Origin of the sequence: Cupriavidus pauculus, from assembly GCF_022179805.1 — a bacterium.
GTDB classification, from domain to species: Bacteria; Pseudomonadota; Gammaproteobacteria; order Burkholderiales; family Burkholderiaceae; genus Cupriavidus; species Cupriavidus pauculus_E.
This window is the reverse complement of record NZ_BPUO01000001.1, coordinates 51,547-278,841: the sequence shown is the minus strand read 5'-3', so window position 1 is coordinate 278,841 and position 227,295 is coordinate 51,547. Positions and strand designations below refer to the sequence as shown.

206 protein-coding genes and 6 tRNA genes (2 of these 212 cut by a window edge) are annotated in these 227,295 nt (G+C 65.7%); 128 read left to right on the top strand and 84 right to left on the bottom strand.

Annotation, left to right across the window (positions count from 1 at the left end; translation table 11 throughout):
* The 4 genes from MFF62_RS01440 to MFF62_RS01425 all read left to right on the top strand — a co-directional run.
* A protein-coding gene (locus MFF62_RS01440; RefSeq protein WP_238259149.1) for a Bug family tripartite tricarboxylate transporter substrate binding protein crosses the window boundary here: on the top strand, positions 1–967 show its 3' portion. 8 nt of this gene lie to the left of the window's left edge; 967 of the gene's 975 nt are visible here — the last part of the coding sequence; its start codon lies off the left edge, out of view; it ends in the stop codon at positions 965–967.
* A gap of 71 nt (positions 968–1,038) precedes the next feature.
* Positions 1,039–2,427 (top strand): M20 family metallopeptidase, encoded by a 1,389-nt coding sequence (locus tag MFF62_RS01435; RefSeq protein ID WP_238259148.1) that lies wholly within the window; start codon positions 1,039–1,041, stop codon positions 2,425–2,427.
* Between the two features lie 86 nt (positions 2,428–2,513).
* Positions 2,514–3,434, top strand: coding sequence for a LysR substrate-binding domain-containing protein (locus tag MFF62_RS01430; protein ID WP_238259147.1), 921 nt, complete (start codon positions 2,514–2,516; stop codon positions 3,432–3,434).
* 273 nt (positions 3,435–3,707) lie between these two features.
* Entirely contained in the window at positions 3,708–4,646 is a 939-nt protein-coding gene (locus MFF62_RS01425) for a hypothetical protein (RefSeq protein WP_238259146.1), read from the top strand.
* Positions 4,647–4,726: 80 nt separating this feature from the next.
* On the opposite strand, the gene MFF62_RS01420 is transcribed toward MFF62_RS01425, so the two are convergent.
* Complete coding sequence (locus MFF62_RS01420; protein WP_238259145.1) at positions 4,727–5,728, bottom strand: aldo/keto reductase; 1,002 nt, start codon at positions 5,726–5,728, stop codon at positions 4,727–4,729.
* A 168-nt stretch (positions 5,729–5,896) separates the two neighbouring features.
* Between MFF62_RS01420 and MFF62_RS01415 the strand changes: the two genes are divergently transcribed.
* Both MFF62_RS01415 and MFF62_RS01410 read left to right on the top strand, forming a co-directional pair.
* Positions 5,897–6,805 (top strand): LysR family transcriptional regulator, encoded by a 909-nt coding sequence (locus MFF62_RS01415; protein ID WP_238259144.1) that lies wholly within the window; start codon positions 5,897–5,899, stop codon positions 6,803–6,805.
* A gap of 165 nt (positions 6,806–6,970) precedes the next feature.
* The gene (locus tag MFF62_RS01410) at positions 6,971–8,308 is read left to right on the top strand and encodes an epoxide hydrolase family protein (RefSeq protein ID WP_238259143.1); all 1,338 of its coding nucleotides are present in this window, start codon (positions 6,971–6,973) and stop codon (positions 8,306–8,308) included.
* Between the two features lie 36 nt (positions 8,309–8,344).
* On the opposite strand, the gene MFF62_RS01405 is transcribed toward MFF62_RS01410, so the two are convergent.
* On the bottom strand, positions 8,345–9,022 hold the full coding sequence (locus MFF62_RS01405) for a peroxiredoxin-like family protein (RefSeq protein ID WP_238259142.1): 678 nt from the start codon (positions 9,020–9,022) through the stop codon (positions 8,345–8,347).
* Between the two features lie 172 nt (positions 9,023–9,194).
* On the opposite strand from MFF62_RS01405, the gene MFF62_RS01400 reads away from it, so the two are divergent.
* The gene (locus tag MFF62_RS01400; protein WP_238259141.1) at positions 9,195–10,076 is read left to right on the top strand and encodes a LysR family transcriptional regulator; all 882 of its coding nucleotides are present in this window, start codon (positions 9,195–9,197) and stop codon (positions 10,074–10,076) included.
* Between the two features lie 196 nt (positions 10,077–10,272).
* Entirely contained in the window at positions 10,273–11,217 is a 945-nt protein-coding gene (locus tag MFF62_RS01395) for a helix-turn-helix domain-containing protein (RefSeq protein ID WP_238259140.1), read from the top strand.
* On the opposite strand, the gene MFF62_RS01390 is transcribed toward MFF62_RS01395, so the two are convergent.
* On the bottom strand, positions 11,195–12,388 hold the full coding sequence (locus MFF62_RS01390; RefSeq protein ID WP_238259139.1) for a lactonase family protein: 1,194 nt from the start codon (positions 12,386–12,388) through the stop codon (positions 11,195–11,197). The genes MFF62_RS01395 and MFF62_RS01390 overlap by 23 nt on opposite strands.
* Before the next feature lie 310 nt (positions 12,389–12,698).
* Here MFF62_RS01390 and MFF62_RS01385 point away from each other — a divergent pair, with 310 nt between their 5' ends.
* The 10 genes from MFF62_RS01385 to MFF62_RS01340 all read left to right on the top strand — a co-directional run bounded on the left by MFF62_RS01385 (position 12,699) and on the right by MFF62_RS01340 (position 23,920).
* Positions 12,699–13,673 carry a PhnD/SsuA/transferrin family substrate-binding protein gene (locus MFF62_RS01385; protein ID WP_238259138.1) on the top strand — a complete coding sequence of 325 codons (975 nt, stop codon included), beginning with the start codon at positions 12,699–12,701 and terminating at the stop codon, positions 13,671–13,673.
* 20 nt (positions 13,674–13,693) lie between these two features.
* The gene (locus MFF62_RS01380; RefSeq protein ID WP_238259137.1) at positions 13,694–14,719 is read left to right on the top strand and encodes an amidohydrolase family protein; all 1,026 of its coding nucleotides are present in this window, start codon (positions 13,694–13,696) and stop codon (positions 14,717–14,719) included.
* Between the two features lie 11 nt (positions 14,720–14,730).
* Entirely contained in the window at positions 14,731–15,585 is an 855-nt protein-coding gene (locus MFF62_RS01375) for an amidohydrolase family protein (protein WP_238259136.1), read from the top strand.
* A 28-nt stretch (positions 15,586–15,613) separates the two neighbouring features.
* On the top strand, positions 15,614–16,933 hold the full coding sequence (locus MFF62_RS01370) for an MFS transporter (protein ID WP_238259135.1): 1,320 nt from the start codon (positions 15,614–15,616) through the stop codon (positions 16,931–16,933).
* Positions 16,934–16,972: 39 nt separating this feature from the next.
* A complete protein-coding gene (locus tag MFF62_RS01365) occupies positions 16,973–17,959 on the top strand; it encodes a DODA-type extradiol aromatic ring-opening family dioxygenase (RefSeq protein ID WP_238259134.1) in 987 nt (328 codons plus the stop codon).
* 40 nt (positions 17,960–17,999) lie between these two features.
* On the top strand, positions 18,000–18,857 hold the full coding sequence (locus MFF62_RS01360) for an HpcH/HpaI aldolase family protein (RefSeq protein WP_238259133.1): 858 nt from the start codon (positions 18,000–18,002) through the stop codon (positions 18,855–18,857).
* 11 nt (positions 18,858–18,868) lie between these two features.
* The gene (locus MFF62_RS01355) at positions 18,869–19,774 is read left to right on the top strand and encodes a substrate-binding domain-containing protein (protein ID WP_238259132.1); all 906 of its coding nucleotides are present in this window, start codon (positions 18,869–18,871) and stop codon (positions 19,772–19,774) included.
* Positions 19,775–19,884: 110 nt separating this feature from the next.
* Positions 19,885–21,027, top strand: coding sequence for a porin (locus MFF62_RS01350; RefSeq protein ID WP_238259131.1), 1,143 nt, complete (start codon positions 19,885–19,887; stop codon positions 21,025–21,027).
* 37 nt (positions 21,028–21,064) lie between these two features.
* Positions 21,065–22,975 carry a hypothetical protein gene (locus MFF62_RS01345; RefSeq protein ID WP_238259130.1) on the top strand — a complete coding sequence of 637 codons (1,911 nt, stop codon included), beginning with the start codon at positions 21,065–21,067 and terminating at the stop codon, positions 22,973–22,975.
* Positions 22,976–23,101: 126 nt separating this feature from the next.
* Positions 23,102–23,920, top strand: a complete 819-nt coding sequence (locus MFF62_RS01340) for an IclR family transcriptional regulator (protein WP_238259129.1) — start codon at positions 23,102–23,104, stop codon at positions 23,918–23,920.
* A 149-nt stretch (positions 23,921–24,069) separates the two neighbouring features.
* On the opposite strand, the gene MFF62_RS01335 is transcribed toward MFF62_RS01340, so the two are convergent.
* From MFF62_RS01335 to MFF62_RS01315, 5 genes are all read right to left on the bottom strand, one after another.
* Positions 24,070–24,789 (bottom strand): SDR family NAD(P)-dependent oxidoreductase, encoded by a 720-nt coding sequence (locus MFF62_RS01335; protein WP_238259128.1) that lies wholly within the window; start codon positions 24,787–24,789, stop codon positions 24,070–24,072.
* A complete protein-coding gene (locus MFF62_RS01330; RefSeq protein WP_238259127.1) occupies positions 24,786–25,772 on the bottom strand; it encodes a tripartite tricarboxylate transporter substrate binding protein in 987 nt (328 codons plus the stop codon). Before MFF62_RS01330 ends, MFF62_RS01335 begins: the two co-directional genes overlap by 4 nt.
* Before the next feature lie 61 nt (positions 25,773–25,833).
* Positions 25,834–26,562, bottom strand: coding sequence for an SDR family NAD(P)-dependent oxidoreductase (locus MFF62_RS01325; RefSeq protein WP_238259126.1), 729 nt, complete (start codon positions 26,560–26,562; stop codon positions 25,834–25,836).
* A complete protein-coding gene (locus MFF62_RS01320) occupies positions 26,559–27,086 on the bottom strand; it encodes a 2,4'-dihydroxyacetophenone dioxygenase family protein (protein WP_238259125.1) in 528 nt (175 codons plus the stop codon). Before MFF62_RS01320 ends, MFF62_RS01325 begins: the two co-directional genes overlap by 4 nt.
* Before the next feature lie 103 nt (positions 27,087–27,189).
* The gene (locus MFF62_RS01315) at positions 27,190–27,924 is read right to left on the bottom strand and encodes an ABC transporter substrate-binding protein (RefSeq protein ID WP_238259124.1); all 735 of its coding nucleotides are present in this window, start codon (positions 27,922–27,924) and stop codon (positions 27,190–27,192) included.
* A 166-nt stretch (positions 27,925–28,090) separates the two neighbouring features.
* On the opposite strand from MFF62_RS01315, the gene MFF62_RS01310 reads away from it, so the two are divergent.
* Positions 28,091–28,519: a hypothetical protein gene (locus MFF62_RS01310; protein WP_238259123.1), complete on the top strand. Its 429-nt coding sequence runs from the start codon at positions 28,091–28,093 to the stop codon at positions 28,517–28,519.
* On the opposite strand, the gene MFF62_RS01305 is transcribed toward MFF62_RS01310, so the two are convergent.
* The gene (locus tag MFF62_RS01305) at positions 28,468–29,004 is read right to left on the bottom strand and encodes a histidine phosphatase family protein (RefSeq protein WP_238259122.1); all 537 of its coding nucleotides are present in this window, start codon (positions 29,002–29,004) and stop codon (positions 28,468–28,470) included. The genes MFF62_RS01310 and MFF62_RS01305 overlap by 52 nt on opposite strands.
* Before the next feature lie 231 nt (positions 29,005–29,235).
* On the opposite strand from MFF62_RS01305, the gene MFF62_RS01300 reads away from it, so the two are divergent.
* Positions 29,236–29,463 (top strand): CbtB domain-containing protein, encoded by a 228-nt coding sequence (locus tag MFF62_RS01300; protein WP_238259121.1) that lies wholly within the window; start codon positions 29,236–29,238, stop codon positions 29,461–29,463.
* Between the two features lie 12 nt (positions 29,464–29,475).
* Complete coding sequence (locus MFF62_RS01295; protein ID WP_283205298.1) at positions 29,476–30,213, top strand: CbtA family protein; 738 nt, start codon at positions 29,476–29,478, stop codon at positions 30,211–30,213.
* Here the strand turns inward: MFF62_RS01295 and MFF62_RS01290 are convergent.
* Entirely contained in the window at positions 30,210–31,145 is a 936-nt protein-coding gene (locus MFF62_RS01290; RefSeq protein WP_238259119.1) for a 2OG-Fe(II) oxygenase, read from the bottom strand. The two genes, MFF62_RS01295 and MFF62_RS01290, sit on opposite strands and share 4 nt — an antisense overlap.
* Here MFF62_RS01290 and MFF62_RS01285 point away from each other — a divergent pair.
* The 7 genes from MFF62_RS01285 to MFF62_RS01255 all read left to right on the top strand — a co-directional run bounded on the left by MFF62_RS01285 (position 31,140) and on the right by MFF62_RS01255 (position 38,392).
* Positions 31,140–31,334 carry a hypothetical protein gene (locus MFF62_RS01285; RefSeq protein ID WP_238259118.1) on the top strand — a complete coding sequence of 65 codons (195 nt, stop codon included), beginning with the start codon at positions 31,140–31,142 and terminating at the stop codon, positions 31,332–31,334. The two genes, MFF62_RS01290 and MFF62_RS01285, sit on opposite strands and share 6 nt — an antisense overlap.
* Positions 31,335–31,473: 139 nt before the next feature.
* The gene (locus MFF62_RS01280; protein ID WP_238259117.1) at positions 31,474–33,678 is read left to right on the top strand and encodes an alkaline phosphatase family protein; all 2,205 of its coding nucleotides are present in this window, start codon (positions 31,474–31,476) and stop codon (positions 33,676–33,678) included.
* 105 nt (positions 33,679–33,783) lie between these two features.
* Positions 33,784–35,178 (top strand): cytochrome-c peroxidase, encoded by a 1,395-nt coding sequence (locus MFF62_RS01275; RefSeq protein ID WP_238259116.1) that lies wholly within the window; start codon positions 33,784–33,786, stop codon positions 35,176–35,178.
* On the top strand, positions 35,175–35,846 hold the full coding sequence (locus MFF62_RS01270; RefSeq protein WP_238259115.1) for a hypothetical protein: 672 nt from the start codon (positions 35,175–35,177) through the stop codon (positions 35,844–35,846). Before MFF62_RS01275 ends, MFF62_RS01270 begins: the two co-directional genes overlap by 4 nt.
* A 77-nt stretch (positions 35,847–35,923) precedes the next feature.
* The gene (locus MFF62_RS01265; protein ID WP_238259114.1) at positions 35,924–36,679 is read left to right on the top strand and encodes an SDR family NAD(P)-dependent oxidoreductase; all 756 of its coding nucleotides are present in this window, start codon (positions 35,924–35,926) and stop codon (positions 36,677–36,679) included.
* A 97-nt stretch (positions 36,680–36,776) separates the two neighbouring features.
* Entirely contained in the window at positions 36,777–37,841 is a 1,065-nt protein-coding gene (locus MFF62_RS01260) for a catalase family peroxidase (protein WP_404990532.1), read from the top strand.
* Positions 37,842–37,852: 11 nt separating this feature from the next.
* Positions 37,853–38,392: a cytochrome b gene (locus MFF62_RS01255; RefSeq protein WP_238259113.1), complete on the top strand. Its 540-nt coding sequence runs from the start codon at positions 37,853–37,855 to the stop codon at positions 38,390–38,392.
* Positions 38,393–38,474: 82 nt separating this feature from the next.
* Here MFF62_RS01255 and MFF62_RS01250 read toward each other — a convergent pair whose 3' ends face one another.
* Positions 38,475–39,221 carry a creatininase family protein gene (locus MFF62_RS01250; RefSeq protein WP_238259112.1) on the bottom strand — a complete coding sequence of 249 codons (747 nt, stop codon included), beginning with the start codon at positions 39,219–39,221 and terminating at the stop codon, positions 38,475–38,477.
* 35 nt (positions 39,222–39,256) lie between these two features.
* On the bottom strand, positions 39,257–40,543 hold the full coding sequence (locus MFF62_RS01245) for an MFS transporter (protein ID WP_238259111.1): 1,287 nt from the start codon (positions 40,541–40,543) through the stop codon (positions 39,257–39,259).
* Positions 40,544–40,710: 167 nt separating this feature from the next.
* Here MFF62_RS01245 and MFF62_RS01240 point away from each other — a divergent pair, with 167 nt between their 5' ends.
* The 8 genes from MFF62_RS01240 (at position 40,711) to MFF62_RS01205 (ending at position 50,711) form a co-directional block, all read left to right on the top strand.
* Complete coding sequence (locus tag MFF62_RS01240) at positions 40,711–41,628, top strand: LysR family transcriptional regulator (protein WP_238259110.1); 918 nt, start codon at positions 40,711–40,713, stop codon at positions 41,626–41,628.
* 207 nt (positions 41,629–41,835) lie between these two features.
* The gene (locus MFF62_RS01235) at positions 41,836–43,032 is read left to right on the top strand and encodes a mechanosensitive ion channel family protein (RefSeq protein WP_238259109.1); all 1,197 of its coding nucleotides are present in this window, start codon (positions 41,836–41,838) and stop codon (positions 43,030–43,032) included.
* 192 nt (positions 43,033–43,224) lie between these two features.
* Entirely contained in the window at positions 43,225–44,520 is a 1,296-nt protein-coding gene (locus MFF62_RS01230) for a dicarboxylate/amino acid:cation symporter (RefSeq protein WP_238259108.1), read from the top strand.
* A 4-nt stretch (positions 44,521–44,524) separates the two neighbouring features.
* Positions 44,525–45,454 (top strand): amino acid ABC transporter substrate-binding protein, encoded by a 930-nt coding sequence (locus tag MFF62_RS01225; RefSeq protein WP_238259107.1) that lies wholly within the window; start codon positions 44,525–44,527, stop codon positions 45,452–45,454.
* A 270-nt stretch (positions 45,455–45,724) separates the two neighbouring features.
* On the top strand, positions 45,725–48,043 hold the full coding sequence (locus MFF62_RS01220) for an FdhF/YdeP family oxidoreductase (RefSeq protein WP_238259106.1): 2,319 nt from the start codon (positions 45,725–45,727) through the stop codon (positions 48,041–48,043).
* 42 nt (positions 48,044–48,085) lie between these two features.
* The gene (fdhD, locus tag MFF62_RS01215) at positions 48,086–48,916 is read left to right on the top strand and encodes a formate dehydrogenase accessory sulfurtransferase FdhD (RefSeq protein WP_238259105.1); all 831 of its coding nucleotides are present in this window, start codon (positions 48,086–48,088) and stop codon (positions 48,914–48,916) included.
* 50 nt (positions 48,917–48,966) lie between these two features.
* Positions 48,967–50,397, top strand: coding sequence for an aminotransferase-like domain-containing protein (locus tag MFF62_RS01210; RefSeq protein ID WP_238259104.1), 1,431 nt, complete (start codon positions 48,967–48,969; stop codon positions 50,395–50,397).
* The gene (locus MFF62_RS01205; protein ID WP_238259103.1) at positions 50,394–50,711 is read left to right on the top strand and encodes an ArsR family transcriptional regulator; all 318 of its coding nucleotides are present in this window, start codon (positions 50,394–50,396) and stop codon (positions 50,709–50,711) included. Before MFF62_RS01210 ends, MFF62_RS01205 begins: the two co-directional genes overlap by 4 nt.
* Before the next feature lie 19 nt (positions 50,712–50,730).
* Here MFF62_RS01205 and MFF62_RS01200 read toward each other — a convergent pair whose 3' ends face one another.
* Genes MFF62_RS01200 through wrbA form a run of 3 tightly spaced genes read right to left on the bottom strand, consistent with a single transcriptional unit; the run spans position 50,731 to position 53,161 of the window.
* Positions 50,731–52,164 carry an FAD-binding oxidoreductase gene (locus MFF62_RS01200; protein WP_238259102.1) on the bottom strand — a complete coding sequence of 478 codons (1,434 nt, stop codon included), beginning with the start codon at positions 52,162–52,164 and terminating at the stop codon, positions 50,731–50,733.
* A 5-nt stretch (positions 52,165–52,169) separates the two neighbouring features.
* Entirely contained in the window at positions 52,170–52,568 is a 399-nt protein-coding gene (locus tag MFF62_RS01195; RefSeq protein WP_404990603.1) for a DUF2069 domain-containing protein, read from the bottom strand.
* Positions 52,568–53,161 carry an NAD(P)H:quinone oxidoreductase gene (gene wrbA, locus MFF62_RS01190; protein ID WP_238259100.1) on the bottom strand — a complete coding sequence of 198 codons (594 nt, stop codon included), beginning with the start codon at positions 53,159–53,161 and terminating at the stop codon, positions 52,568–52,570. Before wrbA ends, MFF62_RS01195 begins: the two co-directional genes overlap by 1 nt.
* A gap of 162 nt (positions 53,162–53,323) precedes the next feature.
* Here wrbA and MFF62_RS01185 point away from each other — a divergent pair, with 162 nt between their 5' ends.
* Complete coding sequence (locus MFF62_RS01185; RefSeq protein ID WP_238259099.1) at positions 53,324–54,655, top strand: YihY family inner membrane protein; 1,332 nt, start codon at positions 53,324–53,326, stop codon at positions 54,653–54,655.
* 35 nt (positions 54,656–54,690) lie between these two features.
* On the opposite strand, the gene MFF62_RS01180 is transcribed toward MFF62_RS01185, so the two are convergent.
* The 3 genes from MFF62_RS01180 to MFF62_RS01170 are packed head-to-tail and all read right to left on the bottom strand — an operon-like array spanning position 54,691 to position 57,164.
* Positions 54,691–55,008, bottom strand: coding sequence for an Mpo1-like protein (locus tag MFF62_RS01180; RefSeq protein WP_238259098.1), 318 nt, complete (start codon positions 55,006–55,008; stop codon positions 54,691–54,693).
* A 30-nt stretch (positions 55,009–55,038) separates the two neighbouring features.
* Positions 55,039–55,854, bottom strand: a complete 816-nt coding sequence (locus tag MFF62_RS01175) for an alpha/beta fold hydrolase (RefSeq protein ID WP_238259097.1) — start codon at positions 55,852–55,854, stop codon at positions 55,039–55,041.
* A complete protein-coding gene (locus MFF62_RS01170; protein ID WP_238259096.1) occupies positions 55,854–57,164 on the bottom strand; it encodes an O-acetylhomoserine aminocarboxypropyltransferase in 1,311 nt (436 codons plus the stop codon). The genes MFF62_RS01175 and MFF62_RS01170 overlap by 1 nt, the downstream gene beginning before the upstream one ends.
* 268 nt (positions 57,165–57,432) lie before the next feature.
* Between MFF62_RS01170 and MFF62_RS01165 the strand changes: the two genes are divergently transcribed.
* From MFF62_RS01165 to MFF62_RS01145, 5 genes are all read left to right on the top strand, one after another.
* Positions 57,433–57,900: a CBS domain-containing protein gene (locus MFF62_RS01165; protein WP_238259095.1), complete on the top strand. Its 468-nt coding sequence runs from the start codon at positions 57,433–57,435 to the stop codon at positions 57,898–57,900.
* A gap of 164 nt (positions 57,901–58,064) precedes the next feature.
* Positions 58,065–59,969 carry an MFS transporter gene (locus MFF62_RS01160; protein WP_238259094.1) on the top strand — a complete coding sequence of 635 codons (1,905 nt, stop codon included), beginning with the start codon at positions 58,065–58,067 and terminating at the stop codon, positions 59,967–59,969.
* Between the two features lie 2 nt (positions 59,970–59,971).
* The gene (locus MFF62_RS01155) at positions 59,972–60,739 is read left to right on the top strand and encodes a glutathione S-transferase family protein (RefSeq protein WP_238259093.1); all 768 of its coding nucleotides are present in this window, start codon (positions 59,972–59,974) and stop codon (positions 60,737–60,739) included.
* Positions 60,740–60,784: 45 nt separating this feature from the next.
* A complete protein-coding gene (gene aroC / locus MFF62_RS01150; protein WP_238259092.1) occupies positions 60,785–61,900 on the top strand; it encodes a chorismate synthase in 1,116 nt (371 codons plus the stop codon).
* On the top strand, positions 61,834–63,108 hold the full coding sequence (locus MFF62_RS01145; protein ID WP_238259091.1) for an MFS transporter: 1,275 nt from the start codon (positions 61,834–61,836) through the stop codon (positions 63,106–63,108). The genes aroC and MFF62_RS01145 overlap by 67 nt, the downstream gene beginning before the upstream one ends.
* On the opposite strand, the gene MFF62_RS01140 is transcribed toward MFF62_RS01145, so the two are convergent.
* Together MFF62_RS01140 and MFF62_RS01135 are read right to left on the bottom strand one after the other, a co-directional pair.
* Entirely contained in the window at positions 63,105–64,349 is a 1,245-nt protein-coding gene (locus MFF62_RS01140; protein WP_404990531.1) for an NAD(P)/FAD-dependent oxidoreductase, read from the bottom strand. The two genes, MFF62_RS01145 and MFF62_RS01140, sit on opposite strands and share 4 nt — an antisense overlap.
* Positions 64,279–64,980 (bottom strand): FadR/GntR family transcriptional regulator, encoded by a 702-nt coding sequence (locus tag MFF62_RS01135; protein ID WP_238259089.1) that lies wholly within the window; start codon positions 64,978–64,980, stop codon positions 64,279–64,281. The genes MFF62_RS01140 and MFF62_RS01135 overlap by 71 nt, the downstream gene beginning before the upstream one ends.
* 313 nt (positions 64,981–65,293) lie before the next feature.
* Between MFF62_RS01135 and MFF62_RS01130 the strand changes: the two genes are divergently transcribed.
* From MFF62_RS01130 to MFF62_RS30740, 6 genes are all read left to right on the top strand, one after another.
* Positions 65,294–66,211 (top strand): flagellar brake protein, encoded by a 918-nt coding sequence (locus MFF62_RS01130; protein ID WP_238259088.1) that lies wholly within the window; start codon positions 65,294–65,296, stop codon positions 66,209–66,211.
* A 166-nt stretch (positions 66,212–66,377) separates the two neighbouring features.
* The gene (locus MFF62_RS01125) at positions 66,378–67,658 is read left to right on the top strand and encodes a cytochrome c (protein ID WP_309295874.1); all 1,281 of its coding nucleotides are present in this window, start codon (positions 66,378–66,380) and stop codon (positions 67,656–67,658) included.
* Positions 67,592–67,984 carry a hypothetical protein gene (locus tag MFF62_RS30830; RefSeq protein WP_309295873.1) on the top strand — a complete coding sequence of 131 codons (393 nt, stop codon included), beginning with the start codon at positions 67,592–67,594 and terminating at the stop codon, positions 67,982–67,984. Before MFF62_RS01125 ends, MFF62_RS30830 begins: the two co-directional genes overlap by 67 nt.
* The gene (locus tag MFF62_RS01120) at positions 67,981–68,646 is read left to right on the top strand and encodes a TorD/DmsD family molecular chaperone (RefSeq protein ID WP_238259087.1); all 666 of its coding nucleotides are present in this window, start codon (positions 67,981–67,983) and stop codon (positions 68,644–68,646) included. The genes MFF62_RS30830 and MFF62_RS01120 overlap by 4 nt, the downstream gene beginning before the upstream one ends.
* A complete protein-coding gene (locus MFF62_RS01115; protein WP_283205297.1) occupies positions 68,636–70,111 on the top strand; it encodes a molybdopterin-dependent oxidoreductase in 1,476 nt (491 codons plus the stop codon). Before MFF62_RS01120 ends, MFF62_RS01115 begins: the two co-directional genes overlap by 11 nt.
* The gene (locus MFF62_RS30740; RefSeq protein ID WP_283205305.1) at positions 70,081–71,127 is read left to right on the top strand and encodes a molybdopterin dinucleotide binding domain-containing protein; all 1,047 of its coding nucleotides are present in this window, start codon (positions 70,081–70,083) and stop codon (positions 71,125–71,127) included. Before MFF62_RS01115 ends, MFF62_RS30740 begins: the two co-directional genes overlap by 31 nt.
* 109 nt (positions 71,128–71,236) lie before the next feature.
* On the opposite strand, the gene MFF62_RS01105 is transcribed toward MFF62_RS30740, so the two are convergent.
* Positions 71,237–72,916 (bottom strand): electron transfer flavoprotein-ubiquinone oxidoreductase, encoded by a 1,680-nt coding sequence (locus tag MFF62_RS01105; protein ID WP_238259086.1) that lies wholly within the window; start codon positions 72,914–72,916, stop codon positions 71,237–71,239.
* Between the two features lie 437 nt (positions 72,917–73,353).
* Here MFF62_RS01105 and MFF62_RS01100 point away from each other — a divergent pair, with 437 nt between their 5' ends.
* The 5 genes from MFF62_RS01100 (at position 73,354) to MFF62_RS01080 (ending at position 77,610) form a co-directional block, all read left to right on the top strand.
* Positions 73,354–74,139 carry an SDR family oxidoreductase gene (locus MFF62_RS01100; RefSeq protein ID WP_238259085.1) on the top strand — a complete coding sequence of 262 codons (786 nt, stop codon included), beginning with the start codon at positions 73,354–73,356 and terminating at the stop codon, positions 74,137–74,139.
* Between the two features lie 109 nt (positions 74,140–74,248).
* Positions 74,249–74,839, top strand: coding sequence for a TRAP transporter small permease (locus MFF62_RS01095; RefSeq protein ID WP_238259084.1), 591 nt, complete (start codon positions 74,249–74,251; stop codon positions 74,837–74,839).
* Entirely contained in the window at positions 74,836–76,140 is a 1,305-nt protein-coding gene (locus MFF62_RS01090) for a TRAP transporter large permease (protein WP_238259083.1), read from the top strand. Before MFF62_RS01095 ends, MFF62_RS01090 begins: the two co-directional genes overlap by 4 nt.
* A 40-nt stretch (positions 76,141–76,180) precedes the next feature.
* Complete coding sequence (locus MFF62_RS01085; protein WP_238259082.1) at positions 76,181–77,209, top strand: DctP family TRAP transporter solute-binding subunit; 1,029 nt, start codon at positions 76,181–76,183, stop codon at positions 77,207–77,209.
* Positions 77,209–77,610: an acyl-CoA thioesterase gene (locus tag MFF62_RS01080; protein WP_238259081.1), complete on the top strand. Its 402-nt coding sequence runs from the start codon at positions 77,209–77,211 to the stop codon at positions 77,608–77,610. The genes MFF62_RS01085 and MFF62_RS01080 overlap by 1 nt, the downstream gene beginning before the upstream one ends.
* 72 nt (positions 77,611–77,682) lie before the next feature.
* On the opposite strand, the gene MFF62_RS01075 is transcribed toward MFF62_RS01080, so the two are convergent.
* The gene (locus MFF62_RS01075; protein ID WP_238259080.1) at positions 77,683–78,228 is read right to left on the bottom strand and encodes a PAS and helix-turn-helix domain-containing protein; all 546 of its coding nucleotides are present in this window, start codon (positions 78,226–78,228) and stop codon (positions 77,683–77,685) included.
* Between the two features lie 158 nt (positions 78,229–78,386).
* On the opposite strand from MFF62_RS01075, the gene MFF62_RS01070 reads away from it, so the two are divergent.
* Both MFF62_RS01070 and MFF62_RS01065 read left to right on the top strand, forming a co-directional pair.
* Positions 78,387–79,085 carry a CoA transferase subunit A gene (locus MFF62_RS01070; protein WP_238259079.1) on the top strand — a complete coding sequence of 233 codons (699 nt, stop codon included), beginning with the start codon at positions 78,387–78,389 and terminating at the stop codon, positions 79,083–79,085.
* A gap of 11 nt (positions 79,086–79,096) precedes the next feature.
* Entirely contained in the window at positions 79,097–79,735 is a 639-nt protein-coding gene (locus MFF62_RS01065) for a CoA transferase subunit B (RefSeq protein ID WP_238259078.1), read from the top strand.
* A 78-nt stretch (positions 79,736–79,813) separates the two neighbouring features.
* Here MFF62_RS01065 and MFF62_RS01060 read toward each other — a convergent pair whose 3' ends face one another.
* Both MFF62_RS01060 and MFF62_RS01055 read right to left on the bottom strand, forming a co-directional pair.
* Positions 79,814–80,305, bottom strand: a complete 492-nt coding sequence (locus MFF62_RS01060; protein WP_238259077.1) for a DUF411 domain-containing protein — start codon at positions 80,303–80,305, stop codon at positions 79,814–79,816.
* Positions 80,306–80,317: 12 nt separating this feature from the next.
* Positions 80,318–81,094 (bottom strand): 3-hydroxybutyrate dehydrogenase, encoded by a 777-nt coding sequence (locus MFF62_RS01055; RefSeq protein ID WP_238259076.1) that lies wholly within the window; start codon positions 81,092–81,094, stop codon positions 80,318–80,320.
* Positions 81,095–81,287: 193 nt separating this feature from the next.
* On the opposite strand from MFF62_RS01055, the gene MFF62_RS01050 reads away from it, so the two are divergent.
* The 13 genes from MFF62_RS01050 to MFF62_RS00990 all read left to right on the top strand — a co-directional run bounded on the left by MFF62_RS01050 (position 81,288) and on the right by MFF62_RS00990 (position 93,540).
* Positions 81,288–82,169 carry an alpha/beta fold hydrolase gene (locus MFF62_RS01050; RefSeq protein ID WP_238259075.1) on the top strand — a complete coding sequence of 294 codons (882 nt, stop codon included), beginning with the start codon at positions 81,288–81,290 and terminating at the stop codon, positions 82,167–82,169.
* A 35-nt stretch (positions 82,170–82,204) separates the two neighbouring features.
* Complete coding sequence (locus tag MFF62_RS01045; protein WP_238259074.1) at positions 82,205–82,567, top strand: RidA family protein; 363 nt, start codon at positions 82,205–82,207, stop codon at positions 82,565–82,567.
* Between the two features lie 16 nt (positions 82,568–82,583).
* Entirely contained in the window at positions 82,584–84,815 is a 2,232-nt protein-coding gene (locus MFF62_RS01040; protein WP_238259073.1) for a RelA/SpoT family protein, read from the top strand.
* A gap of 21 nt (positions 84,816–84,836) precedes the next feature.
* Positions 84,837–84,913 (top strand) — tRNA-Val (locus MFF62_RS01035).
* 359 nt (positions 84,914–85,272) lie between these two features.
* The gene (gene thrS, locus MFF62_RS01030) at positions 85,273–87,180 is read left to right on the top strand and encodes a threonine--tRNA ligase (RefSeq protein WP_238260057.1); all 1,908 of its coding nucleotides are present in this window, start codon (positions 85,273–85,275) and stop codon (positions 87,178–87,180) included.
* 47 nt (positions 87,181–87,227) lie between these two features.
* Positions 87,228–87,749 (top strand): translation initiation factor IF-3, encoded by a 522-nt coding sequence (infC, locus tag MFF62_RS01025; RefSeq protein WP_238260055.1) that lies wholly within the window; start codon positions 87,228–87,230, stop codon positions 87,747–87,749.
* A 178-nt stretch (positions 87,750–87,927) separates the two neighbouring features.
* Positions 87,928–88,125 carry a 50S ribosomal protein L35 gene (gene rpmI / locus MFF62_RS01020; protein ID WP_006575466.1) on the top strand — a complete coding sequence of 66 codons (198 nt, stop codon included), beginning with the start codon at positions 87,928–87,930 and terminating at the stop codon, positions 88,123–88,125.
* 28 nt (positions 88,126–88,153) lie between these two features.
* Complete coding sequence (gene rplT / locus MFF62_RS01015; RefSeq protein ID WP_092595867.1) at positions 88,154–88,510, top strand: 50S ribosomal protein L20; 357 nt, start codon at positions 88,154–88,156, stop codon at positions 88,508–88,510.
* A gap of 220 nt (positions 88,511–88,730) precedes the next feature.
* A complete protein-coding gene (pheS, locus tag MFF62_RS01010) occupies positions 88,731–89,762 on the top strand; it encodes a phenylalanine--tRNA ligase subunit alpha (protein ID WP_238259072.1) in 1,032 nt (343 codons plus the stop codon).
* 66 nt (positions 89,763–89,828) lie between these two features.
* Positions 89,829–92,276 (top strand): phenylalanine--tRNA ligase subunit beta, encoded by a 2,448-nt coding sequence (pheT, locus tag MFF62_RS01005; protein WP_238259071.1) that lies wholly within the window; start codon positions 89,829–89,831, stop codon positions 92,274–92,276.
* Positions 92,277–92,348: 72 nt separating this feature from the next.
* Complete coding sequence (locus tag MFF62_RS01000; protein WP_238259070.1) at positions 92,349–92,765, top strand: integration host factor subunit alpha; 417 nt, start codon at positions 92,349–92,351, stop codon at positions 92,763–92,765.
* Between the two features lie 204 nt (positions 92,766–92,969).
* On the top strand, positions 92,970–93,407 hold the full coding sequence (locus tag MFF62_RS00995) for a MerR family transcriptional regulator (protein WP_238259069.1): 438 nt from the start codon (positions 92,970–92,972) through the stop codon (positions 93,405–93,407).
* Positions 93,408–93,463: 56 nt separating this feature from the next.
* Positions 93,464–93,540, top strand: a tRNA-Pro gene (locus tag MFF62_RS00990).
* Positions 93,541–93,834: 294 nt separating this feature from the next.
* Here MFF62_RS00990 and msrA read toward each other — a convergent pair.
* The 3 genes from msrA to msrB are packed head-to-tail and all read right to left on the bottom strand — an operon-like array spanning position 93,835 to position 97,038.
* A complete protein-coding gene (gene msrA, locus MFF62_RS00985) occupies positions 93,835–94,566 on the bottom strand; it encodes a peptide-methionine (S)-S-oxide reductase MsrA (RefSeq protein WP_238259068.1) in 732 nt (243 codons plus the stop codon).
* A gap of 60 nt (positions 94,567–94,626) precedes the next feature.
* Positions 94,627–96,465, bottom strand: a complete 1,839-nt coding sequence (locus MFF62_RS00980) for a cytochrome c biogenesis protein DipZ (RefSeq protein WP_238259067.1) — start codon at positions 96,463–96,465, stop codon at positions 94,627–94,629.
* Positions 96,466–96,519: 54 nt separating this feature from the next.
* Positions 96,520–97,038, bottom strand: a complete 519-nt coding sequence (gene msrB / locus MFF62_RS00975) for a peptide-methionine (R)-S-oxide reductase MsrB (protein ID WP_238259066.1) — start codon at positions 97,036–97,038, stop codon at positions 96,520–96,522.
* 155 nt (positions 97,039–97,193) lie between these two features.
* On the opposite strand from msrB, the gene MFF62_RS00970 reads away from it, so the two are divergent.
* Together MFF62_RS00970 and MFF62_RS00965 are read left to right on the top strand one after the other, a co-directional pair.
* Positions 97,194–97,937, top strand: a complete 744-nt coding sequence (locus MFF62_RS00970) for a response regulator transcription factor (RefSeq protein ID WP_238259065.1) — start codon at positions 97,194–97,196, stop codon at positions 97,935–97,937.
* On the top strand, positions 97,934–99,412 hold the full coding sequence (locus MFF62_RS00965; RefSeq protein WP_238259064.1) for a sensor histidine kinase: 1,479 nt from the start codon (positions 97,934–97,936) through the stop codon (positions 99,410–99,412). Before MFF62_RS00970 ends, MFF62_RS00965 begins: the two co-directional genes overlap by 4 nt.
* 18 nt (positions 99,413–99,430) lie before the next feature.
* On the opposite strand, the gene MFF62_RS00960 is transcribed toward MFF62_RS00965, so the two are convergent.
* Positions 99,431–100,282 (bottom strand): LysR substrate-binding domain-containing protein, encoded by an 852-nt coding sequence (locus MFF62_RS00960; RefSeq protein ID WP_238259063.1) that lies wholly within the window; start codon positions 100,280–100,282, stop codon positions 99,431–99,433.
* Positions 100,283–100,411: 129 nt separating this feature from the next.
* Between MFF62_RS00960 and eno the strand changes: the two genes are divergently transcribed.
* The gene (gene eno, locus MFF62_RS00955) at positions 100,412–101,689 is read left to right on the top strand and encodes a phosphopyruvate hydratase (protein ID WP_238259062.1); all 1,278 of its coding nucleotides are present in this window, start codon (positions 100,412–100,414) and stop codon (positions 101,687–101,689) included.
* A 17-nt stretch (positions 101,690–101,706) separates the two neighbouring features.
* Here the strand turns inward: eno and MFF62_RS00950 are convergent, their stop codons facing one another.
* A complete protein-coding gene (locus tag MFF62_RS00950) occupies positions 101,707–101,967 on the bottom strand; it encodes a hypothetical protein (protein WP_238259061.1) in 261 nt (86 codons plus the stop codon).
* Positions 101,968–102,291: 324 nt separating this feature from the next.
* Between MFF62_RS00950 and MFF62_RS00945 the strand changes: the two genes are divergently transcribed.
* From MFF62_RS00945 to MFF62_RS00935, 3 genes are all read left to right on the top strand, one after another.
* A complete protein-coding gene (locus tag MFF62_RS00945) occupies positions 102,292–102,693 on the top strand; it encodes a hypothetical protein (protein WP_238259060.1) in 402 nt (133 codons plus the stop codon).
* Positions 102,694–102,796: 103 nt separating this feature from the next.
* Positions 102,797–103,033 carry a hypothetical protein gene (locus tag MFF62_RS00940; protein WP_238260046.1) on the top strand — a complete coding sequence of 79 codons (237 nt, stop codon included), beginning with the start codon at positions 102,797–102,799 and terminating at the stop codon, positions 103,031–103,033.
* Positions 103,034–103,115: 82 nt separating this feature from the next.
* Positions 103,116–103,502, top strand: a complete 387-nt coding sequence (locus MFF62_RS00935; RefSeq protein ID WP_238259059.1) for a hypothetical protein — start codon at positions 103,116–103,118, stop codon at positions 103,500–103,502.
* A gap of 85 nt (positions 103,503–103,587) precedes the next feature.
* On the opposite strand, the gene MFF62_RS00930 is transcribed toward MFF62_RS00935, so the two are convergent.
* The 5 genes from MFF62_RS00930 to MFF62_RS00910 all read right to left on the bottom strand — a co-directional run bounded on the left by MFF62_RS00930 (position 103,588) and on the right by MFF62_RS00910 (position 111,336).
* Positions 103,588–108,459 carry an NAD-glutamate dehydrogenase gene (locus MFF62_RS00930; protein ID WP_238259058.1) on the bottom strand — a complete coding sequence of 1,624 codons (4,872 nt, stop codon included), beginning with the start codon at positions 108,457–108,459 and terminating at the stop codon, positions 103,588–103,590.
* A 142-nt stretch (positions 108,460–108,601) separates the two neighbouring features.
* Complete coding sequence (locus MFF62_RS00925) at positions 108,602–109,123, bottom strand: MarR family transcriptional regulator (RefSeq protein ID WP_238259057.1); 522 nt, start codon at positions 109,121–109,123, stop codon at positions 108,602–108,604.
* Positions 109,124–109,479: 356 nt separating this feature from the next.
* Positions 109,480–109,857, bottom strand: coding sequence for a hypothetical protein (locus MFF62_RS00920; protein ID WP_238260044.1), 378 nt, complete (start codon positions 109,855–109,857; stop codon positions 109,480–109,482).
* A 177-nt stretch (positions 109,858–110,034) separates the two neighbouring features.
* Entirely contained in the window at positions 110,035–111,012 is a 978-nt protein-coding gene (locus tag MFF62_RS00915; RefSeq protein ID WP_238259056.1) for a Bug family tripartite tricarboxylate transporter substrate binding protein, read from the bottom strand.
* Positions 111,013–111,260: 248 nt separating this feature from the next.
* Positions 111,261–111,336: transfer RNA gene (locus tag MFF62_RS00910), tRNA-Lys, on the bottom strand.
* Positions 111,337–111,450: 114 nt separating this feature from the next.
* Between MFF62_RS00910 and MFF62_RS00905 the strand changes: the two genes are divergently transcribed.
* Together MFF62_RS00905 and MFF62_RS00900 are read left to right on the top strand one after the other, a co-directional pair.
* On the top strand, positions 111,451–112,350 hold the full coding sequence (locus tag MFF62_RS00905; RefSeq protein ID WP_238260043.1) for a LysR substrate-binding domain-containing protein: 900 nt from the start codon (positions 111,451–111,453) through the stop codon (positions 112,348–112,350).
* A 103-nt stretch (positions 112,351–112,453) separates the two neighbouring features.
* Positions 112,454–113,845: an 8-oxoguanine deaminase gene (locus MFF62_RS00900; RefSeq protein ID WP_238259055.1), complete on the top strand. Its 1,392-nt coding sequence runs from the start codon at positions 112,454–112,456 to the stop codon at positions 113,843–113,845.
* Positions 113,846–113,955: 110 nt separating this feature from the next.
* Here MFF62_RS00900 and MFF62_RS00895 read toward each other — a convergent pair.
* Positions 113,956–114,031, bottom strand: a tRNA-Lys gene (locus tag MFF62_RS00895).
* 332 nt (positions 114,032–114,363) lie between these two features.
* Between MFF62_RS00895 and MFF62_RS00890 the strand changes: the two genes are divergently transcribed.
* Positions 114,364–114,627 carry a DUF1488 family protein gene (locus MFF62_RS00890; RefSeq protein ID WP_238260032.1) on the top strand — a complete coding sequence of 88 codons (264 nt, stop codon included), beginning with the start codon at positions 114,364–114,366 and terminating at the stop codon, positions 114,625–114,627.
* 149 nt (positions 114,628–114,776) lie between these two features.
* On the opposite strand, the gene MFF62_RS00885 is transcribed toward MFF62_RS00890, so the two are convergent.
* The 5 genes from MFF62_RS00885 to folD all read right to left on the bottom strand — a co-directional run bounded on the left by MFF62_RS00885 (position 114,777) and on the right by folD (position 121,009).
* Complete coding sequence (locus tag MFF62_RS00885; RefSeq protein WP_238259054.1) at positions 114,777–116,636, bottom strand: SulP family inorganic anion transporter; 1,860 nt, start codon at positions 116,634–116,636, stop codon at positions 114,777–114,779.
* A gap of 4 nt (positions 116,637–116,640) precedes the next feature.
* Complete coding sequence (gene xth, locus MFF62_RS00880; protein ID WP_238259053.1) at positions 116,641–117,438, bottom strand: exodeoxyribonuclease III; 798 nt, start codon at positions 117,436–117,438, stop codon at positions 116,641–116,643.
* Positions 117,439–117,444: 6 nt separating this feature from the next.
* Positions 117,445–117,876 carry a hypothetical protein gene (locus MFF62_RS00875; RefSeq protein WP_238259052.1) on the bottom strand — a complete coding sequence of 144 codons (432 nt, stop codon included), beginning with the start codon at positions 117,874–117,876 and terminating at the stop codon, positions 117,445–117,447.
* Positions 117,877–117,900: 24 nt separating this feature from the next.
* Complete coding sequence (locus tag MFF62_RS00870) at positions 117,901–120,006, bottom strand: M3 family metallopeptidase (protein ID WP_238259051.1); 2,106 nt, start codon at positions 120,004–120,006, stop codon at positions 117,901–117,903.
* 145 nt (positions 120,007–120,151) lie between these two features.
* Positions 120,152–121,009: a bifunctional methylenetetrahydrofolate dehydrogenase/methenyltetrahydrofolate cyclohydrolase FolD gene (folD, locus tag MFF62_RS00865; RefSeq protein WP_238259050.1), complete on the bottom strand. Its 858-nt coding sequence runs from the start codon at positions 121,007–121,009 to the stop codon at positions 120,152–120,154.
* 157 nt (positions 121,010–121,166) lie between these two features.
* On the opposite strand from folD, the gene MFF62_RS00860 reads away from it, so the two are divergent.
* Positions 121,167–121,865: a hypothetical protein gene (locus MFF62_RS00860; protein ID WP_238259049.1), complete on the top strand. Its 699-nt coding sequence runs from the start codon at positions 121,167–121,169 to the stop codon at positions 121,863–121,865.
* Positions 121,866–121,976: 111 nt separating this feature from the next.
* Here MFF62_RS00860 and MFF62_RS00855 read toward each other — a convergent pair whose 3' ends face one another.
* Together MFF62_RS00855 and MFF62_RS00850 are read right to left on the bottom strand one after the other, a co-directional pair.
* Positions 121,977–122,609 (bottom strand): response regulator transcription factor, encoded by a 633-nt coding sequence (locus MFF62_RS00855; RefSeq protein ID WP_238259048.1) that lies wholly within the window; start codon positions 122,607–122,609, stop codon positions 121,977–121,979.
* Between the two features lie 142 nt (positions 122,610–122,751).
* Complete coding sequence (locus MFF62_RS00850) at positions 122,752–125,349, bottom strand: PAS domain S-box protein (protein ID WP_238259047.1); 2,598 nt, start codon at positions 125,347–125,349, stop codon at positions 122,752–122,754.
* Between the two features lie 437 nt (positions 125,350–125,786).
* On the opposite strand from MFF62_RS00850, the gene aceE reads away from it, so the two are divergent.
* The 4 genes from aceE (at position 125,787) to lpdA (ending at position 132,842) form a co-directional block, all read left to right on the top strand.
* Positions 125,787–128,474 (top strand): pyruvate dehydrogenase (acetyl-transferring), homodimeric type, encoded by a 2,688-nt coding sequence (aceE, locus tag MFF62_RS00845; RefSeq protein ID WP_238259046.1) that lies wholly within the window; start codon positions 125,787–125,789, stop codon positions 128,472–128,474.
* A 206-nt stretch (positions 128,475–128,680) separates the two neighbouring features.
* On the top strand, positions 128,681–130,345 hold the full coding sequence (gene aceF, locus MFF62_RS00840) for a dihydrolipoyllysine-residue acetyltransferase (RefSeq protein ID WP_238259045.1): 1,665 nt from the start codon (positions 128,681–128,683) through the stop codon (positions 130,343–130,345).
* 63 nt (positions 130,346–130,408) lie between these two features.
* A complete protein-coding gene (locus tag MFF62_RS00835) occupies positions 130,409–131,041 on the top strand; it encodes an Ntn hydrolase family protein (RefSeq protein WP_238259044.1) in 633 nt (210 codons plus the stop codon).
* Positions 131,042–131,081: 40 nt separating this feature from the next.
* A complete protein-coding gene (gene lpdA / locus MFF62_RS00820) occupies positions 131,082–132,842 on the top strand; it encodes a dihydrolipoyl dehydrogenase (RefSeq protein ID WP_283205296.1) in 1,761 nt (586 codons plus the stop codon).
* Between the two features lie 212 nt (positions 132,843–133,054).
* Here the strand turns inward: lpdA and phaP1 are convergent, their stop codons facing one another.
* On the bottom strand, positions 133,055–133,633 hold the full coding sequence (gene phaP1 / locus MFF62_RS00815; RefSeq protein ID WP_238259043.1) for a TIGR01841 family phasin PhaP1: 579 nt from the start codon (positions 133,631–133,633) through the stop codon (positions 133,055–133,057).
* Positions 133,634–134,099: 466 nt separating this feature from the next.
* Here phaP1 and MFF62_RS00810 point away from each other — a divergent pair, with 466 nt between their 5' ends.
* The 4 genes from MFF62_RS00810 (at position 134,100) to pbpG (ending at position 137,815) form a co-directional block, all read left to right on the top strand.
* Positions 134,100–135,047, top strand: a complete 948-nt coding sequence (locus tag MFF62_RS00810; RefSeq protein ID WP_238259042.1) for a histone deacetylase family protein — start codon at positions 134,100–134,102, stop codon at positions 135,045–135,047.
* A 124-nt stretch (positions 135,048–135,171) separates the two neighbouring features.
* Positions 135,172–135,615, top strand: a complete 444-nt coding sequence (locus MFF62_RS00805; RefSeq protein ID WP_238259041.1) for an acyl-CoA thioesterase — start codon at positions 135,172–135,174, stop codon at positions 135,613–135,615.
* Positions 135,616–135,641: 26 nt separating this feature from the next.
* Complete coding sequence (locus MFF62_RS00800) at positions 135,642–136,337, top strand: nitroreductase (protein ID WP_238259040.1); 696 nt, start codon at positions 135,642–135,644, stop codon at positions 136,335–136,337.
* A 296-nt stretch (positions 136,338–136,633) separates the two neighbouring features.
* Positions 136,634–137,815, top strand: a complete 1,182-nt coding sequence (gene pbpG / locus MFF62_RS00795) for a D-alanyl-D-alanine endopeptidase (RefSeq protein ID WP_404990530.1) — start codon at positions 136,634–136,636, stop codon at positions 137,813–137,815.
* Between the two features lie 92 nt (positions 137,816–137,907).
* On the opposite strand, the gene MFF62_RS00790 is transcribed toward pbpG, so the two are convergent.
* A complete protein-coding gene (locus MFF62_RS00790; RefSeq protein WP_238259038.1) occupies positions 137,908–138,693 on the bottom strand; it encodes an IclR family transcriptional regulator in 786 nt (261 codons plus the stop codon).
* Positions 138,694–138,931: 238 nt separating this feature from the next.
* Between MFF62_RS00790 and MFF62_RS00785 the strand changes: the two genes are divergently transcribed.
* Genes MFF62_RS00785 through MFF62_RS00775 form a run of 3 tightly spaced genes read left to right on the top strand, consistent with a single transcriptional unit; the run spans position 138,932 to position 141,363 of the window.
* Positions 138,932–139,657 (top strand): (Fe-S)-binding protein, encoded by a 726-nt coding sequence (locus MFF62_RS00785; protein ID WP_238259037.1) that lies wholly within the window; start codon positions 138,932–138,934, stop codon positions 139,655–139,657.
* 30 nt (positions 139,658–139,687) lie between these two features.
* Positions 139,688–141,100: a LutB/LldF family L-lactate oxidation iron-sulfur protein gene (locus MFF62_RS00780; protein WP_238259036.1), complete on the top strand. Its 1,413-nt coding sequence runs from the start codon at positions 139,688–139,690 to the stop codon at positions 141,098–141,100.
* Complete coding sequence (locus tag MFF62_RS00775; protein WP_238259035.1) at positions 141,097–141,363, top strand: hypothetical protein; 267 nt, start codon at positions 141,097–141,099, stop codon at positions 141,361–141,363. Before MFF62_RS00780 ends, MFF62_RS00775 begins: the two co-directional genes overlap by 4 nt.
* Positions 141,364–141,517: 154 nt before the next feature.
* Here the strand turns inward: MFF62_RS00775 and MFF62_RS00770 are convergent, their stop codons facing one another.
* The 5 genes from MFF62_RS00770 to MFF62_RS00750 all read right to left on the bottom strand — a co-directional run bounded on the left by MFF62_RS00770 (position 141,518) and on the right by MFF62_RS00750 (position 146,613).
* On the bottom strand, positions 141,518–142,312 hold the full coding sequence (locus tag MFF62_RS00770; protein WP_238259034.1) for an ABC transporter ATP-binding protein: 795 nt from the start codon (positions 142,310–142,312) through the stop codon (positions 141,518–141,520).
* Between the two features lies 1 nt (position 142,313).
* Entirely contained in the window at positions 142,314–143,210 is an 897-nt protein-coding gene (locus tag MFF62_RS00765) for an ABC transporter permease (RefSeq protein ID WP_238259033.1), read from the bottom strand.
* Positions 143,211–143,307: 97 nt separating this feature from the next.
* Positions 143,308–144,288 carry an ABC transporter substrate-binding protein gene (locus tag MFF62_RS00760; RefSeq protein WP_238259032.1) on the bottom strand — a complete coding sequence of 327 codons (981 nt, stop codon included), beginning with the start codon at positions 144,286–144,288 and terminating at the stop codon, positions 143,308–143,310.
* A gap of 374 nt (positions 144,289–144,662) precedes the next feature.
* The gene (locus tag MFF62_RS00755) at positions 144,663–145,697 is read right to left on the bottom strand and encodes a quinone-dependent dihydroorotate dehydrogenase (RefSeq protein WP_238259031.1); all 1,035 of its coding nucleotides are present in this window, start codon (positions 145,695–145,697) and stop codon (positions 144,663–144,665) included.
* 115 nt (positions 145,698–145,812) lie between these two features.
* The gene (locus MFF62_RS00750; protein WP_238259030.1) at positions 145,813–146,613 is read right to left on the bottom strand and encodes an arginyltransferase; all 801 of its coding nucleotides are present in this window, start codon (positions 146,611–146,613) and stop codon (positions 145,813–145,815) included.
* A gap of 188 nt (positions 146,614–146,801) precedes the next feature.
* Between MFF62_RS00750 and MFF62_RS00745 the strand changes: the two genes are divergently transcribed.
* Entirely contained in the window at positions 146,802–147,233 is a 432-nt protein-coding gene (locus MFF62_RS00745) for a hypothetical protein (RefSeq protein WP_238259029.1), read from the top strand.
* 14 nt (positions 147,234–147,247) lie between these two features.
* Here MFF62_RS00745 and aat read toward each other — a convergent pair whose 3' ends face one another.
* The 9 genes from aat to MFF62_RS00700 form a co-directional block, all read right to left on the bottom strand.
* Positions 147,248–148,030, bottom strand: coding sequence for a leucyl/phenylalanyl-tRNA--protein transferase (gene aat, locus MFF62_RS00740; RefSeq protein ID WP_238259028.1), 783 nt, complete (start codon positions 148,028–148,030; stop codon positions 147,248–147,250).
* A gap of 34 nt (positions 148,031–148,064) precedes the next feature.
* A complete protein-coding gene (locus MFF62_RS00735; protein WP_238259027.1) occupies positions 148,065–148,649 on the bottom strand; it encodes an NUDIX hydrolase in 585 nt (194 codons plus the stop codon).
* Positions 148,650–148,878: 229 nt separating this feature from the next.
* Positions 148,879–148,955 (bottom strand) — tRNA-Met (locus MFF62_RS00730).
* A gap of 110 nt (positions 148,956–149,065) precedes the next feature.
* The gene (locus MFF62_RS00725) at positions 149,066–149,830 is read right to left on the bottom strand and encodes an RES family NAD+ phosphorylase (RefSeq protein WP_238259026.1); all 765 of its coding nucleotides are present in this window, start codon (positions 149,828–149,830) and stop codon (positions 149,066–149,068) included.
* Positions 149,790–150,179, bottom strand: a complete 390-nt coding sequence (locus tag MFF62_RS00720) for an antitoxin Xre/MbcA/ParS toxin-binding domain-containing protein (RefSeq protein ID WP_238259025.1) — start codon at positions 150,177–150,179, stop codon at positions 149,790–149,792. Before MFF62_RS00720 ends, MFF62_RS00725 begins: the two co-directional genes overlap by 41 nt.
* An 89-nt stretch (positions 150,180–150,268) precedes the next feature.
* A complete protein-coding gene (gene boxA / locus MFF62_RS00715) occupies positions 150,269–151,528 on the bottom strand; it encodes a benzoyl-CoA 2,3-epoxidase subunit BoxA (protein ID WP_238259024.1) in 1,260 nt (419 codons plus the stop codon).
* A gap of 22 nt (positions 151,529–151,550) precedes the next feature.
* Complete coding sequence (gene boxB, locus MFF62_RS00710) at positions 151,551–152,975, bottom strand: benzoyl-CoA 2,3-epoxidase subunit BoxB (protein WP_238259023.1); 1,425 nt, start codon at positions 152,973–152,975, stop codon at positions 151,551–151,553.
* Between the two features lie 46 nt (positions 152,976–153,021).
* The gene (gene boxC / locus MFF62_RS00705; protein ID WP_238259022.1) at positions 153,022–154,707 is read right to left on the bottom strand and encodes a 2,3-epoxybenzoyl-CoA dihydrolase; all 1,686 of its coding nucleotides are present in this window, start codon (positions 154,705–154,707) and stop codon (positions 153,022–153,024) included.
* A gap of 123 nt (positions 154,708–154,830) precedes the next feature.
* Entirely contained in the window at positions 154,831–155,784 is a 954-nt protein-coding gene (locus tag MFF62_RS00700; RefSeq protein ID WP_238259021.1) for a helix-turn-helix transcriptional regulator, read from the bottom strand.
* A 251-nt stretch (positions 155,785–156,035) separates the two neighbouring features.
* On the opposite strand from MFF62_RS00700, the gene MFF62_RS00695 reads away from it, so the two are divergent.
* From MFF62_RS00695 to MFF62_RS00660, 8 genes are all read left to right on the top strand, one after another.
* Positions 156,036–157,724 (top strand): benzoate-CoA ligase family protein, encoded by a 1,689-nt coding sequence (locus tag MFF62_RS00695; protein WP_238259020.1) that lies wholly within the window; start codon positions 156,036–156,038, stop codon positions 157,722–157,724.
* Positions 157,725–157,748: 24 nt separating this feature from the next.
* Positions 157,749–158,564 (top strand): alpha/beta fold hydrolase, encoded by an 816-nt coding sequence (locus MFF62_RS00690; protein ID WP_238260028.1) that lies wholly within the window; start codon positions 157,749–157,751, stop codon positions 158,562–158,564.
* A 74-nt stretch (positions 158,565–158,638) separates the two neighbouring features.
* Positions 158,639–159,853: an ABC transporter substrate-binding protein gene (locus MFF62_RS00685; protein ID WP_238259019.1), complete on the top strand. Its 1,215-nt coding sequence runs from the start codon at positions 158,639–158,641 to the stop codon at positions 159,851–159,853.
* 32 nt (positions 159,854–159,885) lie between these two features.
* Positions 159,886–160,752: a branched-chain amino acid ABC transporter permease gene (locus tag MFF62_RS00680; RefSeq protein ID WP_238259018.1), complete on the top strand. Its 867-nt coding sequence runs from the start codon at positions 159,886–159,888 to the stop codon at positions 160,750–160,752.
* A gap of 28 nt (positions 160,753–160,780) precedes the next feature.
* Positions 160,781–161,842 carry a branched-chain amino acid ABC transporter permease gene (locus tag MFF62_RS00675; protein WP_238259017.1) on the top strand — a complete coding sequence of 354 codons (1,062 nt, stop codon included), beginning with the start codon at positions 160,781–160,783 and terminating at the stop codon, positions 161,840–161,842.
* On the top strand, positions 161,839–162,612 hold the full coding sequence (locus tag MFF62_RS00670; protein WP_238259016.1) for an ABC transporter ATP-binding protein: 774 nt from the start codon (positions 161,839–161,841) through the stop codon (positions 162,610–162,612). The genes MFF62_RS00675 and MFF62_RS00670 overlap by 4 nt, the downstream gene beginning before the upstream one ends.
* Entirely contained in the window at positions 162,609–163,331 is a 723-nt protein-coding gene (locus MFF62_RS00665) for an ABC transporter ATP-binding protein (protein WP_238259015.1), read from the top strand. The genes MFF62_RS00670 and MFF62_RS00665 overlap by 4 nt, the downstream gene beginning before the upstream one ends.
* Positions 163,332–163,721: 390 nt before the next feature.
* Positions 163,722–165,623 carry a potassium transporter Kup gene (locus tag MFF62_RS00660; RefSeq protein ID WP_238259014.1) on the top strand — a complete coding sequence of 634 codons (1,902 nt, stop codon included), beginning with the start codon at positions 163,722–163,724 and terminating at the stop codon, positions 165,621–165,623.
* Between the two features lie 102 nt (positions 165,624–165,725).
* On the opposite strand, the gene MFF62_RS00655 is transcribed toward MFF62_RS00660, so the two are convergent.
* The gene (locus MFF62_RS00655; protein ID WP_238259013.1) at positions 165,726–168,086 is read right to left on the bottom strand and encodes a Tex family protein; all 2,361 of its coding nucleotides are present in this window, start codon (positions 168,084–168,086) and stop codon (positions 165,726–165,728) included.
* Between the two features lie 178 nt (positions 168,087–168,264).
* Here MFF62_RS00655 and MFF62_RS00650 point away from each other — a divergent pair, with 178 nt between their 5' ends.
* The 3 genes from MFF62_RS00650 to MFF62_RS00640 all read left to right on the top strand — a co-directional run bounded on the left by MFF62_RS00650 (position 168,265) and on the right by MFF62_RS00640 (position 171,600).
* Positions 168,265–169,047: a hypothetical protein gene (locus MFF62_RS00650; protein WP_238259012.1), complete on the top strand. Its 783-nt coding sequence runs from the start codon at positions 168,265–168,267 to the stop codon at positions 169,045–169,047.
* 57 nt (positions 169,048–169,104) lie between these two features.
* Entirely contained in the window at positions 169,105–169,308 is a 204-nt protein-coding gene (locus MFF62_RS00645; protein WP_238259011.1) for a DUF465 domain-containing protein, read from the top strand.
* A 90-nt stretch (positions 169,309–169,398) separates the two neighbouring features.
* Complete coding sequence (locus MFF62_RS00640; protein WP_238259010.1) at positions 169,399–171,600, top strand: DNA repair helicase YoaA; 2,202 nt, start codon at positions 169,399–169,401, stop codon at positions 171,598–171,600.
* Between the two features lie 26 nt (positions 171,601–171,626).
* Here the strand turns inward: MFF62_RS00640 and MFF62_RS00635 are convergent, their stop codons facing one another.
* A complete protein-coding gene (locus tag MFF62_RS00635; protein ID WP_238259009.1) occupies positions 171,627–172,262 on the bottom strand; it encodes a response regulator in 636 nt (211 codons plus the stop codon).
* A gap of 212 nt (positions 172,263–172,474) precedes the next feature.
* Between MFF62_RS00635 and MFF62_RS00630 the strand changes: the two genes are divergently transcribed.
* Positions 172,475–173,596, top strand: a complete 1,122-nt coding sequence (locus MFF62_RS00630; RefSeq protein ID WP_238259008.1) for a polysaccharide biosynthesis/export family protein — start codon at positions 172,475–172,477, stop codon at positions 173,594–173,596.
* Positions 173,574–174,176, top strand: a complete 603-nt coding sequence (locus MFF62_RS00625; protein ID WP_238259007.1) for a response regulator — start codon at positions 173,574–173,576, stop codon at positions 174,174–174,176. The genes MFF62_RS00630 and MFF62_RS00625 overlap by 23 nt, the downstream gene beginning before the upstream one ends.
* A gap of 114 nt (positions 174,177–174,290) precedes the next feature.
* On the opposite strand, the gene MFF62_RS00620 is transcribed toward MFF62_RS00625, so the two are convergent.
* Positions 174,291–175,121: an outer membrane protein assembly factor BamD gene (locus MFF62_RS00620; protein WP_238259006.1), complete on the bottom strand. Its 831-nt coding sequence runs from the start codon at positions 175,119–175,121 to the stop codon at positions 174,291–174,293.
* Between MFF62_RS00620 and MFF62_RS00615 the strand changes: the two genes are divergently transcribed.
* Together MFF62_RS00615 and pgeF are read left to right on the top strand one after the other, a co-directional pair.
* The gene (locus MFF62_RS00615; protein WP_404990527.1) at positions 175,105–176,382 is read left to right on the top strand and encodes an RluA family pseudouridine synthase; all 1,278 of its coding nucleotides are present in this window, start codon (positions 175,105–175,107) and stop codon (positions 176,380–176,382) included. The genes MFF62_RS00620 and MFF62_RS00615 overlap by 17 nt on opposite strands.
* Positions 176,366–177,172 carry a peptidoglycan editing factor PgeF gene (gene pgeF, locus MFF62_RS00610; protein ID WP_238259004.1) on the top strand — a complete coding sequence of 269 codons (807 nt, stop codon included), beginning with the start codon at positions 176,366–176,368 and terminating at the stop codon, positions 177,170–177,172. Before MFF62_RS00615 ends, pgeF begins: the two co-directional genes overlap by 17 nt.
* Here pgeF and MFF62_RS00605 read toward each other — a convergent pair.
* The gene (locus MFF62_RS00605; RefSeq protein ID WP_238259003.1) at positions 177,169–177,399 is read right to left on the bottom strand and encodes a hypothetical protein; all 231 of its coding nucleotides are present in this window, start codon (positions 177,397–177,399) and stop codon (positions 177,169–177,171) included. The two genes, pgeF and MFF62_RS00605, sit on opposite strands and share 4 nt — an antisense overlap.
* A gap of 321 nt (positions 177,400–177,720) precedes the next feature.
* On the opposite strand from MFF62_RS00605, the gene phaC reads away from it, so the two are divergent.
* The 11 genes from phaC to MFF62_RS00550 all read left to right on the top strand — a co-directional run bounded on the left by phaC (position 177,721) and on the right by MFF62_RS00550 (position 189,610).
* Positions 177,721–179,601, top strand: coding sequence for a class I poly(R)-hydroxyalkanoic acid synthase (gene phaC, locus MFF62_RS00600; protein WP_238259002.1), 1,881 nt, complete (start codon positions 177,721–177,723; stop codon positions 179,599–179,601).
* A 76-nt stretch (positions 179,602–179,677) separates the two neighbouring features.
* Entirely contained in the window at positions 179,678–180,856 is a 1,179-nt protein-coding gene (locus MFF62_RS00595) for an acetyl-CoA C-acetyltransferase (RefSeq protein WP_238259001.1), read from the top strand.
* 112 nt (positions 180,857–180,968) lie between these two features.
* A complete protein-coding gene (locus MFF62_RS00590; RefSeq protein ID WP_238259000.1) occupies positions 180,969–181,709 on the top strand; it encodes a 3-ketoacyl-ACP reductase in 741 nt (246 codons plus the stop codon).
* 417 nt (positions 181,710–182,126) lie between these two features.
* Positions 182,127–182,678 carry a polyhydroxyalkanoate synthesis repressor PhaR gene (gene phaR / locus MFF62_RS00585; protein WP_238258999.1) on the top strand — a complete coding sequence of 184 codons (552 nt, stop codon included), beginning with the start codon at positions 182,127–182,129 and terminating at the stop codon, positions 182,676–182,678.
* A 236-nt stretch (positions 182,679–182,914) separates the two neighbouring features.
* Positions 182,915–183,436 (top strand): hypothetical protein, encoded by a 522-nt coding sequence (locus MFF62_RS00580; protein WP_238258998.1) that lies wholly within the window; start codon positions 182,915–182,917, stop codon positions 183,434–183,436.
* A 117-nt stretch (positions 183,437–183,553) separates the two neighbouring features.
* Entirely contained in the window at positions 183,554–183,790 is a 237-nt protein-coding gene (locus MFF62_RS00575; RefSeq protein WP_309295891.1) for a DarT ssDNA thymidine ADP-ribosyltransferase family protein, read from the top strand.
* Positions 183,791–183,830: 40 nt separating this feature from the next.
* Positions 183,831–184,823, top strand: coding sequence for a tRNA dihydrouridine synthase (locus MFF62_RS00570; RefSeq protein WP_238258997.1), 993 nt, complete (start codon positions 183,831–183,833; stop codon positions 184,821–184,823).
* A gap of 140 nt (positions 184,824–184,963) precedes the next feature.
* A complete protein-coding gene (gene rimO / locus MFF62_RS00565) occupies positions 184,964–186,337 on the top strand; it encodes a 30S ribosomal protein S12 methylthiotransferase RimO (protein WP_238258996.1) in 1,374 nt (457 codons plus the stop codon).
* A gap of 135 nt (positions 186,338–186,472) precedes the next feature.
* Positions 186,473–187,657, top strand: coding sequence for a beta-ketothiolase BktB (gene bktB / locus MFF62_RS00560; protein WP_238258995.1), 1,185 nt, complete (start codon positions 186,473–186,475; stop codon positions 187,655–187,657).
* A gap of 71 nt (positions 187,658–187,728) precedes the next feature.
* Positions 187,729–188,313 carry a hypothetical protein gene (locus MFF62_RS00555; RefSeq protein WP_238260024.1) on the top strand — a complete coding sequence of 195 codons (585 nt, stop codon included), beginning with the start codon at positions 187,729–187,731 and terminating at the stop codon, positions 188,311–188,313.
* 82 nt (positions 188,314–188,395) lie between these two features.
* Entirely contained in the window at positions 188,396–189,610 is a 1,215-nt protein-coding gene (locus MFF62_RS00550; protein ID WP_238258994.1) for a cystathionine beta-lyase, read from the top strand.
* 92 nt (positions 189,611–189,702) lie between these two features.
* Here MFF62_RS00550 and MFF62_RS00545 read toward each other — a convergent pair whose 3' ends face one another.
* The 6 genes from MFF62_RS00545 to mfd form a co-directional block, all read right to left on the bottom strand.
* On the bottom strand, positions 189,703–191,334 hold the full coding sequence (locus tag MFF62_RS00545; RefSeq protein ID WP_238258993.1) for a PepSY-associated TM helix domain-containing protein: 1,632 nt from the start codon (positions 191,332–191,334) through the stop codon (positions 189,703–189,705).
* 10 nt (positions 191,335–191,344) lie between these two features.
* Entirely contained in the window at positions 191,345–191,635 is a 291-nt protein-coding gene (locus tag MFF62_RS00540; protein WP_238258992.1) for a hypothetical protein, read from the bottom strand.
* Positions 191,632–191,943: a hypothetical protein gene (locus tag MFF62_RS00535; protein WP_238258991.1), complete on the bottom strand. Its 312-nt coding sequence runs from the start codon at positions 191,941–191,943 to the stop codon at positions 191,632–191,634. Before MFF62_RS00535 ends, MFF62_RS00540 begins: the two co-directional genes overlap by 4 nt.
* A 261-nt stretch (positions 191,944–192,204) precedes the next feature.
* Positions 192,205–193,059: a phosphoserine phosphatase SerB gene (serB, locus tag MFF62_RS00530; protein WP_238258990.1), complete on the bottom strand. Its 855-nt coding sequence runs from the start codon at positions 193,057–193,059 to the stop codon at positions 192,205–192,207.
* An 81-nt stretch (positions 193,060–193,140) separates the two neighbouring features.
* A complete protein-coding gene (gene argE / locus MFF62_RS00525) occupies positions 193,141–194,352 on the bottom strand; it encodes an acetylornithine deacetylase (RefSeq protein WP_238258989.1) in 1,212 nt (403 codons plus the stop codon).
* Between the two features lie 56 nt (positions 194,353–194,408).
* The gene (gene mfd, locus MFF62_RS00520) at positions 194,409–197,861 is read right to left on the bottom strand and encodes a transcription-repair coupling factor (RefSeq protein ID WP_238258988.1); all 3,453 of its coding nucleotides are present in this window, start codon (positions 197,859–197,861) and stop codon (positions 194,409–194,411) included.
* Positions 197,862–197,992: 131 nt separating this feature from the next.
* Between mfd and ispD the strand changes: the two genes are divergently transcribed.
* Together ispD and ispF are read left to right on the top strand one after the other, a co-directional pair.
* Positions 197,993–198,781 carry a 2-C-methyl-D-erythritol 4-phosphate cytidylyltransferase gene (gene ispD, locus MFF62_RS00515; RefSeq protein ID WP_238258987.1) on the top strand — a complete coding sequence of 263 codons (789 nt, stop codon included), beginning with the start codon at positions 197,993–197,995 and terminating at the stop codon, positions 198,779–198,781.
* Between the two features lie 23 nt (positions 198,782–198,804).
* Positions 198,805–199,311: a 2-C-methyl-D-erythritol 2,4-cyclodiphosphate synthase gene (ispF, locus tag MFF62_RS00510; protein ID WP_238258986.1), complete on the top strand. Its 507-nt coding sequence runs from the start codon at positions 198,805–198,807 to the stop codon at positions 199,309–199,311.
* Positions 199,312–199,323: 12 nt separating this feature from the next.
* Here ispF and MFF62_RS00505 read toward each other — a convergent pair whose 3' ends face one another.
* From MFF62_RS00505 to ompR, 6 genes are all read right to left on the bottom strand, one after another.
* The gene (locus MFF62_RS00505) at positions 199,324–199,905 is read right to left on the bottom strand and encodes a GNAT family N-acetyltransferase (protein ID WP_238258985.1); all 582 of its coding nucleotides are present in this window, start codon (positions 199,903–199,905) and stop codon (positions 199,324–199,326) included.
* Between the two features lie 198 nt (positions 199,906–200,103).
* A complete protein-coding gene (locus MFF62_RS00500; protein WP_238258984.1) occupies positions 200,104–200,625 on the bottom strand; it encodes a carboxymuconolactone decarboxylase family protein in 522 nt (173 codons plus the stop codon).
* 124 nt (positions 200,626–200,749) lie between these two features.
* Positions 200,750–201,298, bottom strand: coding sequence for a peroxiredoxin (locus MFF62_RS00495; RefSeq protein ID WP_238258983.1), 549 nt, complete (start codon positions 201,296–201,298; stop codon positions 200,750–200,752).
* A gap of 315 nt (positions 201,299–201,613) precedes the next feature.
* On the bottom strand, positions 201,614–202,912 hold the full coding sequence (gene tcuC, locus MFF62_RS00490) for an MFS transporter (protein WP_238258982.1): 1,299 nt from the start codon (positions 202,910–202,912) through the stop codon (positions 201,614–201,616).
* A gap of 268 nt (positions 202,913–203,180) precedes the next feature.
* Positions 203,181–204,530, bottom strand: a complete 1,350-nt coding sequence (locus MFF62_RS00485) for an ATP-binding protein (RefSeq protein WP_238258981.1) — start codon at positions 204,528–204,530, stop codon at positions 203,181–203,183.
* A gap of 24 nt (positions 204,531–204,554) precedes the next feature.
* Entirely contained in the window at positions 204,555–205,277 is a 723-nt protein-coding gene (gene ompR / locus MFF62_RS00480) for an osmolarity response regulator transcription factor OmpR (protein ID WP_010810107.1), read from the bottom strand.
* Between the two features lie 359 nt (positions 205,278–205,636).
* Here ompR and MFF62_RS00475 point away from each other — a divergent pair, with 359 nt between their 5' ends.
* Positions 205,637–205,933, top strand: a complete 297-nt coding sequence (locus MFF62_RS00475; RefSeq protein ID WP_238258980.1) for a hypothetical protein — start codon at positions 205,637–205,639, stop codon at positions 205,931–205,933.
* Here MFF62_RS00475 and MFF62_RS00470 read toward each other — a convergent pair whose 3' ends face one another.
* Positions 205,934–207,196 carry a Zn-dependent hydrolase gene (locus MFF62_RS00470; RefSeq protein WP_238260022.1) on the bottom strand — a complete coding sequence of 421 codons (1,263 nt, stop codon included), beginning with the start codon at positions 207,194–207,196 and terminating at the stop codon, positions 205,934–205,936.
* A 75-nt stretch (positions 207,197–207,271) separates the two neighbouring features.
* Positions 207,272–208,102 (bottom strand): presqualene diphosphate synthase HpnD, encoded by an 831-nt coding sequence (hpnD, locus tag MFF62_RS00465; RefSeq protein ID WP_238258979.1) that lies wholly within the window; start codon positions 208,100–208,102, stop codon positions 207,272–207,274.
* Between the two features lie 451 nt (positions 208,103–208,553).
* Here hpnD and MFF62_RS00460 point away from each other — a divergent pair, with 451 nt between their 5' ends.
* A complete protein-coding gene (locus tag MFF62_RS00460; protein WP_238260020.1) occupies positions 208,554–209,699 on the top strand; it encodes an efflux RND transporter periplasmic adaptor subunit in 1,146 nt (381 codons plus the stop codon).
* A 9-nt stretch (positions 209,700–209,708) separates the two neighbouring features.
* Positions 209,709–212,819: an efflux RND transporter permease subunit gene (locus MFF62_RS00455; protein WP_238258978.1), complete on the top strand. Its 3,111-nt coding sequence runs from the start codon at positions 209,709–209,711 to the stop codon at positions 212,817–212,819.
* Between the two features lie 20 nt (positions 212,820–212,839).
* Here the strand turns inward: MFF62_RS00455 and MFF62_RS00450 are convergent, their stop codons facing one another.
* The 8 genes from MFF62_RS00450 to MFF62_RS00415 form a co-directional block, all read right to left on the bottom strand.
* Positions 212,840–213,076 carry a hypothetical protein gene (locus tag MFF62_RS00450; RefSeq protein ID WP_238258977.1) on the bottom strand — a complete coding sequence of 79 codons (237 nt, stop codon included), beginning with the start codon at positions 213,074–213,076 and terminating at the stop codon, positions 212,840–212,842.
* An 83-nt stretch (positions 213,077–213,159) separates the two neighbouring features.
* Positions 213,160–213,573: a DUF3830 family protein gene (locus MFF62_RS00445; RefSeq protein ID WP_238258976.1), complete on the bottom strand. Its 414-nt coding sequence runs from the start codon at positions 213,571–213,573 to the stop codon at positions 213,160–213,162.
* A gap of 38 nt (positions 213,574–213,611) precedes the next feature.
* Positions 213,612–214,802 (bottom strand): amidase, encoded by a 1,191-nt coding sequence (locus tag MFF62_RS00440; RefSeq protein WP_238258975.1) that lies wholly within the window; start codon positions 214,800–214,802, stop codon positions 213,612–213,614.
* A gap of 46 nt (positions 214,803–214,848) precedes the next feature.
* Complete coding sequence (locus tag MFF62_RS00435; RefSeq protein WP_238258974.1) at positions 214,849–215,883, bottom strand: ABC transporter ATP-binding protein; 1,035 nt, start codon at positions 215,881–215,883, stop codon at positions 214,849–214,851.
* A 17-nt stretch (positions 215,884–215,900) separates the two neighbouring features.
* Positions 215,901–216,968, bottom strand: coding sequence for an ABC transporter ATP-binding protein (locus tag MFF62_RS00430; RefSeq protein ID WP_404990526.1), 1,068 nt, complete (start codon positions 216,966–216,968; stop codon positions 215,901–215,903).
* 17 nt (positions 216,969–216,985) lie between these two features.
* Positions 216,986–217,873 (bottom strand): ABC transporter permease, encoded by an 888-nt coding sequence (locus MFF62_RS00425; RefSeq protein WP_238258972.1) that lies wholly within the window; start codon positions 217,871–217,873, stop codon positions 216,986–216,988.
* Between the two features lie 22 nt (positions 217,874–217,895).
* Positions 217,896–218,846, bottom strand: coding sequence for an ABC transporter permease (locus MFF62_RS00420; protein WP_238258971.1), 951 nt, complete (start codon positions 218,844–218,846; stop codon positions 217,896–217,898).
* Positions 218,847–219,043: 197 nt separating this feature from the next.
* Positions 219,044–220,696, bottom strand: a complete 1,653-nt coding sequence (locus tag MFF62_RS00415; protein WP_404990525.1) for an ABC transporter substrate-binding protein — start codon at positions 220,694–220,696, stop codon at positions 219,044–219,046.
* Between the two features lie 155 nt (positions 220,697–220,851).
* Between MFF62_RS00415 and MFF62_RS00410 the strand changes: the two genes are divergently transcribed.
* The 7 genes from MFF62_RS00410 to MFF62_RS00380 all read left to right on the top strand — a co-directional run.
* A complete protein-coding gene (locus MFF62_RS00410; RefSeq protein WP_238258970.1) occupies positions 220,852–222,099 on the top strand; it encodes a Zn-dependent hydrolase in 1,248 nt (415 codons plus the stop codon).
* A gap of 419 nt (positions 222,100–222,518) precedes the next feature.
* Entirely contained in the window at positions 222,519–223,217 is a 699-nt protein-coding gene (locus MFF62_RS00405; RefSeq protein WP_404990524.1) for a GntR family transcriptional regulator, read from the top strand.
* Positions 223,218–223,251: 34 nt separating this feature from the next.
* On the top strand, positions 223,252–223,929 hold the full coding sequence (locus MFF62_RS00400) for a DUF2848 domain-containing protein (protein ID WP_238258969.1): 678 nt from the start codon (positions 223,252–223,254) through the stop codon (positions 223,927–223,929).
* An 8-nt stretch (positions 223,930–223,937) separates the two neighbouring features.
* Positions 223,938–225,275 (top strand): amidase, encoded by a 1,338-nt coding sequence (locus MFF62_RS00395; RefSeq protein ID WP_238258968.1) that lies wholly within the window; start codon positions 223,938–223,940, stop codon positions 225,273–225,275.
* Positions 225,276–225,413: 138 nt separating this feature from the next.
* Positions 225,414–226,739 carry an MFS transporter gene (locus MFF62_RS00390; protein ID WP_238258967.1) on the top strand — a complete coding sequence of 442 codons (1,326 nt, stop codon included), beginning with the start codon at positions 225,414–225,416 and terminating at the stop codon, positions 226,737–226,739.
* 233 nt (positions 226,740–226,972) lie between these two features.
* A tRNA-Leu gene (locus MFF62_RS00385) sits at positions 226,973–227,059 on the top strand.
* 152 nt (positions 227,060–227,211) lie between these two features.
* Positions 227,212–227,295: the 5' portion of a tyrosine-type recombinase/integrase gene (locus MFF62_RS00380; protein ID WP_238258966.1), read on the top strand. It continues 939 nt past the right edge of the window; the window shows 84 of its 1,023 coding nt (coding positions 1–84); its start codon is at positions 227,212–227,214; its stop codon lies off the right edge, out of view.

The window sequence follows — 227,295 nt, the reverse complement described above, 5'->3', positions numbered from 1 at the left end:
CCCGCGGATTCTCGTTTCCTGTGTTGGCCTTTCCATCGCGATGCTGTCGAGCGGCGCTGCCCTGGCAGAGTTTCCTGATCGCCCCATCCGCCTGGTGGTTCCGTTTCCGCCGGGTGGCAGCGTCGACTCCGTCGCTCGACTGGTTTCGGTGCAACTGAGCGAACGCCTCAAGCAGCAGGTGGTCATCGACTACAAGCCAGGTGCGGCCACGATTGTCGGCGCCGAGACCGTGGCGCGCTCGACGCCGGATGGCTACACGCTGCTGCTGGGAACCTCCACCACCTTTGTGGTGAACCCCATCATCTATCGCAAGCTGAACTACAACGCGGACACGAGCTTCGACCCTATCGGTGTGCTGGGAAGCAATTCCCTGGTGCTGCTGGCCAACCAGGGCGTGGCGGCGCAGACCCTGCCTCAACTGCTGGCCGATATCAAGTCGAAGCCGGGAACGTACTCCTATGGCTCGCACGGCACCGGTTCGACCGTGAATTTTGCCGGTGAGATGCTGTGGAATGCGGCGGGCGTTAAGGTGCTTCACGTCCCGTACAAGGGCAGTGCGCCTGCGATGACTGACGTCATGGGCGGCCAGATTCCGCTTAGCTTCGACGCGGTGCCGGCATCGGTGGCTGCCTTGAAGAGCGGCAAGATTCGCGCGCTGGCTGTCACTGGGCCCAAGCGCAATCCGATGCTGCCGAATGTGCCGACGGTCGCGGAGAGCGGTTTCCCCGGCTTCCGCATGGATTCCTGGTTTGCCATCGTGGCGCCGAAGGGTGTCCCGGCAGCGGCCAGGCAGAAGCTGGTGACGGAACTGGCGAAGACCATGGCGGACCCTGGCTTGCAGGAGAAGCTGGTGAACCTGGGCTTCGAGCCCGAGTACGGCGCGCCTGCCAAGTACACCGAATCGGTCAAGGCGGATACGGTGACGCTTACGCCGGTGGCAAAAGCCAACAACATGATGCAGGACTGACCTGTCCGGCCGGTCGGTCGGCGCGGCCGTCGGGTGTGGACGGCTATCTTATCCATCCAAGCGAGTTCGATATGTCCCGTTCTGCCGCCCTTGCGTCCGCGGTCAACCATCTGGAATCCGGTCAGCTATTTGCAGACCTCTCCCGGCGCGTTTCCATTCGTTCCGAAAGCGATTTGGGTGCGGACCCTGCCACGCTGGGACACTACTTCGATGCCGAGATCGTGCCTTGGCTCGAGCGGCTTGGATTCCAGGTCGAAGTGTCCCCGAACCCCGATGCGAAAGGGGGGCCGTTCCTGGTGGGACGGCGCATTGAAGACCCGACGCTGCTGACAGTGCTGACCTATGGCCATGGCGACGTGGTCAACGGTCAGGAGCCAAGCTGGCGTAAAGGCGAAGGTCCCTGGACCCTTGCGGTGGATGGGGACCGTTGGTATGGCAGAGGGACGGCCGATAACAAGGGGCAGCACAGTATCAACCTTGCCGGCCTGGAATACGCGCTGGCGGCGCGCGATGGAAAGCTTGGCTACAACGTGATTGTGCTGATGGAGATGGGCGAGGAGGCCGGGTCTCCGGGGCTGGCCGAGTTCTGCAGGGCCAATGCAAGGCAACTAGCGGCCGACCTGTTTATCGGCTGCGACGGACCCCGTGTCAGGGCAGACCGGCCAACGCTGTTTCTCGGCTCGCGCGGCATGGTGAACTTCAGTCTCACCGTTCAGGCGAGGGAGCGCGCCTACCATTCCGGCAACTGGGGCGGCGTGATTTCGAATCCGGGCACCATCCTGGCTAACGCGCTGTCGACCATTGTCGATGCAAGCGGGCAGATGCTTGTCCCCGAGCTGTTTCCGCCCGCGATCCCCGCCGCCGTCAAGGCTGCGCTGGCTGACATCGAGTTGGGTGGCGGCAAGGACGACCCGGCGTTCACGCCCGGGTGGGGCGAGCCCGGTCTTTCGCCAGCGGAGCGCCTGGTTGCCTGGAACACCATCGAGGTGCTGGCGCTGGGCGCCGGATCTGCTCAGCGGCCTGTCAACGCCATTCCATCTTCGGCAGTGGCCCATTGCCAATTGCGTTTCGTGGTCGGCACGCCTTGGCAGCAACTGGAAACGATCCTGCGTAACCACCTTGATGCCCAAGGCTTCGCGGACGTTGCCATCGACGTGACCATGAGCGGGGCCGCAACGCGGCTGGATGTCGATCACCCGTGGGTGACATGGGTGGCTGGCTCGATTGAATCGAGCACAGGGGTGCTGCCGGCGATCCTGCCGAACCTGGCGGGAACGCTGCCAAACGATGTCTTCGCCGACGTACTCGGCCTTCCGACTATCTGGGTGCCGCACTCCTACCCGGCGTGCGCTCAGCACGGGCCTGACGAACATATGCTCACGAGCGTCACCCGCGAGGGGCTGCAGATGATGGCGGGACTCTACTGGGACCTCGGCGAACGCGCAGGTCTGCCTGCATGACGGATGCGGAGTTCATACAGGATTGACAGGGAGATATTGAAAGGTGTTCACTTTGACGTGTTGAACACTTCGATATATCTCTCATCATGACGCTGGACCAGCTTCGCGCTTTCGTCGCCGTCGTCGAGCACGGCAGTATTCGCGCGGCAGCCAGATCACTGGACCTGGCGCAAAGCGGCCTGACGCAGCAAATCAAGCGATTGGAATCATCGCTGGGCGCAAGCCTGTTTGCGCGAGGAAACCGGGGCATTGTGCTGACCGGACCCGGTGAGACCTTGCTGGCGCGGTCACGCATCATTCTTGGGGAATGCGACCGGACAGAGCAGGAGTTCCAGAGCTTCCAGGGGAATCCAGTCGGCTCGATGAACGTCGGCGTGTCATCCGAAGCGTTTGCGCGCGTCGTTCCTCCGGTGCTGCGAGCGTTCCGGCAGCGATTCCCGAAATTCTCCGTCCATTTGGCGAGCGGCCCGTCAAGCTCGCTGCTGTCCGGCATTCGCGAAGGGAGGCTCGACTTCGCGCTGACGCTTGTGTCGCGCAAGACGGACATGACGGACCTCACCAGCACCAGACTGACCAAGTCAGACCCCGTCATCGTCTGCAGGCTCGGACATCCGAACGAAAAGGCGCGGAGCATCAAGGCACTGGCCGACTGCGAGTGGGTAAATACCCGGCCGCCCGGCCAGGCTGGATTGCCGTCCAACCGGCTCGTGGACCTGTTCCACAACGCTGGATTGGAAACGCCAAATATTGCGGTGACAGTGGAATCGCTCTTTGACACGCTCAACCTGGTGTCACGGACAGACCTGTTGTTTCTCGCGCCCAGAATCTCGCTGGAGCAGGAGGGCTTCATGGATGCCCTGAGAGAGATCCGCATTGCCGAGGCCATACCGCCAGCCGACCTGTGCCTGGTACAGCGAACAGCGGTGCCGCTGCCGCCTATCACGGGCGAGTTCGCAAAGATGCTGGTTTCCTATAGCCGAATGCTTCGGAAGGGTGGGCCGGCGTAGGGGGAGCCTGAGCGGGGCATGCCGGAGACCTCGGGGCTGTCTGGATTTGCCGGATAGGCAGTTGCATTCCGACTCTCCGTTTGACCTGCCGCATATCTTTCCACTGTCACTTTTGCGACGCTGTGAGGCCGGCGCTGATCGCGTCTGCGGCAATCAGGTCTCACGCCAACTTCCAGGCATCCAGGATCTGCTGGCTGTTCATCACAGCGGATTGAGAGGGGATAGATACCGGATACGCGTTTCCAGGACGGCAATGCTCGATACGCAAAACTGATGAAGGCAGCGGAGAGGGATATCGAGAAGAGTCCATCGATGTCTGATGCGGTCAAGGCTGAAAGGAATGCCTTTTCTGGGGGCGCCGACTTTTCGGACGGTGCATATTTCTGGGATGGTGCAGATATCAAATCAAACTACAAGAAGCACGCGAAGGTAAAGCTCGGAATCCGTATCACGGGTCCGAGTCACAATATTTACGGGATTAGCGATTCGGGGAAACGAAGATCCTATACAAGACAGTCAAAAAAGGCGCGTAGACGGGCAGGTAAGAACTGTGCGGGAGGAAGTTGGGCGCTATTCCTGAGTATACGAATCGACGGCAGGCGTGGGCGGCACGATCTTCTGGCGGTACGGTCGGGATTGGATCAAAACGATGCGCGCGAAGGAGTACAGGTGACACGGTTGCTAATCCTTCCATTCCTGCTTGCGGCTTCAATGACCGCCCATGCGAGGGCGGTGCCCGCTGCGGTGATTGATAGTTGTCTCTTGTTCGACAGGCCAACAGACACCTCTATTTCCATTTCGCCAATCGAGGGCGCGGCAGAGCTGGTAGACGAAGTTCCAGTATCCGGCTACGAGCTATTCACGCCCGCCAGCGACAACAACAGGCTTGGCATCGGCTACGCGACCAGCAAGCGCGACGGCAACGACTACATCTTCGTTGGGCCGTATCGCGGCTATATCGCGCAAGCGGTTGCTGTGGGTCGCTTCCAGCCGAAAGGAATTGATCAGCCAAGCCTCGCTTCCTATGCGTTTTTGCGCCAGCGTGGGCGTCAGTATGTCTGCGTGATGGAAAGCAATGGCAATGGAAGTGCCGCATTTGTGAGGTCGGCCTATGTGGGGCGGGTTCCACCGTCGAAAAACTCCACACTCAAGCTGGTTTACAAGGTAGCCGACGTGAAGACTTTCAAGGCGTTCAATGGCGGCAAGCGCTGAACGATGAGGGCGTGGAACAAACGCCCCTCTTATCCAGTGGTCAATTGTCCCTCAATCCGCCCCAGCCCCACCAACCCCAATCACACCTCACTATCCAGCCGAGCCATCTGCGCCGCAGGATATCTCTCCCCAGCCGCAGCCCCCTTTGGCACAGCTTGTGAAATTGCCATCAAATCTTCCTCGCCCAATTTGACATCCAGCGCGCCCAACGCCTCGGTCAGCCGGTCGCGGCGGCGTGCGCCGATGATCGGAACGATGTCGTTGCCTTGCGCGGCGACCCAGGCGATGGCCAGTTGGGCGACGGTTACGCCCAGTCGGTCGGCGACCTTGCGTAGCGCTTCTACCAGGGCCAGATTGCGGTCGACGTTTTCTGCCTGGAAGCGGGGGCTGATGGCGCGGAAGTCGCCGGCGCCGGCCGCCGCTTTTTGCCAGTGACCGCTGATGAGGCCGCGGGACAGTACGCCGTACGCGGTGACGCTGATGCCCAGTGCGCGGCAGGTGGGCAGGATGTCCTCTTCGATATTGCGGGAAATGAGCGAGTACTCGATCTGCAGATCGCTGATGGGGCACACGGCGGCGGCACGCCGGATGGTGTCGCTGCCGACTTCCGACAGGCCCGCGGCGCGGACATGGCCGGCCTTGACCATATCGGCGATGGCGCCGACGGTGTCCTCGATGGGTACGTTAGGGTCGAGCCGGGCGGGGCGGTAGATATCGATGTGATCCACCCCTAGGCGCTGCAACGAGTAAGCGAGGAAGTTCTTCACCGAGGCAGGTCGGGCGTCGTAGAGCGACCATCCGCCGTCGGGATCGCGCATTGCGCCAAACTTGACGCTGATAATCGCCGAGTCGCGGCGCGACGGCGGCGCGGATTTCAGTGCTTCGGCGATCAACAGTTCGTTATGGCCGCTGCCATAGAAATCGCCCGTATCCAGCAGCGTCACGCCGGCTTCCAGGGCCGCATGAATGGTGGCGATGCTTTCGGCACGATCCGATGGGCCGTACATGCCCGACATGCCCATGCACCCCAGGCCAAGCACGGAAGTGGTCATATCGGTCTGGCCAAGTTTGATGTGGTTCATCTCATTCCTCATGCTGGTTAGTGCCGCCGCATCGGACGGTTAGCCGGATTATGGGTCGCGATTCAGTGTGCGATAATCCGGTGCAGCCAGAACAGGTTGTTTGGTTTTTCGCACAATGGCGGCCAATCTTGCCGTGCCAATTGCGCCGGCTTGCATGACTCAACAGAAATGACCGAGCCCGATCTTTCAGACCTGGATGCCTTCATGGCCGTCGTGCGTGCGCGAGGCTTCAGGGCGGCAGCCACCACGCGCGGCGTGTCGCCGTCGTCGCTGAGCGAGGCCATCCGGCGGCTCGAAAACCGGCTCGACGTTCGTTTACTCAATCGCACGACCCGCAGCGTCACGGCCACGGATGCGGGGCGCCGGCTCTTCGAGCAGTTGTCTCCCGTCTTCAAGGATATTGCTGGCGCGCTCGACAGCGTGAACAGCTATCGCGACAGCCCCAAAGGCACCTTGCGGCTCAACGTGCCGACGATTGTCGCGCGGTCGATCCTGCCAGACCTGATCTGCCGGTTCCTGAAGCTGCATCCTGGCATTACCATCGACGTCGCGGCGGAGGACACGTTTATCGACGTACTGGCCGCAGGCTTCGATGCCGGCATCCGCTATGACGAGCGACTCGAGCAGGACATGGTGGCGATACCCATCGGCCCGCGCCGCCAGCGCTTTGTCGCCGCCGCATCGGCCGCGTATCTGGCGGAAAAGGGCACGCCCACGCATCCGCGCGAACTGCTGTCGCACGCATGCATCGGCCATCGCTTCAAGAGCAGGGTACTGGGCGCCTGGGAGTTCGCGCGGCGTGGCAAATCGATAAGGGTGACGCCAAACGGCCCGCTGATTGGCTCGGGCATCGACCTCGAACTCCACGCGGCGGTGGCCGGGCTGGGCATCATCTACTCGTTCGAGGAGTACGTCGGCCCCGCGATCGCAGCCGGCCAACTGGTGCCGATTCTTGAAGAGTGGTGGCAAGGCTTCTCGGGGCCATTTCTCTACTATCCGAGTCGCGCCCATATGCCCGCGCCGCTGCGGGCATTCGTGAACTTTGTGATTGTGCAGGGCGGGGCTGAGCCGGCCTGAGCAAGACCCGCTTTGTAACCCAACGTATCCGCCCCACGCTCCGATACATCACAACACGATGGACCGCATGTCTGCAATGCGCGGGATACGTGCGTCGCCTTCAATACGGGCAATGGACCGGGCCCTATGGCTCTCCTCCCGATACGAAAGCATCCAGGAGCTCACATGCACCCCATCGACAACCTCGAACCGAAGCGCGTCAGCCGGCGCGGCTTCCTTGGCGTCTCCGCCGCTGCGGCGGGATATGGCCTTGGCCTCGACGCGCTCTCCAGCGACGCCTTCGCGGCGCCCGCGCCCGCGAAGCCGGCACCCGGCACCGACGCCATCGTGCCGTTCCGGGTCGCGTTTCCGCAGGAAGAACTGACCGATCTGCGTCGCCGCATCGCGGCTACGCGCTGGCCGACACGCGAAACGGTCAGCGACGACAGCCAGGGCGTGCGCCTGCTGACCATGCAACAATTGGCGCGCTACTGGGCCACGCAATATGACTGGCGCAAGGTCGAAGCGCGGCTCAATGTCTTGCCGCAGTTCTTGACGAACATCGACGGCGTGGACATCCATTTCATCCATGTCCGCTCGAAGCACCCGAACGCGCTGCCTGTCATCGTCACGCACGGCTGGCCCGGCTCGATCATCGAACAACTGAAGATCATCGGCCCGCTGACTGATCCTACGGCGCATGGCGGCCAGGCTTCGGATGCGTTCGACGTCGTGATTCCGTCGCTGCCCGGTCATGGCTTCTCGGGCAAGCCGACCGCCACCGGATGGGACCCGGTGCGCATTGCCCGTGCCTGGATCGTGCTGATGAACCGTCTCGGCTACAAGCAATACGTGGCGCAGGGCGGCGACTGGGGCGACGCCGTGACCGAGCAGATGGCGGTGATCGCGCCGCCGGAGTTGCTGGGCATTCACGTCAACATGCCGGCGACGCTGCCGGCCAGCATCTCGAAGGCGCTCAAGTACAACGAGCCGGCGCCGGCGGGTTTGTCGGCCGACGAGCAGCACGCCTACGAACAGCTCGACACGTTCTACAAGCACGGGCTGGGCTACGCAATCGAGATGACCAATCGCCCGCAGACGCTGTACGGCATCGAGGATTCGCCGATCGGCCTGGCCGCATGGATGCTCGACCACGACGCGGCCAGCCAGGCGATGATTGCCCGCGTGTTCGATGGCAAGCCCGAAGGGCTCTCGCGCGACGACGTGCTCGATAACGTGACCCTGTACTGGCTCACGCGCACGGCGGTGTCGTCGGCACGGCTGTACTGGGAAAACAAGCTGGCGTTCTTTGATATCAAGAACATCCGCATTCCGGTGGCCGTCAGCGTGTTCCCCGACGAAATCTATGCGGCGCCGCGTAGCTGGACCGAACGCGCCTACCCGAAGCTGATCCACTTCAACCGCCTGCCCAAGGGCGGCCACTTCGCGGCATGGGAGCAGCCGAAGGCTTTCAGCGACGAACTGCGGACGAGCTTCCGGACGCTGCGCACCGCGAAGTCGTGATGGGTGGGGCCGGCCAGATGCTGGCCGGCCCTGGCTTTACGCCGCCGCCTGCTGCAGTCGATCCAGCGTGGGCAGCATTTCGCTCGGGTCCGGGCGCTGGGTGTAGTCGGGATTCACCTCGGCATAGGCGATGGTGCCGTCCTGGCCGATGACGTAGCGCGCCGGCATCGGCAGCGTCCACGACGGGTCGTCATTGACCACGGTAAGATCGTTCTTGAACACGTTCTTGTAGACGTCGATCAGGTAGTCGGGCAGGGCGAAGCGCAGCCCGAACGCATCGGCCACTTCGCCGCGCGGGTCGTTGAGAATCGGAAACCCGAGCTTGTTCTGCGCCACCGACTTGCGGCTGTTGGCAGCCGATTGCATCGAGATGGCCACCATCGTCGCGCCACGTGCCTCGATATCGGCGCGCACCGCTTCCAGTGCCTGCAGGTCCATATTGCAGTACGGGCACCAGACCCCACGATAGAACGTCACGACCACCGGCCCCTTGGCCAGCAGATCGCCCAGGTCCACCGCATGCCCGTTGGCATCGTTCAGCGTGAACACGGGCGCCTGGTCGCCGGCCTTGCGGGCCCGGCCGGCCTGGCCGCTGGCAATCAGTTCATCGGTGTGCCGGTGCATGGCATCCACGATCTCGCGCGGCAGGTTGTAGGGCGGGGCGCCCGATTCCACCACGGCTTTGAATGCGTCGAGCTTTTCTTGCAAGGACATGATTGACTCCTGGTCTTGGGGCGAAGCGTCTGGCGGGATGCGCTGCTTCGTTGGAGACAACTTTCGTTCATTCGGGAGTCGCTCGGTAGATGGCTGTGGCGACTATGATATATTTGCTGTTCAAATGAATATCCTGCCTGATCCTTCGACTATCCAGCACCCGTGAGACACCATGAGTGACCGGATTTTTGCATTGCGCCTGTTTGTCCGCGTGGCGCGCGGCGGCAGCTTCTCCGTGGCGGGGCGTGAATTGGGCCTGTCCCAGCCGTCGGTGTCCCGCATCGTTTCCGGGCTGGAGACCGAGGTCGGCGCCGCGCTGCTGACGCGGACCACGCGCGCCGTCACACTGACTGAAGCCGGTGCCGACTATCTGGCGCGCATCGAACCCATTCTTGCCGCGCTCGATGAAGCCGATCACGCCGCACGCGGATCGGGGGAATTGCGCGGCCTGCTGCGCGTTGGCGTGGCGGCCAGCTTTGCGATTCGGCAGATCATCCCGCGCCTGCCCGGCTTCATGGACCGGCATCCGGGCCTGCGCGTGGAAATGACGATGACCGACCAGCGGCAGAACCTGGTGGCGGAGGGCGTGGACGTTGCGCTGCGCTTCGGGACGCTGGCCGACTCCTCGGCCACCGCCCGCAAGATTGGTGTCTCGCACCGCATGCTCGTGGCTTCGCCAGCCTATCTGGAGCGCGCCGGCGTGCCCGCCACGCCGGCGGAACTGCCATCGCATTCGATCATCGTCGGCCCGGCCGCGCTGGCCGGCTTCACGTTCCAGCGCGAGGGCCGCGAGGCGTCGGTACACCTGAAGGGCCGGCTGGTGGTCAACGTCAACGAAGCCGCCGCCACGGCCGCCATCGCCGGACTCGGCATCGCATGCCTGGGCCGCTGGGGCTGCCGCGAGGAAGTCTCGCAAGGCACGCTCGTACAGATCCTGCCGGACTGGTCCCTCGGGCCGATGGACGTCAACGCCGTCTTCGCAGCGGGTCGCGCGGCAAAGCCGGCCGCACGCGCGTTCGCCGACTATCTGGCGAGAAACCTGTCGGGCCTGTGACAGCGTAGCCGCCAACAATCCGTAACGCCCCGCACGTTGAGCCTGCCCACGCTCCCGTCTAGAATGGCGCGATTGCCCGCCGCACGATGTCACGCATGACATGCGCCCGGCGGCATAAAACACGGTTCAAGCGGGACGGGCGCCGGCCTTTCAAGACGGCAAGACCTAGACGATCCCGCGGCCCAGGAGACAGTTCATGGCACACGCCGCTGCCGCAAGGCATTCGCGCATCGCCCAACCGAACCAGGCACCTACCACGGTGCCCAAGGTCCGGCTCTACGTCGAGCCCGAGGAAAAGAAAGAAGACTGGTTTGTCAATGTCGGCCACGTCACCGAACGGGGACGCTGGAAGACCGAGCCCCATGCGCATCCGGCCTACGGGCAGGTGATCTTCGTGCGCAGCGGCAAGGGGGTGATGAACCTGGAAGGCAGCAGCGTGCCGTTCGAGGGGCCGTGCGCGTTGCTGCTGCCTACCGAATGCGTGCACGGCCTGGACTACGAGATCGATGTGGACCGCTGGGTGGTGACCATCGACGTCACGTACCTGTCGCAGCTCAATGCCAAGCTGCAGGCGTTCGTGCAGCTCTGGACGGCGCCGCGCATGATCTCGCTGGCGTATTCGGCTGAGACGGAAATCGAGTTCCACCGGCTGATCCGCGCGCTGGAGCAGGAGGTGATGTCGCAGAGCGTGGGCCATGTGGTGGGCACCGAGGCGCTGCTGACGACGCTGCTGCTGATGCTGGTGCGTGGCACCACGCTCGATGTGGCGGGCGGTGATGGCGCCGCGCGCCACGATATCCGGCTGGCCGAGCGGTTCCGCGAACTGATCGACCAGCACTATCGCGACAACCTGTCGCTGCAGGACTACGCGTCGAAGCTGGCGGTGTCGCCCGTGCAGTTGCGCGCCGCGTGCGCGTCGGCCACCGGGCAGAGTCCCACCAAGCTAATCCATGCGCGCATCGTTACCGAAGCCAAGCGCAGCCTGATCTTCGGGGACATGTCGGTGGAGCAGATCGCGTTCTGGCTCGGGTTTGCCGATGCCGCGTACTTCACGCGTTTCTTCCGCAAGGAAGTGGGGCAGACGCCCAGTCAGTTCCGCGCCACCGCGCGCCAGCAGCCTACTTCACAAAAGTCAGGCTGACCGGCGAAGGGATGTCCACCGCGTGGCCGGTATCGGCCAGTCGGCCCGATGCCGGGTCGATTGCGAACACGTTGACCCGGCCGCCGCGTTGGTTGGCCACCAGCATCCATTTGCCCGATTCATGCAGCGCGAAGTACCACGGACGCTCTCCGCCCGATGGCACGCGCTGTACCAGCGACAGCGTGCCCGTGCCCGGCGCGATGCGGTACACCAGCAGCGTGTTCTCGCCGCGATCGGCCACGTAGACGAAGCGGCCGTCCCGGCTCACCGTCAGTTCCGCGCCGCTTTTCACCCCCACGAAGGCACTGCTGCTGATCGGCTGCGTCTGCACGGCAGTCAGCGACCCGTGCGCAGGGTCCCAGCGCAGCACCACGATCTCGGCCGTCAGCTCGTTGAGCAGGTAGGCCACGCGTCCGTCGGGACCAAACGCAATGTGGCGGGGGCCGCTGCCCGGCGTGGCCACGAACGGCGCGGGGTTGGCCGCATCGTCGCGTGACATCTCGCGCGTGGTCCGGTCGAAGCTGTACACGAAGACGCGGTCCGCGCCCAGGTCGGACACCAGCGCATAGCGGCCGGTCGGGTCCACGACAATGCCGTGCGCATGTGCGCTGGTCTGGCGCCGATGCGGCCCCGAGCCGGTTTCACGGATGGTGGAGACCCGCGCGCCCAGGCTGCCGTCGCGCTGCACGGCGATGCTCGACGACGATCCGCCGCCGAAATTAGCCACCAGCAGCGTCATCGACGGCACGTCCATTGACAGGTACGTGGTGCCGCTGCCGCCGCTGGCCACCTCGTTGATGCGGGTTAGCGCGCCGGTTTCGCGGCTCACGGCGAATGCGGTCACGCTGCCTTCGCGTGTGTTGTCGTCGTCCACCGCGTAGAGCACCGGCAGCGTCGGATGCGCCAGCGTCCAGGTGGATCGCAATCCCTCCGCCACGGTGCCCAGCGACGTCAGCGTGCCGGTGGCCGCGTCAAACGCCAGCGCGCGAATCTGGCGCTCCTGCATGCCGACGTAGACCAGCTCCGCCGCCTTGGGCGGGGCGGCAGGGGTAGCGGCCCGCGCGAGCGGCGGGTTAAACGTCGCCAGTGCCCCAAGTGTCCCTACCGTGGCCAGCGCCGCCAGCGCGCCGCACCGTTGCAATGCCTGTCTCCGCAAGTTCTTCGTTGTCATCGTTCTGTTCGCCGGTCCATGGATTCAGCGCGCAAGCGTAGGGGATGCCCCGGCGGGCGTCCTTGCACAAAACGCAGCTTTGCCGGGATTTCCCGCTCGGCTCAGGGATGACCCCTAGCCGCCAGTGTCTTGCCAGGCGGGCCATTGTGCACCGGTTGCCCGTTCATTCAAAAAAGTCCCAGCGAATCTGCGTTTTGTGTAGGGACGCGGCGCGGCCCGCTGCCTATTCTTGCTCCCCATCGAGACGTTGCGTCCGGCGCCGGCCAAGGCGATGCCGCCGCCGGGCGTGCAACACCCAAAGGAGAAGCAGTTGGCAAAGAAAGTCCCGCTCAAGATCGCGATTGCCGAGCACCCGCATACCTCGGCCATCCGCAACGGCACCATTCCCATCGAAGGCGTGGATGCCGAATTCGTCACCGTGCAGCCGCAGATCGGCGCGTTCCGCCGCATGGTGCGCGATGTCGAGTTCGACGTCTGCGAACTGGCGCCCACCACGTACATCATTGCGCGTGCCCACGGCGCGCCGTTCGTGGCGCTGCCGATCTTCGTGGTGCGCCGTTTCCACCATGGCGGGCTGCTGGTGCGCCCCGACGCCGGTATCCGGCATCCGAAGGACCTGGAAGGCCGCAAGGTGGGCGTGCGTGCCTATTCGGTGACCACCGGCGTGTGGACGCGCCAGGTGCTGATCGACGAGTTCGGGCTGGACGATGCCAAGGTGACCTGGGTGGTCGACGACGAGGAGCACGTCACGCAGTTGAAGCTGCCGTCGAACGTCATCCATGCGCCGGCCGGCAGCTCGCTGGCCGACATGATGGCCAGCGGCGAACTGTCGGCGGGCTTTGCGGCGGCGGCGGGCATTGGCCGCACCGGCGCGCCGACCGGCGGCTGGAAGGAGGTGGAAGCGGACTATCCCGACCTGCTGCCCAACGCGACCGAACTGGAGGCCGACTACTACGCACGCACGGGCGTCTATCCGATGCACGGCACCATCGTTGTCAAGGATGCGGTGCTGGCCGAGCATCCGTGGATCGCCAGGTCGATCTACGACGCCTTCGCCCAGGCCAAGCAGGAATGGCTGGCCCGGCTTGACGCCGGCCAGGCCACCAGCGCCAGCGACAAGAAGTACATCGAGTTGCGCAAGATCGTCGGCCACGATCCGCTGCCGTATGGCCTCGCGGAAAACCTGAAGACCATCGAGACGCTGGAGGCCACCGCCTTCAGACAGGGGTTGACGCCGCGCCGCATGACCATCCACGAACTGTTCGTGGATCCGCTGGCCCGCTGAATTCTTACGGAAAACGCATCATGATCATCGACTGCCACGGTCACTTCACGACCGTCCCCGCATCGTTCCGCGCCTGGCGTGCCAAGCAGGTGGAATTTGCAAACGACCCGGCCAACGCACCGTCGCGCGCCGGCGCGCATGTGTCCGACGACGAAATCCGCGAAGGCGTGGGCAATGGCCAGCTCAAGCTGCAGCAGCAGCGCGGCAGCGACCTCACGCTGTTCTCGCCGATTGCCGGGCTGATGAGCCACCACCTCGGCAATGAACGCACGAGCCTGGAATGGGCCGAGATCTCGAACGACCTGGTCTATCGCGTCACCGAGATGTACCCGGACAACTTCGCGCCCGTATGCCAGTTGCCGCAGTCGCCGGGTGCCGATCCGGCCCACTGCATCCCCGAATTGCGCCGCTGCGTGGAGCAGCTTGGCTTTGTCGGATGCAACCTGAACCCCGATCCGTCGGGCGGCTACTGGACCGGCAAGCCGATGACGGACCGCTCGTGGTATCCGCTGTACGAGGCACTGGTGGACCTGGACGTGCCGGCGATGATCCACGTGGCGGCGTCGTGCAACCCGTGCGCCCACGGCACCGGCGCGCACTACCTCAATGCCGATACGTCGGTGTTCATGCAGTTGCTGCAGGGCGACCTGTTCAAGGACTTCCCGACGCTGCGCCTGGTGATTCCGCATGGCGGCGGGGCAGTGCCGTACCACTGGGGCCGCTATCGCGGCATGTCGCTGGAAATGCGCGAGCGTCCGCTGGAAGGGCTGCTCGACAACGTGTTCTTCGATTCCTGCGTCTACCACCAGCCCGGCGTGGAGCTGCTGACCAAGGTGATTCCGTCGACCAACGTGCTGTTCGGCTCCGAGATGATCGGCGCCGTGCGCGGCAAGGACCCCGACACCGGCCACAACTTCGACGACACCAAACGCTATCTCGATGCCTGCCCGGCACTCGACGATGCCGACCGCTACAAGATCTTCGAAGGCAACGCACGCCGTGTGTACCCGCGCCTGGACGCGCGGCTCAAGGCACGCGGCAAGTAAGGACACCGGCCATGACACAACCCCAGATCATCGATATCCACCCGCACATCATCGCCGACGACGAGACGCGCTATCCGCCGGCACCGCTGTTCGGCAAGCGCTCCGAATGGTCGAAAGAGCGGCCCACCACGGTCGAGACGCTGATCGCCGCAATGGACGCCGCCGGCCTGGCCAAGGCTGCCGTGGTGCATTCGTCCACCACGTACGGCTTCGACAACAGCTACGTGGTGGATGGCTGCAACCAGTACGCGGGCCGGCTGGTCGCGGTCGGCTCGGTCGACGTGCTGCAGCCGGACGCGCCGCAGCGCATCCGCGACTGGGTCGAACGCGGCCTGGCGGGCCTGCGCCTGTTCACCGGCGGCAGCACCAAGGAATTCGATCCGAGCGAACTTGACGATCCGCGTGCGCATCCGGCGTGGGAGCTGTGCGCCGAACTGGGCCTGCCGATGTGCATCCAGACCGGCCCGGTGGGTCTGCCGCAGGTGACGGCGCTGGCCAATCGGTTTCCGACCGTGCGCATCGTGCTGGACCACCTGGGCCGCCCCGAAGTGGCCGATGGTCCGCCGTACGCGGCTGCGCACAGCCTGTTCGAGCTGGCTGCGCTGGAGAACATCTACCTGAAGCTCACGCCACGCATCTTCGGCGACGTGAGGAAGGAGCGCGCCAGCGCGGAGACGTTCTTCCCGCGTGTGGTGGAAGCGTTCGGTGCGGAGCGCCTGGCCTGGGGTTCGAACTTCCCGACGTCGCCGGGGACGCTGGCCGAGATACTGGCCACCGCGCAGCAGGGGCTGGCGTGCCTGAACGAGACCGAGCGGGCGTGGGTGTTCGGCAAGACGGCGCAGACGCTCTATCCGGCGCTGTCCTGAGAAGACGGCACGGCATACAAGGAGGCATATGGAGACATCCCGAACCGCGCATGCGTCGCCGGCAACCCCGGCAGCGTCGCCACCAGCTGCCGCGCTGAGCCGCTGGACCATCCTCGCGTTGCTGGCGCTGGGCGTGCTGATTTCGTTCGTCGATCGCACCAGCATATCGTCGGCACTGGCCGATGGGGCATTCGTCCGGGAATTCGCGCTGTCCAGCGTGGACCGTGGCTGGGTCAACTCGGCGTTCTTCTGGTCCTATGGCCTGTTCCAGGTGCCGATGGGCTGGGTGGCCGACCGCTACGGCGTGAAGTGGCCCTATGCGGTCTGCTTTGCCGCGTGGTGCGTGGCCACGGCGATGATGGGCGCGGTCACGGCGCTGGCCGGGCTGGTGGCGATGCGGCTGATCATCGGCATGGCCGAGGCCATCGTCATTCCCGCCAGCTACCGCTGGATCCGCAACAACTTCGACGAAAGCCAGAACGGCCTGGCCGTGGGCCTGCTGGCCATGGGCAACAAGTTCGGCCCGGCCATCGGCGCGCCGGTTGGTGCCTGGCTGATCGTCAACTACTCGTGGCAGTTCATGTTCATCGCCACGGGTGTGGTGGGGCTGATCTGGCTGGCGCCGTGGTTGCTGCTGGTGCGCAACGACTTTCCGTCGAAGGCGCAACTGGCCGTGGCGCACCGCAAGGCCAGCGCGGTCACGCTGGGCAGCATCCTGGCCAGCCCCGTGGTGTGGGGCGGGATGATCACCAACTTCTGCTACGGCTACTTCACGTTCTATTGCATGACGTGGATGCCGGCCTACCTGGTCGAGCAGCGCGGACTGTCGCTCAAGGAATCGGGCCTCTACACGTTCGTGAGCTTTGCCGGCATCGCCATCGTGGCGGCCGTGGCCGGCTGGGCGGCAGACCGCGTGATCGCCCGTGGCCACGATGCGGTCCGGGTGCGCAAGGTCTTCATCATCGCCGGCTTCATCGGCGGCTGCACGGTGCTCCTGGGCGCGCATGCCAGGTCGCTGGACATGGCTCTGTTCTGGAACGTGCTGTCGCTGTCGCTGCTCGGCCTGACCACCGCCAACAACCTGGCGCTGTCGCGGCTGACGCTGATTCCCAAGCCCGCCATCGGCCTGGTCACCGGCGTGCAGCAGGTGGCCACCAGCCTGGCCGGCGGCGTGGCGGCAAGCCTGTCGGGCTGGCTGCTGCACGTGAGCGGCAGCTACGACCTGCCGATGCTCGTGATCCTGGTCTTCCTGGTGATCGGCGCACTGGCCACCGCCATCCTGTTCCGCCCCGAATGGGCGCCCAAGCTGGCCGCGCCGCAGGAAGCCGCACACCCGGCCGAGGCGTGATCCACCCTCTGCATCCTTCAATCTTCTGAACACATCGTCATGGCGAAAATCGTATTCGGGATGGCCGTACCGCACAGCGGCATGCTTGGCCAGGCACCCGAGGACTGGCTCAAGAACGGCGAGCGCGACCGCGCCAACCCCGAGCTGTGGTTCCGCAACCGCACCTGGACCTATCCGGAACTGGAGGCCCACCGCGAGGCGGCCTTCGAGAAATACCTGACCATCGAGGAACGCACCGCGCGCGCCGCGCGCTGCCGCGTGGCGCTGGACAAGATGGCGGCCGCCTATCGCGAGGCCGACATCGACGTGGCGATCATCCTGGGCAAGGACCAGAAGGAGATCTTCACGGACTTCTCGCCGTCGATTGCCATCTACACCGGCAAGGACGTGCACAACGGCCCGCCGCAGCGCGCGGTGTACGCACCAGACCAGCACGTGACGCACGAATGCCATCCGAAGCTGGCACGGTACCTGATCGAGTATTTCCAGCGCGAGAACTTCGACCTGACCGATCTGTTCGCCTGGCCCGACAACGTCTGGATGAAGCCGCTGCCCGAGTATCCGGTGGTGCCGCACGCGTACAGCTTTGTTTACCACCAGATCATGGGCGACAACCCGCCGCCGCACGTGCCCGTGATCATGAACTGCTTCTACCCGCCGACGCAGCCGTCGATGGCGCGCTGCATCGAGTTCGGCCGCGTGCTGCGCGACGCCATTGCGGCGTGGCCCGAGGACGTGCGCGTGGGCATCTTCGCGTCGGGCGGGCTGTCGCATTTCGTCAACGACGAGGCTTTCGACCACCGCATCATGGCCATGCTGGCCGATTACGACTACGACGGCCTGGCCGCCGTGGACGACCGCTCATACCAGTCGGGCACTTCCGAGATCAAGCTCTACGTCAGCGTGATGAAGGCCATGCAGCAGACCGGCGCCGCCATGACGCTGGTGGACTACGTGCCGTGCTGGCGCACGCCCGCCGGCACCGGCGAGGGCATGGGCTTCATGTACTGGAAGGGCCAGGACTGAGCCCTCCGCAAACCATCTATCGAACAGCCAGGGATAAGACATGACCGACACCCGCCTGAACGGCATCATCCGCGCCTTCGAATCGGGCAAGCCCGCATTCGCCGCGTTTTCCAAGCTCGACAAGCAGACCGCCATCGAGATGAGCGACGCGCCCTATGACGGCATCGTGTTCGAGATGGAACACAACCCGTACGACGTCTCGGCACTGGGCGATTCGCTGCAGTACATGCTGAACCGCAAGGCCATCGCCGAACGCGGGTCGATGGCGCCCGGCGTCACGCCCATCGCGCGCATTCCGGCCAACGGCGCCGAGATGAACCAGTCCTTCGCCAAGCAAGTGCTGGATCGTGGCTGCTACGGCGTGATCTGGCCGCACGTGTCCACGGTGGAACAGGCCTACAACGCCGTGGCCGCCTGCCGCTATGCGCGGCCCAAGCACGCGCCGCTGTACGAGCCCAAGGGCATTCGCGGCGACGGCCCGGCTAACGCGGCGCGCTACTGGGGCCTGTCGATGGCCGATTACTATCGCCGCGCCGACGTCTGGCCGCTGGCGCCCGAAGGCGAGATCCTGGTGGGGCTGATGTGCGAGAGCACCGAGGCCATCGAGAACCTGGACGACATCCTGTCGAACGTGCCCGGCATCGGCTTCATCCTGATCGGCGAAGGCGACCTGAGCCAGCAGTTGGGCTTTCCGCGTCAGTACGAGCACCCCGAGGTGGCCGACGCGATGCGCCGCATCGTCGAGACCTGCCACAAGCACAACGTGGTGTTGGGCAATCCGCACGTCAATGCCAAGAACCACAAGCGGCTGGTGGAAGAGGGCTACCGGCTGCTGATGTCGGCGCCGCTCAAGAGCTACGGCGTGGCCGGCATGGCGCGCGAGATGGCGGGCTACTGATGGAGGCCGCGATGAACGACGTGTCTGCCCTGGCAAACGGCGTACCCACGCTGCGCACCAACCTGGCCGAGTACAAGGTCACCCAGGCGATGCGCGACGGCCGTGTGTCGTCCGACCTGGTGAAGCTCGACTTCTGCGGCCCCACGCCCGCGCATAACGGCTTCAAGGCGATGGTGCGCGAGAGCGCGTTCGATGCCGGCGAGCTGGCCATCGTCACGTTCCTGCAGGCCAAGGCGTATGGCAAGCCGTACGTGCTGCTGCCCACGCCGATCTCGGGCCGCTTCCAGCACCATTGCGCCGGCTTCAACATCGACTTCGGCCAGCTCGATCCCAAGGACATCGAGGGCCGCAAGGTGGGGGTGCGCACCTACACGCAAACCACCGCGCTGTGGATTCGCGGCATCCTGCGCCACGAGTACGGCGTGGACCTGGACCGCGTGACCTGGATGACGCTCAACGACGGGCACCTGGCCGAGTACACCGACCCGGCCAACTGCCAGCGGCTGCCCAAGGGTGCGTCGATCCCCGACATGATGCTGCGCGGCGAGCTGGCGGCGGCGCTGCTGGGCGAGGACATGCCCAAGGACCCGCGCGTACGCACGCTGGTGCCGAACGCGCAGGACGCAGCACGCGACTGGTTTGCACGCGAAGGCGTGGTGCCGATCAACCATATGTTCGTGGTGCATCAGGACGTCTCGCGGCAGCGGCCCGACATCGTGCGCGAGCTGTACCGGATGATCGCCGAATCCCGCGCGCAGGCCGAAGGCGGCGTGCCGGCCGTGTTTCCGCCGATTGGACTCGAAGCCAACCGCAAGGGCCTCCAGCTGGCTATCGACTGGGCACTGGACCAGCGCATCATTCCGCGCCGCCTGTCGGTGGACGAACTGTTCGACGACGTGACGGGCAGTCTGGGCTGAGCGAAGGGGAGGCAAGCGACAGAAGGAAACGAGCGCACCGGCAGGGTAACGGTGCGCCGGGCGGTATTCGAACCCACACAGCAAAAATAATGAAATCGAGGAGACAAACCATGAAGCAAGGGATTGCCGCATGCGCACGCGTTTTCGTCTACGGTGCGGCGCTGCTGGCCGCGCCCGCATGGGCGCAGGTCGGGCAGGTGCCGCAGAACGTGCCGCAGCCGACATCGATCACGCTCTACGGGCTGGTGGACGTGGGCATCGAATATATTCACGGCGCGCAGACCGGCCCCACCGCCACCGGCAGCCAGGCGCGCATGGGCTATGGCGGCGCGCCGTCGCGCTGGGGCATCAAGGGCGTGGAAGACCTGGGCGGTGGCCTCAAGGCGCTGTTCACGCTGGAAGGCGGCATCATGGTCGACACGGGCGGGCAAAGCCAGTCGCGTATGTTCGGCCGCCAGGCGTGGGTGGGGCTGCAGAACGACTGGGGCACGATCAGCTTCGGCCGCCAGTACACGATGCGCTACTACGGCATGCTCGATGCCGATATCTTCGCCGCCGCCTCGCAGGGCCTGGGCGTGCTGGATGCTGGCATTCCCAATGCGCGCGCCGATAATTCGATTTCCTATCGCGGTGCCTTCGGCCCGATCAGCGGTGGCCTGAACTACAGCTTCGGGCGCGACGCGGCTGCCGCCAACAATCCGTCCGCCACGAACTGCGCGGGCGAGGTGGCGGGCGACGCCAAGCAGTGCCGCGAGTACTCGGCCTACCTGAAGTACAACGGCGGCAACTGGGGCATCGTCAGCGCATACGAACGCATCTATGGCGGCACCGCCGCCACTTACGGCGGGCTGGTCAATTCGAACCTGACCGACAGCCGGCTGACCGTCAACGCCTACCTGCAACTGGGCGAAACGCAACTGGGCGCGGGCTGGCTCAAGCGCGACAACGAAGGCAGCACCACGCCCAAGAGCAACCTGTACTGGATCGTCGCGTCGCAGCCAGTGGCCAAGGCGTTCACGATCGACGGCATGGTGGCGATGAACAAGTTCGAGGACTCGCCCAACAAGGCGGTGCTGGTGACACTGCGCGGCAGCTACACGTTCTCCAAGCGCACGCTGGTGTACCTGTCGGCGTCGATGATCAAGAACAGCGGCACGCTGGCCGCCCCGGTCAGCTCGAATCCGCCGGGCACGCCGCCGCTGCCGGGCGGCTCGGAGCAGTCGGTCATGGCCGGTATCCGGCACGTGTTCTAAACGCAGGGAAAAAAGTCGGAACAGGGAGACAAACACGATGAAGCGTTATCGATTTATTCGCACTCTGCTGGCCGCCACGGCCGTGGCTGGCGTGTCGGCGAGCGCGGCCGCGCATGGCGGCACACCCGTCAAGGGCGAACTGCTGCTCAACCGCATCGGCCCGGTCAGCTCCGAGCTATATGTGTCCAACGCCGACGGCACGGGCGAGACCCGGCTGCTGGGCACCACGGGCTTCGACTACCACGCATCGTTCTCGAAGGATGGCCAGTGGGTGGTCTTCACGTCCGAGCGCGACGGGCTGGGCCAGTCGAACATCTTCCGTGTCAAGGTCGACGGCACGCACCTGCAGCGCCTGACCGACCATATCGCCGTGGACGACCAGGCGGTCTTCTCGCCCACCGACGCCAACGTGATCGCCTTCGTCTCGTCGCGCAAGGGCGCGGACGGCTGGGCCACGGCCAACATCTGGACGCTGAACATTGCCACGGGTGCGCTGAAGAACGTCACCGGCGCGCTGCCGTTCGATCCGAGCCGGCCGCACGGTTACTTCCGGCCGTCGTGGTCGCCCGACGGCCAGTGGCTGGCGATTTCTTCCGACGTCGGCACCGACTGGCGCGGCCATGACCTGCCCAACGGCTGGGAGCGCACCCAGGAAAGCGCGATCTATGTGATTCGTCCCGATGGATCGGGCTTCCGGCGCATTGCCGGCAGCGCCGGGCAGGCCGACGGATCGCCAGCCTGGTCGCCGGACGGTACCAGCGTGGTGTTCTATGAATCGACGCAGGAGGCCACGTGGGGCGCGCACCGTCCGGAACTGATCAACGCGGTCAGCTCGCAGGTGGTGTCGGTGAACGTGAGCACGCTGGCGCGCACGACGCTTACGTCAAGCCCCGGCTACAAGGTGTTTCCGCAGTACCTGAATGCCGGCACGATTGCTTACCACGTGAAGGGCGGCGCCACCGAGGGCCTGTACACCACGGCAGGCGCGTTCCGCTCGACGGCCGGCTCGGGACTGCGGTCGCCGAACTATTCCGCCGATGGCCTGCGCATGGTCTACGAGAAGGTGGCCTTCCAGCCGGCACGGACCAATGGCACCGAGCTGTACGCATTCGACAAGAACTGGCAGTACAAGTACACCGACGTGTTCCCGCAGTTGTCGCGCGACCGCCAGAAGCTGGTGTACACCGAGAAGGCGATCAATGGATCGATCGCCACCATCAATACCGATTTCACGGGCTATACGCGCATCTATGACCCGGCCACCAGCGGCGTGGATCCGACGCTGATCGCCAAGGGTCTGGCCGGCGCGTTCCAGCCGACGTGGTCGCCCGACCGCAAGTGGGTGGCGTTTGGCGTGGGGCAGTGGTTCCTGACGCGTGCGGCCGGTCCGGGACGGATCGCGCGCATCCGGGCCGATGGCAGCATGAACGGCATGCCCGAATTCCTGACTGACGGCAGCGTCAACTCGGGCTTCCCAAGCTACTCGCCCGATGGCTCGAAGATCGTCTATCGCGTGTGGAGTCCGGCCGAAGTGGGCTTGCGCATCATCGACGTCAACACGCGGGCCATCACCACGCTGACCACCGAGCCCGACAACACGCCCGGCTGGTCGCCTGACGGCAGCCGCATCGTGTTCACGCGCAAGCTGGTGGACCCGGCCAACCCGAACCGCTTCAACTACGACGTTTTCACGGTGCGGCCCGACGGCTCTCACCTGACCCGCCTGACCACGCACGGCGCCAACGACGGCCATGCGGTGTGGACGTGGGACGGCCGCATCCTGTACAGCTCGGGCGTGTATGGGTACCGCGACGAGGTGGCGCTGTATGACTTCACGTTCCAGCCCGACGGCCAGAACTGGACCATGAACGCCGACGGCTCGGACAAGAGGCCGCTGACCGATACGATCTGGGAAGAGGCGATGCCGCTATTCGTCCCGCTGCGCTGAATCCTGTCGATGTAGCGATAGTGCTTTGGGCGCCGTGTTCCGCACGGCGTCTTTTTTTTGGCCAGGGCGCCGCGAGCCGGGCAGGGGAGGGATAATGCGTGACTGCGTTCGTACACTGTCCCGATCATGCCCGCATCGACATCGTCCGCGACATCGGCCAAGGTGGCCGGTACCGCCGCATTCTCGAAGTTCATGGAAGTCCTGCAGCTCGTGGCCGATGCCGACGAGCCCATGACCGTGGCCGCGCTGGCGCGCGTGTCGGGCTATCCGCGCCCGACGGTCTACCGGATTGTGGCGGCCCTGGTGGCCGAAGGCATGCTGCACGAGCAGGCGGGCACCGGCGCGCTGGCGCTGGGCACCCGGTTGATGCAACTGGCCAGCCGAAGTTGGTCGCGCTCCGATCTGCGCCTGGCCGCGATGGATGCGCTGAAGGCGCTGCGCGATTTCACCGGCGAGACAGTGCACCTGGCCGTGCCCAACGACACCACGATGATCTACATCGAGAAGCTGGAGAGCACCAGCGCGGTACGCATGGCATCGCGCATCGGCACGTCGGTGTCGATGCATTCGACGGCGGTCGGCAAGGCATACCTGAGCGCGCTCGCGCCCGACGCCAGAGCAGCACTGATCGCGCGGCTGACTTTCACGCGCTATATGCCCGATACGATCATGACCACTGATGCGCTGACCAGGCAAGTGGAGTTGTTTCGCGGGCAGGGGTGGTCGATCGATGCCGAGGAGAACGAGGCGGGCATCTATTGCTTTGGGGCAGCGATCGTCGATCCGCAGGGGCAACCGGTGGCGGCGGTCAGCGTGAGTACGCTGCGCTTCCGGCAGAAGCCGGACCCGGAGGCGGCTTATGTGCGGCCGTTGATCGAAGCGTGCCAGGAGATTTCGCGACGCGTGGCGGAAGCGCCGGGGATGGCGGCGTCGCGGGGGATGTGAGTACTACTGGCTTGTTTTTTCTACCCGCTTTCGCCTCGCCTCTTCCCTCTGGTTTTCTCCCCTCTCCCGCACGGCGGGAGAGGGGAGCGAAAAACGGGAGCCGACGCCATGCGGGAGAGGGGAGCAAAACAGAGGCAAACCAAAAAACCTCAAGCCACCAAATACCCCCCATCCACCGGCACGATCACCCCGGTCATGAACCCCGCCGCCGGCGAACACAGAAACGCCACCACATCCGCCACATCCCCCGGTGTCCCCCAGCGACCCAATGGCGTCCGCGACAGAATCGGCTCCGCCCGTGCCGGGTCATCCTGCAAAGCTTGCGTCAGCGGCGTGGCGATCCAGCCTGGTGCCACCGCGTTCACGCGAATGCCTTCCTGCGCGTAGGCCAGCGCCAGCGACTTGGTGAGCTGGGCTACGCCGCCCTTGCTGGCCGCGTAGCCAGGCACCAGCGATCCGCCGAAAAAGCTCAGCATCGATGCGGTGTTGACGATGGTGCCGCCCCGCGCGGCCAGCAGCGGGCGCGCCGCGCTGCAGACGCGCATAGTGCCGGTCAGGTTCACGGCCAGCACCTGCGCGAAGACCTCGGGGTCGTGCTCGGCACCGCGCCGGATGATGCCGGCGCAGTTCACCACGATGTCCAGCGCGTCGAAGCTGCCCACCAGGTCCGCGACATCGCCTTCCTTGCTGACGTCGGCGATCTTCACGTCGATGCCGGGCAGCAGCGAGCCGTCGCCACGGTCGATGCCGGTGGCGGTGACGCGTGCGCCGAGTTGCGCCAGCCGGTTGGCCACGCCGGCGCCAATGCCCTGCGTGGCGCCGGTGACCAGCGCGTGCTTGCCCTGGAACAGCTTTGTATCGAACGTCATTGGCGCATTCCGAACTTGGCGATCAGCGATTTGAAGTAGGCGTCGTCCTTGGCGATGGCGGCCTTGAACTCGTCCTGGTCGGCATAGGCGTAGCCCAGGTTCTGCTTGTCGAGCATCTCGCGCAGCGCCGGTTCCTTGGCCGTGGCGGCTGCGGCGGTGCGCAGCACCTTGATCACCTCGGGCGGCGTGTTGGCCGGGGCAGCCAGGCCGCGCCACGTGCCGATGGACAGGTCGATCTTGCGTTCCTTGAGCGTCGGCACGGACTCAAAGCCCTTGACGCGCGCATCGGCCATCACGGCCAGCGTCTTGAGCTTGCCGGCGGCCACGTACGTGTAGACCTCGGCCGGGCTGACCGCCACGGCGTCGATATGCCCGCCCAGCAGCGCCAGCACGGCGGGATTGCCGCCCTGGAACGGGATGTGGTTGAACTTGGTGCCGGTCTTGTCTTCCAGCGCGGCGGCGGCCAGGTGCCAGATCGATCCGTTGCCGGCGTTGCCCACGCGCACGCTGCCGGGGTCCTTGCGGGCGGCGTCCAGGAACTGTTCGATCGTGGTGTAGGGCGAATCGGCGCGCACCGTGATGGCCGACGGGTCGGCGTTGAAGCGCGCGATCGGCGTGAAGTTCTCGTGGGTGACCTTGGTTAGCCCCAGGTGCGGCACGATGGCCAGGTCCGCCGTGATCAGCGACAGCTTGTAGCCGTCCGGCTTGGCATTGGCCACGTCGGCCCAGCCGATGGCACCGCTGGCGCCGGGCTTGTTGGTCACCACCACGCTTTGCGGCAGGTGCTTGCGCGACGATTCGGCAAACGCGCGCGCCAGCGCGTCGGTGCCGCCGCCGGCCTGGAACGGCACCACCAGCTCGATGCTGTGACTCGGGTAGTTCGACGTCTGGGCCTGCGCGGGCGCGGCGGCCACGCACGCGAGCGAGGTGAATACGGCAAGGGCGCATCCTAGGCGGAATGCCTGGGTCCGGGCAAGGGTCATGGGCTGTCTCCAAGTATCGTTATGGGGTGCATCGGGTACTGCGAAAACAACGGCGAAAACGTCAGTACGTGGCGCGGCCGCCCGAAAGGTCGAACACCGCGCCGGTATTGAACGAGCACGAAGCCGAGCACAGCCATGCCACCATCTCCGCCACTTCGTGCGGTTCGCCCAGCCGCTGCATCGGGCTCTTGTCGATCATGGTCTGCACGTGCGACGGCGACATCTGCTCCAGCAGCCGCGTGCGCACGGCGGCCGGGGCGATGGCATTGACGAGCACGCCCGCCGTGGCCAGCTCCTTGCCCAGCGACTTGGTCAGGCTCAGCACGCCGGCCTTGGCCGCGCTGTAGGCCGACGCGTTGGGCGTGCCTTCCTTGCCGGCCAGCGATGCGATATTGACGATGCGTCCGCGGCCGGCCGTGCGCATGGCCGGCACCACGGCATGGCAGGTGCGGAACACGCCGGTCAGGTTGACGTCGACAATTCGCTGCCAGGTGGCGGGGTCGTACTCGTCGAGCGGCATCGTCGGGCCGGCATAGCCCGCGTTGTTGACCAGGCAGTCGATGCGGCCCCAGCGTTCGAGCATGGCGCCGGTGGCAGCACGCAGCGTGGTGGGGTCGGTCACGTCGACGTGATGGAAGTCGTCGACCGTGCCGGCGGGTTCGTCGAGGTCCCAGACCACGACGGTGGCGCCGTCCGCGCGCAGACGGGCGGCGATGGCCGCACCAATGCCGGCGGACCCGCCCGTGACCACGGCCACGGTGCCCGTGAAGTCGTAGCGCGCGCCGCTCATCGGATGAACTGGTCGGCGAAGTCCGCGCCCAGCCCCACCTCCTCGAAGTGCTTGCGGCACATGTCGATCTTGGTGAAGACGTCCTCGTAGCCCATGCCCTTGCCGTACGGGTCGGTGTAGTACATCACGCCGTTGACCTGGAAGTACGTGATCATTTCCTCGACGTCGGGCGGCACGTAGAGCGTGTGGGTCTCGCCGGGCGGCTCGAACACGTAGCTACCTTCGGTGGCTTCCCAGTCGTGCTCCAGGTACCGCCAGCGGCCCTTGAGCACAAAGCCGTGCACGGCCTGCGGATGGCGGTGGCGGCTCAGCACGCCCGACTTGCGCACGCGCAGCAGGTTCATCCAGTATCCCTGGCTGCGGTTCAGGCACAGCGGCCGGAACCAGACGTTCGGCGCCTGCGGCACCCACAGGCGTTCGTCTGTGGGAATCGCATGTTGCACGACGATTTCCGGCAGCGCGTCGGGCGGGTTGGGGTACTGGTACGGGGTCAGCGGTTCGGCGTCGGTCTTGTCGAGGGGCATTTTGTTCTGTCCACTATATGGACATAGTGACTACGATATGGACGTTGGAACCAATCGTAGTCGTCGCCCCGAGCCGGCCGAAAGTGGGAGTTTCCCTATCGGATCAGCCTTCGGCCGGCGCCACGTTGGCGCCCTCGATGCCGTGTGCTTTCAGCGCGGCCGCCACCTTGCCCGACGCCTTCATGTCCTCGACAAACGCCGCCAGGTAGGCGGCCGCTGCTTCGCCGCGCAACTTGTGCACGCCCATGGCCTGGCGAATCACCATGAAGCGTTCGTCCAGCAGCCGCAGGCCGCTCATGCCGGCGGTATCGGCTTCCAGTTGCTGCCGCACGCCGGCGGCCACGTCGAGTTGTTCGTCGAGCCAGGTCTTGACCACCGCTTGCGACGACGGCGCGTGCACGATCTCGGCATGCTGCAGCTCGCGGGTCAGGAACAGGTCATAGGCGCTGCCCCGGCCCACCACCACGCGCGTGCCGGCACGGTCGACATCGGCGTTGGTGCGCACGGGCGATTCGTCGCGCACCATGTAGTAGCCCTCGATCAATACATACGGTGCCGTGAAGGCAATCGTGGCGCCGCGCTTGGGGTCGATGGCAAAGAAGCCGATGTCGGCTTCCTGGTTCGATACCACGTCGACCGACTTGCCGGCCGTTTCCACCACCACAAGCTCCAGCCCCACGCCCAGCCGCGCGGCCAGCGCGGTGGCCAGGTCCACCGAGACGCCACCGGCGCCGGCGCCGTCCTTGCGATGGGCCAGCACGGGGTTGCCCAGGTTGATCGATGCACGCAGCACGCCGGTCGGGGCGAACGCGTCGAGGATGGCCTTGTCTGCAGTCATGTTGTCTCTCTCGGGTTTCACATCAGTGGCATTGGTGGCTTCGGCGCCAGGATGAACGGATTCTTTCATATCCGGCGTCATACATTTTTAACTATGTAAAGGGAGTCGACGGGCGTATAAAGGCAACGAGCATCGTAACGACGGCATCCGCCGTGCAGGAGACGCCATGACCCCGCTCGTGCGCCTTGTCATCCCGACGTGCCTGGCCGTCGCCATGCTGGCCGGCTGCAATACCGCACCGATCCCGCCCGGCAAGACCGTGCCCATCCAGGCCGCGCTCGATGCCATCACCAGCGACATGTGCGCGTTCCAGCAGCGCTTTGCGCAATCACCGCAGGTCCAGGGCGTGGGCGTGGATGCCTATACCGTCGAACTGGTGCTGACCGTCGATGCCGCCCGGCAGCCGCCGGTGGCCGTAGCGCCCGATATCGCGTTCATGCCCACCGTGACCTATGGCAATACGTTGCTGATGGCCAAGGACAGCCGGCTCGTGGTCACGTTCCGCAATACGGGGCAGGGTAGTGGGGCGCCATGCCCGCAGACTCAGGCCCCGCCGCCCGCACCCCCGGCATCCCCGCCCGCGCCGCCGAAATGAAGCGGCACGGCGACCGACGCCACGCGCCACTGGCCGGCATGTCCTGACAGCGTGGTGAGCGTTAGCGGGGCGATGTCGATCCGCATGCCGGCACGCGCCGGCGCTTCCAGTACATGCAGCACGATGGATCGGATCACGCTGGCGTGGGTCACGGCCAGCGTGTGGCCGGGTTCGCACTGGTTCAGCCAGCGGCCGGCACGCGCCAGCACCGCCTGCAGCGATTCTCCGCCGTGGGCGTCCATGGCGGTATCGGCCAGCCAGGCCGACAGGGCATCGGGCTGCGACGCGGCCACGTCCCTCAGTGACCGGCCGGCCCACTGGCCGTAGTCCACCTCGCGCAGGTCGTCATCGAACGTGGCTGCGAGATTCAGGGCCTGTGTGGTGGCGCGTGCACAGGCCATCGGGCTCGACACCGTGCGGTGCGGCTGGCCTAACGCCTGCCGATCGAGTGTGGCCAGCCGCGCCACGTCTTGGGCGTTGAGCATGTCAAGCGGTTCATCAGCGGGAAAGCAGCCGGATCGGAGCGCGCGCGTGGCGGGCACGCACAGCAGGGAAACGCGGTTTGTCATGCGTCGGGCGTTCGAGTCGTCTAGAATGCACGGATTCCGAAGGGGGGAAGCCGGTGCAAGTCCGGCACGGTCGCGCCACTGTAAAGTCAGACCTTCTCTTCGGGCAACGATCCATGACAGGACGCGTCATCCTCTAGGAGAAGTCTCATGCACGCAAGTGCCATCCACGCGCCGGCCGCCAATCCGGTCGCCATTGCCCCGGTTTCCATCCCCGTTCGCGAACTGCTGCCTTGGGCCATCTTCGGCGGCATGCTGCTGCTTCTGGCCATCTATTTCGTCGGGGTCGAAGAGGGCGCCACCGCCATGTTCAATACGATGCTCGTGCATGAATTCGTGCACGACGGCCGCCATCTGCTTGGCTTTCCCTGCCACTGAGGCCGCGTATCCATGGTGAGAAGTCTGCTGGTCCGCGGCATGATCGCGGGCCTTGTGGCCAGCCTGCTGGCCTTTGCGTTTGCCCGCGTGGTGGGTGAACCGCAGGTGGAGGCGGCTATCGCCTTCGAAGATCAGGCCGCGCATGCGATGGGCGGCAGCCATGCCCACGAGATGCCCGAACTGGTGAGCCGCGACGTGCAGTCCGGCCTGGGGCTGTTTGTCGGGCTCGGTGTGTTCGGCAGCGCCGTGGGCGGGCTGTTCGCGCTGGTGTTCGCGTTTGCCCATGGCCGCCTGGGTGCGCTGGGCGCACGCGCGACGTCGGTGCTGCTGGCCGCAACGGGTTACGTTGCCATCGTGCTGCTGCCATTCCTCAAGTACCCGCCCAATCCGCCGGCCGTGGGCGATCCGTCGACCATCGGCCTGCGCACCGCGCTGTTCTTCACGATGATCGGCGCGTCGCTGCTGGCCATGGTGGTGGCGGTGGTGGCGTCGCGCAGGGTGGTGGCGCGTTTCAATATCCAGGACATCTGGGGCCGATGGCTCTGCGCCGGCGCCATCTTCGTGGTGCTGGGCGCGCTGGTACACGCCTGGCTGCCCGAGATCAACGAGGTGCCCGAGCATTTTCCGGCCACGCTGCTGTGGCAGTACCGCGTGGCGGCCTTCGGCATGCAGGCGGTGCTGTGGGCGGCGCTGGGGCTGATCTTTGCCCATCTGGCGCAGCCCGTGATGGCAGGGCGCGTGACCCGCTAGCCCGCCTCGGCGGCGGAGACGAAGCGCCGCTGGCGCATCCACTTCGTCGCCACCCATTTCTCCCCGCGCAAGACCTCGGCGGCGGCATGCAGCGTCTTGCCGTCGAGCTGGCCGTTGCTGTCGCAGTACTCGAAGTACAGCGCGTTGCCCTTGCGCGGCACCACCGACAGCCCCACCTCGGGGAACAGCGTCTCGCCGCCCGCTTCCACATCGTTCAGGTAGATCACCAGCGTGCTCACGCGCTGGCCGCTGCGCGCGATCGACGCTTGGTTGGCCTCGTTGTTCGGCACCAGAAAGTCGAAGTGCGGCCGGCTCTGCGCGCCCGGCGTGTAGTGCAGCACCTGTAGCCCTTCGCCGTTTTCCATCGGCATCTGCATCAGCGCCGACACCCGCGTGTCGATGGCCGCCAGCAGCGGCGACTCCGCCAGGCGGAAGAACATGCCCTGGCTGCTGCGGTCGGGGCTGACCACGTGCTCGCCGGTGCGTGGGTCGACGATGGTCGACGGCGCCAGGCGCGGCTGCGCCGCCACCATCAACGCATCGCATTCCGCATGGCTGAGCACGCCTTCGAGCACCGCGATCAGGGGTTTGTCCGTGCGCGTCAGGACGTGCACTTGCCGGTCTCCGCCGTCCAGCACCGAGGTGCGCGGCAGCCGGGGCACGGCCGGCGGCATCGGCAGGCGTTCCACCGTGATCTGTCCTTCGGGCATGGGTGCGCCCTCGCGCAACACGCGCGCGAACGCGCCGACCAGTGCGCGCGCCACGGCCGGATCGAACTGGCGTGCCACCAGCGCGTCAGTAATGCCCGGCGCTGTGCCGCCCTGACGCAGCGCGCCGACGATCCAGTCGCGCAGCTCCGGCGAGAAATGGAGCGTTGCCATCTGGCGCGGGGCGGCGGCCGGATCGTTAGCGAAAGGCGAGGGGGCATGCATGAACGGGAACTCCACGAAAGCGCACAGGCGTTGCGCGGCGCCAAGTATTGCGCCGTGGCGGCGGCCGTGGCAACCCTGCAGCGCGTTGCATGGGCTTTGTGTCGGCTTTGTATCGAGATTTGTCGTCTCGAAATCTGCTGTAACGAAATGGGTCGGTCGATCCACGAAATCGTCACACGCGGTTTTTAGGATCGTGGCCGCTGCACAAGTTGTCCCTGCGCAGGCGGCCCACACCGCCGGCATCCACGCGATGGGGAGCGCTTCGGTGCGGCATACCAGAACGAGACCCACTCACATAGATCGCGCAAGTTTCGGCGAGCCAGAACCCATGCACCCTAAGCACCCCAACCTCGTCCCATTGCTCACCGCCCTTGCCGCCGCCGCGATGCTCGCGGCCTGCGGTGGCGACGACAACACCACCACATCATCGGGCAACACCGGCAACACCGGCACTAACGGCGGCACCACGCAGACCGTGAGCGGTGTGGTGGGCGGCGCGGCCGTCAAGAACCCGACCGGCGTGGCCAATTCGTCGGCCGCGGGCGTCGACTACGCCAAGAGCTCCACCGGCGACGCCGTCGACCAGACGTTCGTGCCGGTGACGTATGCCAACGCCACGGTCTGCGCCGACACCAACGGCAACGGCGCGTGCGACAGCGGCGAGGCCGCCACGCGCACCGACGCCAACGGCCGCTTCACGCTGATCACGCCGGCCGCGAGCCTGGTGGCCGTGGTGGGCACCGACGCCTCGTACGTCGACCCCGTGGCTGGCAACACCAAGGTGGCCAGCAAGATGATCCTGCGCAGCGCCGCCGAGCAGGCCACGGCCGATACCGACGTGGTCATCAGCCCGCTGTCGACCGAAGTGGTGCGCCTGACCGAAGCCGAATCGCTGAAGTTTGCCGATGCCAAGACCGCCATCGCCAGCCGCCTGAGCTTTGCCGGCGGCACGGCCGATGTCACGGTCAAGGCCGACGACGTGGTGGCGCAGCCGGGCAGCCTGTCGGATACGGCCGCCGCCCGCGCGCTGCTGGTGGAAGACAACACGCTGGCCGCGCGCTACACGCAGGCCGCCACGATCCTGGATCGCGGCTACGTTAGCGACAGCGCCACCGATCCGGTCACCACGCTGAAGGCCGCGCAGGATGCCGCGTTCAACCCCGAAGGCATTCCGCGCTACGACCACCTGTTCGTGGTGATCTTCGAGAACCACAGCAACCAGACCATTGACAACGCGGCCTACCCGAACTTCTACAAGTACCTGCACACGGAAGGCAACAAGGCGGCCAACTACTTCTCCACGGGCAACCCCAGCGAGCCGAACTACATCTCGCTGGCCAGCGCCGACGACTGGGGCGTGGCCGACGACAACGCATGGAACTGCCTGCCGGCGGGCGACACGGCCAACCAGCCGACCGACGTCTACGTGCCGGTCACGGCCTGCAACGCCGACACCCGCGTGCACAACCTGAAGGGCCGCCGCAACATGTTCACGGCCATGTACAAGGCCGGCATGGGCACGCGCGTCTACAGCGAATCGATGAACCCGGGCCAGGACCCGCGCCGCGACGGCGTGGCCAATGCCTCCATCAGCGGCCCGAACCCCAGCACCGGCGTGGCTGAAACCATGCCGGCGGGCCTGTACAAGACCAAGCACCACCCGGCCGTCAACTTCGACGACGTGCGCAACCGCCCCGACTTCTTCAAGAACCTGAACCGTTCGGTGGGCGGCGGCCAGTGGGATGCGTCGATCGTCAGCTACGCGGCGACCAACAACATCACGTGGAATACCCACCAGTTCGAGGACGACCTCAAGAGCGGCGATATCGGCGCGCTGAACTACATCGTGCCGGACCAGTGCGACGACATCCACGGCGTGGGTCCGTGCCTGTCGACCAACATCGCGCGTGGTGACGCCTATGCCAAGTACCTGGTGGACCAGATCCAGGCTTCGCCGGCATGGAAGAACACCAGCCGCCGGTCGGCCATCGTGATGCTGTTCGACGAAGGTTCGAGCTTCTTCGGCAGCTCGTCGTGCTGCGGCTGGAACGTGGGCGGCGGCGCCACCAGCGGCTGGCCGCTGGGCGAGGGCATCAGCACCGCGGTGCCGCGCTACAACGGCGGCAACAAGGGCGACGGCCCCACCATCTTCGCGCTGCTGACCAACCAGCCGGGCGCGCCCAAGCAGGTGGTGGACTCCGATGCCTACAGCCACTTCTCGTTCGTGCGCACGATGCAGGACATGTTCGGCCTGGCCGACCCGGCCGTGCCGGCGTCGTACATGAACCGCTCGAAATACACCGAGCAGTACATCGCCGACAACCTGGCCAACCTGGCCGAGTACTCGGGTAGCGCCAATACCCACTTCGACTCGGTTCGTCCGATGAACCACAAGTACGTGGTCAAGGCCGGCGACCTGCAGTCGGGTGGCAGCGTGGCCGGCGGCAGCGGCAGCGGTTCGGTGGGCAGCGGCAACAACGTGGCCACCGGTCCGGACACCAGCCAGGTCAACATCTGGGCAATCAAGTCGTAAGCGTTCGCACGCAAAGCGTCTGAAGGCCGCCGGTGCCCCGTGCGCCGGCGGCTCGCCGTCATTCATCCGCCAAACGGAAGGCGGCTGCCACCGCCCATCCCCATCATGCGTATTTCCAGTTTCGCCGCGCGCTGTAGCGCGGTATCGCTTGCCGTGGCGCTGGCCGCGTGCCAGCCGAAAACCGAATCCGGCAAGCCGGTAACGGTCGCCGCACCGGCCAAAGCCGTGCAGGTGTCCGCACCCGTAGCGGCCCCTGCTGCGCCGCCGCTGTCGCCCGCCGCGCAGGTGGGTGCCAAGCTGTTCTTCGATCCCTCGCTTTCCGGCTCGGGCAAGATGTCCTGCGCCACCTGCCACGACCCGAACCACGCCTACGCGCCGGCCAACGACCTGTCGGTGCAGCTGGGTGGTACCGATGGCAAGCAGCCGGGCACGCGCGCCGTGCCGACGCTGATGTACAAGGAGTACACCAACGCCTACTCCGATACGTTCGAGAACCCCGACATGATCAGCCCGCCCGGTCCCGGTGGCGGGCTCACGTGGGACGGCCGCGCCAACACCATCGCCGAACAGGCCGCGATTCCGCTGCTGGCGCCGAACGAGATGGCGGCCGCCAGCAAGGCGGCTGTCGTCGACGCCGTACGCGGCGGGGCGCATGCCGACGCGTTCCGCCAGGCTTATGGCGCGAGCGTGTTCGACGACACCGACAAGGCGTTCGCGCTGGTGGGCGCCGCGCTGCAGGCTTTCCAGGTGGAAGACCGCAGCTTTCACCCGTACAGCAGCAAGTTCGACCGCTACCGCAACAACAAGGTGGGCGGCGCGCTGACCGATGCCGAGATCCGTGGCCTGCGCGTGTTCCTGGACCCCAACAAGGGCAACTGCATGGCCTGCCACCTGCTGGGCGGCGGCAACGACGGCAGCCAGGACATGACCAGCGACTACTCGTTTGCCGCCATCGGCGTGCCGCGCAATCGCGACATCCCCGCCAACGCCGATCCGAAGTATTTCGACCTGGGCCTGTGCGGGCCGCTGCGCACCGACCATCGCCCCGGCAAGGACAAGGGCGCGGCGGCCACCTGCGGCATGTTCAAGACGCCCGTGCTGCGTAACGTGGCCACGCGCCATGCGTTCATGCACAACGGCGTGTTCAAGTCGCTGGAAGACGTGGTGCGCTTCTACAACACGCGCGATACCGCGCCCGAGAAGTGGTATCCCCGCGATGCGCGCGGCAAGGTGAACAAGTTCGACGACCTGCCGGCGAAGTATCGCGCCAATCTGGACGAGCAGATGCCGCTGGACCAGCGTCGTGCCGGCAGCCAGACGCCGATGACCGACCAGGAGATGCAGGACCTGGTGGCCTTTCTGAACACGCTGACCGATGGCTACGTGCCGACGGCCCAGGCCAACGCCACTGGCCCGCAGGCCCACACCGTGGCCAATGCCATCGTCGACCCCGCCGCGCGCAAGTCTGCGGCAACGCCCAACGCCCAAGCCACACAATGAAATCGACTTTTACCCCCGCGATCATCACCCCCGCGATTCTCACCCGCGCCCTGCTCGTGGCGGGCGCCACGCTGGCACTTGCCGGCTGCAACCGCCCCGATACCGCCAGCGAGGCCAATTTCAGCGCCGCGCTGGACAAGCACCTGCAGGCGCATGGCGATCTCTGCATCGGCCGGCATCAGTGGCCGGTGGATGTGCCAGACCTGCCGGTGGCGGCGCAGATGCGCGACGGCATCCAGATGCCCGCGCTGGAGCATGCGGGGCTGGTGTCGCATGCCAGCGCCGAGATGACGCTGCACCATCAGGACGGCAGTGACGAGCGGGTCAAGGCGCTGCGCTACGACCTGACCGACAAGGGCCGGCAGTACGTCAACGCCGCCCCGCACACGGCCGCGCATGGCGCCGACGCGAGCCAGCCCGACCTTTGTTACGGCCGCGTGCGGCTGTCCAAGGTCACAGGCTGGGACACCCCGAGCAAGACCGCCGACCAGCCCGCGCGGCTGACCACCGTGGTGCGCTATACCTACACGCTGGAGCCCGCGCCGTGGGCCGCCGACGCGGCGGTGCAGGGCGCGTATCCGGTGCTGGCGCGCGTGGTCAAGGGCAGCGGCAAGCTGGAACTGAAGCAGGAGATGGTGGCCACGGGCGGCGGCTGGCAGCCGCTGTAGCCACGCGCATCGCCACGGCAGGGCGGCCAACGGTGTAGTATCCGTGGCCGAACCCTGTCTCAAGCTGGAGAACCCACATGATCGTATTCGTCACCGGTGCCACCGCTGGATTCGGCGCTGCCATCGCCCGCCGCTTTGCCAATGCCGGCCATCAAGTCATCGCAACGGGCCGTCGCGAAGACCGCCTCGCCGCCCTGGCCGATGAACTGGGCCGCGACAAGGTCCTGCCGCTGGTGCTGGACGTGCGCGACCGCGACGCCGTGGCTGCCGCCGTGGCTGGCCTGCCGGCCGGATTTGCCGAGATCGACCTGCTGGTGAACAACGCGGGCCTGGCCTGGGGCCTGGAGTCGGCGCAGAACGCCGACCTGGACAAGTGGGACACCATGGTGGACACCAACATCAAGGGCCTGCTCTATATGACCCGCGCGGTGCTGCCCGGCATGGTGGCGCGCAACCGGGGCCACGTGATCAACATCGGCTCGGTGGCCGGCGCCTACGCCTACCCGGGCGGCAATACCTACGGGGCCACCAAGGCGTTCGTGCACCAGTTCTCGCTGAACCTGCGCGCCGACCTGACCGGCACGCGCGTACGGGTGACCGACGTGGCGCCGGGCCTGGTGGGCGGCACCGAGTTCTCGGCCGTGCGCTTTGACGGCGACCAGTCGCGCGTGGAGAAGATCTACGACGGCGCCGACGCGCTGACGCCGGAAGATATCGCCGAGACCGTGTTCTGGAGCGCCATGCTGCCGGCCCGCGTCAATATCAACTATCTGGAAGTGATGCCGGTGACACAGTCGTTCAGCGCACTGTCGATCCATCGCGAGAAACCGTGAGTTGTTTCCGGTTCGCCCGGATTTTTTGTTTCGGGATGGAATAGGTAGCCAGTGCAGCGCGTATACCGGATGAGTCCTCACTCATCGGGAGTACGCATTGAACGACAACACCCCACAATCGGGCACGCGCATCTGCGTGCCATGCCGCCTGGGCGCCATCGGAGCCGTCGTGCTCGTGCTGGCCGGCGGCTTCGCCTACACGGGCGGGTGGATTGCGCCACATCGGCTGTCCACCCCCACCGTCATCGACCAGTTCCAGCGTAACGACGGCCTGCACGAGGGATACCGCCGCAATCATGCCAAGGGCGTGTGCGTGGAGGGCTATTTCGAGGGCAACGGGGCGGCGGCTACGCTTTCCAAGGCCAGCGTTTTCGGCACCGGGCGCACGCCCGTGATCGGGCGCTTGGCCATTCCGGGCGGCAATCCCCGCGCGCCCGACGGCAGCATACCGATCCGCAGTTTCGCGCTGATGTTCAAACAGGCCGATGGCCAGCAGTGGCGCACCGGCATGAATTCGGTGCCGCTGTTTCCGGTGCACACACCCGAGCAGTTCTACCAGTTGCTGACGGCAACGCAGCCGGTACAGGGCACAGGCAAGCCCGATCCCGCCAAGGTAAAGGCGTTCGCCGAGGCCAATCCCGCGCTGGGGGCCTTCCAGGGCTGGATCCAGGCCCATCCGCCATCGTCAAGCTTCGCCAACGCCGGTTACTACAGCGTCAACGCGTTCTATCTGGTCGATGCCGCCGGCAAGCGCCAGGCCGTGCGCTGGGCCGTGCAGCCCGAGCTGCCCTATGCGCCGGTCAGCGCGGCGGAGAAGGGCGAGGAGTCATTCCTGGCCGCGGATCTCACGCAGAAGCTGGCGGCCGGACCGCTGCGCTGGCACCTGATGCTGACGCTGGGCGCGCCGGGTGATCCCACCGACGATGCCACGAAGTCCTGGCCCGACGACCGCAAGCAGATCGACGCCGGCACGCTGGTGATCGAACGCGCGAGTTCGCAGGACGACGGCGGCGTCTGCCGCGACGTCAATTTCGACCCGACGGTGCTGCCATCGGGCATCGCCGCGTCGAACGATCCGCTGCTGGCCGCGCGCTCGGCAGCCTATGCGCTGTCGTACCAGCGCCGCACGCGCGAGGTGGCACTCGGCGAACAACAGCAATGAGGGACCCACGCATGAACGCATCTCACACTCGTTTCAGCGGCCTGCAGAAGCTGCTGCACTGGCTGATGGCCGCGCTGATCCTGACCATGCTGTTCGTCGGCGTCGGCATGGTGTTCACGGTATCGCGCGCGCACGACACGCTGGTGGCACTGCACCGGCCGCTCGGCATCGCGTTGCTGCTGCTGGTGATTGTTCGCATCGCCGTGCGTATGCGGCGCGGGGCGCCTCCGCTGCCGGCCAGCGTGCCCGCCCCCCAACGCGCCGTCGCGCTGGCGTCGCACTACGTGCTCTACGCGCTGATGCTGGCCATGCCGCTGGTGGGCTGGGGCATGCTGTCGGCCGGTGGTTATCCGGTGACGATGGCCGGCAGCTTCCATTTGCCGGCCATCCTGCCCGCTGATGTCAGGCTGTTCGCGCTGCTGCGCACGCTGCATACGTGGCTAGGGCTGACGCTGTTTGGCGTGGTGCTGCTGCATCTGGCGGCGGCGCTGATGCATGCGCTGGTGCTGCGGGATGGGGTGTTTGGGACGATGGCGCCGGGGAAACGGTAACAGTCTTGCTCTGATCCGTCGTTATGAGCTCCCCTCTCCCGCGTTGCGGGAGAGGGGAGCCAAACCAAGCGAGCTACATCGCTTAACCCGGCACCTTCTCCTCACCAAACGCCGCCAACTCCTTCACCAGACTCTTGGCTGCCAGTTCCACCAGTGCCTTGCCTTTTTCCGGCGTGGCCTGGTTCGGATCCGAGCCCATGCGGCCGTCGGGGAAGCGGGCGCGGAAGTCCAGTGCTTCGCGGATCGGGCCCGACGGGGCGATGCGGGGCGCGTAGTCGGCGTGCTTGATCAGCTCGTACGCGTACTGCGTGACGGCGATTTCCGATGGCGTGGCGTGTGCGCCGTGGCCGGTGGGGAACATCTCCTTGGCCAGTTCGTTCACGCCTTCCAGGTCCCACCAGTTGGTGAGCTTCATCGCAAAGCCGGTGCGGCGGCCGGCGAAGCTGGCTTCGGCGTAGATCTCGGAGAACGCTGCCTCGATCGACGCGATGTTGCCGCCGTGGCCGTTCAGGAACAGGATTTTCTCGAAGCCGTGGCGGGCCAGCGAGCGCGTCCAGTCGACGATGGCGGCGATGAACGTGGACGGGCGCAGCGAGATGGTGCCGGCGAACCCCAGGTGGTGCTGCGCCATGCCGATGTTGAACGTGGGTGCCACCAGGATGTCGCCCTGCTGGTCGGCGTGGCGGCAGATGATCTCGGGGCACATCCAGTCGGTGCCCAGCAGGCCGGTGGGGCCGTGCTGTTCATTGGACCCGATGGGCACCACGATCGTGCGGCTGCGCTGCAGGTACTGTTCGATTTCAGACCACGTGGAGAGGTACAGCAACATGATTCACTCCTTGTTTTTGCGGGGGTGTTGCAAGGTCAATGGCGGGACGGCAACCGTAGCGCCAGGATGATCAGCGCGGCGACCAGCGGCATGGCGGCCATGATCAGCACGCCGGGATGCAGGCTGCCGGTGGCGGACTTGGCCCAGCCGATGATGGCGGGGCCCCAGAAGCCGCCGGACAGGCCGATGGTGTTGATCAGCGCGATGCCGCCGGCGGCGGCCGGTCCCTTGATGTATTCGGGCGGCATGGCCCAGAACACGGTGTAGGTCATCCACAGCGTGGTGGTGCCCAGCGTCAGCAGCACCAGCGTGGCGGCCAGGTGGCCGTCGGCCAGCGTGGACCCGGCCAGCAGCGCGGCGCCGGCCAGCGCGGGAATCGCGGCGTGGTAGCGGCGTTCGCCCTTGCGGTCAGAGCGGCGGCCCATGTAGAGCATGCCGATGGCGCCGCCCACGTAGGGCAGGGCCGAGTACCAGCCAAGCTGCACGGTATCGTTCACGCCCTGCGCCTTGATCAGCGTCGGCAGCCAGAAGCTCAGCGCGTAGATGGCGGCGATCACGCAGAAGTAGGCAAAGGCCAGCACGTAGATCTTGGGGTCGCGCGCCACGGCGCCGAACGAATGCTTGTGCGCGGCGGGCACGGCCAGTTCCTGTTCGAGCAGGCGCTTTTCATCGGCAGTGAGCCAGTTGGCGTCGGCGGGGCGGTCGGGAATCAGCCGCCAGGCCAGCACGCCCAGCACCAGGCACGGCAGCCCTTCCACCAGGAACATCCATTGCCAGCCGGCCAGGCCGGCGTGGCCAGCCAGCGACGTCATCAGCCACGCGGATACCGGGCCGCCGATGATGCCACCAATCGGGCCGGCCAGGAACACGATGGCGATGGCACGCGCCATGCGCTGCGGGCCATACCAGCACGACAGGTAATAGATCATGCCCGGCGCAAAGCCGGCCTCGAACACGCCCAGCAGGAAGCGCATGCCGTAGAACGTGGGTACGTCGCGCACGAACAGCATGCAGGCCGACGTGATGCCCCAGAGCACCAGGATGCGGCTGAACGTCTTGCGGGCGCCGATGCGCGGCAGCATCAGGTTGCTGGGAATCTCGAACAGGACGTAGCCGATGAAGAAGATGCCGGCGCCTACACCGTAGGCCGCATCGGAAAAGCCCAGGTCGCCCTGCATCTGCAGCTTGGCAAAGCCGACGTTGACGCGGTCCAGGTACGCAAACAGGTAGCAGACCAGCAGGAAGGGCAGCAGGCGCAGGTTGATCTTCTGATATAGCGCGGCGTTGCCATCGATTGTGGCCGGGTTCGACATCACTAACATTTGCCAGTCTCCAGAGCGTTGTGATGGTTGTGGGGTTGGCCTTGATAGTGGCAGCGGCGTAGACTTGCACCAACAGCAACAAAGTCCACACTTCGTTCTTCTGGAAGCAACACAACGGGCGCATGCCCCAAATTTGTGCCTCCCAGATAACAATCCGGATAGGCAAAATGCGTGAAATCAACCAACAACGGCTGCGTTACTTCCGCGAGGTGCTGGCGCACGGCACGATCCGGGGCGCGGCGGAAAGCCTGAATACGTCGCCGTCGGTGATCACGCGGCAGATCCGGCTGCTGGAGGACGAACTGGGCACCACGCTGTTCGAGCGGCAGGCGCGCGGCGTGCAGCCCACCGAGGCGGCCGCCCACCTGCTGGAGTTCTGGCGCGGCTACCGCTCGCACCAGGAAAAGCTCGAAGACCAGTTGCATGCGCTCAAGGGCCTGCAGCAGGGCATGGTGCAGATCGTGCTGAGCGAGGGCTACGTCGACGCGCTGGTCAACGAGGTGGTGGCGCCGTTCTGCGCGCAGTACCCGATGGTGGATATCCGCATGGAGATCCTGCCCGTGGACGACGTGCTCAACGAGGTGGCCGAAAGCCGCGCGCACATCGGGCTGGCCTACAACCCGCCGCTGCATCCGCGCATCGAATACCGCGCCAGCTCGTCCCAGCCCATCGTGCTGCTGACGCGCCACGACCATCCGCTGGCCGTGCGCGGCGGCTCGGCCACCATCCATGACGTACTGAACTACCCGCTGGCGCTGATGCCGGAGTCCTACGGCATCGGCCACGCGGCCAAGATGCTCGAATTTGCCGAGAACATCCGTATCCGGCCGATGCTGGTCACCAACTCGCTGTCGGCGCTCAAGCAGTTCGTGGCCTACGACGACTTTGTCACGCTGATCGGCCAGTTCGCGGCTTACCGCGAGGTGGCCGCCGGCAGCCTGGCCACGGTGCCGATCGACCATCCGCTGTTTCGCGGCACGCAAGCCCGGCTGCTGGTCAAGGCCGGGCGTCCGCTGCCGGCGGCCGCGCAGGAGGTGCTGGCGTTCATCCAGCACCGGATGGGCATCTTCACCGAAGCGGGGTGATGGGGCCCCACTCCGTTGTTTGAGGGGCCGACTCCATTGTTTGCCATGGATTGCCATGCCGTTCTTGTCTCGAAGGTCGTGATGCCGAGACGATAGGGCAAGGGCTGCCTGTCGCGTTTGCCTGCGCCCCCGGGGAATTTTGTATTCGCACGCGGCGTTGCTTGCCTACACTGGCTGGAGGGCGCGCGGGGCGGGCCGGGAGAGCGCATGTTCGACAGCTTGATACGCATCGAGACGGGGCCGGACGGATCGAACCAGCTCAACGTCTACACCGACAGCCTGCCGGTTGCCATCGTGCTGGTGGTGGTGCTGCTGGTGGTCATCGTGCTGGCGAGCGTGATCTGCTACTACCTGACGCGCACGCTGATGCTGTGGGCCGTGGGGCGGCTGGCGCGCGGCGAGCACCGCAAGTGGCTGCGCGCGGCCGAGCGGCGCCGCGTGTTTCACCGGCTGGCGCCCATCGTGCCGGCGCTGATCGTCTACCTGGCCGCGCCGCTGCTCAGCAGCCTGACCTTTCCCGTGATCGCGGCGCTGGGCGCGCCGCTGGGCGTGGCTGCCGCCTGCTTCATGGTCTATACCGGGCTGCGCGCGGGCTTTGCGTTCCTGGCCAGCATCGAGGACCGCTACAACCACCTGCCGCATGCCGGCGAACGCCCGATCAAGAGCTTTCTGCAGGTAGCCACGATCATGCTGTACCTGATGGCGTTCATCGCCATCGTGTCGCTGCTGCTGGGCCGGCCGCCCACGTACCTCCTGACCGGCGTCAGCGCCATGACGGCGCTGCTGATCATCGTGTTCCGCGACTCGCTGCTGGGGTTCGTGGCCAGCATCCAGCTGGCCGCCTACGACATGCTGCGCATTGGCGACTGGATCGAGGTGCCCGGCTTCGTGGCCGATGGCGTGGTCACCGATATCGCGCTGAATACCATCAAGGTGCGCAACTTCGACAACACCATCGTGACGCTGCCCAGCTACGTGCTGCTGACCAACGGCGTCAGGAACTGGCGCGGCATGGTGGAATCGGGCGGCCGGCGCGTGCGGCACAGCATTCCGGTGGATGCAGACACTGTGCGCTTCTGCGATGACGCGCTGCTGGGCGGGCTCACGGCCTGCCGCGAACTGAAGCTGCCCGTGCAGCCGCATGCCGACGGCCAGCCGCTGACCAACCTGGGCATGCTGCGGCGCTACATGCTGGACTACTTCCGCCAGCATCCGGCCGTGCGGCAGGACCTGCCGCTGGTGGTGCGCCACGTGCAGTCGACCAGCCAGGGCCTGCCGCTCGAAGTGTTCCTGTACCTCAACGACACGCGCTGGGAGGCTTACGAGCAGATCCAGTCCGACCTGTTCGACCACGTCTACGGCGTGCTGCCGGTGTTCGGCCTGCGCGTCTGGCAGAAGCGTTAGACCGCCGACCTTGCCGTGGAGCGCGTGCGGCACATGGCAGGCATCGGCCGTCGTTGGCGTTCGTTGGCGGAATCGAAGGGATCGGCGGCGCCGATAGCCTTTCCGGGTTTGCCCAAGCCACCCCCGCGTCCTATCGTTACAGGTGCAGACCTCGGCGCAGGACTTCCGTACGGCCGCCCCCAAGGAGACGTCATGAGCAAGAAGTCGAATATCACGACCTGGATCCTGATCGCGATGATTCTCGGTGCCGTCGTCGGCTACGGATGCAACACGGCGTTTCCGGACCCGAAGGTCGCCAAGGACATTGCCGGCTATATCTCCATCATCACCGACGTCTTCCTGCGGCTGATCAAGATGATCATCGCGCCGCTGGTGTTCTCCACGCTGGTGATCGGTATCGCGCACATGGGCGATGCCAGTACGGTGGGGCGCGTCGGCGTCAAGGCGCTGGCCTGGTTCATCACCGCGTCGCTGGTGTCGCTGACGCTGGGGCTGATCATGGCCACGCTGCTGCATCCGGGCGTGAACATCGGCCTGCCGCTGCCCGACGTGGGGTCGGCCACCAACCTGAAGACCAACGCGTTCACGCTCAAGGATTTCGTCGCGCACCTGGTGCCCAAATCGGTGGCCGAGGCCATGGCCAACAACGAGATCCTGCAGATCGTGGTGTTCTCGATCTTCTTCGGCACGGCCATTGCCACGCTGGGCGAGCGCGGCGCGCGCATGGCCGCCGTGATCGAGGACCTTGCGCAGATCATGCTCAAGATCACCGGCGCGGTGATGTGGCTGGCGCCCATCGCGGTGTTCGCGGCGATTGCGTCCACGGTGACCACGCAGGGGCTGGGCATCCTGATCACGTTTGCCAAGTTCATGGGCAGCTTCTACCTGGCGCTGTTCGTGCTGTGGGGCCTGCTGACGCTGGCCGGCTTCGTGTTCCTGGGCCGGCGCGTGTTCGAACTGGTCCGGCTGATCCGCGAGCCGTTCCTGCTGTCGTTCTCGACGGCCAGCTCCGAGGCCGCCTATCCGAAACTGCTCGATTCGCTCGACCGCTTCGGCGTGAATCGCAAGATCTCCAGCTTTGTGCTGCCGCTGGGCTACTCGTTTAACCTGGACGGGTCGATGATGTACTGCACGTTCGCCGTGTTGTTCATCGCCCAGGCGTACGACATCCACCTGCCGATGGGCACGCAGATCACGATGCTGCTGTTGCTGATGCTGACATCGAAGGGCATGGCTGGCGTGCCGCGTGCGTCGCTGGTGGTGATCGCGGCCACGCTGAACCAGTTCGGCATTCCCGAGGCAGGGCTGCTGCTGATCATGGGCGTGGACCAGTTCCTGGACATGGGCCGATCCGCCACCAACGCCGTGGGCAATTCGATTGCCGCCGCCGTGGTGGCCAAGTGGGAAGGGCAACTGGCCAGCGGGCCGGTGCCCGAAACCGAGAAGGACATTCCGGGCGAGGAGCCCCGCAGTGCCGCGGGGGCCTGATGCCATGCGCGCTTTCGCCTTGATGGTTGTGTCGCCGATTGCGTCGCTGCTGGTCACCGCGCTGCTGGGGCTCGGTTTCCCCACTGCCGCGCTGGCGCAGTCGCCCGAGCCGACGGTGTTGAGCGGCACGCTCAAGAAGGCCCGCGACAGCGGCGTGCTGGTCGTCGGCTACCGGGAATCGTCGCTGCCGTTCTCGTACCTGAACCAGGCCAAGCGCCCGATCGGCTATTCCATCGATATCTGCCAGGCCATCGTCGAGGCGGCATCCGCCGAGATCAGCCGCGACCTGACCGTGCAGTGGGTACCGGTGACGTCGGAAAACCGCTTCGATGCGATTACATCGGGCAAGGCCGACCTGGAATGCGGATCGACCACGCGCAACGCCGAACGCCTGCGCACCGTGGCGTTTTCGCCGGTGATCTTCGTGGCGGGCACCAAGCTGATGGTGCCGCGCAATTCGGCGATCCGGACCTTCCGCGACCTCAAGGCCAAGACCGTGGTGGCCACGGCGGGCACCACCAATGCCAGTGCCATCGAAGACCTGTCCACGCGCTTCAACCTGGGCGTGAAACTGATCCGTGCGCGCGACCATGCCGACGCCTTCGAGGTGCTGCGCCATGGCGGCGCCGATGCCTATGCCGGCGACGACGTGCTGCTGTACGGCTTTCTGGCGCACTACAACGCCGGCAAGCAGTTCATCGTGACCAGCGAATTCCTGAGCTACGACCCCTACGGCATCATGCTGCGCCGGGGCGATCCGCAGTTTGCCGCCGTGGTCGACCGTGCCGTGCGCGGCCTGATTACCTCGGGCGACCTGGAACGGCTGTACAAGCAGTGGTTCCTGAACCGGCTGCCCACCGGCGAGCGGCTGGGCATTCCCATGAGCGCGCAACTGGAAGACATCATCCAGGCCACGCCGCAGCAACCCGACTGATTGTGATTTAAAGATTTCTTCATCCGGCAGATGCTGGCGCGCCATTTCATGAGTCATGCACGCCAATAATGTGCATTCATGCAATTTCGATAGGTACAGTTATGGTTTTGTGCGCTGCGATTGTGCAAACTGTACTCTTTCTGCGCCGGCTGTACTGTACGTCCCTCAGGTCACTTTCCGGGCCTAGTCTGCTCACATCGCAGCGAGCGTCCGGGCATCACACGGAAAACCGGGCCGGGCACTCGGGCATTTGTTCTGGAAGTCGCCCCCATGAGTACTCCCACGCCCGAAAAGGGGCATATCGCCCCTTACACGCACCCGGCCGCCGGCTGGGGCGCACTCAAGCAGGTCGCCATCAACCTCGTCAAGGAACGGGTGGGCGGCGGCAAATACAAGACGCTGTTCAAGCAGAACCAGCCCGACGGCTTTGATTGCCCGGGCTGCGCCTGGCCCGACCGCCAGCACGCGTCGACCTTCGAATTCTGTGAAAACGGCGTCAAGGCCGTGGCCGCCGAAGCCACCAGCAAGCGCGTGACCAACGAATTCTTCGCGGAATACACGGTCGCCGAGCTGATGAAGCAGTCGGACTACGAGCTGGAACAGCACGGCCGCCTGACTCATCCGGTGCGCTACGACGCCGCCACCGACAAGTACGTACCGGTGGATTGGGACGAGGCGTTCCGCCTGATCGCCCACCACCTGCGCCGTCTGGACAACCCCGACGCAGCCACGTTCTACACGTCGGGCCGCGCCAGCAACGAGGCAGCGTTCCTGTTCCAGTTGTTCGTGCGCATGTACGGCACGAACAACTTCCCCGACTGCTCGAACATGTGCCACGAGGCCACCAGCCGCGGCCTGCCGGTGACGGTGGGCGTGGGAAAGGCCACGGTGCTGCTCGATGACTTCCAGCTGGCCGACACCATCATGGTGTGGGGCCAGAACCCGGCCACGAATCACCCGCGCATGCTCAACGAGTTGCGCGACGCATCGAAGCGCGGCGCCACCATCGTGTCGGTCAATCCGCTCAAGGAGCGGGGCCTGGAGCGCTTTGTCAGCCCGCAACACGTCACCGAGATGCTGGGCGGCAGCGGCACCAGGATCGCGTCGATGTTCGTGCGGCCCAAGCTGGCCGGCGACTTTGCGCTGCTCAAGGGCATCGGCAAGCGCGTGATCGAACTGGACGACGCAGCGGTGGCCTCGGGCAGCCCGCGCGTGGTCGACATCGCCTTCGTCAACGACCACACGGCCGGCTACGAGGCATTTGCCGCCGACCTGCGTGCCGAAAGCTGGGCCGACATCGTGGCCGAATCGGGCGTGCCGCGCGATGAGATCGACGCGCTGGCCGACGTCTACGTCAAGAGCGAGCGCACGATCATGTGCTGGGGCATGGGCCTGACGCAGCACAAGCAGAGCGTGCACACGATTCAGCTACTGTCCAACGTGATGATGCTGCGCGGCAATATCGGCCGCCCCGGTGCCGGCCTGATGCCGGTGCGCGGGCATTCGAACGTGCAGGGCGACCGCACGATGGGTATCGAGGAACAGCCCGACGACGCATTCCTGGACCGCCTGGGTGCCACGTTCGGCTTCGAGCCGCCGCGCCATCATGGCCAGGACGTGGTGGCCGCCATCAGCGCGATGCTGGAAGGCAAGGTCAAGGTGTTCGTGGGCCTGGGCGGCAATTTCTCGATTGCCACGCCCGATACGCCGCGCACCTGGGACGCGCTGCGCCAGTGCGACCTGACCGTCAACATTGCCACCAAGCTGAACCGCAGCCATCTGGTGATCGGCCGCGATGCGCTGCTGCTGCCCACGCTGGGCCGTACCGAGGTGGACGAGCAGAACGGCGTGCCGCAGGGCGTGACCGTCGAGGATTCGGTCTGCATGGTGCATATGTCGTACGGCATGAACAAGCCGGCGTCGCCGCACCTGTTGTCGGAAACGATGATCGTCGCGCGCATGGCGGACGCCGCGCTGGGCTCGAACAAGGTGGACTGGCTGTGGTTCGCGCAGGACTACGCGCGCATCCGCGACGCCATCGAGAAGGTCATTCCAGGCTTCGAGCGCTTCAATGAGCGCGTGGCGCAGCCGGGCGGCTTCCACCTGACGCCGGCCTCGCGCAACCGCGTGTGGCGGACGGAATCGGGCAAGGCGCAGTTCCTGGTGCACGCCATCGACCACGACACGCCGATCAAGCGCGCCCGCGAGCAATACGGCGACGACCTGCTGGTCATGATGACCACGCGCTCGCATGACCAGTACAACACCACCATCTATGGCCTGGACGACCGCTATCGCGGCGTGTTCGGCCTGCGCCGCGTGGTGTTCATCAACCGCGCCGACCGCGAACGCCTGGGGTTTGCAGAGGGCGAACGCGTAAATATCACGAGTGTCTGGGAAGACGGCGTGACGCGCCACGTGCAAGACTTCCTGCTGGTCGACTACGACATTCCGGCGGGCTGCCTTGGCGCCTACTACCCGGAGACGAATCCGCTGGTGCCGCTGGAAAGCATCGGCGACCGGTCGGGCACGCCCACGTCGAAGTCGATCCCGGTGCTGCTGCAACGCGCGGTATCGGCCGTCAGCTGATTCGCGGATTTACCGATCCGTCCGGGGCAAGGGGAGTATTCCATGACCGATCGCGGTTACATCCCGCGCGAGATCCGTCGCCATCAGGGCGACGCCATCGCGCTGGAAATCGACAACGTCGCCGAGGAAGTGCCGGTGGCGCTGGTCTACAACGGCATCTCGCATGCGGTCATGATGGCCACGCCGCTGGACCTGGAGGCGTTTGCCACGGGCTTCTCGCTGACCGAAGGCATCGTCGACAGCGTGCGCGAGATCTTCGACGTCGAGGTGGCGCCCGGCTGCGACGGCATCGAGGTCAGGCTGGAAATCAGCCAGCGCGCGTTTATGGCCATGAAGGAACGGCGCCGCACGCTGGCCGGCCGCACCGGCTGCGGGGTTTGCGGCATCGAGAGCCTGGCCCTGCTGGACCTGGTACCCGAGCCGCTGACGGCGGCGCGCCCGATCGATCCGACGGCCCCCATGATCCGCCGCGCGGCCGAGGCCATGCGCGCCCGCCAGCCGCTGATGGCGGCCACCGGCGGCGTGCATGCGGCGGCGTGGTGCGGTCCGGACGGCCAGTTGCGCGCCGTGTTCGAGGATGTGGGGCGCCATAACGCGCTGGACAAGCTGATCGGCCACCTGGCCCGCGCGCGCGAGGCGTTCGGCGAAGGATTCGTGTTCCTGTCCAGCCGCGCCAGCTATGAACTGGTGCGCAAGGCCGCCCGCATGCAGATTCCGATGCTGGCGACGATCTCGGCACCCACCTCGCTGGCCATCCGCGTCGCGGAGCAGGCCGGCGTGCGGCTGCTCAGCTTTTGCCGCCAGGACGGCTTCGTCGAATACACTGCGCCTGTATCCGTATTAGCATCGGACCCGCTGGTGGCCGCAGGCTGACGCCTGGGGTTCCGGCATTCCCCCGGACCCCACACAAGGCGAAAGACCCGTTGGCAACCCTGTACGAAAAGCTCGCGGCCGATATCGAGGCACTGGTGCAGCAGGGCGTGCTGCTGCCCGGCGAAAAGATCCCGTCGGTGCGCCAGGCTGCCCAGCACCACCGGCTCAGCATCACCACGGTGATCCGCGCCTACCTGCTGCTGGAATCGCGCGGCATCCTGGAGAGCCGGCCGCAGTCCGGCTACTTCGTGCGAGCACGGCCGGGGGAGCCGGCCATCGACCTGCAACCCACGCGCCCGGCCACGCGGCCATCGGCCGTGGACGTGAGCGCGCTGGTGCTGTCCACGCTGCGCTCGATCCGCGCCGACGATGCCGTGCCGCTGGGGTCGCCGTATCCGGACCCCAAGCTCTATCCGTGGCAGCGCATCACCCAGTACGCCAACACCATCGGCAAGCGCCATGACACCTGGAGCGTGCTGGACGACCTGCCGCCCGGGTCGCCCGAGCTGATCCGCCAGATCACGCGCCGCTACCTGGAAAACGGCAATACGGTCGATCCCAACGAGGTCATCGTCACGATTGGCGCCACCGAGGCCATCAACCTGTGCCTGCAGGCGGTGGCCAAGCCGGGCGACACCATTGCCGTGGAGTCGCCCACGTACTACGCGATGCTGCACGCCATCGAGCGGCTGGGCATGCGCGCCGTGGAAGTGGCCACCGACCCCGTGGAGGGCATCGACGTGCAGGCGCTGGCCCGGCTGCTTGACGAGCGGCCCGTGGCGGCGTGCATGGTGATGCCGAACTTCCAGAATCCGCTGGGCTTCCAGATGTCGGACGAGCGCAAGCAGGCGCTGGTGGCCCTGCTGACCGCGCGCGACATCCCCGTGATCGAGAACGACGTGTACGGCGAGTTGTATTACGGCGACGCGCATCCCACGTCGCTAAAGTCGTACGACACGGCCGGCATCGTGCTGCATTGCTCGTCGTTCTCGAAGACGCTGACCAATGCGTATCGCATTGGCTGGGCGCTGCCGGGGCGCTACCGCGAGACGGTGGAGCGGCTCAAGTTCCTGAACACGCTGACCACGTCGACCATCCCGCAACTGGCCATTGCCGAATTCCTGCGGCGCGACGGCTACGACTACCACCTGCGCCGCGTGCGCAAGGCGTACAGCCAGCAGGCCAATATCATGGCGGCTGCCGTGCGGCGCTTCTTCCCGGCCGGCACGCGTGTGTCGCGGCCGGCCGGCGGCTACGTGCTGTGGGTGGAGTTGCCCGAGGAAGTCGACGCGATGGCGCTGTACCACGCGGCGCTGGAACGGCGCATCACGGTGGCGCCCGGGCATATCTTCTCGCCGGTACCCACCTATACGAACTGCATCCGGCTGAACTACAGCGGCGCCTGGTCGGAAGACGTGGAAGCCGCGGTGATCACGCTGGGCAAGCTCGTGGCCACATTACAAGAAAGGGAGACGACATGACGGACGATGCAGATACGGATGCGGACGGAGAGGAGCTCGACCCCGTGGTGGGGGCGATCCTGCAGGCGCTGTGGGAGCACGCCAGGTCGGGGCCGGACAAGGACCTGTCGCTGGCCCGGCTAAGCAAACGCACCGGCGCGCAGATGAGCGTGCTGCGGCGCGTGTTGACGCAACTGGGCGAGGCCGATCTGGTGGTCACCGCGCTGGAAGAGGACGGCCGTGGCACCGCGCGGCTGACGGAAGACGGCGAGGCGGTGTGCGGCCAGCTTTTCGCGGCGCCGGACGACGACGCGCCGCCGCCCGTGCTGCACTGACCGGCCGGACGACGCCGGCTCAGATCACCTTGCCCGGATTCATCAGGCGCTGGGGGTCCAGCGCCTGCTTGATCGCGCGCATCATGGCCAGCTCCACTTCGCTCTTGTAGCGGCGGTTCTCTTCGAGCTTGAGCTGGCCCAGGCCGTGTTCGGCCGAGATCGAGCCGTTGTGTGCCTGCACGCTGTTGTGTACCACCAGGTTGATGGCGTCCTGGTGCTGCAGGAACTGGTCGTGGTCCACGCCAACCGGCGGCGACACGTTGTAGTGCAGGTTGCCGTCGCCGAGATGGCCGAACGTGACCATGCGCGCGCCCGGAAACGCGTCCTGCAGCAGCGCGTCGGTGGTCTCGATGAAATCGGCCACGCGCGAGATCGGCACGGCGATGTCGTGCTTGATGTTCTTGCCTTCTTCTACCTGGGCCAGCGGAATGTGCTCGCGCAGGTTCCAGAAGTCGCGCGACTGCTGCACCGATTCCGCCACCACGGCGTCGGTTACCACGCCGGCTTCGAACGCCGCGTCCATCATCCGCTCGAAGATGCCGCGCGCGTGCTCCTCGCTTTCGCTGTCCGATAGTTCCATCAGCACGAGCTGCGGATGGTGCTCGGCGAACGGATAGCGTAGCTGCGGGAAGTGCTTGGTCACCAGGTCGATGCACATCGCCGACATCAGTTCGAACCCGGTAAGCATGGCGCTGGCATGCGATTGCGCGATGGCCAGCAGCGCCAGCGCGGCGCGCGGGCTCTTGGCCGCGGCCAGGGCCGTCACGCGGGCGCGCGGCGCCGGGAACAGCTTCATCACGGCGGCGGTGATGACGCCAAGCGTGCCTTCGGCGCCGATGAACAAGTCGCGCAGGTCGTAGCCGGTGTTGTCCTTGCGCAGGCCGCGCAGGCCGTCCCAGACCTCGCCCTTGACCGTCACCACTTCGAGCCCCAGGCACAGTTCGCGCGTATTACCGTAGCGCAGCACCGCCGTGCCGCCCGCGTTGGTCGACAGGTTGCCGCCAATCGTGCAGCTACCCTCGGCGGCCAGCGACAGCGGGAACAGCCGGCCGTGATCGCGCGCCACTTCCTGCAACTGCTGTAGGATCACGCCGGCCTCGACCGTGATCGTGTTGTTGAGCGGGTCCACCTGGCGCACACGGTTCATGCGCTGCAGAGAAAGCACCACCACGCCGCGCGAGGCCGACTCGCCCTCTGGCGGCGTGGCACCGCCGCACAGTCCCGTATTGCCGCCCTGCGGCACCACGGCCAGCTTGTGGGCATGGCAGGCATGCATCACGGCTGCCACTTCCTCGGTGTTGCCGGGGCGCAGCACGGTCAGCGCGTCGCCGGTATAGCGGCGGCGCCAGTCGGTCAGGTAGGGCGCCTTGTCGGCGGCATCGGTCAGCACGTTTTGCGGGCCGATGGCGGCGCGGCAGAGGTCGAGGAACGAGTCGGGATGCGCGGCGGTCATGGCGGTCAGGAGGGTTGGGACGATTTGGAGGCGGCGCGGGCGCGGCGCTTGTAGGGGCGCAGGTACAGGATCGTGCTGGTGAAGAACAGCACCGTCAGCGCCACTTCGCCCCAGGCCAGCCAGGCGGATGGGGCGCGGTCGCTGGTGGCGCGCACGATGCCTTCGGTGAAGTACAGCAGGATCAGCATCGACGACCACTGCATGGTGTAGCCGTTGCGCGTCCAGACGCCGCGCAGCACCGGCAGCAGCAGCACGAACTTGGCGATCATCCACGACCCACCGGGCCGCAGCGGCGCCAGGAACCATTCCCAGGCGATGCACAGCACGATCAGCGCTACCAGGCTGACCAGGCTCACGCGCCAGAGCGTGGCGCTGTGCAGCGAAACGTCGTCGGGGGTCTGCATCATGCGGCGAGCTTCAGGGCGGTGCGCGCCAGCCGCCGGCCCATGGCCGTGGCCAGCGCGGCTTCCTGGTCGGTGACCGGCCCGTGGTTGTCCACGTGCGCGTGGTGGCTGGGGCCGTAGGGCGTGCCGCCGGCCGTGGTGGTCATCAGCCCGGCCTCGGAATAGGGCAGGCCCAGGATCAGCATGCCGTGGTGCAGCAGCGGCAGCATCATCGACAGCAACGTGGTTTCCTGGCCGCCGTGCAGGCTGCCCGTCGACGTGAACACGCAGGCGGGCTTGCCGGCCAGGCCGCCGGACAGCCACTGGGCAATCGTGCCGTCGAGGAAGTACTTCATCGGCGCGGCCATGTTGCCGAAGCGGGTGGGGCTGCCCAGGGCCAGCCCGGCGCATTCCTCCAGGTCGCGCGGCTCCGCGTACGGGGCGCCTTCGGGCGGAATGTCGGGTGCGGTGGCCTCGCAGACGGTGGAAACCGGCGGCACGGTACGCAGCCGGGCGCGGGCGCCGGGTACGCTTTCGATGCCGGTGGCAATCAGGTCGGCGAGCTTGCGGGTGGCGCCGTGGCGGCTGTAATAGAGAACGAGGATGTCGGTCATGGAGATGCGCGGGCGGCCCCGGCGCGGTGACAAAGCGTAAGCGGGCGCTGCCCAGGACGATCCGCGTATTATAGTTGGGCCGCCGCGCGAAGTGCCGTCCCAACCGCCCCGTGGCCGCCCGAATTCAACGTATCGCCAAGGTATCAAGGAGAGAGCCCCCGCATGTCCGCCGCACGCATTGCCCGCCTGCGCAGGGAATGGAACCTGCAGAAGGTGCGCGCACTGGCCCGCTACGCGCTGCGCCGCGCCGGCGAGAACCGCCTGCCGCAGGTGGCCGCCAGCCTGACGTTCACTACGTTCCTGTCCGTGGTGCCCGTGCTGACTGTGGCGTTCGCGCTGCTGGCAGCATTTCCGATGTTCCGCGAATTCCGGGGCCAGATCGAGGGCTTCCTGTTCCAGAACCTGATTCCGGGCGGCAATATCAGCGATTCGGTGTCGCGCTACCTGGGGCAGTTCTCCAAGAGCGCACGCGGGCTGACCGCCCTGGGCCTGGGCGGCCTGATGGTGACGTCGGTGCTGACGATGCTGACCGTGGAAGATGCGCTCAATGCGATCTGGCGCGTCAAGCGGCGCCGGCCGTTCGCGCAGCGGGTGCTCGTGTTCTGGGCCGTGCTGACGCTGGGGCCGGTGCTGATCGGCGGCAGCCTGTCGGTAAGCTCGTACCTGATTTCCATCTCGATGGGCTACGTCGGCAACCTGCCGATGGGCATGGGCCTGGTGGTGGGCCTGATCCCAGTGGCGTTGACCGCGGTGGCATTCGCGTTCCTGTACATGGCCGTGCCCTATGCCTACGTGGACTGGCGCGACGCCATCTTCGCGGGCATCGTGGCCGCCGTGGCATTCGAAGTGGCCAAGCGCGCGTTTGGCTATTTCATTACCCATATTCCCACCTACACGGCGGTCTACGGCACGTTCGCGGTGCTGCCGCTGTTCCTGCTCTGGATGTATGTGAGCTGGCTGGTCACGCTGCTGGGCGCGACGATTGCGGCCAACCTGCCGGTGATTCGCGAGGGCCACTGGCGCCGCCGCACGTTCGCGGGCAGCGAGTTCTTCGATGCGCTGGGCGTGCTCTACGTGCTGTACCGCGCGCGCGACGAGGTGCCGCGCAGCCTGGGCGAACTCGACATGGGCCGCCGGCTGCGCGTGGAGGCCGATTACCTGGCGTCGCTGCTCGGCAAGCTCAAGGCGCTGCACCTGGTGGGCAAGCTGCAGCAGGAACGTGGCCAGGCGCACTGGGCGCTGCTGTGCGACCCGTCGCAGGTGACGCTGCGCCTGCTGCATGACCGGCTGGTGCTGAACATGGCGCGCCTGCCGCGTACCGCGCTGGCGCAGCAGATGCAGGGCGTGGAAGTGCTGCGCGGCATCCTGGACAATCCGCAACTCGACCAGCCGCTGGAAGCAGTGTTCCGCCAGCAGACGGCCGGACGGGCGGCCAACGAGGCCGCCGGCACGGTGCTGGACGTGACGCCGCCGGGGCGGCAGGGGCAGGGCTGACCGGAAGCCGGTAGCCGGAAGCTGGCAGCGCGGGGCTAGAAGGGGATCTTGCCGCGCAGCGTGTCGGCGTACATCACCCAGTCGCCCATCAGGCTGTAGAACGGGTGGCGGAACGTGGCCGGGCGGTTCTTCTCGAAGCCGAAATGCCCGACCCAGGCAAACGCATAGCCCGATACCAGCGCGCCCAGCAGCCACCAGGCGTTGCCGGTGACCGCCAGCGTCACCAGGCACGCCAGCGACAGCGTGGACCCCACGAAATGCAGGCGCCGGCAGGTGCGGTCGCGATGCTCGCTCAGGTAGTACGGGTAGAAATCGGCAAAACTGGCAAATTCCTTGGCTTGGGCCTGGGCCATGGCAGTCTCCTGATGTCCGCTTTTTGAATTCTAGTTTGTGGATCGGGCGAAGGCTGCCAGCGCGTCGAGCACCTCGTCGGGCTTCTCGCCCATCATCGCGTGCCCGCTCGGCACCGTCACCACCTTGGACTGCCGCATCTTGCCGGCCAGTGCCTGGGCGGCCTTCGGCGACGTCATCATGTCCTTGCTGCCGATCACGAACAGGGCCGGGCAGGCCACCGCAGCGGCGGCTTCCTCACCATGCGCATAGGCATTGCAGGCCGAGAAATCGTTGTGGAACACATGGGCGCCCGGGTTGCGGGCGCTGATCCGTTCCATCAGCCGGTAGCTGCCGCCGTGCATCCACGCGCCGGGGCCCGGCGACGACGGCTTGCTGGCCAGGCTGGAGATCGACCACTGATTGACCATGGCGATGGCCTCGGGCTCCCGGCGCAGCGCGGCTTCCAGCAGCGCGTCGGACACCTTCATCGGATACGCGGTGGCCAGCAGGCCAACGCCGCGCACGGCTTGCGGGTGCCGGGCCGCGCATTCGAGCGCGATCAGCGACCCCATGCTGTGGCCGAACACCAGCGCCGGCGCGGTGACACCGGCGGCGGCCACCAGCGCCATGATCCAGTCCGCCATCGCTTCCACCGTGGTCAGCGGGGCGCCTGTGCTGCGGTTGTGCCCGGGCAGGTCGACGGCCAGCACCGAGAACCCGTGGTTGGCGAACCAGCGCGTCTGCAACCCCCAGACGCTGTGATCGTTCTGCGCGCCATGGACAAACACGGCGCACGGCAGGGTAGGGTCGAAGGGCTTGCCGCCCGTATAGGCATAGGCCGTCTGGCCGGAGACGTTCAGTTTCATTACGCCTTGCCTCCCATGGCCTTTTCCGCCGCCTTGAGCCCACGCTTGAGATCGTCGATCAGGTCGTCCGGGTCTTCCAGGCCGATCGACAGCCGGATCGTGCCTTCGCCAATGCCAGCCGCCTTCAGCGCGGTGGCGTCCATGCGGAAATGGGTGGTCGAGGCCGGGTGGATCACCAGCGAGCGGGCATCGCCCACGTTGGCCAGGTGCGAGAACAGCGACAGGCTTTCGATAAAGCGCTGCCCGGCCTTGCGGTCGGCCTTCAGGTTGAAGCTGAACACCGCGCCGCAGCCGCGCGGCAGCAGGCGCTTGGCCAGTTCGTAGTCGGGGTGCGACTCCAGCTCGGGGTACGCCACGGCTTCCACCATCGGGTGGGCGGCCAGGAATTGCACCACGCGGCGCGTGTTGTCGACGTGGCGGGACATGCGCAGCGGCAGCGTCTCGATGCCTTGCAGCAGCTGCCAGGCCGCCATCGGATTCATGCAGGCGCCAAAGTCGCGCAGGCCCTCGCGGCGCGCGCGCAGCAGGAACGGCGCCACCGTGCTTTCCTCGGTGAACACCATGTTGTGGAAGCCCTCGTACGGCTCGGACAACTCCGGAAACCGGCCCGAGGCTTCGAAATCGAACGTGCCGCCTTCGGCCAGCACGCCGCCGATGGTGGTGCCGTGCCCGCCCAGGAACTTGGTGGCCGAGTGGTACAGCAGCCCGGCGCCATGGTCGAACGGGCGCAGCAGGTAGGGCGTGGTGAACGTGGAATCCACCAGCAGCGGAATGCCTTGCTCCTGGCCGATCTGGGCCACGGTGGCGATGTCCAGCACGTCGAGCCCGGGGTTGCCTAGCGTCTCGCCGAACAGCAGCTTCGTCTCTGGGCGGATCGCGGCGCGCCAGGCGTCGATATCGCGCGGATTGACGAACGTGGTCTCGATGCCGAACCGGCGCAGCGTGTAGTGCAACAGATTGTGCGAGCCGCCATAGAGCGCGGTGGACGCCACGATATGGGAGCCGGCCCCCATCAGCGTGGCCACTGCCAGGTGCAGCGCGGCCTGGCCCGAGGCGGTGCCGATGGCCCCGGCGCCGTTTTCCAGCGCGGCCACGCGTTCCTCGAACACGGCCACCGTCGGGTTGCTGATACGTGAATAGACGTGGCCGGCGCGTTCCATGTTGAACAGCGACGCGGCGTGCTCGCTGTCCTTGAACACGAACGAGGTGGTCAGGTGGATCGGCGTGGCGCGGGCCCCGGTGGCGGGGTCGGGCGCGGCGCCGGCGTGCAGCGCCAGCGTGTCGAAGCGGCTGCCAGACGAATTGGACATGGCGGGAAGGGCCCGGTCGGCCGGGCCGCGTGTGGTTGTCTCCGGCTGGCATCCTAGCATCACGGGCCATGGGCCGGACACCGGGAATTTCCCCGCCGCGCGCCCGTCTGGCAGGCCGCCGGAGGGGCGCCAAAAGGCCGCCGGAACGCCGCGGGAAGGCGGCTGGAAGCCGTCCTCGCTTTACTTGAGACGGCGGTTTGGGCTAGCATCGGCCATCGACATACGCCACAGACCCCGCGTCACATAAGGCAGCACCGGAGACACCAATATGAAAGTCAGCGACATCCTGCAGATCAAGGGCAACACGCTCTTCACCGTCACGCCGGATACGCCGCTGCAGCAGGCCATCCAGGCCATGGCCGAACACGACATCGGATCGCTGGTGGTCATGGAGTACGGCGACCTGGTGGGCATGCTGACGTTCCGCGAGATCATCGAGGTGCTGGCCGCCAACAACGGCACGCTGGGCACGTTCAGCATCCGCAAGGTCATGGACGACGCGCCGCTGACCTGCACCCCCGAGACCGACGTCAACGAAGTGCGCCGCATGATGCTGGAGCGCCACACCCGCTACCTGCCGGTGCTGGAAAAACGCACGCTGATGGGCGTGATCTCGTTCTACGACGTGGCCAAGGCCGTGGTGGAAGAGCAGAGCTTCGAGAACAAGATGCTCAAGGCGTACATCCGCGACTGGCCCGAAGAGCGGCCTGAAGAGAGCGAAGGCCGCGCCGGCTGAGACGCTCGCCGGCCGCGGCGGGCGCCCGGCGCCTGTCAATCGGGGTCGGCCATTCCCTCCCTTTTTTGAGAGTTTTCCCGTAGCCGGGGCCGCCGGCTGCTGGCATGATGGCGGCGAACTGATGCCCCGGCGGGTCACCGGGGTCCACCGCCCGTTTGCCATCGATGAGCCAACAAAGCCAGTTTCGCCTGCTCGGCGTGCGCCGTTTCGCCCCGTTTTTCTGGACGCAGTTCCTGGGGGCCATGAACGACAACGTCTTCAAGGTCGCCTTCACCTCGCTGGTCACCTACCACGCCGCACTGTTCGACGGCGTGGATCCGCATAGCGCGGCCTTCCTGATTTCCGCCATCTTCATCGCGCCGTTCGTGCTGTTTTCGGCCACGAGCGGGCAGATCGCCGACAAGATCGAGAAGTCGCGGCTGATCCGGCTGGTCAAGTCGATCGAGATCGGCATCATGGCGCTGGGTCTGGCCGGCTTCTACCTGCACAGCGCGCCGCTGCTCTATACGGGCACGTTCCTGATGGGGCTGCACTCGACGCTGTTCGGGCCGGTGAAGTTCGCCTACCTGCCGCAGCACCTGGACCAGACGGAGCTGGTGGGCGGCAACGGGCTGGTGGAGATGGGCACGTTCGTCGCCATCCTGCTGGGCACGCTGCTGGGCGGCGAACTGGCCGGGCTGACCGGCGCCGACGGCGTGGTGGTGGGGCCGCTGTACGTGGGCATTGCCTGCGTGGTGATCGCGCTGGCCGGGCGGATGGTATCCCAGGGCGTGCCGCTGTCGCCGGCGCCGCAGCCCGACCTGCGCATCAACTGGAATCCGTTCACCGAGACCTGGCGCAACCTGATGCTGGCGCGCGAGAGCCGGGTGGTCTTCCTGAGCCTGCTGGGCATTTCGTGGCTGTGGTTCCTGGGCGCCACGTTCCTGACGTCGTTCTTCAGCTTTGCCAAGGATGTGCTGGGCGGCGACCAGAACGTGGTGACGCTGCTGCTGGCCGTGTTCTCGATCGGCATCGGCACGGGGTCGCTGCTGTGCGAGCGGCTGTCCGGGCGCCACGTGGAAATCGGGCTCGTGCCGTTCGGCTCGATCGGCATGACGGTGTTCGCGGTCGACCTGTATTTCGCCACGCACGGCCATGCGACGGGCGCCACGCTGAGCGGCGTGGGCGGCTTCCTGGCGCAGTCGGGTCACTGGCGGGTGCTGGTGGACCTGTTCTGCGTGGCCATGTTCGGCGGCTTCTACAGCGTGCCGCTCTATGCGCTGATCCAGAGCCGCTGCGCGCCCACGCACCGGGCGCGCATCATCGCCGCCAACAATATCCTGAACAGCTTCTTCATGATCGGCGCCTCGCTGCTGGGCGTGTTCATGACCCAGGCCGGCTACACGATCCCGCAGCTGTTCCTGGTGGTGGGGCTGCTCAACGCCGTGGTGGCCATCTATATCTATACGCTGGTGCCCGAGTTCCTGCTGCGCTTCATCGCCTGGCTGCTCGTGCATACGATCTACCGCCTGCGCCGCATCAATGCCGAGCGGATTCCGGAGCAGGGCGCCGCCGTGCTGGTCTGCAACCACGTGAGCTTTGCCGATGCCGTGGTGCTGATGGCTGCCAGCCCGCGCCCGGTGCGCTTCGTGATGGATCACAATATCTTCAAGGTACCGGGACTGTCGTGGTTCTTCCGCCAGGCCAAGGCGATTCCGATCGCCCCGGCGTGGGAGAACCCCGACCTGCTGGCGAGCGCCTACGATGCCGTGGCCGCCGCGCTGGAAGATGGCGAACTGGTCTGCATCTTCCCCGAGGGCAAGATCACGGCGACCGGCGACATCAATCCGTTCAAGAGCGGGGTGACGCAGATCATCGGCCGCACGCCGGTGCCGGTGGTGCCGATGGCGCTGCGCGGCCTGTGGGGCAGCTTCTTCTCGCGCAAGGGCGCACCGGCGATGAGCCGGCCGTTCCGGCGCGGTCTCCTGAGCAAGCTCGAACTGGTGGTGGGCGAGCCGGTACCCCCGGAAGCGGCCACGCCCGAGAGCCTGCAACAGATGGTGCTTGCCCTGCGCGGCGACTGGAAATAACGATGCTCACGCTGTTCACGTTTGGCCCCGCGTTCGGCCTGCCCGACGCCAGCCCCTTCGTCATCAAGGCCGAGATGCTGCTGAAGCTGTCCGGGCTGCCGTACCAGACCCGGCGCGGCAACCTGCGCCGGGCGCCCAAGGGCAAGCTGCCGTACCTGGACGACATGGGTCGGCTGGTGGCCGACTCCACGCTGATCCGCTGGCATATCGAAAAGACGTATCACATCGACTTTGACGAGGGCCTGACGCCAGCCGAGCGCGGCGCGGCCTGGGCGGTCGAAAAACTGCTCGAAGACAATCTCTACTGGGCCGTGGCGCGTGTGCGCTGGCTGGAGGGCGACAACTTCGAGCGCGGGCCGGCGCTGTTCTTCAACATGGTGCCGGCGCCGCTGCGCGGAGTTGTGAAGGCGCTGGTCAAGCGCAAGGTACGCCAGATGCTATGGTCGCAGGGCCTGGGCCGGCATAGCGTGGAGGACATGACCGCCATGGCGGTGCAGGGCGTCAAGGCCATCGCCGACATGCTCGGCGACAAGCCGTACCTGATGGGCGACCGGCCATGCGGCGCCGACGCCACGTTGTTTGCGTTCGCCGTCAGCCTGCAGTCGCCGGTGTTCGAGACGCCGATCCGCGCCGCCGCCGAATCCCACGCCAATCTGCAACGCTACCTGGCGCGCATGCGGGCCGAGTTCTATCCCGACTTCGTCGGCGAAGGGGTGTTTGGGCCCGAATTCGGCGCGGCGCCCCGTGCGGAGGCGGCCGTCGATGCCTAATGGCCGTACAATGTAGGCCGTCCCCAATCCTGTGCGGTCTACATCATGTCTGGCAATACCCTCGGCCTGCTTTTCACAGTCACTACGTTCGGCGAATCGCACGGACCCGCCATCGGCGCGGTAGTGGATGGCTGCCCGCCGGGGATGTCGCTGACCGAGGCCGACATCCAGATCGACCTCGATCGCCGCCGGCCCGGCACGTCGCGTCACGTGACGCAGCGCCAGGAGCCGGACCAGGTGGAAATCCTGTCCGGCGTGTTCGAGGGCAAGACCACGGGCACCCCGATCTGCCTGCTGATCCGCAACACGGACCAGCGCAGCAAGGACTACGGCAATATCGTCGAGACCTTCCGTCCCGGCCACGCCGACTACACCTACTGGCACAAGTACGGCATCCGTGACTATCGCGGCGGCGGCCGTTCGTCGGCGCGACTGACCGCGCCGGTGGTGGCGGCGGCAGCCGTCGCCAAGAAATGGCTGCGCGAGCAGTACGGCACCGAGATCCGTGGCTATATGTCGCAACTCGGTGAAATTGAGGTGCCGTTCACGGACTGGAAGCACGTGCCGGAGAACCCGTTCTTCGCCGCCAACGCCGACATCGTGCCGGAACTCGAAACCTATATGGACTCGCTGCGCAAAGATGGCGATTCCGTCGGCGCACGCATCGAGGTGGTGGCCAGCGGCGTGCCGGTGGGCCTGGGCGAGCCGCTGTTCGACAAGCTCGATGCCGATATCGCACACGCGATGATGGGCATCAACGCGGTCAAGGGCGTAGAGATTGGCGCAGGCTTCGACAGCGTGGCGCAGCGCGGCACGGTGCATGGCGACGAACTGACGCCGGACGGCTTCCGCACCAATAACTCGGGCGGCGTGCTGGGCGGTATTTCGACGGGGCAGGACGTGACCGTGTCGCTGGCGATCAAGCCGACGTCGAGCATCCGCACCGCGCGCGAGTCGATCGACAAGGCGGGCAACTCGGCCAACGTCGAGACCTTCGGCCGTCACGATCCGTGCGTGGGCATTCGCGCCACGCCGATTGCCGAGGCCATGCTGGCCCTTGTGCTGATGGACCATGCCCTGCGTCATCGCGCCCAGTGCGGCGATGTGCGCGTCGATACGCCGCGCATTCCGGCGCATATCCCGGTCCAGGACACGCCCTGAGCACCGCGACCTACAAGCCCGGGTCGATCGACCCGGGAACCTATCTCCGTTTCGGACTTTTCTATCTCGGCTACTACGGCTACGTCGGCGTAATTTCGCCGTACGTCAGCCTGTTCTTCGCCGACCGTGGCTTCTCGCCGGTGCAGATCGGCGTGCTGATGGCCTGCTTCCAGTTGAGCCGCATCGTCGGCCCGTATCTGTGGGGCTGGCTGTCCGACGTCATGCATACGCGGGTCAAGCTGCTGCGGCTGGCGGCTGTTACCGCGTTACTGGCGTTCCTGGCCGTGCCCGGCATCCACAGCTATGGCGGCATGATGGCGATGATGATCGGGCTGAACCTGATCACCAGCGCCATGTCGCCGCTGGGCGATGCCCTGACCATCTCCACACTACGGCGCCACGGCGCGTTCGACCATCGCTACGGCCGCGTGCGCATGTTCGGATCAGTGGGCTTCATCGCCGCCGTGCTGATGGGCGGCGCGCTGTTCGAGCACTTCGGCATGTCCGCGTTTCCGTGGCTGGCCAGTGTCATGCTGGCGCTGTTTGCCGTGGTGGTGTTTGGCATGCGCGACGCGGAGGGCGAGGGCCCGCGCGTGAAGCCGCCGCCCGCGCTGCCGCTGCTGCGACGCCCCGACGTAGCGTGGTTCCTGGCGTCGGCGTTCCTGATGATGTTCGCCCACGCCGCGCTCTACGTGTTCTATTCGCTATTCCTCGCGCAACTGGGCTATAGCAAGATCGCCATCGGCGTGATGTGGACGATCGGCGTGGTGGCCGAGATCGTGTTCTTCTTCTACCAGGGCAAGCTGTTCGGCGCGCTGGCGTTGCGCACGATCCTGGCCGGCACCTTCGTGCTGGCGGCGCTGCGCTTTGGCGTGACCGGCTACTTTGCCCAGTACGTCTGGCTGATGGCGCTGGTGCAGATTCTGCACGCGGCCACGTTCGGCGCGCATCACAGCGCCAGCCTCAAGCGCCTGCAGCGCTGGTTTGCCGGGCCGCTGCAGGGCAGGGGGCAGGCGCTGTACACCGGCATTTCCTACGGGCTGGGCGGCACGCTGGGCGGGCTGGCCATGGGATGGACCTGGAAGACGCTGGCGCCGATGCACACGTTCGGGCTTGCCGCGCTGGCCGCGAGCATCGGCGCGGTCTGCGCCGCGCTGAGCTTCCGCAACGACGCCGCCGAATCCACCGACCCCACGCCGCAGGCTTAGGCCGCCGGTGTGGCCAAAAGCGCCGCCACCTTCTCCGCAATCGCCAGCGACGACGTCAGGCCCGGCGATTCAATCCCGAACAGGTTGACCAGCCCCGGCACACCGTGGTCTTGCGGACCATCGATGCGGAAGTCGGCGGCCGTCTCGCCGGGGCCGCTGATCTTCGGCCGGATGCCCGCGTAGCCGGGCTGCAGCGCGCCATCGGCCAGGCCCGGCCAGTAACGGCGCACCTCGTCATAGAAACTGTCGGCATCGTGCGGCGGCACGCTGTACTCGATCTCGTCGATCCAGCGCACGTTGGGGCCAAAGCGCGCCTGGCCGCCCAGGTCCAGCGTCAGGTGCACGCCCAGCCCGGCCGCCTCGGGCACCGGGTAGATCAGGCGCGAGAACGACGCGCGGCCGGCCAGCGTGAAATAGCAGCCCTTGGCGTAGTACTGCGGCGGAATATGCGCGGCGGGGATACCGCCGATGCGGCGCGCCAGATCCGGCGCGGTCAGCCCCGCCGAATTGACGACCGTGCGGGCCAGCAGCGTGGTGGCGCCGTCGGCACCGCCCACGTCGAGCCGGATGCCGTCCGGCGTCACGGCGCCCGACAGGACCGGCGACTGCACTGCCAGCATCGCGCCGGCCTGTTCCGCATCGCCCAGCAGGGCCGTCATCAGGCCGTGGCTGTCGATGATGCCGGTGGACGGCGAGAGCAGCGCCGCATGGCATTCGAGTTGCGGCTCCAGCGCGCGCGCCTGGTCACGCGTCAGCATCTGCATGTCATGCACGCCGTTGGCCTCGGCCTTGGCGCGGATGCCGGCCAGCGTGGCCACCTGGGCCTCGCTCGTGGCCACGATCAGCTTGCCGCAACGCTGGTGCGTGACGTGATGCGACGCGCAGTAGTCGTAGAGCATGCCCTTGCCGCGTACGCACAGCTCGGCCTTCAGCGATCCGGCCGGATAGTAGATGCCGGCATGGATCACCTCGCTGTTGCGCGCGCTGGTGATCGTGCCAAATGCGTTCTCGGCTTCGAGGATGATGACCTCGCGGCCTTGCTGCGCCAGGGCGCGCGCCACGGCCAGTCCCACCACGCCGGCGCCGATCACGACGCAATCCACTTGTTCCATTCGTCTGTCTCCTTGCTGTTCGGGCTGTCTTGCTGATGTCTGTTGTCTGTTGCGGTGTTCAGTCCAGGCCCATGCGCCGCGCCGCGGCGCCCAGGTGGGCGGTGGCAGCGGCGTTCGCGGCGTCGGCATCGCCGCGGGCGATGGCGTCCACCAGCGCGGCATGCTCGGCGTCGGCCGCGCGGGGCGCGCCGTCGGCGGCGTGCAGCCGGGCGCTGTTTTCCCACGCGCGCTGGCGCGCCGCCAGCAGTTGCTGGCTCACGAAATCGGTCAGGCCGGTGAAGCACGGGTTGTGCGTGGCCTGGGCAATGGCATGGTGGAACGCGATATCGGCCGCCGCCGCGCTCGGAAAGTCGTCGGCGTGGCGCGCCATGGCCGCCAGCGCCTGCCGGATGCCGTCCAGGTCGGCCTCGGTGCGGCGCAGCGCCGCCATCGCCGCGCACGCCGTTTCCACCACGCGCCGCAATTCGAAAAGCTGGGCCAGCGTAGGCCCGCCGTCGGGGGCGCTGGCCACGCGCCAGACCTGGCCGCCCGGCGTCTCCGAGACATAGGCGCCCGAGCCCTTGCGGGTCACCAGCACGCCGTCGGCCTTGAGCAGCGCGATGGCCTCGCGCACGATGGGCCGGCTGACGCCGAACGTTTCGGCCAGCGCGGCCTCGGCCGGCAGGCGTGCACCCGCCGCGAAACGGCCGGCGGCGATATCGTCGCGCAGGGTCTGGGCGATGCGGTTGGCGAGGGAGGCGGGGCGGGGCAGGCGGTCCATCGAGGCCAGTTTGATTTGAGGTAAGTCTGTCAGGCTGTCTGACAGCTTTGTTGTGACGGCCGATTCTGCAGGGTTGCTTGACTGCCGTCAAGCGGCGTTAGCCACAGCAGTGGCGGAATGGCGTCGGCTGCACAATGACAGTTTCGTAGCGGCCCCGCCACGAAGGTGGGGTCAAGGTTCTGTCACATTGGTCGATAGCTGACGCAACAGGATTGGTGTCTGCGTTGTCGGTGGTGGCAGCGCAGCCGTCCATCACGATTTACCGCGTGGCACGCGAGTCGTGCCCACGCACTGCATGGAGTGCCTCCAGGCCATGATTCCGCTCACTCCCCAAGACCTGCCCGTCGGGCAGCCGCTGCCCTGGTCGCTGCTGGATGGCCAGGGCAACCTGATGCTCGGCAGCGGCAGCATCATTCCAGACGCGCGCGACCTGGAGCTGGTGTTCCGCCACGGCATGGTCTGCCGTCCTGACGACATGCCCGAGGCCGGCAACGAGCCCGATGTCCAGGGCGCCTCGCGCCTAAGCAGCGGGCCACTGGGGCTGCAGGTTGGCACCTTGCTGCATGTGAAGACGCCGGGCGAGCAGTCGCGCGCGGCGGCAAGCCGGCTGATCGGCTTTATCGAACAGGGGCTGTTCGTGACGTGGCCGACGCTGGGCGGGCGCGAGATGAACGTGGTGGCGGGCGAGTCGCTGCTGCTGCGCGGCTTCTCCGGCCATGCCATCCACAGCTTCACGTCGACGGTGACCGCCGTTTGCCGCAGCCCGTTCCGCTATCTGGTGCTGTCGGCGCCGGCGCAGACCGAGCAGATGCCAGTGCGTCGCGCGGCACGCGTGCCCACGCGGCTGGCGGCCTACCTGATCGAAACGGCCGATAACGCCGAAGCCGTGGGCGGGCCGGACGCCGCCGAGGCCAGCCCCGACGAGCGCATGCGCGAAGGTCTGGCGCGGCTGGGCCTGCTGTCCGATCTCAGCACCGGCGGGGCGCTCGTGCAAACGTCGTCGCCGGCACCGGCCGTGGGGCAGAAGGTCAGCCTGCGCTTTCTGCTGCGCACCGGCGCGCTCGACGCGGAAGTCACGATCGATGCCACCGTGCGCAGCGCGCCGTCGCAGGACGATGACGAATTTCCGGCGTTCGGCGTGGCATTCGACGCGCTGGGCGAACGCGAACTGACACTGCTGCAGTGCTTCATCTACGAGCAGTTGCTGGCCACCACCTGCATGCCGGTCTGAATGCGGCGCTGACTGGCACATGGGGCGTCCATGGACGCCTTTTTTGCGCCAGCATTTGTACCAAACTGCGCCAAGTGATGTCGGCATTGCGGCGCATCAAGCGGTAATACCCCTCGAAGGCATACGGTTATGGGCACCCCCACGGAGTGCTCAACGAGGTAACCGCATGGCAACGAGAAAAAGTAGGTCCCTGCTCATTGTTGGCTTGATTGCGCTGGTCGGGCTTGCGCTGTTCCTGGTGCTGACGGCGCCAAGCACCTGGCGCCTGCTCAACGGTCCGCGCGACCTGCCCGACGCTGGTGTGCCAGACCTGGTGAATGGCCGCACGCAGTTCATCGCCGGCGACTGCGCGACGTGCCACGCGTCGGTGGGCAAGGGCGACGAGACCCTGCTCGGCGGCGGTCGATCGCTCGACACCGCGTTCGGCGAATTCCACATGCCGAACATCTCCTCGCATCCCATGGATGGCATCGGCGGCTACACGGTCGAGCAGTTCATCATGGCGATGCGCGAAGGCGTGATTCCCGGCAAGGGCAACGCCTATCCCGCATTCCCGTACACGTCATACCAGCGCATGACGGCCAACGACCTGCGCGACCTGTTCGCGTACATCCAGTCGTTGCCGCCGGTGGCCGGCAAGGTGCCCGATCACGACCTGAAGTTTCCGTTCTCGATGCGCCGCGGCGTCGGGCTGTGGCGGCTGGCGTTCCTGGACGGCAAGCCGTTGCCGGAAGACCTCACGCAGACCGCGCAGTGGAACCGTGGGCGCTACCTCGTGGAAGGCTCCGCGCATTGCGTGGAATGCCATTCGCCGCGCAACGCGATGGGCGCCGTGCCCTTTGCCAAGCGTTTCTCGGGCGGGCCGAATCCGGAAGGCACAGGCCATATCCCCAATATCTCGCAGGACGAGACCGGCATCGGCTACTGGTCGGTCAACGACATCGCGCGCTATCTGGAGGAGGGCGTCAATCCGATCGGCATCAAGGCCGGTGGCGACATGAAGGAAGTGGTCGTCAACACCGCGCGGTTGTCGGAGTCTGACCGGCTGGCCATGGCGGTCTACCTGAAGTCGCTGCCGGGGGTGGAAGCGCCCAATGCCGGTGCGCCAAGGCCGAACCGTACCGAGGAAGTGGTAATGCTGGCGGCCGGCCAGGCGCATGCCGGGCCGTCGCGGCTGGCCTCGCTGGCGGCATCGCCCGATATGCTGGGCAAGCAGGACGTGCTGTACGTGGTGTCGCCCACGCCGTTCACGCTGGAGGCCAACGGCACTGGCGAGGACGGCAAGCTGCTGGGTGCACGCGGCTGGCGGTGCTCAAGCGCGAAGCAGGGCGGATGCAGGTGCGTGTGGATGGCTGGCAGCAGGACGGTTCGGAAAGCGCGATGTACGCGCTCAAGGGGCAGCGGATCATGCAGGCCGTGCTGTCACCCGAGGCCATCGCCAAGGTGAACCGCGAGAAGACCGAGCGCGACGAGGAGACCGGCCAGGACTGGCACCAGGGCAGCCTTGCGGTCTGGATCCTGCCGACTGCCGGGCTGTCGGCCGACCTGATGCAGCTCTGGAAGCATAGCGACGAGACCTACCGGCAGTCGTGTGCGAGTTGCCATGCCTTGCCGCATTCCGAGGAGTACCTGGCGAACCAGTGGATTGGCACGCTAGGCGCGATGAAGCGGTACACGTCGCTCGATGACGCCGAGTACCGGCTGATGCTGTCCTGGCTGCAGGACCATTCCAAGGACGTCGGGCCGGCTACGCAAGGCGGCGGACACAAATGAGCACCGCCGCTGAAATTGCCCGGTCGCAGCGGCAGACCTGCGCGGCGGTCATCGAACTGATCGCCGGGTTGATCGAGGCGCCGGCTAGCGAGTCGACGATCGAACAGCTCTGCTCGGCGCAAGGCGAGCTGCTGTTCGATGCCATCGCCGAGGAATTCGACTGCGCAGCGGAAATCGACAGCTTGTCCCAGGCATTGTCGACAGGGCCGGCGCCTGCGCTTGCCCTCGACATCGCGGTGGCGTGGACCCGCCTGTTCGACAGCGTGATGGGGATGCCGGCGGTCCCCCTGTATGAAAGCGCCTATGCCGGAACGAGCACGAACACGGACACGGCGCCGGCCACCCGGCTGTTCGGCCATGCGGTGGATGAGATGAACGAACTGCTCGTGCGGTTCGACGTCTCGGTGGACGGCAGCAGCGAGCCAGCGGACCACGTCTCGGTGGAACTCGCGCTGTATGCCGTGCTGCTGCGCCGGGGCGATGCCGATGGCATCGCGCTGATGCGCGAACGTCTTGGCCGGTGGGTGCCGGCGCTCGTCGACCTGTGTCGTTCCAATGATCCCGGGGGATTTCATGGCGCCATCGCCAGCCTGCTTGGCGTGCTGCTGAAGCACGCGCCGGCCCTCCATCCACACGAAGAAGGGAATCACCATGCCGCATGACAGCAAGAACGGGGACCTGAGCGTGTCCCGCCGTCGTTTCATCCAGGGCGCATTGGCCACGGGCGCGCTGGGCGCCACCAGTTCGGGTCTGCTGGCCGCCGGCGCGGCGGACAAGACGCCAGTCAATGGGCCGGCAGGTTCGGCCGAGGTACTGACGGGGTCTCACTGGGGCGCGTTCTATGCACGCGTGGAGAAGGGGCGGGTGACCGGGGTTCGACCCTGGGAAAGGGACCCGCGGCCATCGCACCAGTTGCCCGGCGTGATCGACTCCATCTATTCGCCCACGCGGATCCGCTATCCGATGGTCAGGCGCGCGTGGCTCGAAAACGGGCCCGGTGCCGACACCGCCGGACGGGGCAAGGGCGACTTCGTGCGCGTGAGCTGGGAACGGGCGCTCGACCTGGTCGCCAAGGAACTGCAACGGGTACGCGGCAAGCATGGGCCGACGGCGATCTTCGCGGGATCGTATGGCTGGAAGAGCCCCGGCAAGCTGCACAACTGCCAGACGCTGCTGTCGCGGGCGATGTCGGTGAACGGTGGTTTCGTCAGCCGTAGCGGCGACTATTCCACCGGCGCGGCGCAGGTGATCCTGCCCTATGTGGTGGGGTCGATCGACGTGTACGAGCAGCCCACTGCCTGGCCCGTGCTCGAGGAACATACCAAGCTGATGGTGTTCTGGGCCGCCGACCCGGTCGTGACCAACCAGATTGGCTGGCAGGTGCCGGACCACGGCGCCTATCCGGGCATGGAGGCGCTGAAGAAGAAGGGTGTCAAGGTGATCTGCATCGACCCGGTGCGGACCGAGACCTGCGAGTACTTCAACGCCGAATGGATCGCGCCGCGTCCGCATACCGATGTGACCATGATGCTGGGCATCGCCCACACGCTGTACACGGAAAACCTGCATGACGCGAAGTTCCTGGCGCGCTACACGGCCGGGTTTGACCGCTTTGTGCCGTATCTCACGGGCAAGTCCGACGGGGTACCCAAGGACGCCGCGTGGGCGTCGGCGATCTGCGAGATTCCGGCCGATACCATTCGCGACCTGGCCCGGCGCTTCGCGGCGAACCGGACGATGCTGGCGGCCGGCTGGTCGATCCAGCGCCAGCATCACGGCGAGCAGTCGCACTGGATGCTGGTGACGCTGGCGGCCATGCTGGGCCAGATCGGCTTGCCGGGCGGTGGTTATGGCTTTACCTATCACTACGCCAATGGCGGCAGCCCCACGGCGACCGGCCCGGTGCTGCGGGCATCACCGGCGGCACCAAGCCGCCGGCGGGCTCGGAGTGGCTGGAGGCGGGCGGGACGGAAACTATCCCGGTCTCGCGCATCGTCGAGATGCTCGAGAATCCAGGCAAGCCGTACGACTTCAACGGCGGGCGCGCGAAGTATCCGGACATCAAGCTGGCCTACTGGGTGGGTGGCAATCCGTTCATGCACCACCAGGACCGCAACCGGATGCTGAAGGCGTGGCAGAAGCTCGATACGTTCATCGTCCACGATTTCCAGTGGACCGCGACGGCGCGCCATGCCGACATCGTGCTGCCTTGCACGACCAGCTACGAGCGCAACGACATCGAGGGCATCGGCGACTACGCGATGAGCCATATCCTGGCCATGCGCAAGGTGGTGGACCCGGTCTTCGAGGCGCGTAACGACTACGACATCTTTGCCGATATCTGCGAGCGGATGGGCACCGGCAAGGCGTTCACCGAAGGACGCGACGAGATGGGCTGGATCCGCTCGTTCTACGAGGCCGGCCGCGTACAGGCGCGCGGCAAGCGCATGGAAATGCCGGTGTTCGACGTGTTCTGGAACAGCAACAAGCCGTTGGCATTCCCGATCAGCGACGAGGCCCGGAAATTCATCCGCCACAAGTCGTTCCGCGACGATCCGCTGCTCAACGCGCTGGGTACGGCGTCAGGCCGCATCGAGATCTACTCGGCGAACATTGCGCGGATGAAGTACGACGATTGCCCGCCGCATCCGACCTGGATGGAGCCGCTGGAACGCCTGGGCGGGCCATCGACGCGCTATCCGCTGCACATCGTCACCAGCCACCCGAAGGATCGTCTGCATTCGCAGCTATGCGGCACGGTGCTGCGCAAGGGCTATACGGTGCAGGGGCGGGAGCCGTGCCTGATGCATCCCGAGGATGCCCGCGCGCGCGGCGTTGCCGATGGCGACATCGTGCGCGTGTTCAATGACCGGGGCCAGATCCTGGCGGGTGTCAGGCTGACCGCCGATATCCGGCGCGGCGCCATCCGGATCTGCGAGGGCGCCTGGTACGACCCGGCGGAAGGCGGCAAGCCGGGTGCGCTGTGCCGCTACGGCGATGTCAACGTGCTGACGCCGGGGCTTGGCACGTCGAAGCTCGCGCAAGGCAACTGCGGCCATACCGTGATGGCCGAAGTGGAGAAGTTCAAGGGCACGGCGCCTGCGGTGGAAGTCTTCAAGGCGCCGCGCGGGGCCGATGCCTGAGGCGCGGCGTACCAATGAAAAATGCCGGCCCGAAGGCCGGCATTTTTCTGCAGCGGAACATGGCGGACAGACCGCCGTGTTCCGCTTACATTTGCGCGTACATCCGCGCTTACATCCCCACGTAGTTCGGGCCGCCGCCGCCTTCCGGCGTGACCCACACGATGTTCTGCGTCGGGTCCTTGATGTCGCAGGTCTTGCAGTGCACGCAGTTCTGCGCGTTGATCTGCAGACGTTCCTTGCCATCATCGTTCTGCACGAACTCGTAGACGCCAGCCGGGCAGTAGCGCGACTCGGGGCCGGCGAACTTTTCCCAGTTGATGTTGACCGGCACGCTGGCATCCTTGAGCGTCAGGTGAGCGGGCTGGTTCTCTTCGTGGTTCGTGTTGCTGATAAACACCGACGACAGGCGGTCGAACGTCAGCTTGCCGTCGGGCTTCGGGTACTCGATCTTCTCGCACTCGGCGGCCGGCTTCAGGTAGACGTGGTCCGGCTTGGTGCGGTGGATGGTCCAGGGCGGGTTGCGGATGCCGAGCTTGGGCAGCAGCCATTGCTCGATGCCGGTCATCAGCGTGGCCGTGGTGCGACCCTTCTTGAACCATTGCTTGAAGTTCTTTGCCTGCAGCAGTTCCTTGTGCAGCCAGCTCTGTTCGAACGCCGCCGGGTAGGCGGTCAGTTCGTCATGCTGACGGCCAGCCTGCAGCGCGTCGTAGGCGGCCTCGGCGGCCATCATGCCGGTCTTGATTGCAGCGTGGCTGCCCTTGATGCGCGAGGCATTGAGGTAGCCGGCATCGCAGCCGACCAGCGCGCCGCCCGGGAACACCGTCTTCGGCAGCGACAGCAGGCCGCCGGCCGTGATGGCGCGAGCGCCGTAGCCAATGCGCTTGCCGCCTTCGAAGTACGTGCGGATTTCCGGATGAGTCTTGAAACGCTGGAATTCCTCGAACGGCGACAGCCACGGGTTGGTGTAGTCCAGACCGACCACGAAGCCCACGGCAACCTTGTTGTCCTCCATGTGATAGAGGAACGAGCCGCCGTAGGTGGCCGGGTCGAGCGGCCAGCCCGCGGTGTGTACCACCAGGCCGGGCTTGTGCTTGGCCGGGTCGATTTCCCACAGTTCCTTCAGGCCGATACCGTAGCTCTGCGGATCCTTGCCGGCGTCGAGCTTGAAATTGGCGATGATCTGCTTGCCCAGGTGGCCACGCGCGCCTTCGGCGAAGATCGTGTACTTGGCGTGCAGCTCCATGCCGAGCTGGAAGTTCTCGGTAGGCTCGCCTTCCTTGTTGATACCCATGTTGCCGGTGGCCACACCCTTGACCGAGCCGTCGTCGTTATAGAGCACCTCGGCGGCCGGGAAGCCCGGGAAGATTTCCACGCCCAGGTTTTCGGCCTGCTGGCCCAGCCAGCGCACGAAGTTCGACAGGCTGACGATGTAGTTGCCTTCGTTGTGGAAGCATTCCGGCAGCAGCGGGGCGCCCTTGGAGCCCGACTCGTCCAGGAACAGGAACTTGTCCTCGGTGACGGGCTGGTTCAGCGGCGCGCCCAGTTCCTTCCAGTCAGGGATCAGTTCGTTCAGCGCGCGCGGGTCCATGATGGCGCCCGACAGGATATGCGCGCCGGGTTCGGAGCCCTTTTCCAGCACGCAGACATTGACCTCGCCGCCTTTTTCCGCAGCCAGTTGCTTCAGGCGGATGGCCGTGGCCAGGCCGGCGGGGCCGCCACCGACGATGACGACGTCGTACTCCATGGCTTCACGCGGGCCGAACTGCTCGACGAGCTGTTGCTGATCCATTGTCTCTAACCCTCTGTTTCTTCTGGGCGGCAATACTGCCGCATGGGTGCAGCCCTCTCCAGGCGTGCGGTTTGTGGGATGCGGTGATGCGTGGCTCTGCGGAACCGGGACCAGGAGTGGAACGAGGCGGGGGCCGGGGTGGGCGGCATGCGCAAAGCCCGGTGCGGGCATGGCGCGGCATGCACGTGGGATCGGGCGGCTGGCGGATTACCAGGGCCGATCTAGGCGTTTTTCCTCTTTCCCTTTGGGGACCAAGTTCTTAGAATCTTCGGCATTGTCCGGGACTCGACACCCTCAGGCAAGACATTTTTTGGAACGACCGTTCTTTTTTTGTTAAGCTGCGGCCGCAAAGCGGCAGGCGCCCTGGAAGGCGCCCGCGATGCGGAACAGCGGGCCGTGCCGGGCCGGCGCGGTCGCTCTCTCACACCGAGGTAACTATGGGTCTGTCGATCAATCTGGAAGGCAAGGTCGCGCTGGTGACCGGGGCCTCGAGCGGGCTGGGTACGCGCTTTGCACATGTGCTGGCGGCTGCCGGCGCCAAGGTCATCCTGGCTTCGCGCCGGGTGGAGCGGCTCAAGGAATTGCGTGCGTCGATCGAGGCGGATGGCGGCAGCGCCCACGTGGTGCGCCTGGACGTGACCGACCCCGACAGCATCCGCGCCGCCGTGGCGCATGCGGAAACCGAGGCCGGCTCCATCGATATCCTGGTCAACAATTCGGGCGTGTCCACCACGCAGAAGCTGACCGACGTAACCGCCGACGACTTCGATTTCGTGTTCGATACCAACACGCGTGGCGCGTTCTTCGTGGCCCAGGAAGTGGCCAAGCGCATGATCGCGCGGTCCAAGGGCGCCGAAAAGCAGGGCAATCCGTTGCCGCAGGCGCGCATCGTCAATATTGCGTCGGTGGCCGGTCTCAAGGTACTGTCGCAGATTGGTGTCTATTGCATGAGCAAGGCCGCCGTGGTCCACATGACCAAGGCGATGGCCCTCGAGTGGGCGCGTTACGGTATCAACACGAACGCGATCTGCCCCGGCTACATCGATACCGACATCAACCACCACCACTGGGATACCGACGCGGGGCAGAAGCTGATCCAGATGCTGCCCCGCAAGCGACTGGGCCAACCCGAAGACCTCGATGGCCTCTTGCTGCTGCTGGCGTCCGATGCATCGCGCTTTATAAATGGCGCGGTGGTCACTGCCGACGATGGCATGGTCTGACCGCTGACCCTTCGGGGAGGGGACGGGCCTAGAAGAATAAGCAACAGGAGAAACGCTCCGGGCCCCACGGCCGGGAGCGACCCGGACCGGAGGCCGGGGTTTGACAATAATGGCTCAAGAAGAACAGGCACGGCGCGACGCCGGGCCGCAGCACGTCGTCGATTCGGCAATCGTGCCCGAAGCCGTCGACGAGGCGCGCGACAGCGAATTTCGCATCTCACCGCGTATCGAGGACTGGATTGGCGTGATCGTCATGGTGCTGCTGGTGGCCATCACGTTCGCCAATGTGGTGGTGCGCTATTTCACCGACGAATCGTTCGCATGGACCGAGGAGTTCTCGGTATTCCTGATGATCGTGCTGGCGCTGGTGGCCGGCAGCGCCGCCGTGGCGCGCGATCGCAATATCCGCATCGAATACTTCTTCGAGCGTGGCAGCCCCACGCGGCAGCGGCGGCTGGCCATCCTGTCGGCCCTGGGCGTGGCGGTGATGTTCCTGGCGCTGGCCGTGCTCGGCGTGCGCATTACCTGGGATGAATACGCGTTCGGCGAAACGTCGCCGGGCATTGGCGTGCCAAGCTGGTGGTATTCGGTCTGGCTGCCGGTGCTGTCGGTGGCCATCTCGCTGCGCGCGCTGGCACTGGCGCTGCGCAACGTCCGCGCCTTGCGTGCCCTGAAGCAGGAAGGAGGGCGCGCGCAATGACTCTCGTCGCCATCATTCTCTTCGTGGTGTTCATCGGCCTGATGCTGCTGGGCGTGCCGATCGGCGTGTCGCTGGGGCTTGGCGGGCTGGTTGCCATCGGCCTGTCTAACCTCGATACGCAGATGTTCGGCCTGCTGGCCGTGCCGCAGAACTTCTATGCCGGCCTGGCCAAGTATCCGCTGCTGGCCATTCCGATGTTCGTGCTGGTGGGGTCGATCTTCGACCGGTCCGGCGTGGCGCAACGGCTGGTGACTTTTGCCATCGCCATCGTCGGACGTGGTCCGGGCATGCTGCCGCTGGTGGCCATCCTGGTGGCGATGTTCCTGGGCGGTATCTCGGGCTCTGGCCCCGCCAACGCGGCGGCCGTGGGCGGCGTGATGATCGCGGCGATGTCGCGCGCGGGCTATCCGGGCTCCTACAGCGCCGCGGTGGTGGGCGCCGCGGCGGCCACTGACATCCTGATTCCGCCGTCGGTGGCATTCATCATCTATAGCGTGCTGGTGCCGGGCGCATCGGTGCCGGCGCTGTTCGCGGCGGGCATGATTCCGGGCATCCTGGCCGGCGTGGCGCTGATCGTGCCGGCCGTGTGGCTGGCGCGCAAGCACAACATGGGACATATCGAGGCCGGGCTGCCGCGTCCGCCGTTCTGGAAGAGCCTGCGCGAGGCCGCCTGGGGCCTGGTGGCGCCGTTCCTGATCCTGGGCGGCATGCGGGCGGGCTGGTTCACGCCGACCGAGGCCGCCGTGGTGGCAGTGGTCTACGGGCTGTTCGTCGGCATGGTGATCTACCGCAGCATCGGCATGCGCGACCTGTTCACGATCTTCCAGGAAGCGGCGGAAACGTCGGCCGTGATCCTGCTGGTGGTGGCGCTGGCCGGCATCTTTGCCTATGCGCTGTCCACGCTGGGCGTGATCGACCCGCTGGCCCATGCCATCGCGAATTCCGGGCTGGGCGAGTACGGCGTGCTGGCGCTGATCGTGCTGCTGCTGATGACGGTGGGCATGTTCCTGGACGGCATCTCGATCTTCCTGATCTTCGTGCCGCTGCTGCTGCCCATTGCCAATGCCTTCCACTGGAATCCGGTGTGGTTCGGCGTGGTGCTGACGCTGAAGGTGGCGCTGGGCCAGTTCACGCCGCCGCTGGCCGTGAACCTGATGGTGTCGTGCCGCATTGCCCGCGTGCGCATGGAAGAAACCGTGCCCTGGGTGATCTGGATGCTGCTGGCGATGTTCATCGCCATGCTGATGGTGCTGGCCTATCCGCCGCTGGCCACCTGGCTGCCCGATTACCTTGGCTATTGATTTGAGTGCAACCAAGAAGATGAAACGAGGAGATTCCCGAATGAAACGTCGTGCCCTGATGCTGTCCGTTGCCGCCTCGATCGCCGCTGCCGCCTTCACGGCGCCGGCCGCCATGGCGCAGACCTACAAGTCCGAGTACAAGATGTCGCTGGTGCTGGGCCCCGCATTCCCGTGGGGCAAGGGCGGCGAGATCTGGGCGGATCTGGTGCGCCAGCGTACCAGCGGCCGTATCAACATCAAGCTGTACCCGGGCACGTCGCTGGTGGCCGGCGACCAGACGCGCGAGTTCTCGGCCATTCGCCAGGGCGTGATCGATATGGCAGTGGGGTCGACCATCAACTGGTCGCCGCAGGTCAAGGAACTGAACCTGTTCTCGCTGCCGTTCCTGATGCCCGACTACAAGGCGCTGGATTCGCTGACGCAGGGTGAGGTCGGCAAGTCGATCTTCGCCACGCTGGAAAAGGCCGGCGTGGTGCCGCTGGCCTGGGGCGAGAACGGCTTCCGTGAAGTGTCGAACTCCAAGCACGAAATCCGCAAGCCCGAAGACCTCAAGGGCATGAAGCTGCGCGTGGTGGGTTCGCCGCTGTACATCGAGACGTTCAACGCGCTGGGCGCCAACCCGACGCAGATGAGCTGGGCCGACGCCCAGCCGGCCATGGCGTCGGGCGCCGTGGACGGCCAGGAAAACCCGCAAAGCGTGTTTGCCGCCGCCAAGCTGTACACGGTGGGCCAGAAGTACGTGACGACCTGGGGCTACGTGGCCGACCCGCTGATCTTCGTGGTCAACAAGCAGATCTGGGAAAGCTGGACGCCGGCTGACCGTGAGATCGTGAAGCAGGCCGCCATCGACGCCGGCAAGCAGGAAATCGCGCTGGCCCGCAAGGGCCTGGTGGAAGCGGGCGCGCCGGCCTGGAAGGATATGGAGCAGCACGGCGTGAAGGTCACCACGCTGAGCCCGGCCGAGCACGATGCGTTCAAGAAGGCCACGGCCAAGGTCTACGACAAGTGGAAGAAGCAGATTGGCGCCGACCTGGTGACCAAGGCCGAAGCGTCGATCGGCAAGCGCTGATGAAGCACGTCTTCACCAGCGTCATGCCGATCCGGTGGGGTGACATGGACGCTATGGGCCATGTCAACAACACTGTCTATTTTCGCTACCTCGAGCAGGCGCGGATCGAATGGTTCGAGTCGATTGGCCGCAACGGCAAGGATGCCAACGGGCAGGGACCCGTACTGATCAACGCCCACATGACGTTCCTGAAGCAGCTGCGCTACCCCGGCGACATCGAGTGCCGGGTGTACGCGGGGCAGTTGGGGCGGTCGAGCTTCGAGACGAAAATCGAGATCCGCCGCACCGACCTGCCCGATGTGGTCTGGGCGGAGGGTGGTGCCAAGGTCGTTTGGTGCGACTACGCGGTGGAGAAGAGCGTGCCGGTGCCGGCGGAAATCCGGAAGTTGATCGAGGGGTGAATTCTTTCCCCTTGGTTTTGCTCCCCTCTCCCGCTGCGCGGGAGAGGGGAGCACCCCGTACAGAATCCTTCCTCAGTGGTTCACCAGCCGCTGAACCAGATCCACGGCCGTATGCGCGCCGTATTTCTTCATCAGCCGTGCCCGGTAGATGTCCACGGTGCGCGGGCTGATCGCCAGCAACTTGCCGATCTGCTTGCTGGTCTTGCCTTCCACCAGCTGCGCGGCGATATCGCGCTCGCGTGCGGTCAGTTCGGCCGTAACCGGCCGTTTCTGAGAAAGATCCTCGAAGGTCCAGATGCCCACGCCCAGCGGCTCCTTGCGGTCGAGCGCGCGGCCGGTGACATGGCACCAGAACAGCTCGCCGCTGGCGCGCTTCATGATCCGTTCGTCCGAGTACAGACCCTTGGTGTTCATGACCGGCACGATGCGGGCGCCGGTGCGCTCGAATTCGTCGGCGGTGGGGTAGAGCACCTGGAACGACTGGCCCATCAGCGCGTCGCGCGTGGTGCCGAAGATGCGGCAGACCTCGTCGTTGCAGTCCTCGATCATGCGGGCGCGCGAGAGCACCAGCCCGACCGGAGCCAGCTGGAATGCGGTCTGGTAGTCGATGGACGGCATTATCCCTTATGTACTTTTACGTAATGGCGTTTGCGGCGTACGTTGACGTATCCTTTGGGGCGTCGACGGCGGCGCCTGACCGCCGATTGTACCGTTACAATTTCCGCGTGTGGCCAACTGGCCGCGACAAGAGCGGGACTACCGAGGAAGGAGCGAACATGAACAAGGTCTACGCCAGCGCCGCCGAGGCGCTTGCGGGCGTCGTACGCGACGGCCAGACGATCGCCGTGGGCGGTTTCGGTCTGTGCGGCATCCCCGAAGCGCTGATCGCGGCACTGCGCGACAGCGGCGCCAAGCAGCTCACCTGCATCTCCAACAACGCCGGCGTGGACGGCTTTGGCCTGGGCCAGCTGCTGGCCACGCGCCAGATCCGCAAGATGATCTCGTCGTACGTGGGCGAGAACAAGGAGTTCGAGCGCCAGTACCTGGCCGGCGAACTCGAGCTCGAATTCACGCCGCAGGGCACGCTGGCCGAGAAGCTGCGCGCCGGTGGCTCGGGCATTCCCGCGTTCTTCACCAAGACCGGCGTGGGCACGATCGTCGCCGACGGCAAGGAAACGCGCGAATTCAACGGCGAAACCTACGTGATGGAGCAATCGCTGGTGTCCGACGTGGCCATCGTCAAGGCCCAGAAGGCCGACAAGGCCGGCAACCTGGTGTTCCGCCGCACGGCGCGCAACTTCAACCCGGTGTGCGCCATGTCCGGCAAGGTCACGATCGCTGAGGTGGAAGAAATCGTCGAGATCGGCGAGATCGACCCGGACGACGTGCACCTGCCCGGCATCTTCGTGCACCGCATCGTGCTGAACACCAACCCCGAGAAACGCATCGAACAGCGCACCGTGCGTGCCAAGTAAGGAGACAGATCATGGCATGGACACGTGATGAGATGGCCGCCCGCGCGGCTGCCGAACTGCAGGACGGCTTCTATGTAAACCTGGGCATCGGCCTGCCGACGCTGGTGGCCAACCATGTGCCGCAGGGCATGGAAGTGTGGCTGCAGTCGGAAAACGGCCTGCTGGGCATCGGCCCGTTCCCGACCGAGGAAGAAGTGGACGCCGACATGATCAATGCCGGCAAGCAGACCGTGACGACGCTGCCGGGCTCGTCGATCTTCTCGTCGGCTGATTCGTTCGCGATGATTCGCGGCGGCAAGATCAACCTGGCCATCCTGGGCGCCATGCAGGTGAACCAGCGCGGCGACCTGGCCAACTGGATGATCCCGGGCAAGATGGTCAAGGGCATGGGCGGCGCGATGGACCTGGTGGCAGGCGTGGGCCGCGTGGTGGTGCTGATGGAACACACCGCCAAGAAGAAGGACGGCACCGAGGACCTGAAGATCCTGAAGGAATGCAACCTGCCGCTGACTGGCGTGGGCGTGGTGAACCGCATCATCACCGACCTGGCGGTGATGGATATCACCCCGCAGGGTCTGAAGCTGGTGGAAACCGCGCCGGGCGTGACGCGCGAGGAAGTTCAGTCGAAGACCGAAGCCGAACTGATCTGAGGCACTGCCTAGGGTAGTTCACCCTCTCCCGCGTGGCGGGAGAGGGCGCTGAAGCCAGGCCGTCAGGCCTTCAGCTCGTCAGCTCTTTACCTTGTTGTAGCTGGAAAATACCGACGCCGCGCCGTCGGACTTCACCAGCAGCACGTCGAACGGGTCTTTGCGCGGACCGTATTCCATGCCCGGCGAACCCGCCGGCATACCCGGCACAGCCAGTCCGGCCGCCTTGGGCTTCGATGCCACGAGCTTCTTGATGTCAGAAGCTGGCACGTGCCCCTCGATTCCATAGCCTTCGATGACACCGGTATGACACGAGCCGAAGCGCTCGGGAATGCCGTACTTCGTACGATATGCGCCGGTGTCTTCCACATCGTGCGTGGCGACCGTGAAACCGTTGGCGCGCAGATGCTTGATCCAGTCTTCGCAGCAACCGCAGGTCGCGGTCTTGTAGACGTCGATCTTCAGCGGCTTGGGCGATTGCGCCAGGGCAGTCAGCGGAAAAAGCAGCGGGGACGCCAGCAGCGTGCCCGCACCCAGCGTGCGCAGCGCCTGGCGCCGTGAGCGTTGAGTCATGGTCGGGTCTCCTTACTGCGCCACCCAGCCGCCGTCCATGTTCCAGATAGCGCCGCGCACCTGGCGGGCCGCCTCGCTGGACAGGAATACAGCCAGCGCGCCCAGCTCTTCCGGCGTCACGAACTGCCCGGACGGCTGCTTTTCCAGCACCAGCTCACGTTTGGCCTGCTCGACGGGAATGCCCTCGCGCTGCGCGCGCGCTTCCACCTGCTTCTGCACCAGCGGCGTGAGTACCCAGCCCGGGCAGATCGCGTTGGCGGTGACGCCGGTCTGCGCGGTTTCCAGCGCGGTAACCTTGGTGAATCCGACAATGCCATGCTTGGCCGCCACGTAGGCCGACTTTTCAGCGGAGGCCACCAGGCCATGGGTGGAGGCGACGTTGATCACGCGGCCCCAGTTCTTCGCCTTCATCGACGGCAGCGCCAAGCGGGTGGTGTGGAACGCCGAGGTCAGGTTGATGGCGATGATCGCGTCCCACTTGTCCACCGGGAATTCCTCGATCTTGGCCACGAACTGGATGCCCGCGTTGTTGACCAGGATGTCCACGCCGCCGAAGTCCTTTTCGGCGTAGCGCATCATGTCCTCGATCTCCGCGGACTTGCTCATGTCGGCGCCGTGGTAGCCCACCTGGATGCCGCTGCCGGCGCGGGCGATTTCCGCCTTTGCGCCGTCGGCATCACCGAATCCGTTGACGATGATATTGGCGCCTTGCGCGGCCAGTGCCTGCGCGATGCCGAGTCCGATACCGCTGGTCGAGCCCGTGACCAGTGCCGTCTTGCCTTTGAGCATGTAAGCCTCCGTCGGGAGTGTCAGGATGTGCTGTGGCATTGTACTCGCAGGGCGTACAATCCGGCTTTGGCCTGGCGCCGTATTTCGTCACGCGTATTTCGCCACGTTTTGCCCGCCGTTTCGTCGCGGGCAGAAGTTTCCGAAACACTCGCACGCCGCAGGGGATGCGGCGGCATCAGCAGGGGAGCCACAGATGTCTTCCAGTCCGCGCCTCGGATTCGTCCAGTGCATCAGCCCGTCGGGCCTGCACCGCATGGCGTATCACGAATGGGGCGACCCGCTGAACCCGCGCGTGCTGATGTGCGTGCACGGCCTGACCCGTACCGGGCGCGACTTCGATGTACTGGCCCAGGCCATGTCCGACGAATATCGCGTGGTATGCCCCGACGTGGTGGGACGCGGCCGGTCGGAGTGGCTGGCCGATCCGCGCCACTATGTGCTGCCCCAATATGGGTCGGACATGGTCACGCTGATCGCGCGTCTGAACGTGGAGCAGGTGGACTGGTTCGGCACGTCGATGGGCGGGCTGATCGGCATGGGCCTGGCCGGACTGCCGAAGTCGCCCGTGCGCAAGCTGCTGCTCAACGACGTGGGCCCGCGCATCACGCTGCAGGCCATCGAGCGGATCGGCGCCTACCTGGGCCTGCCCGTGCGCTTCAAGACGTTCGAGGAAGGGCTGGCGTACCTGCAGACGATCAGCGCATCGTTCGGCCGCCATACGCCGGAGCAGTGGCGCGAGCTGAACGGCGCCATCCTCAAGCCCGTGCAGGGTGACGAGGGCCTGGAATGGGGCTTGCACTATGATCCCGCCCTGGCCGTGCCGTTCAAGGAAACGCCGCCCGAGGCGGTGCAGGCCGGCGAACTGGCGCTGTGGCACCTGTTCGAGGCGGCGCCTGGCCCCACGCTCGTGGTGCGCGGCGCCCAGTCGGACCTGCTGCTGCGAGAAACCGTGGCCGAGATGGTGGCGCGCGGCAAGCAGGTATCGAGCGTGGAGATTGCCGACGTGGGCCATGCGCCGACGTTTGTCGATCCGGCCCAGATTGCCATTGCCCGGGAATTCTTCCTGGGTACGTAACTAAATTTTCTGTTTTCTGTTGAGAAGAACCTGATATGAGCACCAACACCCTCAAGCGCGCCCACGTGGGCAAGCGCCTGTCCGAATACGCGGTCCACAATGGCGTGGTCTACCTGGCCGGCCAGGTGCCGGAGGTGGATCCCAAGGCCGACCTGCGCGGCCAGACCCGCGAGGTGCTTGGCCATATCGACCGCCTGCTGGCCGAGGCCGGCAGCGACAAGACGCGCATCCTGATGTGCCAGATCTTCCTGACCGACGTCACGCGCATCGGCGAGATGAACGAAGTCTGGGACGCATGGGTGCCGCAGGGCAATACGCCGCCGCGCGCCACCGTGGAAGCCAAGCTGGCTAACCCCGACTACCTGATCGAAGTGGTGGTGACGGCCGCCGTCAATTGATGCGGGATGTTGTGACATGGTGACGTCGACGGAGCTGACCGGCCAGACCGCGGGCATTCCCGACGCCGGACTCGTCGAGCGCGCGCTCGGCTTTGTGCGCGATGTGGCGGACGGCGACAAGCCCGTGCTGCTGCCAACCGGCGAGACCGTGCTGTCTCACGCCGAAGGGATGCTGCGCATCCTCGATGGCCTGCGCGTGGACGATGCCGCGCGCGCCGCGGCCTGCCTGTTCGCGGCGGCCGCGTTCGTGCCCGAGGTCGAGGCGCGCATCGAGACCGATTTCGGCGAGGAAGTGACGCGGCTCGTGAAGGGCGTGCGCCAGCTGTTGCGCATCGGCGCCATCGCGGTGACGCAGACCGACGTGTCGGAATCGTCAAAGTCGCAGGTGGCCGCGCGCCACGAGCAGGTGGAAGCCTTGCGCAAGATGCTGCTGGCGTTTGCGCAGGACATCCGCGTGGTGCTGGTGCGGCTGGCCTCGCGGCTGCAGACGCTGCGCTGGCTGGCGCAGACCAAGAACCCGCCGCTGCCGGGCGTGGCGCGCGAGACGCTGGACATCTACGCGCCGCTGGCCAACCGGCTGGGTATCTGGCAGATGAAGTGGGAGCTGGAAGACCTGGCGTTCCGCTTCGAACAGCCCGATACGTACAAGCGCATCGCCAAGCTGCTCGACGAGAAGCGCATCGAACGCGAGGGCTTTATCGGGCAGGCCATTGCCCGGCTGCAATCGGAACTGGCTTCGGCCGAGATCCGCGCCGAGGTGACTGGCCGGCCCAAGCACATCTACAGCATCTGGAAGAAGATGCGCGGCAAGGAGCTGGACTTTGCCGATCTGTACGATGTGCGCGCGTTCCGCGTGATCGTCGACGACATCAAGGATTGCTACACGGTGCTTGGCATCGTGCACCATATCTGGCAGCCGATTCCGCGCGAGTTCGACGACTACATTTCGCGGCCGAAGGCCAATGGCTACAAGTCGCTGCACACGGTAGTGATCGGCGACGACGGCCGCGCGTTCGAGGTGCAGATCCGCACGCACGAGATGCACCACTTCGCCGAGTACGGCGTGGCGGCGCACTGGCGCTACAAGGAAGCGGGCGGCAAGGGGTATAGCGGCCAGTTCGCCGCTGACAACACCTACGACGAGAAGATCGCCTGGCTGCGCCAGCTGCTGGCATGGAAGGACGAGGCAGACCACACGGTCGCGCATGAGGACTCGCCGTGGGAGCAGCTCAAGCATGCGGCTATCGACGACCATATCTATGTGCTGACTCCGCAGGCGCGCGTGGTGGCATTGCCGCAGGGCGCCACGCCCGTGGACTTTGCCTACTACCTGCACAGCGACCTGGGTCACCGCTGCCGTGGTGCACGCGTGGACGGCTCGATGGTGCCGCTGAACACGCCGCTCAAGAACGGGCAGACGGTGGAAATCGTCGCGGTCAAGCAGGGCGGGCCGTCGCGCGACTGGCTGAACGTTGAACTCGGCTATCTGGCCAGCAACCGGGCGCGCTCCAAGGTGCGCGCGTGGTTCAACGCGCTCGATTCGCAGGAAACGCTGGCGCAGGGCCGGGCGCTGATCGACAAGACGCTGCAGCGCGAAGGCAAGACTGCCGTCAGCCTGGAAGACCTGGCCACGCGGCTCAACTTCAAGACGACCGACGATCTGTACGCGGCCGTTGCCAAGGAAGAGTTCAGCCTGCGCCATGTGGAGCATGCGCTGCGCCATCCGGAAGGCGAGGCGCAGCCGCAGTTCAGCGAGGAAGAGGCCGTCACCAAGAAGAGCCGCGCCACCAGCGTGGCACGCGGCGCCAAGAGCGGCGTGCTGGTGGTGGGCGTGGATTCGCTGATGACGCAGATGTCACGCTGCTGCAAGCCGGCGCCGCCCGACGATATCGTCGGCTTTGTCACGCGCGGGCGCGGCGTGTCGATCCATCGCCGCAACTGCAGCACGTTCCTGCAGCTCTCGGGGCGGGCGCCGGAGCGCGTGATCCAGACCGAGTGGGGCAAGCGCAGCGACGCCGTGTATCCGGTCGACATCCAGGTGGAAGCGGTAGACCGCCAGGGCCTGCTGCGCGATATCTCCGAAGTGCTGTCGCGCGAGAAGATCAATGTGACCGGCGTGAAGACGCTGTCGAGCAAGGGTGTGGCGCGTATGCAGTTCACGGCGGAGGTGTCCGAGGCTACGCAACTGCAGCGGGCGTTGTCGTTGATCGAAGAAGTGCAGGGGGTGTTGCACGCCCGGCGAAAATAAGGTTATAATCTGCGCTTCACTAGGCTCGTAGCTCAGCTGGTTAGAGCACCACCTTGACATGGTGGGGGTCGTTGGTTCGAGTCCAATCGAGCCTACCAACGAATATGCAGTACAACGCCGGAAGCGCGCCATGAACATGACAACTCGAACTACTACCGCTGGTTAGCGACAGTAGTCGAGGTGCGCCTCTGACCCGCAGCGGATGCGGGGAAACACAGAATAACGCGGCCTTGGCCGCGTTTTTTTTCGTCTGTCGCTTGCCAGCATCCTGCTAAGCTGCCGCGTCGCCTCGTTCCGGGATGTTCCGGGCGCGGGGCTCCGCCAGAAAGAATTCGTTGCCGGTGTTGTCCGATGCGCGCTCCGTCGCATCTGACGGGCTGGCGTCACAAAAGTTGCTATGCTCCGCCCGCCCAGGTGCCCAGATGCCGGCGCGGTGGAATCCACAAGAGGTGCAATGATGATCGCAATCACGCTGCCGGACGGTTCCCGTCGCGAATACCCCGGCCCCGTCACGGTGGCCGAAGTGGCACAGAGCATTGGCTCGGGCCTGGCCAAGGCGGCGCTTGCCGGCAAGGTCGATGGTCGCCTGGTCGATACGAGCTACCAGATCGGCGGCGACGCCTCGCTGGCAATCGTCACGGACAAGGACGCCGATGGCGTGGATGTGATCCGCCATTCGACGGCCCACTTGCTGGCCTACGCCGTGAAGGAGCTGTTCCCGGACGCGCAGGTCACGATCGGCCCGGTCATCGAAAACGGTTTCTACTACGACTTCGCCTACAAGCGTCCTTTCACGCCCGAGGACCTGGCCGCCATCGAGAAGAAGATGACGGAACTGTCCCGCAAGGACGAGAAGGTCACGCGCGAAGTGTGGAACCGCGACGAGGCAGTGGCGCTGTTCGAATCGATGGGCGAGAAGTACAAGGCCGAGATCATCGCGTCGATTCCGGCTGACCAGGAAATCGGCCTCTATCGTGAAGGCAGCTTCGTCGACCTGTGCCGCGGTCCGCACGTGCCGTCCACGGGCAAGCTCAAGGTCTTCAAGCTGATGAAGGTGGCCGGCGCCTACTGGCGCGGCGATTCGAACAACGAGATGCTCCAGCGCATCTACGGCACGGCATGGGCGCGCAAGGAAGACCAGGATGCGTACCTGACGATGCTGGAAGAAGCCGAGAAGCGCGATCACCGTCGCCTGGGCAAGACGCTCGATCTCTTCCATCTGCAGGAAGAGGCGCCCGGCATGGTGTTCTGGCACCCGAAGGGCTGGAGCGTGTGGCAGGCCGTCGAGCAGTACATGCGCGGCCGTCTCACGGAGGCTGGCTATCAGGAAGTGCGTACGCCGCAAGTGATGGATCGTACGCTCTGGGAGAAGTCGGGCCACTGGGAGAACTACAAGGAAAACATGTTCGTCACGGAGTCGGAAAAGCGCGACTACGCGATCAAGCCGATGAACTGCCCGGGACATGTCCAGATCTTCAACCATGGCTTGCGCTCGTACCGCGACCTGCCGCTGCGCCTGGCCGAATTCGGTTCGTGCCACCGCAACGAGCCGTCGGGCGCGCTGCACGGGCTGATGCGTGTGCGCGGCTTCGTCCAGGACGATGCGCACATCTTCTGCACGGAAGAGCAGATCGTGGAAGAGGCGAAGGCCTTCAACGAACTCGCGTTCTCGGTCTATGACGACTTTGGCTTCAAGGACGTCAAGGTCAAGCTGTCGCTTCGCCCCGAAAAGCGCGCCGGCTCGGACGCCGTGTGGGATCACGCGGAAGACGGCCTGCGCCTGGCACTGCGCGCCTGCGGCGTGGAGTGGGAGGAACTGCCGGGCGAGGGTGCCTTCTACGGCCCGAAGGTCGAGTACCACATCAAGGACGCGATCGGCCGCTCGTGGCAGTGCGGCACGCTGCAGTTGGATCTGGTGCTGCCGGAACGCCTGGGTGCCGAGTACGTGGCCGATGACAACGGTCGGAAACGTCCGGTCATGCTGCACCGTGCAATCCTGGGTTCGTTCGAGCGATTCCTGGGCATCCTGCTGGAAAATCACGCAGGTGCGCTGCCCGCCTGGCTGGCTCCGGAGCAGGTGGTTGTGATGAACATCGCCGAATCCCAGTCGGAATATGCCGAAAACGTCGTGCAACTCTTGCAAAAACAAGGGTTTAGGGCCAAGGCGGATTTGCGTAACGAGAAAATTACGTATAAAATCCGCGAGCACTCGCTCCAGAAGATCCCTTACCTGTTGGTGGTAGGCGACAAGGAGCGGGACGCCAATCAAGTGGCCGTGCGTGCCCGTGGCAATGTGGATCTGGGTGTCATGCCCGTATCCGCGTTTGTGGAACGTCTCCAGAACGACGTCTCCAGCAAAGCCTGAGGGTGTGAAGCACGGCTTGTTTTTTTGTCTTCTTGAGGTAACGGAACATCGCTACAGACAAAGGTCACCGTATCAACCGTGAGATCAGCGCGCCTGAGCTGCGCCTGGTAGGGGTTGATAACGAGCAGCTCGGCATCGTCAAGTTCATGGACGCACTGCGCCTGGCCGAGGAAAAGGACTTGGATCTCGTGGAGATCGCGCCCAACGCGGCTCCGCCCGTGGCCCGCATCATGGACTACGGCAAGTTCAAGTACGAGGAAGCCAAGCGCGCCCATGAGGCCAAGCTCAAGCAGAAGATCATCCAGGTCAAGGAAGTGAAGTTCCGTCCTGGCACGGATGATGGCGACTACAACGTCAAGCTGCGCAACCTGAGACGCTTCCTGGAAGAAGGGGACAAGACCAAGATCACGCTGCGGTTCCGTGGTCGCGAGATGGCCCACCAGGAAATCGGCGCGCGCGTGCTCGAGCGTCTGAAGGCTGACCTGGAGGAACTGGGTCAGGTCGAGCAGATGCCGAAGATGGAAGGTCGCCAGATGGTGATGATTCTGGCCCCCAAGAAGAAGAAGTGATTCTTGCGTGGGGCGACGGCCGGGATACCGATGGTATTCCGGCGTTGTCCTGTGCGGAGCCCGTGCGTGGTGTGGGGTTTGCGCCCCAGTGCCGCGTACAAAAACAAGTGGATGCGGGTCTTGCAAGCGATGGCGTCAGTCATCCACCTGCATGCATGTCATAGAGCTGGAGTTTTTCATGCCTAAGATGAAGACCAAGAAAAGCGCTTCCAAGCGCTTTACGGCACGCCCGAACGGTTCGTTCAAGCGCGGCCAGGCCTTCAAGCGTCACATCCTGACGAAGAAGACCACCAAGAACAAGCGTCAACTGCGCGGCACCCAGGACGTCCATGAGACGAACCTGAAGTCCGTTCGCGCAATGATGCCTTACGCATAACCCCAAACGATAACGAAAGGAGTTTTACATGCCTCGAGTCAAACGTGGGGTCACTGCACGGGCCCGTCACAAGAAAGTCATCGACGCTGCCAAGGGTTACCGCGGCCGTCGCAATAATGTCTATCGCATCGCCAAGCAGGCGGTCATGCGTGCTGGTCAGTACGCGTACCGCGATCGTCGCAACAAGAAGCGCGTGTTCCGCGCTCTCTGGATTGCACGTATCAACGCTGCTACGCGTGAGCATGGCATGACCTACAGCGTGTTCATGAACGGCCTGAAGAAGGCTTCGATTGAACTGGACCGCAAGGTGCTGTCGGACATGGCCATCCATGACAAGCCTGCCTTTGCCGCCATCGTCAACCAGGTGAAAGCCTCCGTTGCCTGATGCCGGTTCTGGAAGCGCCTAGGCGCTTCCGGGCAAGCACCGACCGCAAGGTCTGCTGAAACGGGGCTCCTCACCGAGCCCCGTTTTCATTTCGAATGCCGCGCCGGACGTTCTTGCGGACGGCATCCGAAATGACAATGCACCGCGTCTGCGACATAGGCAGGCGGATGCAGCGCCAATCCTTCATGCATCATCCACGCACCGTCCACGTATAGCCGTCATGTCCCTGGATCTGGATCAAATCGTCGCCGACGCACAGGCCGCCTTCGCCGCCGCTAACGACAACGCCACGCTGGAAAACGAAAAGGCCCGCTTCCTGGGCAAGACTGGCGCGCTGACCGAGTTGCTCAAGGGCCTCGGCAAGCTGGACCCCGAAACCCGCAAGAGCGAGGGCGCCCGCATCAACCAGGTCAAGCAGCAGGTGGAAGCCGCGCTGCAGTCGCGCCGCCAGGCGCTGGCCGATGCGCTGATGAATGCGCGCCTGGCCGCCGAGGCCATCGACGTGACGCTGCCCGGCCGCGCTGTGTCGCGCGGCAGCATGCACCCGGTGATGCGCACCTGGGAACGCGTGGAACAGATCTTCGGCTCGATCGGCTTTGACGTGGCCGACGGCCCCGAGATCGAAACCGACTGGATGAACTTCACCGCGCTGAACAACCCGGACAACCATCCGGCGCGTTCGATGCAGGACACGTTCTACGTGGATGGCCGCGACAGCGACGACAAGCTCCTGCTGCTGCGCACCCACACCAGCCCGATGCAGGTTCGCTACGCGCGGATGCACGTGCAGAAGTACGCGGGCAAGCCGATGCCCCCGATCAAGGTCATCTGCCCGGGCCGCACCTATCGTGTGGACAGCGATGCCACGCACTCGCCGATGTTCAACCAGGTGGAAGGCCTGTGGATTGGCGAAGACGTCAGCTTTGCCGACCTGAAGGGCGTGTACACCGATTTCTTGCGCAAGTTCTTCGAGCGCGACGACATCCAGGTGCGTTTCCGTCCGTCGTACTTCCCGTTCACCGAGCCGTCGGCCGAAATCGACATGGCGTTCGGCAACGGCAAGTGGCTGGAGATTTCCGGTTCGGGCCAGGTGCACCCCAACGTACTGCGCAACATGGGGCTAGACCCCGAGCGCTATATCGGCTTCGCGTTCGGCTCCGGCCTGGAGCGCCTGACGATGCTGCGCTACGGCATCAACGACCTGCGCCTGTTCTTCGAAGGCGACGTGCGCTTCCTGCGTCAGTTCGCCTGATCGCGACCGCAGACCGTACGCACAACGTTACAGACATCACAGAATACCTACCGGATCAGAAGCGCCATGCAATTCTCGGAATCCTGGCTTCGCACGTTCGCCAACCCTGAAAAGATCTCCACCGACGCGCTGTCGCACAGCCTGACCATGGCCGGGCTGGAAGTGGAAGAGGTGGGCCCGGTTGCGCCGCCGTTCAACAAGATCGTGGTCGCCAGCGTGCTGGCCACCGAGCGCCATCCCAACGCCGACCGCCTGAACGTTTGCCAGGTGGACGCCGGCACGGGCGAGACGCTGCAGATCGTTTGCGGCGCCCCCAATGTCAAGCCCGGCATCAAGGTGCCGTGCGCGCTGGTGGGCGCAGTGCTGCCCCCGGCCGAAGACGGTGGCAAGCCGTTCGAGATCAAGGTGGGCAAGCTGCGTGGCGTGGATAGCTACGGCATGCTGTGCTCGGCCCGCGAGCTGAAGCTGTCGGAAGACCATGGCGGTCTGCTGGAGCTGCCGGACGATGCGCCGGTGGGCCAGGACATCCGCCAGTACCTGGACCTGGACGACCAGGTCTTCACGATCAAGCTGACGCCTAACAAGGCCGATTGCCTGTCGATCTACGGCGTCGCACGCGAAGTGTCGGCCCTGACCGGCGCCGCGCTGACGCTGCCGGACATGACTCCGGTTGCCGTGTCGATCCAGGACAAGCTGCCGGTCAAGATTTCGGCACCCGACCTGTGCGGCCGCTTCTCGGGTCGCATCATCCGTGGCGTGAACGCGCGTGCCGCCACGCCGGCATGGATGGTCCAGCGCCTGGAGCGATCGGGCCAGCGCAGCATCTCTGCCCTGGTCGATATCTCGAACTTCGTGATGCTCGAACTGGGCCGTCCGTCGCACGTGTTCGACCTGGCCAAGATCCACGGCGGTCTGGACGTGCGCTGGGGCCGCAAGGGCGAACAGCTCAAGCTGCTGAACGGCAACACCGTCGAGGTGGACGAGCAGGTGGGCGTGATCGCCGACGACAAGGAAATCGAGAGCCTGGCCGGCATCATGGGCGGTGACAGCACCGCCGTGTCGCTGGACACCACGGACATCTACCTGGAAGCTGCGTTCTGGTGGCCGAATGCCATCCAGGGCCGTGCACGCCGCTACAACTTCTCCACCGACGCCGCGCACCGCTTCGAGCGTGGCGTGGACTATGCCACCACGGTCGAGCACATCGAGCGCATCAGCGCGCTGATCCTGCAGATCTGCGGCGGCCAGGCCGGCCCGGTGGACGACCAGATCGTGAACCTGCCGCTGCGTGCGCCGGTGAAGCTGCGCGTGGCGCGCGCCGAGCGTGTGTTGGGTATCGAACTGTCTTCGGCGGAAATTGCTGATGTGTTCCAGCGTCTGAACCTGTCGTTCACGCGTTCGCAAGGCGCTGAAGGCGAGGTGTTCGAGGTGACGCCGCCGAGCTACCGCTTCGACATCGAGATCGAGGAAGACCTGATCGAGGAAGTGGCGCGGATCTATGGCTTCGAGCGTATCGTCGCCCGTCCGCCCATCGCCGAAAGCGAAATGCGCCCGACCAATGAAGGCCGCCGCTCGCAGCATGTGGTGCGCCACGCGCTGGCCGCGCGCGACTTCAACGAGGTGATCAACTTCGCCTTCGTGGAAGAGCAGTGGGAGCGTGATTTCGCCGCCAACGACAACCCGATCCGCCTGCTGAACCCGATCGCGAGCCAACTGGCCGTGATGCGTTCGACGCTGATCGGCGGTCTGGTGGACAAGGTCCGTTACAACCTCAACCGCAAGGCCGCGCGCGTACGCCTGTTCGAAGTGGGCCGTGTGTTCCACCGCGACGCCAGCGTCGCCGATGGTGGCCTGACCGTGGCGGGCTATCGCCAGCCGATGATGGCGGCGGGCATCGCCTACGGCCCGGCGTTCGAGGAGCAGTGGGGCGTAGCAACGCGCCCGGTGGACTTCTTCGACATCAAGGGCGACGTGGAGGCACTGTTCCATCCGCGCACGCTGCGCTTCGAACCGGTGGCGCATCCCGCGCTGCACCCGGGCCGCGCCGCGCGTGTGATCGTCGACGGCAAGCCCGTGGGCGTGGTGGGTGAAATCCACCCGCGCTGGCTGCAGGAGTACGAGCTGACCAACGCGCCGGTGGTATTCGAGCTGGAGCTCGACGCGCTGCGCGACGTGGGCCTGCCGGTGTACACCGAGATCTCCAAGTTCCCGGCCGCCGTGCGCGACCTGGCCGTGGTGGTCAAGCAGCAGGTGCGCGTACAGGACATGGAAGATGCCATGCGGGCGGCGCTGGACAAGGCCGGATTTGGCCACTTTGTCCAGAGCCTGGTGCTGTTCGACGAGTTCCGTCCCAAGGCTGCATCGGCGTCCATTGGCGCGGATGAGAAAAGTCTTGCCTTCCGGGTGACCTTGCAAGATACTGGGTCGACCCTCCAGGACGAGACTGTCGACAGTGCGGTACGTAGCATGATTGATGCACTGACGGCGGGCTTCGAAGCCCGTCTGCGCGGTTAAACCACCGCAGTTGGAGCGCCCGGGCACAGCTCCCGGGCGGATCGCCAGACAGATTCTAGAGAGCGATCAAGGATGAACGATCGAGACGCGATTTCCATGAATGCTGCAGACCTGGGCGAGGCGCACGACCGGCACGCTGCCTCCCTTGATGATGCATCGCCGGAAGCCCGCGCTACCGAGGTGCCTACGCTGACCAAGGCCGAACTCGCAGAAATGCTGTTCGACCAGGTTGGCTTGAACAAGCGCGAATCGAAGGACATGGTGGAAGCGTTCTTCGACGTGATTCGCGAAGCCCTGGAAAAAGGCGACAGCGTCAAGCTGTCCGGCTTCGGCAATTTCCAGCTGCGCGACAAGGCGCAGCGCCCGGGCCGCAATCCCAAGACCGGCGAGATCATTCCGATCACCGCGCGACGCGTGGTGACGTTCCACGCCAGCCAGAAGCTCAAGAGCCAGGTCGAGGAACGCGCCGAGCTCGCCGTTCCGGGCTGACGGCACCGCATGGTTTGACGCGACGCGCCTCCGCGCGCGTCAACCGTCGGTGAAGCGACAACGTCGCGGCCAGCACACATGTGTATCTAAATGCCACATCGGTTGGATTGCCCGAGGCGGTGGCTATCTGTATCCTGCAATGCCGCGCGAACGTCGCGTCAACCGGTCTCGCCCTTATCGGGCAGACATCAGCTTCTCCATTGAATGACGGAAAAATCCAGCGAGCGCATTGCGCTGCCGCCGATTCCCGCAAAACGCTACTTCACGATCGGTGAGGTCAGCGAGCTTTGCGCCGTCAAGCCGCACGTGCTGCGCTACTGGGAACAGGAGTTCACGCAGCTCAAGCCGGTCAAGCGCCGTGGCAACCGCCGCTACTACCAGCACCATGAAGTCCTGCTGATCCGCCGCATCCGTGAACTGCTCTACGAGCAGGGATTCACGATCAACGGCGCACGCAATCGACTCGATGATGGCCGTCATCACGGCGGGGCAGGCGAGCCGGCCGAGACCATCGACGCAAAGCCGCAAGCCGATCTGCCAACGCAGGGCGTGCTGTCCGTCGACCTCAACGCGCTGCGCGGCGAACTGGTGGAAGTCCAGCATCTGCTGGCGCAACTCAAGCAGATCGCGGGCCACGAATAAATTACCCGCAAACCACTAGCCATTGCTGTTGGCTCTGATATAATCTCGTTCTTCTTCGGGGCGTAGCGCAGCCTGGTAGCGTACCTGCATGGGGTGCAGGTGGTCGGAGGTTCAAATCCTCTCGCCCCGACCAGAATTAAAAACCCGCTTGGTGAAAACCAAGCGGGTTTTTTCATTTCTGGCTGCAATACAGCGCAACCTTTCCTTACATCTCCGACATTGTCCCGAGCCAAGGATGGTCTAGCCTTGACCCCATCTATCGGACTCGAAAACAAGCCGCACGACGGCGTTGCATCGTGCGGCTGTATTTTTACTGATGACCTGGCGAGACGTACTCTTTATCGGATGTGGATGGATTGGTGCCTGCGTGGCGGCAGGATGGATCGTGACCGCGGCGGTCAGGCTGCTCGGGTGACCGCCGCCGTTCTTACTTTGCCGCGGACACCAGTACGGGGTCTTTCCGATATACATCCGGGAACATGGTCTTCAGGTTGCCGATCTTGGGCAGGTCGTTGAAGACGATGTACGGATAGTTCGGGTTCTTCACGAGAAAGTCCTGGTGGTAGCTCTCTGCCGGATAGAAACCCTTGTAGTTTTCCACGCGCGTCACGATCGGTGACGACCATGCCTTTGTGCTGCCCAACTGCGCAATATAGGCTTCGGCGACCGATTTCTGCTCGGGTGTCAGCGGGAAAATCGCCGAGCGGTATTGCGTGCCATGATCGGGGCCCTGGTAATTGAGCTGGGTCGGATTATGGGCAACCGAAAAGAAAACCTGCAGCAACTTGCCGTAGCTGACCTGCGTGGGATCGTAGCGGACTTCCACGGCTTCGGCGTGGCCCGTCGTGCCGGTTCCAACCTTCTCGTATTGCGCCGTACTGGCCGCGCCGCCTGCGTAACCGGATGTGACCAGCGTAACGCCGCGTACATGCTGGAACACGCCCTGCACACCCCAGAAACATCCACCCGCGAATACAGCGGTGGCGGTTCGATTGGCGTCGGGCTTCTGGTCGACGGTGGGCGCCGGAATTCTCACGGCATCCTCGGCCGATAGGGCGGGCACGCGATACGTGGTGGCGATGGCCGCGACAAAGGCGAGTCCCATCATCTTGAGTGTGGTGGGGCGGGTCCAGCGTTGCAGCGTGGTGATGGCAGTCATGGTGAAGTCCTTTCGCTGTCGAAATCAGTGTGGAATGTGGGATCGCGTCGATGTCGTCGATCAACCAAACGTAAAGGCATACGCCTGCACGCCGGGGTCGAGGAATTCGATGGCGAAAGTACGGTCACGGATATCACCGGTCTGGCGCACCAGCTGGTAGAGGCGCTGGTCGGTCACCGTGCCGGTGCCATCGCTGGCGATGTCGGTGCCGTGCGCATCGCCTGGGGCCTGGCCGTCGATCGTCACGCGGAACCGCACCGGCTTGCCGTCGTTGCCCGGGCCCAGCACCAGGTGCAGGTCGCGTGCATGGAAGCGGTAGACGATGCGTCCGTCCGGTTGCACCAGCGACGCGTGTTCGTCGCCGACGTTCCAGCGGCCAGCCAGTCCCCATTGGTTCAGCGTGGGCTGGGCGGGGGCGCTGTAGTCCTTGCTGGCGTCCTGCTTTGCACCGCCGGGCGACGCGAAATTCTCGGCGCGAGCGTAGCCAACGTAGGTCTCCGGCGAGCGCATCGCGTCGTTGTCGGCGGCCATCTCCACACCCTTCAGGGCACTGGTGCTACTCGTGGCCACCTTGGCCGAATCGCCATGGCCGGCTTCGGCCAGCAGTTCGCGGATCACAGCTTCGGACTTGTCATATTCGCCTTCGCCAAAATGGTGGAAGCGCACGCGCCCCTGGGCGTCGATGAAGTAGTGGGCCGGCCAGTAGTTGTTGTTGAACGCACGCCAGATGGCGAAGTTGTTGTCGATGGCAACGGGGTAGGTCACGCCCAGGTCCTTGGTGGCCTTGCGGACGTTGTCGATGTTGCGTTCGAACGCGAACTCGGGTGCGTGCACGCCGATCACCACCAGGCCCTGGTCGCGGTACTTGTCGGCCCACGCCTTGACGTAAGGCAGCGAGCGCAGGCAGTTGATGCACGAGTACGTCCAGAAGTCGACCAGCACGACCTTGCCGCGCAGCGCCTCGGCGGTCAGCGGCGGCGAGTTCAGCCATTCGACGGCGCCGTTCAGGCCGGGAAACTTGCCCTCGACCGGCAGGCTGGACGGATGGTCGGCCGCGCGCATCATCGATCCGCCTGCCTCGGGTTTGGCCGACATTGCCATCGACGTCTGCGTCATCGCTTGCGGATTGGCCTGCATCATCATCGACCCACCCTTGTCGGAGCCGTTGTCCCGACGCCCGGCGAAGGTATCCACCAGCCGTTGCTCGAGCCCGCCCGTGGCTACCGTCGACACGCGGGTTAGGATGCCGGTGTCGAGCCCCAGTGCGATGGCGCCCACGCCTACCAGCATGGCCGCGCCGATGCCACGGCGTACCCATTCGCCAGCGCCCAGCGAACGCTTCATCGCGGCAAATACCTTGCCGCCGATCAGCAGCGCCACGGCCAGTGACGTGGCCGCGCCGGCCGCATAGGCCAACAGCAGCAGCGTGGTGCCGACACTGGCGCCTTGCAGCGCCGCGCCGGTCAGCACCAGGCCCAGGATAGGGCCCGCGCACGGCGCCCAGAGCAGGCCGGTGGCGATGCCGAGCAGGAACGACGAGCCCGCACCAGCCGGGCGTCCGTCGGCCTGGGCGAGGTTGGTCAGGCGGCTGCCGGCATCCACCAGCGGCTTTGTCAGGCGTTCCGCCAGGCTCGGCAGCAGCAAGGTCAGGCCAAAAACGGCCAGCAGCGCAATGGCCAGCCAGCGTCCGAACTCGTTGGCCTGCGCCACCCAGCCACCGCCCACGGCGGCCAGCGTGGCCACGCCGGCAAACGTGATGCCCATGCCGGCCAGCAATGGCAGGCCGCTGCGTACGAACGGTTGGTCGGCGCGCGCAAAGACAAAGGGCAGCACGGGCAGGATGCAGGGGCTCAGGATCGTCAAGACCCCGCCCAGGTAGGCAAGTATCAGCAGCAGCATGGCGATGGACTCGAAATCAATGGGCAGCGGAGAAGGGCGCGTGCATGAAGCGCGTCAGGCCGAAGCCGGCCGGAAAGTCATGGCCACGCCGTTCATGCAGTAGCGCAGGCCGGTGGGTTTGGGGCCGTCGTCGAACACGTGCCCCAGGTGGCCGCCGCAGCGGTGGCAATGCACGGCCGTGCGGGTCATGCCGAACGACGCGTCCTGCGTGGTGCCCACGGCGCTGGCCAGCGGCGCCCAGAAGCTGGGCCAGCCGGTGCCGCTGTCGAACTTGGTGTTCGACGAGAACAGGTCAAGCTGGCAGCCGGCGCAGGCAAACATGCCCTTGCGATGCTCGTCATTGAGCGGGCTGCTAAATGGCCGCTCGGTGCCTTCCTGGCGCAGCACGTTGTACTGGGCCGGCGTCAGCTTCTTGCGCCATTCGGCGTCGCTCATCGTCACTTCGAAGGTCTCGGGCTGCTGCGGGGTGGTGCGCGCGGCAACCGGGCCGGCCAGCAGCCGCCAGCCGCCCACGGCGGCCACGGCGGCGGACAGGGTGCCGCCGGACAGCAACAAGCGTCGGGTAATGCGCATGATGGACTCCGTACTCAACAGGGGTGATCGGATGGTAGGCAACGGGGCGTATCGGAGTCCTCGCCGAACCTTAAACAATTCGTGATAACTGGCGCGGGCGGATTTCTGCACAATATCGGCATCTCCCCCACGCCTGTGACTGCCCCCGGTACCCCATGGAACATCCAAAACGGATCCTGCTGGTCGAGGACGACGCCAGCATTGCCAACGTGCTGGCCATGCACCTGCGCGACGAACGCTACGAGGTGGTGCACAGCGCCGACGGCGCCGAAGGGCTGCGCCTGCTGGAGCAGGGCGGCTGGGACGCGCTGGTGCTGGACCTGATGCTGCCCGGCGTGGACGGCCTGGAGATCTGCCGCCGCGCGCGGGCCATGACGCGCTACACGCCGATCATCATCACCAGCGCGCGGTCCAGCGAGGTGCACCGCATCCTGGGGCTGGAACTGGGCGCCGACGACTATCTGGCCAAGCCGTTCTCGGTGCTGGAGCTGGTGGCGCGCGTCAAGGCGCTGCTGCGCCGCGTGGAGGCCATGGCGCGCGACGTGCGCACCGATGCCGGCAGCCTGGAACTGGCCGGCCTGGCCATCGACCCGCTCGCGCGCCAGGCCACGGTCGACGGCAAGCGGCTGGACCTGACGCCGCGCGAATTCGACCTGCTGTACTTTTTTGCCCGGAATCCGGACAAGGTCTTCTCGCGCATGGACCTGCTCAACGCGGTCTGGGGCTACCAGCACGAAGGCTACGAACACACCGTGAACACCCATATCAACCGGCTGCGCACCAAGATCGAGGCCGATCCGGCGCAGCCGAGGCGGATCCTGACGGTCTGGCGGCGCGGCTACCGATTCGTGGCCGATCCTGCCGCCGAGCCGCTGGGCGACGAGGGGGAAGCATCGTGAACCTGTCGCTGACCCAGCGTCTGTCCCTGGTTTTCGCGGCACTGCTGCTGGCCTGCTGTGGCGCGTCGGCCTGGCTGCAGGTGCGCGCCAACGCGATGCACGAGAAAGAGGTGATCCAGGACCTCTCGCGCGGCCTGGCTGCCTACATCGCGCGCAACGCGTTGCTGGAAGACCAGAGCGCCATCGCGCCTCAGGCGCTGCGCCAGCTTTTTGGGCAGTTGATGGTGGTGAACCCCAGCGTCGAGGTCTATCTGCTCGATGACCAGGGCCATATCCGGGGCCACGATGCGCCCAGCGGGCACCTGATCCGCGACCATGTCGACCTGGCGCCGGTCAGGAAGCTTATCGACGGCGGCGCATTGCCGATCCTGGGCGACGACCCGCGCAGCGCGTCGGGGCGCAAGGTGTTCAGCGCCGCGCCGCTGCGCCAGGGCGGCTACATCTACGTGGTGCTGATGGGCGAGACGCACGACCGGCTGGCGGCGCGGGCCTCGCAGGATTCGGTCATGCGCACGACGTTGTGGTCGATGGCGCTGGTGGCCACGCTGGGGCTGATCGCCGGCCTGGTCGCGTTTGCGCTGATCACCCGGCCGCTGCGCCGGCTGACCAACGAGATCCGGCAATTCGAATCGGGCGACGCGCGGGCGGCGGCAGCCGAAGTGGTGGCCACGCCGGCACCGCGCACCGAGAGCCGGGACGAGGGGCGGGAAGAGGTTCGCGACGAGATGGTGGCGCTGCAGTCGGCATTCCGGCAGATGTCGGGTCGCATCGACAGCCAGTGGCGCGCGCTCAAGCAGCAGGACCAGGAGCGCCGCGAGATGGTGGCCAATATCTCGCATGACCTGCGCACGCCGCTCACGTCGCTGCATGGCTACCTCGAAACACTGTCGGTCAAGGCCGACAGTCTCACCGTCGAGGAACGCCAGCGTTACCTGGCGATTGCGCTGGCGCAGAGCGCCAAGGTGGGCGGCCTGGCGCAGGCGTTGTTCGAGCTGGCGCGGCTGGAGCACGGCATGGTGCAGGCCGTGCCCGAGGCGTTCTCGATGGTCGACCTGACGCAAGACGTGCTCGAAAAATTCGCGTTGCCGGCCGAAGCCAAGCACCTGCAACTGCGCGCGGGCGTGCCGCCGGCGCTGCCGCCGGTCTCAGCCGATCTCGGCATGATCGAACGCGTGTTGACCAACCTGCTCGACAACGCGATTCGCCACACGCCGGCCGGTGGCACGGTCGAGGTGGACCTGGCGAGTCAGGACGGCAAGGTGGCGGTTACGGTCAGCGACACCGGGCCGGGCATACCACCGGCGTTGCGCGAATCGATCTTCCAGCGTCCGTTCCCGTCGGGCGGCGCGCACCGTGGCGGCGGGCTGGGGCTGCTGATTGTCCAGCGCATGCTGCAGTTGAACGGCAGTCAGGTGAAGCTGCTCGATCGGCAGGGCGGCACCACGCTGATGTTTGCGCTGCGGGTGGCCCGGTAGGCCGGGCTAGCGCACCCGTTAGCCCAGCCGCTCGCGCAGCCAGTCCGTGAATGCGGCGATATCGGCGTGGATCTGCCGGTCGGCAGGAACGGCCATCAGGTTGTCCTCGAATGCGGTGAAGCCGTAGGGCGCCACGAGCGTGCCCGCGTCGATTTCTGCCTGGATCAGGCGTTGCTCCACCAGCGCCACGCCCAACCCCGCCAGCGCGGCCTGGATGCACAGATGCGTGTGTGGAAAGGTCGGTCCGCCGTTCGGCGCGATCCGCTTGCCTGTTCTTGCTTCCCACTGGTCCCAGGCGCTCGACGTGAAATCGTGCGTGATGCGTGTGCCCGTGGTGGCTTTCCTGGCGTAGGCGAGCGCGCAGACCGGTCCGAACGATACGGGCGCCAGGCGCACGGCGCGCTGCCGGTCGGCGGCGGGGTACGACGACAGGTCCCATGCGATTACGACGTCGGCACCTTCCGTACGCATTTCGCGCGCCGACGTCATCGACAGGCGGATGCGGATATCGGGCCGCACGCGATAGAAATCCGCCAGTTGCGGCACCAGCCAGCGCATCGCGAACGTGGCGCTGCAGGCCACATGCAGCGTAGGCCCGCGCGCTTGGTCCAGCACGCGTCCATAACCCTGTTCCAACTGGTCGAAGACGGCCCTCACTACGTCGTGGAACGCGCGCCCATGGTCGTTGAGCCGCACGCCGGTGCCGTCGCGTTCGAACAGTTCCACCCCGGCGTGTTCCTGCAACTGGCGCAGCTGCCGGCTGACCGCGCCATGGGTACGACACAGTTCCTCGGCGGCGCGGGTGACGGAGCCTGTGCGTGCCGTGGCCTCGAACGCGCGCAGCGTCGACATCGGGGGGAGGGTGCGCATCTGGATGGTGGCGGCGACCGCCGGTAATGTGAGAAAAACTGACCAAGGCTGAAAATTAACTCGATATTCGCCGCACTGGAAGCCCTCTACGATCTCCCCATCGATTTTTTTCTCACAAAGGGAGTGGGCATGCGACGCATTGTCGAGGTGGCGGGACTGGAGGTGCTGGACAGCCGGGGCAATCCGACTGTCGAGGTGGAGGTGGTGCTGGACGACGGCGCCAGCGGGCGCGCCATCGTGCCGTCGGGCGCGTCCACCGGTGCGCGCGAAGCGGTGGAACTGCGCGATGGCGATCCGCGCCGGTTTCTTGGTCGAGGCGTGTCGCGGGCCGTGCTGGCCGTCAACACCACGCTGCGCGATGCGCTGGTGGGCGCCGACGCCGGCGATCAGGCCCAGGTCGACACGATCATGATCGACCTCGACGGCACACCGGACAAACGCCGCCTCGGCGCCAACGCGCTGCTGGGCGTGTCGCTGGCCGTCGCGCGCGCGGCGGCCGCATCGCAACGGCAGCCCCTGTTCGCCAGTCTCGGCGGCGAGCGTGCCACGCTGCTGCCGGTGCCCCTGATCAATGTGATCAACGGCGGCGCCCACGCCGACAACGCGCTCGACTTCCAGGAATTCATGATCGCCCCAGTTGGCGCGCCGACCTTTGCCGACGCCTTGCGCGCCAGCGCCGAGGTGTTCCACACGCTGCGCAGCCTGCTGAAGGCGGCCGGGCACAACACGAACGTGGGGGATGAGGGCGGCTTCGCGCCCGATCTGCGCACCGCCGAATCGGCATTGGACTTCCTGGTCGACGCCATCGGCCGCGCCGGATACCGCGCCGGCAAGGATATCGCGCTGGCGCTGGACCCCGCGTCGAGCGAGTTGTACGCCGATGGCACGTACCGCTATGCCGGCGAAGGCGTCACGCGCACGGCCGCTGAGCAGGTGGATTATCTGGCGGGCCTGGTTGCGCGCTACCCGATCGTCTCCATCGAGGACGGCATGGCCGAGGACGATGTCGAGGGCTGGCAGTTGCTGACCCGGCGCCTGGGCAAGCGTTGCCAGCTAGTGGGCGACGACGTGTTCTGCACGCACCCCACGCTGTTGCGCGAAGGTGTGGATCGCGGCATGGCCAATGCCATCCTGGTCAAGGCCAACCAGATCGGCACGCTGAGCGAGATGCTGGAAACGGTGCGCGTGGCGCACGGCCATGGCTACGCCGCCGTGATGTCGCACCGCTCGGGCGAGACCGAGGACGTGACCATCGCCGACCTGGCCGTGGCCACGCGCTGCGGCCAGGTCAAGACCGGCTCGCTGTCGCGCGCCGACCGGACGGCCAAGTACAACCAGTTGCTGCGCATCGAGCGCATGCTGGGCACGCGCGCGGTCTACGCCGGAGGATCGGCCTTGCGCTACTGATCTGATCACCCGGCGGGTTACAGCAGCGCAAAGCGCGCTGCCTGCGGCCCGACCACGGCCGGGCGGCTGACCGGATACCGATGCCGGTCGCCGCCGGCTTCGAACGACAGGTAGTCCGGCGTCCAGCGCAGTCCGTGCAGGAAACGCGTCTCCACGCCATCGACGACGATGGCACCGCTCTGCACCGTGACGCTGGCACAGGGCAAGTGCAGCAATTCGGCATCGTCGCCGAAGTAATGGGCTTCCAGCAGGATCGAGGCGGCTTGGTAGGCAGGCATGGCGTTCCGTGTGGATACTGTATAAACGTACAGTAGTATAGCGACCTTCGTCGCACCGCGCACGTGCCGGATTCTGAAAATTGGGGGTGGGTTTTTATTCGGAAAAGTCTGGTGTGAGGCGCATCGTGCCCGCCGCTTGGTTGGCTCCCCTCCCGCCTGTTTTGGCTCCCCTCTCCCGCGACGCGGGAGAGGGGAGCTATTCAGAGAGGGGCGCACCCCGATCAAAATCTCCCCGCCCCAGATTGGTATAACCTGAAACACAGGAACCTCCGATCTTCCGGCGCATCTTCATATCGGAGAGATGTCTCGAAGCGAGGGTGATGCATGTTGGAACGAGAAAGCAGGGCATGCTGGTTTGCCGCGGGGTTGCTGACGGGCGCGATGACCGCCGGGCTGTGCGCGCTGCTGGGCAGCCGTCGCGCGCGGCAGTCGCATGTCTCGGACCAGGCCGCTGTCGCGCCCATTGCCGATACCCGGCCGCAACGCTCGGCCACCACATCGCACGAAACCGATGGCGGGTCGGACATGTTCGAGTATCGCGGGTTTGTGGTGCATCTGTTCTGGCAGGCGCTGGGGCCGGAGCGCTATCGCGCGTGGTGCGATATCTGGGAAGCGGGCGCGGTGGTGCAGGAAGCCAGCGGGCCGCCGGCCACCTTTCTCAACGCGGCGCAGGCACGCTTTGCCGCAGGTGAGTGGGCACGCCACTGGGTGCAGAACAACGGGTGAGGGGCCACGCCATCCCGCCGACGTGGGGCGTAAATCGAGGACACGCGTTGTGTGACGTGCGATGCCTGCGTGATAGCATGGCCCGCTTCATTCGGAGTCTATGATGTTTGTTTGCCAGAATCAGCCTTGCGGCGCTCAGTGGTCGCCCGACGAGGTGGAAATCAGGAACGAGGGGCAGGGCCCGCTGTTTCGCTGCCCATTGTGTGGCGCGCGCAATCACCTGGAGGCCCGCAAGGGGCCGGACGGCGCGCCCAAATACCGCCAGGTTCCGAATGCCCAGGCCGCGCCAGCGGCCGAGCGTCCGTCCAGGCCGGCGCCTCAACGGGGAAAGCGGCACTGACTTGGCTGCGAAAGAGGGGCAACGTCAATCGCGATAGCGATGTCGCCTCAAGGCAGCGTGGTCCCGTACCGTTAAGACAATCATGGACATTAGCGATATCTCCCACGATGCCGCCTCCAATGCTGAAGTCATTGGATGGGCGGGCGCATCCCCCCAGGTCATTGCCCGCGTGCTCAACACCGCGCTGGCGGCGCAGGATCTCTCGGGCTTTGCGGCGCTGCTGTCCGACATCGCACGTGATCGCGGGCTCAAGGGCGCGCGAGGCACGCACCAGTCGATCTACGACATGCCGTACGCGAGCCTGCTGCCGCGCCAGAAGCACCTGCTGGGCGATGCGTTCGATCTCTTCCTGAGGCTCGGACTGGAATTCCGTGCACGCGGCGACGGTGACGACGACGATCTGACGGACGACGGCGACGATCCACCGCCGCTGCGCGACATCGACGACGACGACGTCATCGACGACTGAACGACTGAAGCTGTCGCTTCATACGCCCGTTTGCCCCGCGCGGGGCAGACGCCGGCGCATCCGCACACCAACGCGCTTCAACCCATCACGCGCGTTCCAGTAGGCCAATCTCCCTGACCGCCACCGAAAGCATCGACAGCGCGGCCGCGCCGGAAACCCCGGACGCGCGCTGGTCGGTCAGCATCTGCGCATAGCGGTCCAGCGCCACCTGCCGGCTGCCGCGCCATGTCTCGATCAGCGCCGACGCGTCGTCGCCATCCTTGGCCTGCGCCAGCACGCTCGTGGTCAGCGCGCGCTTGAGGCGGCCCAGGTCTTCAAGCGTGGTGGTGCGCGCCAGCAAATCCCAGTGCGTATCGGCGGGCAGCGACAGCGCACGCTCGCGCAGCCAGCCGAAGTTGAGTTCCGTATCGAGCGCGAAGTACACCGCCGCCACGGCACCAAGGCTGCGCTGGCAGGACGCGGCCACCTCGGCGATGTCCAGTGCTGCCGCGGCGTTGTCGCTGGCCGCCACGCGCAATGCCAGTTCGTCGTCGACGCCCGCTTCCGTCAGCGACATTGCCGCATCGGCCATGGCCTGCGACGTCTCGGGCGGCAGCAGTGTCGACAGTTGCGGGGTCAGCCAGTGCGCGGCCTCCATGAAACGCGTTGCACCCGGTTCCACCGTGCCGCCGCCGCGCAGGTAGCGCACGAACCAGAGCGCCGCGCGCTCCAGCAGGCGGCCCAACGCGCCGAACATGCGTGCCTGGTTGGCATCGTCCACACGATTGTCGAGCGCGTCGATGCGTTCCCACAGCGCGGTCAGGCCAAAGACGTCGCGCGCCAGCAGGCAGGCGCGCACGATATCGGCGGGGCGGGCGTCGGTCTCTTCCATCAGCCGGTGCACGAACGTGGCGCCGATGCGATTCACGAGCATGTTCGTGAGGTGCGTGGCCAGGATCTCGCGCCGCAGCGGATGCCGTTGCATGGCGGCCGCGTGCTGCTGCTGCAGCGGCTTGGGGAAGTAGTCGATCAGCAGCCCGGCCACCAGCGCGTCTTCGGGCAGGTCCGAGGCCAGCAGTTCGTCGTACAGCCACATCTTGCTGTAGGCCAGCAGCACGGCACGCTCGGGCGAGGTCAGCCCCTGGCCCAGCGCCTTGCGTTCGGCGATGTCGGCATCGGCCGGCAGGAATTCGAGCGGACGATTGAGGCGGCCCGCGCGCTCCAGCCAGCGGATCAGCCGGCCCTCGGCATCGATCAGCACCGGCGCCTCGCGTCCGGCCACCGACAGCGCCTGGGTCTGGTAGTAGTTGTCCTGCAGCACCAGCAGGCCCACTTCATCCGTCATCTCGGCCAGCAGCTTGTTGCGCTGCTTCTCGGTCATCTCGCCGTCGGCCACCACCAGGCCCAGCAGGATCTTGATGTTGACCTCGTGGTCCGAGCAGTCGACGCCGGCCGAGTTGTCGATGGCATCGGTATTCATGCGGCCGCCGCCGCGCGCGAACTCGATGCGGCCCAGTTGCGTGAAGCCCAGGTTGCCGCCTTCGCCCACCACCTTGCAGCGCAACTCGTTGCCGTTCACGCGGATCGCGTCATTGGAGCGGTCGCCGGCCTGCAGGTGCGTCTCGGCGCTGGCCTTCACGTAGGTGCCGATGCCGCCGTTGTAGAGCAGGTCCACGGGCGCGGTCAGGATCGCGTGCATCAGTTCGTTGGGCGACAGCGTGGCCGCCTGCACGCCCAGCACGGCCTGTACCTGCGGCGATAGCGGGATAGTCTTGGCCGAGCGCGGGAATATGCCGCCGCCGGCCGAGATCAGCGCGGTGTTGTAGTCCGCCCAGCTCGACCGGGGCAGGTCGAACAGGCGCTGGCGCTCGGCCAGGCTGCTGGCGCAGTTGGGGTCGGGGTCCAGGAAGATGTGCCGGTGATCGAAGGCGGCCAGCAGCTTGATGTGGGGCGACAGCAGCATGCCATTGCCGAACACGTCGCCGGACATGTCGCCCACGCCCACCACTGTGAACGGTGTGGTCTGGATATCGACGCCCATCTCGCGGAAATGGCGCTTGACGCTTTCCCAGGCGCCGCGCGCGGTGATGCCCATCTTCTTGTGGTCGTAGCCGACCGACCCACCCGACGCGAACGCGTCGTCCAGCCAGAAGCCGTACGCGGCGGAAATCGCGTTGGCGTAGTCCGAGAACGTGGCCGTGCCCTTGTCGGCGGCCACCACCAGATAGGGGTCGTTCTCGTCGCGGCGCACCACATCGGGCGGCGGCACCAGTTCGCCGGACACCAGGTTATCGGTCAGGTCGAGCAGGCCGCGCAGGAAGGTCTGGTAGCAGGCCACGCCCTCGGCCAGGAAGGCATCGCGATCGGTGGCCGGCGGCGGGCGCTTGACGACGAAGCCACCCTTGGAGCCTACCGGCACGATCACCGTGTTCTTGACCATCTGCGCCTTCATTAGGCCCAGCACCTCGGTGCGGAAGTCCTCGCGGCGGTCAGACCAACGCAGCCCGCCACGGGCCACACGGCCGCCGCGCAGGTGCACGCCTTCCACGCGCGGCGAGTAGACCCAGATCTCGAACATCGGGCGCGGCTCGGGCAGGCCCTGCACCAGCGCCGGATTGAACTTGAACGATACGTAGGGGCGGGGCTGTCCGTCGGGACCGCGATGGAAGTAGTTGGTGCGGACCGTGGCGTTGATCACGTTCAGGAACAGCCGCAGGATGCGGTCTTCGTCCAGGTTCGGCACCTGGTCGAGCGCGGCGTCGATGTCGGCCAGCCACTTGCGGCTGCGCTCATCCTCCTCGGCGCCGGGGCTGGCGGTGCCCGGTTCAAAGCGCGCGATGAACAGCGACACCAGCATCGCCGCGATATTGGGGTTGGCGGTCAGCGCGCGTTCGATGTAGGCGTTGCTGAAGGTCGATCCCACCTGGCGCAGGTACTTGGCGTAGGCGCGCAGGATGGTCACGTCGCGCGCGGCCAGGCCGGCGCGCAGCACCAGCCGGTTGAAGTCGTCGTTCTCGATCTCGCCGTTCCAGGCGCGCGCGAACGCATCCTCGAACAGCGGCTTGATCTTCTCGATGTCGATATCCAGCGGCTTGCCATCGGGGTCGGCTGCGATTTCCAGTCCGAAGTCGTGGATCCACACCGGCTCGCAGCCGTCGGGCTCGATCAGGTAGGGACGCTCCTCGTCCACGCGCACGCCCAGGTGCTCCAGCATCGGCAGGCTCAGCGACAGCGCGATGGGTTCGCCCGCGCGGAATACCTTGAAGCGAAACGCGCCGGCCGCGGCCTCGATGGGCCGGTACAGGTTCATCGCGAGCCTTGCCGGGTGCTGGCAGGCCTGCTCCATCAGCTCGATATCGCGCACGGCGGTGCGGGCCGCGTAGTCCTCGCGAAAGCCGGCCGGAAACGAATCGCCATAGCGCCGCATCAGGCGGTTGCCGTTCTCTTCGCCACGGCTGTCGTGCAGTGCCTGGGCCAGGTCGTCCTGCCAGCGGCGCGTGGCCTGCACGATCCGCGCTTCAAGCTCGCGGGTGTCCACCTCGGGCATCGTGCCCGGCTGCCCGCGCACCGTGAGCTGGATGCGCGCCAGTGGCGATTCGGATAGCAGCGGCGTGAACTCGCAACTGGTGCCGTTGAACGCTTGCACCAGCAGCTTCTGGATGCGCTGGCGCAGGTCGGTGTTGTACTTGTCGCGCGGCACGAAGACCAGGCAAGAGATAAAGCGGTCGAAGCGGTCGCGCCGCACGAACAGCCGCGTGCGCTGATGTTCCTGCAGGCGCAGGATGCCCAGCGTGATGTCGAACAGCTCGTCCTCGTCGGCCTGGAACAGCTCGTCGCGCGGGTACTGCTCCAGGATCGTCACCAGCGACTTGTAGAGATGGCCCTTGGTCAGGAAACCGGCCCTCTCCAGGATGTTGGCGCACTTGCGGCGGATCAGCGGGATCTCGCTGGTGCTGACCATATAGGCCGTGGACGTGTACAGGCCCACGAAGCGGCGCTCGCCGAAAAGACGCCCCTGGGCATCGAGCAGCTTCACGCCGACGTAGTCGAGATAGCCCGGCCGATGCACGGTGGCCCGCGAATTGGCCTTGGTGATGAAGATCGGCGAGGCGCCTTCGATGATGGCGCGCGCGGCGGGCGGCAGCGGCGTGAGATCCTCGGTGCCGGGGTCGCGCAGCGCTTCGCGCAGGATGCCGGTGCCCGAGCCGGCCACGCCACGCAGGTAGTACTGGCCGTCGGTTGACACCAGTTCGTAGTCGCGCTGGCCCAGGAACGTGAAATGGTTGTCGAGCATCCATTCCAGGAACGCGCGGGCCTCGGTGGATTCGGGTGTGCCCGCGTCCTGCGTACGGCCCATGCCAGCCACGGTTTCCTGGGCGATCTGGCGCATGCGCGGCCAGTCTTCCACGGCGGCACGTATATCGCCGAGCACGGCGCTGATGCCCACGCGCAGCGCATCGAGCCGCGAGGCTTCGCCGGTACGGTCCACCTCGAAGTGGATGAACGATTCGAGCCGGCAGCTATCGGTGCTGGCCTCGCTGCCGCCCAGGTCGATGCTCTCGATCGCGCCGCGCGCATCGCGGCACACGCGGAACACCGGGTGGATGGCCGAGTGCAGCGTCAGGCCGTGACGGTTGATTTCCAACGAGACGGAATCCACCAGGAAGGGCATGTCGTCGTTCACGATCTCCACAATCGTGTGGTCCGAATGCCAGCCATGCTCTTCGAGGTTGGGGTTGTACACGCGCAGGCGCGCGGATCCGGGAACGAACTTCTGGGCGGTCTGCCAGTGGGCCATCACGGCGCCATACAGGTCGGCCACTTCACGGGCCAGCAGGTCTTCCGCGTCGGCCAGATCGTAGTAGTGCCGGAACAGCGGCTCCACGATGCCAAAGGTTGCGGCGGGCAAGCGCTCGCGCGCGAATGCGACCAGGTCTTCCAGCAGTTGCGCAACCTTTTCTTCGTTCTCCGGGGGCATGGCCTCTCCTCGGTGATTCGTCAGTGGTGTGCCGGTGCATGCTCACAACTGTAGGAAAGATTTGCCGGGCCGGGGTGACAAAACGACGACGCCCCGCAGGGCGGGGCGTCGGGCATGCGGGAGGGCGGAAGCGCGTGGCGCGTCAGGCGGCCAGGGCTTGCCGCGCGGTGCGGCTGGCAGTGTCGGAAACCACCAGCGCCAGCTCGTGCGCATTGCGTGCAGCCTGGCGGGCATGGCGTGCGACGTGCTCATGCAGCGTGGACGTCATGCGATGCAGCAGGCTGGTCAGCGCCGCGCGTTCGGCCGGGGCCAGTTGGCCCACCGATACCGAATGCAACGCGCGCACGGCCTGTGCCGTCCGCTGCAGCCGGGGGTTGGCATCGGCGGCGATCTGCGGCGAGCCGTCGGCCGGAAACTCGAGCCAGCCGTCGGCATGCAACTCGCGCAGCAGTCGCTCGGTCTGCGGCACGTCAAGGAAGATCGCGCCCTGGCACGGTTCGCCACGCGTGAATTCGCCTGCGCGGATGGCACGCAACAGCAGCCATTTCGGATAGGTCAGTCCGGACAGCGCCAGAGACTGGTCGAGGGCGCTCTGCCATGCGGTAACCGCATCGACGAGCGAGAGCACGACGGGCTCATGAATTTCGAGTGCTTTGGGCTGCATTTGCTCAGGTCTCCCGTATTAGGGTTTCTTTGCCGCCTGGACACTTCTTGGGCCGGTGCATTGGCCGGCCCGGGCGGCTTTGGCGCCGGCCTCTCGTTGGGGCTGGTCGCGCTTGAAAAATCAACAGGGCGAACACTATCAGTAATGTTGGGACATTTGCATGACAGGTCGGGTATGTCCTAGTCAATCTTTTGGCTGAGGCGCCGGGGTCGTCTCTTTACCTATGCATCGCGCGATATCGTCGGACAACTGACAAGAACGCGCATGTTTCACCAATGAAAAAGCCCCTGCGCGATGGCAGGGGCCTGGTGTGCCTGGGCGGGGGCGGGCAGAGGCCCGCGTGTGCCTGTTGCTGCTTATTGCTTCTTGGCGCCGTCGGTGTACGGATCGGCCTTGCCGGACTTGGCGCCGTCCAGATACGGATCGGGCTTGCCGGACTTCGCGCCATCCAGGTACGGATCGGGTTTGCCGGACTTCGCACCGTCGGTGTACGGGTCGACCTTCTTGTTCGGGGCCAGGTCCGAACGCGTCGACTTCTTGGCGCCGTCGGTGTACGGATCGAACTTGCCGGACTTGGCCGGATTCTGGTTCGGATTCGCCTTGTTCTTGGTGTGGCTGCCGCTGTAGAGGTCGCCGCCGTCCGTGTAGTTCTTCTGCTGCGCATGGGCCAGCTGCACGGCGCCCAGGGCAGTCAGGGCGGCAACGATCAGCGTGGGTACGGTCTTCTTCAGCATCATCATCCTCTCAAGTGAGGGCCGGACAGATGGGTCCGACCGGGAAACGGAAAATGTAGAAAATGCTTACATCGATGCTGACACTGTACCGGGATTTGTGACGGCCTGCCGCCGGAATTTGTAGTAACAATACTCGGGCGGCGGGCACGCCATGTCATGCTGTCACGCCACTGGCGGTCATTCCAGCGTGATGTTCTGGTCGGTCGCAATCTTCTTGCGCAGTTCCAGTTCACGCTTGATCTGCGCCGCATATTGTTGCGACGTGTTGCCGTCCGGATAGGCGCCGGCGTCGTGCAGGCGCTTCTTCACGTTCGGGTCCTGCAGTGCCTTGACCGCGGCGTCGTGCACCTTGGTGATGATGGCTGCCGGCGTGCCGGCCGGTGCCACCAGGCCGTACCACGCCATGTTGTTCATGTCCTTCATGCCTTCTTCGGCGAAGGTCGGCACGTTGGGCAGGCCTTCCACGCGCTTGGGCGCAGCCACGGCCAGCGCGCGCAGCTTGTCGCTCTGGATGAACGGCATGGACGACGGCAGGTTGTCGAACTGCGCGTTCACCTGGCCGGCCAGCGTGTCGTTCAGCGCCGGGCCCGATCCACGGTACGGGATGTGGACCATGTCGGTCTTGGTGATGAATTTGAACAGTTCGCCATCGAGATGCGAAATGCTGCCTTTGCCGGCCGATGCGTAGCTGAACTTGCCCGGGCTGGACTTCAGCAGCGCCACGAATTCCTTGAGGTTCTTGGCGGGCACCTTCGGGTTCACCGTCAGCACGTTCGGCACGTTCACGAGGTTCGTGATCGGCGCGAAGTCCTTGATCGGGTCGTACGGATTCTTGGCGTTCGTGGCCGGATTGGTGGCCATCGTACTGACCGTGGCAATACCCAGCGTGTAGCCGTCCGGAGCGGACTTGGCCAGTGCGTCGGCGCCGATCGCGCCACCGCCACCGCCACGGTTTTCCACTACCACCGGCTGGCCCAGTTCGCGGCCCAGCGCGTCGGACACGGCACGGCCGACGATATCGGTGGTTCCGCCTGCGGCAAACGGCACGATCAGGCGGATCGGCTTGGTCGGATACGATTGCGCGTGCGCCACGGTGGCGCTCAGACCCAATGCGGCGAGGGCGCCCAGAGCGCCCGCTTTCAGAACAGCTTTCAAGAGATGCCTCCCAACATATTGCTTGTATTGCCCGCCCGACGTGGTACGTGGGCGGGTTCCGCAATACGGAACTGCGTTCCGTGATATGCGTCGGAGAGCATTCAACCGCGAAAGGAGAGGGTGGGATATTGGGGGGAACCCGTGGAGGTCCGACCACCGGAGAGCGGCCTGGCGTATGGGCCGCACGGTTCGGGCACCAAAGCAAAAAGCCCGAAGCGTTTTAGGCTTCGGGCTTTTCTGGAATTCGCTGGTGGGGCGTGAGTGACTCGAACACTCGACCTACGGATTAAGAGTCCGCTGCTCTACCAACTGAGCTAACGCCCCAACGAAGAAAAAGATTCTAGCAAGGCAAATAGTATCGCGCAAGCCCCTTTGCACAATTTTTTTCTGGCCGACGTGCGTCTTACAATGCGCGCACCTCTGGATTGCCTGACGACCATGCACGCGCGCGTTCTCCGATATCTCGACGAAGTTGTCCGCCGTGGCTCGATCCGGCAGGCGGCGGAACACCTGCACGTGGCGCCGACGGCGATCAATCGCCAGATCCTGGAGCTGGAGGCCGAACTGGGCGCGCCGCTGTTCGACCGCATCCACAAGCGCCTGCACCTGACGCCGCTGGGCGAGGCGGTGCTGGCGCACGTGCGCCAGACGCTGCGCGAACACGAGGCGCTGCAGGCGCGCGTGGCCGAGATCAAGGGCGCGCGGCGTGGCCTGGTGACGATTGCCACCACGTCCGGCCTGGCTGGCGCGCTGATGCCGTCGCTGGTGCATGACTTCCGCCAGCATCAGCCCGGCATCGTCGTGCGTGTGGCCGACCTGCCGGTGGGCGGCATCGTCGCGGCGGTAGAGCAGGGCGATGCGGACCTGGGACTGGGTTACGATCTGCCCGAAGTGGCGGCATTCCGTGTGGTGGCCAGCCGCGACTGGTCGATCGGCGCCGTGGTGGCGCCCGGGCATCCGCTTGCCACGCAGACGTCGGCCACGCTGGCCGAGTGCGCGGGCTATCCGCTGATCCTGCCGGCGCCGTCGCTGTCGATCCGGGCGCTGGTCGACGATGCGTTTGCACGGCAGGCGATCGAGATCACACCGGTGGTGGAGTCTACGTCGGTGGTGCTGATCCAGCGCCTGGTGGCCACGGGTACGGGCGTGGCGCTGCTCAATCCGCTCGATGTGATGGAAGAACGCGCACGCGGCGCGGTGGTGTTCGTGCCGCTGCGCGAGAGCGGGCTGCAGCGCCAGACGCTGCGTCTGGTGGCGCGCGGCCGCAGTCCGCTGACCCCTGCGGGTGCCCTGATGGCGGACGCCATGGCCGAGGCGCTGGCGGGCCTGTTCCGCTAGCTGTCCACAATTTGTGGACAGCTAGCGCGAAATTCTGCGCTTGGGGTGGCGTGGCGGCGGTGCGTAGACTCCGGGTCATACGCAACCATAACGAACCACTGCCATGACCCTGATCCTCCAGCACGCCGACGTCCTTGTCACCATGGACGCCCAGCGCCGCGAAATCGCCGACGGTGCGCTGGTGGCCAACGGTGCCGCCATCGAATGGGTGGGCGCCACGGCGGACCTGCCCGAGACCTATCGCCGCATGATCGACGACGGCAGCGCCCAAGTGGTCGACATGCACGGCCATGTGGTGACGCCCGGGCTGGTCAACACGCACCATCACATGTACCAGAGCCTGACGCGTGCCGTGCCGGCCGCGCAGGACGCCGAGCTGTTCGGCTGGCTGACCAACCTCTACATGCTCTGGTCGCACCTGACGCCCGAGATGATCCGCGTCTCGACGCAGACCGCGATGGCCGAACTGATGCTGTCGGGCTGTACCACCACGAGCGATCACCTGTACCTGTATCCGAACGGCTCCAGGCTCGACGACTCGATCGACGCCGCGCGCGAGATCGGCATGCGCTTTCACGCGGCACGCGGATCGATGAGCGTGGGCCGCAGCCAGGGCGGCCTGCCGCCCGATATCGTGGTGGAGCGCGAGGCCGATATCCTGCGCGACAGCCAGCGGCTGGTGGAGCAATATCACGACGCGTCGCGCCACGCGATGCTGCGCGTGGTGCTGGCGCCGTGCTCGCCGTTCTCGGTATCGCGCGACCTGATGCGCGAATCCGCCGTAATGGCCCGCCACTACGGTGTGTCGCTGCACACCCACCTGGCCGAGAACGACAACGACATCGCCTACTCGCGTGAAAAATTCGGCATGACGCCGGCGCAGTACGCCGAGGACCTGGGCTGGGTGGGGCGCGATGTGTGGCACGCGCACTGCGTGAAGCTCGACGATGAGGGCGTGGCGCTGTTTGCGCGCACCGGTACCGGCGTGGCGCATTGTCCGTGTTCGAACATGCGTCTGGCGTCGGGCATCGCGCCGGTGCGGCGCATGCGCGATGCGGGTGTGCCGGTGGGGCTGGGCGTGGACGGCAGCGCGTCGAACGACGGTGCGCACATGCTGGGCGAGGCGCGCCAGGCCATGCTGCTGCAACGCGTGGGATTCGGCCCGGCGGCGATGAGCGCACGCGACGCGCTGGAGATCGCCACGCTGGGCGGCGCGCGCGTGCTGAACCGTGACGACATCGGCGCGCTGGCGCCGGGCATGTCGGCCGACATCGTGTCGTTCGACATGTCGGCGGTGGGTTTTGCTGGCGGCGGCCACGATCCAGTGGCGTCGCTGGTGTTCTGCACGCCGGCCAATGTGTCGACGAGCATCATCAACGGCCGGGTGGTGGTGCGCGACGGCAAGTTGCTGACAGTCGACCTGCCTGACGTGCTGACCGATCATCGCCGCCTGGCACGCACGCTGTTCGAGCGCGCCCAGGAAGCTGGCGTTTGATGAGCGGGCCGCATAAGCGGCCCTGCGCCCGGTTTCTGAAGCCGGAAAAGCGCCTGAAGCCAGAAAAGCAAAAGGCCGGAAGCATTGCTGCTTCCGGCCTTTCTTGTGTCTGGTGGGGCGTGAGTGACTCGAACACTCGACCTACGGATTAAGAGTCCGCTGCTCTACCAACTGAGCTAACGCCCCGACGAAGACCGAGATTCTAGCAGCATTTTTTGCTTTGTCAAATCTTTCGTGCAATCGACGAATCAATCGGTGCCGGCATGCGTGCGGCGCGCATTTCGCGTGACCGGATCGCGCATGGAATCGATCGTGAATCGGTCGCGCACCGCTTGGGATTTCATCGGCACATCACGCTGACACACACGCGTGTCATCGTCTGCAGGATGGAACTTGCGATACCCGCTGGCGGTCAGTGAGACGAATCTAAATCTGCAAGTGCGCTGTGGGGTATCGAAGACGATTTCCGCAAAGCCATGTTAGGATTCTTTTCCACTTGCATATGGAGGGCTGTGATGATGGAAATCAAATTCCAGGAGCAAGACCGCTACGACATCAACAACGAGGGTTTGCTGTTCCACGCGGTTGTCGATGGTGAGCAAGTGACTTGCGTGGTAACACGCGAAGCGCTTTGGGAAGGCTTCAGCGCTGATCAGGTGCTGTCGCTGGAGGAAGCATTCCGCGCCGGTCGTGACACGATCGAACGCGCGGCAGTGGTGCTGATCGAGCAGGGCGTGCCCCAGCCGGTCGTCGTCAAGCGCGCGCACGTGGCGCCGGTCTAAGACCGGACCGACGGCAAGCAACCCTCCGCCGCCGGCTTCGGCCTTGCTTCACCGCAGGCCGGTCGGCGCGCCAGACGTCCGAAGTGACAGGGCGTAATTTCGAGCAGTTCTCGGCAGTTTTTTCAAAGTCTGGTTGTCCGCATTGCCATTCAGGCAGGATGCGTCGTGTCCGGCATGGCGTCACGCCGTGGCGCTGGCCGCACGATATCGTCCTGTTCCTGCTGGTAGTCCGGGCCACCCGGCCGCTGCGTGCATTCCTCGAAAATACGCGCCTGGCACTGCGCGCAGATTTCTGGCGACAGCGTGGCGATGATGGTGTGCAGTGCCTGCCGCTTGGTCGGAAAGACGTGGTCGCGGCCCAGCTTGTCGGTGAAGCCCATCTGCTCCCAGGTCTCCAGCACCTGCGTGCGTGGACGATGGAAGTACAGGTCGCCGCCACCGGCGCGCCGTTCGGATAATTCCGCTTCCCACATTTCCGCGCCGGCCAGGTCGATGAAATTCATGCTCTTGGTCATCGCCAACAGATGCTTCTGCTCGGCGTCGACCGTGCGCAGCCAGTGCAGGCGGTCGGTCACGTACTGCACGGCACCGAAGTAGATCGCCCCTTCCATGCGCAGCAGCTTGAGCTGCGGGCATTCGGGCTGCGGGCGGCGCAGTTCGTCCAGCGGCGTGAAGCGCCGGCCGGGATCGTCGGCGTCGGGCACCAGGCTGCGCACCGCTGGCCGCGACGTGCGGTAGAGGTAGGCCACCAGCGACAGGATCGTGCCGAGCAGCACGGCCATTTCCAGGCGGATGACCAGCGTGGCGACGAAGGTGCCGACGGCGATGGCGAACTCGGTGCGCGACAGCCGCGCGATCCGGCGCAGCCGCCGGAAGTCGAACAGGCCCCACGCCACCAGCATCAGCATCGCGGCGATGGCAGCCAGCGGGATCTGCGCCAGCAGCGAGGCGCTGACCGTCACCAGCACGACAAGCAGCAGGGCCGAGAACACGCTGGCCAGCGGCGTTTGCGCGCCGGCCTCGAAGTTCGGCATCGACCGGTTCAGCGAGCCGCACGAGATGTAGCTGGAAAACAGTCCGCCGGCGATATTCGACAGGCCCTGGCCGATGAACTCGCGGTTGGCGTCGACATGCTGGCCCGAGCGCAGCGCCACGGCCTTGGCGATCGAGATCGACTGGCCCAGTGCCACGATGGTCAGCGCGGCGGCAATGCCGAGCAGGTCGGGCACCGTGCGCCAGTTGATGTCAGGTACGTGGAAGGGCGGCAATGCCGACGGAATCGGTCCCACCACGTTCACGTGCTGGGCACCGCCCCAGCCGCTATGGTTCAGCAGCATGGCCACGCTGTATCCGGCCATCAGCCCCAGCAGCATGAACGGCAGCCGCCGCGACACGCGCTTGATGGCCAGCGTGGCCACGAGCGTCACCACGCCGACAATCAGCGCGCTGCCGTTAATCGTATCGACGTTCTCGAACAGGAATCGCACCACGCCGAATGCGCTGGTGCCGGTGGGCACCGCCAGGCCGAACAGGTCCTTGAGCGCGTAGAGGCCGATCAGTGTAGCCGCGCCGCACGTGAACCCCAGCAGCACCGACGGCGAAATGAAGTTGGCCAGCGACCCCAGCCGCAGCGCGCCAACGGCCAGTTGCAGGATGCCCACGAGCATCGTCACGGCCAGTGCCAGCGCGATATAGGCCGGGCTGCCCGCGAACGCCACGGGGCTCAGCATCGCGAACAGCGCGAGCGAATTGGCGTTGGTGGGCCCGGACATCACGTGCCAGCTCGACCCGAACAGCGCGGCGACGATGCACGGAATCACGGCGGTATAGATGCCGTACTGCGGCGGCAAGCCGGCCAGCGTGGCAAACGCCACGCCTTGCGGCAACACCAGCACGGCGCCGAGCAGGCCGGCGATGACGTCGGCCCGCAGCGTCAGCGGGGTAACGCGCCGCAGCCACGGAAACCAGCGCTGCAGGGCGGGGGACTTGGCGTGGACGGCGGCGCCCATCGGCTCAGTCGAGCTTGAGCGTGGCAACCACCGGCGTGTGGTCGGACGGCTGCTCCCAGCGGCGCGGTTCCTTGTCGATCAGGCAGGTCGTGCAGCGCTCGGCCAGCGCCGGCGACAGCAGGATGTGGTCGATGCGCAGGCCCGCGTTGCGGCGGAAGCCCATCATGCGGTAGTCCCACCACGAGAACGTCTTCTCGGGCTGCTCGAACATGCGGAACGAGTCGACGAAGCCCATCGCCACCAGCGCCTTGAACGCGTCGCGCTCCTGCGGCGACACCAGGTTCTGGCCTTCCCACTTGGCGGGATCGTGCACGTCGCGGTCTTCCGGTGCGATGTTGAAATCGCCCAGCAGCGCGATTTTCGGGTACTTGATCATCTCGGCGCGCAGCCATTCGGTCAGCGCCCGGAGCCAGTCGAGCTTGTAGACGAACTTGTCCGAATCCAGTGCCTGGCCGTTAGGGAAGTACGCGCTGATCAGCCGTACATCGCCATAGGTGCCGGCCACCACGCGCTGCTGCGTGTCTTCATGGCCGGGAATGTTGCGTACCACGTCGGTGGGCGCGGGCATGGCGCCGTTGCGCGCCACGATGGCCACGCCGTTGTAGGTCTTCTGGCCCGTGAAGATGCTGTGGAAGCCGGCGGCCTCCAGTTCGGCCAGCGGGTACTTGTCGTCCGGCAGCTTCAGTTCCTGCAGGCACAGCGCGTCGATGGGCGTGCCCGCGGCGTCCTGCGCGGCCAGCCATTGCAGCACCTGGGGCAGGCGCACCTTCAGGGAGTTGACGTTCCAGCTCGCGATTCTCATCGGTAATTATTCTTGGGGATTGTCTTGTTCAACCGGCATGCTACCGCCCAGCAGGTCGCGCTGGTTCAAGATGGCGAAAGCAATTTCCGGGTGGGTTTCCATGCTGCGCCGGATGGCGGCCGGTATCGCCTGGCGCGTTTTGCGGCACAGGCCCGGCCGGTCGACCAGTTCGATGCGAAAGCCGCGCGTGGTGCGCACCACGTTGTCGCTTGGCGTGATCGTGACATCGATGCCCAGCAGGTCGTGCATCTTCGCCTGCATCCGGTTCAGCTCGTCGAGCGTGGCGACGTTCTCCAGCCGCTCGACGAGGTTCTTTTCCTCCTGCTGCGTCAGCCGCAGGATGCGCAGATCGGCGCCGGGGTTGTCGAGCAGCGCCTCGCGGTTGCAGACGCAGGCACCCGGTGGACATTCCTTGCGGATCGGGAAAGGCGTGTCCATGTGCCGGGTGCCCGAGGCGGACGATCAGGCCGCGGCGGCTGCCGTCTCCGCCATGCCGCCATGCCGCAGCAGGGCGTCGATCTGGGGCGTGCGGCCCCGGAACGCCACGAACGACTCCATGGCCGGCCGGCTGCCGCCTACCGACAGGATCTCGCGGCGGTAGCGCTCGCCGGTGGCAGCATCGAGCACGCTGCCCGACAGCTGGGCGGCTTCCTCGAACGCGGCGTACACGTCGGCGGAGAGCACCTCGGCCCACTTGTAGCTGTAGTAGCCGGCCGCGTAACCGCCCGCGAAGATGTGGCTGAACGTGTTCGGCCAGCGCGACAGCGGCGACTGCGGCACCACGTGCTTGGTGTCGTTGATCAGGCGCGACAGCTCCAGCACCGAGACCGCGCCCTGCGGGTCGTAGTCGGTGTGCAGGTGCATGTCGAACGACGAGAACACGATCTGGCGCAGCGTCATCATGCCGTTCTGGAAGTTCTTGGCAGCCAGCATGCGGTCGAACAGCGCGCGCGGCAGCGGTGCGCCGGTCTCCACGTGGGCCGTCATGGTCGACAGCACCTCGTATTCCCAGCAGAAGTTTTCCATGAACTGCGACGGCAGCTCCACCGCATCCCATTCCACGCCGTTGATGCCCGACACGCCCAGGTCGCCCACCTGCGTCAGCATGTGGTGCAGGCCGTGGCCGAATTCGTGGAACAGCGTGATCACTTCATCGTGCGTGAACAGCGCGGGCTTGCCGCCCACCGGGGCCGTGAAGTTGCAGGTCAGGTAGGCCACCGGCGTCTGCACGGTGCCGTTGCCACGTTCCTTGCGGCCGCGCGCGTCGTCCATCCAGGCACCGCCGCGCTTGCCCTCGCGGGCGTACAGGTCGATGTAGAACTGGGCCAGCAGCGCGCCCTGCGGCGACACCACGCGGAAGAAGCGCACGTCCTTGTGCCAGGTCTGCGCGTCGTCGGGCTCGATCTTCACCGAGAACAGCTTCTCGACCACGCCGAACAAGCCCTCCAGCACCTTCGGCTCCTGGAAGTACTGCTTGACCTCGTCGTCGGAAAACGCGTAGCGCTTCTGGCGCAGCTTCTCGGACGCATAGGCCACGTCCCACGGCGCGATCTCGGTCAGGCCCAGCTCGGCGGCCGCGAATTCGCGCAGTTCCTTCCAGTCGGCCTCGGCATAGGCGCGTGCCTTGACCGCCAGCTCGTCCAGGAACTTCAGCACGTCGGCCGGCGATTCGGCCATTTTCGGCACCAGCGAGACTTCGCCGTAGTTGTTGTAGCCGAGCATCTGCGCCTCTTCCCGGCGCAGCGTCAGCTGGTCGCGCATGTTCGACGTATTGTCCCAGTCGGCCTGGCCGTTGTTGTACTGCGGACCCAGTTCCGAGGCGCGCGTGACGCTGGCCTCGTACATGGTCTGGCGCAGCGCGCGGTCGTCGGCGTACTGCAGCACTGGGAAATACGACGGGAAGTGCAGCGTGAACTTCCAGCCGGCCTTGCCATCCTTCTCGGCGGCCAGGTGGGCGCCTTCCAGCGCATCGGCCGGAATGCCGCTCAGGCGCGATTCGTCCTCGACGTACAGCGCGTAGGCGTTGGTGGCGTCCAGGACGTGATCGGAAAACGCCTTCGACAACTGGGCCTGCTGCTCCTGGATCTCGGCAAAGCGCGGCTTCTTGTCTTCAGGCAGCTCGGCGCCGCCCAGGCGGAACCCGCGCAGTTCGTTTTCCAGCAGTTGCTTGCGGGCCGGCGACAGGCCGGCGAACTCGGGGCCGGCGGCCACGGCCTTGTACTTTTCGTACAGGGCCAGGCTCTGGCCCAGCGACGACCAGAACTCGGTCATGCGGGGCAGGTTGTCGGCGTGTGCCTTGCGCAGCTCGGGGGTGTCGGCCACTGCGCTCAGGTGGCCCACCACGCCCCAGGCGCGGCCCAGCGGTTCGGTGGCGGTTTCCAGCGCTTCCACGGCTGTCAGCCAGGTGGCCGGCGTGGCCGGGTCTTCGGTACGGGTGACGGCGGTCTGGGCTTCGGCCAGCAGCACGTCCAGCGCCGGGCCGATATGCTCGGGGCGGATCTCGGCAAAGCGGGGCAGATCGGCGAAATCGAGCAGCGGATTGGTGGCGCGGTCGGTGGTATCAGTCATGGCTATTCCCGGTTGGCGTGCCGCGGGCGGGAGCGCGAGGCGGCACGATTACCTGTGCAAGATGAGGCCTTTGCGGCCAAATATCCAGTACGACTTGACTATCAGGGTGATTGAGGCGCGCCCGGCGCGCCATCGGGACCTTTCCTCAGGCCAGGCCCGCCTTGCGCTCGGCTGCTTCCAGCGTGTTGATCAGCAGCATCGTGATGGTCATCGGACCCACGCCACCCGGCACCGGCGTGATGTAGCCAGCTACCTCGCGCACGCCGGCAAAGTCCACGTCACCGCACAGCTTGCCGGCGTCGTCGCGGTTCATGCCCACGTCGATGACCACGGCGCCCGGCTTGACGATGTCGGCGGTGATGATATTGCGGCGGCCCACGGCGGCCACGATCACGTCGGCATCGCGGGTATGGGCGGCCAGGTCGCGCGTCTTGCTGTTGCAGATGGTGACGGTTGCGCCCGCCTGCAGCAGCAACATGGCCATCGGCTTGCCGACGATATTGGAGGCGCCCACCACCACGGCGCGGGCGCCGCGCAGCGGGTACTGGATAGATTCCAGCATCTTCATGCAGCCGTACGGGGTGCACGGGCGGAACAGCGGCGCGCCGGTCATCAGGGCGCCGGCATTGGCCACGTGGAAGCCGTCGACGTCCTTTTCCGGGGCGATGGCTTCCAGCACCTTGTGGCTGTCGATGTGCTTGGGCAGCGGCAACTGCACCAGGATGCCGTGGATCTTCGGATCGTTGTTCAGCGCGTCGATGCGGGCCAGCAGGTCGGCCTCGGACAGGTCGGCCGGGTAGCGGTCCAGCGACGAGTAGAAGCCGTTGTCCTCGCAGGCCTTGACCTTGTTGCGCACGTAGACCTGGCTGGCCTGGTCCTCGCCCACGAGCACCACGGCCAGGCCCGGCTGGTGGCCGGCGGCGGTCAGGCGGGCGGCGCGCTGGGCGGCTTCGGCGCGGATTTGTTTGGCGAGGGCGTTACCGTCGATCAGTTGAGCGGACATGGGCGTACGTGACTGGAAAGGCTGGAGGATGGGGCAGGCGCCGCACGCAGATGGGCGGGGGCGCGTGCAAAACCGCGATTATAAAGGCTTGGCACCATTCGGAACCGGCTTGACCGGATACAAGCGAACTTCGCGGACCGGCTGCTAGCATCGCGCGATGGACATCGACGATTCTTCAATTCCGGATCTGCTGGCGACCTGGCCGCTGCCGACGCTTGCCGTGGCGGTGCTGGCCTGGGCCGTGCTGCAGCGCCCGTGGCGGGTGCTGCGCCGCGAGCCGCTGCAGCATGCATGGCTGGGCACGCTGGTATTCCTGGCGCTGCTGTGGTCGGCGCATGCCACGCTGGGCGCCGGCGTGGTGATCCAGTTGATGGGCGCGACGCTGGCCGTGACGATGTTCGGGCTGCCGCTGGCGCTGGTGTCGCTGGCCATCGCCAATCTGGTCTCGCTGCTGGGGCTGGCCTACCTTTCAGGCCAGGGCTGGCAGGACATTGCCTGGGTTTCGCTGGCGCCGCGCTTCGTGTGGATGGCGGCCGTGCCGGCGCTGGTAACGGCCGGGTTGCAGGCCACCATGCGGCAATGGCTGCCCCGGCACCTGTTCATCTTCATCCTCGGACATGGATATTTTGCCGCACTGCTGTCGGCCATCGTCGCCGGCGTGCTGCGGCTGGCATGGCTGCTGCTGGGCGGACTGGCGCGCGACGCGGGCCTGACCGTGGGCGACCGGCTGACCGGCGTGGTGGTCATCGCGTTTGGCGAGGCATTCCTGACCGGAATGCTGGTGGCGATCTTCGTGATCTACCGCCCGCAGTGGGTGGTGACGTTCACGGACGCGGAATATCTGGAGGGGAAGTAGGGGAAAGCTGGGAAAGCTGGGAAAGCTGGGGGAAGCAGGGTGGGGTGCCGGCAACCCCGCAGTCAGCGCGGGATTGCCGGTGTGCCGGTACCGAAGTACCGGCGGCAAGGCTCAGGCGTTGCGCGACAGGGCCAGGCGCAGCAGGTCGGCCACCGTGTTCACGTTGAGCTTTTCCATGATGTTGGCGCGGTGCGCCTCCACGGTCTTGATGGAAATGCCCAGGTCGTCGGCAATCTGCTTGTTCAGGCGGCCGGCCACGATGCGCTCCAGCACTTGCTGTTCGCGCGTGGTCAGCTTGGCCAGCAGGTCCTTGGCGGCGCGCTGCTCGCGGGCGGCCGAGTGGTCGGTACGGGCCTTCTGCAGCATCCGTTCCACCAGCGCGCGCAGTTCCGACTCGTCGAAAGGCTTTTCGATGAAGTCGATGGCGCCACGCTTCATCGTCGACACCGCCATCGGCACGTCGCCGTGGCCGGTGATGAAGACGATGGGAATGTCGATGTTCTCGGCAATCATGCGCTCCTGCAGCTCCGGGCCGCTCATGCCCGGCATGCGGACATCGAGGATCAGGCAGGCCACCGAGCTGGTGTCGTACGCGGACAGGAACTGCTCGGCGCTGTTGAAGCTGCGCACCTGGTAGCCGTTGCCCTCTAGTAGCCAGGTCAGCGAGTCGCGCATCGCTTCATCGTCGTCGACGATGAAGACGGTCTCGCCACGATGCGGCGTTGGGCTGGGCGTTGCGGTCATGAAGTCTCCTGGGGCAAAGTCGTTTGCAACGAAGTGTAACTGCATGCAGCGGTGCGCAACACCCCCAGGCAAATGGTCCGGACGGCCTCCCGATGCCCCGCGGCAGAGGGTCGTCCGGCATGCCCGGGGGGCGCTCCCGAGGTTATTGCTCGGGTAGCGCGGGCTGCAGCGGCAGGGTGATTTTAAACGTACAACCAATGCCGTCCACATTGTTTTCCACCCACAGACGGCCCTGGTGCGACTCGATGATCGACCGGCAGATGTTCAGGCCCATGCCCATGCCGTCCGATTTGGTACTGAAAAACGGCTCGAACAGGCGTTCCTTGGTGGCTTCGTCCACACCCGGGCCCTGGTCGATCACGTCGATGCAGATCGATTGACCAAACTCAACGTTTTCGACCCGCGCATGCAGCCGCACCACGCCCGCGGCGCGCATCGCCGGCAGGCCGGCCATGGCTTCCACGGCGTTCTTGAGCAGATTGACCAGCACCTGTTCGATCAGCACCGGGTCCACGTAGAGCATCATCGGCGGCGCCGGCAGGCGGGTCAGGATGGTCACGCGGCGACGCGTGGCTTCTAGGTCGGCCAGTCCCACCGCGTCGGCCACGATGTCGTGCAGCGCGGCTTCGCGCCGCTGCGGCTGGCTGCGCTTCACGAAGCCGCGGATGCGGCTGATGATGGTGCCCGCGCGCACGGCCTGCGACGCCGTCTTTTCCAGTACCGGGATCAGGTCTTCCGGGGTGCTGCGGCCCGAATGCAGCCGCGCCACGGCACCCATGCAGTAGTTATTGATGGCGGCCAGCGGCTGGTTCAGCTCGTGCGCCAGCGACGACGCCATCTCGCCCATCGTGGTCAGGCGGCTGGTGAACTGCAGCCGTTCCTCGTGCTGGCGCGCCATTTCCTCGGCGGCCTTGCGCACCGTGATGTCGGTGGCGATCTGCATCTGCGCAAGGTGGCCGTCCACCCACTGGATATAACGGCGGCGCACTTCGAACCATTTCTGCATGTCGGGCACGAACACCTCGCGCGCGTCGGACGCGTACGGCATCAGCTCCGAGGCGGGCAGGCCGGCGTAGGCATCGACGAAGTCGGTGTTGTCGCTCGACATCTGCTCCTTGTCGAAGTCGTCGCCAGCCAGCTTCAGGTGGCCCTCGGCTTCCCAGCCAAACAACTGCCGGTAATAGCGGTTGGCGAACAGCAGCTCGGCCTTGTCGGTGGCCAGCACCGACACCGCGGCGTCCAGGCTTTCCAGCACGGTCGTGAAGCGGTCGTGGGCGGCGGCCAGTTCTTCGCGGGCGCGCTTGGGCTCGGTGATGTCCGTCATCGAACTCATCCAGCCCGTGTGGCGGCCGCGGCTGTCCACCAGCGGCGACACGTACATCCGCGCGAAGAAGCTGCTGCCGTCACGGCGCATGACGCGCATCTCGTAACCAGTAGCCGGGGACTTGCCCTGCAGCGTCAGGTCGATCTGCTTCTGCATTTCCTGCTGGTCGTTGGGCGGCCAGTAGGGGAAGGGTGGCATGCGGCCCACGAGGTCGGCCTCGGTCCAGCCGGTCATGCGGCAGAACGCCGGGTTGACGTAGGTAATGCGGCCGTTCAGGTCCAGGGCGCGCAACCCGATCAGCATCGAGTTTTCCATCGCGCGCCGGAACGAGGTTTCGGCCAGCAGCGCGCGCTGGGCCTCGGAGCGGCGGCTGGTGTGCCGCCACATGCTCCACAGGCTCCAGAGCAGGAAGCAGGACAGCCCCACCACCAGCCACAGCAGCATGTTGTTGGGCAGGTTCGACGGCGGCGGATAGGCATCGGCCCGCAGCGACAGCGAATGGCCCGGCGGGTCAAGCAGCACCTCGTACGACAGCGCGTTGCCGGGCACCGGCCTGACCGACGTACTGGCGCGGGTCTGGTTGTTCTTGTCGATCAGCGAGAAGCGGTAGCGCTCGGTCAGCTCGGGCGGCAGCAGGTGCGTCAGGATGCCGTTGATCGAGTAGAGCGCCCCGAGCGTGCCCAGGAATTCGTTGTCGCGCACGATCGGCACTTCCATCAGCATGAAGCTGTCGCCGCGATCGTTGGTCAGCGGGCGCGAGTAGACCACGCGCTGGGTCTCGCGCGCGGCGTCGAACGTGTCCAGGACCTCGGGTTCCAGCGGCTGGTCCACGGTCTCGCGCAGCCGGCCGGCGAACTCCGACGTGGACGGCAGCGACCAGCGCCCGCGCTTGGTGGCGTCCAGCCAGTTGATGAAGACGATCTCGGGGTTCTCGCGCAGGATTTCCTGGGCGGCGGTGCGATAGGCGCCTTGATCCAGCTGCGCGGCGGCGATGTCGCGCGCCAGCGATGCCATCTGGTCCTGATTGCTCAGCAGCGACAGCCGCACGCGCTGCTGCGCCCAGGCGGCGTCGCGGTACAGCGCGTCGCGCTGCTGCTGGCGTTCGGTTTCATGCAGCGACCACAGGATCACGCCCATCGCCACGGTGAACAGCACGATTGCCACCAGTGGGATGAACATGAACCAGCTGGTGGCCACCAAGTTGCGCCAGCGCATGATCCACAGGCGGCGCGGCGCGGCGGCCAGCGGCTCCATGGCGTCGTGATGGTCGCCGTTCTCGCTATGTTCGGCATGGCCGGCATGCGGATGCGCCACCCCCGGCGCTACGCCGTGGGAGGTGTCGCTGACGGTGCCGGAGGAATTCGGTGGCAGGATGGCCGTGCGCAGGCCGGAGAGGATTCGTTGGAGAAACTGCATAGGGATTGACGGTCGACCGGCCAGTGTATCGGCTTTATTGCACTGCGTCGCTTGGGGAAAGCGCCTATTCGGCACAGGAAAGGCACAGGAAACACGGACGCCCGTCCTGCCCGCGAAACGAGACGGTGCGCCGCTTTCTGGTGCGCTGCCGCAATATTCCGCATTATAAAAAAGGACTTCGTAATCTGAAAATTTAGCTTGTCAGCCGTTGCTGTGCTTCCATAGAATCGCTTCGACCGAACAATGCGGGCGGAGCCATGCGCCTGGAACCCGAGGATCCGGGACGATGCAGTCCCAGAAGATCCCGCCCCCGGCCCTGAACCGATCACAGGGCAGCAGGCAGGGCATCCGCCGCGACGTCAACACCGTCAGACCGGCCAACCGAGATCCGTCCCACCGGGCGGGCGCCGGGGCAGGAATTTACCCAGGAGACAGTCATGTCCGCTGTACCAGAGCAGATCCTCGGCGCCAGCAGCGCCAACGACGCAGATCCCGTGGAAACGCACGAATGGCTGGATGCCCTGCAGGGCGTCCTGAACGCGGAAGGCGCCGAGCGCGCAGCCTTCCTGATCGACAAGCAGATCGAGTACGCACGTGTGAACGGCGTGACCCAGCCGTTCCACGCCGAAACGCCGTACATCAACACGATTCCGGTAGAGCAGCAGGCCCGCATTCCAGGCGACCAGGACGTCGAGCACCGCATCCGCTCGTACACGCGCTGGAACGCGATGGCCATGGTGCTGCGTGCCAACAAGCACACCAACGTCGGCGGCCACATCTCGTCGTTCGCCTCGGCGGCCACGCTCTATGACGTGGGCTACAACCACTTCTGGCGCGCCCCGACCGAACAGCTGGGCGGCGACCTGGTCTTCGTGCAGGGCCACTCGGCACCGGGCGTGTACTCGCGCGCCTTCCTGCTGGGCCGCCTGACCCCCGAGCAACTGGACAACTTCCGCCAGGAAGTGGACGGCAAGGGCATCTCGTCGTACCCGCACCCGTGGCTGATGCCGGACTTCTGGCAGTTCCCGACCGTGTCGATGGGCCTGGGCCCGATCATGGCCATCTACCAGGCCCGCTTCATGAAGTACCTGGACAGCCGCGGCCTGGCCAAGGCCGGCGACCGCAAGGTCTGGGCCTTCCTGGGCGATGGCGAGACCGACGAGCCGGAATCGCTGGGCGCGATCGGCATGGCCGGCCGCGAGAAGCTGGACAACCTGGTCTTCGTGATCAACTGCAACCTGCAGCGCCTGGACGGTCCGGTGCGCGGCAACGGCAAGATCATCCAGGAACTGGAGTCGGAATTCCGCGGCTCGGGCTGGAACGTGATCAAGGTGGTGTGGGGCAGCCGCTGGGACCAGCTGCTGCAGCGCGACACCAAGGGCCTGCTGATGAAGCGCATGATGGATTGCGTGGACGGCGAGTACCAGACCTTCAAGGCCAAGGACGGCGCCTACGTGCGCGAGCACTTCTTCAACACGCCGGAACTGAAGGCCATGGTGGCCGACTGGTCCGACGACGACATCTGGCGCCTGAACCGTGGCGGCCATGACCCGCACAAGGTCTACGCGGCCTACAAGGCGGCCAGCGAGCACAAGGGCCAACCGACGCTGATCCTGGCCAAGACCATCAAGGGCTATGGCATGGGCGATGCCGGCCAGGCCATGAACGTGGCCCACCAGCAGAAGAAGATGCCGGTGGACGCCATCCGCGCGTTCCGCGACCAGTTCAACATCCCGGTGTCGGACGACAAGCTGGAAGACGTGCCGTACCTGACCTTCGAGGAAGGTTCGAAGGAACTGGAATACATGCGCCAGGCGCGCATGAACCTGGGCGGCTACCTGCCGTCGCGCCGCCAGAAGGCCGACGCGCTGAAGGTGCCCGAGCTGACCGCATTCGACGCGCTGCTCAAGGCCACCGGCGAAGGCCGCGAAGTGTCCACCACGATGGCCTTCGTCCGTATCCTGAACACGCTGCTGAAGGACAAGCAGATCGGCAAGCATGTGGTGCCCATCGTGCCGGACGAATCGCGTACGTTCGGTATGGAAGGCCTGTTCCGCCAGGTCGGTATCTGGAACCAGCAAGGCCAGAAGTACGTTCCCGAAGATCATGACCAGCTCATGTTCTACAAGGAATCGGAAACCGGCCAGGTGCTGCAGGAAGGCATCAACGAAGCCGGCGCCATGTGCGACTGGATCGCCGCCGCCACGTCGTACTCGACGCACGGCGTGCAGATGATCCCGTTCTACATCTACTACTCGATGTTCGGTATCCAGCGTATCGGCGACCTGTGCTGGGCCGCTGCCGACATGCGCTCGCGCGGCTTCCTGCTGGGCGGCACGTCGGGCCGTACGACGCTGAACGGCGAAGGCCTGCAGCACGAAGACGGTCATTCGCACGTGTTCCACGCCGCGATCCCGAACTGCATCTCGTACGATCCGACGTTCCAGTACGAACTGGCCGTGATCATGCAGGACGGCCTGCGCCGCATGTATGCCGAACAGGAAGACGTGTACTACTACCTGACGGTGATGAACGAGAACTACGAGCATCCGGAAATGCCGGCTGGCGTAGAAAAGGACATCGTCAAGGGCATGTACCAGTTCCGCAAGGGCGTGGAAAACAGCAATGCGCCGCGCGTGCAGCTGCTGGGTTCGGGCACGATCTTCCGTGAAGTGATTGCCGCCGCCGACCAGCTCAAGAAGGACTGGGGTGTGGAATCGGACATCTGGAGCTGCCCGAGCTTCACCGAACTGGCCCGCGAAGGCCAGGCCGCCGAGCGCCACAACCTGCTGCACCCGACGGACGCCCCGCGCGAATCGTTCGTGGCCCAGAAGCTCAAGGGCGTGCGCGGCCCGGTCATCGCTTCGACCGACTATATTCGTGCGTTCGCCGAGCAGATCCGTCCGTTCGTGCCGCGTCGCTACGTGGTGCTGGGCACCGACGGCTTTGGCCGCTCGGATACCCGCGAAAAGCTGCGCCACTTCTTTGAAGTGGACCGCAACTGGGTGACGGTGGCCGCGCTGAAGGCGCTGGCCGACGAAGGTGCGATCGGTCGCGAGAAGGTGGCCGAAGCCATCAAGAAGTACAACCTCGACCCGAACAAGCCGAACCCGATGTCGGTCTGATTCCCGGACTTGCACGACTGAACGAACCCCCGCAGCGCGGTATCCGACGCGCCGTGGGGCGCCCCCCGGCTGGCCCGGTGGCGTCCCACGGCGCGGGTGATGCGCGGCAGCGTGACAGATGCGTGCGGCGAGAGTAACCTCGCCGATTGCGTTTGTCGCGTTTGTCGTATCTGACCAGAGTGCCGGCTGCCCAGGAGAGACACTGAATGAGTCAAGCGATTGAAATCAAGGTGCCGGACATCGGCGACTACGACGCCGTTCCCGTCATCGAAGTGCATGTGAAGCCGGGCGACCAGATCAACGCGGAAGACGCGCTGGTCACGCTGGAATCGGACAAGGCCACGATGGACGTGCCGTCGCCGCAGGCCGGCACGGTCAAGGAAGTGAAGGTCAAGGTAGGCGACAACGTGGCCGAGGGCTCGATCCTCGTCATGCTGGAACCCGCTGGCGCCGCCGCTCCGGCCCCGGCTCCGGCCGCCGCCGCGCCCGCCCCGGCACCTGCCGCCCAGGCAGCCGCGCCTGCTCCGGCACCGGCTGCTGCCCCCGCGGCCGCGCCGGCCGGCGGTGGCATCGTCGAAGTGAAGGTGCCGGACATCGGCGACTACGACGCCGTTCCCGTTATCGAGGTGCACGTGAAGCCGGGTGACCAGATCAACGCCGAAGACGCGCTGGTCACGCTGGAGTCCGACAAGGCCACGATGGACGTGCCGGCGCCGCAAGGCGGCACCGTCAAGGAAGTGAAGGTCAAGGTGGGTGACAACGTCGCCCAGGGCACGCTGATCCTGATTCTCGAAGCCGCAGGTGGCGCCGCCGCCGCTGCGCCGGCTGCTGCACCTGCGCCTGCTCCGGCAGCCGCCGCTGCACCGGCTCCCGCGCCGGCCGCAGCTTCGGCTCCCGCTCCGGCACCGGCCGCCGTACCGGCTCCGGCACAGGGCGTGACCGGCAAGGCGGCCCACGCCAGCCCGTCGGTACGCAAGTTCGCCCGCGAACTGGGCGTCGACGTGTCGCGCGTGCCGGGTAGCGGTCCGAAGGGCCGTATCACCCAGCAGGACGTGCAGAACTTCGTCAAGGGCGTGATGTCGGGCCAGACCGCCGCGCCGGCCGCTGCCGCTGCCGCTGGCGGTGGTTCGGGCGTGGGCCTGGACCTGCTGCCGTGGCCGAAGGTGGACTTCACGCGCTTTGGCGAGGTGGAATCGAAGCCGCTGTCGCGCATCAAGAAGATCTCGGGCGCCAACCTGCATCGCAACTGGGTCATGATCCCGCACGTCACGAACTGCGACGAAGCGGACATCACCGATCTGGAAGCCTTCCGCGTGCAGCTGAACAAGGAAAACGAGAAGGCCGGCGTCAAGGTCACGATGCTGGCGTTCATGATCAAGGCCACCGTGGCGGCGCTGAAGAAGTTCCCGAACTTCAATGCCTCGCTGGACGGCGACAACCTGGTGCTGAAGAAGTACTTCAACATCGGTTTCGCGGCCGACACGCCGAACGGCCTGGTCGTGCCGGTGATCAAGGACGCCGACAAGAAGGGCGTGCTGGAGATCAGCCAGGAAATGGGCGAGCTGGCCAAGCTGGCCCGCGACGGCAAGCTCAAGCCGGACCAGATGCAAGGCGGCTGCTTCTCGATCTCGTCGCTGGGCGGCATCGGCGGCACGTACTTCACGCCGATCATCAACGCGCCGGAAGTGGCCATCATGGGCGTGTGCAAGTCGTACATGAAGCCGGTCTGGGACGGCAAGCAGTTTGCGCCGCGCCTGACGCTGCCGCTGTCGCTGTCGTGGGATCACCGTGTGATCGACGGCGCCGAAGCCGCGCGCTTCAACACGTACTTCGCAGCGCTGCTGGCGGACTTCCGTCGGATCCTGCTGTAAGTACCGAAGCAACCCGCCGGCTGACCCCGGCGGGTTTTCTGCACTGATTTCAAGGGGCGAGCCATGACTACCTGCGTTGTCGTACGCAAGGGTGACGAGGTGGCGATCGCGGCCGATGCGCTGGTGACGTTTGGTGACACGCGGCTATCGCGTGCCTACGAGCGCAACCAGAAGGTGATTCCGGTAGGCGAGAGCTTTGTCGCGCTGGCCGGCACCACCGCGCATTTCCCGGTCATGCGCGCGCTGCTGACGGGCATGGGCGACGAATGCCGCCTGCTGACCCGCGACGACGTGTTCCGGACCTTCCTCAAGGTGCATGAAAAGCTCAAGAACGAGTACTTCATCAACACCAAGGAAGACGAGGACGACCCGTACGAGTCATCGCAGATCGTTTGCCTGATCGCCAATCCGGGCGGCATCTTCGGCGTCTATTCCTACCGCGAGGTGTTTTCGTTCGACCGCTTCTGGGGCATCGGCTCGGGCCGCAACTATGCGCTCGGTGCCATGCACGCGGTGTACGACCAGCCTGGCATGAGCGCGGGCGAGATCGCGCGGATCGGGGTGGATGCCGGGATCGAGTTCGACAAGAGCTCGGCCGGGCCGATCGATGTGCATACGGTGAAGATCCTTGCAGCGACCCACGAGGCGCCCCAGCAACCGGGCGACGTGGCAACCAACAAAGACGGCGCGGCCTGAGCCCCAGGGCGGGCAGGGCGCGCATCCCAGGAGGAAGAGCATGAGTGTGATCGAAGTCAAGGTGCCGGATATCGGCGATTTCGACGCGGTGGAAGTGATCGAGGTGCTGGTCAAGGCTGGCGACACGGTCGAGCCGGAGCAGTCGCTGATCGTGCTGGAAAGCGACAAGGCCAGCATGGAAGTGCCGTCGTCGTCCGCCGGCAAGGTGGTGGACATCAAGGTCAAGGTGGGTGACAAGGTTGCCAAGGGCACGGTCATCTGCACGCTGGAAGGCGGCGCGGCCGCAGCACCGGCACCGGCTCCGGCCGCAGCACCCGCTCCGGCTGCTGCCCCGGCCCCGGCGGCCGCCAAGCACGCAGGCAGCGCCGACATCCAGTGCGAGATGCTCGTGCTGGGCGCTGGTCCCGGCGGCTATTCGGCTGCGTTCCGCTCTGCGGACCTGGGCATGAACACGGTGATGGTGGAGCGCTACGGTTCGCTGGGCGGCGTCTGCCTGAACGTGGGCTGCATCCCGTCGAAGGCACTGCTGCACAACGCGGCCGTGATCGACGAAGCCAAGGCACTGGCCGCGCACGGCATCCTGTTCGGCGAAGCCAAGATCGACCTGGACGGCCTGCGTCACTACAAGGACACCGTGGTCGGCAAGCTGACCGGCGGCCTGGCCGGCATGGCCAAGTCGCGCAAGGTGCAGGTGGTGCGCGGCATCGGCACGTTCCTGGACCCGAATCACCTCGAAGTGCAGGAAACCGAGGGCGACGCCAAGGCCACCAATGGCAAGAAGACCGTGATCCGCTTTGAAAAGGCGATCATCGCGGCCGGCAGCCAGGCCGTGAAGCTGCCGTTCATCCCGGAAGACCCGCGTATCTTCGATTCGACCGGCGCGCTGGAACTGCGCGACATCCCGAACAAGATGCTGGTGATCGGCGGCGGCATCATCGGCCTGGAAATGGCCACGGTGTACAGCACGCTGGGCGCACGCATCGACGTGGTGGAAATGCTCGACGGCCTGATGCAGGGCGCGGACCGCGACCTGGTCAAGGTCTGGGACAAGATGAACAAGCATCGCTTCGACAACGTGATGCTGAAGACCAAGACCGTTGGCGTGGAAGCCAAGCCGGACGGTATCTACGTCAAGTTCGAAGGCGAAGGCGCTCCGGCGGAGGCCGTTCGCTACGACGCCGTGCTGGTGTCGGTGGGCCGTTCGCCGAACGGCAAGAAGATTGGCGCCGAGAAGGCTGGCGTGGCCGTGACCGACCGTGGCTTTATCGACGTCGACAAGCAGCTGCGCACCAACGTGCCGCACATCTTCGCGATTGGCGACATCGTCGGCCAGCCGATGCTGGCGCACAAGGCCGTGCATGAAGCCCACGTGGCCGCCGAAGCCGCCCATGGCGAGAAGGCCTACTTCGACGTGAAGCAGATTCCGTCGGTGGCCTACACCGATCCGGAAGTGGCCTGGGCCGGCCTGACCGAAGAGCAGTGCAAGGCGCAGGGCATCAAGTACGGCAAGGGCACGTTCCCGTGGGCTGCCTCGGGCCGCGCCATCGCCAATGGCCGCGACGAGGGCTTCACCAAGCTGATCTTCGACGAGGAAACGCACCGCATCATCGGTGGTGGCATCGTCGGCACCCATGCGGGCGACCTGATCAGCGAAGTGTGCCTGGCCATCGAGATGGGCGCAGACGCTGTGGATATCGGCAAGACGATTCACCCGCACCCGACGCTGGGCGAGTCGATCGGCATGGCTGCCGAGATCTACGAAGGCGTTTGCACGGACGTGCCGCCGCCGCGCAAGCGCTGATCCGGCGTACTTCACGCCGATCTGCACGCAACACGCAAGAGCAAGAAAGCCCACCATGCGGTGGGCTTTCTTTTTGGCCAATTCAGCAATTAACCGCCTAGCGTTCCCGGGCGACTTCGGGCGGGCGTAAAAAAGCCCGGCTACCTGCTGGCAGGGCCGGGCTTCTTGCCAACAAACCGGCTGGAGCCGGTTTGTTGGAGGACTACGGGTGCTTAGACAGCCGTGGTCGACTTCTTGGCAGCGGTGCGAGCCGTTGCGCTGGCTTGCTGGGCAGCCTTCGAGGCGGCGGTAGCGGCAGCCTGGAAGTTGGTTTCGGCCATTTCAACGGCTTGCTTCGTGGCCTTCTGGACCGACTCGTAGGCGTTGTTGGCAGCCGAGATGGCCGACTTCACGATGGCAACGGTCGATTCCGAACCGGCCGGGGCGTTCTTGGCGAAGTTGTCGACCAGGGCTTGCACGTTCTTCGAGCCTTCAGCCAGTTGGGCTTCGGCAACCTTCGTGAACTCGCTTTGGGTTTCCGAAGCGATTTCGTACAGGTGACGGGTGTAGGCCAGGGTCTTTTCGGCAACCGGCTGCACCAGCGAAGCCTGGATGGCCAGCAGTTCCTGGGCATCCTTGGCGCCGAGTGCCTTCTTGGCGTTGTCGACGTTTTCTGCGAACGTAGCCTTGACCACTTGCAGGTTCAGCTCGACGAGCTTTTCGACGCCTTCGAAGGCCTTCGAGGTCAGACCGAACAGGGTTTCGAGGTTGGCTTTTTGTGCGGCTGCAACTTGTTCCGGGGTCAGGATCATTGCTGGTCTCCAGTGGTGAACTTCAAGTTCAAGCAAAAGTGAAATTAAGCCGCCCAGATGTCAAAGCCATGACGTCTAGTGTCTGGCCAGCCCGAGCGTACCTATGTCCGTCGGCGCGATGCTGGACGCTCTTGCGAGAGGCCCAGCGCTTTGATGCGCCGCAACAATTCCAATTCTAAGTAAAGAAAATACGGTGTCAAGCAGTTTTGGTGCGCCGCACAAAAAATAGCCCGGGAATGGGGTCGGGAAGGGCAGGCGGGGCCACTATCCGGCGTCGGGCAAGGGTTTATCCTGATCTGTTCAGGCCGTTGCCACGTGGTGCGTCGCGAGAAAAACGATCGTTTCACACGCTATACGGCGGCGCGGCGGAGTCGGTGCTACTATCGCTGACTGTCCGGTCGGTGAATGATGTGTTCGCGTCACTCACGGATGCGATGCCGGACACGTCTTTCCGTGCCCCCTGCCGATGCTAGCTTTCTACGCCGATCACTTCGTCCTGCCATTGCCGCCTGGCCATCGCTTTCCGATGCGCAAGTACAGCATGCTGCGCGATGCCGTGGTGCGAGAGGTGAGCGGGTTGCAACTGCACGAAGCGCCGCGCGCCGGTGACGATGCGCTGGCGTTGGCGCATACGGCTGACTACATCGCCGAAGTCTCTGCCGGCCGGCTCGACCCGGCACGCCAGCGCGAAATCGGATTCCCCTGGTCGCATGAGATGGTGGAGCGCTCGCGCAGGTCGGCTGGCGCAACCATCGCGGCCTGCCGTACCGCGCTGACGCAGGGCATTGCCGTCAACCTGGCCGGTGGCACGCACCACGCCTATGCCGACAAGGGCGGCGGCTTCTGCGTGTTCAATGACGCCGCCATCGCCGCGCGCCAGTTGCAGCGCGATGGTGCCGTACGGCGCGTGGCGGTGATCGACCTCGACGTGCACCAGGGCAACGGCACGGCTTCGATCCTGAAGGACGATCCCACTGTCTTCACGCTGTCGCTGCATGGCGAAAAGAACTACCCGTTCCGCAAGGAAGCCAGCGATCTCGACGTAGGGCTGCCCGATGGGTGCGACGACGACAGCTATGCCGCGGCATTGGCGCGCGCGCTGGACACACTTCACGCGCGCTTCGCCCCCGACCTGCTGATCTACCTGGCCGGCGCCGATCCCCATGAGGACGACCGGCTGGGACGCCTGCGTCTGACCATGGCCGGGCTGGCACGGCGCGACACGATGGTGTTCGACTTCGCGCTGTCGCATCGCTTGCCGATCGCGGTGGCCATGGCCGGCGGCTACGGCAACCAGATCGAGAACACCGTTGCCGTGCACACGCAGACCGTCGCGCTGGCGGCTGCCTACCATGCGCGCTATGCCGCGCAGCATGACCGCCTTCCCGGGTCCGCCGTGGTGCCGGCCGCATGATGGCGTTTCACACATCGCAAAAAATTTGGAACCTTGTGGTGCGTCGTGCGCTCATACGGACCTCCCGTGTGGCTGCGGCAGCGCTGGCGTTGCGATCAACCGAAGTCGTCCCTAACCGTTCCCGATGAAGCCAGAACCCGACCGCCGACGTGCGTACGCGCACCTCCAGCCCATCACCACGCGTTGGATGGATAACGATGTGTATGGCCACGTGAACAACGTTGTCTACTACAGTTACTTTGATACCGTCGTGAACGCGTACCTGATTCGCGAAGGCGTGCTCGACATCGAGGCCGGCGAGACGATCGGGCTGGTCATCGAGACGCAGTGCAACTATTTCTCGTCGCTGAGCTTCCCGGACACGGTGGTGGCAGGTTTGCGCGTGGCACGGCTGGGCAATTCGAGCGTGCGCTACGAAGTAGGGCTGTTCCGCAACGACGATGACGTGGCGGCGGCGCAGGGACATTTTGTTCACGTGTACGTGGACCGCGAAACGCGCAGGCCGGTGGCATTGCCGCCGGCGCTGCGCCAGGCTTTGCAGGCGCTGGTCGTTGGCCAGCCCGCATGAACCAAGCAATGAGGAGACCGCAGAGCATGTCGACTGCAGATGACGCCGCGATTGTGGATCGCGCCATCACGACACGCCGTTCGGTCCGCGCCTTCCTGGATACGCCAGTACCGCGCGAGACCATCGAAGACATCCTGGCCGTGGCCAGCCGCGCGCCGTCGGGCACGAATACACAGCCGTGGAAGGTGTACGTGCTGTCGGGCGATGCCAAGGCGCGGTTCTGCGCCGATGTGCTGACCGCCTACGACGACCCCGAACGCGACGCGAAGTACCGCGAGGAGTATCCGTACTACCCGCGCGAATGGGTCGATCCGTATCTGTCGCGCCGCCGCAAGGTGGGGTGGGACCTGTACAGCCTGCTGGAGATCCGGCGCGAGGACAAGGCGCGCATGCATGAACAGCACGCCCGCAACTTCCGCTTCTTCGATGCGCCCGTGGGCCTGATCTTCACGATCGACCGGATCATGGAGCAGGGCAGTTGGCTCGACTATGGAATGTTCCTGCAGAGCATCATGGTGGCGGCCCGCGCGCGCGGACTCGACACGTGCCCGCAGGCGGCATTCACGCAGTTTCACGCGATCATCAAGCAGCACTTGCTGCTGACCGAGGAGGAAATGGTGGTGTGCGGCATGTCGCTGGGCTACGCGGACGAACGTGCAACCGCTAACCAGTTGACGACCGAACGTGAACCGGTAAGCGGGTTCATGCGTTTCCTCTCCTGACTTGCCCTGAGAGATATCAGGATTCCGCCATGCAGACCGTTATCGACAACATTGGGCGCGCCGTGAAGCTGAACGGCCCCGCCCGCGTGCGACGACGGCCTGCGTGATCCCGGCGTCTCGACGGGCAAAAAACTGTTGTATTTGCGTTGGCAGTGAAGTGGTTCATGGCTCTCTTTTTTCGCAATGTGGAAATGTTTGCGAATCAAACTTTAAAGAGCGGCTGTAAGTCATTAATCTTGCTAAGAATTTCTTAATTTCCTACACTAGCGCAATTCCGTATCCGCGCTGAACAGATCATGTTCCGGACCGATTCCTTCATGTCCCGACTCTTTGGCCTTACCCGCCTGACCGCCATCGCCACCACGGCACTCATGTCCGTGGCCCTGATGGCCGCCCCGGCAACGTACGCAGCGACGAAGTCGACTGCGACGAAATCTTCGGCTAAAAAGACCGAAAAAGTATCCAAATCCTCTAAAAAGGTCGCTTCCGCGCAGGCGGCGTCACCACGCAAGGTGATCGTCGTCAAGGGCGGCAAACGTACCGTGGTGGCCAGCCGTGCCGCACCGGTGCGCGCGGCCTTCGTGCCAGCCAAGCCGTCACTCGGTGAAGCGATGGGCCTGCGTGACACCGAAGACGCGCTGTCGCTGCGATCGTCGGTGGCGTTGGTGCTGGACCAGAACACCAACGAGGTGCTGTTCCAGAAGAATCCGACTGCGGTGCTGCCGATTGCATCGATCACCAAGCTGATGACCGCGCTGGTGGTGATGGACTCGCGCCTGCCGATGGACGAAATGCTGACGGTGAGCGAGGACGATCGCGACACCGAGAAGCACAGCAGCTCGCGCCTGCGCTTCGGCACCACGCTGACGCGCCACGAGATGCTGTTGCTGGCGCTGATGTCGTCGGAAAACCGTGCCGCGTCGGTGCTGGGCCGCAGCTACCCGGGTGGCCTGCCGGCGTTTGTCGGCGCGATGAACAAGAAGGCGCGCGAGCTGGGCATGAACGACAGCCATTTCGTCGATTCGAGCGGTCTGTCGAGCAGCAATGTGTCGAGCGCCATGGATCTGGCCCGCCTGGTCAATGCGGCCTACCGCAACCCGACCATTCGCGAGTTCTCGACCCAGACTGAGCATGAGGTCAGCGTTTCGGGCCGCACGATGCACTACGTCAGCACCAATCGCCTGGTGCGCGGCGGCAGCTGGGATATCGGCCTGCAGAAGACCGGTTATATCTCCGAGGCCGGCCAGTGCCTGGTCATGCAGACACGCGTGAACGATCGCAACGTGGTGATGGTGTTCCTGGATTCGGTGGGCAAGCTGTCGCGCTTTGCCGATGCCACGCGCGTCCGTACCTGGCTTGAGCATCAACCACCGTCGGCAGGGGGCCAGCCGCGCCCTTTTCCTTCGACGCCCAATCTTACGCAGGGTCCTAGGTCCCCTGCGGCGGTCCTGGTATCGCAGCAGTCGCACGGCACCTGAGCTGTAGCCGTCGCGCATGGAAAACGCGCCGTGGGGCTTTCGCCCCCGGCGCGTTCTTTTTTGTGGCTGCTGGCCGGCAATCCGGCGGGAAATCAGGCCGTGGGTTCGGCCACGTAGCCCATGCCGCGCGAGATCTGCAGCGCGGTGTCCTTGAGGTTCTGCAGCCAGCTATCCTGCAGGCGGTCGGCGGGGGCCGACAGCGACAGCCCGGCCACGAGCCGGCGCGAATCGTCGTAGATGCCGGCGGCAATGCAGCGCACGCCCAGTTCGAGCTCTTCGTTGTCGCGCGCATAGCCGTTCGAACGCACCCAGCTCAGCTCGCGTTCGAGCTTGGCCAGATCGGTGATCGACGTACGCGTATGACCGGCCAGTCCGGTGCGCGTGGCATAGGTGCGCACGCGCGTGGCTTCGTCGGCGGCCAGGAACAGCTTGCCGACCGAGGTCAGGTGCAGCGGGGCACGGCCGCCAATGGCGCGCACCACCTGCATGCCCGAGCGTTCGCTATAGGCGCGCTCGATGTACACGATCTCGTCGCCCTGACGGACCGAGAGGTTCACGGTCTGTCCGGTCACCCGGTGCAGTGCGCGCATGGGCGCCAGCGCCGCGTCACGCACCGACAGGCGAGCCTTCACGAGGTTGCCCAATTCCAGCAGGCGCATGCCCAGCCGGTAGCTGCCGGGGTCGGACCGGTCGACGAAGCGGCAGGCCACCATGTCGTTCAGGATGCGGTGCGCCGTGGAAGGGTGCAGGCCGGTGGCCAGCGACAGTTCCTTCAGGCTGACGGGATCCGCATGCTGGGCCAGCGCGTCCAGCAGCGTCATCATGCGCTCGATCACCTGGATCGAGGTCTTGCCGGGTGACTTGTCTGCTTCTGCCATATGAGAAATGTTGCCTTGCGGCAAATTAAGCGTTTGCCTGATTCTATCTCGCATTGTGAAAATTTCAACGGGTGAAACGTGATTTCCGAGATTTCATTCAGATCATGAGCGGGGCCGCGGCGTTCGGCATGAGCCACTTTGGGGCGCGTGCTGAGCAGGATTGCGGCGCCGAATGCCCGCAGCGGCAAGGCGAAGGGGCATAATTGCGGCTCTCAGGGTCTGGAAAACAAGGGAAGTCATGCGAATCGGACTGTTCGCCACCTGTCTGGTGGATCTCATGCGTCCCGAAATCGGGTTCTCTGTGCTGAAGCTGCTGGAGTCGGCCGGCTACGAGGTGATGGTGCCCGAGGCCCAGACCTGCTGCGGACAGCCCGCGTACAACTCTGGCGAGCGGGCGGTGTCGCGCGACCTGGCCGAGAAATTCCTGCGTGAATTCGAGATGTTCGACTACGTGGTCGTACCCTCGGGATCGTGCGGCGGCATGATCCGGCACCACTACCACGACCTCCTGCGCGACGATCCCGAACTGAATGGCCGCTACGAGCGCCTGCGCGAACGCGTGTTCGAACTGACCGATTTCCTGGTGAACGTGGCCAGGATCGACAAGCTCGATTCCAGCTTTGCCGGCCATGTGACCTATCACGATTCCTGCTCGGGCCTGCGTGAGCTGGGCGTCAAGCAGCAGCCCCGCGCGCTGCTGGGCCGGCTGCCAAACGTGCGACTGACTGAAATGAAGGATTGCGAGGCCTGCTGCGGGTTTGGCGGCACGTTCTCGGTCAAGTACGGCAACATCTCCACCGCGATCGTCGACGAGAAATGCGCCAACATCCAGGCCAGTGGCGCCGATGCCGTGGTGCTTGGCGACCTGGGCTGCATGCTCAATATCGAAGGCCGGCTGCGACGTTCCGGCGATTCCCGCACGCGCGTGCTGCATATCGCGCAGGTGCTGGCCGGCGACGCATAACGCGGCGCGCACAACTGGAGAGCCCCCACGATGCAAGTGCACAGCATGGAATTCAAGGCGCGCGCCGGGCAGAAGCTGGCCGACCAGCGCCTGCAGCAGAACCTCAAGAAACTGTCGACCAAGTTCGTGACGGCGCGTGCAGACGCTATCCGCGATATCGACTTCGACGCCACGCGCGCCGCGCTGAAGGAGCGCCGCAACCGCGCGCTGGAAAACCTCGACGTCTGGCTGGCCACGTTCGAGGAAAACGCCACCCGGCGCGGTGCCACGGTGTTGTTCGCCGAATCCACCGCCGATGCGGCGCGGCTGGTGGCCGAGATCGCGCAGAAGCATGGCGTGAAGAAGGTCATCAAGAGCAAGTCGATGGTGACCGAGGAGATGCGGCTGAACCAGGTGCTGGGCGAGATGGGCGTGCAGAGCATCGAGACCGACCTGGGCGAATACATCCTGCAGATCAACGATGCCGAACCGCCGTCGCACATCATTGCGCCGGTGATCCACAAGGACAAGGACGAGATTGCCGACCTGTTCGCCAAGGTCCACAACAAGCCGCGCCTGACCGACATCCCCGAGATGACGCGCGAGGCGCGCGAGGTGCTGCGGCCCGAATTCCTGTCCGCGGACATGGGCGTGACCGGCGGCAACTTCATCATCGCGGAAACCGGTTCGGTGGCCGTGGTGACCAACGAAGGCAACGAAGGCATGTGCACGATCATGCCGCGCGTGCACGTGGCCGTGACCGGCATCGAGAAGGTACTGCCCACGCTGGAAGACCTGGCCACGGTGATGCGGCTGCTGCCGCGCTCGGCCACCGGCCAGGCGATCTCGAACTACTTTTCGATCCTGACCGGGCCCCGTGCGGAAGGCGAGCGCGATGGCCCCGAGCACATGTATTTCGTGCTGGTCGATGGCGGGCGCAGCGGGCTGATTGGCGGTGAATTCCAGGAGATGCTGCGCTGCATCCGTTGCGGCGCGTGCATGAACCACTGTCCCGTGTACCAGAAGATCGGCGGCCACGCCTACGGCTGGGTGTATCCCGGCCCGATGGGCAGCGTGCTGACGCCGAGCTATGTGGGCCTGGCCAATGCGGTGGACCTGCCGCAGGCTGCCACGCTGTGCGGCGAGTGCAATCGGGTATGCCCGGCATCGATTCCGCTGTCGGACCTGTTGCGCAAGTTGCGCGAGAAGCAGATGGAGCGCCATCTGCGGCCGTGGCAGGAACGCATGGCCTTGCAGGTGTGGGGCTATGTAGCGCGGCGGCCGGACCTTTATGCCTTTGTCACGCGCGTTGGGGCGCGTATCCTGTCGCGCATGGGTGGCCGCAGCAAGCTGATTGCCAGCCTGCCGATGGCAGGCAAGGGCTGGACTGAAACACGCGACATGCCGGCCCCGAGCGGCCGCACGTTCCGCGAGCTTTACAAGGAAAGGAGGGCGCGTACATGAGCGCCAATCAAGAGACGCTGGCGGTCATGCGCCAGGCATTGGATGCACATCTGGCAGGCACGTTGCCCGCTGGCGAGTTGATCGCGCGCTGGCGCGCGTCGTCGGTCTCGCTGACCTTGCCGCCGGTATTTGGTCAGGCGATGGAGGAACTGCTACGCCGCATGGAGATGTCCGCCGTGTTCGCGCAGGATAGCTGCTCGTTTTCGAGCTCGGCGGTGGCGGAACAGTTGGGGAAGTGGCTGGATAAGGCTGGGACGGTTTAAAGCACCGAAGACTTGTCCCCTCTCCCGCGTGGCGGGAGAGGGTTAGGGAGAGGGCGGGGGTATCAATCCGCGACAGGTCGCAGTTTGAACCGCTGACCCTCTCCCCCAGCCCCTCTCCCGCGCGCGGGAGAGGGGAGAACAACGTCGGCGTAACTCAGCTCAGCAGAAGCGCGTCGTCGTCGAGTTGCTCGTGGCGGGTCTGCTCGAACATCTTCAGCAGGTCTGGCACATCGAGCCCTTTGCGCTGGTCGCCCGAGACGTCCAGCACGACCTGGCCCTGGTGCAGCATCACGGTGCGCTGGCCGTAGTCCAGCGCCTGGCGCATCGAGTGCGTGACCATCATCGTCGTCAGCTTGCTTTCCTCGACGATGCGCGCGGTCAGTTCCAGCACGAACGCGGCGGTCTTGGGGTCCAGCGCCGCCGTGTGCTCGTCGAGCAGCAGGATGCGCGACGGTTGCAGCGATGCCATCAGCAGGCTCACCGCCTGGCGCTGGCCGCCCGACAGCAGGCCGATGCGATCGGTCAGGCGGTTTTCCAGACCCAGGTTCAGCAGGCGTAGCTTGTCGCGGAACAGCTCGCGCGACCCCTTGTTCAGCGCCGGACGAAAACCGCGACGCGAACCGCGTGCCATGGCCAGCGCCATGTTCTCTTCGATGGTCAGCGCCTCGCAAGTACCGGCCATCGGGTCCTGGAACACGCGGGCCACCAGGTGCGCGCGATCCCAGGCGGGCTGGCGCGTGACGTCGGTGTCGTCGATCAGGATACGGCCGGTGTCGACCATCGTGTCGCCACTGACGGCGTTCAGGAAGGTCGACTTGCCGGCACCGTTGGAGCCAATCACGGCCACGAACTGGCCGGCGGGAATCTCCAGGCTCAGGCCGCGCAGCGCGCGGTTTTCGATCGGCGTACCCGGATTGAACGTGAGCTTCAGGTTTTCAGCGCGCAGCATCTCAGGCACCTCCGTTCTTGCGGGCGAACAGCTTCTTGCGCGTGGCCGGAAGCACCAGCGCCAGCGTCACCAGCGCCGCCGTCACCAAATTCAGATCCTGAGCCTTCAGGCCGATGAACTCGGAATTCAGCGCCAGCGCGATGAAGAAGCGGTACAGGATGGCGCCGATCACCACGGCCAGCGTGACATACACCAGGCGTCGCGCCGGGATGATGGTCTCGCCGATGATCACGGCGGCCAGGCCGATCACGATCGTGCCAATACCCATCGAAATGTCAGAACCGCCTTGCGTCTGGGCGAACAGGGCACCCGCCAACGCCACCAGGGCGTTCGACAGTGCCATGCCGGCCAGCGTGGCACGCCCCGTGGGCACGCCCTGGGCGCGCGCCATGCGCGGATTGGCGCCGGTTGCCCGCATCGCCAGACCCAGTTGCGACGAGAAGAACCAGTCCAGCGCGACCTTGGCGATGATGACCACTACCACCAGCACCAGCGGGCGCAGCACGTAGTCAGGCATCCATTCGGGCTGCAGGATCGAGAAGATCGTCGGCTCGGTGATCAGCGGCACGTTGGGGCGACCCATGATGCGCAGGTTGACCGAGTACAGCGCGATCATCATCAGGATACTGGCCAGCAGATCCATGATCTTCAGACGCACATTGAGCCAGCCCGTGATCCAGCCCGCAATGGCACCGGCGGCAATGGCCACCAGCGTGGCCAGGAACGGGTCATGGCCGGCGGAGATCAGCGTGGCCGCCACGGCGCCGCCGAGCGGAAAGCTGCCGTCGACGGTCAGATCGGGAAAGTTGAGGATGCGGAACGAGATCAGCACCCCGAGCGCCACAAGGCTGAAGATCAGGCCGATCTCCAGGGCGCCGAGCAGGGAAAAGAGAGACATGGGGAATCCTTTGCAGGCCGTCCGGCCGGCCCGGATAGGGCCATTGGGGGCGCTTCGGCCGCGCGCCGCAGGGTAGGGCGCGCGGCACCTGGCGGTATTACTTGATGACGGTCTTGGCTTCCTTGACCAGATCCGGCGACAGCGTCACACCCTGCTTCTCGGCAGCGCCGGTGTTCACGAACAGCTCAAGGTTATCCGACGTTTGCGAGGCAATCGCACCAGGCTTCTCGCCCTTCAGGATGCGCACCACGACCTTGCCGGTCTGGTGACCCAGGTCACCGTAGTTGATGCCCAGCGCGGCGATGGCGCCACGCTTCACGCTATCGGTGTCCGAGGCCACCAGCGGGATCTTCGATTCGTTGGCCACCTTGACCAGCGATTCGTAGGCCGACACCACGTTGTTGTCGGTGTTCGTGTAGATCACGTCGACCTTGCCGATCAGGCTCTTGGCGGCCGGGCCGATGTCCACGGTACGAGGGGCGGCGGCTTCCTTCAGCGTCATGCCCTGCTTGGCCAGCAGGTCCTTGAGTTCCTTGACCACCACCACCGAGTTGGCTTCACCCGGGTTGTAGACCATGCCGACGGTCTTGGCCTTGGGCACCACGCGCTTGATCAGCGACACCTGGCGGTCCAGCGGCAGCTTGTCCGACACGCCGGTCACGTTGGTGCCCGATGCGCCCCAGCCCTTCACCAGCTGCGCAGCCACCGGATCGGTCACGCCCGAGTACACCACCGGCACGCTCTTGGTGGCGGCCACCACGGCCTGCGCCGACGGCGTGGCGATGGCGACGATGGCGCTCGGCTGGTCACCCACGAACTTGCGGGCGATCTGCGCGGCGGTGCCAGGATTGCCCTGGGCGCTCTGGTATTCCCACTTCAGGTTCTTGTCGGCGTCGTAGCCGGCGGTCTTCAGTTCGTCGCGCACGCCGTCGCGGATCGCGTCCAGCGCCGGGTGGTCGACGATCGACAGGACCTTCACGGTTGCCGTCTGGGCCTGCACGGCGCCGCCGTAGAGCAGGGCCAGCGCGACCGCGCTGCCGAGGATGGACTGGGTGGTGGATGCCTTGAGACGCAGCATGTAATTGTTCTCCCCCGAAGGATTCGGTGCTATCAGTCAGCCGCAAACGGTACGACAGCCGTCCTGGCGGGCGCCCCGCGGACAGGCGACTGTGCGGCAGGACGGCCCGGCGGTCCGAAGGCGGGCGCGACGCGCCCGGCGGCAGGTGCGGGCACGCGCGCGGTCGCTTCGGATACGACGGCGCGAAGCCTGCGAGGATACCATTTCCGGCCCCGGCTGGGATTGCTTTTGGTGCTGCATGGCGGCATATCCTGCCCTAAAACACCTTCCTTGGGAGGGTGTGCCGCAAGAAATTGCGCCAGATTGTCATTTTTGGCGTGAAAGCGCCCGGTGGCCGACACCGGGTTGCAGCCCGGTGTGCCCCCGTGAACCGGCTACTTGCGCAGGGCCTCGGCGCAGTCGCGCACCAGCGTGGGGCCGCGATAGATCAGGCCGCTGTAGACCTGGACCAGTTGCGCGCCGGCATCGATTTTGGCGCGCGCGCCGGCGCCGTCGAAGATGCCGCCCACGCCAATAATTGGCAGATCATTGCCGACGACCTTGCGCAGTTCGCGCACGACGCGCGTGGAGGCCTCGAACACGGGCTTGCCGGACAGGCCGCCGGCCTCGTCGGCATGGGGCAGGCCCTTGACCGCGTCGCGAGAGATCGTCGTGTTGGTGGCGATCACGCCGTCGATGCCATGGCGAACCAGCGCATCGCCGATATTGCGGACCTGGTCGTCGTCGAGGTCGGGCGCGATCTTCAGGGCCACCGGCACGTAGCGCTTGTGCTGGTCCGCCAGCCGCTGCTGGGCGGTCTTGAGTGTGGAAAGCAGGCTGTCGAGTTCGCTCGCGCCCTGCAGCTGGCGCAGGTTCTTGGTATTGGGCGACGAGATGTTCACCGTCACGTAGCTGGCGTGCGGATAGACGCGCTCCAGGCAGTACAGGTAGTCGTCGGCCGCGCGCTCGATCGGCGTGTCGGCGTTCTTGCCGATATTCAGGCCCAGCACGCCGCCCTCGGCCTTCCAGCGCGACGCCTGCACGTTACGGATGAAGGCATCCACGCCGCCATTGTTGAAGCCCATGCGGTTGATCAGCGCGTCGGCCTGGGGCAGCCGGAACATGCGCGGGCGCGGATTGCCCGGCTGGGCGCGCGGCGTGACCGTGCCAACTTCGATAAAGCCGAATCCGAATGCGGCCAGCCCGTCGATGTACGCACCGTCCTTGTCCAGGCCGGCGGCCAGGCCAACGGGATTCGGAAAGCGGATGCCCATCACGGTACGCGGATCATCGGCCACGCGGTTGCCGATGCAGCCGGCCAGGCCCATGCGTTGGGCGCGCATCAGGTTGTTGAGCGTGAAATGGTGGGCGTCCTCCGCATCCATGGAGAACAGGGCGGGGCGAAACAGGGGATAGAGCGCGTTGAGCACGGGTGGGGCGGCCAGGGCCGGAGAGGAGTCGGAACCAGGGCGGCATTGTAGCCGCTCGGGCCCCGGTTGCCCCGCTTTCGGGGCGCTTCCTGCGCCGTTTTGTTCCGTTCGGCGGTTATTCCTGCGCGGGCCCGGGCTCGGGGCGCGCCTGCGCTTCCGGCGCGGCGGCAGCCATTCCCTCGAACGATTGCCACTGGTTGCCGGTCAGGACCTGCAATGGCTGGAAGCGCGCCTTGTAGGCCATTTTGCGGCTGTCGGCGATCCAGTAGCCCAGGTACAGGTGCGGCAGCCCCAGTTCGCGGGTCTGGTTGATCTGCCAGAGGATGTTGTGGGTGCCGTAGCTGGCGCCCGTCACCAGCGGATCGTAGAACGTGTAGACCGACGACAGGCCGTCGTCCAGCACGTCGATCATGCTGACCATGCGTAGCCGGCCGGCTTCGGGAGATCCGGGCGGCTCGCGGAATTCCACCAGCCGGGAGTTCACGCGGCTTTGCAGCAGGAACTGTTCGTACTGGTCACGGCTGTCCTGGTCCATGCCGCCACCGGCATGACGCATCGACTGGTACAGCAGGTAAAGCGCGTAGTGCTCCTCGACGTAGGTCAGCGGCGCCACCAGTGCCTGGAGGTCCTGGTGCTGGCGCCACGCGCGGCGCTGGCTGCGATCGGGCTGGAACTGGTCCACCAGCACGCGGCACGGCGTGCATGCGCGGCATTCGTCGCAATACGGGCGATACGTGAAGATGCCGCTGCGGCGAAACCCGGCACGGACCAGCCGCGAATAGACATCGGCATTGATCAGGTGCGCGGGGGTGGCCACCTGCGAGCGCGCCATGCGGCCTTCCAGGTAGCTGCAAGCGTAGGGCGCCGTCGCATAAAACTGCAGCGCGGATAGCGGGAGTTCCTTCAGCTTGCTCATGACGTCGAATGAGGGGGCGGCGCGTCGGACGCCGGCATTGCCAGTCTGAGTGCAGTCTATCAGAGCCCATTGGGACACGTCTGCAAGTGCCTTTTTGCGTTGGCCGGCAACTTTGAGAATCGTCGTATTGCGGAGGCGGGTGAGGGGCTTCTACGATGTCTGCACGCTAACTTTCCAAGGAGAAAAATATGGCGTCGCTCACATTTTCCCACCCGGGCCAGGACGGTTCCGGAATGATTTCGGAGCTGGCCTTGGCCGACGCTTCACACACCAAACGCTGGAGCCGCTATGGCGACATGGCGGCGGTTGGGGCGGTCGCTGTCAGCATTCTGGCCGCTGTCTTCACCATGCTCGACTACCAGCGCAGCGTGTACGCGGATATGTTGAGGGTCGGGATCAAGGCCGAAGTCGCGCCGTTGATCACCAGGCTCGATGAGATGGACAAGCGGTTTAGCGCCAGGCTGGACAACGTGGACCGTCGTCTGGGCGACATAAACGGCCGTATCGATGAAACGAACCGCCGTCTCGACATTACCAATCAGCGCCTGGAAGGTCTGGCGAAGGATGTGGGCGAGATCAACGTCCGCGTCGGCAGGCTGGAGGGCCGCATCGGCAAATGATCGCCTGCGGCGGCTCAGCCGGCGCCGTTCGTGCCGTCCGCGCCGTCCGCGCCGTCCGCGCCGTTTGTGGCGGTCCAGCGCAAAAGTTCGGCCTTGTCGAAAGCCCAGGGATCGATCGCAGGCGCTGCTGCGGCAGCACGGACATGCGCGATGAAATCGGCGCGGGGGATCGGCACGGCGCCGAGTGAAGCCAGATGGTCGGTTTCCTGCTGGCAGTCGATCATGGCGACGCCGTGGCGTTCCAGGAACGCGCACAACGCAGCCAGCGCCAGCTTGGAAGCATCGGTGCGGTGGGCGAACATCGATTCTCCGTAGAACATCCGGCCCAGTGCCACCCCGTACAGCCCGCCAACCCGCTCGCCCTGGTACCAGGCTTCGACGGAATGGGCCAGTCCAAGGCGGTGCAGGGCGCCGTACGCGGCAATGATGTCGCCGGTGATCCACGTGCCGAGCTGGCCATCGCGCGGCGTCATGGCGCACGCGCGCATGACGGCGGTGAAGTTGTCGTCGACACGGATTTCCCAGTCAGGATCGCGCAGTACGCGTCGCAGCGTCTTGCGGAACGATGGGGAAATCTTGAGGTTTGCAGGCACCAGGACCATGCGTGGATCGGTACTCCACCACAACACGGGCTGGCCTTCGGAATACCAGGGGAAGATGCCCTGGCGATACGCCAGCAGCAGGCGCTGCGGGGTCAGGTCGCGGCTGGCTGCCAGCAGGCCGGGCGCGTCGCTGGCGTCGCCGAGCGCGCGCTCGACCGGCGGAAAGGGATCCTGCGGGTCGAGCCAGGTAATCATGCCGGGAACAGGGGCGGCGCGCCTTGCGACGCGGTCAGGGTGTAACCGTGGCGCGGCTGTCGAGCGGCCGCATGGGCTTGTCGATGTCCAGCGTATGCAGGCGGAAATCACCGGCCGAGATCCTGCCGGCTGCGCGGTCGGCAAAGAAGCAGCGCAGGGTATGGATCACGGTGGGGAAGGCCAGGTCGTCCCAGGGCACGTCGGCTTCGTCGACCAGCTTGACCTCCAGGCTTTCCTCGCCGGGAGCGATATCCAGGTCCTTCAGTTGCGCCAGGTAGAACAGGTGCACCTGGTGCACGTGCGGCACATTGAGCATCGAGAACAGCTCGCCCACCTCCACGCGCGCACCGGCTTCTTCGAGCGTCTCGCGCGAGGCGGCCTGGGCGGTGGTCTCGCCGATTTCCATGAAACCAGCGGGCAGCGTCCAGAACCCATAGCGGGGCTCGATGGCGCGCTTGCAGATCAGGATCTTGTCTTCCCAGACCGGAATCGTACCGACGACGTTGCGCGGATTGATGTAGTGGATGGTGCCGCAGTTGTCGCACATGCTGCGCGGGCGGTTGTCGCCTTCTGGCACACGCAAGACAACCGCATGACCACAGTTCGAGCAGAATTTCATGGGAGGCGTCCGGGAAGAATGGGGGCAAGTGTATCACCGCGCCGGGGCCGTGTTTTTGTGCCTGCATGAGGTGCAACACGGTGGTCCTTGCTCGCGAACGGGGAGATCGTCGCGATGCCAGCCGAACTGGAATCGGTTGTTGGCTCAGCCATCGAACCGGTGCTCGACGTAGCGGACCCGGAAATGAAAAAAGGCCTACGAGCAAGATGCTGTAAGCCTTCAATCAAGTTGGTTGCGGGGGCAGGATTTGAACCTGCGACCTTCGGGTTATGAGCCCGACGAGCTGCCAGACTGCTCCACCCCGCGTCCGTCGAAGCTGTGACTATAGCGAAGCTGGTGACGCATTGCAACAGAAACTTAAAAATTCTGTGATAGCGGTGCGTCTGTCCTATTGGAGCGCTTTTCCGCGCAGGCGTTCAGGTCGACTCGCGACTTTCGCTTGTGCGACGCGGTAGCGGTTGCCATGCGGCACTTTCGAACTCGAAGCTCTCGCGCTGCTTCAGGTCGTCGCGCTGCCAGATCACGCGGTCATGACGTACCGTGAGCATCCATGTCGTCGTGGCCAGTGGTTGGGGAGGATCGAATGCACGCGGCGTCAGCACCGCCACGCAGATGCCGGGTGCCGGGTCGCGTACCGATGTGTATCGGATCAGGCTGACGCCGGCTTCGCGGGCCACCTGCGCGAAGTCCTGGCAGGCGGCATGGGCAACGGGATTGGTCCACAGCGCGGCATCCTGAACGAATGGCGGCGCGTCCAGTGCCACGCCGTCGGCCTTGACCCCTACCTGGAACAGCGTCTGCGCGCGGGCGTCGATGCGGGGCAGGGCGGGGCTGTCCATCAGGAAGCGCCAGCGCCAATATCCCAGCTCGGCGCAGGCGGTACGTATCGTTTCCGCGCCATAGAAGACGCCAGGGTCTTGCCCGCGCCGGAAGCGCGAGCCCCATTCGGTGGGCGGATAGCGAAACGGGGTGAAGATCAGGTAGTGCAGATGGCGCGCGTCAGGCGGTACGGTTGGCTTGCCTGCGTCAATCACGGCTTCGAGGACGGCCTGTTCCTCGAGGGTGTCGACGAGCGGCATGGTCGAGACGACATGCTGGGCCTCCACGGCCCGCCACAGTGTGAGCGCAAACGGCTTGCGCTCAGATGCGACCGCGGGTGGCGTCCAGGTAGTGAACGACACGTACGAGGCCCTCAGTGGTGCGAATCAGTTCCAGTGGCTTGCCGCCAAGCCCGATGTTGTCGTGCGTCAGCCAGAGCCGTGCCTGTTCGTCATGACCGAGGATGGCGTCCAGCGAGCGGAACAGCCGGACAAAGAGCACGGCGAATTCCCATTCCTTGCGATGCGTGTCGAGCACATAGCCGCCCGATGCCATGCGCGACACCGATGCGGTGCTGATGCCCAGCACGCTGGCCACGATGGCCTGGCTGATGCCCAGAAACCCGGCCGCCCGCATGACCGCCTTGGTCAGCGTCACGCCGGGGTCGGGGCTGCTGCCGGGCGCGGTCTCCGGAATCTGCCTCGATTGCATCGCCTATGCTCCTGTTTCTTGAGAAACATTATAGGCGCCCGATTTCAGTTGGGAAGTTGCAAATCGCGACAGCTCCCGGTGGGGCTTCCTCAATAGGTTTCGATATGAAGCCGGCCCTCGGCGCGAAGCCGCGTTTCCACGTCGGCCCAGGACAGGCCAGCGCTGCCGCAAATCTCGGCAAACGCGTCGAGCACGCCTTCCTCCATGCCCTTGAGTCCGCAGATATAGACGTGTCCGTGCGGGTCGCCGAGCAGGGCGGCCACGCTGCCGCCCGCCTCGCGTATGGCGTCCTGCACATAGCGGCGCGGTACCTCGGGGTCGCGCGAGAACGCGAAATGGATGTCCAGGAAATCCTTGGGCAGTTTCAGCAGTGGGCCGAAGTACGGCAGCTCGCGCCGATTGCGGGCACCGAAGAACAGCAGCCGGCGGCCGTCGAAGTGCTGCATGTTGCGGCGCATGCGCTCGGTCATGGCGCGCATCGGCGCTGACCCCGTTCCGGTGCAGATCATCATCACGCTGGCCTCGCGGTGATTCGGCATCAGGAACGTATTGCCGAACGGTCCCACCACCTGCACCGCGTCGCCCTTGTTCAGGTCGCACAGGAAGTTCGACGCCACGCCGCGCACGGCATTGCCGTCGTGATCGGTCTCCACGCGCTTCACGGTCAGCGCCAGGTTGTTGTAGCCAGGGCGTTCGCCGTCGCGCGGGCTGGCCACCGAATACATGCGGATGTAGTGGGGCTTGCCCGACGCATCCACGCCCGGCGGCACGATACCGATGGCCTGGCCTTCGAGCACCGGAAAGAACTGGTTGCCCAGGTCCAGCACGATGTGGTGGATGTCGCTCGACGCATCGGCCTCGGTCAGCCGGTAGTTGCCGGCCACCGTGGCGGTCAGCGGCTCACGGATGCCGTGCAGGTTCACGTACGGGTGCGCTGCCGACCACGGTGCCTTTGGCGACGTGTGGCGGCTGGTTTCCACGGCCTGCACCGCGGGTGGCTTGCTCGATGCTGCTGCGTCCTCGATGGCCTGCCCGGCGGCGGCCGCAGCATCGATGGCGGCGTCGATGACCGCTTCGGTCAGCGGCACCTCGGCCGGCAACTCGTCCCAGCCGAACTGCGCGTCGATGCCGTAGGCCTGTCCTTTGAACATGGTGCGCCAGTTGTCGATGGCGCCCGTGGGGCAGGGCGACAGGCATGCACCGCAGCCGTTGCAGACGTCGGCCTTGACCACATAGTTGCGGTCGTCGTGGGTGATGGCATCGATCGGGCAGGTGTCTTCGCAGGTATTGCAGCGAATGCAGATTTCCGGATCGATCAGATGTTGCTTGATGATGTCGGCGGCGCCCATGATCGTCGTTCTCCCGCAGGTGTCAGTTGAAGCGCACGTATTCGAAGTCGACCGGCTGGCGATTGATGCCGATGGCCGGTGGCGCGATCCAGTTGGCGAACTTGCCGGGCTCCGCCACGCGGCCCATCAGCGATGCCACGTACTTGCGGTCGGCCTCGGTGGCCAGCCACTTGTCCTGGTTCGCATTCCATTCGGCCTCGGAGATCACGTCGCCGGTGGGCGATACATGCAGGTTGGCAAACGTGCCGATCTTGCGGTTGAACGCCTTGTGCGGCACGGTCAGCCGGAACGGAATGCCGGCCTTCTCGATAACCTTGTTCCAGCGCGCCACGCCGCCCACCGAATCCTTGATGTAGTCGTCGCGCAGCACCTCGTTCAGCGCGTTGAGCATGGGCACCTCGCGCTCGGCCAGCTTACCGTCGCGTACTTCCAGGATACGGTAGACATCGCCCTTGAGCAGGTGGTCGTCGGTGCGCTTGGTTTCCTCGAAGCGGCCCTTCAGGCCGGCGCTGTAGAACGTGGCCGCGTTCGACGACTGGTCGGCGCCGAACAGGTCGATCGTCACGCTGTAGTGGAAGTTCAGGTAGCGCTGGATGGTTTCCAGGTCGATCACGCCAGCCGCGCGCACGTCGGCCGGGTCCTGGATGTCGCGCTCGCGCATGACCTCGCAGGTGCGCTGGATCACGCGCGAGACGCCCGATTCGCCCACGAACATATGGTGGGCTTCCTCGGTCAGCATGAAGCGCGTGGTGCGCGCCAGCGGGTCGAAGCCCGACTCGGCCAGCGCGCAAAGCTGGAACTTGCCGTCGCGGTCGGTGAAGTACGTGAACATGAAGAACGACAGCCAATCGGGCGTGCGCTCGTTGAACGCACCCAGGATGCGCGGGTTGTCCTCGTCGCCCGAGCGGCGGCCCAGCAGCGCCTCGGCCTCCTCGCGGCCGTCGCGGCCGAAGTGGCGATGCAGCAGGTACACCATGGCCCACAGATGGCGGCCTTCTTCCACGTTCACCTGGAACAGGTTGCGCAGGTCGTACAACGACGGGGCCGTGAGGCCCAGGTGGCGCTGCTGCTCCACCGATGCCGGCTCGGTGTCGCCCTGCGTGACGATGATGCGGCGCAGGTTGGCGCGGTGCTCGCCCGGCACTTCCTGCCAGGCGGCCTGGCCCTTGTGCTCGCCGAAATGGATCTTGCGCTCGGCGTCGGCCGGTTGCAGGAAGATGCCCCAGCGGTAGTCGGGCATCTTCACGTGGTCGAAATGCGCCCAGCCGGACGGGTCCACGGACACCGCGGTACGCAGGTAGACATCGAAATTGTGCGAGCCGTCGGGGCCCATGTCGCGCCACCAGTCCAGGAAAGCCGGCTGCCAGTGCTCCAGTGCGCGCTGCAGGGTGCGGTCCTCGGACAGATTCACGTTGTTGGGAATCTTCTGGCTGTAGTCGATGCTCATTGCGGGTCTCCTGTTATTAGTGCCAGATCGGTGGGGGACGTGGGCGTCAGACGCGGTCCCAGTCGAAGCGTGCCTTGTTGCCGGTGCCGAATACCTTGAGCGCGCCGTGCTCGCCCACGGCGTTGGGGCGGTTGAAGATCCAGTTCTGCCATGCGGTCAGGCGGCCGAAGATGCGCGTTTCCATGGTTTCGTGGCCGCCGAAGCGCAGGTTGGCTTCGAGCCCGGTCAGCGCGTCGGGCGACAGGCTGGCCCGTTCCTCGATGGCGATACGGATCTCGTCTTCCCAGTCGATATCGTCCAGCGCGGCGGTGACCAGCCCCAGCGCCTCGGCCTGGGCACCATCGAGCGGCTGGCCGGCCTGTTCGCGCACGGCGGCGATGGCGTCGGCTTCCTCATAGAAGCGTGCCGCCAGCCGGGTCAGCCCATTTGGCATCGGATAGCGGCCAAAATTGGCGGCGCCGGCATGGATGCGCGGGCCTTCATCGGGCGTGTCGGGCAACTGGAGCATGTAGCTGCGGTCGGCGGCCAGCGCCAGTTCCAGCAAGGTGCCGGCAAAGCACGAGCCCGGTTCCACCAGTGCGAACAGGCTGCGCGACGACACGTCGAGCCGTGCCAGAGTCCGGCGCAGCATGCCGATGGTCTCGCGCACGAACCAGTGGCCTGCATGGGTATCCATCAGCGCATCGGCGGCCAGCACCTGAGCGGCATCGCCCTCGGTCTTCAGGATCCACATGCCCACGTCGAGGTGGTTGGTGCGCAGTGTCAGGATGGCGTCGTCGAGTTCGCGCGCCATTTTCAGCGGCCACCATTGCGCGCCGGCACGGACGATGCCGGGCAGGTCTTGCGGCTGCTCGCCGGTGGGGGCTGAGACGGTGATGGTGGCGTGGCGTGCGTCGCGGTCGATCTCGACGCGCATGGTGTCGTAGCGGTAGCCGGTGTCGCTGGCCTGGCGCGCCAGTGGCGTGAGCGTGACGCCAGTCTCGGCGCCGACCGCCGGGCGGTCGCTCTGTGCGGCCAGCGTCTGGGCGCGCTCGCGCACGTGCTCGGCAAAGCGGGCGGGTTTGACCACGTCGTCCACCAGCCGCCAGTCGCGGGCCCGCTGGCCGCGCACGCCTTCGGTGGTCAGGCAGAAGATGTCGGCGTGATCGCGGCGCACACGGCGCTTGTCGGTCACGCGCGTCAGGCCGCCGGTGCCGGGCAGCACGCCCAGCAGCGGCACTTCGGGCAGGCTCACGGCCGACGAGCGGTCGTCGATCAGCACGATTTCGTCGCAGGCCAGCGCCAGTTCATAGCCGCCGCCGGCCGTGGTGCCGTTGCAGGCGGCAATGAACTTGATGCCGGAATGGCGGCTGGCATCCTCGATGCCGTTGCGCGTTTCGTTGGTGAACTTGCAGAAATTGACTTTCCAGGCGTGGCTGGACTTGCCGAGCATGAAGATATTGGCGCCCGAGCAGAAGATGCGGTCCTTCATGCTTGTGAGAATCACGCTGCGCACTTCGGGGTGCTCGAAACGGATCCGCTGCAGGGCGTCGTGCAGTTCGATGTCGACACCCAGGTCATACGAATTGAGCTTGAGCGCGTAGCCAGGCCGCAGGCCGCCTTCCTCGTCCACATTCATCGCCAGCGTGGCAATGGGGCCGTCGAACGTGAGCTGCCAATGGCGGTATTGGTCCGGATGGCGCTCGAAGGTCACCGGCGAGGCGGAAGCGGGCGTGGCGATATCCGTCGACATGGGGGCGTCTCCTTGATGCACTATAGTGCTATTTCATTTGAGATGAAATATAGTGCATCGACGCGGGCGATGCAAGGCCCTGTGCCGAATACCCGGAAAACGCGAAGAACGGTGGAGGAAAGGCTAGTGCGCAGCCTGGCGCAATTGCGCCTGCAGAGTTTGCAGCGAGGTGGCGGCGTCCTGGCCGCTGGTGTCGATGGACAGGTCGGCGCGCGAATAGAGCGGGGTGCGGGCCTGCAGGATGCGGCGCAGGTCGGTCATGGCCTCGCGGTTACCTTCCATCGGCCGCATGTCGCCTTGCGCCACCACGCGCGCCATGTGCTGCTCGGGCGAAGTCTTGACCCAGACCGTCAGGCAGCGCGACAGCAGCAGGTTGAACGTGGCGGGTTCGGACACTAGGCTGCCAGGCGTGGCCAGCACCATGGCCTCGTGCTCGCGCAGCACGCGTTCGAGCGCGCGCATTTCGTAGCGGCGATAGGCGGCTTGCCCGTACAGCGAATGGATTTCCGACAGGCTCGCGCCGGCTTCCTGCTCGATCGCGGCATTGAGTTCGACGAACGGCATGTCCTCGGCGGCCGCCAGCGCACGGCCCAGCGTGGATTTGCCGGCGCCGCGCAGGCCGATCAGCGCAATCCGGCGGTGCCGCGCGTCGCGCGATTCCGCTGGCGACAGCGCGTGTTGCGCCGCCTCGCGCACGCGTGCCAGATCGCCGGCCGGCAACTGCGCCAGCCATTGCACCAGTTGCGAGAATTCGGTGGCGCGGTGGCTACCCTGGCCCGCGACCTGGCCATCCACTTCGGCAAGCACCACCGGCAGCGGCACGTCGAGCGCGCTGGCCACCTGGCGCAACAGCAGCACTGACGCGTTGCCGGTGCCGGTCTCCAGGTTGGCGAGGTAGCGCTCGGACACGTCGGCGCCGCGCGCCAGATCCTTGCGCGACATGCCGCGCGCCGCGCGCAGCGACCGGATGCGTTCGCCCAGCTGCGTCAGGTAAGGATCGCGCTCGCCTGCAGCGCGTGGCTCGCGCGCTTCGGCAGGGCTGTCGAGAGTCATGAGCGTTTCGGGGTCGCGACGCATGCTGATAGGAAAGAAGTGAAGCCGGTTGGGTCGGGCGCCGCATTATACGTGCAGCAAAATGCGTGGCGAGGCGGGCGGCTCGCTGTTCTATAGTGCATACCCTTGCTTGCATAATAGTCGATATGCAATAAAATGCATCGACAACGCGGCCGCGGCATCTGGCTGTCGTCACAAGAAGACAAACTGCTGGAAGCCATACCCACCGCGCCTGGTCTGGATGCGACGGTCCGGATGGCCAGAGGAGTGGAGACATGACGCCCCCGAACACCAGTACCGCCACTGCCAGCCAGGCAGGGCAGGCGGTGCCCCCGGCTGTATCGATCGCATCTCCTGTGCCGGCCGCCGACGCCAATGCCGGTGCCGAGCCCATTGTGCTGCCAGCGCGCTACAACGCCGCGCAAGATCTGCTCGCGCGCCAGCAGCAGGCCGGGCGGGGCGCCAAGCTGGCCTATGTGGACGACACCTCCACGCTGACTTTCTCCGAACTCGACGATCGCTGCCGCCGCTTTGCCGGCGCCTTGCGGCAGGCCGGCTTCCGGCGCGAGGAACGCGTGCTGCTGTGCGCGCTCGATACCATCGACTTTCCCACCGTGTTTCTGGGCTGCCTGCTGGCCGGCGTCGTGCCGGTGGCCGTCAACACACTACTGACTGTCGACGACTACGCGTACATGCTGGAACACAGTGGCGCACGGGCCGTGGTGGTGTCGGCGCCGCTGATGCCGACGATGCAGGCGGCGATCGACAAATCGGGCCTGACGCCCGATGTCATCATTGCCGCGCCGTACACGGCGCCTGCGACCGCCGCCGTGCCGACCGTGGCGAGCATGGTGGCCGATGCCGAGCCGTCCACCAGCGTTGCCGCCACGGGCCCGGACGACATGGCGTTCTGGCTATATTCATCGGGATCCACGGGCCGGCCTAAAGGCACGGTGCACACGCACGGCAACCTGTTCCATACGGCCGACCTGTATGCGCGGCGCGTGCTTGGCATCCGCGAGGACGACGTGGTGTTTTCGGCCGCCAAGCTGTTCTTTGCCTACGGGCTGGGCAACGCGCTGACGTTTCCGCTGTCGGTGGGCGCCACCACGGTGCTGATGGCCGAGCGGCCCACGCCGCAGGCCGTGTTCCAGCGGCTGGTGCAGCATCGCCCGACCGTGTTCTGCGGCGTGCCGACGCTGTTTGCCGGCATGCTGGCCGCCGCCGACCTGCCGCCGCGCGCCAGTGTGGCGCTGCGGGTGTGCACGTCGGCTGGCGAAGCGCTGCCGCGCGATATCGGCGACCGCTTCCTGGCGCATTTCGGCTGCGACATCCTGGACGGCATCGGCTCCACCGAGATGCTGCATATCTTCCTGTCGAACCGGCCCGGCGAGGTGCGCTATGGCACCACGGGCAAGCCGGTGCCGGGCTACGAGTTGAAGCTGCTGGACGAACAGGGCGAGCCCTGCGCGCCGGGCGAGATTGGCGACCTCTATATCAAAGGGCCGTCAGCAGCGCTGATGTACTGGTGCAACCGCGACAAGAGCCGCGATACATTCGTGGGCGCCTGGACGCGCAGCGGCGACAAGTACGCGTGCGATGCCGATGGCTATTACACGTACGCCGGCCGCAGCGACGACATGCTCAAGGTGGGTGGCATCTATGTGTCGCCGTTCGAGGTAGAGGCGGCACTGGCCCAGCATCCGGCCGTGCTGGAAGCGGCCGTGATCGGCGTGGCCGATGCCGACGACCTGATCAAGCCGAAGGCGTTCGTGGTGTTGCGCCCGGGCCAGCAATGGCACGACGGCATGGCCGCCGAGCTGCAGGCATTCGTCAAGACCAAGCTGGCGCCGTACAAGTATCCGCGCCAGATCGAGTGCGTGCCGGAATTGCCGAAGACGGCCACGGGCAAGATCCAGCGTTTTCGGCTACGCCAGCGTGAGGAAGCCGCGCGGCTATCGTAAGCAGGCAGTGGAATGGGTGGTGACATGGGCAGCGAACTGGTTCGAATTCCGTTCGACGGACGGCAGATAGACGTCGAGTACCAATGGCTGCGGCCCGAGCGCGAGCGGCGCCCGCTGATTGTGTTCCTGCACGAGGGGCTGGGCTCCATCGCCATGTGGCGCGATTTTCCGCGCCAGTTCTGCGAGACCGGCGACTTTCGCGGCCTGGTGTTTTCGCGCTACGGCTACGGCCGCTCCACGCCGCGTCCCCACGACGAGAAGTGGGGCGTCGATTTCATGCACCGGCAGGCGCGCGAAGCGATGCCGGCGCTGTTCGAGGCGCTTGGCATCGGCCCCGGCCGCCGGCATGGGCGGCCCTGGCTGCTGGGCCACAGCGACGGCGGATCGATCGCGCTGATCCATGCGGCAAGCTTTCCCGATGCCGTGGATGGCATGACCGTGCTGGCGCCACACATCGTGGTGGAAGACCTGTCGGTGTGCAGCATCGCCACCACGCGCGACGCCTACCTGAAAACCGACCTGCACGGCCGGCTGGCGCGCTATCACGCCGATGTGGATTCGGCGTTCTGGGGCTGGAACGACATCTGGCTCGATCCGGCATTCCGCCATTTCGACCTGCGCCCGCTGCTGGCCGATATCCGGTGTCCCGTGCTGGGCGTGCAGGGCGAGGACGACGAGTACGGCACCATGGCCCAGATCGAGGGTATCCAGCGATATGCCCCACAAACCGTACTGCTTAAACTCGCGCGCTGTGGGCATTCGCCACACCGCGACCAGGCGGGCGCATTGACGGCTGCGACCGTGGCGTTTATAACTGCAAATACTTCAATCCTAAAATAATTGGCGCCGGGCCAGGTCGCCCCCGATCCGGACCGCACGGCGCTGTCGGCTTCAGACCACCAGGAGGAGATTTCATGCATCGCAATGCATTGCGCAGGCTGCTGCACGCGCGTCGTCTTACCGCACCGCTGGCCGCCTTGGCGCTGCTGGCCGCTGGCACGGGCGCCGTGGCGCAGACCGCAGCGGCCCCGGCCGCGGGCGGCAAGGTCAAGGTTGGCTTCATGCTGCCGTACACGGGCACCTACGCGGCACTGGGCACCGCCATCGAGAACGGCTTCCGCATGTATGTGCAGCAGCAGGGCGGCAAGCTGGGCGGGCGCGATGTGGAGTACTTCAAGGTCGACGACGAATCGGACCCGGCCAAGGCCCCGGAAAACGCCACCAAGCTGATCCGGCGCGACCAGGTGGACGTGGTGGTGGGTACCGTTCACTCCGGCGTGCAGATGGGCATCGTCAAGGTGGCCAAGGAAAACAACACGCTGCTGATCATCCCGAACGCGGGCGTGGACGAAGCCACTGGCCCGCTGTGCGGCCCCAACATCTTCCGTTCGTCGTTCTCGAACTGGCAGCCCGGCTATGCCATGGGCCACGTGCTGGCCGAGCGCGGCATGAAGAAGGTGGTCACGCTGACCTGGAAATACGCGGCCGGCGAACAGTCGGTCAAGGGCTTCAAGGAAGCCTTCGAGGCCAAGGGCGGCAAGGTGGTCAAGGAGCTGAGCCTGCCGTTCCCGAACGTCGAGTTCCAGGCGCTGATCACCGAAGTGGCGTCGCTGAAGCCTGACGCCGTATTCGTGTTCTTTGCAGGCGGCGGCGCGGTCAAGTTCGTCAAGGACTGGCAGGCGGCAGGGCTGAAGGACAAGATTCCGCTCTACGGCTCGGGCTTCCTGACCGACGGCACGCTCGATGCCCAGGGCGCTGCCGCACAGGGCCTGGAAACCACGCTGCACTATGCCGATGGCCTGTCCAATGCGCGCGACAAGTCGTTCCGCCTGGACTACGCCAAGACCTACAAGCTGCAACCCGACGTCTATGCGGTGCAGGGATACGACGCGGCGCAACTGCTGGCCGCTGGCGCCAACGCCGTGAAGGGCGACATGACGCGCAAGCCGGACATCATCAAGGCCATGGAAGCGGCCAAGGTGGACAGCCCGCGCGGCGCATTCACGTTGTCGAAGGCCCACAACCCGGTGCAGGACTTCTATCTGCGCAAAGTGGATGGCCGCGAGAACAAGGTCAGCAGCGTGGCGGTGAAGGCGCTGGCCGATCCGGCACGCGGCTGCCGCCTGTAACGTCAACGTAATAGCAAGCCAGACGCGGCGCGATGGACATCGTTTCCTTTCTCATCCAGTGCCTGAACAGCGTGCAGTACGGCCTGCTGCTGTTCCTGGTGGCCAGCGGGCTGACGCTGATCTTCGGCATCATGGGCGTGATCAACCTGGCCCATGGCAGCTTCTACATGCTGGGGGCCTATATGGCCTTCACGCTGGCCAGCCTGACCGGCAACCTGTTCATCGCGCTGCCGCTGGGCATCGTGCTGGCCGTGCTGTTCGGCTACCTGCTGGAGTGGGCGTTCTTCAGCTACCTGTACCAGCGCGACCACCTGCAGCAGGTGCTGATGACCTACGGACTGATCCTGGTGTTCGAGGAACTGCGCAGCATCCTGGTGGGCGACGACGTGCACGGCGTGCCCGTGCCGGCGCTGCTGGACGGCGCGCTGCCCATCGGCAACGACATGACCTATCCGGTGTACCGGTTGTTCATCTCGGCGGTTTGCCTGCTGGTGGCGGGGGCCATGTACTACGTGATCCGGCGCACCCGGGTGGGCATGATGATCCGCGCCGGCGCCAGCAACCGCGAAATGGTGCAGTCGCTGGGCATCAACGTCACGGTGCTGTACCGCTTCGTGTTCGCGCTGGGCGTGGCACTGGCCGTGCTGGCGGGGATGATCGCGTCGCCGGTGTCGTCGGTGTATCCGGGCATGGGCGGGCAGGTGCTGATCATCTGCTTCGTGGTGGTGGTGATTGGCGGCATCGGGTCGGTCAAGGGCGCGCTGGTGGCGTCGCTGCTGATCGGCTTTGTCGATACGTTCGGCAAGGTGTTCTGGCAGGACGCCGCCGGCGTGCTGGTGTACCTGCTGATGGCCTTGATCCTGCTATGGAAGCCGCAGGGGTTGTTCAAGGCGGGCTGATATGAAATTTTCCAGGGCAGCAAACACCATGCAATCCGACTCGGACATGCCGCCGCAACAGGACGTCCGCCGCCCGGCATGGCTGGCGGCGATGGGATGGATCATCGCGCTGGCCGCGCTCTGCGCCGCGCCAATGCTGCTGACCGCCGAAAGCGACAAGTACTACATCGAGCTGCTCAGCAAGGTGATGATCATGGCGATCTTCGCGCTGTCGCTGCAGTTGCTGATTGGCTATACCGGGCTGGTCAGCCTGGGGCACGCGGCTTACTTTGCCATGGCCGCCTATGCCACCGCCATGCTGGCGCCCCAGAGCGGCGCGGGCAACGGCTGGCTGCTGTTGCTGGGCGCCGTGGGTTCTGCGGGCGCGCTGGCGCTGGTGGTGGGCACGCTGGTGCTGCGCACGCGCGGCATCTACTTCATCATGGTCACGCTGGCGTTTGCGCAGATGGTGTACTTCGTGTTCCACGACACCAAGATCGCCGGCGGCAGCGATGGCACCTATATCTACTTCCGCCCCGAGTTCGGCCTGTTCTCGGAATTGCCGCTGACCGTCAACGACCCGGTGCGGTTCTACTGGCTGGTGCTGGCTGGGCTGGTGGTGACGGTGGGCCTGCTGGCCGTGCTGCTGCGCTCGCGCTTTGGCCATGCGCTGGTGGGCATCCGCCACAACGAGCAGCGCATGCGCGCGGCCGGATTCGCCACCTATCGCTACCAGTTGGGCGCCTTCGTTGCCGGCGGCATGCTGGCCGGCCTGGCGGGATTTCTCTACGCCATCCAGTTCGGCTTCGTGAACCCTGAAATCGCGTCGTGGCACCAGTCGGGCAACGCCATGCTGATGGTGATCCTGGGCGGCGTGGGCAGCCTGGCCGGCGCCGTACTGGGTGCATTCTCGTTCGTGCTGCTGGCCGAGTGGTTCAGCACGCTGACCAAGCACTGGCAGTTACTGATGGGCGGCTTCATCATCATCGCCGTGGCGCTGCTGCCGCGCGGCCTGGTGAGCGTGCCGGCCGTGTTGCGGCACCGGTCGCCGCGCCGTGCCCGGCGCGACCCCGCCGCCGAATCGAACACGCATAGCCAGGAGGCCGCATGACGACTGTCGCACCCGTGCCGGTCATGCGTGCCGAGATGCTGTCGCGCCGCTTTGGCGGCCTGACCGCCGTCAACCAGGTGGACCTGACGCTGCAACTGAACGAGATCCACGCCGTGATCGGTACCAACGGCGCGGGCAAGTCGACGCTGATCAACCTGCTGTCCGGCGAACTGCCGCCATCGGAAGGGCAGCTCTTTCTGCAGGGGCAGGATGTCACGGGCTGGCCGCAGCCGAAGCTGGCGCGCCATGGGGTGGGGCGCAGCTATCAGCGCAACAACATCTTCCTGCCGCTGACCGTGCGTGAGAACTGCCGCCTGGCGGCGCAGTCGCGTGCGCAGCGTGCGTGGCGGCTCTGGGAGCCCGCGCAGGGCTGCCGCACCAGCCGGGCGCTGGCCGACGAGGCGCTGGAACGCGCCGGCCTGGCGCAGCATGCAAACCGCGTGGCCAGCGAACTGGCCCACGGCCAGAAGCGCCAGCTGGAAGTGGCGATGTGCCTGGCCACCGAGCCCGTGGCGCTGCTGCTGGACGAGCCGTTGGCAGGCATGGGCGCCGAGGAATCGGCCCGCATGCTCGACCTGCTGCGCGGGCTGCGCGAGGGCCACGCGATCCTGCTGGTCGAACACGACATGGAAGCCGTGTTCGCGGTGGCAGACCGCATCACCGTGATGGTCAACGGCACGGTAATCGCGTCGGGCGATCCGGCCAGCATCCGCGCCAACCGTGAGGTGCAACTGGCCTACCTGGGCGAAGAGGAGGGGGCCACCGCATGAGTGCTGCTGCTACCGCCATCATCGAGGCCACCGGCCTGAACGCCTGGTACGGATCGAGCCACGTGCTGCGCGGCATCGATTTTCATGTGAATCCCGGCGAGACGGTCGGGCTGCTGGGCCGCAACGGCATGGGCAAGAGCACGCTGTTGCGCACGCTGCTGGGCCATGTGCGCGAGCGCGAGGGCGCCATCCGCGTGGCCGGCCGCGAGATGTCGCGCGCCCGGCCGCACGAGGTGGCCCGGCTCGGCGTGGCCTATGTGCCCGAAGGGCGTGGCATTTTTCCGAATCTGAGCGTGCGCGAGAACCTGCTGATGGCGGCCCGCGCCGGCTGCGGCGGCCGCAAGGACTGGGACGAGGCGCGCGTGCTGGACCTGTTCCCCCGGCTCAAGGAGCGTCTTACGCATGGCGGCCAGCAGTTGTCCGGCGGCGAGCAGCAAATGCTGTCGATTGGCCGGGCGCTGATGACCAATCCCGATTGCCTGATCCTGGACGAGGCCACCGAGGGCCTGGCGCCGCGCATCGTCCACGAGATCTGGAACGTGATCGCCACCGTGCGCGGCACCGGCATTGCGTCGATCGTGGTGGATCGCAACTACCGGGCCGTGCTGAATCATGCCGACCGCGTGGTCGTGCTGGAAAAAGGGCAGGTGGTCATGGCCGGCCCGGCAGCCAAGCTGGCCGAGGCGCCCGCCGCGCTGGACCGATACCTCGGGGTTTGAGCGCCGCCGCGCGGCTGACGCGCGTTTCATCAAGCGGCGCATCCGGCATTTGTGTCGCTGCCTGACAACATCCCGACGGTGGGCCTTCCCACCGTCGCGGCGTCGGCGGGGCTTGACCCCACCCGGCTTCTTTCCCATGCTTGATCGGTCGTGCCCCGTGACATCGGCATTTCCACAGTGGTCGGCTCACGACACTTCATCTAGAATGCGCGCGTTTGTGCAACGCAATAGAAACTGAGAAGGCCAATACGCCCCATCGGGGACCGGAGCCGCTAGCGTGAGAGAAATCGTGCCTTATGAAGCACTTTGGAGGGACTGCCCACTGGCGCCATGCCAGGGCAGCCAAGGTCAGGCACGGGAGGCGCGAGCCGGTTCACCTGACCCAATTCCATGACCCAATCCGCAACCACCAGCCATTACTTCGTCGAAAGTCCGAGCACCCGTACGCTCGTGATCGGCGCGATCGGCGTCGTCTTTGGCGACATCGGCACCAGTCCCCTGTACGCGCTGAAGGAGTGTTTCAGCAAGGACCACGGCATCCCGTTTAGCCCCGAGGCGGTGCTGGGCATCATCTCGCTGCTGTTCTGGGCAATGATCGTCGTCGTTTCGATCAAATACGTATTGTTCGTGATGCGCGCGGACAACGATGGCGAAGGCGGCGTACTGGCGCTGATGGCGCTGGCGCTGCGCACGGCGGCCCCGCGTTCGCGCATGGCCAAGCTGATCATGATGTCGGCCATCTTCGGCGCCTGCATGTTCTATGGCGATGCCGTGATCACGCCCGCCATTTCGGTGCTGTCGGCCGTGGAGGGGCTGGAGATCGCCGCGCCCGGGCTCTCGCACTTTGTGATCCCGATCACGTTATCGATCCTGTGCGTGCTGTTCGTGATCCAGCGGCACGGCACCAGCGCGGTGGGCAAGCTCTTCGGCCCGATCATGGTGGTGTGGTTCCTGGCGCTGGGCGGGCTGGGCATCTTCAACCTGATGCAATCGCCCGAGATCCTCAAGGCCATCAACCCCTGGTACGGCATCTCGTTCCTGATCGAGCATTCGCTGCAGGCGTTCATCGTGCTGGGAAGCGTGTTCCTGGTGCTGACCGGGGCCGAGGCGCTCTATATCGACATGGGCCACTTTGGCGCCAAGCCCATCCGCTACGGCTGGTTCGTGCTGGTGATGCCGTGCCTGATGCTGAACTACTTCGGCCAGGGCGCGATGCTGCTGGGCAACCCGGTGGCCATCGAGAACCCGTTCTTCCTGATGGTGCCTGACCTGCTGCAGTTGCCCATGGTGCTGCTGGCCACGGCGGCCACGGTGATCGCGTCGCAGGCGGTAATCTCGGGCGCGTTCTCGCTGACCAGCCAGGCGATCCAGCTCGGGTTCCTGCCGCGCATGCGCATCCAGTACACCTCGGCGGCGGAAATCGGCCAGATCTACCTGCCGGTGATCAACTGGGCGCTGCTGGTGCTGGTGTTCGCGGTGGTGCTGTCGTTCCGCAAGTCCGAGAACCTGGCTGCCGCCTACGGTATCGCGGTGACCACCACGATGCTGATCACCACGTTCCTGGCGGTCATCGTCATGCGCCGTTTCTGGAAGTGGAACCGGGTGCTGGTGACGCTGCTGGGTGCATCGTTCCTGATCGTCGACCTGTCGTTCTTCTCGGCCAACCTGCTCAAGGTGGCGGAGGGCGGCTGGTTCCCGCTGCTGATGGGCAGCACGGCGTTCTTCCTGCTGATGACCTGGCACAGCGGCCGCAAGCTGCTGCGTGCGCGCAGCCTGGAGGACGGCATTCCGCTGGAGCCGTTCATCGCCGGCCTGCTGGCCCATCCGCCGCATCGCGTGGAAGGCACGGCCGTGTTCCTGACGGGCAGCACCGAGTCGGTGCCGGTGTCGCTGCTGCATAACCTCAAGCACAACCGCGTGCTGCATGAGCGCGTGGTGTTCCTGAGCTTTGTCACGCGTGACATTCCCTACGTGGACGACGATCGCCGGCTGAGCTGCAAGGACCTGGGGGGTGGTGTGTTCATCCTGGCGTCCGAATACGGTTTCAAGGAAACGCCGGACGTGAACCGCGTGCTCGACCTGGCCCAGCGCAAGCTGGACATGCATTTCGAGCTGATGGAAACGTCATTCTTCATCGCCCGCGAGACGGTGATTCCGTCCAAGCTGCCGGGCATGTCGATGTGGCGCGAGCGCCTGTTCGCGTGGATGCATCAGAACGGCGCCAAGCCGTCCGACTTCTTCTCGATCCCCGCCAACCGCGTGGTGGAACTGGGAACGAAGGTGGAGATTTGAGTTTGTAGGGGGGGTGGCTCCCCTCTCCCGCGTAGCGGGAGAGGGGAGCAAAAAGGCTGGCGGGAGAGGGACGCCGCAGCCGGGCAGGAGAGGTGTCTAACCTCAGCGCTTCAGCTTCGCAAACGCAGCCGCCATGGCGCCTTGCGATTCCGTCTCACGACGGTTGTTGTTGCCGCTGAAGCCGCGATTGTTGCCGCCGCCGCTGCGCGGTGCGCTGCGATCGCCGCCACCGGTGCGGGGGGCCTGCTGGCCCGGCTCGTCGTCCAGGCGCATGGTCAGGCCGATACGGTTGCGCTTGACGTCCACTTCCATCACCTTGACCTTGACGATCTGGCCAGCCTTGACCACCTCGTGCGCGTCCTTGACGAACTTGGACGACAGCGCCGAAATGTGGACCAGGCCGTCCTGGTGCACGCCGATGTCGACGAAAGCGCCGAAGGCGGCCACGTTCGTGACCACGCCTTCCAGGACCATGCCCGGCTGCAGGTCCTTCACGTCTTCCACACCTTCCTGGAACGTCGCGGTCTTGAACTCGGGGCGCGGGTCGCGGCCCGGCTTTTCGAGTTCGGTCAGGATGTCGCGCACTGTCGGCAGGCCGAACTTGTCGTCGGCAAACTGCTGGGGTGCCAGGCCGCGCAGGCTTTCGCGGTTGCCCATCACATCGCGCAGGCCCTTCTTGATGTGCTCCAGGATCTTCTGCACCACCGGATAGGCTTCCGGGTGCACCGACGAACGGTCGAGCGGGTTGTCGCCATCATTGATGCGCAGGAAGCCCGCGGCCTGTTCGAACGTCTTGTCGCCCAGGCGCGGCACCTTCTTCAGCGAGTCGCGGTTGGCGAACGCGCCATTGGCATCGCGGAATTCCACGATGTTGCGCGCCAGCACCGAGTTCAGGCCCGACACGCGCGCCAGCAGCGGCGCCGATGCGGTATTCACGTCCACGCCCACGGCGTTCACGCAGTCTTCCACCACGGCGTCCAGCGCACGTGCCAGCTCGCGCTGGTTCACATCGTGCTGGTACTGGCCCACGCCAATCGACTTCGGATCGATCTTCACCAGTTCGGCCAGCGGGTCCTGCAGGCGGCGCGCAATCGACACCGCGCCACGCAGCGACACGTCCAGCTCAGGGAATTCCTTGGCCGCCAGTTCCGACGCCGAGTACACCGACGCGCCAGCCTCGCTGACCACGATCTTGGTCAGCTTCAGTTCCGGGGCGCCCTTCATCAGGTCTTGCACGAGCTTGTCGGTCTCGCGGCTGGCCGTGCCGTTGCCGATCGAGCACAGTGCCACGTTGTGCTGCTTCGCCAGGCGGGCCATCGTGGCCAGCGAGCCGGCCCAGTCACGGCGCGGCTCGTGCGGATAGATCGTGGCGGTGTCCAGCAGCTTGCCCGTGGCGTCCACCACGGCGATCTTGCAGCCGGTGCGGATGCCCGGATCGATGCCCATCACGGACTTCGGGCCGGCCGGTGCGGCCAGCAGCAGTTCGTGCAGGTTGCGGCCGAACACCTTGATGGCCTCGCCCTCGGCGGTTTCGCGCAGTTGCGTCAGCAGTTCGGTTTCGATGTGCGGCTGCACCTTGACGCGCCAGCACCAGCGGCACACGTCGGCCAGCCACTTGTCGGCCGGCCGGTTGCGGTTCTCGATGCCGACGTGGCGCGCGATCATGCCTTCGCACGGATGCGGCACCATCGCGTCCTGTTCTTCGCCCAGGCCCAGCTTCACCAGCAGCACGCCCGCGTTGCGGCCACGGAACAGCGCCAGCGCGCGGTGCGACGGCACGGTGCGGATCGTCTCGCTGTACTCGTAGTAGTCGCGGAATTTCTCTTCCTCGGCGTTTTCCTTGCCTTCCATCACCGAGGACGTCACCACGCCGTTGTTCCACAGGTGGTCACGCAGCTTGCCCAGCAGTTCGGCCGTTTCGCCAAACTGCTCGGACAGGATATCGCGCGCGCCGTCGAGCGCGGCCTTGACGTCGGGCACGCCGCCGTCGGCGGTGGGGTTGCCGTTGACGTACTTGGCGGCCTCGGCCTGCGGATCGAGCGTAGGGTCGGCCAGCAGCGCCTGGGCCAGCGGCTCCAGGCCGCATTCGCGGGCGATCTGGGCGCGGGTGCGGCGCTTTGGCTTGTAGGGCAGGTAGAGGTCTTCCAGCGTCTGCTTGGTCTCGGCTGCTTCGATGGCCGTGCGCAGTTCGTCGGTGAGCTTGCCCTGTTCCTCGATCGACGCCAGGATCGTGGCGCGACGGTCTTCCATGTCGCGCAGGTACAGCAGGCGTTCTTCCAGCGTGCGCAGCTGGGTGTCGTCCAGGTTGTCGGTCACTTCCTTGCGGTAGCGGGCGATGAACGGCACCGTGGCGCCTTCGTCCAGGAGACCTACGGCAGCCGCCACCTGGCGGGGTTGCACGGAGAGTTCGGCCGCGATCAGCGACACAATCTTTTGCAGGACGGAAGCAGGCAGATTGGACATCGAGAAAACGAGTCAGTCGAAAGCGGGGGATTGTGCCACAAGCGCGGCGCGGTTCCGGTGACGGAAAGACACCTTTTACCTTGCCATTTCGGCATCTGGCCGCGATGGTGCCCGGCCGCCACTCACCGGCCACTGGCGGGCGGGCTGCCGAGTGGCTGCCGATGCTAGAATCGCGGGCATGATCGTCAAGTCCCTTCCGGCCGTCATGGCTCGCCCGGTTTCCCTTCTCGCCTCTCCGGTTTCCACGCTCGCGCTGGCCGCGTTGCTGCTGGCCGCACCCTGGACCGCCGTCCATGCGCAGGCTTCGGCGCCGTCCGCCGCGCCAGCCGCCGGCGTCATCTCGCCAGACCCTGGCCAGCCGCGCGACTTCGCGGCCGAGCGCAAGGCCATTGGCGATTCGCGTGCGTGGACAAACTACCGCTTCGCAGAGGCCGAGCGCGCCTGCTACAGCAAGTTCCTGGTCAACCGCTGCATCGAGCAGGCCAAGGACGCCCAGCGTGCCGAACTGCATGTGCTGCGCGCCAGGGACCTGGAAGTCGGCGACGCCGAGCGTGCCTACAAGGCCGCGCAGCGCGACCGCGAGCAGGCCGTCCGCCGCGCCGAGTACGAGGCCAGCCAGCCGGGCCGCGCGGCCAACGAGCAGGCCAGCCGCGCGGCGTTCGACCGCAAGCAGCAGGAACAGGCGCTGCGCGAGGCGCAGGTCGGGGAGCAGGCGCCGCAGCGTGCAGCCAGTGCCGAGAGCTACCAGAAGAAGCAGGACGATTTCAACACACGCATCAAGGAAGCCCAGCAGAAGGGAGCTGAGCAGGCCCGCCAGCGGCAGGAAAACGTCAAGACGTACCAGCAGAAGCAGGCGGATGCAGTGCAGCGCCAGAAGGATCTGGACACACGACGGGCGGAAGCCGAGGAGAAGAAGAAACAGGGCCAGGGCAATTCGACGCCCAGCCCGTTCGGCTTCTGATGGGTTGCGAGGTCAGGCGGGGCCGATGGTCGCCGCCGCGGAGCACGAAGACGCATCATGGATGAGAACCTCAACACGCTGGCGCGGCAGATCATCGAGCTGCAGATCGAACACCGCGACCTCGATTTCCTGATCGACCGGCTGTCCGCCGATCCTGCCCGCGACGAACTGCAGTTGCGCCGCCTGAAGAAGCGCCGCCTGAAGCTCAAGGACGCCATCACCTTGCTGCAACTGCACCTGGAACCCGACGTCCCGGCCTGACGGCCGCCGGCGCGGCGTGCCGCACCAGATATCTCCCGTGGCCGCGCGACGCGTGACGTGCCACGGGACATCGAAGAAAAAAGCCCTACCTTGTCCGAACCCACCGACGACCTCCTGACCGATTCCACCGGATCGCCCGACGCCAACGATGCCGCCGAATCGCCGGGCGATGCCGTCGTCGCGGCCTCGGCTGCCCAGGCCGCCTCGCAGGCCGCGCAACTGTCGACGATGTTTGCCGAAACGGGCACGCTGGCCACGGCGATTCCGGGCTACCGTCCGCGCGCATCGCAGCAGAAGATGGCCGAAGTCGTCGCCAATGCCATCGCGCAGAACGACACGGTCATCGTCGAGGCCGGGACCGGCACCGGCAAGACGTTTGCGTACCTGGTGCCGGCCATGCTCTGGGGCGGCAAGGTCATCCTGTCCACCGGCACCAAGAACCTGCAGGACCAGCTTTATCTGCGCGACATTCCCACCGTGCGCCACGCGCTGAACGTGCCGGTATCGGTGGCGCTGCTCAAGGGGCGGGCCAACTACCTGTGCCACTACCACCTGGAGCGCGCGCAGGCCAACGGCAGGATGGCGTCGAAACAGGACGCGGCGTGGCTGCGCGATATCGGCCGCTTTGCCAAGACCACCGCCACGGGCGACAAGGCCGAACTGGCGGAGGTGCCCGAGAACGCACCGGTCTGGCAACTGGTGACGTCCACGCGCGACAACTGCCTGGGCAGCGAATGCCCGCAGTACAAGGAATGCTTCGTGATGCGCGCCCGCAAGGAGGCGCAGCAGGCCGACGTGGTGGTGGTGAATCACCACCTGTTCTTTGCCGATGTGGTGCTGCGCGACACCGGCATGGCCGAGCTGCTGCCGGCCGCCAATACCGTGATCTTCGACGAAGCACACCAGTTGCCGGAAACCGCGACGCTGTTCTTTGGCGAAACGCTGTCGACGAGCCAGCTTCTGGAGCTGGCGCGCGACACGGTGGCGGAAGGGCTGTCCCATGCGCGCGACGCAGTGGACTGGGTTGCCCTGGGCGCACCCCTGGAACGCGCCGCACGCGACCTGCGCCTGGCCTTCGGCCGCGACAACGTGCGCATGGCGATGGGCCAGATCGATGCCGACCCGCGTACGGCCGAACCGTTCTACGAAACGCTCGATGCGCTGGAAGAAGCGCTGTCCGGCTTTGTCGAAGCCCTGGCATCGCAGGCCGAGCGCGCCGAAACGCTGGAGCAATGCCATCGCCGCGCCGTGGAACTGGCGCACCGGCTCGAAGTGTGGCGCGATGACCGCGCGACCACGGCGCCGCCGGCCGCTGCACCTGCAGCATCGGCCGATGACCAGCCCGCCGACGCCGGGGCGGAAGCCGCGCCGCCCGTGCCGGCGCCGTCCGGACCCGACACCGTGCGCTGGGTCGAGGTGTTCTCGCACACCGTGCAACTGCACCGCACGCCGCTGTCGATCGCGCCGATCTTCACGCGCCAGCGCGAGGGCCAGCCGCGCGCGTGGGTCTTCACGTCGGCCACGCTGTCGGTGAAGGGCAATTTCACGCACTACGCGGCCCAGTTGGGGCTGAACAAGGACCAGTCGCTGACGCTGCCCAGCCCGTTCGACTATGCGAAGCAGGGGCTGCTCTACGTGCCGCGCGACATGCCGGCGCCGAATTCGCCCCAGTTTACCGAAGCGGTGGTCGAGCGCGCGCTGCCGCTGATCGAGGCCGCCGGTGGCCGTACGTTCCTGCTCTGCACCACGCTGCGCGCGGTGCAGAAGGCGTCGGACATGCTCTACGACCTGTTTGCCGCACGCGGTATCAACCTGCCGCTGCTGGTGCAGGGCCAGGCCAGCCGTACCGAACTGCTCGAACGCTTCCGCCAGCTCGGCAATGCCGTGTTGGTAGGCAGCCAGAGTTTCTGGGAAGGCGTGGACGTACGCGGCGAGGCGCTGTCGCTGGTCATCATCGACAAGCTGCCGTTCGCGCCGCCCGACGATCCGGTGCTGGCCGCGCGCATGGAAGTGCTGCAGAAGAAGGGCCTGAGCCCGTTTGCCGTGCACCAGTTGCCCCACGCGGTCATCACGCTGAAGCAGGGCGCCGGGCGGCTGATCCGCTCGGAATCGGATCGCGGCGTGCTGGCCATCTGCGACACCCGGCTCGTGGAAAAGCCCTACGGCCGCCAGATCTGGCAGAGCCTGCCCCCATTCACGCGCACGCGCGAGGCCGATACGGTGATCCGTTTCCTCGAAAGCCTGCGCGCACCAGCCGGCGAAGACGCCGCCGGCGAGCCGTCCGCCGACTAGGCCACCGGGGCGGCCTGCGCGCCGCCTCACGCCAGCCCATTGTTCCGCGCATAGAGGAAGAGCCCGGCATCGGTATGGATGCCGAGCTTGTCCATGGTCGCCCGTTTGTGGGTACTGATGGTCTTGATGCTGCGGTTCAGGTAGGCGGCAATCTCCGACACCGACATGCCGCCGGCATGCAGCCGCAGCACCTCCAGTTCGCTCGCACTCAGCAGCGCGGCGGCGGCCGGGTCGGCATCCTCCTGGCGTAACGCAGTGCCGACAAAGCGTCCGCCGTGGTGAGCCACTTCGATGGCGGTGGCGAGCTGCGACATATTGCCGTCCTTGCGAACGATGCCTGCCACGCCCAGGCGCAGGATGCTCTGGAACAGCCCGGCATGGCGCAGACTGGTCAGCACCAGGATGCGGACCCGCGGATGCAGCCGGCGGATGCTGCCCAGCAGTGGCAGTCCATCGGTGCCATGGTCACCGGGCATGTGGAAGTCGGTGACCAGCACATCGCACGTGGTCTTCGCCAGCAGGTCAAGCAGCTCGGCGGGATGATGCGCGACGCCGGCAATTCGAATGTGGAGGGTCTGCGACAGGAGCCAGCGGATGCCTTCGAGGATCAGTGGATGATCATCCGCCAGACAGACCCGTATCTGTGGCACGGATGGAGTCATCTGGATTCCTGGTGCTGCGTTGCTCGGAACGTAAGCGAATTTTCGTGCCCGCAACGTACAGGAATCGGCTGTCGTCAGCGCATCACAGATGTACGAAAACGCCGGCCTTGATGTACGGCCGCATCAGAGCGAGGGAATCGGATAAATCCTAGGGGGCGGCAGGGCAAGTCTGGCTAGCATCCACGCCTTGATCGAGGGCGTGAAACAGAACCATGCGAGCAAAGGCCTGGGTGGCGTCGGTGTTTGCCAGTGTCGTACTGGCGGGGTGCGCATTGGCGCCGGGTATGCGGGTCGACGGTGAACTGGCCGAGGGGGCGCCCCCGGACCTGCCGCAGGGCGTCACGCCGATCTCGTGGGACCTGGTCAATTCGCTGCATGACGAAGTAGTGCGTGACCAGCACGACGTGGGCGACTTGATGGGAGCGCCCCAGCCCTATCGCATCGGTCCGGCCGACATCCTGTCGATCATCGTCTGGGATCATCCCGAACTGGTATTCCCCAGCCAGACCTACACCGTGGGGATTGACTACGAGATTCCCGGCTACAGCGGCGCCGCCAGCGTTCCCGGTTATGTGGTGAGCCACCGGGGCGAGATCCAGTTTCCCTACGCAGGCGCCATGAAGGTGGCCGGACTGAGCGCGGCCGAGGTGCGCGAGCGCCTGGTGCGCGCGCTGGATCGCGTGGTGCGCAAACCGCAGGTGACGGTGCGCGTGCTTGCCTATCGCAGCCAGCGCATCTATCTGGACGGCGAGGTGAAGTCGCCCGGGCCGCAATACGTGGACGACGTGCCGATGACGCTGGTCGAGGCGCTCGGCCGCGCGGGCGGCATCAACGTCAGCACCGGCGACAGCAGCCGCATCCGCGTGTCCCGCCAGGGCCGCAGCTGGCTCATCGATCTTCCTGCCTGGCTGCGCGCCGGCCGCAACCCCGCCGACATCCAGTTGCGCGGCGGCGACATCGTGCGCGTGGAGCAGCGCGAGGACGGCAAGGTATTCGTGATGGGTGAAGTCAATCGCCCCGTGGCGGCGCTGCCGCGCAACGGCCGGCTGACGCTGGGCGAAGCGCTGGGCGAGGCCGGTGGCGTGAATCCGCTGACCAGCGACCCCCGTCAGATCTACGTCGTGCGCAAGCATCCGGCAGGGCGGCCGGAGGTATTTCACCTCGACGCGCGCTCGCCTGTTGCACTGGCGCTGGCCGAAGGCTTTCCGCTGCGGCCGCGCGACGTGGTCTACGTCGACGCCGGCGACATCACGCGCTGGGCACGCGTCGTGAACCAGGCAGATTCTCTCGACGAAGCTGGGGTTTTCCATCGTGGGCGAAGCCGGCGATGTTGATGCGCTGTTCGACCGCTTGTCACAGGGGAACTGCGACGTGGTGGTGACCGATCTGTGCATGCCGTGTGCATGCCATACGGATGGTTTGCCGATGCTGGAAGCGATTCGCCAACGCTTTCCCGCAGTACGGATCGTCGTGCCGACCATGCAGGAAAACGCGGCGATGCTGAAGAGCGCGCTCGATGCGGGCGCTTGCGCGGTGCTTGGCAAAGGCAGCGGACTCAATGAACTGGGGCGTGCGATCGTGGCGGCGTACCAGCAGCGCAGCTATGTCGCCCGGGCGAAGGCGCGCGCCGCCGCAGGCTCACCTCGACGCATTGTGGTTAATGCGTCACTCACGACGCTGAGTCCGAAGGAGGTGGAGGTGATCCGGCTCTATGTTGGCGGGATGTCGGTCAGCGACATGGCGCAATACCTGGGTCGCAGTGTGAAGACCGTCAGCACGCACAAGATCAGCGCCATGAAGAAGCTTGGCATCGACAGCGATGCCGAACTCTGCCGCTATGGCGCGCACAACGGGCTGCTATCGATCGGGATGCCGCGAGATTCGGCCGGGAAGGGCGTGCCGGACTCGCCGTAGACGTTCTGGGCGCGGGGGCGACTAACCGGTGGCTCGCAAAAGCAAAAAGGCCGAGCCTGTTGCCAGGTCTCGGCCTTTTCGTCTTCCGCGGAAGGCGTTCAGTCGATCAGTCGATCAGAACACTTCCCACCACGACTTGTCCTTGCGGCGCGCGCCGTACTTGATGAAGTCGCTGTTCGGATAGTTGCGCTCCATCACGCGGGCGGTATCGTCGCGCAGGTCCTTCATGCCCAGGGCATCGTACGAACGGACCATGATGTACAGCGCTTCCTCGTTGGCGGGCGCGCCATCGTAGTCCTTCAGCGCCTGCTGCGCGCGGTTGACGGCGGCCAGGTAGGCGCCACGGCGGTAGTAGTAGCGCGCGGCGTGGACTTCGTGCTGCGCCAGCGCGTTGACGATGTACTGCATGCGCAGCGTGGCGTCGGGCGTGTACTTGCTGTCCGGATACCGTGTGATCAGCGTCTGGAAGGCGTCATAGGCGGCGCGGGCAGCCTTGGGGTCGCGCTCGCTCAGGTCCTGGCCCGAGAAGCGGCCCAGCCAGCCGAGGTTGTCGTTGAAATTGATCAGGCCCTTGAGGTAGTAGGCGTAATCGATGTTCGGATGGCTCGGGTGGAGTTGGATGAAGCGATCCACGGCAGCCAGCGCGGCGGCGGTCTCGCCGTCCTTGTAGCTGGCGTAGGCGGTGTCGATCTGTGCCTGCTGCGCAAAACGGCCAAACGGATAGCGGCCCTCGAGCTTTTCGTAGAGCTTGACGGCGCGCGAATAGTCGCCGCCATCCAAAGCATCCTTCGCTTCCGAATATAATTTGTTGGCCGACCAGCCAGCCGTTTCGTCAGGCTGGTCTCCCAGCAGGCCGCATGCCGACAGCATGACGCATCCGCCTGCGAGCAAAACCGCTCCAATTTTCGCGCGCCAGCTGGCGCGCTTGATGCTCTGCAATTGCATGGGCAACCTGTTCCGGATGAAAAAAAATAGCGCCAAGCATTATAGCCGAAGCCCCAAGACCGAAACCGGTCTGGAACGCCACACCCAAAAGCCCGACGTGACCGAAGAGGAATCCGACGCGCTTGACGCCGAGAAATTCGACGCGTCCCTCGATGAGGGAGAGGACGGTGACGCGGGCGACGAGTTCAACGACGAGGTGCCTGCCACGGCGCCTGCCGCCCCCGATCTGATGCCACTGTACCTGGAGGTCGACAGCGCCGGCCATGGCCAGCGGCTCGACAAATTGCTCGCGCAGCACTTCAGTGAGTTTTCACGTAGCCGCATCCAGCAGTGGATCGAGGACGGGGTCGTGCGCGTGGATGGCGAGCCCAGCCGCGCCAAGGCGTCGGTGCAGATGGGGCAGCAGATCGAGATCGTGCCCCAGGCCGCGCCGGAATCGCAGGCGTTCACAGCGGAAGACGTGCCGCTTGAAGTGGTGTACGAAGACGACGTGCTGCTGGTCATCGACAAGCCGTCCGGGCTGGTGGTGCATCCGGCCGCCGGCAACTGGAGCGGCACGGTGCTGAATGGCCTGCTGCATCGCGATGCGCACGCCGCGCGCCTGCCGCGCGCGGGCATCGTTCATCGGCTCGACAAGGAAACGTCCGGCCTGATGGTGGTGGCACGCACGCTGACCGCGCAGACCGACCTGGTGCGGCAACTGCAGGCGCGCACGGTCAAACGGACGTATATCGCGCTGGTCTGGGGGGAAACCCCCGACGAGGGCACGATCGACGCGCCAATCGGCCGCGATCCGCGCGAACGCACGCGCATGGCCATCGTGCATACCAACAGCGGCAAGCCGTCGCGCACCCATTTCAAGACGCTGGGAACGGTGCCGCTGGGCCGCTCGAAGGTGTCGATGGTGATGTGTCAGCTTGAAACGGGGCGGACGCACCAGATTCGCGTCCATTTCGAGTCGGTAGGCCATCCTTTGGTAGGGGATCCGGTCTATCACAAGGCCACCCAGCGCGGCCAGCGTCCCGCCATCCGGGTACCGCTGCCCGTACCGTTCACGCGGCAGGCACTGCACGCTTACCGGCTGGGGCTGGTGCATCCCGTGACGGGCCGCAAGAAGTCGTGGGAAGCCCCGCCGCCCGAAGACCTGCAGGCGCTGATCGATGCGCTGGACTTCGAAGGCCACGCGCAGGAAGACGACGAGGATGACTACGAACCCGAGTGGTACGAAGGGGAGGCCGACGACGATGACGACGAGGATTGACCCGACGACCGGCGCGGCCGCTTGGATCGTTCCCGATTGGCCAGCGCCTGCCCGCGTGCGCGCGCTGTCCACCACCCGTTTCGGGGGTGTCAGTGCAGGCCCGTATGGACTGGCGGACGGCGAGCCCGGCGGGCTCAATCTCGGCACCCATGTAGGCGACGACCCGGCGGCGGTGGCCGCCAACCGCGCCCGGCTGGCCAGCCAGTTGCCGGCCATGCCGCGTTGGCTCGAACAGGTGCACGGATGTGGGGTAGTCACCGCCGATGACGATGTCGCTGGCGTACCGCGCGCCGATGCCAGCGTGGCGACCGCGCCAGGACACGTCTGCGCCATCATGACCGCCGACTGCCTGCCCGTGTTGCTCTGCAATGCGGCCGGCACCGTCGTGGGTGCGGCCCATGCCGGCTGGCGCGGCCTCTGCGATGGCGTGATCGAGGCCACGCTGGCGCGCATGGCCGCCAACGCCGATCCCTCGGCGCAGTGGGTGGCGTGGCTGGGGCCCGCTATCGGACCCGATGCCTTCGAAGTGGGTGTCGAGGTTCGCGAGGCATTCCTGGATCGCGCGCTGTCTGAGGAACGGGCTGCCGTGGAAGCGGCGTTCGTGGCGGGGGCGCCGGGCAAGTACCTGGCCAACCTTTACGCGCTGGCCCGTATCCGCCTGGCGCGCGCCGGTTGCACGCAGGTCCATGGCGGCGATGCCTGCACGGTTACCGATGCCGATCGGTTCTATTCGTATCGCCGCGACCGCACCACTGGCCGCATGGCCACGCTGGTCTGGCTGGCGGACTAGGCTTCGCCTTCGCCTTTGCTCTCGGGCTGCCGCGCTGCCGCGGCAGCTTCCTTGGCTTCGTTGGCCTTGCGCCGGCGCTTGCGAGCCGGCGTGCCCATGATGTACATGACGATCGACACCGGCGCCACGCCGTAGAACAGGAACGTGGCCACGCCGGCGACGATATTGGTCTCGGTGATGGCCATCATCAGCGTTACGTAGATCCAGCCAATTGCCACGATATACATCAGGCTTTCATCTTTCTCGATTAATGGGTCGTGCCGCCCGGTAACCCGCGCCAGAATTACCGTCCGGTAGGTCGGGCTTCACTTCCCGGGCCGCAAAATGGCAATGCGGATTTCCGCATTGACAGCCTCTACATTGCAAGGCAACAATGCCTCGAAATGTATCGGAACCGAGGAAGCATTCCAGGGTTTCGCCGGCAAGCATAGCGTAAGAGGCAAACGCCCCAGCGGCGGCCTGCGGACGCAACCCGGAAACGGGGCGGGTCGGGAGACAGTTACCCCGAGCCCGTCATCCATCACGACTGGCAGAGAGACGATTACATCATGGCGACCGGCAAAGGTGCGGCAGCTTCCGGCACGGAAGACAAGTCCCAACCGTTTCAATTTGCGCCGGGGCCATTCGATCCAGCCGCATGGCTGGAATGGTCCCGTCAGTGGGCTCCCGAAACCAATGGCGAAATGCCGGCAGGTTTTCCGGCCGGTTTGTCCGGTGCATTTCCCGGTGGCTTCCCCATGGGCGATGCCTTTGCCAAGGCGTTCCAGCAGGCTTTTCCGGCTGGCGGTGCCAACGGCGCGCCGCTGAAAATCGCCCCGACCCAGCTGGCCGGTATCCAGGAACGTTACCTGAAGGATTTTGCCGAGCTCTGGCGTGAAATGGGCGCGGGTGCCATGACGACCAATGGCGCGCCGGCGCCCAATGGCAACAGCGGCGCCAGCGAACGTCTTTCCGATCGCCGGTTCTCCAGTGCTGCCTGGCGCAACAACGCGGCGTACCGCTATACCGCGGCGTTCTACCTGCTGACCGCGCGCGCCATGACCGAGCTGGCCGATGCCGTGGAAGCTGATCCCAAGGTGCGCCAGCGCATCCGCTTCGCGGTGTCGCAGTGGGTCGATGCCATGTCGCCGGCCAACTTCCTGGCCACCAATCCCGATGCCCAGCAGCGCCTGATCGAATCGGGCGGCGAATCGCTGCGCAATGGCGTGCGCAACATGCTGGAAGACCTGGGGCGCGGCAAGATCTCGCAGACCGACGAAACTGCATTCGAAGTGGGCCGCAACGTGGCCGTGACCGAAGGCGCGGTGGTCTACGAAAACGAATACTTCCAGTTGCTGCAATACAAGCCGCTGACCGACAAGGTCTACGCGCGCCCGCTGCTGCTGGTGCCGCCTTGCATCAACAAGTTCTACATCCTCGACCTGCAGCCGGAAAGCTCGCTGGTGCGCCATGCCGTCGAAAACGGGCATACGGTGTTCCTGGTGTCGTGGCGCAATCCCGATGCCACGATGACTGAGCGCACGTGGGACGACTACATCGAGCATGCCGCCATCCGGGCCATCGAGGTGGCGCGCGATATCAGCGGGCAGGACAAGATCAACGTGCTGGGTTTCTGCGTGGGCGGAACGATCATCTCCACCGCGCTGTCGGTGCTGGCCGCGCGCGGCGAGAAGCCGGCCGCCAGCCTGACGCTGCTAACCACGCTGCTCGACTTTGCCGATACCGGCATCCTCGACGTGTTCGTGGATGAATCCCATGTGCAGTTGCGCGAAGCGACCATGGGCGGCGCGAACGGCGCGCCGTGCGGGCTGCTGCGCGGGGTGGAGCTGGCCAACACGTTCTCGTTCCTGCGTCCGAACGACCTGGTGTGGAACTACGTGGTCGACAACTACCTGAAGGGCAACACGCCGGTGCCGTTCGACCTGTTGTTCTGGAACGGCGATGCCACCAACCTGCCGGGCCCGTGGTACTGCTGGTACCTGCGTCATACGTACCTGCAGGACGAACTGAAGGTGCCTGGCAAGCTGACGGTGTGCAATGCGCCGGTGGACCTGGGCGAGATTGACGTGCCGACCTATATCTATGGGTCGCGCGAAGACCATATCGTGCCCTGGACGGCTGCCTACGCATCGACCGCGCTGCTCAGCAACAAGCTGCGCTTCGTGCTGGGGGCTTCGGGCCATATCGCCGGCGTGATCAACCCGCCGGTCAAGAAGAAGCGCAGCCATTGGACCAACGACGCGCTGCCCGAATCGGCCCACGAATGGCTGGCCGGCGCGCAGGAGCACGCTGGTAGCTGGTGGCCCGACTGGATGGCATGGCTGGGCAAGCAGGCTGGCCAGAAGCGCACCGCGCCCGAAGCATTCGGCAACGCTCACTACAAGGCGATCGAGCCCGCGCCGGGCCGCTACGTCAAGCAGCGCGCCTGATTTTCATGCGGGCTGGCCGTGGCGGCCAGCCCGGTTTCGAACCGATCCGCGATTCGCTTTCTCGAAAGGACCTCAAATGACCGACATCGTCATTGTTTCCGCAGCCCGTACCGCAGTAGGCAAGTTCGGCGGCTCCCTGGCCAAGATCCCGGCGCCGGAGCTTGGTGCCATCGTGATCAAGGAAGCCCTGGAGCGCGCCGGCGTGAAGCCGGACCAGGTCAGCGAAGTGATCATGGGCCAGGTGCTGACGGCCGGCTCGGGCCAGAACCCCGCGCGCCAGGCGTCGCGCAAGGCCGGCCTGCCGGACATGGTGCCCGCCATGACCATCAACAAGGTGTGCGGCTCGGGCCTGAAGGCCGTGATGCTGGCCGCCAATGCCATCATCGCCGGCGAAGCCGAGATCGTGGTGGCCGGCGGCATGGAGAACATGAGCGCCGCCCCGCACGTGCTGCCGGGTTCGCGCGACGGCTTCCGCATGGGCGATGCCAAGCTGGTCGACACGATGATCGTCGACGGCCTGTGGGACGTTTATAACAAGTACCACATGGGTATCACGGCGGAAAACGTTGCCAAGGAATACGGCATCACGCGCGAAGCCCAGGACGAGTTCGCCGTGGGTTCGCAGAACAAGGCCGAGGCAGCCCAGAAGGCTGGCAAGTTCGACGAGGAAATCGTCCCCGTGATGATTCCCCAGCGCAAGGGCGACCCGGTGGCGTTCAAGACCGACGAGTTCGTGCGCCATGGCGCCACGCTGGACAGCCTGTCCGGCCTGAAGCCCGCCTTCGACAAGGCAGGCACGGTGACCGCCGCCAACGCGTCGGGCCTGAACGACGGTGCCGCCGCCGTGGTGGTGATGTCGGCCGCCAAGGCCAAGGAACTGGGCCTGACCCCGCTGGCCACGATCAAGGCGTATGCCAACGCCGGCGTGGACCCGGCCGTGATGGGCATGGGCCCGGTGCCGGCCAGCAAGCGCTGCCTGTCGCGCGCGGGCTGGGAGGTCAAGGACCTGGACCTGATGGAAATCAACGAGGCCTTTGCCGCCCAGGCGCTGGCCGTGCACCAGCAGATGGGCTGGGACCAGTCGAAGATCAACGTGAACGGTGGCGCCATCGCCATCGGCCATCCGATCGGCGCTTCGGGTTGCCGCATCCTGGTGACCCTGCTGCACGAGATGAAGCGTCGTGACGCGAAGAAGGGCCTGGCGTCGCTGTGCATTGGCGGCGGCATGGGCGTGGCGCTGGCTGTCGAGCGCTGATTGTAGTGAGGGGTGACCCGGTGGGGGCGTGCCGAGGAACGTCGGCCGCCGGGTTCGGCAACACAACCTGAGCATCGATAACAACGATCGAGCGAGCCAACTAGGAGTGGATATGACTCAGCGCATTGCATATGTGACCGGCGGAATGGGCGGCATCGGAACCGCGATTTGCCAGCGCCTGGCCAAGGACGGCTTCAAGGTCGTGGCGGGCTGCGGCCCGAATTCGCCGCGCCGCGAGAAATGGCTCGAACAGCAACGCGCACTCGGCTTCGAGTTCGTGGCGTCGGAGGGCAACGTGGCCGACTGGGATTCGACCAAGGTAGCCTTCGAGAAGGTCAAGGCCGAGGTGGGCGAGGTCGACGTGCTGATCAACAACGCCGGCATTACCCGCGACGTGGTGTTCCGCAAGATGACGCGCGCCGACTGGGACGCCGTGATCGACACCAACCTGACGTCGCTGTTCAACGTGACCAAGCAGGTCATCGATGGCATGGCCGACCGCGGCTTCGGCCGGATCGTCAATATTTCGTCGGTGAACGGCCAGAAGGGGCAGTTCGGCCAGACCAACTATTCGACGGCCAAGGCTGGCCTGCACGGCTTCACGATGGCGCTGGCGCAGGAAATGGCCACCAAGGGCGTGACGGTCAATACTGTGTCGCCCGGCTATATCGCCACCGACATGGTCAAGTCCATCCGCCAGGATGTGCTGGACAAGATCGTCGGCACGATTCCGGTCAAGCGTCTGGGCGAGCCGGCTGAAATCGCCTCGATCTGCGCCTGGCTGGCGTCGGACGAATCGGGCTTTTCCACGGGTGCGGACTTCTCGCTGAACGGCGGCCTCCACATGGGCTGACGCCGGCGAGAGGAGCCGGCCGGTGCGCGCGTTGATGCAATGCATCCAGCGCGGTGCACAAGCCGGATTCGCCTCCCCGCTGCCAGGCAGGTAAAAGGACCGTTCGGGCGCCAACTGGCGCGCGGACGGTCTTTTGTTTCATGGCGCTGCGCCGTTTGCTGCGGGTTTTCCTTAAACACTGCCGGCTTTCCATAGTGCTTTCTTGAGCATAGAATCAGGGCAATGGCGCAACCGGCACCAAAGGAGAGCGCTCCACAGGGTCTGGTCCGGTTGTTTCTCGCGCGCCTTTGGCGTCGCTTCCAGCTGGAGCGACGCGCCCATTGCGCACTGCACCGCATGCGGTGCAGCAGCGTTGGCGAAGGCGCAGCAGCGGATGCCAACCGCCGGCATCAGCGACGACAAAAGGATAGAGCACCGATGGCCACGACCAAGAAAGGCGCAGAGCGACTGATCAAGAAATATCCCAATCGCCGGCTCTACGATACGCAAACCAGCACCTACATTACGCTCGCGGACGTCAAGCAGCTGGTTATGGATACCGAGGACTTCAAGGTCGTCGACGCAAAGTCGGGCGACGAGTTGACGCGCAGCATCCTGCTGCAGATCATCCTCGAGGAAGAAACGGGCGGCGTGCCGATGTTCTCGAGCGCCATGCTGTCGCAGATCATCCGTTTCTACGGCCATGCCATGCAGGGCATGATGGGCACCTACCTGGAAAAGAACATCCAGGCCTTCATCGACATCCAGACCAAGCTGGCCGAGAACTCGAAGGGACTGTATTCGGGCGAGGCATTCAGCCCCGACATGTGGTCGCAGTTCATGAACCTGCAGGGCCCGATGATGCAAGGCATGATGAGCAACTACATCGAGCAGAGCAAGAACCTGTTCGTGCAGATGCAGGAGCAGATGCAGAACCAGGCCAAGAGCATGTTCGGCACGTTCCCGTTCAATCAGCAGGACAAGAAGTAAGCTGCGCCATCCACCGCGATTGGTACCGAGGCCCTGCAACAGCAGGGCCTTTTTCGTTGTGTGGCGGCCACTAGATGTTGCGATTGTCTGGCGAACTGCCACATTCGTGATGCACTCCGTGGAGCGCCATGACTCGCCGGATTTCGTGTGCTCCAATCGGCCATGCCCTGGAAGCAGGGCGACCTGAAGAGCGGATTTTCCTCGCTCAGGTCATTCGCCGAAACGGAGGTACACCCTTGTCCAGTCACGCAGAAGCATGGCGCCTCGCGCCCGATAACGGCAAGACCCAGGGCTTTTCAAATGTCGTCGAGTTCGCGCTGGGCGTCTACGGCCAACTCTCGATGATCCAGCGCGATATCGGTGCCCTCACGTCGTCCCCGCAGGCGATCGTCGAGCGGCTCGATGCCTCGGAAAAACATGCGGAAGCGCGAGCGCAGTGGACGGCGGAGCGGCAGGCTCAGGAGGCACGGTGGGATGCACGGTGCAATCGGATCGAGACCAGGCTGGAAAACTTCGAGGCACGGACCGAATCGCGCTTCCACCAGATCGATACCAGGTTCGACACCCTGGAGACGCATGTCGACAAGGTCGAAACCAACCTGACGAGGCGCATCGATGCCAATGGGCAGCAGATCGCAACGTTGCGGGAACGTGTCAACAAGGTGCTCTGGGTCGCGACCGGCGGCGGCATTGTGCTTGGGCTGGCATATGGCTGGAAGCCCGCCATCGAACGGATGGCGGGACTGATCGGCCCCTGACGGACGGGTGCCGGGGCGGCTCGTGTATCTGGCTGAGTCAAGACCGTCCGCACAGGGTGAAATCCTGCGCCGAAAGTCGGCTTCGTGTCGCTTGGCTGCCCGAGGGGAGGCTGAAAAATACCTGTCAATCCGAAGATCTATCACATCGTCCACGTTGATCGACTTGGCTCCATCATTGCGAATGGAGGGCTCTGGTGTGACGCCCGGGTCGTTCGCGACGGGGCGGCGGGAACCACTATGGACGCGCACTATGCCCTTGCGAAGACGATACGGCGCCGCGCTGGCGCGCAATCCGGGGTAACATCGCGGTCTTTCAAGGAAACGGCGCCCGATAGGCTCGCCGGACACCCATAGCCAACCCAGTGCGGCGCGGCAACTTAGACGCCGTTCTCGCATGAGCCAGCTGTTTCTTGCACCGATGGAAGGGCTCGCAGACTACGTGCTGCGTGACGTGTTGACGCGCAGAGGCGGATTCGACGGGTGCGTGTCGGAATTCGTCCGGGTGACGGGTTCAGTTCTTCCCACGCGGGTCTACGAGAGAGATACGCCCGAAATCCTCGACGGAGGCCGCACCCCCAGCGGCACGCCGATGGTGATTCAGTTGCTCGGCAGTGACCCTGAATGGATGGCGGTGAATGCGGCCCGGGCGGCCAGTCTGTCGCCGCATGGCATCGATCTGAATTTCGGCTGCCCCGCGAAAGTCGTCAACCGGCACGGTGGCGGCGCCATGCTGTTGGCGGATCCTGAGCAGCTCAACCGAATCGTGTCGTCCGTTCGCGCAGCCGTGCCGGCCGGCATCGTCGTGACGGCAAAAATGCGGCTTGGCGTGTCCGACACCTCGCTCGCCATTGACTGTGCAACGGCGCTGGCGGAAGCCGGCGCTGCGCACCTGGTCGTACATGCCAGAACCCGTGACCATGGTTACCGGCCGCCGGCCCACTGGGAGTGGATCGCACGGATCGACGACGCGGTGGATGTACCGGTCATCGCCAACGGCGAAGTCTGGACAGTGGCGGACTGGCAGCGGTGCAGAGCGGTGAGCGGTTGCGCGGACGTGATGATCGGGCGTGGCGCCGTGTCGGACCCGTTCCTGGCCTTGCGTATCCGTGGATTGATGGATCAGGCGCCTTCCGGCGAAGAGTGGCCGGCCGTGCTGGGTCTACTCGACGACTACTTGAGAAAGCTGCAAGTCCGAGTGGCGGCTCGCCATGAGCATGGACGCGTCAAAATGTGGCTCAGCTATCTCAAGCGGACCTGGCCGGAAGCCGCCGAGCTGCACACCGCGATCCGGTGCCTCCACGATTCGCACGAAATTCTCGAAGTCATCGCGCGCGCTCGACGTGCCTCTAGCCACACGGCTGGGCAAGATCACCGCAAACCGGGGTAAAATCGCGGTCTTTCGAGGCGACGGCGCCCGGCACGAGCTTGCCACTGCTGCCGGAAGCCCATAGCCAGTGCGGCGCGCCACCGGGAATGGTCGGACGTGCCCCGACTCCCGAATCCCCAAAAAGCAGAGCGCGGTGCCCCATGTCGTCTGAAATCAATCTGTCCAATCCTGCGCCGAAAGTCGGCTTTGTGTCACTTGGCTGTCCCAAGGCACTGGTTGATTCCGAGCAGATCATCACGCAACTGCGCGCCGAAGGGTATGCCATCAGCGGTACCTACGACGGCGCCGACCTTGTGGTCGTGAACACCTGCGGTTTCATCGACGAGGCCGTTCAGGAAAGCCTGGACGCGATCGGCGAAGCGCTGACTGAAAACGGCAAGGTGATCGTGACCGGCTGCCTGGGCGCCAAGAAGGACGCGGCGGGGCACGACATTGTTTCCTCGGTGCACCCGAAGGTGCTGGCCGTGACCGGGCCGCATGCGCTGGGCGAGGTCATGCAGGCCGTGCACACGCACCTGCCCAAGCCGCACGATCCGTTCACCGACCTGGTGCCGGCCGCCGGCATCAAGCTCACGCCGAAGCACTATGCCTATCTGAAGATTTCGGAAGGCTGCAATCACCGTTGCTCTTTCTGCATCATCCCGTCGATGCGGGGCGACCTCGTGTCGCGCCCGGTGGCCGAAGTGATGCTCGAGGCCGAGAACCTGTTCAAGGCCGGCGTAAAAGAGCTGCTGGTGATTTCGCAAGACACCAGCGCCTATGGCGTCGACGTCAAGTACCGCACGGGCTTCTGGGCCGGTCGCCCGCTCAAGACCCGCATGACCGAACTGGTTGGGGCGCTGGGTGAGCTGGCAAGCCAGTATGGTGCCTGGGTGCGCCTGCACTACGTGTATCCGTATCCGCACGTCGACGAAATCATTCCCCTGATGAACCAGGGCCATGTCTTGCCGTATCTGGACGTGCCGCTGCAGCACGCGCATCCCGACGTGCTCAAGCGCATGAAGCGGCCGGCCAATGCGGAGAAGACCCTCGACCGCATTCGTGCGTGGCGCGAGATCTGTCCGGATCTGACGATTCGCAGCACGTTCATCGCCGGCTTCCCTGGGGAAACCGAGGCCGAATTCCAGACGTTGCTCGATTTCATCGCCGAAGCCGAACTCGACCGCGTGGGCTGCTTTGCCTATTCGCCGGTGGAAGGCGCCACGGCCAACAACCTGCCCGGTGCGTTGCCCGATGAAGTCCGCGAAGAGCGCCGTGCCCGCTTCATGGAAGTTGCCGAAGCGGTATCGGCGCGCCGGCTGCAGCGCAAGGTGGGGCAGACGTTGCGGGTGCTGGTCGACGAAGTGAACCAGGAGGGCGGTATCGGCCGGTCGTCGGCGGATGCCCCCGAAATCGATGGCCTGGTCTACATCGATCCGGCCGCGAAGCCGTCGCAACGCTACAAGACCGGCGATTTCGTGAACGTGAAGATCACGGGCGCCGACGGGCACGACCTGTGGGGCGAGATCGCCTGACCAGCGCTTGATCCGGCGGGTTTGACAAGCAAGACAGCGGGTGCCTGTGCAGACAATTAGGTAAAAGTACGGTCGTTCACTTTTTGGTGGCCACGACTATACTGTGCACCGCAACATAACGCATGGAGACAAGACATGACGCGTGAAGTGGTGGTTGTCAGCGGTGTGCGCACCGCAATTGGTACCTTTGGCGGTGGTCTCAAGGACCTCGCCCCGACCGAACTTGGTGCGCTGGTTGTGCGCGAAGCGCTGGCTCGCGCCAACGTGTCCGGCGATGACGTCGGCCACGTGGTGTTCGGCAACGTGATCCAGACCGAGCCGAAGGACATGTACCTGGGCCGCGTGGCAGCCGTGAACGGCGGCGTGTCGATCAACGCGCCGGCATTGACGGTCAACCGCCTGTGCGGCTCGGGCCTGCAAGCCATTGTCAGCGCGGCACAGACCATCCTGCTGGGCGATGCCCAGGTGGCGATTGGCGGCGGTGCGGAAAGCATGAGCCGGGCGCCTTACCTGGCGCCGATGGCCCGCTGGGGCGCGCGCATGGGCGATGCCAAGCTGATCGACATGATGCTGGGCGCGCTGCACGACCCGTTCCACGCGATCCACATGGGCGTGACGGCCGAGAACGTCGCCAAGGAATACGACATCACGCGCCAGCAGCAGGACGAGACCGCGCTGGAATCGCATCGTCGGGCCTCGGCAGCCATCAAGGCTGGCTACTTCAAGGATCAGATCGTTCCGGTGACGCTGAAGACGCGCAAGGGCGATGTCGTGTTCGACACCGACGAGCATGTGCGGCATGACGCCACCATGGACGACATGACGAAGCTGAAGCCGGTGTTCGTGAAGGAAAACGGCACGGTCACGGCTGGCAATGCATCGGGCCTCAACGACGCGGCTGCGGCCGTGGTGCTGATGGAGCGTGCCGAGGCAGAGCGTCGCGGGCTGAAGCCGCTGGCGCGACTGGTGTCGTACGGTCATGCCGGCGTGGATCCGAAGACCATGGGCATCGGCCCTGTGCCTGCCACGAAGATTGCGCTCGAACGCGCTGGCCTGTCGGTCAAGGACCTGGATGTGGTGGAAGCCAACGAGGCGTTCGCCGCGCAAGCCTGTGCAGTGACCAAGGCCCTGGGGCTGGACCCGGCCAAGGTCAATCCGAACGGTTCCGGCATTTCGCTCGGCCATCCGATTGGCGCCACGGGTGCACTGATCACCGTGAAGGCTATCCACGAGCTGCAGCGCATTCAGGGCCGGTACGCACTGGTCACGATGTGCATCGGCGGTGGGCAGGGCATTGCCGCGATCTTCGAGCGCGTTTGACGTCACCACCCGCAGAGTTGCCGAGGAAGCCTGCCTTGTCCCGTTTCAAACCGTCGTACTTCCTGCATGCCATGACGATTGCCGCGGCGCTTGCGCTGCCGGTGGTGGCTCAAGCTGCGGGGGATACATTGTCGACAGGTGACGGGCAGGGCGGCGGGTTTGGCATCAACGACGCCATCCGCGCGGGGGAAGCCAAGCGCGGGGCGTCGTTGTCGACCGGGCCGACCGGGACGCTGGCACCACGCCAGGAGTATGCGCAGTATCCGGTGTACGTGGGTACGGTCGGCGACCGGCAGGTGCGGATGCGCATTGCGCCGAAGACCGACACGCGTGACAGCCTGCAGGGCGAGTACTCGATCGGTGATGGCAAAGGCGTGCGCCTGTTGTCCGGTGAATGGGAAAACGGCGCCTTCCTGATGGAAGAGTCCGACGATGGCACGCGGGTTTCCGGCAACTGGGAAGGGCAGGTCGACCGCAACGGCGCGGTGCGTGGCACCTGGACCGATGCCTACAATCCCGCTATCGTCCTGCCTTTTTTCATCCGGCCATTTGGCGGATACCTGGTGATCCCGCCGTTCGACATGACGCCGAGCAGCGGCGTTACCTACGCGCCGCCGCCGCCAAAGTCATCGATCTCCACGGGCAAGTCGCGCTAGCCTGTTGCGCCACATCGCGTGGCGAGCGCGGCATTTGCTGGTAAGCTCGGACGCCTGATCCGATTTTTCCAGGGAATACGCCGTGTCTGTCTCCGACTCGTCCCGCAACCCCCCTCGTTTTGTCCAGACCACCGCAGTCCAGCCCGAACTGGACATCGCGCCGGGCTTTGAATCGTTCTCCACGCCCACGTACCGCGGTTCCACCATCGTCTTTCGCAATCTTGCCGAACTGCGCGCCTATGGCGACCGCAGCAAGACGTACTGGCGCTATGGCCTGCACGCCACGCCGACCAGCGAGGCACTGTGCCAGCAGCTGGCGCAGATCGAGGGCGGCCGGCATACGCTGCTGCTGCCTTCGGGCATGGGCGCCATCTCGCTGGTCTACTTTGCCTTGCTGCGCACCGGTGATGACGTGCTGGTGCCGGACAACGTCTATGGCCCGAACCGCGATCACGGCGAATGGTTGGCGCGTGAATTCGGGGTGACGGTGCGTTACTACCATCCGTCGATTGGCGCCGGCATCGCATCGCTGATTCAGCCCAATACGCGGCTGATCTGGATGGAGGCGCCGGGCTCGGTGACGATGGAAGTGCCGGACTCCGAGGCGATCGTGGCAGCTGCGCGTGCCCGAGGTGTGGTGACTGCAATCGATAACACGTGGTCCGCCGGCGTCTACTTCAAGCCGTTCGCGAAAGGCATCGATATCTCGGTGCAGGCGCTGACGAAGTACCAATCGGGTGGCAGCGACCTCCTGATGGGCGCCGTGATCACGCACGACGACAAGCTGCATGACCGGCTCAAGCGCACCCGCATGATCATGGGCTGGGGCGTCTCGGCCGACGACTGCTTCCTGGTGCTGCGCGGGCTGTCCAGCATGCCCGTTCGCCTGGCGGCGCATGATCGCGCGGCACGCGAAATTGCCGAATGGCTCAAGCAGCGGCCGGAAGTCACGCGCGTATTGCACCCGGCATTGCCCGATTGCCCAGGTCACGCGGAATGGTCACGTGATTTTTCGGGTGCCAGCGGATTGTTCTCGATCATCTTGCACAGCCGCTTCTCGCGCGAGCAGGTGGATGCGTTCGTGGAGGCGCTGAAGTTGTACGCCATCGGTTGGTCGTGGGGTGGGGCGCACAGCCTTGCCGTTCCGTATCACATCGATACGATGCGACCGGCCGGTACCTGGCCGCCTGCCAGCTGGGAAAATGCCGGGGAGCTGGTGCGGCTCTACATCGGCCTCGAAGACTCGCGCGACTTGATCGCCGATCTGAAGCAGGCGATGGAGACCTGTCTGCGCTAGGCCATTTGCCCAGGCGTCCAGGCGTTCCCCAAACAAAAAGCCCCGCACGAAGCGGGGCTTTTTGTTGTTTCGGATGACGCCGGAGATACCGCTCAGGACGCATCCGCCTTGCGCATGGTGGCCTGCGGAGCCGCCTGGGCGGAGGCCGTCCGCGTCGCCCAGACGGACTCGGCCGGCCCGTTCTGCGCGCGACGTTGCGTGGCGCGGGCCAGGGCGATGTAGCCGACCGCCATCGCGATGGCGCCCGAATCGAACCCGGCGATGACCCAGCGGCCGTGGAGCGCAGCGGCAAACAGATTGTCGCCGGTCAGCACCCAGTTCGATACCGGCACGGCCAGCGTGGCCAGCGCTGCCACATAGAGCAGTTCTACGGCAGCGCGGATAGGCGGGCGCACCAGCGCCCATGCCACGGCGGCAGCAAACACCGGCCAGAAGACGTAGCTGACGGCTCGCTCGGGCCAGAGCAGCGCGGCCGGGAAGCAGAGCGCCACGCCAATGCAGGTGCCGATGCAGACGCCGACCGTGGCCTGGGCCAGCAGCTTGTGCACGCGCGGCTGTTCGGCCTGGCGGCTCTTGCGTCGAGTCTCGATCCAGAGCAGGTTGCCGGAGTAGAACAGGAACGCCCCGGCAAGGCCGGCCAGCAGGTACACGAAGCGCACCGCCAGATCGCCGTAGGTGCCGTAGTGCAGCGCGAACATGGCGCTGTAGACCACGTGGTTGGTGTCCCGCGCGCCAGCAGTCTGGTTGGCGATCAGTTGGCCGGCATTGGGCTCGTTGGCCGCCGCGTGGATACCCACGGAGCCACCGTTGCCCAACGCGCGAGCGCTGTCGCCACGCACCTCGGCCACGGCATTCGCGTCGCCGTAGCGCTGGAAGCGGATCGCGCTCGGCGTGAAGCGTTCGCCGCCATGTTCGCGTGCGATGGCGAGCAACTGCGCCGAGGACATGGTGGGCGACGCGCGGTCCGCTGCCGTGACTTCAGGCGTGGCGCTGGTAACACGCGGCACCGACTCGAACAGCTTGCCGTCGAACGTCAGCACGTTGAAGACCATGACCATCACCAGCGACAGGCAGAAGAATGCGCCCGTGATGGCAAAGATCAGGTGGAATGGCAGGCTGAACAGGCCAAGCACGTTGTGCGTGTCCATCCAGAAGCGCTTGAGGTTGCGTCCGGGACGCACCGAGAACAGGTCCTTCTTCAGGCGCGGCAGATGCAGGATCACGCCAGACACCAGCGCCAGGCCATACAGCACGGAAATGATCCCCATGAAGTACATGCCGTTCAGGCCCAGGCCCAGCGAATAGTGCAAGGCGTTCAGGAAGGCCGACAGCTCGCCGGTCACGTGATCGAGCGACGTATTGGCCTGGGCCGTCTTGTCGCCATTCAGGCGCTCGCCGTTCATCGTGTGCCATTCGCCGGCCTTGTCCTGCCAGTAGGCGTTGAAGTCCGGCTCTTCCTTGCTGGGCAGGCCCACGTAGACGCTGTTGGCGGCGTCCGGATGCACGGCTACCAGCTTCTGCACGAAGGCGTCGATGGCCGGCCCATCCACGTGCACTTCGGTGGCGTGGCGGCCTTCCAGGCGCGCCGGGTTCTGCCAGACGTGCAGTTCGTGGTGGAACACGGTGATCGCACCGGCGAAGAATGCGATGAACAGCGCCCAGCCGGCCATCAGGCCGACCCAGGTATGAAGCGTGTTGAACACGCGCATGGTATTGGGTTTCATGCAAATTGCCTCAATGGCCGAGCGCCGCCGATGCCGGCGGCATCGCGTGCATCAGGCGTACCGCCCACAGGATGCCGTAGCAGGCCAGGTTGCCGCCGATCAGCCACAGCCAGGCGGCCCGGCTGGTCTGGAACATCAGGCTGGCGCTGATGATGGCCACCCACAGCACGAAGCTCAGGGTGATGGCCAGAACCACGCCGCCTTCCCAGCCGCCCGGCAGCCACAGGATGCCAAGCGTGCAAAGCGCGATGGCCAGGGGCAGGCCCAGCAATGCCCCGGCGAGCCATTTGGTGCCGATCATGACGCGCTCCCTTCGTTGGGCATGTCGTCATAGCGCTTGTGGTGGATCCACGTGCCGATGAACGGCCAGGTCGACAGGCAGCAGGTCAGCGTGACGAGCGTGGCGGCAATGGCCACGGGCCAGCCTTCGGGAATGCTCATGAGCCAGGTGCCACCAATGGCGAGGGCGATGCCCAGCCAGAACAGCAGGCGCGGCGGCAACGGGGCGCGGCCGTTGTTGTCGGCATCCACGCAAAGCACCTGGTTGGGCGCGGAAAGATACAGGCACGCGGCTGCGGCCAGGGAGAGAAATACGGCTAACGCCTGCATGCGTCGGATTACCGGAAAGGTCTGGATTGCGGGAAAGAAATAATAATAATGATTCGCATTTGATTTCACAAGGAAATCAAGACCTTATGTCGCATTGCGGGACGTTTGCAGCCGAAATGCCAATGACGAAAATGTAATGTGACAGATGCCGCGAAGTGTGCGGATGTGCGCGAGGCGGCGCGTGGGGCGGGGCAGAAAGGCGGGGAAGGCAAGCCCGCCGACGGCATCGGCGGGCTAGTAGTGCGGGATCGGTGTCGACGCTCAGTGCGGGAACAGGTTTAGCAGGCCGTCCAGTCCCACGTGGTTGAAGGCGACGCTGGCCTGGGCTCGCACAACGGGTTTGGCCCGGAATGCCACGGACAGGCCGGCCACGGCCATCATTTTGAGGTCGTTGGACCCGTCGCCCATCACGATGGCCTGCGAAGGATCGGCACCGATCTGCTCGCAGACTTCGCGCACGGTACGGGCCTTCACGTCGGCATTGACGATCTCGCCCACCACGTTGCCGGTCAGGTTGCCGTCGACGATCTCCAGCATATTGGCCCGCGTGAAGTCGAGTTTCAGGCGCGGCTTGAGCTGGTCGGTGAAATGCACGAAGCCGCCTGACACCAGCAGCGTCTTCATGCCCAGCGCCTGCACTGCCTGCAGCATGCGCTCGGCGCCCGGCGACAGCTTCAGGCGCTCGGCGTAGACGCGATCGAGCACGCTGGCATCCAGGCCCTTCAGCAGCGCCACGCGGCGACGCAGGCTTTCATTGAAATCGGTGATTTCGCCGCGCATCGCGGCTTCGGTAATGGCCGAGACCTCGGCCTTGAGCCCGCAGAAGTCGGCAATCTCGTCGATGCACTCGATCGTGATCAGCGTCGAGTCCATGTCCATCGCCACCAGGCGGAAGTCCGACAGCTTGCGGCCCGCCGGCACCACTGCCCAGTCGATGCCGCGTGCGCCACAGGTCTGGTCCAGGGCATCGCGCAGGGCCGGGGTCAGCGGATCGCAGTGGTCTGCGGCAGCCACGGTGTCGGTGCGCAGCGCGAGGTCGGGGGCGTTGGCTACCGCGCGCACGGCGTCGAGGTCGGCGTCGGACAGCGGGGACAGGCTCTGGAGAATCAGGGGCATGACGGCGGGAAAGAGGGCGATGCAGGGAAGGGCGGTATTGTACTGCGCCAGCAGCCCGCGCCCCCTTCCCGTGCTGGCAAATCAGGCCACGCGCAGGCTGTCCACAACCTTGTGCAGGAACGCCTCGCAGGCGGCCAGTTGATCCAGCGCCACGAACTCGTCGGGCTTGTGCGCCTGCTGGATGTCGCCGGGGCCGCACACCACGGCCGGGATTCCAGCGCGCTGGAACAGGCCGGCTTCGGTGCCGTAGGCCACCTTGTTTGTATCGCGATCGGCGGTCAGTGCGCGCACGAGCTGCGTGATGGCGTCCGATTCGGCTGCATCGAGCGACGGCGCCGCGGCGATCTTGCTGATGGCCATGCCAGCATCCACGTGTTCGGCGTGCATCTTCGGCAGCAGCACATCGTTCACGTACTTCTGGATGCGCGCCAGGATGGCTTCCGGGTCCACGCCGGGCAGGTTGCGGAATTCGAACACGAACTCGCATTCGGCCGGGATCGTGTTCAGCGCGATGCCGCCCTGGATCGTGCCGGTGGACGCCGTGGTGAACGGCACGTCGAAGGCGCGGTCGTACGGGCCGTTGGCCTTGAACTCGTCGGCGATGTCGCGGATGTAGCAGATCAGGCGTGCGGCGTATTCGATGGCGTTCACGCCCTTCGGGGTCAGCGACGAATGCGCGGCCTGGCCTTTCACGCAGCAGCGGTAGGCGTTGATGCCCTTGTGCGCCACGATCACGCGCATGCTGGTGGGCTCACCCACGATGCAGCCCGCCGGCAGTACGCCGCGGTCACGCAGCTCCGCCAGCAGGTAGGGCGCGCCCATGCAGCCGATTTCCTCGTCGAACGACAGCGCGTAGTGCACCGGCTCGCGCAGCTTCGCTTCCAGGATGGTCGGCAGCAGCGCCAGGCTGGCGCCGATGAATCCCTTCATGTCGCAGGTGCCGCGCCCATAGAGCTTGCCGTCGCGGATCACGGGCTTGAACGGGTCGGTGGTCCAATTCTGGCCGTCCACGGGCACCACGTCGGTGTGGCCGGACAGCACGATGCCACCGTCGGTGGCGCCGTTTGCCGCAGGAATTGTCACGAACAGGTTGGCCTTGTCGCCCTGCGGGTTGTAGCTCAGGTGGGGGCGCAGGCCCTTGGCCAGGAAATGATCGCGAACGGACTCGATCAGGCCCAGGTTCGAATGGCGCGACGTGGTGTCGTACGACACCAGGCGCTGGGTCCAGTCCAACGCGCTGCCGCGTTGCGGGGCGTCATGTTGGGCGGTTCGGGTGTCGGCGGCAGCTTGCATGAGATGGCAAAAACAATTGATTCGTCAAGGATGTGATCGTACACCCGTCCGTGTCATCAGGCCAGTTGGCGCAACGTATGCTTGATGGTCTGCGCGCGGGCACCCACGTCGGGCATCTTGGCTTCGATGCGCAGCTTGTCCTGCCCAGCCAGCTTGATGTGCTTGTTCTTCTGCACGAGGTCGATGATCCGGATGGCGTCGATGGGCGGGTTCGGCACGAACTGCATGCTGACGGTGGCCTCGCCGGCGTCGATCTTGCGCACGCCCAGCGGGGCGGCGGCAATGCGCAGCCGGTGCGTTTCGATCAGCGCCTGCGCCTGCGCGGGCAGCCGGCCGAAGCGGTCGATCAGTTCTTCCTGGATATCGTCCACGCGCTCGCTTGTTTCGCAGTTGGCCAGTCGCTTGTACAGCGACAGGCGCTCGTGCACATCGGCGCAGTAGTCGTTGGGCAGCAGGGCCGGCGTGCCGAGGTTGATCTCGGTGGTGGCGGCCAGCGGCGCCATCAGGTCCGGTTCCTTGCCGGCCTTGAGCGACTTGACCGCGGCGTTGAGCATGTCCGTGTAAAGCTGGAAGCCAATCTCGTGGATCTCGCCCGACTGCTTGTCGCCCAGCACCTCGCCCGCGCCACGAATTTCCAGGTCGTGCATGGCCAGGTAGAAGCCCGAACCCAGTTCTTCCATCTGCTGGATAGCCTCCAAGCGGCGCTGCGCCTGCTTGGTCAGGCCGTCTACGTCGTGCACCAGCAGGTAGGCGTAGGCCTGGTGATGGCTGCGGCCCACGCGCCCGCGTAGCTGATGCAACTGCGCCAGCCCGAAGCGGTCGGCACGATGGATCAGGATCGTGTTGGCGGTAGGCACGTCGATGCCGGTCTCGATGATCGTCGTGCAGAGCAGGATGTTGTCGCGCCGCGCCACGAAGTCGCGCATCACGCGTTCCAGCTCGCGCTCGTGCATCTGGCCGTGCGCCACGGCGATACGCGCCTCGGGCACCAGTTCGGCCAGCTTGGCGCGCTTGTTCTCGATCGTTTCCACCTCGTTGTGCAGGAAGTACACCTGCCCGCCGCGCTTCAGCTCGCGCAGGATGGCTTCGCGCATCACGCCGTCTTCCTCGCGCCGCACAAACGTCTTGATGGCCAGCCGCTTCTGCGGCGCCGTGGCGATGACCGAGAAATCGCGCAGTCCTTCCAGCGCCATGCCCAGCGTGCGCGGAATCGGCGTGGCGGTCAGCGTCAGCACGTCCACCTCGGCGCGCAGCGTCTTCAGCGCTTCCTTCTGGCGTACCCCGAAGCGGTGTTCCTCGTCGATGATAACCAGGCCCAGGCGCTGGAACTTCACCTCGTCGGAGAGCAGCTTGTGCGTGCCGATCACGATGTCGACCGTGCCTTCGTTGATCTGCTTGATGGCCGCGTCGATTTCCTTCTTCGTCTTGAAGCGCGACAGTTCCACGATGCGCACCGGCCATTCGGCAAAGCGGTCGGACAGCGTTTGGAAATGCTGTTCGGCCAGCAGCGTGGTGGGCGCGAGCATCGCTACCTGCTTGCCGCCCAGCACCGCCACGAACGCGGCGCGCAGCGCCACCTCGGTCTTGCCGAAGCCCACGTCGCCGCACACCAGTCGGTCCATCGGCTTGCCCGATGTCATGTCGGCGATCACGGCCGAGATGGCGGCCGCCTGGTCCGGCGTTTCCTCGAAACCGAAGCTTTCGGCAAACGTCTCGTAGTCCTTGGGCTGCAGCGGGAAGGCGAAACCCTGGCGCAACGCGCGCCGCGCGTACAGGTTCAGCAGCTCGGCTGCCGTATCGCGGATCTGCTGCGCGGCGCGGCGCTTGGCCTTGTCCCACTGGCCGGTGCCCAGCGAATGCAGCGGCGCGGTATCGGGATCGGCACCCGAGTAACGCGAGATCACGTGCAACTGGTGCACGGGCACGTAGAGCTTGCTGCCCCGGTCATAGTCCAGGTGCAGGAATTCCTCGTCGCCCTGGCCCATGTCCAGCGTCACCAGCCCCTGGTAGCGGCCGATGCCGTGCTCGCTGTGCACCACGGGGTCGCCGATCTTGAGTTCGGCCAGGTCGCGCACCATGGCGTCGACGGTGCTGGCCTGTTCCTGCTTGCGGCGGCCCGCGCGGCGCGTGGTGCCCGCGTACAGCTCGTTCTCGGTGATGAACGCGTACTGCGCGGACGGCAGCGCAAAGCCGCTCTGCAGCGGCGCCACCACGATCGAGAAATGCGAATCGCCGGCCTGGAACGCGGCAAAGTCGTCCACCACCATCGGCCGCAGCCCGCTTTCGGCAAAGAGCTGCATCAGCGTTTCGCGCCGGCCAGCGGAATCGGCGCACATCAGCACGCGCGTGGCCTTGTTCAGCAGCAAGGCTTCCAGGTTGACCAGCGGATCCTCGGCACGGCGATTGACCGAGACGTCGGGCAGCGCGGCCGTGAATGCGGGAGCGTCGGCATTGGCCGGTTCGCGCTGCAGCACCAGGCGCGCCAGCGGCTTGGCGCCGATGAAGAACTGGTCTGCCGACAGGAACAGGTCGGCCGGCGGCAGCAGCGGGCGTTCGCGGTCGTGCCGCATGAACGTGTAGCGCTGCGTGGTATCAGCCCAGAAGCGCCGGATCGCATCCTCGATGTCGCCTGCGAATGCCATCTGCGTGCCGGCCGGCAGGTAGTCGAACAGCGTGGCGCTCTCTTCGAAGAACAGCGGCAGGTAGTACTCGATGCCGGCGGACGGCACGCCGTTGCCGATGTCCTTGTAGATCGGCGACTTTGTCGGATCGCCTTCGAAGACTTCACGCCAGCGGCCCCGGAACGCGGTGCGCGCGGGCTCGTCCAGCGGAAACTCGCGGCCCGGCAGCAGGCGCACTTCCTTGACCGGGTACAGACTGCGCTGTGAATCAGGATCGAACGCCCGGATGGTTTCGATCTCGTCGCCGAACAGGTCGATCCGGTACGGCAGCGCCGAACCCATCGGGTACAGGTCGATCAGGCCGCCGCGCACGCTGTATTCGCCCGGGCGCATCACGGCGCTTACGTGCTCGTAGCCGGCCAGCGTGAACTGCGCCTTGAGCGCGGATTCGTCGAGCTTCTCGCCCTGCTTGAAGAAGAATGTGTACGCGGCCAGGAACGACGGCGGCGCCAGGCGATAGAGCGCCGTCGACGCCGGCACGATCATCACGTCGCACTGGCCACCCTGGATGTCGTGCAGCGTGGCCAGGCGCTCGGACACCAGGTCCTGGTGCGGCGAGAAGCTGTCGTAGGGCAGGGTTTCCCAGTCCGGCAGCAGGCGCACGCGCAGTTCGGGGGCAAACCAGGGAATTTCCTCGGCCAGCCGCTGCGCGTCCATGGCATTGGCGCAGACCACGGCCACCATCGGCACGCTGCCACGATGCTGGCGCGCGTAGGCGGCAACCGCCAGCGCGTCGGCGGAACCCGTGAGACCGCTCACGGCATGGCGCAAGCCAGGCTTGATCAGCGGCAGGTTGGCAAAGGGGAATGCGGTAGCGGTGTCAGGCATTGGCAGCAGTGGGCGCAAAAATGACGGCACCCCGCCGGCACATGCGAAAGGCATGCCACGGGCAGGGATGTCGGTCATGTCCGTCACGCCATGCTCGGAGTCATGGCGGCGGGCGAGGGCCGTATTATAGAATGCGCTCCGGCCGGCCCGCTGGCCGTGCCAAATATTCAAAGGCCCCCAAACCTGTGTCCGATCGACGATTCGCCCTGATTCCCTGTGCCGGTACCGGCAGCCGCGCCGGTGGCGCCGTGCAGAAGCAGTACCAGACCGTGGCCGGCCGGCCGATGCTCTGGTTCGCGCTGGCCGCGTTTTCCGCCAGCGACGCCATCAGCGCCACGGCGCTGGTGCTGGCGCCCGACGACATGCCGCTGGAATCACGGTTCGGCGCGCAGGCGTTTGCCGGGCTGCGCTTCGATACCGCGTTCGTGGGCGGCGATTCCCGCCATGCCTCGGTGCTGGCTGGCCTGCATCACCTGGCGACGCTGGGTGCGGTGGATACCGACTGGGTGCTGGTCCACGACGCCGCGCGCCCGGGCCTGACCACGGCGATGATCGACACGCTGGTGCGCGCGGTGGAGTCCGACGACACGGCCAGCGAGCCGATCGGCGGCATCCTGGCCGTGCCCGTGCCCGATACCCTCAAGCGCGCCGACGCCGGCACGCGGATCGGCGGCACGGTGCCGCGCGAAGGGCTGTGGCAGGCGCAGACGCCACAAATGTTCCGCATCGGCGTACTGCGCCATGCGCTGGAAGACGCCATGGCAGCCGGTGCCGTGGTGACCGACGAGGCCAGCGCCATCGAGCGGCTGGGCCTGCATCCGCGGCTGGTCAATGGCTCGCTGCGCAATTTCAAGGTGACTTACCCGGAAGACTTTGCGCTGGCGGATGTGTTGCTGCGTACGGGCCAGCCGTCGTCCTGAATCCAATTTTGCAAGGAGTCGTTTTGAATCCGTTCGATTTTCGCGTAGGCCAGGGTTATGACGTGCACGCGCTGGTGGCTGGGCGCAAGCTGATTCTCGGCGGCGTCGATATTCCGCATGATCGCGGCCTGCTGGGCCATTCCGATGCCGACGCATTGCTGCATGCCGTGACGGATGCGCTGTTCGGCGCCGCCGCGCTGGGCGATATCGGCCGCCATTTCCCCGATACCGACCCCGACTTCAAGGGCGCCGACAGCCGCGTGCTGCTGCGCGAGGCCGCGCGCCGCGTGCGCGCGGCCGGTTTCGAGATCGGCAATGTCGATGCAACGGTGATCGCGCAGCGTCCCAAGCTAGCGCCTCACATCGCCGGCATGGTGGCCAACCTGGCCGAAGACCTGGGCCTGCCCGTCACCCATTGCAACGTCAAGGCCAAGACCAACGAGAAGCTCGGGTTCGAGGGCAAGGAAGAGGGCATCGTCGCGCAGGCGGCGGTACTGATCTACCGCCGCACGGCTGACGTTCAGGACTGAAGCGCTAAGGCTTCAGGCAGCGGGTGGGGGCGGCGTCGCGGCGTCCTCGGCCGTGATCGGATAGACGTAGTCGATCATCCGCGCCATGGCGCCGTGGTGCGATCCGGCTTCGGTCCGTTTCTCGAACCCCGCATGCTCGCAGAGCTTGATGGCGGAATCCATCTCGGGCATGGTGCGGCAGATCAGCGCCTGGGCGCCGATGTCGCGCGCGCGCTGGATGCAGATCTGCATCAGCCGCTTGCCCAGGCCCAGGCCGCGCGCCTGAGGGCTGACGGACAACAGGCGTGCTTCGGGCTGGGTCAGCGTGATCGTGGAACCGTCCAGCGCTGGCAGCGTGGCGCCCGGATGGCAGAACAGCACGGCACCGCTGATGCCGTGATCGGTTTCCGCGACCCACCACTCCATGTCGGGATTGTCCTTGGCGGCCAGCACGGCCTGCATGCCGCGCTGGAACGACGCGCGGCAATCTTCCATGATTTCCAGTTCATACTGCCCGTAGGCTTGCTGGGTGACGGCGGCAATATCGCCCCAGTCGTGTACCGCGGCAAGGCGGAACCGGAAGCGCGGCGAATTCGGTGAAGGCAAGGTGCTCATGGCAACGGCTGAAGTTCGTGACCTTTCGTCGATTGTAGGCCGCGCCATGCACAAATGCATCGTGTCCGTTGGCTGTATCCGATGTCGGACAATACCGATTGACCATTTGCAAACAAAATGCCGGCGGACCCCTCGCGGTGTCCGCCGGCATTGTTGCCTGGCATCAGGAAAGCGGGCGGTTGCGCCCGCTTTCCATGCTTATTCGGCGGCGATGACGTTAGCTGCGGCGCCGATGACGGCGGCGATCCGGCCCACGTCGCGCAGTTGCTGCGCGCTCATGCCCTGTTCGTTCTTCAGTAGCTGGTAGTGCGACTTCACGCAGAAATGGCACTTGCCGATGATCGATGCTGCCAGGGCGTACATCTCGAAGCGGCGCTTGTCCACGCCACCATGGGTAGCGTAGGCGTTCATGCGCAGGCCGGCCGGCTGGCTGGCCAGGTCGGGGTCTTCCGCCATCTCGACGTACGGATACCAGATGTTGTTCATGCCCATCAGCGCCGCGGCGGTCTGCGTGGCGGTGACTTCCTCGGGCGACAGCACGTTGGCGTTGCGAATCACGTCGACGATGGTCTTGCTCTTGGCGGCAAACGCGGCGGCCAGTGCCACGGCGACGGCATCGTTGCCTTCCAGCGACGAGCGCGCAATCGTGCCATCCACATTCAGGCGGATGTCCTTGGCGTAGTCGGGGATCAAGCTCTTAATCGCGCTGAGGAATTCCATTTATTTCTCCTATCGACAGGGGCTCAAAAAACCCGCACATAGCGGGTTTCTGCGTGGAAAGGGCGTCTGGCCCCTTCCACGCCGATTGCCGCGACACCCGAGGGCGCCGGGCAGGCAAGGCCAATTACAGCGTGGCGCCGCCAACAGCGCGGTTGCACGGGCACAGCTCGTCCGTTTGCAGGCCGTCCAGAATACGCAGGACTTCTTCCGGGTTACGGCCGACGTTCAGGTTGTTCACCGAAACGTGCTGGATGACGTTGTCCGGATCGACGATGAACGTAGCGCGCAGGGCCACGCCGGCTGCCTGGTCGCGCACGCCCAGCTGGTCCACCAGCGAGCCGGTCACGTCGGCGAATTGCCATTGGTCCAGCTTGTTCAGGTCCTTGTGTTCACGACGCCATGCCAGCTTCACGAACTCGTTGTCGGTCGAACCGCCCAGCACGATCGCGTCGCGGTCGGCGAAGTCGCCGTTCAGCTTGGCGAATGCCACGATTTCGGTCGGGCACACGAACGTGAAGTCCTTCGGGTAGAAGTAGATGACCTTCCACTTGCCTTCGAACGACTTCTCGGTGATGTCTTCGAAAGCCGACTGGCCATTTTCTTCGTGGTTGTTGAAACCAGGCTTCACGCCAACAACTTGGAAGGCTTCCAGCTTTTGACCAACGGTCTTCATGAACTTCTCCTGATACGGTTTGAAGAGGATAAGGCGGGCGAATCGCCAGTAGGTTCCTGTACTTCAAGGATCACCTAAAAGCAATCGCAACAAGCTTGAATTATGGGCCCAGACGCAGCGCAGCAGCCAATTGAAAATCTCAAAGAGGCTGATAGGTACCTATCTGGAGACGCCGCGAAACGAACGGCGAAGTATGCCATGCGTGACGTAGATGCATGGCAACAGGCGAAATTTCAAGAGGTTGCGCCCGCCGCGCCCATATCTGCCACACCGATGTGTCGGGGGCATGAACGCGGCGGCGCCGCACCGTTGGTGTCAGGCGGTGCGCAGGGCGGCCTGGGCGCGTTGCGCGCGGAAGATGATCAGCGTTGCCACCAGACCGCACACGGCGGCGAACATCAGCCACAGGCCGGGGGCGGCCTTGTTGCCGGTGCTGTGGATCAGGTACGTCGAGATGGCGGGCGTAAAGCCGCCGAACAGGGCCGTGGCCAGGCTGTAGGCCAGCGAGAAGCCGGCAGTGCGCACGGCGGGCGGCATCACCTCGGTCAGCGTGACCACCATCGCGCCGTTATAGCTGCCGTACAGGAACGACAGCCACAGCTCCACCATCAGCAGGCGCTCGAACGACGGTGCGGCCACCAGCCACGATACGGCGGGATAGGCGGTCACCAGCGTCGCTACCGTGAAGAACAGCAGCAGCGGCTTGCGGCCGATACGGTCGGAGACGGCGCCCATCAGCGGCAGCCAGATGAAGTTCGACAGGCCCACGCACATCGTGACGATCAGGTTGTCCACGTCGTCGAGTTTCAGCACGGTCTTGCCAAACGTCGGCGTGTAGGCGGTGATCATGTAGAACGACACCGTGGTCATCACCACCAGCATGCAGCCGGCGATGATGATGCGCCAGTTGTCGAGCATCGAGCGGTAGATCTCGTTGATCGACGGGCGATGCTTGCGCGTGCGGAAGGCTTCGGTTTCTTCCAGCGAGCGGCGGATCATGAACAGGAAGGGCACGATCAGACAGCCGATCAGGAACGGCAGGCGCCAGCCCCAGCTATCCATCTGCTCAGGCGCCAGCGTGGCGTGCAGGATCACGCCGAGCAGCCCCGCGAAGATCACGGCCACCTGCTGGCTGGCAGATTGCCAGGCCACGTAGAAGCCCTTCTGGCCGGGCTTGGCGATCTCGGACAGGTACACGGATACGCCGCCCAGTTCCACGCCAGCCGAGAAGCCCTGGAGCAGGCGGCCGAACAGTACCAGCAGCGGCGCGGCCACGCCGATCGTCGCATAGCTCGGCACCACTGCGATGAGCAGTGTGCCCATGGCCATCAGCACCAGCGTGACGATCAGGCCCTTGCGGCGCCCGTGGTGGTCGATGTAGGCACCCAGCACGATGGCGCCCAGCGGGCGCATCAGGAAGCCGGCGCCAAACGTGGCCAGCGACAGCATCAGCGATGCGAATTCATCGCCGGACGGAAAGAACGTACGCGCAATGGCGGCGGCATAGAAGCCGTACACCATGAAGTCGTACATTTCGAGGAAATTGCCGCTGACGACGCGGAACACGGTACGAAAACCGCTCTGCTCGCCTGCGCTGTGGGATGTGCTGGACATGGCTGTCTCTCTGTCTGCGTCCGTTGGAACGGAGCGCGTGTCGATCGTTGTCAGCCATGGCGGGGAGGGGGACTGCGGCAGGCGTCGCCATGACTGTGGATGCGCTGGTATGCATCGGCCTGTCGGATGGCGTGAAGTGTGCGCGGCGACGCTGTCATTCGCCTGTCATCGACCTTTCAAACTCATATCAAATGCTGAAGAAAACCTGTCAATGCGCAAGCAGGCGTGCCGAACGGCAAGAAAACAGGCTAGAGGAGGGCAGCAAGCATCACGCGCGCCGGAAACGGGCGCTGACCACGAGGCCAGTCTTCGGCGCGGGGCGATTGGCCAGCAGCAGGCGGCCGCCGTTGCGCTGCAGGATGCGGTTGACGATCGACATACCCAGGCCGGCACCCTTGGCCTCGCTGCGCGCGCTATCCAGGCGGTAGAACGGCCGCGTCAGCAGCGACAGCTGCTCGTTGGGCACGCCGGGGCCGGTGTCGGCCACCACCAGCACGGCTTCCTTGTCTTCGACGCGCGTGGAGATTTCCACCTCGGCCATGCCGGTTTCTTCGTCCTTGGCATAGCGGCGCGCGTTTTCCACGAGGTTGTCGAGGATGCGCTGGATTTCCATGCGGTTGGCCACGGCCATGACAGGACCGAACGATCGCACGTGCACGCGCACATCGTCGTGCGCGGCGTAGACGCCGACCGATTCCTGCACCAGCGTGGACAGGTCCACGGGCTCCACCACTTCCTGGCCCGGGCGGGCGTAGTTCAGGAACTGGCCGATGATCGCGTCCATCTGCTCGATGTCGGCAATCATCGCGTCGCGCGTGGTGTTGTCCACGGGTGACATCTCGGTTTCCAGACGCAGGCGCGTGAGCGGTGTGCGCAGGTCGTGCGAGATACCGGCCAGCATGACCACGCGGTCATCGTCGAGCTGGCGCAGGTCGCGCACCATCTGGTTGAAGCTTCGGTTGGCCTGGGCCACTTCGCTGGCGCCTTGCTCGCGCAGCGGCGGCGGGTCGCCGCCCGTGCCGATCTGGCGGGCCGCGTTGGCCAGGCGTTTGAGCGGGTAGTTCACGCGCGCCGTGATGAACGCGGCGCCGATGATCGACAACAGCAGCGCGGCAATACTCCACCAGAGCCACTGGATGCCCGGCACGCGTTCAAAGCGTTCGGGGCTGATGGCGACCCAGTAGTCGTCGCCTTCGATCTCGAAGCTGACCCACACCCCGGGAATATCGTTGACCGTGGTGGCCAGCACGGTGTCCTCGCCCAGGCGGCCGCGGATTTCCTGCTGTACCAGCTGGGTCAGAAATGGATTGGCCTTGGGCGCGGCAAAGTCGTCGTCCTTTTCACGCGGATAGACCTTGATGCCCTCGTTCTGGACGAGGTCGAGCAGCAGGAACCGGCGCCTGGCCGGGTCCGAGTAGAGCAGGGCAGCGCGGGTGAGCTTGACCACGCTGACCACCTGCATGGCGATCTGCTGGGCGCGCGGCGCGCGTTCGAAGAGCCGGTAGCTCTGGAACCAGATACCCAGCGAGATCGCCAGCAAAAGGGCGATCAGCATGAAGGTTCGCCAGAAGAGCGAACCAAAGAACCGCGTTGCGGTACGGCCGAGAGCGGTCGCCACGATGCTGCCTGCGGTCGACCTGACTTACTTCACGCCATCGGGGATGAAGACATAGCCGAGGCCCCAGACCGTCTGGATGAAACGCGGGTTGCTCGGGTCTGGCTCGATCAGCTTTCTCAGGCGCGAGATCTGCACGTCCAGGCTGCGGTCGAATACCTCGTATTCGCGGCCGCGTGCCATTTCCATGAGTTTCTCGCGCGACAGCGGCTGGCGCGGATGGCGGGCGAACACCTTGAGCACCGAGAATTCGCCCGTGGTGAGCGTGATTTCCTCGTCGTTCTTGGTCAGCGTGCGCGTGGCCAGGTTCAGGACGAAATCGCCGAACGCGAACGTTTCGGGCGTTTCCGACGGGGCGCCCGGCACTTCGGCGGGGCCCTTGCGGCGCAGCACCGCGTGAATGCGCGCGATCAGTTCGCGCGGGTTGAAAGGCTTGGGCAGGTAGTCGTCGGCGCCCATTTCCAGGCCGACGATGCGATCCACGTCCTCGCCCTTGGCGGTGAGCATGATGATCGGCGTCTGGTCGTTGGCGCCGCGCAGGCGGCGGCAGATCGAGAGCCCGTCTTCGCCGGGCATCATCAGGTCCAGCACCAGCAGATCGAAACGTTCGCGCAGCCAGAGCTTGTTCATGGCCGTGGCGTTTTCCGCCACGAGGACCGTGAAGCCCTGCTCGCCAAGGTAGCGGCGCAGCAGGTCGCGCAGGCGCGGGTCGTCATCCACGACGAGAATCTTGTGGCTGGTATTTTCCATGGCGGTATCTTAGCGATTATCGCTTTCGCTCAAAATGGCTTAACAAAACGTTACATACTTTACCCCGTGGTATGGCGGCGTGCACCTTTTGTGCATTTACACTCCGCAAACCGTTTCCAAGGACCCCATTGGTCAGAGGAAAAATCGGTCTCCCCGGGCATCGTGAAATTACCTGTCGCGACTTGCCGGCACCTGCCTCGCCGTCGCGCCTGGCGATGTCGGCGTGCCACCAGATGGATCCCTGGGATCCGGCCGGAGGCCACAGTCGAAACCGCCATTATCCAATGAAAGTGAAGCATAACCGGCACGGGCAAACCCTGCGTCGCAATTTCTGCGCGCGAGTGGTCTGGCTTGCCGGCATGACCCTGCTGATCGCCGCGGCCCCTGCCACGGCGCACGCCCAGTCAGCGGGCATGGCACACCTGCTTCACCCCAAGGGCCAGCCGCCCGCAGGCCAGGGCGGCAACCCGCAGCAACCCGAACGCAACCGCCAGCCCCCGCGTCGCGGCGACCGTGCCGAGACCGAGCGCGACATGGCCGAGCGAGCCGGACGGCAAGGGCAGCGCGGCGGCAGCCAGCGCCTGTCGCCCGACGAACGCAAGACGCTGCGCAAGAACCTTTACGACATCGGCAAGGAAATGTATCGGGGCGGCTGATCAGGCCACCGTCCGGAAGTGCCGCAGGAAATCCACGAACACCTCGGCTGCCTGCTGGGCATCTTCCACGGTAATCGTTTCCGCCGGATTGTGGCTGATGCCACCATTGCCGCAGCGCACGAACAGCATTGCCACATCGGTGATCCGCTGCATCATCATCGCATCATGGCCCGCGCCGGACGGCAGTTCGAACGCCTCCAGCCCCCGCTTTCTCAATACGGCCGCGAACTGGTCCATCAGCCAGCGCGCGCAGGGCGCGTTGTTGACCGGTGTGACCCGCTCCACGCTTGCCTGCAGCCCGCGCCGCGCGGCAATGCGCTCGATGCCGGCCACGATGTCGGTGATGGCGGCCTCGCGGATGCCATCTTCTCCCGCGCGGATATCCATCGAAAACACGCACGCAGCCGGAATCACATTGCTCGATCCGTTGGGTACCTGTAGTTGACCCACCGTGCCGACCAGCGTCGGCACCTGGGCACAGCGCTGCTCCACCAGCAGGATCATCTCGGCAGCGCCCGTGGCGGCGTCGCGCCGCATGTCCATCGGCGTGGTGCCGGCGTGGCTGGCCAGGCCCTCCACGCGCACCTGGAAGCGGCTACTGCCCGCGATCTGCGTGACGACACCCAGCGGCAGTCCGCGATTCAGCAGCACCGGACCCTGTTCGATATGGACCTCGACAAAACCGGCGAGCGTGGCGGGATCCACCGCCGCCGCGCGCAGCGCATCCAGGCTGCCGGCGCCGGGAAAGCCGGCTTGCGCCAGCGCGTCGCGCATCGACACGCCGTCGACGTCCACGCGCTCCAGCAGGGCCGGATCGAAGCGTCCAGCCAGCACGCTGCTGGCCAGGAAGCTGGTCTTGAAGCGCAGCCCTTCCTCTTCGGCAAACGCCACGACTTCAAAGTGATAGGGCAGGCGGATGCCCGCATCGCGCAGCGCGCCGACCACGGCAATCGGCAGCAGGATGCCAAGCCGCCCGTCATAGCAGCCGCCGTTGCGCACCGTATCGAAGTGCGAGCCGGTCATCAGCACCTTCGGATTCGGCTCGGCAGGATCGGCGGCGTAGCGGCCAATCACGTTGCCAATGGCGTCGATCCGCACCGTCATGCCGGCGTCTTCCATCCAGCGTGCCAGCAGCGCCTGGGCGCTGGCGTGCGCCGGCGTCAGGTAGGCGCAGGTCAGCCCGCCTTCCATGTCGGAGTACTGGGCGAGGGCGTCGGCACGGTCCAGGATCAGCTGGCCGAGGGAGGGCGTGGCGGTAGTCATGGCGTCCATGGCGTCAATACGGCAATACGTCGATACAGCGGGAATTCACTAGATACGGGCGGCCGGCGCAGCCGGTCAGCCGTTGCGCAGCCAGGTCTTCCAGGCCAGCCAGAGCTTGCGCATCGGCGTCAGCGCGATGCGCTGGGTCAGCACCTGGAACTGGCTCGCTTCGATTTCATCGAGCAATGCATGGTGGATGGCCGCCAGCGCCAGCAGCGCGCGCTGGGCGCGGCGGTCGGCGCGCGGCAGCAGCGCCAGGGCGTCCTGGTACAGCGCGCGAGCTTGGGCGGCCTGATCCTGCATCAGCGCGGCAAACTGCGGCGAGTGGCGCGATTGCATGACGTCGGCGGCCGGCACCTCGAAGCGCTGCAGCGTGTCCACGGGAATATAGATACGGCCCAGGCGGGCGTCGTGGCCCATTTCTCGCACGATGCGGATGCGCATCAGAGACAGGCCGAGCTTTTCAGCGAATTCCAGCGTGCGGTCGTCGGAAAACCCGAGCACGCGCGCCGCCAGCTTGCCAAACGTGCCGCCAACCTGCCGGCAATACCGGCCCAGCACCGTTTCGTCGAAATAGCGCGACTGGGCCAGGTCCATCTCGGTGCCGTCCAGCATCTGGCTCATTTCCGCCTGGGGCAGGCTGGCCAGGAATGGCTGCAGCGCGTGGCTGACCGGGTGGTTGGGATTGCCTTCGAACAGGCGGCGCAGTTCGGCGCGCCACCAGTCAAGTCGTTGCAGGGCTACGCCGGCATCGTGGTTTTCATGAACGATGGCGTCGAGTTCCAGGCGCCAGGCTTGCAGTGCAGTCAGGGCGCGGCGGCGGTCGGGGGGGAGGAGCAGGCAGCTGTAATAGAAGCTGGAACCGCTTTTCGCGGCTTTGTCCTGGCAAAACTGATCGGGCGTCACGCCAATCTCTTTCTTGGTGGGGATGGCGGGGGCGGCGCCAAAGCCGCGAATTGTAACATCGGCCTCAGCGCGCGGCGGTGGCGGGGCGCGAATAGGGCACTAGCACAGTCGGCGCCGGCCGCGCGACATTTTGTCGCCGGATACAACCGTTCGTCATCCGGCGTTTGACGCACTCAAGGCCGCTCGTTATATTACTGACCGAAAAGTTATTTATTTCCGGCCGATCATTTCCGATGGCTGGGTCGTTGCCGCCAACCCTCCGGTGGTGACGCAAGAGTTACATCCTTCGGCTTTTGTGCCGCGCAGTGCCCCCGATCCATCCAACGACTCAAGACGCTTGTCCATGCCAGTGCCATCTGCCGGGCCGGAAGTTGCGGCCAATGAAGTTGAGGTCTTCCAGAAATCGCGTCAGGCGTCGCCCGCGAAGCGTCGCCGCGCGCGGACGGCCGGGATGGCGATGGGCCTGCTGGCCCTGGCCGGACTGCTGGCGCTGGGCGGGTGCGGCAAGAAGGCCGAGCCGGTGGAGGATGTGCGGCCCGTGCGCGTGATGCAACTGAGCCCGGCGGCCGGCAAGACCGAGTTCGAGTTTTCGGGCGAGGTTCGCCCACGGATCGAATCGCGGCTCGGTTTCCGCGTGGGCGGCAAGATCGCAGCCCGGCTGGTCGACGTTGGCGCCAGCGTGCGCAAGGGTCAGCCGCTGGCGCGGCTGGATCCCACCGACCTGGCCCTGGCTGAATCGGGCGCACGCGCCCAGCACGACGCGGCCAAGACCGACCGCGACCTGGCTGCCGCCGACCTGAAGCGCTACAAGGAGCTGGCGGCCAAGAATTTCATCAGCGCGGCCGAACTCAATCGCCGCCAGGCCACGTTCGATTCGGCCGCATCGCGGCTGGACCAGGCCCAGGCCAATCTGCGCAACCAGTCGAACCAGACCGGCTATGCCGTGCTGACCGCCGACGCGGACGGCGTCGTCACTGCCATCGATACCGAAGTGGGCCAGGTGGTGACGCCGGGCCAGCCCGTCGTACGCGTGGCGCAGACGGCCGAAAAGGAAGTGGCCATCGGCCTGCCCGAAGACCAGGTGGACATGCTGCGCGGCATCACCGATGTCTCGATCCATACGTGGTCAGACCCGACGCGCGCGCTGCCGGGCCGCGTGCGCGAGATCTCTGCCGCCGCCGATCCGGTCACGCGCACCTATCCCACGCGTGTCAGCATCCCGAACCCGCCGGCGGACCTGCGCATCGGCATGACCGCCGTGGTGTCGTTCACGCGTACGGGCGAGGCCACCAGCATCCGCGTTCCGCTGACCGCGCTGTTGCAGGACAAGAGTTCCAACCAGGTGTGGATCTACCAGCCCGGACAGGGCGGTACCGGCACGGTGAAGCCCGTGCCCGTGACGCTGGGCCAGGCGCAGGGCAACCTGATCGAAGTGCGCCAGGGCCTGACGCCGGGCCAGACCATCGTTACGGCCGGGGTGCACCTGCTCAAGCCGGGACAGAAGGTCAAGCCGATGCAGAGCGTGGCGCCGTCGCAGCCCGCGTCCAATCCCGGTGCGCAACTGAGCGCGCTGGATTCGTCCCGCCGCCTGGGTTGAGGGCGGCAGATGGAACATTCCCGCTTTAACCTGTCGCGCTGGGCGCTTGAACACCAGCCGCTGACCCGCTATCTATTGGTCGTGCTGCTGGTGGGCGGCCTGCTGGCGTTCTTCCAGCTTGGCCAGGACGAAGACCCGCCGTTCACGTTCCGGGTCATGGTGGTGCAGGCGTTCTGGCCCGGCGCCACGGCCGAGCAGATCGCCGTGCAGGTGACTGACAAGATCGAGCGGCAACTGCAGGAAGTGCCGTATGCCGACAAGATTCGCAGCTTCTCCAAGCCGGGCGAAACCACGGTGATCTTCCAATTGGCCGACAACTCGCCGGCCAAGGACACCGCGCAGATCTGGTACACGGTGCGCAAGAAGATCGGCGATATCCAGCAGACGCTGCCGCAGGGCGTGCGCGGGCCGTTCTTCAACGACGAGTTCGGCGACGTGTATGGATCCATCTACGCGCTGTCCGCCGATGGCTTCAACTACAAGGAACTGCGCGAGTACGCCGACCTGGTGCGCCAGGAACTGCTGCGCATCCCGGCCGTGGCCAAGGTCACGCTGCTGGGGCTGCAGGACGAGAAGGTCTTCATCGAGTTCAACCAGGCGCGCTTTGCGCAGCTTGGGCTCGACATCAACGCCATCGCCAACCAGATCTCCGAGCAGAACAACCCCACGGGCAGCGGCGTGCTGGTGACGCCGACCGACAACCTGCAGGTGCGCGTCACGGGCCAGCTTGGCGACGTGGAAGACCTGCAGAACCTGGTGCTGCGCGGCCCCAACGGCATCGCCAACATCCGGCTGGGCGACATCGCGCACGTGTACCGCGCCTATGTGGACCCGCCCGTCAGCAAGATGCGCTTCAACGGCAAGGACGTGATCGGGCTGGGCATCTCGATGGAAAAGGGCGGCGACATCATCGCGCTGGGCAAGGAACTGCGCCGCGTGACCGATGGCATGCGCGGTCAGTTGCCGGTAGGCATCGAGATGGACCAGGTGCAGGACCAGCCCCAGGCCGTCAAGCGCAGCGTGGGCGAATTCGTGCACGTGCTGATCGAGGCCGTGGTGATCGTGCTGGGCGTGAGCTTCGTGGCGCTGGGCCTGCATACCCGGCCGCTGCGGCTGGACGTGCGCCCGGGCCTGGTGGTTGCGCTGACCATCCCGCTGGTGCTGGCCGTGACGTTCCTGTTCATGAACATCTTCGGCATCGGCCTGCACAAGATATCGCTGGGGGCGCTGATCATCGCGCTCGGGCTGCTGGTGGATGACGCCATCATCGCGGTGGAGATGATGGTGCGCAAGCTGGAGGAGGGCTTCTCGAAGATGGAGGCCGCCACCTTTGCCTACACGTCCACGGCCATGCCGATGCTGACCGGCACACTGATCACGGCGGCGGGCTTCCTGCCGGTGGGGCTGGCGCGCTCCACGGTGGGCGAATACACGTTCGCGATCTTTGCCGTGACGGCGCTGGCGCTGGTGCTGTCGTGGCTGGCGGCCGTGTACTTCACGCCGTACCTGGGCTACCTGATCCTGAAGACGCGTCCGCACGACGGCGGCCATCATGAGGTCTTCGATACGCCGTTCTACGCGCGCTTCCGCAAGCTGGTGAACTGGTGCGTCACGTGGCGCAAGACCGTGATCGCCATCACGCTGGTGGCGTTTGCGCTGGGGCTGCTGGCATTCAAGTATGTGGAGAAGCAGTTCTTCCCCGATTCCAGCCGCCCGGAGCTGATGGTGGAAATGTGGATGCCGGAAGGCACCGCGTTTGCCGAGACCGAGGCCATCACCAAGCGCTTCGAGGTTGCCATGCGCCGCGACAAGGCCGTGGAGAGCGTGACGTCGTTCGTGGGCATCGGCGCGCCGCGCTTCTACCTGCCGCTGGACCAGATCTTCCCGCAATCGAACGTGGCGCAGGCCATCGTGATGCCCGTGACCGTGGAGGCGCGCGACGCGCTGCGCAAGCGCATCGAACGCGTGCTGGCCACGGAATTCCCGCAGTTGCGCGGCCGGGTGAAGCTGCTGCCCAACGGGCCGCCCGTGCAGTACCCGGTGCAGTTCCGCGTGATCGGGCCCGATGCGGCCGGCGTGCGCAAGGTGGCCGATCAGGTGCGCGCGATCATGGCTGCGAACCCCAATACCGTGGGCGTGAACGACAACTGGAACGAGAACGTCAAGATGCTGCGCCTGGAGCTGGACCAGGACAAGGCGCGCGCGCTGGGCGTGACCACCAACGCCATCGCCCGGGCCACGCAGGCGGTGCTGACGGGCGTGCCGGTGGGGCAGTACCGCGATGCCGACAAGCTGATCGACATCATCATGCGTACGCCGCGCAACGAGCGCGACACGATGTCGGACCTGAACAACGTACTGGTGCCTACCAGCACCGGCCGCGCCGTGCCGCTGACGCAGATTGCCCGTGTCACGTTGAAGTCCGAGCCTGGCGTGATCTGGCGCGAGAACCGCGACTTCGGCATCACCGTGCAGTCCGATATCGTCGACGGCATCCAGGGCCCCACCGTGAGCGCGCAGATCAACCCGAAGCTCGACCCGATCCGCGCGTCGCTGCCGGCCGGCTACCGGATCACGATTGCCGGCGCCGACGAGGAAAGCGGCAAGGCCGGTGCGTCGATTGCCGCCCAGCTGCCGCTGTGCATCTTCCTGATCTTCACGCTGCTGATGCTGCAACTGCACAGCTTCTCGCGCGCAGTGATGGTGTTCCTGACCGGGCCGCTCGGACTGATCGGCGCCGCCGCCACGCTGCTGCTGCTGCACTCGCCGATGGGGTTTGTCGCGCAGCTTGGCATTACCGCGCTGCTGGGGATGATCATCCGCAACTCGGTGATCCTGGTGGACCAGATCGAGCAGGACATCCAGTCCGGGCTGCCGCCCTGGAACGCGATCGTCGAATCGGCGGTGCGCCGCTTCCGGCCGATCATCCTGACCGCCGCGGCGGCGGTGCTGGCCATGATTCCGCTGTCGCGCTCGACATTCTGGGGGCCGATGGCGGTGGCCATCATGGGCGGCCTGGTGGTGGCCACGGTGCTCACGCTGCTGTTCCTGCCCGCGCTGTATGCCACGTGGTTCCGGGTCAAGCCGCCCGAGGACGAGGGCGGCGTGCTGGCGGGCTGAGCAGGGGGCGCCTGGGGCAATCAGGGCCGGCGCTTCTTCCATTCGTAGTCGGCTGGCGGATCCGCCGCGCCGGGCTTGCCCACCGCGTTCGGGTTTTCCGAACACAGCGTGACAAAGCTCACCGGCTCGCCGGCAAACTGGCGCCGGCGCAGCGCTTCGGCAAATTGCAGCGCATCGCGCAGCGCGTCGCCGGGAAACGACTGGGCATGCGGCGCCATGCCTTCGGCGGTGGCTTCGGTCCAGTAGATCATGTACATGGGAAACGCTCGGCGGGTGGGGACGATGCCGTGATTCTGGCAAATCCCGCGCCCGCCAGCTACCCGGCCGGCTACTGGGCCGGTTATTCCGCCAGTTCGAACACCACGTCCTGGGCACCTTCCCACAGCACCTTGGTGCCCAGCGCGCGCAGGTTTTCCTTGCCTTCGACGATGGTCAGGAAGTGGTTGCCGGCCAGTTGGCCCATCTTGCTGGCAAAGCGGCAACTGCCGTAGGCCAGGATGATCTCGGTTTCGCTGTAGCCGCCCGGGTAGAACAGGATGTCGCCCACGGACGGGTGGCTGGTGTGGTTTTCAAAGCCGACGCCAAGCTTAAACTCGCCCAGCGGAATCCAGCAGCCTTCGCCGCTCCAGCGCACGTGGATCAGCTTCTGCCGGTAGGGCAGCAGCTTCATGAAGGCCGCCACGGTGTCGGGCGCGTCGGGGTGTGTTTCGGCAATGAAGGTCTGGCCGGCGGCGGTGATGCGGAGTCGGGTCATGAACCGTTCCTTTTCTGGCAGGGATGCGGATTTGGGGATCAAACCAGCGCCGTCATCAACGACTCGGCTACGGCCACCAGGCTCTGGTCACTGCCTTTCGGCCCGATCAGCGAGATACCCAGTGGCGCGCCAGCCCGCCCCGACAGCGGCAGGCTCAATTGCGGAAAACCGGACAGCGGCGTCAGGCACAGTGTATGCGCTGCGGCGGTCCGGTAGTCTTCCAGCGATTCCATGGGCGCCGAGCGCAGCGGCGCGATGTCGGGCATGGTCGGCAGCATCAGGATGCTGTCGTGGCCCAGCAGGCGGCCCAGGTGCGCGGTGAACTCGCTTCGCACGGCGGTCGATTGCTCGAACTGCGCGGCCGTGACGCCCTTGCTGAACGCAAAGCGGCCCGCCACGTCGGGGCCGAGCTGCAGGCCGTATTGCTCGATCAGCGCGCCGTCGGCCTGCCACGCCTCCCATCCCTGCACATAGCGGAAGGCCCAGTACAGGTCGGATAACGGCCGGTCGGCCACGTCGACGCCCGTGGCCTTGCCGAGGATGGCTTCGATCCGCGCGACAGTCGGCGCCAGTGCCGCACGTGCCTCGGGAGTGGGCAGTGCAAACAGGTCGGTGGCCAGCAGCAGCCGGGGCCGGGCTGGCAGCGGATCGCCATCGGTGCCCAGCAGCACGTTGGCCACACGGGCGAAGGTACCTATATCGCGCGCGAAAAAGCCGCAGGTATCGAGTGATTCACACAGCGGCATGCACTGTCGCAGCGAAATCCGTCCATGCGACGGACGGATGCCGAACAGCCCGCAGTGGCTGGCCGGCGCGCGCACCGAGCCGCCCGTGTCGGTGCCGAGTGCAAAGTCGGCGAGCTGGTTCGATACCGCGGACGCCGAGCCCGACGACGAGCCGCCCGTGATTCGATCGGGCGCCGCGCCGTTGTACGGGCCGCCGTAGTGGTGGTTCTGGCCGTTCATCGAGAAGGCCAGCTCGTCGGTGTGCACCTTGCCCACGAACCTGGCGCCAGCGTCGAGCAGCTTCTGCACGGTGGGCGCGGTGGCCGACTTGATGCCCGAGCGCGCCAACACATGCGGGTTGCCGCCGCCCGTGGGATAGCCGGCCACGTCGAACAGATCCTTGACCGCGAAGGTCAGGCCGCGCAGCGGGCCGGCGGCGGCGTTCGGCACGGCGGCATCGGGGTAGGGCAGGAACGCGCGGGCGGGATGGGTGGCCAGGCTCATGGTGTCGGAATTCCTTGTGTGACAAGTGAAGGAAGCATAGGCGGTGTCAGGCCGCGCATTCGCTGGAGGCCGGTTCGGCCGCCAGCACGCAACTGACGCGATGGCCGCCGCCCAGCGTCACCGCCGGCGGCACTTCGGCCAGGCAGGCGGGGCGCACGTGCGGGCAGCGCGGCGCGAACGAGCAGCCGGGCGGCAATGCGGCCAGGTCCGGCGGCGCGCCGCCGATGGTCTGCAGGCGCTGGCCGGGCTCCATGCCGTGCTGGCGGCTCTGCAGCAGCGCTACCGTGTATGGATGGCGCGCCTCGCGCATCAGCGTGCGGATCGGGCCTTCCTCGACGATGCGCCCGCCATACATCACGGCCACGCGGTCGGCAATTTCCACGGCGGCGCCAATGTCGTGCGTCACGAAGACAATCGACAGGCCCAGCTCGCGTTGCAGTTCGCGCAGCAGGATCAGCACCTGGATCTGCACGGTGGCGTCCAGCGCCGTGGTCGGTTCGTCCGCCAGCAGGATCTTCGGCTGCGCCGACAGCGCCAGCGCGATCATCGCCCGCTGGCGCATGCCGCCGGACATCTCATGAGGATAGGCGGCCAGGCGGCGCTCCGGACTGGGAATCCGCACCGATTCCAGCGCCTTGAGCGCCAGCGCCTGTGCCTCGGCCTTCGACACCTTGCGATGGGTGCGGATGCATTCCACGATCTGCTGGCCCACGGTGTAGACCGGGTCCAGCGCCAGCAACGGTTCCTGGAACACCATGGCCACCGTGCCGCCGCGCATGCGGGCCAGCGCGCGTTTGTCCAGCTTCAGCACTGGCTGGCCATCGACGCGGATGTCGCCGGTCATCGTGGTGCGGCGCGGCGGATGCAGGCGCATCAGCGCGCGCAGCGTCACGCTCTTGCCCGAACCCGATTCGCCGATGAGCGCCACGGCCTCGCCGGGTGCCACGTCGAGCGACACGCCGTTGACGGCCTGGATGGTCTTGCCGCCGCCCGAGAAGGTCACCCGCAGGTCGCGTACGGACACGGCGGGCGTAGGGGACGCTGGGGTCGCAGGGGACTGGGTGGTGGAGTCTGTGGACATCGAAATCTCTGGCGAATTCAGGGCGTGGCCGCGTGCAAGCCCGGCGTCATGCGGCGCAGCGGCAGCGAGTGTCCGCCGTCGGGCATCGCCATCAGGCAGGACACCGGATGGCCGGCCAGCGCGTCGGACAAGGCCGGTGCGCGGCGTTCGCACACGGGTTCGGCGCGTGCGCAGCGCGGGTGGAAGCTGCAGCCCGATGGCGGATTGATCGGGTTCGGCGGATCGCCGGCCAACGGCGCAGCCAGCGTGCGGTGGTCCGGGTCCATCGACGGCATCGACGCCAGCAGCGCGCGCGTGTACGGGTGGGCCGGGTTGGCGTAGACCTGCGCGGTATCGCCAATTTCCACGACCTTGCCCAGGTACATGACCATCACGCGGTCGCACAGGTAGCGAATCACGTTGAGGTCGTGGCTGATGAAGACGTAGGTCAGGTCGAATTCCGCCTTGAGGTCCAGCAGCAGGTTCAGCACCTGCGCCTCGACCGACTTGTCCAGCGCGGACACCGCTTCGTCCAGGATCACCAGCCGGGGGCGCAGCGCCAGCGCACGCGCGATGTTCACGCGCTGGCGCTGCCCGCCCGACAGCTCATGCGGATAGCGCCCGGCAAAGCGATTCGGCTCCAGGCCCACGCGTTCCAGCAGATAGCGCGCACGCTCGGTGGCTTCATTCGACGGCACACCGTGCACGCGCGGCGTGAAAGCGATCGATTCCTCGATGGTCAGGCGCGGGTTCAGCGACGAATAGCTGTCCTGGAACACCATCTGCACCTGGCTGCGGAACGCCTTCATCGGCAGTTGCGGCGTGCCCACGCCCTGCGCATCGAAAATCAGCTCGCCGCTGTCGTGCGCGGTGAGCTGCATCAGCAGCCGCGCCGTGGTGGACTTGCCGCAGCCGGATTCGCCCACCACGCCCAGCGTCTCGCCCTTGAGCACGTCGAAGCTGACGCCGTCGACGGCACGCACCACGCCGCCCGGCCGGAACGGCACTGGCGACTTCAACGGAAAATGCTTGACCAGGTCGCGCGCGATCACAAGCGGCTGGGCGGGGCCGCCCACATCGGCGGACGCCGGGGATGTCGGGGACATCGGGGTCTCGGCCATGCTCACTCCTTGATTTCCATGGCCGAACGGATGCCGTCGGCCAGCAGGTTGAACGAGATCGAGGTCAGGAAGATCATCGCGCCGGGCAGGGCGGCTACCCACGGCTGCGTGTAGATGGCGGTACGCAGCGTGTTGAGCATCAGGCCCCATTCGGGTTCCGGCGGCTTCACGCCAAGGCCCAGAAACGACAGGCCCGAGGCCAGGATCATCGACACCGAGATCAGGCTCGTGGCATAGACGAAGATCGGACCCAGCACGTTGTTGAGCACATGCGCGCGCACGATGGTCAGCGACGATGCGCCGGACGCGCGGGCCGCATCGACGAATTCGCGGTTGCGCACCTGCGTGGTCACGCTCTCGGCCACGCGCACGATCTGTGGCACGAAGACGATGGTCAGCGAGAGCAGCGCATTGCCCACCCCCGCGCCCAGCGTGCCGGACAGCGCGATGGCCAGCAGTACCGACGGAAACGCGTACAGGATGTCGGTCAGGCGCATGATCACCGTGTTGGTCCACCCGCCCGCGTAGCCGGCCACGATGCCGACGGCGCTGCCGATCACGAAGGCCAGCAGCACGGGCGTGATGCCCATGAACAGCGACAGCCGCGCGCCGAGCATCAGGCGCGACAGCATGTCGCGGCCCAGTTCGTCGGTGCCCAGCAGGTAGCCTTCGAAGCCGATCGGCTTCAGGCGCTTGAGGATCGATGAGGCATAGGGATCGGCCGGCGTCAGCGCGGGCGCGAAGATCGCCATCACGATCAGTGCCAGCAGGATCAGCGCGGCCAGTATCGCCAGCTTGTTGCGCAACAGCCGGCGCCCGACCGTGGCCCAGTAGCCCGGCGAGCGTTCCACGGGCAGCGGCGCGACGGCCTTGTTCAACGTCATTTCCATGGGGGCTCCCTGATGGCGGCGTTCAGTTGCGTTGGATGCGGGGGTCGAACACGGTCTGCAGCGCATCCACCACCAGGTTCAGCAGCACGAAGAACACGGCCAGGACCAGGATGGTGCCCTGCAGCAGCGGAAAGTCGCGCTGGAAGATGGCAGCGTTGAGCAGGAAGCCGGTGCCGGGCCACGAGAACACGGTTTCGATCAGGATCGATCCGCCCAGCAGGTAGCCCAGCTGCAGCCCCATGACCGACAGCGCGGTGGGCGCCACGTTCTTGACCACGTGCCGGAACACGGCAAACTCCGACAGGCCCCGCGCGCGCAGGCCGACGATGAATTCGTTGGACAGGATCTCGGCCACGAGCGCGCGGATGGTGCGCGCCACGATGCCCATCGGGATCACCGACATCGTCACCGCGGGCAGCAGCATGTACTGGATGTGTCCCCAATCCCACGCCCAGGAACCCGATCCGTCGGGGCCGGCACCGGTGGCCGGCAGCCAGCCCAGCAGCACCGAAAACGCGATGACCAGCACCATGCCAAGCCAGTAGTGCGGAATGCTGACGCCCAGCACCGACAGGAACGAGGCAACGCGGTCGGGCACCGAATCGCGCAGATAGCCGGCCACGAAGCCGAACAGGCAGCCAAACGTGAAGCCGATCAGCGTGGCCACCGAGGCCAGCCGGATCGAGTTGATGACCGCCTTACCCACCTCGCTCATGACGGGGCGGTTGGTCGCGATCGACGTGCCCAGGTCGCCATGCAGCGCACGCACGAGCCAGTGGGCAAATTGCTCCAGGAACGGCTTGTCGAAGCCATACAGCGCGGTCAGTTGGCGCCGCAGGTCTTCCGAGGCATCGGGCGGCAGCACCGATACCAGCGGGTCACCGGGCGCGATATGGACCAGGGAAAAGCAGAGCAGGGCGACCCCAAGCAGGATCGGCAACGCATACACGATGCGGCGTAGCAGGTAAGTCATGGTCTGTTGCCGGCTTGTGGGTGTTTGGAGTCTTCTTTGTTTTTGCTCCCCTCTCCCGCATGCGGGAGAGGGGTTGGGGGTGAGGGCAGGCCGTCGATAAAAGACCACGTGGAACGCAGCTTGATGCGCTGGCCCTCACCCCCCGCCCCTCTCCCATTCATGGGAGAGGGGAGCCAAACCAACGCAAAATTTCAACCTCAATCCATCGACATCGTCGCAATGTCGATAAACCAGCTCTGCGGCTGCACCACGCCCTTGACCTTCTTCGAGATGGCGCGCGGGCCCACGTCATGCGCGATCAGCACGAACGGCGATTCCTCGACGATGCGCGCATGCAGCTTGGCCAGCGCGGCGTCGCGGTCCTTTTCGCCGAACGAGGTGCGTGCCGTCTCGATCAGCTTGTCGAACTCGGCATTGCCGAAGTAGCCCCAGTTGTTGGAAACCGGTGGCTGGGTCTTGGTGCTGACAAAGCGGACCATGGCGAAGAACGGGTCCATCGCCGCAAAGCTGACGTTGATCGCGTTGGTGCCGTGCGCGCTGGCGTCCTTGGCGCCGACGCGCCAGTTCGTGAACAGCGTGTTCCATTCCACGACGTCAAAGTCCACGTCGAAGAAGCACTCCTTGAGGTTCTGCTGCACGTACTCGTTCATCGGCAGCGGCTGCATCTGGCCCGAGCCCGACGCCGACACCTGCACCTTGACCTTGACCGGCTTGGCCGCCGAGTAGCCGGCTTCGCTCATCAGCTTGCGGGCCGCGTTCGGGTCGTACTTGATGTCGAACTTGGGATTGCCCCACCACGGGTTGCCCGCCTCGACAATGCCCTTGGCCTCGGCCATGTAGCCGCCCAGCAGCGTCTTCAGGCCGGCGCGGTTCACGCACAGGTTGGCGGCCTGGCGCACGCGCTTGTCCAGCCACGGCGAGTTAGGCGCGAATGACAACTGCCACGGCCACATATGCGGCTGGGTGTTGGCGTAGACCTCGAAGCCACGGCTCTTGATCTGCGCGATGGCATCGGGCGCGGGCGCCTCGATCCAGTCGACCTGGCCGGACAGCAGTGCCGCCGTGCGTGCGTTGGCCTCGGGCATCGGCACCATCACCACCTTGTCGATCTTCGGCGTGCGCTTGCTGTCCCAGTAGCTGGCGTTCTTTGCCAGTTCCAGGCGCTCGCGCGGCACGAAGCGGGTCATCTTGAACGGGCCCGTGCCCGAGGCGTCGGCGGCAAAGGCCACCCACGCCTGCTTGCTGCGCTCGGCCGGATCGGTCACCGATGCCGGCACGGCGGCGAGCTTTTTCTCCCATTGCGTGGGCGACGCCATGAACAGGTTCGACACGTTGTAGGGCAGGAACGAATCGGGCTCGGCCGTGATCAGCTCCACGGTCAGGTCGTCGATCTTCTTCGCGCTGCGCAGCGTGGGCATGCGCGACGCGGTCACGCCCACCTGGCTCGGGTCGAACTGCTTGGCGGTCTTGTCCAGCACCTTGTTGACGTTCCAGACCACGGCATCGGCATTGAACGGCGAGCCGTCATGGAACTTCACGCCCGGACGCAGCTTGAACGTCCACTGGGTCTTGTCCTTGTCGTCGACCTTCCACTCGGTGGCCAGGCCCGCAACCAGCAGGCTCGGGCCGTTGCTCTTGGACAGGTCCCAGGCGGTCAGCGCGTCGTACATCGGGATGCCGGTGAAGCGGTTGCCCTCGAAGCCCTGGTCGGGCTGGCCCAGCGTGCGCGGGATGTCGGCGGCGGTCATGCCGATGCGCAGCACCTTGTCGGCCATCGCCGCACCTGGCAAGACGAGCAGCGACAGTGCGACGGCGAGACCTTTCGCGCGGAGAGACTTGGAGTGGTTCACAGGCAGGGCTCCTGATGGTGAGGGGAATGAGATGGCTGCGTACCGTCTAGCAAGTGATGTGCCAGTGGTCATGCACCATCGATGGATCATTCGCGTCGTGGTCTGCTTCTTGCTGGATCGTTGCTCGATGTTCACTCACCACAGACAACATAGACATGGATTCGCAATTCACTCCCCGCATCAATGGCGCCCGCCTGTGGCAATCGCTGATGGACCTGGGCGCGATCGGCGCCACGCCCAAGGGCGGCGTGTGCCGTATCGCGCTGACCGAGGAAGACCGCAAGGGCCGCGACCTGGTGGTGCAGTGGTGTCGCGATGCCGGCCTGGAGGTGCGCACCGACGAGATCGGCAACGTCTTCGCGCGGCGCGCGGGCAGTGACCCAGCCGCGCCTGCGGTGGCCACCGGCAGCCATATCGACACGCAGCCGTCGGGCGGCAAGTTCGACGGCAATTTCGGGGTGCTGGCCGGTCTGGAGGTCATGCGCACGCTCAATGACCTGGGCATCGTCACGCGCGCGCCGCTGGAGGTGGCGTTCTGGACCAACGAGGAGGGCACGCGCTTCACCCCGGTGATGATGGGCTCCGGCGTGTTCGCGGGCGTGTTCGATGCCGGGTTCGCCCGTGCGCAGCAAGACCGCGACGGCATCCGCGTGGGTGATGCGCTGGCGGCCATCGGCTACCGTGGCGAGCAGCCGGCGGGCGAGGTGCCGGGCGGCATGTACGCGGCCTACTTCGAGGCGCACATCGAGCAGGGGCCCGTACTGGAAGCAGCCGGCCTGCCGATCGGCGTGGTCAGCGGCGCGCTGGGGCAGCAGTGGTACGACGTGACCGTGACCGGCCAGGACGCCCACGCCGGGCCTACGCCGCTGGCGCTGCGGCACGATGCCTTGCTTGCGTCGGCGCGCATGATCGAAGCCGTCAACCGCATCGCGCGCGACGAGGCGCCGCATGGCCGTGGCACGGTGGGCTTTGTCGAGATCAAGCCGAACTCACGCAACGTGATTCCGGGGCAGGTCGATTTCTCGGTGGACTTCCGTAACCTGGCGCAGGACGGGCTGGACCGCATGGACGCCGCCATGCGCGCGTCCTTCGCGGGCATCGCTGACGCGGCAGGCGTGACCGTGCAGGTGCGCCAGGTGGTCAAGTTCGAACCCTGCCTATTCGCGGCGGCCTGCGTGGACAGTGTGCGGCGCGCGGCGGCTGCACTGGGCCTGCCCCATATGGACGTGGTGAGCGGGGCAGGGCACGACGCGGTCTACGTGGCCCAGCGCGCGCCCACGGGCATGATCTTCGTGCCGTGCAAGGACGGCATCAGCCACAACGAACTGGAAGACGCGCTGCCCGAGCACATCGAAGCCGGCGCCAACGTACTGCTGCAAGCCATGCTGGAGCACGCGAGATAGGGCGCACCGCCGGTTTTCTCCCCTCTCCCGCAACGCCTTGGTTTGCTCCCCTCTCCCGCAACGCGGGAGAGGGGTTGGGGGAGAGGGCCCGGCAGTTCAAATTTCGACCCGTCGGCAAGCAGAGCCTCAACGCCCTCACCCCCAGCCCCTCTCCCAGAGGGAGAGGGGAGCAAATCGAAAGACGGGAAACGGCACCCCTCAATGGCACACGCACTCCACCACCTGCACCACGATGGATGCCACCTTGCACCAACTTGTCAGCCCAACGACATCGAACCCACGCGCGACGCCCACCGCACACCCCAAACACCCCGAAACCCCACTCCCTAGTGTTTACCCCACCCATTTCCCCATTGTCCTTAGTGAAATATCACACTAGTATCACAACAACTTCAACACAGCCCGACCGGACCTAGCCTGTGGCCAACCCGATCCGCCTCGTCGGCAACGCCGACAACCCGCCCGCCGTCCCGACGCTCGCCCAGAGCGGCGCCGCGCTGCGCGAGCAGGCCTATACCGAAATCAAGCGCCGCATCATCGCGTGCGAATTCCGCCCTGGCGAACCGCTGAACGAGGCCCAGGTGGCTGCGCTGCTGGGCCTTGGCCGCACGCCGGTACACCAGGCGCTGCATCGGCTGGAGGTGGAAGGGCTGGTGTCGATCCTGCCGCGCAAGGGCGTGCTGGTGACGCCGCTGTCGCTGAACGAAGTGCTGGACATGATCGAGGTGCGCGCCACCAACGAGATGCTGTGCGCCACGCTGGCCTGCGAGCGCGGGCACGAGAGCGACTTCAAGGCGATGCGCGAGATCGTCGACCGCTCGCCGGAGCTGATCGCCCGCCGCGACATCCCGGCGCTGGCATCGCTGGACCTGAAGTTCCATACCGCCATGTCGGCCGCCTCGCGCAATCGCGTGCTGGCCGAACTGCTGCGCGGCTTGCACGAGAAGCAGGCGCGCTTCTGGTTCCTGTCGCTGTCCGACCCGCAGCACCTGGAGAACGTCTACCAGGAGCACCTGGAAATCGTCGACGCCCTGGAGCGGCGCGACGTGCCGGCGGTGCGCAACGCGATCCGCGAACACATTGACGAATTCCGGAAGAACATCATCCGGACCCTCTGACCGAATCTTTTCCCCTCGTAACAGGTAGCAAGCAATGCCGACACTGCATCTCCAGGTAGCCGGCGGGGGCGCGCTCGCCCTCGACATCGAACGACTGATCATCGCCGGCTGGACTGGCCGCGACATGGACGCCGTCCAGCACCACATCGACGAACTGAAGGCTATCGGCGTGAAGCCGCCCGCCACCGTGCCCACGTTCTATCCGCTGGCCGCGCAATTGCTGACCACATCCGACGTGCTCGAAGTGCCGCGCGACGACTCGTCCGGCGAAACCGAGTTCGTGCTGCTGCAGGGCGCCGACGCGCTGTACGTCGGCATTGGCTCCGACCACACCGACCGCAAGGTCGAGGCGTACGACGTGACGGTGTCGAAGCAGATGTGCGCCAAGCCGATGGGCGGCGAGGTGTGGCGCTTTGACGAGGTAGCCGATCACTGGGACGTGCTGGAAATGCGTTGCTGGCGCGTACGCGACGGCCAGCGCGCGCTGTATCAGGAAGGCAAGGTCACGCGCCTGCTGGACCCGCGCGACCTGATCGAACGCCTGACCGGCGAGGCGCAACTGCCGCCCGGCACCGCGATGTTCTGTGGCACCCAGGCCGTGATCGGCGAGATGGGCCACGGCGAAGCCTTTGAAGTGGAACTGCACGACCCCGTACGCAACCGCAGCCTGCGCCACGTGTATCGCGTGGAAACGCTGGCCGTAGCCGAGTGAGCCTGCCCATGACCGCACCTACCATCGCACCAACCATCGCCGAACTGGCCGCCGCGCTGGCGGCTGGCCGCACCACCAGCGTTTCGCTGGCCGAGGAAGCGCTGGCCAATATCGATCGTCACCAGCAGGCGGGTGGCGTGGCGTTCATGAGCGTGGATGCCAAGGGCGCGCTGGCCCAGGCACATGCTGCCGACCAGGCGCGTGCCGCTGGCTACGTGGCATCGCCGCTGGCCGGGCTGCCGGTATCGATCAAGGACCTGTTCGATGTGCGTGGGCAGGTGACGCGCGCCGGCTCGAAGGCGCTGGACGGCAACGCGCCGGCCCAGGCCGATGCGCCGGCGGTGGCCCGGCTGCGCGCCGCTGGTGCAGTGCTGATTGGCCGCACCAACATGAGCGAGTTCGCGTTCTCGGGCCTGGGCCTGAATCCGCACTACGGCACGCCGCGCACGCCTTTTGATGGCGAGCGCATCAGCGGCGGCTCGACGTCGGGCGGCGCCGTCAGCGTGGCCGAACAGATGGCCGTGGCGGCGCTGGGCACCGATACCGGCGGATCGATCCGCATTCCGTCGGCGTTCTGCGGTCTGACCGGCTTCAAGCCGACCGCACGGCGCGTGCCGCTGGACGGCGCGGTGCCGCTTTCCACGTCGCTCGATTCAGCCGGCCCACTGGCCCGGTCGGTGGCGTGCTGCGCGGCCGTGGATGCCGTGCTCAGCGGCGAGACGCTCGACACGCGCGCCGCCGACCTGCGCGGCCTGCGCCTGTACGTGACCCGCGACTTCGTGGGCGACGGCGTGGAAGCCGAGGTGGCGCAGGCATTCGAGGCCACGCTCGTCAAGCTGTCGGCGCAGGGCGCCCACATCGTTGAGTTCGCTTTCCCCGAACTGCGCCGCCTGCCCGAGATCAACGCCGCTGGCGGCCTGACGGCTGCAGAAGCGTGGACCTGGCATCGCGAACTGCTGCAAGCCAAGGGCGACCAGTACGACCAACGCGTGGCCCAACGCATCCGCCGTGGCGAGAAGCTGACGGCTACCGACTACATCGTGCTGCTGGCTGAGCGCCGCGCTATGCAGCAACGCGCCGCCGGCCTGCTGCGCGACGCCGATGCCTGGCTGATGCCCAGCGTGGCTGTTCGCCCGCCGCGACTCGATGCGCTGACGCGCGACGAGGACTTCTTCGCTACCAACGGCCTGGTGCTGCGCAACGCCAGCGTGATCAACTTCCTCGACGGCTGCGCCACATCGCTGCCGATGGGAGAGGGCATGGGCCTGGGCGTCTGCGGACTGACTGGCAGCGACGCACGCACCTTGCAGGTGTCGGCCGCCATCGAGCAGGCACTCGGCAAGTAACGCACCCGCAGCAGCGGCTGAATTTCCCCGGCCGGATTCCCACGGGCACCGCGCCCGAAGCGCCAGCACAGCGCAATGCGAGAGGGCGCCGCCAACGTAGCGGCGCCCCGTTCAACCACACCCAAGGAGTAGTCACCGATGTCTTCCGTGATGAGCGGCGCCCCCGGCGCCCTGGAGAGCCTGCCGCCCGCGCAACTGGCGCAGCAACGCAACGAGGCGTACCGCAAGATCACCGTGCGCCTGATCCCGTTCCTCGTATTCCTGTTCATCCTGGCCTGGATCGACCGCGTCAACGTCGGTTTCGCCAAGCTGCAGATGCTGCAGGACCTGCAATTCAGTGAAGCCGTGTACGGCCTGGGCGCCGGCATCTTCTTCATCGGCTACTTCCTGTTCGAAGTGCCGAGCAACCTGCTGCTGGAAAAGATCGGCGCGCGCAAGACGCTGGCGCGCATCACCATCCTCTGGGGCTTTGCCTCCATGGCGATGATCTTCGTGAAGACGCCGGGCCAGTTCTACGCGCTGCGCTTCCTGCTGGGTATTTTCGAAGCCGGCTTCTTCCCGGGCGTGGTGCTGTACCTGACCTACTGGTTCCCGGCTGCACGGCGCGCCCGTATCAACGGCCTGTTCATGACGTCGTTCGCCATCGCTGGCGTGATCGGCGGCCCGCTGGCCGGCTTCATCATGACCGTGATGGACGGCGTGGACGGCCTGTCGAACTGGCAATGGCTGTTCGTGATCGAGGGCATTCCGTCGGTACTGGCCGGTATTGCCGTGCTGATGTACCTGCCCGAGAAGCCGGTGAACGCCAAATGGCTGTCGCAGCAGGAACAGGCCATCGTCACGCGCGACATCGAGAACGAAGCCCGCGACCCGGCCAAGCATTCGGCGCTCAAGGACGCCTTTGCCAACGCACGCGTCTGGATCTGCGCGGCCATTTACTTCTGCGTGGTCAGCGGCAACGCGACCATCGCGTTCTGGTCGCCATCGATCATCAAGGAACTGGGCGTGCACGGCAACCTGCAGATCGGCCTGATTTCCGCCATCCCGTTCGTGGCCGGCACCATCGCGATGGTCCTCAACGGCATCCATTCGGACCGCACCGGCGAGCGCCGCATGCACTGCGCCCTGGCCACGCTGCTGGCCGCCGTGGGCCTGACGCTGACCGGCCTCTGGCTGCATAGCGCCGTGCTGGCCCTGGTGGCGCTGACCGTGGCATCGATCGGCATCCTGGCCGCCTTCCCGGTGTTCTGGTCGCTGCCCTCGGCCTTCCTGGCCGGCACGGCCGCCGCCGGCGGCATCGCCCTGATCAACTCGATCGGCAACCTGGCCGGTTTTGTGGCGCCGTACATGATCGGCTGGTTCAAATCCACCACCGGCAAGCTGTCCTCGGGCCTGTATTTCGTGGCCGCCCTGGAAGCCTGCGCCACGGTGCTGGTCATTGCCTTCATCCGCGCCCGCCAGTAATCCGAAGCAAGCGTCAGCAAGGCGGGCAGGGGACTGGATTCCCCTGCCGCCTTGCGCTACAATCCGCATCCTTATTGCGCCGCTGGCAGAAGTAACGCCAACGGCACGAACCGGATTCCGGCGCGCAACGCGCCAAAAGCAAGCCACGGCAGGAATAGGGCGGAAGAAGGCGGGCAGTTCCAGCCGCCTTTTTTGCTTTGTGGAATTGCTTGATGGAAGCCCGGTCCAGGACTGCGAGGGTGGCGAAATTGGTAGACGCACCAGGTTTAGGTCCTGACGCCAGCAATGGTGTAGGGGTTCGAGTCCCCTCCCTCGCACCAAATACCAAAGCCACACGGCACCCAAAAACGCCGCAACCCACGGTAATACAAGGGCTTACGGCCCGCCGTGTGGCTCTACAGACCCCTTGAAATTCCGCACGAAACCTCACTAAACTACGCGTCATTACGCCGAATTTACGCTGAGGTTACGCATGGCTTCCTTTCGGAAGGTCAAGAATGGCTGGCGCGCCGAGGTCTATGTCCAGGGCACGCGCGACTCGAAGAACCTCGATACC

Bases quoted from the DNA above. Each gene is read 5' to 3' on its own strand.
- MFF62_RS01435 (WP_238259148.1), top strand. From the start codon at position 1,039: ATGTCCCGTTCTGCCGCCCTTGCGTCCGCGGTCAACCATCTGGAATCC.
- MFF62_RS01430 (WP_238259147.1), top strand. From the start codon at position 2,514: ATGACGCTGGACCAGCTTCGCGCTTTCGTCGCCGTCGTCGAGCACGGC.
- MFF62_RS01425 (WP_238259146.1), top strand. From the start codon at position 3,708: ATGAAGGCAGCGGAGAGGGATATCGAGAAGAGTCCATCGATGTCTGAT.
- MFF62_RS01420 (WP_238259145.1), bottom strand. From the start codon at position 5,728: ATGAACCACATCAAACTTGGCCAGACCGATATGACCACTTCCGTGCTT.
- MFF62_RS01415 (WP_238259144.1), top strand. From the start codon at position 5,897: ATGACCGAGCCCGATCTTTCAGACCTGGATGCCTTCATGGCCGTCGTG.
- MFF62_RS01410 (WP_238259143.1), top strand. From the start codon at position 6,971: ATGCACCCCATCGACAACCTCGAACCGAAGCGCGTCAGCCGGCGCGGC.
- MFF62_RS01405 (WP_238259142.1), bottom strand. From the start codon at position 9,022: ATGTCCTTGCAAGAAAAGCTCGACGCATTCAAAGCCGTGGTGGAATCG.
- MFF62_RS01400 (WP_238259141.1), top strand. From the start codon at position 9,195: ATGAGTGACCGGATTTTTGCATTGCGCCTGTTTGTCCGCGTGGCGCGC.
- MFF62_RS01395 (WP_238259140.1), top strand. From the start codon at position 10,273: ATGGCACACGCCGCTGCCGCAAGGCATTCGCGCATCGCCCAACCGAAC.
- MFF62_RS01390 (WP_238259139.1), bottom strand. From the start codon at position 12,388: ATGACAACGAAGAACTTGCGGAGACAGGCATTGCAACGGTGCGGCGCG.
- MFF62_RS01380 (WP_238259137.1), top strand. From the start codon at position 13,694: ATGATCATCGACTGCCACGGTCACTTCACGACCGTCCCCGCATCGTTC.
- MFF62_RS01375 (WP_238259136.1), top strand. From the start codon at position 14,731: ATGACACAACCCCAGATCATCGATATCCACCCGCACATCATCGCCGAC.
- MFF62_RS01370 (WP_238259135.1), top strand. From the start codon at position 15,614: ATGGAGACATCCCGAACCGCGCATGCGTCGCCGGCAACCCCGGCAGCG.
- MFF62_RS01365 (WP_238259134.1), top strand. From the start codon at position 16,973: ATGGCGAAAATCGTATTCGGGATGGCCGTACCGCACAGCGGCATGCTT.
- MFF62_RS01360 (WP_238259133.1), top strand. From the start codon at position 18,000: ATGACCGACACCCGCCTGAACGGCATCATCCGCGCCTTCGAATCGGGC.
- MFF62_RS01355 (WP_238259132.1), top strand. From the start codon at position 18,869: ATGAACGACGTGTCTGCCCTGGCAAACGGCGTACCCACGCTGCGCACC.
- MFF62_RS01350 (WP_238259131.1), top strand. From the start codon at position 19,885: ATGAAGCAAGGGATTGCCGCATGCGCACGCGTTTTCGTCTACGGTGCG.
- MFF62_RS01345 (WP_238259130.1), top strand. From the start codon at position 21,065: ATGAAGCGTTATCGATTTATTCGCACTCTGCTGGCCGCCACGGCCGTG.
- MFF62_RS01340 (WP_238259129.1), top strand. From the start codon at position 23,102: ATGCCCGCATCGACATCGTCCGCGACATCGGCCAAGGTGGCCGGTACC.
- MFF62_RS01335 (WP_238259128.1), bottom strand. From the start codon at position 24,789: ATGACGTTCGATACAAAGCTGTTCCAGGGCAAGCACGCGCTGGTCACC.
- MFF62_RS01330 (WP_238259127.1), bottom strand. From the start codon at position 25,772: ATGACCCTTGCCCGGACCCAGGCATTCCGCCTAGGATGCGCCCTTGCC.
- MFF62_RS01325 (WP_238259126.1), bottom strand. From the start codon at position 26,562: ATGAGCGGCGCGCGCTACGACTTCACGGGCACCGTGGCCGTGGTCACG.
- MFF62_RS01320 (WP_238259125.1), bottom strand. From the start codon at position 27,086: ATGCCCCTCGACAAGACCGACGCCGAACCGCTGACCCCGTACCAGTAC.
- MFF62_RS01315 (WP_238259124.1), bottom strand. From the start codon at position 27,924: ATGACTGCAGACAAGGCCATCCTCGACGCGTTCGCCCCGACCGGCGTG.
- MFF62_RS01310 (WP_238259123.1), top strand. From the start codon at position 28,091: ATGACCCCGCTCGTGCGCCTTGTCATCCCGACGTGCCTGGCCGTCGCC.
- MFF62_RS01305 (WP_238259122.1), bottom strand. From the start codon at position 29,004: ATGCTCAACGCCCAAGACGTGGCGCGGCTGGCCACACTCGATCGGCAG.
- MFF62_RS01300 (WP_238259121.1), top strand. From the start codon at position 29,236: ATGCACGCAAGTGCCATCCACGCGCCGGCCGCCAATCCGGTCGCCATT.
- MFF62_RS01295 (WP_283205298.1), top strand. From the start codon at position 29,476: ATGGTGAGAAGTCTGCTGGTCCGCGGCATGATCGCGGGCCTTGTGGCC.
- MFF62_RS01285 (WP_238259118.1), top strand. From the start codon at position 31,140: ATGCATGAACGGGAACTCCACGAAAGCGCACAGGCGTTGCGCGGCGCC.
- MFF62_RS01290 (WP_238259119.1), bottom strand. From the start codon at position 31,145: ATGCATGCCCCCTCGCCTTTCGCTAACGATCCGGCCGCCGCCCCGCGC.
- MFF62_RS01280 (WP_238259117.1), top strand. From the start codon at position 31,474: ATGCACCCTAAGCACCCCAACCTCGTCCCATTGCTCACCGCCCTTGCC.
- MFF62_RS01275 (WP_238259116.1), top strand. From the start codon at position 33,784: ATGCGTATTTCCAGTTTCGCCGCGCGCTGTAGCGCGGTATCGCTTGCC.
- MFF62_RS01270 (WP_238259115.1), top strand. From the start codon at position 35,175: ATGAAATCGACTTTTACCCCCGCGATCATCACCCCCGCGATTCTCACC.
- MFF62_RS01265 (WP_238259114.1), top strand. From the start codon at position 35,924: ATGATCGTATTCGTCACCGGTGCCACCGCTGGATTCGGCGCTGCCATC.
- MFF62_RS01255 (WP_238259113.1), top strand. From the start codon at position 37,853: ATGAACGCATCTCACACTCGTTTCAGCGGCCTGCAGAAGCTGCTGCAC.
- MFF62_RS01250 (WP_238259112.1), bottom strand. From the start codon at position 39,221: ATGTTGCTGTACCTCTCCACGTGGTCTGAAATCGAACAGTACCTGCAG.
- MFF62_RS01245 (WP_238259111.1), bottom strand. From the start codon at position 40,543: ATGTTAGTGATGTCGAACCCGGCCACAATCGATGGCAACGCCGCGCTA.
- MFF62_RS01240 (WP_238259110.1), top strand. From the start codon at position 40,711: ATGCGTGAAATCAACCAACAACGGCTGCGTTACTTCCGCGAGGTGCTG.
- MFF62_RS01235 (WP_238259109.1), top strand. From the start codon at position 41,836: ATGTTCGACAGCTTGATACGCATCGAGACGGGGCCGGACGGATCGAAC.
- MFF62_RS01230 (WP_238259108.1), top strand. From the start codon at position 43,225: ATGAGCAAGAAGTCGAATATCACGACCTGGATCCTGATCGCGATGATT.
- MFF62_RS01225 (WP_238259107.1), top strand. From the start codon at position 44,525: ATGCGCGCTTTCGCCTTGATGGTTGTGTCGCCGATTGCGTCGCTGCTG.
- MFF62_RS01220 (WP_238259106.1), top strand. From the start codon at position 45,725: ATGAGTACTCCCACGCCCGAAAAGGGGCATATCGCCCCTTACACGCAC.
- fdhD (WP_238259105.1), top strand. From the start codon at position 48,086: ATGACCGATCGCGGTTACATCCCGCGCGAGATCCGTCGCCATCAGGGC.
- MFF62_RS01205 (WP_238259103.1), top strand. From the start codon at position 50,394: ATGACGGACGATGCAGATACGGATGCGGACGGAGAGGAGCTCGACCCC.
- MFF62_RS01200 (WP_238259102.1), bottom strand. From the start codon at position 52,164: ATGACCGCCGCGCATCCCGACTCGTTCCTCGACCTCTGCCGCGCCGCC.
- MFF62_RS01195 (WP_404990603.1), bottom strand. From the start codon at position 52,568: ATGCAGACCCCCGACGACGTTTCGCTGCACAGCGCCACGCTCTGGCGC.
- wrbA (WP_238259100.1), bottom strand. From the start codon at position 53,161: ATGACCGACATCCTCGTTCTCTATTACAGCCGCCACGGCGCCACCCGC.
- MFF62_RS01185 (WP_238259099.1), top strand. From the start codon at position 53,324: ATGTCCGCCGCACGCATTGCCCGCCTGCGCAGGGAATGGAACCTGCAG.
- MFF62_RS01180 (WP_238259098.1), bottom strand. From the start codon at position 55,008: ATGGCCCAGGCCCAAGCCAAGGAATTTGCCAGTTTTGCCGATTTCTAC.
- MFF62_RS01175 (WP_238259097.1), bottom strand. From the start codon at position 55,854: ATGAAACTGAACGTCTCCGGCCAGACGGCCTATGCCTATACGGGCGGC.
- MFF62_RS01170 (WP_238259096.1), bottom strand. From the start codon at position 57,164: ATGTCCAATTCGTCTGGCAGCCGCTTCGACACGCTGGCGCTGCACGCC.
- MFF62_RS01165 (WP_238259095.1), top strand. From the start codon at position 57,433: ATGAAAGTCAGCGACATCCTGCAGATCAAGGGCAACACGCTCTTCACC.
- MFF62_RS01160 (WP_238259094.1), top strand. From the start codon at position 58,065: ATGAGCCAACAAAGCCAGTTTCGCCTGCTCGGCGTGCGCCGTTTCGCC.
- MFF62_RS01155 (WP_238259093.1), top strand. From the start codon at position 59,972: ATGCTCACGCTGTTCACGTTTGGCCCCGCGTTCGGCCTGCCCGACGCC.
- aroC (WP_238259092.1), top strand. From the start codon at position 60,785: ATGTCTGGCAATACCCTCGGCCTGCTTTTCACAGTCACTACGTTCGGC.
- MFF62_RS01140 (WP_404990531.1), bottom strand. From the start codon at position 64,349: ATGCCGACGCCGCGAACGCCGCTGCCACCGCCCACCTGGGCGCCGCGG.
- MFF62_RS01135 (WP_238259089.1), bottom strand. From the start codon at position 64,980: ATGGACCGCCTGCCCCGCCCCGCCTCCCTCGCCAACCGCATCGCCCAG.
- MFF62_RS01130 (WP_238259088.1), top strand. From the start codon at position 65,294: ATGATTCCGCTCACTCCCCAAGACCTGCCCGTCGGGCAGCCGCTGCCC.
- MFF62_RS01125 (WP_309295874.1), top strand. From the start codon at position 66,378: ATGGCAACGAGAAAAAGTAGGTCCCTGCTCATTGTTGGCTTGATTGCG.
- MFF62_RS30830 (WP_309295873.1), top strand. From the start codon at position 67,592: ATGTACGCGCTCAAGGGGCAGCGGATCATGCAGGCCGTGCTGTCACCC.
- MFF62_RS01120 (WP_238259087.1), top strand. From the start codon at position 67,981: ATGAGCACCGCCGCTGAAATTGCCCGGTCGCAGCGGCAGACCTGCGCG.
- MFF62_RS01115 (WP_283205297.1), top strand. From the start codon at position 68,636: ATGCCGCATGACAGCAAGAACGGGGACCTGAGCGTGTCCCGCCGTCGT.
- MFF62_RS30740 (WP_283205305.1), top strand. From the start codon at position 70,081: ATGCACCACCAGGACCGCAACCGGATGCTGAAGGCGTGGCAGAAGCTC.
- MFF62_RS01105 (WP_238259086.1), bottom strand. From the start codon at position 72,916: ATGGATCAGCAACAGCTCGTCGAGCAGTTCGGCCCGCGTGAAGCCATG.
- MFF62_RS01100 (WP_238259085.1), top strand. From the start codon at position 73,354: ATGGGTCTGTCGATCAATCTGGAAGGCAAGGTCGCGCTGGTGACCGGG.
- MFF62_RS01095 (WP_238259084.1), top strand. From the start codon at position 74,249: ATGGCTCAAGAAGAACAGGCACGGCGCGACGCCGGGCCGCAGCACGTC.
- MFF62_RS01090 (WP_238259083.1), top strand. From the start codon at position 74,836: ATGACTCTCGTCGCCATCATTCTCTTCGTGGTGTTCATCGGCCTGATG.
- MFF62_RS01085 (WP_238259082.1), top strand. From the start codon at position 76,181: ATGAAACGTCGTGCCCTGATGCTGTCCGTTGCCGCCTCGATCGCCGCT.
- MFF62_RS01080 (WP_238259081.1), top strand. From the start codon at position 77,209: ATGAAGCACGTCTTCACCAGCGTCATGCCGATCCGGTGGGGTGACATG.
- MFF62_RS01075 (WP_238259080.1), bottom strand. From the start codon at position 78,228: ATGCCGTCCATCGACTACCAGACCGCATTCCAGCTGGCTCCGGTCGGG.
- MFF62_RS01070 (WP_238259079.1), top strand. From the start codon at position 78,387: ATGAACAAGGTCTACGCCAGCGCCGCCGAGGCGCTTGCGGGCGTCGTA.
- MFF62_RS01065 (WP_238259078.1), top strand. From the start codon at position 79,097: ATGGCATGGACACGTGATGAGATGGCCGCCCGCGCGGCTGCCGAACTG.
- MFF62_RS01060 (WP_238259077.1), bottom strand. From the start codon at position 80,305: ATGACTCAACGCTCACGGCGCCAGGCGCTGCGCACGCTGGGTGCGGGC.
- MFF62_RS01055 (WP_238259076.1), bottom strand. From the start codon at position 81,094: ATGCTCAAAGGCAAGACGGCACTGGTCACGGGCTCGACCAGCGGTATC.
- MFF62_RS01050 (WP_238259075.1), top strand. From the start codon at position 81,288: ATGTCTTCCAGTCCGCGCCTCGGATTCGTCCAGTGCATCAGCCCGTCG.
- MFF62_RS01045 (WP_238259074.1), top strand. From the start codon at position 82,205: ATGAGCACCAACACCCTCAAGCGCGCCCACGTGGGCAAGCGCCTGTCC.
- MFF62_RS01040 (WP_238259073.1), top strand. From the start codon at position 82,584: ATGGTGACGTCGACGGAGCTGACCGGCCAGACCGCGGGCATTCCCGAC.
- thrS (WP_238260057.1), top strand. From the start codon at position 85,273: ATGATCGCAATCACGCTGCCGGACGGTTCCCGTCGCGAATACCCCGGC.
- rpmI (WP_006575466.1), top strand. From the start codon at position 87,928: ATGCCTAAGATGAAGACCAAGAAAAGCGCTTCCAAGCGCTTTACGGCA.
- rplT (WP_092595867.1), top strand. From the start codon at position 88,154: ATGCCTCGAGTCAAACGTGGGGTCACTGCACGGGCCCGTCACAAGAAA.
- pheS (WP_238259072.1), top strand. From the start codon at position 88,731: ATGTCCCTGGATCTGGATCAAATCGTCGCCGACGCACAGGCCGCCTTC.
- pheT (WP_238259071.1), top strand. From the start codon at position 89,829: ATGCAATTCTCGGAATCCTGGCTTCGCACGTTCGCCAACCCTGAAAAG.
- MFF62_RS01000 (WP_238259070.1), top strand. From the start codon at position 92,349: ATGAACGATCGAGACGCGATTTCCATGAATGCTGCAGACCTGGGCGAG.
- MFF62_RS00995 (WP_238259069.1), top strand. From the start codon at position 92,970: ATGACGGAAAAATCCAGCGAGCGCATTGCGCTGCCGCCGATTCCCGCA.
- msrA (WP_238259068.1), bottom strand. From the start codon at position 94,566: ATGACTGCCATCACCACGCTGCAACGCTGGACCCGCCCCACCACACTC.
- MFF62_RS00980 (WP_238259067.1), bottom strand. From the start codon at position 96,465: ATGCTGCTGCTGATACTTGCCTACCTGGGCGGGGTCTTGACGATCCTG.
- msrB (WP_238259066.1), bottom strand. From the start codon at position 97,038: ATGCGCATTACCCGACGCTTGTTGCTGTCCGGCGGCACCCTGTCCGCC.
- MFF62_RS00970 (WP_238259065.1), top strand. From the start codon at position 97,194: ATGGAACATCCAAAACGGATCCTGCTGGTCGAGGACGACGCCAGCATT.
- MFF62_RS00960 (WP_238259063.1), bottom strand. From the start codon at position 100,282: ATGCGCACCCTCCCCCCGATGTCGACGCTGCGCGCGTTCGAGGCCACG.
- eno (WP_238259062.1), top strand. From the start codon at position 100,412: ATGCGACGCATTGTCGAGGTGGCGGGACTGGAGGTGCTGGACAGCCGG.
- MFF62_RS00950 (WP_238259061.1), bottom strand. From the start codon at position 101,967: ATGCCTGCCTACCAAGCCGCCTCGATCCTGCTGGAAGCCCATTACTTC.
- MFF62_RS00945 (WP_238259060.1), top strand. From the start codon at position 102,292: ATGTTGGAACGAGAAAGCAGGGCATGCTGGTTTGCCGCGGGGTTGCTG.
- MFF62_RS00940 (WP_238260046.1), top strand. From the start codon at position 102,797: ATGTTTGTTTGCCAGAATCAGCCTTGCGGCGCTCAGTGGTCGCCCGAC.
- MFF62_RS00935 (WP_238259059.1), top strand. From the start codon at position 103,116: ATGGACATTAGCGATATCTCCCACGATGCCGCCTCCAATGCTGAAGTC.
- MFF62_RS00930 (WP_238259058.1), bottom strand. From the start codon at position 108,459: ATGCCCCCGGAGAACGAAGAAAAGGTTGCGCAACTGCTGGAAGACCTG.
- MFF62_RS00925 (WP_238259057.1), bottom strand. From the start codon at position 109,123: ATGCAGCCCAAAGCACTCGAAATTCATGAGCCCGTCGTGCTCTCGCTC.
- MFF62_RS00920 (WP_238260044.1), bottom strand. From the start codon at position 109,857: ATGCTGAAGAAGACCGTACCCACGCTGATCGTTGCCGCCCTGACTGCC.
- MFF62_RS00905 (WP_238260043.1), top strand. From the start codon at position 111,451: ATGCACGCGCGCGTTCTCCGATATCTCGACGAAGTTGTCCGCCGTGGC.
- MFF62_RS00900 (WP_238259055.1), top strand. From the start codon at position 112,454: ATGACCCTGATCCTCCAGCACGCCGACGTCCTTGTCACCATGGACGCC.
- MFF62_RS00890 (WP_238260032.1), top strand. From the start codon at position 114,364: ATGGAAATCAAATTCCAGGAGCAAGACCGCTACGACATCAACAACGAG.
- MFF62_RS00885 (WP_238259054.1), bottom strand. From the start codon at position 116,636: ATGGGCGCCGCCGTCCACGCCAAGTCCCCCGCCCTGCAGCGCTGGTTT.
- xth (WP_238259053.1), bottom strand. From the start codon at position 117,438: ATGAGAATCGCGAGCTGGAACGTCAACTCCCTGAAGGTGCGCCTGCCC.
- MFF62_RS00875 (WP_238259052.1), bottom strand. From the start codon at position 117,876: ATGGACACGCCTTTCCCGATCCGCAAGGAATGTCCACCGGGTGCCTGC.
- MFF62_RS00870 (WP_238259051.1), bottom strand. From the start codon at position 120,006: ATGACTGATACCACCGACCGCGCCACCAATCCGCTGCTCGATTTCGCC.
- folD (WP_238259050.1), bottom strand. From the start codon at position 121,009: ATGTCCGCTCAACTGATCGACGGTAACGCCCTCGCCAAACAAATCCGC.
- MFF62_RS00860 (WP_238259049.1), top strand. From the start codon at position 121,167: ATGGACATCGACGATTCTTCAATTCCGGATCTGCTGGCGACCTGGCCG.
- MFF62_RS00855 (WP_238259048.1), bottom strand. From the start codon at position 122,609: ATGACCGCAACGCCCAGCCCAACGCCGCATCGTGGCGAGACCGTCTTC.
- MFF62_RS00850 (WP_238259047.1), bottom strand. From the start codon at position 125,349: ATGCAGTTTCTCCAACGAATCCTCTCCGGCCTGCGCACGGCCATCCTG.
- aceE (WP_238259046.1), top strand. From the start codon at position 125,787: ATGTCCGCTGTACCAGAGCAGATCCTCGGCGCCAGCAGCGCCAACGAC.
- aceF (WP_238259045.1), top strand. From the start codon at position 128,681: ATGAGTCAAGCGATTGAAATCAAGGTGCCGGACATCGGCGACTACGAC.
- MFF62_RS00835 (WP_238259044.1), top strand. From the start codon at position 130,409: ATGACTACCTGCGTTGTCGTACGCAAGGGTGACGAGGTGGCGATCGCG.
- lpdA (WP_283205296.1), top strand. From the start codon at position 131,082: ATGAGTGTGATCGAAGTCAAGGTGCCGGATATCGGCGATTTCGACGCG.
- phaP1 (WP_238259043.1), bottom strand. From the start codon at position 133,633: ATGATCCTGACCCCGGAACAAGTTGCAGCCGCACAAAAAGCCAACCTC.
- MFF62_RS00810 (WP_238259042.1), top strand. From the start codon at position 134,100: ATGCTAGCTTTCTACGCCGATCACTTCGTCCTGCCATTGCCGCCTGGC.
- MFF62_RS00805 (WP_238259041.1), top strand. From the start codon at position 135,172: ATGAAGCCAGAACCCGACCGCCGACGTGCGTACGCGCACCTCCAGCCC.
- MFF62_RS00800 (WP_238259040.1), top strand. From the start codon at position 135,642: ATGTCGACTGCAGATGACGCCGCGATTGTGGATCGCGCCATCACGACA.
- pbpG (WP_404990530.1), top strand. From the start codon at position 136,634: ATGTTCCGGACCGATTCCTTCATGTCCCGACTCTTTGGCCTTACCCGC.
- MFF62_RS00790 (WP_238259038.1), bottom strand. From the start codon at position 138,693: ATGGCAGAAGCAGACAAGTCACCCGGCAAGACCTCGATCCAGGTGATC.
- MFF62_RS00785 (WP_238259037.1), top strand. From the start codon at position 138,932: ATGCGAATCGGACTGTTCGCCACCTGTCTGGTGGATCTCATGCGTCCC.
- MFF62_RS00780 (WP_238259036.1), top strand. From the start codon at position 139,688: ATGCAAGTGCACAGCATGGAATTCAAGGCGCGCGCCGGGCAGAAGCTG.
- MFF62_RS00775 (WP_238259035.1), top strand. From the start codon at position 141,097: ATGAGCGCCAATCAAGAGACGCTGGCGGTCATGCGCCAGGCATTGGAT.
- MFF62_RS00770 (WP_238259034.1), bottom strand. From the start codon at position 142,312: ATGCTGCGCGCTGAAAACCTGAAGCTCACGTTCAATCCGGGTACGCCG.
- MFF62_RS00765 (WP_238259033.1), bottom strand. From the start codon at position 143,210: ATGTCTCTCTTTTCCCTGCTCGGCGCCCTGGAGATCGGCCTGATCTTC.
- MFF62_RS00760 (WP_238259032.1), bottom strand. From the start codon at position 144,288: ATGCTGCGTCTCAAGGCATCCACCACCCAGTCCATCCTCGGCAGCGCG.
- MFF62_RS00750 (WP_238259030.1), bottom strand. From the start codon at position 146,613: ATGAGCAAGCTGAAGGAACTCCCGCTATCCGCGCTGCAGTTTTATGCG.
- MFF62_RS00745 (WP_238259029.1), top strand. From the start codon at position 146,802: ATGGCGTCGCTCACATTTTCCCACCCGGGCCAGGACGGTTCCGGAATG.
- aat (WP_238259028.1), bottom strand. From the start codon at position 148,030: ATGATTACCTGGCTCGACCCGCAGGATCCCTTTCCGCCGGTCGAGCGC.
- MFF62_RS00735 (WP_238259027.1), bottom strand. From the start codon at position 148,649: ATGAAATTCTGCTCGAACTGTGGTCATGCGGTTGTCTTGCGTGTGCCA.
- MFF62_RS00720 (WP_238259025.1), bottom strand. From the start codon at position 150,179: ATGCAATCGAGGCAGATTCCGGAGACCGCGCCCGGCAGCAGCCCCGAC.
- boxA (WP_238259024.1), bottom strand. From the start codon at position 151,528: ATGGGCGCCGCCGACATCATCAAGCAACATCTGATCGATCCGGAAATC.
- boxB (WP_238259023.1), bottom strand. From the start codon at position 152,975: ATGAGCATCGACTACAGCCAGAAGATTCCCAACAACGTGAATCTGTCC.
- boxC (WP_238259022.1), bottom strand. From the start codon at position 154,707: ATGTCGACGGATATCGCCACGCCCGCTTCCGCCTCGCCGGTGACCTTC.
- MFF62_RS00700 (WP_238259021.1), bottom strand. From the start codon at position 155,784: ATGCGTCGCGACCCCGAAACGCTCATGACTCTCGACAGCCCTGCCGAA.
- MFF62_RS00695 (WP_238259020.1), top strand. From the start codon at position 156,036: ATGACGCCCCCGAACACCAGTACCGCCACTGCCAGCCAGGCAGGGCAG.
- MFF62_RS00690 (WP_238260028.1), top strand. From the start codon at position 157,749: ATGGGCAGCGAACTGGTTCGAATTCCGTTCGACGGACGGCAGATAGAC.
- MFF62_RS00685 (WP_238259019.1), top strand. From the start codon at position 158,639: ATGCATCGCAATGCATTGCGCAGGCTGCTGCACGCGCGTCGTCTTACC.
- MFF62_RS00680 (WP_238259018.1), top strand. From the start codon at position 159,886: ATGGACATCGTTTCCTTTCTCATCCAGTGCCTGAACAGCGTGCAGTAC.
- MFF62_RS00675 (WP_238259017.1), top strand. From the start codon at position 160,781: ATGCAATCCGACTCGGACATGCCGCCGCAACAGGACGTCCGCCGCCCG.
- MFF62_RS00670 (WP_238259016.1), top strand. From the start codon at position 161,839: ATGACGACTGTCGCACCCGTGCCGGTCATGCGTGCCGAGATGCTGTCG.
- MFF62_RS00665 (WP_238259015.1), top strand. From the start codon at position 162,609: ATGAGTGCTGCTGCTACCGCCATCATCGAGGCCACCGGCCTGAACGCC.
- MFF62_RS00660 (WP_238259014.1), top strand. From the start codon at position 163,722: ATGACCCAATCCGCAACCACCAGCCATTACTTCGTCGAAAGTCCGAGC.
- MFF62_RS00655 (WP_238259013.1), bottom strand. From the start codon at position 168,086: ATGTCCAATCTGCCTGCTTCCGTCCTGCAAAAGATTGTGTCGCTGATC.
- MFF62_RS00650 (WP_238259012.1), top strand. From the start codon at position 168,265: ATGATCGTCAAGTCCCTTCCGGCCGTCATGGCTCGCCCGGTTTCCCTT.
- MFF62_RS00645 (WP_238259011.1), top strand. From the start codon at position 169,105: ATGGATGAGAACCTCAACACGCTGGCGCGGCAGATCATCGAGCTGCAG.
- MFF62_RS00635 (WP_238259009.1), bottom strand. From the start codon at position 172,262: ATGACTCCATCCGTGCCACAGATACGGGTCTGTCTGGCGGATGATCAT.
- MFF62_RS00630 (WP_238259008.1), top strand. From the start codon at position 172,475: ATGCGAGCAAAGGCCTGGGTGGCGTCGGTGTTTGCCAGTGTCGTACTG.
- MFF62_RS00615 (WP_404990527.1), top strand. From the start codon at position 175,105: ATGCTCTGCAATTGCATGGGCAACCTGTTCCGGATGAAAAAAAATAGC.
- MFF62_RS00620 (WP_238259006.1), bottom strand. From the start codon at position 175,121: ATGCAATTGCAGAGCATCAAGCGCGCCAGCTGGCGCGCGAAAATTGGA.
- pgeF (WP_238259004.1), top strand. From the start codon at position 176,366: ATGACGACGAGGATTGACCCGACGACCGGCGCGGCCGCTTGGATCGTT.
- MFF62_RS00605 (WP_238259003.1), bottom strand. From the start codon at position 177,399: ATGTATATCGTGGCAATTGGCTGGATCTACGTAACGCTGATGATGGCC.
- phaC (WP_238259002.1), top strand. From the start codon at position 177,721: ATGGCGACCGGCAAAGGTGCGGCAGCTTCCGGCACGGAAGACAAGTCC.
- MFF62_RS00595 (WP_238259001.1), top strand. From the start codon at position 179,678: ATGACCGACATCGTCATTGTTTCCGCAGCCCGTACCGCAGTAGGCAAG.
- MFF62_RS00590 (WP_238259000.1), top strand. From the start codon at position 180,969: ATGACTCAGCGCATTGCATATGTGACCGGCGGAATGGGCGGCATCGGA.
- phaR (WP_238258999.1), top strand. From the start codon at position 182,127: ATGGCCACGACCAAGAAAGGCGCAGAGCGACTGATCAAGAAATATCCC.
- MFF62_RS00570 (WP_238258997.1), top strand. From the start codon at position 183,831: ATGAGCCAGCTGTTTCTTGCACCGATGGAAGGGCTCGCAGACTACGTG.
- rimO (WP_238258996.1), top strand. From the start codon at position 184,964: ATGTCGTCTGAAATCAATCTGTCCAATCCTGCGCCGAAAGTCGGCTTT.
- bktB (WP_238258995.1), top strand. From the start codon at position 186,473: ATGACGCGTGAAGTGGTGGTTGTCAGCGGTGTGCGCACCGCAATTGGT.
- MFF62_RS00555 (WP_238260024.1), top strand. From the start codon at position 187,729: ATGACGATTGCCGCGGCGCTTGCGCTGCCGGTGGTGGCTCAAGCTGCG.
- MFF62_RS00545 (WP_238258993.1), bottom strand. From the start codon at position 191,334: ATGAAACCCAATACCATGCGCGTGTTCAACACGCTTCATACCTGGGTC.
- MFF62_RS00540 (WP_238258992.1), bottom strand. From the start codon at position 191,635: ATGATCGGCACCAAATGGCTCGCCGGGGCATTGCTGGGCCTGCCCCTG.
- MFF62_RS00535 (WP_238258991.1), bottom strand. From the start codon at position 191,943: ATGCAGGCGTTAGCCGTATTTCTCTCCCTGGCCGCAGCCGCGTGCCTG.
- serB (WP_238258990.1), bottom strand. From the start codon at position 193,059: ATGCCCCTGATTCTCCAGAGCCTGTCCCCGCTGTCCGACGCCGACCTC.
- argE (WP_238258989.1), bottom strand. From the start codon at position 194,352: ATGCAAGCTGCCGCCGACACCCGAACCGCCCAACATGACGCCCCGCAA.
- mfd (WP_238258988.1), bottom strand. From the start codon at position 197,861: ATGCCTGACACCGCTACCGCATTCCCCTTTGCCAACCTGCCGCTGATC.
- ispD (WP_238258987.1), top strand. From the start codon at position 197,993: ATGCGCTCCGGCCGGCCCGCTGGCCGTGCCAAATATTCAAAGGCCCCC.
- MFF62_RS00505 (WP_238258985.1), bottom strand. From the start codon at position 199,905: ATGAGCACCTTGCCTTCACCGAATTCGCCGCGCTTCCGGTTCCGCCTT.
- MFF62_RS00500 (WP_238258984.1), bottom strand. From the start codon at position 200,625: ATGGAATTCCTCAGCGCGATTAAGAGCTTGATCCCCGACTACGCCAAG.
- MFF62_RS00495 (WP_238258983.1), bottom strand. From the start codon at position 201,298: ATGAAGACCGTTGGTCAAAAGCTGGAAGCCTTCCAAGTTGTTGGCGTG.
- tcuC (WP_238258982.1), bottom strand. From the start codon at position 202,912: ATGTCCAGCACATCCCACAGCGCAGGCGAGCAGAGCGGTTTTCGTACC.
- ompR (WP_010810107.1), bottom strand. From the start codon at position 205,277: ATGGAAAATACCAGCCACAAGATTCTCGTCGTGGATGACGACCCGCGC.
- MFF62_RS00475 (WP_238258980.1), top strand. From the start codon at position 205,637: ATGACCCTGCTGATCGCCGCGGCCCCTGCCACGGCGCACGCCCAGTCA.
- MFF62_RS00470 (WP_238260022.1), bottom strand. From the start codon at position 207,196: ATGACTACCGCCACGCCCTCCCTCGGCCAGCTGATCCTGGACCGTGCC.
- MFF62_RS00460 (WP_238260020.1), top strand. From the start codon at position 208,554: ATGGCGATGGGCCTGCTGGCCCTGGCCGGACTGCTGGCGCTGGGCGGG.
- MFF62_RS00455 (WP_238258978.1), top strand. From the start codon at position 209,709: ATGGAACATTCCCGCTTTAACCTGTCGCGCTGGGCGCTTGAACACCAG.
- MFF62_RS00450 (WP_238258977.1), bottom strand. From the start codon at position 213,076: ATGTACATGATCTACTGGACCGAAGCCACCGCCGAAGGCATGGCGCCG.
- MFF62_RS00445 (WP_238258976.1), bottom strand. From the start codon at position 213,573: ATGACCCGACTCCGCATCACCGCCGCCGGCCAGACCTTCATTGCCGAA.
- MFF62_RS00440 (WP_238258975.1), bottom strand. From the start codon at position 214,802: ATGAGCCTGGCCACCCATCCCGCCCGCGCGTTCCTGCCCTACCCCGAT.
- MFF62_RS00435 (WP_238258974.1), bottom strand. From the start codon at position 215,883: ATGTCCACAGACTCCACCACCCAGTCCCCTGCGACCCCAGCGTCCCCT.
- MFF62_RS00430 (WP_404990526.1), bottom strand. From the start codon at position 216,968: ATGTCCCCGACATCCCCGGCGTCCGCCGATGTGGGCGGCCCCGCCCAG.
- MFF62_RS00425 (WP_238258972.1), bottom strand. From the start codon at position 217,873: ATGGAAATGACGTTGAACAAGGCCGTCGCGCCGCTGCCCGTGGAACGC.
- MFF62_RS00420 (WP_238258971.1), bottom strand. From the start codon at position 218,846: ATGACTTACCTGCTACGCCGCATCGTGTATGCGTTGCCGATCCTGCTT.
- MFF62_RS00410 (WP_238258970.1), top strand. From the start codon at position 220,852: ATGGATTCGCAATTCACTCCCCGCATCAATGGCGCCCGCCTGTGGCAA.
- MFF62_RS00400 (WP_238258969.1), top strand. From the start codon at position 223,252: ATGCCGACACTGCATCTCCAGGTAGCCGGCGGGGGCGCGCTCGCCCTC.
- MFF62_RS00395 (WP_238258968.1), top strand. From the start codon at position 223,938: ATGACCGCACCTACCATCGCACCAACCATCGCCGAACTGGCCGCCGCG.
- MFF62_RS00390 (WP_238258967.1), top strand. From the start codon at position 225,414: ATGTCTTCCGTGATGAGCGGCGCCCCCGGCGCCCTGGAGAGCCTGCCG.